At 71.3% G+C, this 230686-nt stretch carries 203 protein-coding genes, 1 tRNA gene, 3 pseudogenes and 1 riboswitch (2 of these 208 cut by a window edge); of the genes and pseudogenes, 121 read left to right on the top strand and 86 right to left on the bottom strand.

Translation table 11 applies throughout. The features are described from left to right. A protein-coding gene (locus tag ACIOMQ_RS20545) for an AMP-dependent synthetase/ligase (protein WP_362204454.1) crosses the window boundary here: on the bottom strand, positions 1-1217 show its 5' portion. 580 nt of this gene lie to the left of the window's left edge; the window shows 1217 of its 1797 coding nt (coding positions 1-1217); the start codon lies at positions 1215-1217; its stop codon lies beyond the left edge, outside the window. 288 nt (positions 1218-1505) lie between these two features. Here ACIOMQ_RS20545 and ACIOMQ_RS20540 point away from each other — a divergent pair, with 288 nt between their 5' ends. From ACIOMQ_RS20540 to ACIOMQ_RS20515, 6 genes are all read left to right on the top strand, one after another. After that, entirely contained in the window at positions 1506-2312 is an 807-nt protein-coding gene (locus ACIOMQ_RS20540) for a metallophosphoesterase (RefSeq protein WP_362204457.1), read from the top strand. A gap of 107 nt (positions 2313-2419) precedes the next feature. Beyond that, positions 2420-2869: an SRPBCC family protein gene (locus ACIOMQ_RS20535; protein ID WP_362204460.1), complete on the top strand. Its 450-nt coding sequence runs from the start codon at positions 2420-2422 to the stop codon at positions 2867-2869. 4 nt (positions 2870-2873) lie between these two features. Beyond that, positions 2874-4190, top strand: a complete 1317-nt coding sequence (locus tag ACIOMQ_RS20530; RefSeq protein ID WP_401264780.1) for an ArsA family ATPase — start codon at positions 2874-2876, stop codon at positions 4188-4190. Positions 4191-4298: 108 nt separating this feature from the next. Continuing rightward, positions 4299-4757, top strand: a complete 459-nt coding sequence (locus ACIOMQ_RS20525; RefSeq protein WP_362204466.1) for a DUF5304 domain-containing protein — start codon at positions 4299-4301, stop codon at positions 4755-4757. A 74-nt stretch (positions 4758-4831) separates the two neighbouring features. Further along, positions 4832-5773, top strand: coding sequence for an ROK family glucokinase (locus ACIOMQ_RS20520; protein WP_362204469.1), 942 nt, complete (start codon positions 4832-4834; stop codon positions 5771-5773). Between the two features lie 80 nt (positions 5774-5853). Further along, the gene (locus ACIOMQ_RS20515; protein ID WP_362204473.1) at positions 5854-6636 is read left to right on the top strand and encodes an endonuclease/exonuclease/phosphatase family protein; all 783 of its coding nucleotides are present in this window, start codon (positions 5854-5856) and stop codon (positions 6634-6636) included. Positions 6637-6673: 37 nt separating this feature from the next. Here the strand turns inward: ACIOMQ_RS20515 and ACIOMQ_RS20510 are convergent, their stop codons facing one another. Continuing rightward, positions 6674-7405, bottom strand: a complete 732-nt coding sequence (locus ACIOMQ_RS20510; RefSeq protein ID WP_401264772.1) for a hypothetical protein — start codon at positions 7403-7405, stop codon at positions 6674-6676. Further along, complete coding sequence (locus ACIOMQ_RS20505; protein ID WP_362204480.1) at positions 7398-8177, bottom strand: alpha/beta fold hydrolase; 780 nt, start codon at positions 8175-8177, stop codon at positions 7398-7400. Before ACIOMQ_RS20505 ends, ACIOMQ_RS20510 begins: the two co-directional genes overlap by 8 nt. Positions 8178-8412: 235 nt before the next feature. Between ACIOMQ_RS20505 and ACIOMQ_RS20500 the strand changes: the two genes are divergently transcribed. The 5 genes from ACIOMQ_RS20500 (at position 8413) to ACIOMQ_RS20480 (ending at position 13431) form a co-directional block, all read left to right on the top strand. Beyond that, a complete protein-coding gene (locus ACIOMQ_RS20500) occupies positions 8413-9156 on the top strand; it encodes a lysophospholipid acyltransferase family protein (RefSeq protein WP_362204483.1) in 744 nt (247 codons plus the stop codon). A gap of 50 nt (positions 9157-9206) precedes the next feature. Then, positions 9207-10445, top strand: coding sequence for a MacS family sensor histidine kinase (gene macS, locus ACIOMQ_RS20495; protein WP_401940664.1), 1239 nt, complete (start codon positions 9207-9209; stop codon positions 10443-10445). A gap of 59 nt (positions 10446-10504) precedes the next feature. Then, positions 10505-11197, top strand: coding sequence for a response regulator transcription factor (locus ACIOMQ_RS20490; protein WP_362204489.1), 693 nt, complete (start codon positions 10505-10507; stop codon positions 11195-11197). A 111-nt stretch (positions 11198-11308) separates the two neighbouring features. After that, entirely contained in the window at positions 11309-12337 is a 1029-nt protein-coding gene (locus tag ACIOMQ_RS20485; RefSeq protein ID WP_362204492.1) for a 6-phosphofructokinase, read from the top strand. An 89-nt stretch (positions 12338-12426) separates the two neighbouring features. Continuing rightward, complete coding sequence (locus ACIOMQ_RS20480) at positions 12427-13431, top strand: 2-hydroxyacid dehydrogenase (RefSeq protein ID WP_362204495.1); 1005 nt, start codon at positions 12427-12429, stop codon at positions 13429-13431. 36 nt (positions 13432-13467) lie between these two features. On the opposite strand, the gene ACIOMQ_RS20475 is transcribed toward ACIOMQ_RS20480, so the two are convergent. Beyond that, positions 13468-15393 (bottom strand): anthranilate synthase family protein, encoded by a 1926-nt coding sequence (locus ACIOMQ_RS20475; protein WP_362204498.1) that lies wholly within the window; start codon positions 15391-15393, stop codon positions 13468-13470. A gap of 93 nt (positions 15394-15486) precedes the next feature. Further along, positions 15487-15543, bottom strand: a complete 57-nt coding sequence (locus ACIOMQ_RS20470; RefSeq protein ID WP_107063558.1) for a trp operon leader peptide — start codon at positions 15541-15543, stop codon at positions 15487-15489. A gap of 103 nt (positions 15544-15646) precedes the next feature. Here ACIOMQ_RS20470 and ACIOMQ_RS20465 point away from each other — a divergent pair, with 103 nt between their 5' ends. Beyond that, the gene (locus tag ACIOMQ_RS20465; protein WP_401264900.1) at positions 15647-16993 is read left to right on the top strand and encodes a class II 3-deoxy-7-phosphoheptulonate synthase; all 1347 of its coding nucleotides are present in this window, start codon (positions 15647-15649) and stop codon (positions 16991-16993) included. Between the two features lie 169 nt (positions 16994-17162). Further along, positions 17163-17471, top strand: coding sequence for a (2Fe-2S)-binding protein (locus tag ACIOMQ_RS20460; protein ID WP_362204501.1), 309 nt, complete (start codon positions 17163-17165; stop codon positions 17469-17471). A gap of 27 nt (positions 17472-17498) precedes the next feature. On the opposite strand, the gene bfr is transcribed toward ACIOMQ_RS20460, so the two are convergent. Then, entirely contained in the window at positions 17499-17978 is a 480-nt protein-coding gene (gene bfr / locus ACIOMQ_RS20455; RefSeq protein ID WP_362204504.1) for a bacterioferritin, read from the bottom strand. A gap of 154 nt (positions 17979-18132) precedes the next feature. Between bfr and ACIOMQ_RS20450 the strand changes: the two genes are divergently transcribed. Continuing rightward, complete coding sequence (locus tag ACIOMQ_RS20450; protein WP_362204507.1) at positions 18133-18765, top strand: sulfite oxidase-like oxidoreductase; 633 nt, start codon at positions 18133-18135, stop codon at positions 18763-18765. A 20-nt stretch (positions 18766-18785) separates the two neighbouring features. On the opposite strand, the gene ACIOMQ_RS20445 is transcribed toward ACIOMQ_RS20450, so the two are convergent. The 5 genes from ACIOMQ_RS20445 to thiO all read right to left on the bottom strand — a co-directional run bounded on the left by ACIOMQ_RS20445 (position 18786) and on the right by thiO (position 23991). Beyond that, entirely contained in the window at positions 18786-19667 is an 882-nt protein-coding gene (locus ACIOMQ_RS20445; RefSeq protein ID WP_362204576.1) for a deoxyribonuclease IV, read from the bottom strand. A gap of 6 nt (positions 19668-19673) precedes the next feature. Then, positions 19674-21590 (bottom strand): Stk1 family PASTA domain-containing Ser/Thr kinase, encoded by a 1917-nt coding sequence (gene pknB, locus ACIOMQ_RS20440; RefSeq protein WP_401986765.1) that lies wholly within the window; start codon positions 21588-21590, stop codon positions 19674-19676. Positions 21591-21701: 111 nt separating this feature from the next. Next, positions 21702-22496, bottom strand: coding sequence for a thiazole synthase (locus tag ACIOMQ_RS20435; RefSeq protein WP_362204513.1), 795 nt, complete (start codon positions 22494-22496; stop codon positions 21702-21704). A gap of 2 nt (positions 22497-22498) precedes the next feature. Further along, positions 22499-22813 carry a sulfur carrier protein ThiS gene (thiS, locus tag ACIOMQ_RS20430; protein WP_402189731.1) on the bottom strand — a complete coding sequence of 105 codons (315 nt, stop codon included), beginning with the start codon at positions 22811-22813 and terminating at the stop codon, positions 22499-22501. Next, complete coding sequence (thiO, locus tag ACIOMQ_RS20425) at positions 22810-23991, bottom strand: glycine oxidase ThiO (RefSeq protein WP_401264759.1); 1182 nt, start codon at positions 23989-23991, stop codon at positions 22810-22812. The genes thiS and thiO overlap by 4 nt, the downstream gene beginning before the upstream one ends. Then, positions 23989-24102: riboswitch (TPP riboswitch) on the bottom strand. It overlaps the preceding gene by 3 nt. A 297-nt stretch (positions 24103-24399) precedes the next feature. On the opposite strand from thiO, the gene ACIOMQ_RS20420 reads away from it, so the two are divergent. From ACIOMQ_RS20420 to ACIOMQ_RS20400, 5 genes are all read left to right on the top strand, one after another. Further along, positions 24400-25671 (top strand): NAD(P)/FAD-dependent oxidoreductase, encoded by a 1272-nt coding sequence (locus ACIOMQ_RS20420; RefSeq protein WP_401264756.1) that lies wholly within the window; start codon positions 24400-24402, stop codon positions 25669-25671. Positions 25672-25742: 71 nt separating this feature from the next. Beyond that, positions 25743-26108: an Rv2175c family DNA-binding protein gene (locus ACIOMQ_RS20415; RefSeq protein ID WP_362204522.1), complete on the top strand. Its 366-nt coding sequence runs from the start codon at positions 25743-25745 to the stop codon at positions 26106-26108. Positions 26109-26228: 120 nt separating this feature from the next. Continuing rightward, entirely contained in the window at positions 26229-26882 is a 654-nt protein-coding gene (gene thiE / locus ACIOMQ_RS20410; RefSeq protein ID WP_362204525.1) for a thiamine phosphate synthase, read from the top strand. Positions 26883-26981: 99 nt separating this feature from the next. Beyond that, entirely contained in the window at positions 26982-27899 is a 918-nt protein-coding gene (gene metF, locus ACIOMQ_RS20405) for a methylenetetrahydrofolate reductase [NAD(P)H] (RefSeq protein ID WP_362204528.1), read from the top strand. Between the two features lie 51 nt (positions 27900-27950). Further along, positions 27951-28892 carry a hypothetical protein gene (locus ACIOMQ_RS20400; protein ID WP_402189728.1) on the top strand — a complete coding sequence of 314 codons (942 nt, stop codon included), beginning with the start codon at positions 27951-27953 and terminating at the stop codon, positions 28890-28892. Between the two features lie 103 nt (positions 28893-28995). Here the strand turns inward: ACIOMQ_RS20400 and ACIOMQ_RS20395 are convergent, their stop codons facing one another. From ACIOMQ_RS20395 to ACIOMQ_RS20375, 5 genes are all read right to left on the bottom strand, one after another. After that, entirely contained in the window at positions 28996-30513 is a 1518-nt protein-coding gene (locus tag ACIOMQ_RS20395; protein ID WP_402189726.1) for a phytoene desaturase family protein, read from the bottom strand. A gap of 30 nt (positions 30514-30543) precedes the next feature. Next, positions 30544-31161: a DUF4126 domain-containing protein gene (locus tag ACIOMQ_RS20390; RefSeq protein ID WP_401264747.1), complete on the bottom strand. Its 618-nt coding sequence runs from the start codon at positions 31159-31161 to the stop codon at positions 30544-30546. 381 nt (positions 31162-31542) lie between these two features. Beyond that, positions 31543-32154 carry a TetR/AcrR family transcriptional regulator gene (locus ACIOMQ_RS20385; RefSeq protein WP_362204540.1) on the bottom strand — a complete coding sequence of 204 codons (612 nt, stop codon included), beginning with the start codon at positions 32152-32154 and terminating at the stop codon, positions 31543-31545. Positions 32155-32183: 29 nt separating this feature from the next. Further along, entirely contained in the window at positions 32184-34271 is a 2088-nt protein-coding gene (locus ACIOMQ_RS20380) for a YhgE/Pip family protein (protein WP_401940682.1), read from the bottom strand. Beyond that, a complete protein-coding gene (locus ACIOMQ_RS20375; RefSeq protein WP_402189723.1) occupies positions 34243-35031 on the bottom strand; it encodes an ATP-binding cassette domain-containing protein in 789 nt (262 codons plus the stop codon). The genes ACIOMQ_RS20380 and ACIOMQ_RS20375 overlap by 29 nt, the downstream gene beginning before the upstream one ends. Before the next feature lie 167 nt (positions 35032-35198). Between ACIOMQ_RS20375 and ACIOMQ_RS20370 the strand changes: the two genes are divergently transcribed. The 3 genes from ACIOMQ_RS20370 to ACIOMQ_RS20360 all read left to right on the top strand — a co-directional run bounded on the left by ACIOMQ_RS20370 (position 35199) and on the right by ACIOMQ_RS20360 (position 37301). Then, positions 35199-35726: an SAV_6107 family HEPN domain-containing protein gene (locus tag ACIOMQ_RS20370; RefSeq protein WP_362204549.1), complete on the top strand. Its 528-nt coding sequence runs from the start codon at positions 35199-35201 to the stop codon at positions 35724-35726. Positions 35727-35828: 102 nt separating this feature from the next. Then, a complete protein-coding gene (locus tag ACIOMQ_RS20365; RefSeq protein WP_362204552.1) occupies positions 35829-36587 on the top strand; it encodes a methyltransferase in 759 nt (252 codons plus the stop codon). A gap of 321 nt (positions 36588-36908) precedes the next feature. Beyond that, the gene (locus ACIOMQ_RS20360) at positions 36909-37301 is read left to right on the top strand and encodes a DUF3040 domain-containing protein (protein ID WP_362204555.1); all 393 of its coding nucleotides are present in this window, start codon (positions 36909-36911) and stop codon (positions 37299-37301) included. A 557-nt stretch (positions 37302-37858) separates the two neighbouring features. Here the strand turns inward: ACIOMQ_RS20360 and ACIOMQ_RS20355 are convergent. The 4 genes from ACIOMQ_RS20355 to ACIOMQ_RS20340 form a co-directional block, all read right to left on the bottom strand. Continuing rightward, complete coding sequence (locus ACIOMQ_RS20355) at positions 37859-40279, bottom strand: DUF3488 and DUF4129 domain-containing transglutaminase family protein (RefSeq protein ID WP_402189721.1); 2421 nt, start codon at positions 40277-40279, stop codon at positions 37859-37861. After that, the gene (locus tag ACIOMQ_RS20350) at positions 40276-41670 is read right to left on the bottom strand and encodes a DUF58 domain-containing protein (RefSeq protein ID WP_401264732.1); all 1395 of its coding nucleotides are present in this window, start codon (positions 41668-41670) and stop codon (positions 40276-40278) included. Before ACIOMQ_RS20350 ends, ACIOMQ_RS20355 begins: the two co-directional genes overlap by 4 nt. Beyond that, the gene (locus ACIOMQ_RS20345) at positions 41670-42716 is read right to left on the bottom strand and encodes a MoxR family ATPase (protein ID WP_362208370.1); all 1047 of its coding nucleotides are present in this window, start codon (positions 42714-42716) and stop codon (positions 41670-41672) included. Before ACIOMQ_RS20345 ends, ACIOMQ_RS20350 begins: the two co-directional genes overlap by 1 nt. 242 nt (positions 42717-42958) lie before the next feature. Continuing rightward, entirely contained in the window at positions 42959-43528 is a 570-nt protein-coding gene (locus ACIOMQ_RS20340) for a carbonic anhydrase (RefSeq protein WP_362208372.1), read from the bottom strand. A 378-nt stretch (positions 43529-43906) separates the two neighbouring features. Here ACIOMQ_RS20340 and rsmH point away from each other — a divergent pair, with 378 nt between their 5' ends. From rsmH to ACIOMQ_RS20260, 16 genes are all read left to right on the top strand, one after another. Next, entirely contained in the window at positions 43907-44872 is a 966-nt protein-coding gene (gene rsmH, locus ACIOMQ_RS20335) for a 16S rRNA (cytosine(1402)-N(4))-methyltransferase RsmH (protein ID WP_362208375.1), read from the top strand. A 49-nt stretch (positions 44873-44921) separates the two neighbouring features. Then, positions 44922-45506 (top strand): septum formation initiator family protein, encoded by a 585-nt coding sequence (locus tag ACIOMQ_RS20330; protein ID WP_401264727.1) that lies wholly within the window; start codon positions 44922-44924, stop codon positions 45504-45506. A 4-nt stretch (positions 45507-45510) separates the two neighbouring features. Then, on the top strand, positions 45511-47493 hold the full coding sequence (locus ACIOMQ_RS20325; RefSeq protein WP_362208381.1) for a penicillin-binding protein 2: 1983 nt from the start codon (positions 45511-45513) through the stop codon (positions 47491-47493). Positions 47494-47511: 18 nt separating this feature from the next. Further along, on the top strand, positions 47512-49236 hold the full coding sequence (locus ACIOMQ_RS20320; protein WP_401264722.1) for a UDP-N-acetylmuramoyl-L-alanyl-D-glutamate--2,6-diaminopimelate ligase: 1725 nt from the start codon (positions 47512-47514) through the stop codon (positions 49234-49236). 4 nt (positions 49237-49240) lie between these two features. After that, positions 49241-50647 (top strand): UDP-N-acetylmuramoyl-tripeptide--D-alanyl-D-alanine ligase, encoded by a 1407-nt coding sequence (murF, locus tag ACIOMQ_RS20315; RefSeq protein ID WP_362208387.1) that lies wholly within the window; start codon positions 49241-49243, stop codon positions 50645-50647. Then, positions 50644-51714, top strand: coding sequence for a phospho-N-acetylmuramoyl-pentapeptide-transferase (mraY, locus tag ACIOMQ_RS20310; RefSeq protein WP_362208390.1), 1071 nt, complete (start codon positions 50644-50646; stop codon positions 51712-51714). The genes murF and mraY overlap by 4 nt, the downstream gene beginning before the upstream one ends. Then, positions 51711-53138 (top strand): UDP-N-acetylmuramoyl-L-alanine--D-glutamate ligase, encoded by a 1428-nt coding sequence (gene murD / locus ACIOMQ_RS20305; RefSeq protein ID WP_362208527.1) that lies wholly within the window; start codon positions 51711-51713, stop codon positions 53136-53138. The genes mraY and murD overlap by 4 nt, the downstream gene beginning before the upstream one ends. Positions 53139-53251: 113 nt before the next feature. Beyond that, positions 53252-54700 carry a putative lipid II flippase FtsW gene (gene ftsW / locus ACIOMQ_RS20300; RefSeq protein ID WP_362208392.1) on the top strand — a complete coding sequence of 483 codons (1449 nt, stop codon included), beginning with the start codon at positions 53252-53254 and terminating at the stop codon, positions 54698-54700. 6 nt (positions 54701-54706) lie between these two features. Then, positions 54707-55801, top strand: a complete 1095-nt coding sequence (gene murG / locus ACIOMQ_RS20295; RefSeq protein ID WP_362208395.1) for an undecaprenyldiphospho-muramoylpentapeptide beta-N-acetylglucosaminyltransferase — start codon at positions 54707-54709, stop codon at positions 55799-55801. A gap of 50 nt (positions 55802-55851) precedes the next feature. Continuing rightward, a complete protein-coding gene (locus ACIOMQ_RS20290) occupies positions 55852-56646 on the top strand; it encodes an FtsQ-type POTRA domain-containing protein (RefSeq protein ID WP_362208397.1) in 795 nt (264 codons plus the stop codon). Between the two features lie 277 nt (positions 56647-56923). Further along, entirely contained in the window at positions 56924-58138 is a 1215-nt protein-coding gene (gene ftsZ / locus ACIOMQ_RS20285; RefSeq protein ID WP_362208400.1) for a cell division protein FtsZ, read from the top strand. Beyond that, complete coding sequence (gene pgeF / locus ACIOMQ_RS20280) at positions 58135-58887, top strand: peptidoglycan editing factor PgeF (protein WP_401986796.1); 753 nt, start codon at positions 58135-58137, stop codon at positions 58885-58887. Before ftsZ ends, pgeF begins: the two co-directional genes overlap by 4 nt. 6 nt (positions 58888-58893) lie before the next feature. Next, positions 58894-59613 carry a YggS family pyridoxal phosphate-dependent enzyme gene (locus ACIOMQ_RS20275; protein ID WP_402189715.1) on the top strand — a complete coding sequence of 240 codons (720 nt, stop codon included), beginning with the start codon at positions 58894-58896 and terminating at the stop codon, positions 59611-59613. Between the two features lie 126 nt (positions 59614-59739). Then, positions 59740-60357 (top strand): cell division protein SepF, encoded by a 618-nt coding sequence (locus tag ACIOMQ_RS20270; protein WP_114244064.1) that lies wholly within the window; start codon positions 59740-59742, stop codon positions 60355-60357. A 70-nt stretch (positions 60358-60427) separates the two neighbouring features. Beyond that, positions 60428-60712, top strand: coding sequence for a YggT family protein (locus tag ACIOMQ_RS20265; RefSeq protein WP_362208410.1), 285 nt, complete (start codon positions 60428-60430; stop codon positions 60710-60712). 49 nt (positions 60713-60761) lie between these two features. Then, the gene (locus tag ACIOMQ_RS20260) at positions 60762-61907 is read left to right on the top strand and encodes a DivIVA domain-containing protein (RefSeq protein ID WP_362208413.1); all 1146 of its coding nucleotides are present in this window, start codon (positions 60762-60764) and stop codon (positions 61905-61907) included. Between the two features lie 269 nt (positions 61908-62176). On the opposite strand, the gene ileS is transcribed toward ACIOMQ_RS20260, so the two are convergent. Beyond that, positions 62177-65344 carry an isoleucine--tRNA ligase gene (ileS, locus tag ACIOMQ_RS20255; protein WP_362208415.1) on the bottom strand — a complete coding sequence of 1056 codons (3168 nt, stop codon included), beginning with the start codon at positions 65342-65344 and terminating at the stop codon, positions 62177-62179. Between the two features lie 541 nt (positions 65345-65885). Between ileS and ACIOMQ_RS20250 the strand changes: the two genes are divergently transcribed. Genes ACIOMQ_RS20250 through ACIOMQ_RS20235 form a run of 4 tightly spaced genes read left to right on the top strand, consistent with a single transcriptional unit; the run spans position 65886 to position 68830 of the window. Continuing rightward, the gene (locus tag ACIOMQ_RS20250; RefSeq protein ID WP_402189712.1) at positions 65886-66719 is read left to right on the top strand and encodes a TraR/DksA family transcriptional regulator; all 834 of its coding nucleotides are present in this window, start codon (positions 65886-65888) and stop codon (positions 66717-66719) included. 58 nt (positions 66720-66777) lie between these two features. After that, entirely contained in the window at positions 66778-67368 is a 591-nt protein-coding gene (lspA, locus tag ACIOMQ_RS20245) for a signal peptidase II (RefSeq protein WP_362208421.1), read from the top strand. A 23-nt stretch (positions 67369-67391) separates the two neighbouring features. Then, complete coding sequence (locus tag ACIOMQ_RS20240; protein WP_362208424.1) at positions 67392-68333, top strand: RluA family pseudouridine synthase; 942 nt, start codon at positions 67392-67394, stop codon at positions 68331-68333. Next, a complete protein-coding gene (locus tag ACIOMQ_RS20235) occupies positions 68330-68830 on the top strand; it encodes a GNAT family N-acetyltransferase (RefSeq protein WP_362208427.1) in 501 nt (166 codons plus the stop codon). The genes ACIOMQ_RS20240 and ACIOMQ_RS20235 overlap by 4 nt, the downstream gene beginning before the upstream one ends. Positions 68831-68937: 107 nt before the next feature. On the opposite strand, the gene ACIOMQ_RS20230 is transcribed toward ACIOMQ_RS20235, so the two are convergent. Further along, positions 68938-71253, bottom strand: a complete 2316-nt coding sequence (locus tag ACIOMQ_RS20230) for a glycosyl hydrolase family 95 catalytic domain-containing protein (RefSeq protein WP_402189709.1) — start codon at positions 71251-71253, stop codon at positions 68938-68940. A gap of 240 nt (positions 71254-71493) precedes the next feature. Here ACIOMQ_RS20230 and ACIOMQ_RS20225 point away from each other — a divergent pair, with 240 nt between their 5' ends. Then, complete coding sequence (locus ACIOMQ_RS20225) at positions 71494-73080, top strand: Na+/H+ antiporter (protein ID WP_362208432.1); 1587 nt, start codon at positions 71494-71496, stop codon at positions 73078-73080. 29 nt (positions 73081-73109) lie between these two features. Here the strand turns inward: ACIOMQ_RS20225 and ACIOMQ_RS20220 are convergent, their stop codons facing one another. After that, entirely contained in the window at positions 73110-74249 is a 1140-nt protein-coding gene (locus tag ACIOMQ_RS20220) for a mechanosensitive ion channel family protein (RefSeq protein WP_401264892.1), read from the bottom strand. A gap of 37 nt (positions 74250-74286) precedes the next feature. Between ACIOMQ_RS20220 and ACIOMQ_RS20215 the strand changes: the two genes are divergently transcribed. Next, positions 74287-74865, top strand: a complete 579-nt coding sequence (locus tag ACIOMQ_RS20215; protein WP_362208435.1) for a dienelactone hydrolase family protein — start codon at positions 74287-74289, stop codon at positions 74863-74865. A gap of 316 nt (positions 74866-75181) precedes the next feature. Here the strand turns inward: ACIOMQ_RS20215 and ACIOMQ_RS20210 are convergent, their stop codons facing one another. The 4 genes from ACIOMQ_RS20210 to ACIOMQ_RS20195 form a co-directional block, all read right to left on the bottom strand. Further along, a complete protein-coding gene (locus ACIOMQ_RS20210; RefSeq protein WP_401264696.1) occupies positions 75182-76843 on the bottom strand; it encodes an alkaline phosphatase D family protein in 1662 nt (553 codons plus the stop codon). 97 nt (positions 76844-76940) lie between these two features. Continuing rightward, a complete protein-coding gene (locus tag ACIOMQ_RS20205; protein WP_402189706.1) occupies positions 76941-77756 on the bottom strand; it encodes a DsbA family protein in 816 nt (271 codons plus the stop codon). Positions 77757-77804: 48 nt separating this feature from the next. Next, positions 77805-78527, bottom strand: coding sequence for a hypothetical protein (locus ACIOMQ_RS20200; protein ID WP_362208444.1), 723 nt, complete (start codon positions 78525-78527; stop codon positions 77805-77807). Between the two features lie 64 nt (positions 78528-78591). Beyond that, a complete protein-coding gene (locus tag ACIOMQ_RS20195; RefSeq protein WP_362208446.1) occupies positions 78592-79917 on the bottom strand; it encodes a DUF2252 domain-containing protein in 1326 nt (441 codons plus the stop codon). Between the two features lie 211 nt (positions 79918-80128). Between ACIOMQ_RS20195 and dnaE the strand changes: the two genes are divergently transcribed. Continuing rightward, positions 80129-83668, top strand: coding sequence for a DNA polymerase III subunit alpha (dnaE, locus tag ACIOMQ_RS20190; RefSeq protein WP_362208448.1), 3540 nt, complete (start codon positions 80129-80131; stop codon positions 83666-83668). A gap of 100 nt (positions 83669-83768) precedes the next feature. Here dnaE and ACIOMQ_RS20185 read toward each other — a convergent pair whose 3' ends face one another. Further along, a complete protein-coding gene (locus ACIOMQ_RS20185; RefSeq protein ID WP_362208451.1) occupies positions 83769-83948 on the bottom strand; it encodes a hypothetical protein in 180 nt (59 codons plus the stop codon). Positions 83949-84172: 224 nt separating this feature from the next. On the opposite strand from ACIOMQ_RS20185, the gene ACIOMQ_RS20180 reads away from it, so the two are divergent. The 4 genes from ACIOMQ_RS20180 to ACIOMQ_RS20165 all read left to right on the top strand — a co-directional run bounded on the left by ACIOMQ_RS20180 (position 84173) and on the right by ACIOMQ_RS20165 (position 88318). Continuing rightward, positions 84173-85456, top strand: coding sequence for an NYN domain-containing protein (locus ACIOMQ_RS20180; protein ID WP_362208455.1), 1284 nt, complete (start codon positions 84173-84175; stop codon positions 85454-85456). A gap of 154 nt (positions 85457-85610) precedes the next feature. After that, a complete protein-coding gene (locus ACIOMQ_RS20175) occupies positions 85611-86585 on the top strand; it encodes an ABC transporter ATP-binding protein (RefSeq protein WP_362208534.1) in 975 nt (324 codons plus the stop codon). A gap of 220 nt (positions 86586-86805) precedes the next feature. Continuing rightward, positions 86806-87534 (top strand): ABC transporter permease, encoded by a 729-nt coding sequence (locus tag ACIOMQ_RS20170; protein WP_402189797.1) that lies wholly within the window; start codon positions 86806-86808, stop codon positions 87532-87534. Positions 87535-87568: 34 nt separating this feature from the next. Further along, complete coding sequence (locus ACIOMQ_RS20165) at positions 87569-88318, top strand: ABC transporter permease (protein ID WP_362208457.1); 750 nt, start codon at positions 87569-87571, stop codon at positions 88316-88318. Positions 88319-88507: 189 nt separating this feature from the next. On the opposite strand, the gene ybaK is transcribed toward ACIOMQ_RS20165, so the two are convergent. The 4 genes from ybaK to ACIOMQ_RS20145 all read right to left on the bottom strand — a co-directional run bounded on the left by ybaK (position 88508) and on the right by ACIOMQ_RS20145 (position 92712). Beyond that, positions 88508-89011, bottom strand: a complete 504-nt coding sequence (gene ybaK, locus ACIOMQ_RS20160) for a Cys-tRNA(Pro) deacylase (RefSeq protein WP_362208460.1) — start codon at positions 89009-89011, stop codon at positions 88508-88510. A 55-nt stretch (positions 89012-89066) separates the two neighbouring features. Further along, a complete protein-coding gene (locus ACIOMQ_RS20155) occupies positions 89067-89810 on the bottom strand; it encodes an LON peptidase substrate-binding domain-containing protein (protein ID WP_401756688.1) in 744 nt (247 codons plus the stop codon). Between the two features lie 5 nt (positions 89811-89815). Next, positions 89816-90841, bottom strand: coding sequence for a hypothetical protein (locus tag ACIOMQ_RS20150; RefSeq protein ID WP_401264678.1), 1026 nt, complete (start codon positions 90839-90841; stop codon positions 89816-89818). A 269-nt stretch (positions 90842-91110) separates the two neighbouring features. Further along, positions 91111-92712 carry an oxidoreductase gene (locus ACIOMQ_RS20145; protein ID WP_362208467.1) on the bottom strand — a complete coding sequence of 534 codons (1602 nt, stop codon included), beginning with the start codon at positions 92710-92712 and terminating at the stop codon, positions 91111-91113. 139 nt (positions 92713-92851) lie between these two features. Between ACIOMQ_RS20145 and hisD the strand changes: the two genes are divergently transcribed. From hisD to ACIOMQ_RS20095, 10 genes are all read left to right on the top strand, one after another. Beyond that, the gene (hisD, locus tag ACIOMQ_RS20140) at positions 92852-94174 is read left to right on the top strand and encodes a histidinol dehydrogenase (RefSeq protein ID WP_362208470.1); all 1323 of its coding nucleotides are present in this window, start codon (positions 92852-92854) and stop codon (positions 94172-94174) included. Beyond that, positions 94171-95319, top strand: coding sequence for a histidinol-phosphate transaminase (locus tag ACIOMQ_RS20135; protein WP_362208473.1), 1149 nt, complete (start codon positions 94171-94173; stop codon positions 95317-95319). The genes hisD and ACIOMQ_RS20135 overlap by 4 nt, the downstream gene beginning before the upstream one ends. Beyond that, positions 95316-95912, top strand: a complete 597-nt coding sequence (gene hisB / locus ACIOMQ_RS20130) for an imidazoleglycerol-phosphate dehydratase HisB (RefSeq protein WP_072483182.1) — start codon at positions 95316-95318, stop codon at positions 95910-95912. The genes ACIOMQ_RS20135 and hisB overlap by 4 nt, the downstream gene beginning before the upstream one ends. Continuing rightward, positions 95909-96076, top strand: coding sequence for a hypothetical protein (locus ACIOMQ_RS20125; protein WP_176740053.1), 168 nt, complete (start codon positions 95909-95911; stop codon positions 96074-96076). The genes hisB and ACIOMQ_RS20125 overlap by 4 nt, the downstream gene beginning before the upstream one ends. A 37-nt stretch (positions 96077-96113) precedes the next feature. Further along, positions 96114-96758: an imidazole glycerol phosphate synthase subunit HisH gene (gene hisH / locus ACIOMQ_RS20120; RefSeq protein WP_362208539.1), complete on the top strand. Its 645-nt coding sequence runs from the start codon at positions 96114-96116 to the stop codon at positions 96756-96758. Beyond that, positions 96758-97483, top strand: coding sequence for a bifunctional 1-(5-phosphoribosyl)-5-((5-phosphoribosylamino)methylideneamino)imidazole-4-carboxamide isomerase/phosphoribosylanthranilate isomerase PriA (gene priA / locus ACIOMQ_RS20115; RefSeq protein WP_362208477.1), 726 nt, complete (start codon positions 96758-96760; stop codon positions 97481-97483). The genes hisH and priA overlap by 1 nt, the downstream gene beginning before the upstream one ends. Then, a complete protein-coding gene (locus ACIOMQ_RS20110; RefSeq protein WP_362208480.1) occupies positions 97480-97878 on the top strand; it encodes a RidA family protein in 399 nt (132 codons plus the stop codon). Before priA ends, ACIOMQ_RS20110 begins: the two co-directional genes overlap by 4 nt. Further along, the gene (gene hisF, locus ACIOMQ_RS20105; RefSeq protein ID WP_362208483.1) at positions 97875-98630 is read left to right on the top strand and encodes an imidazole glycerol phosphate synthase subunit HisF; all 756 of its coding nucleotides are present in this window, start codon (positions 97875-97877) and stop codon (positions 98628-98630) included. Before ACIOMQ_RS20110 ends, hisF begins: the two co-directional genes overlap by 4 nt. Positions 98631-98837: 207 nt before the next feature. Further along, on the top strand, positions 98838-99425 hold the full coding sequence (locus ACIOMQ_RS20100; RefSeq protein ID WP_362208486.1) for a helix-turn-helix domain-containing protein: 588 nt from the start codon (positions 98838-98840) through the stop codon (positions 99423-99425). A 25-nt stretch (positions 99426-99450) separates the two neighbouring features. Continuing rightward, entirely contained in the window at positions 99451-100749 is a 1299-nt protein-coding gene (locus ACIOMQ_RS20095; protein WP_401756690.1) for an MFS transporter, read from the top strand. 26 nt (positions 100750-100775) lie between these two features. Here the strand turns inward: ACIOMQ_RS20095 and ACIOMQ_RS20090 are convergent, their stop codons facing one another. Beyond that, a complete protein-coding gene (locus ACIOMQ_RS20090) occupies positions 100776-101408 on the bottom strand; it encodes a TIGR03085 family metal-binding protein (RefSeq protein WP_362208493.1) in 633 nt (210 codons plus the stop codon). Between the two features lie 84 nt (positions 101409-101492). On the opposite strand from ACIOMQ_RS20090, the gene hisI reads away from it, so the two are divergent. From hisI to lgt, 11 genes are all read left to right on the top strand, one after another. Beyond that, positions 101493-101876: a phosphoribosyl-AMP cyclohydrolase gene (gene hisI / locus ACIOMQ_RS20085; protein WP_362208495.1), complete on the top strand. Its 384-nt coding sequence runs from the start codon at positions 101493-101495 to the stop codon at positions 101874-101876. Positions 101877-101887: 11 nt separating this feature from the next. After that, positions 101888-103381: an anthranilate synthase component I gene (locus tag ACIOMQ_RS20080; protein ID WP_401756692.1), complete on the top strand. Its 1494-nt coding sequence runs from the start codon at positions 101888-101890 to the stop codon at positions 103379-103381. A 14-nt stretch (positions 103382-103395) separates the two neighbouring features. Continuing rightward, positions 103396-104055 (top strand): TIGR02234 family membrane protein, encoded by a 660-nt coding sequence (locus tag ACIOMQ_RS20075; RefSeq protein ID WP_362208502.1) that lies wholly within the window; start codon positions 103396-103398, stop codon positions 104053-104055. Positions 104056-104183: 128 nt separating this feature from the next. Then, positions 104184-104432 (top strand): HGxxPAAW family protein, encoded by a 249-nt coding sequence (locus ACIOMQ_RS20070; protein ID WP_362208504.1) that lies wholly within the window; start codon positions 104184-104186, stop codon positions 104430-104432. 80 nt (positions 104433-104512) lie between these two features. After that, a complete protein-coding gene (locus ACIOMQ_RS20065) occupies positions 104513-105031 on the top strand; it encodes a DUF2752 domain-containing protein (RefSeq protein ID WP_402189701.1) in 519 nt (172 codons plus the stop codon). A 115-nt stretch (positions 105032-105146) separates the two neighbouring features. Next, on the top strand, positions 105147-105956 hold the full coding sequence (gene trpC / locus ACIOMQ_RS20060; RefSeq protein ID WP_362208510.1) for an indole-3-glycerol phosphate synthase TrpC: 810 nt from the start codon (positions 105147-105149) through the stop codon (positions 105954-105956). A gap of 8 nt (positions 105957-105964) precedes the next feature. Next, complete coding sequence (trpM, locus tag ACIOMQ_RS20055) at positions 105965-106231, top strand: tryptophan biosynthesis modulator TrpM (protein ID WP_362208513.1); 267 nt, start codon at positions 105965-105967, stop codon at positions 106229-106231. Between the two features lie 129 nt (positions 106232-106360). Then, positions 106361-107641, top strand: a complete 1281-nt coding sequence (gene trpB, locus ACIOMQ_RS20050; protein WP_362208516.1) for a tryptophan synthase subunit beta — start codon at positions 106361-106363, stop codon at positions 107639-107641. Further along, complete coding sequence (trpA, locus tag ACIOMQ_RS20045) at positions 107638-108450, top strand: tryptophan synthase subunit alpha (RefSeq protein WP_362208519.1); 813 nt, start codon at positions 107638-107640, stop codon at positions 108448-108450. Before trpB ends, trpA begins: the two co-directional genes overlap by 4 nt. 74 nt (positions 108451-108524) lie before the next feature. Continuing rightward, entirely contained in the window at positions 108525-109352 is an 828-nt protein-coding gene (locus ACIOMQ_RS20040; protein WP_401986813.1) for a DsbA family protein, read from the top strand. Between the two features lie 110 nt (positions 109353-109462). Next, positions 109463-110485, top strand: coding sequence for a prolipoprotein diacylglyceryl transferase (gene lgt / locus ACIOMQ_RS20035; protein WP_401756694.1), 1023 nt, complete (start codon positions 109463-109465; stop codon positions 110483-110485). 99 nt (positions 110486-110584) lie between these two features. Here lgt and ACIOMQ_RS20030 read toward each other — a convergent pair whose 3' ends face one another. From ACIOMQ_RS20030 to ACIOMQ_RS20000, 7 genes and pseudogenes are all read right to left on the bottom strand, one after another. Continuing rightward, entirely contained in the window at positions 110585-111397 is an 813-nt protein-coding gene (locus tag ACIOMQ_RS20030) for a CoA ester lyase (protein ID WP_362206664.1), read from the bottom strand. After that, on the bottom strand, positions 111394-112593 hold the full coding sequence (locus ACIOMQ_RS20025; protein ID WP_362206665.1) for a CoA transferase: 1200 nt from the start codon (positions 112591-112593) through the stop codon (positions 111394-111396). The genes ACIOMQ_RS20030 and ACIOMQ_RS20025 overlap by 4 nt, the downstream gene beginning before the upstream one ends. After that, positions 112590-113474: a ribokinase gene (gene rbsK / locus ACIOMQ_RS20020; protein WP_362206666.1), complete on the bottom strand. Its 885-nt coding sequence runs from the start codon at positions 113472-113474 to the stop codon at positions 112590-112592. Before rbsK ends, ACIOMQ_RS20025 begins: the two co-directional genes overlap by 4 nt. Next, positions 113471-114844 carry an ADP-ribosylglycohydrolase family protein gene (locus ACIOMQ_RS20015; RefSeq protein ID WP_402189698.1) on the bottom strand — a complete coding sequence of 458 codons (1374 nt, stop codon included), beginning with the start codon at positions 114842-114844 and terminating at the stop codon, positions 113471-113473. Before ACIOMQ_RS20015 ends, rbsK begins: the two co-directional genes overlap by 4 nt. Continuing rightward, positions 114841-116028 carry an ADP-ribosylglycohydrolase family protein gene (locus ACIOMQ_RS20010; protein ID WP_402189695.1) on the bottom strand — a complete coding sequence of 396 codons (1188 nt, stop codon included), beginning with the start codon at positions 116026-116028 and terminating at the stop codon, positions 114841-114843. Before ACIOMQ_RS20010 ends, ACIOMQ_RS20015 begins: the two co-directional genes overlap by 4 nt. Further along, positions 115970-117148 carry an ADP-ribosylglycohydrolase family protein gene (locus ACIOMQ_RS20005; protein WP_362206747.1) on the bottom strand — a complete coding sequence of 393 codons (1179 nt, stop codon included), beginning with the start codon at positions 117146-117148 and terminating at the stop codon, positions 115970-115972. The genes ACIOMQ_RS20010 and ACIOMQ_RS20005 overlap by 59 nt, the downstream gene beginning before the upstream one ends. Before the next feature lie 314 nt (positions 117149-117462). Further along, a pseudogene (locus ACIOMQ_RS20000) lies at positions 117463-118558 on the bottom strand (ADP-ribosylglycohydrolase family protein); the annotation flags it as partial. A gap of 300 nt (positions 118559-118858) precedes the next feature. On the opposite strand from ACIOMQ_RS20000, the gene ACIOMQ_RS19995 reads away from it, so the two are divergent. The 3 genes from ACIOMQ_RS19995 to ACIOMQ_RS19985 all read left to right on the top strand — a co-directional run bounded on the left by ACIOMQ_RS19995 (position 118859) and on the right by ACIOMQ_RS19985 (position 126071). After that, positions 118859-119593, top strand: coding sequence for a VIT1/CCC1 transporter family protein (locus ACIOMQ_RS19995; RefSeq protein ID WP_362206669.1), 735 nt, complete (start codon positions 118859-118861; stop codon positions 119591-119593). Positions 119594-120007: 414 nt separating this feature from the next. Continuing rightward, entirely contained in the window at positions 120008-124600 is a 4593-nt protein-coding gene (gltB, locus tag ACIOMQ_RS19990; RefSeq protein WP_402189693.1) for a glutamate synthase large subunit, read from the top strand. Then, positions 124593-126071 carry a glutamate synthase subunit beta gene (locus ACIOMQ_RS19985; protein ID WP_401264636.1) on the top strand — a complete coding sequence of 493 codons (1479 nt, stop codon included), beginning with the start codon at positions 124593-124595 and terminating at the stop codon, positions 126069-126071. The genes gltB and ACIOMQ_RS19985 overlap by 8 nt, the downstream gene beginning before the upstream one ends. 131 nt (positions 126072-126202) lie before the next feature. On the opposite strand, the gene ACIOMQ_RS19980 is transcribed toward ACIOMQ_RS19985, so the two are convergent. From ACIOMQ_RS19980 to ACIOMQ_RS19965, 4 genes are all read right to left on the bottom strand, one after another. Further along, a complete protein-coding gene (locus ACIOMQ_RS19980; protein ID WP_401756700.1) occupies positions 126203-126652 on the bottom strand; it encodes a hypothetical protein in 450 nt (149 codons plus the stop codon). Further along, positions 126649-126987, bottom strand: a complete 339-nt coding sequence (locus ACIOMQ_RS19975; RefSeq protein WP_362206673.1) for a hypothetical protein — start codon at positions 126985-126987, stop codon at positions 126649-126651. Before ACIOMQ_RS19975 ends, ACIOMQ_RS19980 begins: the two co-directional genes overlap by 4 nt. Positions 126988-126991: 4 nt before the next feature. Next, the gene (locus ACIOMQ_RS19970) at positions 126992-132250 is read right to left on the bottom strand and encodes a caspase family protein (protein ID WP_402189691.1); all 5259 of its coding nucleotides are present in this window, start codon (positions 132248-132250) and stop codon (positions 126992-126994) included. A gap of 75 nt (positions 132251-132325) precedes the next feature. Continuing rightward, the gene (locus tag ACIOMQ_RS19965; RefSeq protein ID WP_362206675.1) at positions 132326-133264 is read right to left on the bottom strand and encodes a rhomboid family intramembrane serine protease; all 939 of its coding nucleotides are present in this window, start codon (positions 133262-133264) and stop codon (positions 132326-132328) included. Between the two features lie 137 nt (positions 133265-133401). Between ACIOMQ_RS19965 and ACIOMQ_RS19960 the strand changes: the two genes are divergently transcribed. The 3 genes from ACIOMQ_RS19960 to ACIOMQ_RS19950 all read left to right on the top strand — a co-directional run bounded on the left by ACIOMQ_RS19960 (position 133402) and on the right by ACIOMQ_RS19950 (position 135276). Continuing rightward, the gene (locus ACIOMQ_RS19960; protein WP_402189688.1) at positions 133402-134145 is read left to right on the top strand and encodes a VWA domain-containing protein; all 744 of its coding nucleotides are present in this window, start codon (positions 133402-133404) and stop codon (positions 134143-134145) included. Then, the gene (locus ACIOMQ_RS19955; protein ID WP_362206677.1) at positions 134142-134705 is read left to right on the top strand and encodes a HutD family protein; all 564 of its coding nucleotides are present in this window, start codon (positions 134142-134144) and stop codon (positions 134703-134705) included. Before ACIOMQ_RS19960 ends, ACIOMQ_RS19955 begins: the two co-directional genes overlap by 4 nt. A gap of 64 nt (positions 134706-134769) precedes the next feature. Beyond that, positions 134770-135276, top strand: coding sequence for a pyridoxamine 5'-phosphate oxidase family protein (locus ACIOMQ_RS19950; RefSeq protein ID WP_401264620.1), 507 nt, complete (start codon positions 134770-134772; stop codon positions 135274-135276). Here the strand turns inward: ACIOMQ_RS19950 and ACIOMQ_RS19945 are convergent. The 3 genes from ACIOMQ_RS19945 to ACIOMQ_RS19935 are packed head-to-tail and all read right to left on the bottom strand — an operon-like array spanning position 135256 to position 138310. Further along, the gene (locus tag ACIOMQ_RS19945; RefSeq protein WP_401756709.1) at positions 135256-136293 is read right to left on the bottom strand and encodes an acyl-CoA dehydrogenase family protein; all 1038 of its coding nucleotides are present in this window, start codon (positions 136291-136293) and stop codon (positions 135256-135258) included. The genes ACIOMQ_RS19950 and ACIOMQ_RS19945 overlap by 21 nt on opposite strands. Further along, on the bottom strand, positions 136293-137438 hold the full coding sequence (locus tag ACIOMQ_RS19940; protein ID WP_362206749.1) for an acyl-CoA dehydrogenase family protein: 1146 nt from the start codon (positions 137436-137438) through the stop codon (positions 136293-136295). The genes ACIOMQ_RS19945 and ACIOMQ_RS19940 overlap by 1 nt, the downstream gene beginning before the upstream one ends. Beyond that, a complete protein-coding gene (locus ACIOMQ_RS19935; protein WP_362206680.1) occupies positions 137438-138310 on the bottom strand; it encodes an enoyl-CoA hydratase in 873 nt (290 codons plus the stop codon). The genes ACIOMQ_RS19940 and ACIOMQ_RS19935 overlap by 1 nt, the downstream gene beginning before the upstream one ends. A 93-nt stretch (positions 138311-138403) precedes the next feature. Between ACIOMQ_RS19935 and ACIOMQ_RS19930 the strand changes: the two genes are divergently transcribed. From ACIOMQ_RS19930 to ACIOMQ_RS19910, 5 genes are all read left to right on the top strand, one after another. Next, positions 138404-139186, top strand: a complete 783-nt coding sequence (locus ACIOMQ_RS19930; protein WP_401986827.1) for an SDR family oxidoreductase — start codon at positions 138404-138406, stop codon at positions 139184-139186. A gap of 90 nt (positions 139187-139276) precedes the next feature. Next, positions 139277-139888 (top strand): TetR/AcrR family transcriptional regulator, encoded by a 612-nt coding sequence (locus ACIOMQ_RS19925; protein WP_362206682.1) that lies wholly within the window; start codon positions 139277-139279, stop codon positions 139886-139888. Between the two features lie 20 nt (positions 139889-139908). Next, positions 139909-141066, top strand: a complete 1158-nt coding sequence (locus ACIOMQ_RS19920; protein ID WP_362206683.1) for an acetyl-CoA C-acetyltransferase — start codon at positions 139909-139911, stop codon at positions 141064-141066. A gap of 373 nt (positions 141067-141439) precedes the next feature. After that, positions 141440-141643: a cold-shock protein gene (locus ACIOMQ_RS19915; protein ID WP_003969786.1), complete on the top strand. Its 204-nt coding sequence runs from the start codon at positions 141440-141442 to the stop codon at positions 141641-141643. 199 nt (positions 141644-141842) lie between these two features. Further along, positions 141843-143510: a DEAD/DEAH box helicase gene (locus ACIOMQ_RS19910; protein ID WP_362206684.1), complete on the top strand. Its 1668-nt coding sequence runs from the start codon at positions 141843-141845 to the stop codon at positions 143508-143510. A gap of 52 nt (positions 143511-143562) precedes the next feature. Here the strand turns inward: ACIOMQ_RS19910 and ACIOMQ_RS19905 are convergent, their stop codons facing one another. From ACIOMQ_RS19905 to ACIOMQ_RS19890, 4 genes are all read right to left on the bottom strand, one after another. After that, the gene (locus ACIOMQ_RS19905; RefSeq protein ID WP_402189682.1) at positions 143563-144633 is read right to left on the bottom strand and encodes an NAD(P)H-dependent flavin oxidoreductase; all 1071 of its coding nucleotides are present in this window, start codon (positions 144631-144633) and stop codon (positions 143563-143565) included. Beyond that, positions 144633-145337 carry a CoA-transferase gene (locus ACIOMQ_RS19900; protein WP_362206750.1) on the bottom strand — a complete coding sequence of 235 codons (705 nt, stop codon included), beginning with the start codon at positions 145335-145337 and terminating at the stop codon, positions 144633-144635. The genes ACIOMQ_RS19905 and ACIOMQ_RS19900 overlap by 1 nt, the downstream gene beginning before the upstream one ends. Before the next feature lie 83 nt (positions 145338-145420). Next, positions 145421-146323 carry a CoA-transferase gene (locus ACIOMQ_RS19895; RefSeq protein ID WP_362206686.1) on the bottom strand — a complete coding sequence of 301 codons (903 nt, stop codon included), beginning with the start codon at positions 146321-146323 and terminating at the stop codon, positions 145421-145423. 2 nt (positions 146324-146325) lie between these two features. Next, the gene (locus ACIOMQ_RS19890; RefSeq protein ID WP_362206687.1) at positions 146326-147069 is read right to left on the bottom strand and encodes an enoyl-CoA hydratase family protein; all 744 of its coding nucleotides are present in this window, start codon (positions 147067-147069) and stop codon (positions 146326-146328) included. Positions 147070-147155: 86 nt separating this feature from the next. On the opposite strand from ACIOMQ_RS19890, the gene ACIOMQ_RS19885 reads away from it, so the two are divergent. Next, positions 147156-148133 carry an SDR family oxidoreductase gene (locus ACIOMQ_RS19885; protein WP_401264608.1) on the top strand — a complete coding sequence of 326 codons (978 nt, stop codon included), beginning with the start codon at positions 147156-147158 and terminating at the stop codon, positions 148131-148133. A 30-nt stretch (positions 148134-148163) separates the two neighbouring features. Here the strand turns inward: ACIOMQ_RS19885 and ACIOMQ_RS19880 are convergent, their stop codons facing one another. Beyond that, entirely contained in the window at positions 148164-149045 is an 882-nt protein-coding gene (locus ACIOMQ_RS19880; protein WP_362206751.1) for a hypothetical protein, read from the bottom strand. A 328-nt stretch (positions 149046-149373) separates the two neighbouring features. On the opposite strand from ACIOMQ_RS19880, the gene ACIOMQ_RS19875 reads away from it, so the two are divergent. After that, the gene (locus ACIOMQ_RS19875; protein WP_362206689.1) at positions 149374-150150 is read left to right on the top strand and encodes a serine protease; all 777 of its coding nucleotides are present in this window, start codon (positions 149374-149376) and stop codon (positions 150148-150150) included. A gap of 48 nt (positions 150151-150198) precedes the next feature. On the opposite strand, the gene ACIOMQ_RS19870 is transcribed toward ACIOMQ_RS19875, so the two are convergent. Then, on the bottom strand, positions 150199-152004 hold the full coding sequence (locus ACIOMQ_RS19870) for a beta-galactosidase family protein (protein WP_402127757.1): 1806 nt from the start codon (positions 152002-152004) through the stop codon (positions 150199-150201). A gap of 215 nt (positions 152005-152219) precedes the next feature. On the opposite strand from ACIOMQ_RS19870, the gene ACIOMQ_RS19865 reads away from it, so the two are divergent. Next, positions 152220-153113, top strand: coding sequence for an AraC family transcriptional regulator (locus tag ACIOMQ_RS19865; protein ID WP_362206691.1), 894 nt, complete (start codon positions 152220-152222; stop codon positions 153111-153113). A 75-nt stretch (positions 153114-153188) separates the two neighbouring features. Further along, complete coding sequence (locus ACIOMQ_RS19860) at positions 153189-153518, top strand: chorismate mutase (RefSeq protein ID WP_362206692.1); 330 nt, start codon at positions 153189-153191, stop codon at positions 153516-153518. A 101-nt stretch (positions 153519-153619) separates the two neighbouring features. Here the strand turns inward: ACIOMQ_RS19860 and ACIOMQ_RS19855 are convergent, their stop codons facing one another. Together ACIOMQ_RS19855 and ACIOMQ_RS19850 are read right to left on the bottom strand one after the other, a co-directional pair. Continuing rightward, complete coding sequence (locus ACIOMQ_RS19855; RefSeq protein WP_401264597.1) at positions 153620-154174, bottom strand: TetR/AcrR family transcriptional regulator; 555 nt, start codon at positions 154172-154174, stop codon at positions 153620-153622. After that, complete coding sequence (locus tag ACIOMQ_RS19850) at positions 154167-155003, bottom strand: alpha/beta hydrolase (RefSeq protein WP_362206694.1); 837 nt, start codon at positions 155001-155003, stop codon at positions 154167-154169. The genes ACIOMQ_RS19855 and ACIOMQ_RS19850 overlap by 8 nt, the downstream gene beginning before the upstream one ends. Positions 155004-155273: 270 nt before the next feature. Between ACIOMQ_RS19850 and ACIOMQ_RS19845 the strand changes: the two genes are divergently transcribed. The 4 genes from ACIOMQ_RS19845 (at position 155274) to ACIOMQ_RS19830 (ending at position 161130) form a co-directional block, all read left to right on the top strand. Then, on the top strand, positions 155274-155504 hold the full coding sequence (locus ACIOMQ_RS19845; RefSeq protein ID WP_402189679.1) for a hypothetical protein: 231 nt from the start codon (positions 155274-155276) through the stop codon (positions 155502-155504). Further along, the gene (gene pepN, locus ACIOMQ_RS19840) at positions 155492-157996 is read left to right on the top strand and encodes an aminopeptidase N (RefSeq protein WP_362206696.1); all 2505 of its coding nucleotides are present in this window, start codon (positions 155492-155494) and stop codon (positions 157994-157996) included. The genes ACIOMQ_RS19845 and pepN overlap by 13 nt, the downstream gene beginning before the upstream one ends. 321 nt (positions 157997-158317) lie before the next feature. After that, on the top strand, positions 158318-159715 hold the full coding sequence (locus tag ACIOMQ_RS19835; protein ID WP_401264593.1) for a pyridoxal phosphate-dependent decarboxylase family protein: 1398 nt from the start codon (positions 158318-158320) through the stop codon (positions 159713-159715). Beyond that, positions 159712-161130: a SidA/IucD/PvdA family monooxygenase gene (locus ACIOMQ_RS19830; RefSeq protein WP_362206698.1), complete on the top strand. Its 1419-nt coding sequence runs from the start codon at positions 159712-159714 to the stop codon at positions 161128-161130. The genes ACIOMQ_RS19835 and ACIOMQ_RS19830 overlap by 4 nt, the downstream gene beginning before the upstream one ends. Positions 161131-161219: 89 nt before the next feature. On the opposite strand, the gene ACIOMQ_RS19825 is transcribed toward ACIOMQ_RS19830, so the two are convergent. Continuing rightward, on the bottom strand, positions 161220-163031 hold the full coding sequence (locus ACIOMQ_RS19825) for a bifunctional metallophosphatase/5'-nucleotidase (RefSeq protein ID WP_402189676.1): 1812 nt from the start codon (positions 163029-163031) through the stop codon (positions 161220-161222). A gap of 231 nt (positions 163032-163262) precedes the next feature. On the opposite strand from ACIOMQ_RS19825, the gene ACIOMQ_RS19820 reads away from it, so the two are divergent. Beyond that, on the top strand, positions 163263-163967 hold the full coding sequence (locus ACIOMQ_RS19820) for an SIMPL domain-containing protein (RefSeq protein WP_401940776.1): 705 nt from the start codon (positions 163263-163265) through the stop codon (positions 163965-163967). A 125-nt stretch (positions 163968-164092) separates the two neighbouring features. Continuing rightward, the gene (pyk, locus tag ACIOMQ_RS19815; RefSeq protein WP_401756719.1) at positions 164093-165526 is read left to right on the top strand and encodes a pyruvate kinase; all 1434 of its coding nucleotides are present in this window, start codon (positions 164093-164095) and stop codon (positions 165524-165526) included. A 6-nt stretch (positions 165527-165532) separates the two neighbouring features. Here the strand turns inward: pyk and ACIOMQ_RS19810 are convergent. Then, a pseudogene (locus ACIOMQ_RS19810) lies at positions 165533-166318 on the bottom strand (helix-turn-helix domain-containing protein). Between the two features lie 86 nt (positions 166319-166404). Next, positions 166405-166487, bottom strand: a tRNA-Leu gene (locus ACIOMQ_RS19805). Between the two features lie 95 nt (positions 166488-166582). Here ACIOMQ_RS19805 and ACIOMQ_RS19800 point away from each other — a divergent pair. After that, positions 166583-167245 carry a response regulator gene (locus tag ACIOMQ_RS19800; RefSeq protein WP_362206702.1) on the top strand — a complete coding sequence of 221 codons (663 nt, stop codon included), beginning with the start codon at positions 166583-166585 and terminating at the stop codon, positions 167243-167245. Positions 167246-167321: 76 nt separating this feature from the next. On the opposite strand, the gene ACIOMQ_RS19795 is transcribed toward ACIOMQ_RS19800, so the two are convergent. From ACIOMQ_RS19795 to ACIOMQ_RS19765, 7 genes are all read right to left on the bottom strand, one after another. Further along, positions 167322-168038, bottom strand: a complete 717-nt coding sequence (locus tag ACIOMQ_RS19795) for an ABC transporter ATP-binding protein (protein ID WP_362206703.1) — start codon at positions 168036-168038, stop codon at positions 167322-167324. After that, the gene (locus ACIOMQ_RS19790) at positions 168035-168964 is read right to left on the bottom strand and encodes an ABC transporter ATP-binding protein (RefSeq protein WP_362206752.1); all 930 of its coding nucleotides are present in this window, start codon (positions 168962-168964) and stop codon (positions 168035-168037) included. Before ACIOMQ_RS19790 ends, ACIOMQ_RS19795 begins: the two co-directional genes overlap by 4 nt. A 5-nt stretch (positions 168965-168969) precedes the next feature. Further along, entirely contained in the window at positions 168970-170778 is a 1809-nt protein-coding gene (locus ACIOMQ_RS19785) for a branched-chain amino acid ABC transporter permease (protein ID WP_402189673.1), read from the bottom strand. A 5-nt stretch (positions 170779-170783) separates the two neighbouring features. Next, positions 170784-171713: a branched-chain amino acid ABC transporter permease gene (locus ACIOMQ_RS19780; RefSeq protein WP_362206705.1), complete on the bottom strand. Its 930-nt coding sequence runs from the start codon at positions 171711-171713 to the stop codon at positions 170784-170786. 104 nt (positions 171714-171817) lie between these two features. Then, a complete protein-coding gene (locus tag ACIOMQ_RS19775) occupies positions 171818-173026 on the bottom strand; it encodes a branched-chain amino acid ABC transporter substrate-binding protein (RefSeq protein ID WP_362206753.1) in 1209 nt (402 codons plus the stop codon). Positions 173027-173683: 657 nt separating this feature from the next. After that, the gene (locus ACIOMQ_RS19770) at positions 173684-174154 is read right to left on the bottom strand and encodes a hotdog fold thioesterase (protein WP_362206706.1); all 471 of its coding nucleotides are present in this window, start codon (positions 174152-174154) and stop codon (positions 173684-173686) included. Between the two features lie 102 nt (positions 174155-174256). After that, complete coding sequence (locus ACIOMQ_RS19765; protein WP_401940784.1) at positions 174257-176548, bottom strand: FdhF/YdeP family oxidoreductase; 2292 nt, start codon at positions 176546-176548, stop codon at positions 174257-174259. A 164-nt stretch (positions 176549-176712) separates the two neighbouring features. On the opposite strand from ACIOMQ_RS19765, the gene polA reads away from it, so the two are divergent. Next, positions 176713-179424, top strand: a complete 2712-nt coding sequence (polA, locus tag ACIOMQ_RS19760) for a DNA polymerase I (protein WP_362206708.1) — start codon at positions 176713-176715, stop codon at positions 179422-179424. Positions 179425-179532: 108 nt separating this feature from the next. On the opposite strand, the gene ACIOMQ_RS19755 is transcribed toward polA, so the two are convergent. Beyond that, positions 179533-180372 carry a DUF4184 family protein gene (locus ACIOMQ_RS19755; RefSeq protein WP_401940787.1) on the bottom strand — a complete coding sequence of 280 codons (840 nt, stop codon included), beginning with the start codon at positions 180370-180372 and terminating at the stop codon, positions 179533-179535. A 184-nt stretch (positions 180373-180556) separates the two neighbouring features. Here ACIOMQ_RS19755 and ACIOMQ_RS19750 point away from each other — a divergent pair, with 184 nt between their 5' ends. The 3 genes from ACIOMQ_RS19750 (at position 180557) to ACIOMQ_RS19740 (ending at position 183608) form a co-directional block, all read left to right on the top strand. Beyond that, entirely contained in the window at positions 180557-182263 is a 1707-nt protein-coding gene (locus tag ACIOMQ_RS19750; RefSeq protein WP_401940789.1) for a lytic transglycosylase domain-containing protein, read from the top strand. Positions 182264-182425: 162 nt separating this feature from the next. Next, positions 182426-182566, top strand: a complete 141-nt coding sequence (locus ACIOMQ_RS19745) for an SPW_0924 family protein (protein WP_266745573.1) — start codon at positions 182426-182428, stop codon at positions 182564-182566. 37 nt (positions 182567-182603) lie between these two features. After that, positions 182604-183608, top strand: coding sequence for a DUF3068 domain-containing protein (locus tag ACIOMQ_RS19740; RefSeq protein WP_362206711.1), 1005 nt, complete (start codon positions 182604-182606; stop codon positions 183606-183608). Between the two features lie 55 nt (positions 183609-183663). Here the strand turns inward: ACIOMQ_RS19740 and hrpB are convergent, their stop codons facing one another. Continuing rightward, positions 183664-186156, bottom strand: a complete 2493-nt coding sequence (gene hrpB, locus ACIOMQ_RS19735) for an ATP-dependent helicase HrpB (protein ID WP_402189671.1) — start codon at positions 186154-186156, stop codon at positions 183664-183666. Between the two features lie 66 nt (positions 186157-186222). Beyond that, positions 186223-187035: a class I SAM-dependent methyltransferase gene (locus tag ACIOMQ_RS19730; protein ID WP_362206713.1), complete on the bottom strand. Its 813-nt coding sequence runs from the start codon at positions 187033-187035 to the stop codon at positions 186223-186225. Positions 187036-187434: 399 nt separating this feature from the next. Between ACIOMQ_RS19730 and rpsA the strand changes: the two genes are divergently transcribed. Further along, positions 187435-188946: a 30S ribosomal protein S1 gene (gene rpsA, locus ACIOMQ_RS19725; RefSeq protein ID WP_072483117.1), complete on the top strand. Its 1512-nt coding sequence runs from the start codon at positions 187435-187437 to the stop codon at positions 188944-188946. Positions 188947-189044: 98 nt separating this feature from the next. On the opposite strand, the gene ACIOMQ_RS19720 is transcribed toward rpsA, so the two are convergent. After that, the gene (locus tag ACIOMQ_RS19720; RefSeq protein ID WP_401940817.1) at positions 189045-190019 is read right to left on the bottom strand and encodes a right-handed parallel beta-helix repeat-containing protein; all 975 of its coding nucleotides are present in this window, start codon (positions 190017-190019) and stop codon (positions 189045-189047) included. A 422-nt stretch (positions 190020-190441) separates the two neighbouring features. On the opposite strand from ACIOMQ_RS19720, the gene ACIOMQ_RS19715 reads away from it, so the two are divergent. The 3 genes from ACIOMQ_RS19715 (at position 190442) to ACIOMQ_RS19705 (ending at position 192459) form a co-directional block, all read left to right on the top strand. Then, positions 190442-191380: a PAC2 family protein gene (locus ACIOMQ_RS19715; RefSeq protein WP_362206714.1), complete on the top strand. Its 939-nt coding sequence runs from the start codon at positions 190442-190444 to the stop codon at positions 191378-191380. A gap of 39 nt (positions 191381-191419) precedes the next feature. Next, positions 191420-192022, top strand: a complete 603-nt coding sequence (gene coaE, locus ACIOMQ_RS19710) for a dephospho-CoA kinase (protein WP_362206715.1) — start codon at positions 191420-191422, stop codon at positions 192020-192022. Between the two features lie 68 nt (positions 192023-192090). Beyond that, positions 192091-192459 (top strand): tetratricopeptide repeat protein, encoded by a 369-nt coding sequence (locus tag ACIOMQ_RS19705; RefSeq protein ID WP_351081567.1) that lies wholly within the window; start codon positions 192091-192093, stop codon positions 192457-192459. 48 nt (positions 192460-192507) lie between these two features. Here ACIOMQ_RS19705 and ACIOMQ_RS19700 read toward each other — a convergent pair whose 3' ends face one another. Then, the gene (locus ACIOMQ_RS19700) at positions 192508-192786 is read right to left on the bottom strand and encodes a DUF6343 family protein (RefSeq protein ID WP_401264561.1); all 279 of its coding nucleotides are present in this window, start codon (positions 192784-192786) and stop codon (positions 192508-192510) included. 78 nt (positions 192787-192864) lie between these two features. Between ACIOMQ_RS19700 and ACIOMQ_RS19695 the strand changes: the two genes are divergently transcribed. Then, positions 192865-193983, top strand: coding sequence for an ADP-ribosylglycohydrolase family protein (locus ACIOMQ_RS19695; protein ID WP_362206717.1), 1119 nt, complete (start codon positions 192865-192867; stop codon positions 193981-193983). A 61-nt stretch (positions 193984-194044) separates the two neighbouring features. On the opposite strand, the gene ACIOMQ_RS19690 is transcribed toward ACIOMQ_RS19695, so the two are convergent. Continuing rightward, on the bottom strand, positions 194045-194977 hold the full coding sequence (locus tag ACIOMQ_RS19690; protein WP_401940797.1) for a tyrosine-protein phosphatase: 933 nt from the start codon (positions 194975-194977) through the stop codon (positions 194045-194047). Positions 194978-195019: 42 nt separating this feature from the next. On the opposite strand from ACIOMQ_RS19690, the gene ACIOMQ_RS19685 reads away from it, so the two are divergent. Both ACIOMQ_RS19685 and ACIOMQ_RS19680 read left to right on the top strand, forming a co-directional pair. Further along, positions 195020-195211 carry a helix-turn-helix domain-containing protein gene (locus tag ACIOMQ_RS19685; RefSeq protein WP_401940800.1) on the top strand — a complete coding sequence of 64 codons (192 nt, stop codon included), beginning with the start codon at positions 195020-195022 and terminating at the stop codon, positions 195209-195211. Between the two features lie 208 nt (positions 195212-195419). Beyond that, positions 195420-195857: a hypothetical protein gene (locus ACIOMQ_RS19680; RefSeq protein ID WP_401756733.1), complete on the top strand. Its 438-nt coding sequence runs from the start codon at positions 195420-195422 to the stop codon at positions 195855-195857. A 76-nt stretch (positions 195858-195933) separates the two neighbouring features. On the opposite strand, the gene ACIOMQ_RS19675 is transcribed toward ACIOMQ_RS19680, so the two are convergent. Further along, entirely contained in the window at positions 195934-196281 is a 348-nt protein-coding gene (locus tag ACIOMQ_RS19675) for a hypothetical protein (protein WP_362206720.1), read from the bottom strand. 275 nt (positions 196282-196556) lie between these two features. On the opposite strand from ACIOMQ_RS19675, the gene ACIOMQ_RS19670 reads away from it, so the two are divergent. The 3 genes from ACIOMQ_RS19670 (at position 196557) to ACIOMQ_RS19660 (ending at position 202056) form a co-directional block, all read left to right on the top strand. Then, positions 196557-197597 (top strand): slipin family protein, encoded by a 1041-nt coding sequence (locus ACIOMQ_RS19670; RefSeq protein ID WP_401940803.1) that lies wholly within the window; start codon positions 196557-196559, stop codon positions 197595-197597. Between the two features lie 155 nt (positions 197598-197752). Then, a complete protein-coding gene (locus ACIOMQ_RS19665) occupies positions 197753-200719 on the top strand; it encodes an SNF2-related protein (RefSeq protein ID WP_401943051.1) in 2967 nt (988 codons plus the stop codon). Further along, positions 200716-202056 carry an SWIM zinc finger family protein gene (locus ACIOMQ_RS19660; RefSeq protein WP_401943054.1) on the top strand — a complete coding sequence of 447 codons (1341 nt, stop codon included), beginning with the start codon at positions 200716-200718 and terminating at the stop codon, positions 202054-202056. The genes ACIOMQ_RS19665 and ACIOMQ_RS19660 overlap by 4 nt, the downstream gene beginning before the upstream one ends. A gap of 72 nt (positions 202057-202128) precedes the next feature. Here ACIOMQ_RS19660 and ACIOMQ_RS19655 read toward each other — a convergent pair whose 3' ends face one another. Both ACIOMQ_RS19655 and ACIOMQ_RS19650 read right to left on the bottom strand, forming a co-directional pair. Continuing rightward, complete coding sequence (locus tag ACIOMQ_RS19655) at positions 202129-202437, bottom strand: hypothetical protein (protein WP_362206724.1); 309 nt, start codon at positions 202435-202437, stop codon at positions 202129-202131. An 81-nt stretch (positions 202438-202518) separates the two neighbouring features. Then, complete coding sequence (locus ACIOMQ_RS19650) at positions 202519-203097, bottom strand: TetR/AcrR family transcriptional regulator (RefSeq protein ID WP_401943057.1); 579 nt, start codon at positions 203095-203097, stop codon at positions 202519-202521. Positions 203098-203177: 80 nt separating this feature from the next. Here ACIOMQ_RS19650 and ACIOMQ_RS19645 point away from each other — a divergent pair, with 80 nt between their 5' ends. Next, complete coding sequence (locus ACIOMQ_RS19645; protein WP_401943060.1) at positions 203178-203726, top strand: HXXEE domain-containing protein; 549 nt, start codon at positions 203178-203180, stop codon at positions 203724-203726. Positions 203727-203760: 34 nt separating this feature from the next. Here the strand turns inward: ACIOMQ_RS19645 and ACIOMQ_RS19640 are convergent, their stop codons facing one another. Next, positions 203761-204270 (bottom strand): DUF3574 domain-containing protein, encoded by a 510-nt coding sequence (locus tag ACIOMQ_RS19640; RefSeq protein ID WP_401943062.1) that lies wholly within the window; start codon positions 204268-204270, stop codon positions 203761-203763. 329 nt (positions 204271-204599) lie between these two features. Between ACIOMQ_RS19640 and ACIOMQ_RS19635 the strand changes: the two genes are divergently transcribed. Together ACIOMQ_RS19635 and ACIOMQ_RS19630 are read left to right on the top strand one after the other, a co-directional pair. Further along, a complete protein-coding gene (locus ACIOMQ_RS19635) occupies positions 204600-205331 on the top strand; it encodes a hypothetical protein (RefSeq protein WP_362206727.1) in 732 nt (243 codons plus the stop codon). Positions 205332-205362: 31 nt separating this feature from the next. Next, positions 205363-205448, top strand: a pseudogene (locus ACIOMQ_RS19630). Between the two features lie 319 nt (positions 205449-205767). Here ACIOMQ_RS19630 and ACIOMQ_RS19625 read toward each other — a convergent pair. Together ACIOMQ_RS19625 and ACIOMQ_RS19620 are read right to left on the bottom strand one after the other, a co-directional pair. Further along, positions 205768-206439, bottom strand: coding sequence for a peptidase (locus ACIOMQ_RS19625; protein ID WP_401756744.1), 672 nt, complete (start codon positions 206437-206439; stop codon positions 205768-205770). Positions 206440-206452: 13 nt separating this feature from the next. Beyond that, entirely contained in the window at positions 206453-207664 is a 1212-nt protein-coding gene (locus ACIOMQ_RS19620; protein WP_362206729.1) for a pyridoxal phosphate-dependent aminotransferase, read from the bottom strand. An 86-nt stretch (positions 207665-207750) separates the two neighbouring features. Between ACIOMQ_RS19620 and ACIOMQ_RS19615 the strand changes: the two genes are divergently transcribed. After that, positions 207751-208437, top strand: a complete 687-nt coding sequence (locus tag ACIOMQ_RS19615) for a helix-turn-helix domain-containing protein (protein ID WP_362206730.1) — start codon at positions 207751-207753, stop codon at positions 208435-208437. Between the two features lie 231 nt (positions 208438-208668). Continuing rightward, positions 208669-209190 carry a cupin domain-containing protein gene (locus ACIOMQ_RS19610; protein ID WP_402127778.1) on the top strand — a complete coding sequence of 174 codons (522 nt, stop codon included), beginning with the start codon at positions 208669-208671 and terminating at the stop codon, positions 209188-209190. A gap of 40 nt (positions 209191-209230) precedes the next feature. Here the strand turns inward: ACIOMQ_RS19610 and ACIOMQ_RS19605 are convergent, their stop codons facing one another. After that, the gene (locus ACIOMQ_RS19605) at positions 209231-209596 is read right to left on the bottom strand and encodes a nuclear transport factor 2 family protein (RefSeq protein ID WP_362206731.1); all 366 of its coding nucleotides are present in this window, start codon (positions 209594-209596) and stop codon (positions 209231-209233) included. 65 nt (positions 209597-209661) lie between these two features. Here ACIOMQ_RS19605 and ACIOMQ_RS19600 point away from each other — a divergent pair, with 65 nt between their 5' ends. Together ACIOMQ_RS19600 and ACIOMQ_RS19595 are read left to right on the top strand one after the other, a co-directional pair. Further along, positions 209662-210393 (top strand): nucleotidyltransferase domain-containing protein, encoded by a 732-nt coding sequence (locus ACIOMQ_RS19600; RefSeq protein ID WP_362206732.1) that lies wholly within the window; start codon positions 209662-209664, stop codon positions 210391-210393. Positions 210394-210403: 10 nt separating this feature from the next. After that, the gene (locus tag ACIOMQ_RS19595; protein ID WP_362206733.1) at positions 210404-211072 is read left to right on the top strand and encodes a uridine kinase; all 669 of its coding nucleotides are present in this window, start codon (positions 210404-210406) and stop codon (positions 211070-211072) included. 25 nt (positions 211073-211097) lie between these two features. Here ACIOMQ_RS19595 and ACIOMQ_RS19590 read toward each other — a convergent pair whose 3' ends face one another. The 3 genes from ACIOMQ_RS19590 to ACIOMQ_RS19580 all read right to left on the bottom strand — a co-directional run bounded on the left by ACIOMQ_RS19590 (position 211098) and on the right by ACIOMQ_RS19580 (position 214239). Further along, positions 211098-212006: an NADP-dependent oxidoreductase gene (locus ACIOMQ_RS19590; RefSeq protein WP_362206734.1), complete on the bottom strand. Its 909-nt coding sequence runs from the start codon at positions 212004-212006 to the stop codon at positions 211098-211100. Positions 212007-212275: 269 nt separating this feature from the next. After that, positions 212276-213139 (bottom strand): carbohydrate kinase family protein, encoded by an 864-nt coding sequence (locus ACIOMQ_RS19585; RefSeq protein ID WP_402189793.1) that lies wholly within the window; start codon positions 213137-213139, stop codon positions 212276-212278. Between the two features lie 119 nt (positions 213140-213258). Beyond that, positions 213259-214239 (bottom strand): pseudouridine-5'-phosphate glycosidase, encoded by a 981-nt coding sequence (locus tag ACIOMQ_RS19580; protein WP_362206735.1) that lies wholly within the window; start codon positions 214237-214239, stop codon positions 213259-213261. Positions 214240-214393: 154 nt separating this feature from the next. Here ACIOMQ_RS19580 and ACIOMQ_RS19575 point away from each other — a divergent pair, with 154 nt between their 5' ends. Then, positions 214394-214756 (top strand): cupin domain-containing protein, encoded by a 363-nt coding sequence (locus ACIOMQ_RS19575; RefSeq protein ID WP_362206736.1) that lies wholly within the window; start codon positions 214394-214396, stop codon positions 214754-214756. Between the two features lie 75 nt (positions 214757-214831). Here ACIOMQ_RS19575 and ACIOMQ_RS19570 read toward each other — a convergent pair whose 3' ends face one another. The 3 genes from ACIOMQ_RS19570 to ACIOMQ_RS19560 all read right to left on the bottom strand — a co-directional run bounded on the left by ACIOMQ_RS19570 (position 214832) and on the right by ACIOMQ_RS19560 (position 217914). Further along, a complete protein-coding gene (locus ACIOMQ_RS19570; RefSeq protein WP_402189668.1) occupies positions 214832-216208 on the bottom strand; it encodes an MFS transporter in 1377 nt (458 codons plus the stop codon). A gap of 159 nt (positions 216209-216367) precedes the next feature. Beyond that, complete coding sequence (locus tag ACIOMQ_RS19565; protein WP_362206737.1) at positions 216368-216910, bottom strand: methylated-DNA--[protein]-cysteine S-methyltransferase; 543 nt, start codon at positions 216908-216910, stop codon at positions 216368-216370. 59 nt (positions 216911-216969) lie between these two features. Beyond that, complete coding sequence (locus ACIOMQ_RS19560) at positions 216970-217914, bottom strand: glycerophosphodiester phosphodiesterase family protein (RefSeq protein WP_362206738.1); 945 nt, start codon at positions 217912-217914, stop codon at positions 216970-216972. 214 nt (positions 217915-218128) lie between these two features. On the opposite strand from ACIOMQ_RS19560, the gene ACIOMQ_RS19555 reads away from it, so the two are divergent. From ACIOMQ_RS19555 to ACIOMQ_RS19535, 5 genes are all read left to right on the top strand, one after another. Next, on the top strand, positions 218129-219016 hold the full coding sequence (locus ACIOMQ_RS19555) for an MHYT domain-containing protein (protein ID WP_362206739.1): 888 nt from the start codon (positions 218129-218131) through the stop codon (positions 219014-219016). Positions 219017-219079: 63 nt separating this feature from the next. Further along, on the top strand, positions 219080-221215 hold the full coding sequence (gene uvrB, locus ACIOMQ_RS19550; protein WP_362206740.1) for an excinuclease ABC subunit UvrB: 2136 nt from the start codon (positions 219080-219082) through the stop codon (positions 221213-221215). Positions 221216-221347: 132 nt separating this feature from the next. Beyond that, complete coding sequence (locus tag ACIOMQ_RS19545) at positions 221348-221926, top strand: TerD family protein (protein ID WP_362206741.1); 579 nt, start codon at positions 221348-221350, stop codon at positions 221924-221926. Between the two features lie 160 nt (positions 221927-222086). Further along, a complete protein-coding gene (locus ACIOMQ_RS19540; RefSeq protein ID WP_402189666.1) occupies positions 222087-224039 on the top strand; it encodes a TerD family protein in 1953 nt (650 codons plus the stop codon). 264 nt (positions 224040-224303) lie between these two features. Then, the gene (locus ACIOMQ_RS19535) at positions 224304-225308 is read left to right on the top strand and encodes a TerC family protein (RefSeq protein WP_362206743.1); all 1005 of its coding nucleotides are present in this window, start codon (positions 224304-224306) and stop codon (positions 225306-225308) included. 132 nt (positions 225309-225440) lie between these two features. Here ACIOMQ_RS19535 and ACIOMQ_RS19530 read toward each other — a convergent pair whose 3' ends face one another. Continuing rightward, positions 225441-226097, bottom strand: a complete 657-nt coding sequence (locus ACIOMQ_RS19530; RefSeq protein ID WP_362206744.1) for an MBL fold metallo-hydrolase — start codon at positions 226095-226097, stop codon at positions 225441-225443. A 10-nt stretch (positions 226098-226107) separates the two neighbouring features. After that, the gene (locus tag ACIOMQ_RS19525) at positions 226108-226797 is read right to left on the bottom strand and encodes a maleylpyruvate isomerase family mycothiol-dependent enzyme (protein ID WP_362206745.1); all 690 of its coding nucleotides are present in this window, start codon (positions 226795-226797) and stop codon (positions 226108-226110) included. Positions 226798-226972: 175 nt separating this feature from the next. Here ACIOMQ_RS19525 and uvrA point away from each other — a divergent pair, with 175 nt between their 5' ends. After that, positions 226973-230032, top strand: coding sequence for an excinuclease ABC subunit UvrA (uvrA, locus tag ACIOMQ_RS19520; protein WP_401264518.1), 3060 nt, complete (start codon positions 226973-226975; stop codon positions 230030-230032). Positions 230033-230435: 403 nt separating this feature from the next. Then, a protein-coding gene (locus ACIOMQ_RS19515) for a Rieske (2Fe-2S) protein (RefSeq protein ID WP_362212060.1) crosses the window boundary here: on the top strand, positions 230436-230686 show its 5' portion. Its footprint extends 178 nt past the window's final position; the window shows 251 of its 429 coding nt (coding positions 1-251); it begins with the start codon at positions 230436-230438; its stop codon lies off the right edge, out of view.

The raw sequence follows: 230686 nt of genomic DNA, 5'->3' as shown, positions 1-230686 counted from the left end.
CGGACGACGGAGCCGGGCAGCGGCTGGCCGACCGTACCGATCTTCTGGCGGTCCCACGGATTGAAGGCGGTGGCCGCACAGGTCTCGGTGAGGCCGTAGCCCTCCAGGACGGTGAAGCCGATACCGCGGTAGAAGTGGCCGAGCCGCTCGCCCAGCGGCGCGCCGCCGGAGATCGCGTACTTGCCGCGGCCGCCGAGCACGGCCCGCAGCTTGCCGTAGACCAGCCGGTCGAAGATCTTGTGCTTGAACTTCAGGCCCAGGGACGGGCCCTGGGGGGTGCTCAGCGCGCGGCTGTACGCGATCGCGGTGTTCGCGGCTTTGTCGAAGATGCCGCCCTTGCCGTCGGCCTGCGCCTTGGCGCGCGCCGCGTTGTAGACCTTCTCGAAGACGCGCGGCACACCGAGGATCAACGTCGGCCGGAAGGAGGCCAGTTCATCGGTGAGGTGCTTGATGTCCGGTACGCAGCCGAGCCTGATCGGGGCCATCACCGAGGCCACCTCGACCAGCCGTCCGAAGACATGCGCGGCGGGCAGGAAGAGCAGCACCGAGCACTCGCCGGTACGGAAGAGGGGCTTCAGCCGCTCCACCACATTGCCGCACTCCGCGAAGAAGCTGCGGTGCGTGAGCACACAGCCCTTGGGGCGGCCGGTGGTGCCCGAGGTGTAGACGATGGTGGCCGGGTCGTCCGCCTTGGCGGACGCCATCCGCAGGTCGAGGGTCTCGTCCGAGACGTCCTCGCCGGTCTCCGTCAGCCGGCGGATCGCCTGGTCCTCGATCTGCCAGATGCCCTTCAGCTCCGGCAGATCCGCCCGGACCGAGGCCACGGAGTCCTGGTGCGCCTGGGACTCCACGACGCACAGCGTGGCACCGGAGTCACCGAGGATCCACTGGATCTGCTCGGGCGAACTCGTCTCGTACACCGGGACGGTGACCGCGCCCGCGCTCCAGATCGCGAAGTCGAGCAGGACCCACTCGTAGCGGGTGCGGGAGAGCAGGGCCACCCGGTCGCCCGCTTCGACACCCGCGGCGATCAGGCCCTTGGCGACGGATCTGACCTCGGCCAGGAACTGCGTGGCGTCGACATCGGCCCACTTGCCTGCCACCTTGCGGCTCATCACCGCGACATCGGGGTGCTGCGCGGCATTGCGGCGGATGAGATCCGTCAGGTTGCCGTCCGAGGGGACCTCGTACAGGGCCGGAAGGCTGAACTCGCGCAAGACTGCTGCTCCTCATCGGGCTCCGGTGCCACGGCTCCGTGCGACGCACCGGCTGCGGTCCAGGATTGGCAGGTGCTCAGTGGGGTGAGCACGACTGGACTGCCGGACTGCCCGGACGTTACCCACCAGTACTCGGTTCCCGATAGGGGGTTCCGGCCAGATGTCTTATGCGTCACACACAACCGTGATCCTTGGGCGCACAGTAGTCCACCGCCGTTACCGGCCGGAGGTAATCGCAGGTCCGGTGGCCTCTACCCAGGTGGGCGGCGGAGTCCTAGGGTGATCGGCATGCCAGTCGGACCGCACAGCGAAGGAAGCCCGGCCGCGCGGCGCACCCGTGTCCATGTGGTCAGTGACGTGCACGGAAACACCGAGGCCCTGGCCCGCGCCGGGGACGGCGCCGATGCCCTGATCTGCCTGGGTGACCTGGTGCTCTTCCTCGACTACGCCGACCACTCGCGCGGCATCTTCCCCGATCTCTTCGGCGTGGAGAACGCCGACCGGATCGTCGAACTGCGCACCGCCCGCCGCTTCGAGGAGGCCCGCGAGTTCGGCCGCGGCCTGTGGGCGGGCATGGATCGCAACGCCGCGATCGTCTCGGCGGTGCGCAAGCAGTACGCCGAGCTCTTCGCGGTCTTCCCCACCCCGACGTACGCCACCTACGGCAACGTCGACATCCCCGGCCTGTGGCCCGAGTACGCGCGTCCGGGCACCACCGTCCTCGACGGCGACCGCGTCGAGATCGGCGGACGCGTGGTCGGCTTCGTCGGCGGCGGCCTGAAGACCCCGATGAACACCCCGTACGAGATCAGCGACGAGGAGTACGCGGCCAAGATCGAGGCGATCGGCCCGGTCGACGTGCTCTGCACCCACATCCCGCCCGATGTACCGGAGCTGACGTACGACACGGTCGCGCGCCGCTTCGAACGCGGCAGCCGGGCCCTGCTCGACGCCATCCGCAGGACCCGGCCCCGGTACGCGCTCTTCGGCCACGTCCACCAGCCCCTGGTACGCCGGATGCGGATCGGTGCCACCGAATGCGTGAACGTCGGCCACTTCGCGTCCACCGGCAGGCCCTGGGCCCTGGAGTGGTGACCGCACCGGCACCGGGCCCTGGACCGAGGCGCCGCGCGCACGCGATAGCCTTCTGACGGCAGGCTTCTGCCGACGCACCGGTACACCGCACTGGAGGAGCCACGGCGATGGCTGAACACACCAGCTCGAGCATCACGATCGAGGCGGCGCCGGCCGACGTCATGGGAGTGATCGCCGACTTCGCCCGCTATCCGGAGTGGACCGGCGAGGTCAAGGAGGCCGAGATCCTCGCCACCGACGACCGGGGCCGCGCCGAGAAGGTCCGCCTCGTCCTCGACGCCGGAGCGATCAAGGACGACCACACCCTCGCGTACACCTGGATCGGCGACTACGAGGTCAGCTGGACCCTCGTCAAGTCCCAGATGCTGCGTGCCATCGACGGCTCCTACGCACTGGCCCCGCTCGGCGACGGCGACCGCACCGAGGTCACCTACCGGCTGACCGTCGACGTCAAGATCCCGATGCTCGGCATGATCAAGCGCAAGGCGGAGAAGGTCATCATCGACCGCGCGCTGGCCGGTCTGAAGAAGCGCGTCGAGTCCGTCCCGAAGGCCTGACCCGGTGCGTACGGTTCTCGTCACCGGCACCGGCGGCGCAGGCCGTACCACCGTCGCGGCGGCGACCGCACTGGCCGCGGCCCGCCGGGGCCGCCGCGCCCTGCTGCTCTCCGCCGACGCCATACCCGGCTTCCCCGAGGGCACGGAACCCGCCGAGGTCACCGACGGTCTGTGGTCCGCCCGCATCGACTCCGGCGAGCACTTCCGCGGCGAACTCCTCGCCCTCCAGGAGCGGGCCTCCGGCGTGCTCGACCTGCTCGGCGGGAACCGCCTGGACGGCGAGGAGCTCACCGAACTCCCCGGCAGCGCGGAGCTCGCCCTCCTGCACACCCTGCGCCGCGCCGCCGAGGGCGACTGGTCGCAGGGCGGCCACGACCTCCTCGTCGTCGACCTGCCGCCGCTGCGCGAAGCGCTCGCCGTGCTCGCCCTGCCCGAACAGCTGCGCCGCTATCTGCGCCGGCTGCTGCCCCAGGAACGCCAGGCCGCACGCGCCCTGCGCCCGATGCTGGCCCAGCTCGCCGGCGTACCCATGCCCGCCCAGTGGCTGTACGAGGCCGCCGCCCGCAAGGACGCCGAGCTGGCCGCCGTACAGGCACTGATCGAGGACCGCGGCACCACGCTCCGGCTGGTCGCCGAGCCCGGCCCCGCCGCCGAGGACGCCCTGCGCACCGCCCGCACCGGACTCGCCCTGCACGGACTGCGTGTCGACACCCTCGTCGCGAACCGGGTCCTGCCCCGGCACTCCGGCGACCCCTGGTTCGCCGCCCTCGCCGCGCAGCAGGAGAAGACCGTCGGCCACTGGTACGAGGAATGGGTGCCCGCGGCGGCCCTGTGCGAAGTGCCCCACCTCGGCCGCGACCCGCGCGGCCCGGACGACCTCACCCTCCTCGACACCGGGGCCGGCTGCACGGTCTTCGGGGAAGCGGGCACCGGCGGCGGCCTCTTCGAGGGCGACGGGCTCGCCGCGGAACTCGACGACCGCGGCTCCGGCCGGGCCGGCGACCCGTGGTGGATCGAGGACCCGGACGCCCCGGACGCCCTCGACGGACTGCTGCCCGGCGCCCGGACGGCGGCCGCCCCGCGGTCCGGCGACGGCGGCCCGGTCCTCGTCTGGTGCCTGCCGCTGCCCGGCGCCGCCAAGAAGGACCTCCAGCTGGTGCGCCGCGGCAACGAACTGCTCCTCACCGTGGGCCCGTTCCACCGGATCGTCCCCCTGGAGTCCGGGCTGCGCCGCTGCACCGTCTCCGGAGCGGCCCTCACCGACGGCGTGCTCCGCGTCAGGTTCACACCGGACCCCGGTCTCTGGCCCCGGACGAGCTGAACGGCGCGTCACGGTTCGGGTAACGTCGGTAGTACGTGCCCCGTATGCGCACGGCAGCCAAACCACGTCCATGCGCACCGCAGGCAAATCACGTCGCAGGAGTCCGCCATGAGCGAAGCCACCGATCGTCCCGCCGACGACGACGCGTGGGCGAAGGCCTGCGCCGAGGACCTCGAAGCGGAGAAGGCCCGCCGCCGCGCCCAGCACGGCCCGCCGCCCGGCACCGCCGCCGACGAGCTGCGCAAGCTGGTCGACGCCGTGGCCGACAAGGTCTCGTCCCTCCAGTCGCCGCTCCTCGGCGCGGCGGCCCAGGGCACCGTGCAGCAGATCATCAGGCAGGCGAAGTCCGTCGTCGAGCCCGTCATCGAACGCAATCCGGACGTCTTCGACCACATCGCCGCGGCCGGCAGCGAACTCCTCGCCGCCTACCGCTCCGCGGTCGAAGGTCAGGAACGCCGCTGGACCCAGGGCGCGGGGGACCCCGCAGGCACCGAAAAGAAGGCCGACGACCCCACCGACCCCCGCGACGAGGGCCCCGCCGCCGGCGAACACATCGACCTGGACTGACCGGCACGGAGGGGCCGGGTCCCCGGCTCGGGTACCGTTGGCCACAGCGGGGCTCGACCGGAACTGAGGGATTCATGGGACTCACCATCGGCGTCGATATCGGCGGCACGAAGATCGCAGCTGGAGTGGTCGACGAAGAGGGCCGGATCCTCTCGACGTTCAAGGTGCCGACCCCGCAGACGGCTGAAGGCATCGTGGACGCGATCGCGGCGGCCGTGTCCGGCGCGAGCGAGGGCCACCAGATCGAGGCCGTCGGCATCGGCGCCGCCGGATACGTCGACGACAAGCGCGCCACCGTGCTGTTCGCACCGAACATCAACTGGCGGCACGAGCCGCTCAAGGACAAGGTCGAACAGCGCGTCGGCCTTCCGGTCGTCGTCGAGAACGACGCCAACGCCGCCGCCTGGGGCGAGTACCGCTTCGGCGCCGGGCAGGGCCACGACGACGTCATCTGCATCACGCTCGGCACCGGGCTCGGCGGCGGCATCATCATCGGCAACAAACTGCGCCGCGGACGCTTCGGTGTGGCCGCCGAGTTCGGTCACATCCGGGTCGTCCCGGACGGGCTGCTCTGCGGCTGCGGCAGCCAGGGCTGCTGGGAGCAGTACGCGTCCGGGCGGGCACTCGTCCGGTACGCGAAGCAGCGCGCCAACGCCACCCCGGAGAACGCCACGACCCTGCTCTCGCTGGGCGACGGCACGGTGGACGGCATCGAGGGCAAGCACATCAGCGCGGCAGCCCGGCAGGGCGACCCGGTGGCGATCGACTCGTTCCGCGAGCTGGCCCGCTGGGCCGGCGCCGGACTCGCCGACCTCGCCTCGCTGTTCGACCCGTCCGCGTTCATCGTCGGCGGCGGCGTCTCGGACGAGGGCGAGCTCGTCCTCGACCCGATCCGCAAGTCGTTCCGGCGCTGGCTGATCGGTGGCGAGTGGCGCCCGCACGCCCAGGTGCTCGCGGCCCAACTGGGCGGCAAGGCCGGACTGGTGGGCGCGGCGGACCTGGCCCGCCAGGGCTGAGCCTCCCCGGAGCCGGACAGAACCGGACGCCCGTCGCGCCCCTGCGGGGTGCGGCGGGCGTCCGTCGTATCGTGAGACGCATGGTCCTGACGCCATTGCCCGACTCCCGTACCGAGCCGGATGGTTCGGCCGTCATCAGGGTGCTCAGTTACAACGTCCGGTCGATGCGCGACGACTGCGAGGCGCTGGCCCGCGTCATCAGCGCCTGCGCCCCCGACCTCGTCCTCGTCCAGGAAGCACCGCGTTTCTTCCGCTGGCGCAAGCGCGCCGCCTGGCTCGCGGCCCACACCGACCTGGTCGTCCTCAGCGGCGGCGCCACGGCGGCCGGGCCGCTGCTGCTCTGCTCGCTGCGGGCCGCGGTGGAGCGCACGGAGGACGTCCTGCTGCCGCTCACCCCCGGGCTGCACCGCAGGGGCTTCGCCACGTCGGTGGTACGGATCGCGGGCACCCGGATCGGTCTGCTGAGCTTCCATCTGAGCCTGCAGCGCGACGAACGCCTGGCCCAGACCGAGCTGTTGCTGGAACGGCTGGACGCGATGGGCGTCGAGCACGCCGTCGCGGCCGGCGACCTCAACGACGTACCGACCGGGGCCGCGTTCCGGCGGCTCGCCGGGCGGCTCCAGGACTGCTGGGCCGTACGGCCGTGGGGCGCCGAGAACACCTTCTCGGCGGACCGGCCGCGGCGGCGCATCGACGCGGTGTTCGCGACGGGCGGGATCGAGGTGCTCGGCTGCGGTGTCCCCGCGGGACTGCCCGGGGTCACCGACGCGGACCTGCGGACGGCCACGGACCACCTGCCGGTGCTGGCGGCACTGCGGGTGCCCGCGGCCGGTTCCGGGCGGCGCGGCGCGAGCGCGCCCTGAGCCGCGCGATGCCGCCGGCCGCCGGAGCTGCCCGGTCTCAGACCACCGCGCCGCGGCCCGGGTCGTCGCCGTCCTCGTCGTCGTCCTCCATGCGCGCCACCAGCGTGACGAAGCCGCCCAGGAAGCCGCCGACGCAGACCGTCGTGAGCCACCAGGTCATGTCCCACCGCAGCAGGACGGCGACCAGCATCAGCACCGGACCGCCCACGACCGCGAGCCAGGCGAACTTCGCCGTGACATCGGCCTCCGGCAGCGGCGGCGGCTCCGGGGGGACGAAATGCCCCTCGTCGCTGTCGTCGAGGTCGTCGTCCTTCGGCTCGGCCACCTCGTAGTCGCGCGGGCCGGCGACGCCGGGCGCGAACACGATCGAGCTGCCGAGCGGTTTCTCCGGCGGCTTCGGGGGCTTCTTCCCGCCCCCCTTGTCCGGGTCCAGGACGCCCGACTGATCGTCCTCCGGCAGCGCGAGGTCCTCGATCGACCTGAACGGCCTGGCGCCCGGCGGGTCCGGCGGTTCATCGCCGTATCCCGCGACGATCGCCTTCCACGCGGCGTCCTCGTCGATCGACCGGTCGGGCAGGTCGCCGTCGGCACCCGGCGGCGCCGTCCGGGCGGCGGCGGCATCCTGCGGACCCGTGCCCTCACCCGCGTCCGTGCCTGCGCCCGTGTCCGTGTCCGTACCCGTGCTGTCCTCGGGAACGGCCGTTCCTTCCGCGGGAGGGGGCTCGCGCCCCTCCTCGCTGCCCGCGCGCTCCGCGTCGTGCTCAGCCACCTGACGTGCTCCCCTTCTTTCCGACGCTCGGAGCGAGGCGGCCGATGAACCGGTGGCTCTCGTCGAAGATCCGCTCCGCATCGTGGTCCAACGTCGCCACGTGGTAGCTCTGTTCCAGCAGGATCTCCTCGACGTCCGTCGAGGACACCCGGCTGAGGATCCGGGCCGAGTCGGCGGGCGGCACGACATGGTCCTGCGGGCTGTGCAGCAGGACGATCGGCTGGGTGACCTGCGGCAGTTCGGCGTCGACCAGGCGGAGGAACTTCCGCAGCGAATGCGCCGCGTGCAGCGGCACCCGGTCGTATCCGGTCTCGGCGGAGCCCGCCAGGGCGATGTCGCTGGCCAGCCCCTTCGTCGTCCGCACCAGATGGCGGGCGACCGGCAGCGCGTACGCCGACAGGCCGTGCACCTTGTTCGCCGGATTGACGAGCACCAGACCGCTGATGGCGTCCCCGTGCTTCGCCGCCAGCCGCAGCGTCAGCGCGCCTCCCATGGAGAGGCCGAAGACGAAGACCTGGGCGCACCGCTCCAGCAGGGCGCGCAGCTCCCGGTCCACCTCCGCGTACCAGTCCTGCCAGCCGGTGATCTGCATGTCCTCCCAGCGGGTGCCGTGCCCGGGCAGCAGCGGCAGCGACACGGTGAGCCCGCGCTCCGCCAGATAGTCGGCCCAGGGGCGCAGCGACTGCGGGGAACCGGTAAATCCGTGGCAGAGAAGGACGCCGACCTCTCCGCCCTCGTGGCGGAACGGCTCGGCTCCAGGCAGGACCGGCACCGGGGTCTCCTGTTCGTGAGGCTCGAAAGGGAGCGAAAGGGGGAGCGCAGAAGGATTACTTCACCGTACGCGACCGGACTGACACCGACCAGGGCCGTCACCGACACCGACCGGGGGCGTCGTCACCGGCGGGCGCCCTCACGGCCCGGGTCACCGCTTCGGGTCCACGCCGGGCGGGAGCGCGGACGACCGCACGGGTTAAGGTCAGTCGGACAGCACACAGGAGGCACCCGAGTTGATCTACGGCGCAATGAAGTTCTCCATCGGCGGAGGCTTGAAGCTCGCCTTTCGGCCATGGGTGGAGGGCCTGGAGAACATCCCCGCGCAAGGACCGGCGATCCTGGCGAGCAATCACCTGTCGTTCTCCGACTCCTTCTTCCTGCCGGCCGTCCTGGACCGCAAGGTCACCTTCATCGCCAAGTCCGAGTACTTCACCGCACCGGGGGTGAAGGGCAAACTGACCGCGGCCTTCTTCAAGGGCGTCGGCCAGCTGCCGGTGGACCGCTCGGGTGCCCGCGGCGCCGGTGAGGCGGCCATCAAGGCGGGCATCGAGGTCATCGAGAGCGGCGGACTCTTCGGTATCTACCCGGAAGGCACCCGCTCGCCCGACGGCCGCCTCTACCGGGGCAAGCCCGGCGGGCTCGCCCGGGTGGCGCTGGCCACCGGAGCGCCCGTCATCCCCGTCGCGATGATCGACACGGAGAAGATCCAGCCGCCCGGCCAGGTGATGCCCAAGCTGATGCGTCCGGGGATCAGGATCGGCAAACCGCTCGACTTCAGCCGCTACCACGGCATGGAGGGGGACCGCTTCATCCTCCGCTCGGTCACCGACGAGGTGATGTACGAGATCATGAAGCTCTCCGGCCAGGAGTACGTCGACATCTACGCGACCGCCGCCAAGCGGCAGATCGCGGACGAGGCGAAGCGCCGTGCCGAGGAGGAGAAGCGCGCGGGCGGAGAATCCGGAACGCAGGAGTGACGGAACGGTTCGGCGCGTAACCGCGTCGTTTCCGTCCGGGGGGTGGGGAAGTGGCCAGGCGCGAGCGGGTCGTACGGATGTCGGTCGAGCAGCCGCTGTGGCGTGCGCTGACGGCGTACCGCATTCTGACGATGGTCTACGCGGTGCTGCTCGCCGTCTTCGGCCGGGACAGGTACGACCGGCCGTGGGTGGCCATCGCCTTCCTGGCGGTGATGGTGGCCTGGACGCTCGGCACCCTCCCGAAGGTCGCGGGCGCCGCCGCCTGCACCAAGCGCTTCCTCGGCGCCGACCTCACCCTCGCCCTCGTCGGCATCCTTCTCACCCCGCTCGCCGATTTCGACGCCCAGCACATCGACGGCCCGACGCTGCCGTCCATCTGGACGGCGGGTTCCGTGCTGGCCTTCGCCATCAAGGGGGGCTGGCGCTGGGCGGCCCTGGCCTCCACCTTCGTCGCCGTCGCCAACATCGTCGAGCGCGGCGAGCCGAGCCGGGACACCTTCCACAACGTCCTGCTGGTCTGGGTCGCCTCCATCGCCATCGGCTACGTCGTCGAGGTGGCCCGGGCCAGTGAGCGCACCCTCGCCCGCGCCCTGGAGATCGAGGCCGCCACCCGTGAGCGGGAGCGGCTGGCCCGCGACATCCACGACAGCGTGCTCCAGGTCCTGGCGATGGTGCAGCGCCGCGGCACGGCGCTGGGCGGCGAGGCCGCCGAGCTGGGCCGGATGGCCGGTGAGCAGGAAGTCGCCCTGCGCACCCTGGTCTCCAGCGGCCTCGTGCCCACCACCCGGGTCTCCGAGGACGCCGCCGAGGGCGCCGTGGTCCGCAGCGTCGAGGTCGACGACGAGGACGGGCCGTCCGGATGGGCCGACTGCGATCTGCGCTCCCTGCTCGCCCCGCACGCCGGCTCGCGGATCAGCTTCGCGGAGCCCGGCGCGCCGGTGCTGCTCGCCCCGGCGGCCGCCAAGGAACTCGCGGCCGCTGTCAGTGCCGCCCTGGACAATGTCAGGGTCCATGCGGGGGAGAGCGCCCAGGCCTGGATCCTCGTCGAGGACTGGCCGGACGAGGTGGTCGTGACGGTCCGGGACGACGGCCCCGGCATTCCGGAGGGGCGGCTCGCCCAGGCGGAGGGGGAGGGGCGGATGGGGGTGGCCCTGTCGATCCGGGGGCGGCTGCGCGACCTGGGCGGCACGGCGGAGTTGATTTCGGTGCCCGGCCAGGGCACCGAGGTCGAGTTGAAGGTCCCCAAGGTCCCCAAGGTCCCCAAGGTCGCGAAGGCATCAAGGGCCTAGAAGGCTCCACAAATCTCACAGGCTCCACAGGTTTCGCGGGGGAAGGCAGGATCAGGCAGATGAGTACGGAGAACACCCGGGGCGGCGAGGAGCGGGCCATCAGGGTGATGGTGGTCGACGACCACCCGATGTGGCGCGACGCGGTGGCCCGCGATCTCTCCGAGTCCGGTTTCGAGGTGGTGGCGACCGCCGGCGACGGACCGCAGGCCGTCCGCAGGGCGAAGGCCGTCACCCCCGACGTCCTCGTGCTCGACCTCAATCTGCCCGGCATGCCCGGCGTGCAGGTCTGCAAGGAGCTCGTCGGCTCCCACCCCGGACTGCGGGTGCTGGTGCTCTCCGCGAGCGGCGAGCACGCCGACGTACTGGAGGCGGTCAAGTCCGGTGCCACCGGATACCTGCTCAAGTCGGCCAGTACGCAGGAGCTGACCGAGGCCGTGCGGTCCACCGCCGCCGGCGACCCCGTCTTCACCCCGGGCCTGGCCGGACTGGTCCTCGGCGAATACCGCAGGCTCGCCTCGGACCCCACCCCCGTCGCGTCCGACGAACCCAAGGCCCCGCAGCTCACCGAGCGCGAGACCGAGGTGCTGCGGCTGGTCGCCAAGGGGCTCTCGTACAAGCAGATCGCCGAGCGGCTGGTCATCTCGCACCGCACCGTCCAGAACCACGTCCAGAACACCCTGGGCAAGCTCCAGCTGCACAACCGGGTGGAGCTCGTGCGGTACGCGATCGAGCGCGGCCTCGACGACGCCTGACCCAACGCGCCCGGACTGAGCCGGATTTGCTCCCTCCGCTCCATTCCTGAGTGACCTGGATCACCACTAGCGTGGTCGTCGGCGAGCTCACTTCGGCGAAGGGACGCTTCCATGCGGGTCGGAGTACTGACCGGCGGCGGTGACTGCCCAGGGCTCAACGCGGTCATCCGCGCCGTCGTCCGCAAGGGTGTACAGGAGTACGGCTACGACTTCATCGGATTCCGGGACGGCTGGCGCGGCCCGCTGGAGGGCGAGACGGTGCCGCTCTCCGTCCCGGCGGTGCGCGGCATCCTGCCGCGCGGCGGCACCATCCTCGGTTCCTCACGCACCAATCCGCTCGGCGCCGAGCACGGCGTCCGCCGGATCAGGGACAACCTCGCCGCGCACGGCGTCGACTCACTCGTCGTGATCGGCGGCGAGGACACCCTCGGCGTGGCGGCGACCCTGGCCGGCGAGCACGGCATCAAGTGCGTCGGCGTGCCCAAGACCATCGACAACGACCTCTCCGCCACCGACTACACCTTCGGCTTCGACACCGCTGTCTCCATCGCGACCGAGGCCATCGACCGCCTGCACACCACGGCCGAATCCCATATGCGCGTCCTCGTCGTCGAGGTGATGGGCCGTCACGCGGGCTGGATCGCGCTCCACGCGGGGCTGGCCGGCGGTGCGAACGTCATCCTCATCCCGGAACAGCGCTTCGACATCGAGCAGGTCTGCTCCTGGGTGACCTCCCGGTTCAGGGCGAGCTACGCGCCGATAGTGGTGGTGGCCGAAGGGGCCATGCCCGCGCGGGGCGAGATGATCCTCAAGGACGGGTCGCACGACTCCTTCGGCCATGTCCGGCTCTCCGGCGTCGGCGAATGGCTGGCCGCGCAGATCGAGAGCCGCACCGGCAAGGAGGCCAGAACGACCGTCCTCGGCCATGTCCAACGCGGCGGCACCCCCAGCGCCTTCGACCGCTGGCTGGCCACCCGCTTCGGTCTGCACGCCATCGACGCCGTCCGCGACGGCGACTTCGGCACGATGGTCGCCCTGAAAGGCACCGACATCGTGCGCGTGCCGATCGCGGAGGCGACCGCCCGGCTCAAAACGGTCGATCCGGCCCTCTACGCGGAGGTGGGTGTCTTCTTCGGCTGAGCGGCGTACCGGAGGCGCGACCCGTACTATTCGCGGACATCCGGTACGCAACTCCCGTCTTTCGTGCGAAATGAAAAAATGGAGAAGTCGTGGAAATCCTGGCATTCGGTGTGCAGTCCGACGAGAAGCCGCTGATCGAGAAGGCCTTCGCCGGACTGCACGAGGTCCGATGCCTGGACGTCTTCCTGAACAGGGACACCGCCCCGATCGCGGCGGGCTACGAGATCATCTCCACCAGCGTCAACGCCGACCTGGGCAGCGGCGTCCTGCAGACCCTCGCGGCGGGCGGCACGCAGATGATCGCCCAGCGCTCCACCGGCTTCAACAACATCGACCTCGACGTCGCGGAACGGCTCGCCCTGCGGGTCGCCCGGGTCTCCCACTACTCGCCGTACTCGGTCGCGGAATTCGCCTGGACCCTCGCGATGGCGGTCAACCGCCGCGTCATCCGGGCCGCGAGCCGCACCCGTGATTTCGACTTCCGGCTCGACGGCCTCCTCGGCCGGGACATGCACGGCCGCACGGCGGGGGTGATCGGCACGGGCAGGATCGGCGAGGCGTTCACCCGGATCGCCCACGGTTTCGGCATGAGGCTGCTCGGCTGGGACGTCGAGGAGAACCCCGCCTGCGTCGGCCTCGGCATGGAGTACGTCGGCAAGGAGCGGCTCCTCGCCGAGTCCGACCTGATCAGCCTGCACGTCCCGCTGCTGCCCGCGACCCACCACATCATCGGCGAGGCCGCCCTGGCGAAGATGAAGGACGACGCGATCCTGATCAACTCCAGCCGCGGCGGTCTCATCGACACCACGGCCCTGGTGGCCGAGCTCCGCGCGGGCCGCCTCCTGGGTGTCGGACTCGATGTGTACGAGGCGGAGGCCGGGCTGTTCTTCCTCGACAAGTCCCTGGAGGGCGTCGACGACGACACCCTCGCCCGGCTCGTCACCTTCCCGAACGTCATCGTGACCTCGCACCAGGCGTACTACACCCGGGACGCCGTGGCCCAGATCATCGACACCACCGTCCGGAACGTCGCCGACTACCTGGCCGGCCGCCGCAGCGACAACGTCCTCGTCCCGGCGGCCCCGGCGGGCTGAGACCCCGGAGCTTCCCCGGGGTCCCGTCCGTCCCGTTCAGCCGGCGACCGGCAGCCCCGCCAGCAGTTCGGCCACGATCGTCGCGCCGCGCAGGGTCAGCACCGACTCCGGGTGGAACTGCACCGAGGCGAAGCCCGGCCCGCGCAGTGCGTGCAGCTCCCCGGTCGCCGCGTCCAGGCTCGCCTCGACTCCGTGCGCCGCCAGCTCGATGGCCGCACCGTCGTCGCAGCGCGCGGTGAAGCTGTTGTAGAAGCCGACCGTCTCGGGCCGTCCGAACAGCTCGATCCGGGTCTGCGCGCCCTGGTGCGGCACGGTCTTGCGGACGATCTCCAGACCCAGCTCCGCCGCGATCAGCTCATGGCCGAGGCAGACCCCCAGCAGACCGTGCCGGTGATCACGGACCAGCTCCGCGGCGAACTCGCGCAGCATCCGCATCTTCGGATCGGCCGTGTCGCCCGGATTCCCGGGCCCGGGACCCAGTACGACCGGGCCCGCGTGCGCCCGTACGCGCTCGCGCAGCCCCGGCTCGTCGTAGCCGTGCACCGACACCTCCAGACCCGACGAGCGCAGCAGATGGGCCAGCATCGCGGTGAACGTGTCCTCCCCGTCGATCACCAGCGCACGGCCGGACAGCTCGTGCGTACGCTCCTGCATCCGCAGCCAGAAGGGCGCCAGGCCGTCCCGCCGGGAGTCCAGCGCTGCCTGCACCCGCGGATCGCCGGCCAGCTGCGGCCGGGCCGCCCCGTCCCGCGGCCGGCCCGGCCGCACCCCCAGCGCGGCCAGCACCCCGGCCGCCTTCGCGTGGGTCTCGGCGACCTCGCTGTCCGGGTCGGAATGGCGTACGAGCGTCGCCCCGACCGGTACCCGCAACCGCCCGTCGGCCGCGATGTCGGCGGTACGGATCAGGATCGGCGAGTCCAGGGTCTGCGCCCCGCCCGGCTCCTGCCGCAGCAGCGCCAGCGCGCCCGCGTAGTAGCCGCGCCCGCCGGGCTCGTACCGCTTGATGACCCGGCAGGCGTTCTGCACCGGGGAGCCGGTGACCGTCGCCGCGAACATCGTCTCCTTCAGCACCTCCCGCACATCCAGCGAGGAGCGCCCGCGCAGCTCGTACTCCGTGTGCGCGAGATGGGCCATCTCCTTGAGCCGCGGCCCGACCACCACCCCGCCCATGTCACCGACGGTGCACATCATCTTGAGTTCCTCGTCGACCACCATGGAGAGCTCGTCCCTCTCCTTGCGGTCGGAGAGGAAGGCCAGCAGACCCTCGGCGGTCGGGCCCTCGGCGGGGTAGCGGTACGTGCCGCTGATCGGGTTCATCACGACCGTCCCGCCGGACATCCGCACATGCACCTCGGGGCTCGCGCCGACGAGCGTCCGCCCACCCGGTGACGAGGACCCTGCGGGTCCGCCGTCGCCCGTGTGGACGACGAAGGTCCAGTACGCGCCCCGCTCACCGGCCAGCAACCGCCGGAAGAGGGCCAGTGCGTCCGCCCGGCCGAAGCCGGGGATCTCGCCCCGGAAGGTCCGCCGGACGACGAAGTTCGCGCCCTCGCCCTGCCCGATCTCGTCCTCGACGACCCGCCGGACGATCCCCGCGTACTCCTCGTCCGGGACGTCGAAGCCGCCGCCCTCGACGCGCACGTCGTGGGCCGGCAGGCGGTCCAGCACCTCGGCGAGCGGCAGCTCGTACGTCTCCTCGGCGACCAGCACGGACAGCGGCGTCCCGTCGTCGCGCACATCGAAGCCGCGCTCGGCGATCTGCCGGAACGGCACCAGGGCGAGCGACGGCAGCGCACCGACCGGGAGGTCGGCGAGCCGGTCCGCCTCCCGTACCCGGCCGATCAGCACCTCGACGGTGTCGTGGTCGTGGCCGGGGGTGCGCCGGCGCAGCAGCGCGAACGGCGGGCAGTCGTCACGCAGGAGCCGCTCGACGACGAGGTCGGTGCGGTGGGGCTGGGGCATGGGGGTGTTCCTTCCGTACGGAGGAACGGCTCCCGAAACGCAGAGAAGGCCGCCCCTCGGGCGGCCTTCGCGTGGTCTGTCGCGCGCGATCGATCAGTGGGCCGCCGGATGAGCGGTCCACCACCAGTTCTGGTGCGTCTGCGCGAACATGTTCCGAACCCTAACGGACGACCTCGTCATCCGAGCGCGCGTCTCAACTATTGAGCCTACGGATGGACGCACCGCCGGACCCCGTAGTGTTGTCCGTGTGACCGTGAACGCCAATACCTCCGTCGCCGGTGGCCACACCTGGCGAGACCTTCCCGCGGCGCAGCAGCCCGAGTACCCCGATGCCGAGGCTCTGCGCGATGTACTCGCGGACCTCGCGTCGTATCCGCCGCTCGTCTTCGCGGGCGAGTGCGACCAGCTGCGTGCCCGCATGGGAGCCGTCGCCAAGGGCGAGGCGTTCCTGCTGCAGGGCGGTGACTGCGCCGAGGCCTTCGACGCCGTGTCGGCCGAGCACATCCGGGCCAAGCTGAAGACGCTGCTCCAGATGAGCGCCGTGCTGACCTACGCGGCCTCCGTGCCCGTCGTCAAGGTGGGCCGGATCGCCGGGCAGTACTCCAAGCCGCGCTCCAAGCCGACCGAGACCCGCGACGGCGTCACCCTGCCGACCTACCGCGGCGACTCCGTCAACGGCTTCCCCTTCACCGAGGAAGCCCGTGTCCCGGACCCGGAGCGGCTGAAGCAGATGTACCACGCATCCGCTTCCACGCTGAACCTGGTCCGCGCCTTCACCACCGGCGGCTACGCCGACCTGCGCCAGGTGCACGCCTGGAACCAGGACTTCGTGAAGTCGTCGCCGTCCGGCCAGCGCTACGAGGCGCTCGCCCGCGAGATCGACAACGCGCTGAACTTCATGAAGGCGTGCGGTACGGACCCGGCCGAGTTCAAGGCGGTCGAGTTCTACGCCTCGCACGAGGGCCTGCTGCTGGACTACGAGTCGGCACTGACCCGCACCGACTCGCGCACCGGCCAGCTGTACGACACCTCCGGGCACATGGTCTGGATCGGTGAGCGCACCCGGCAGATGGACGGCGCGCACATCGAGTTCGCCTCGAAGATCCGCAACCCCATCGGCATCAAGCTCGGCCCGACGACCACCGTCGAGGAGGCGCTCGGTTACGTCGAACGCCTCGACCCCGAGCGCGAGCCCGGCCGGCTGACCTTCATCGTCCGCATGGGCGCCGACAAGGTCCGCGACAAGCTGCCCGACCTGGTCGAGAAGGTCACCGCCTCCGGCGCCACCGTGGCGTGGGTGACCGACCCGATGCACGGCAACACCTTCGAGGCCGCCTCCGGCCACAAGACCCGTCGCTTCGACGACGTCCTGGACGAGGTCAAGGGCTTCTTCGAGGTCCACAAGGGCCTCGGCACGCACCCGGGCGGCATCCACGTCGAGCTCACCGGTGACGACGTCACCGAGTGCGTCGGCGGCGGACACGAGATCTTCGTGGACGATCTGCACCAGCGCTACGAGACGGCCTGCGACCCGCGGCTCAACCGCAGCCAGTCCCTCGACCTGGCGTTCCTGGTCGCCGAGATGTACCGGGACCAGTAGCCGTCACCGCAGGTGGCACGCGTACGACTGTGGGGCACGGATCGATGTGATCCGTGCCCCACAGGGCGTTCGGAGGCTTTCACGCACCTGCGGCGCCGGGTAAGGTTAGGTAAGCCTCACCGATCAACGGGGTGGCAGCAGCGACCGATCCCGCCGGGAGGTGAACCGCATGTATGTCTGCTCGTGCTTCGGCATTACGGAGAAGCAGGTCAAGGAACATGCGGACGCCGGGGCCTGCACGCCCCGGCAGATAGCCTCCGCCTGCAAGGCGGGCACGGACTGCGGCGGCTGCGTCCGCGCCATCCAGGCCGTGCTCGGCCGCGGCGCCTGCCCGCGCCGCGAGCTGCTCGACCGGAAGCGGGCGCCCGGCACCGCCGGCGAAGCCGGCCCGGACGCCGCCCCCGAGGCCGGCCCGGCTATTGCTCCCGGCACCGTCCCGGGCGTGGCCCCGGGCCCCCGGTTCTCCGAAGCGGCCTGATCCGCGCGGACGCCCGAACGAGAGGCCCTAGCTGTCCGGCTGCTCGATCACCTGGGCGATGTAGAGCGGCTCGCCGAGCTTCTCGACCAGTTCCAGCTGGGTGTCGAGGTAGTCGATGTGGTGTTCCTCGTCCTCCAGGATCGACTCGAAGATGTTTGCGGACGTGATGTCGCCCTTGCCGCGCATCAGCTCGATCCCGCGCTTGAGGCGGTCGATCGCCTCCACCTCGATCTGGCGGTCGGCCTGGAACATCTCGGTGACGGTCTGGCCCACCCGCACATGGAACAGCCGCTGGTAGTTGGGCAGTCCATCGAGGAAGAGGATGCGGTCCGTGAGGATCTCCGCGTGCTTCATCTCGTCGAACGACTCGGAGCGGGTGTACTTCGCGAGCTTCGTCCAGCCGAAGTTGTCCTGCATCTTCGCGTGCAGGAAGTACTGGTTGATGGCAGTCAATTCGGCGGTCAGCTGCTCGTTCAGGAACTCAAGGACCTCGGGGTCGCCCTGCATCGCAGAGGCTCCTTCCAACCGGTGAACTGGTCAAGTTGGCCGCATCCTCGCACCGCACTCGATGATCGTCCAGTAAGTGCATGCTTAGTGTGAGTTGCCCGAATTGTCCCCGCCCTGGTCGGGACCACCTCTGCCTGTCTGTCACCATGGAGGCATGGGTCAGCCGGAAAGCCGGGAAAACCGCGCGTCAGAGCAGTCCGAGCTTCCGCCGGGACAGCGACTCCAGCGTGGTTGGCCGGTTACCCACTACGGGCCCGTGCCCAAGTTCAAGCCCGACCGCTGGGAGTTCCGGGTCTTCGGTGCCACGGCGGACGGTGAGAAGCACTGCTGGAACCACCAGGAATTCTCGGTGCTGCCGTTCTCCTCGGTCGTCGCAGACCTGCACTGCGTCACCAAATTCAGCATGCTCGGCGCCGAATGGGGCGGCGTGCTCGCCCGCACGGTCCTGGAACTCGCACCGCCCGCGCCGAGCGTGACCCATGTGATGGTCTGGGCCGAGTACGGGTTCAGCTCGAATCTGCGGCTCTCCGACTTCGCCTCGGACCGAACGCTTTTCGCCACCCACAAGGATGGTGAGCTGCTCACCGCCGAGCACGGCTTCCCGCTCCGGCTGATCGTGCCGCACCTCTACGCGTGGAAGGGACCCAAGTGGGTCCGGGGCGTCGAGTACATGACGGCCGACCGCCGCGGCTTCTGGGAGGAGCGCGGCTACCACAACATCGGCGATCCGTGGCGCGAGCAGCGCTACTCGTACCAGGAGGAGCCCGGGGACGGCCCCGAGCTCTGACCGGGGCGCCGCCCCGAGGGTCAGGCGGCCGGCCGACCCGGTCCGTCCTGTCGGACGCGCAGTGCCTTCAGCCGCGCCACGTCCGCCGCATGGCCTTCCTTGCCGCCCGGCGTCTCGATGATCAGCGGTACACCGGCGGTCGCCGGATGCGAGAACAGCTCCCGGAACGGCTCCTCGCCGATGTGCCCGGCGCCGATGTTCTCGTGGCGGTCCTTGTGGGCCCCCACCACGTCCTTGGAGTCATTGGCATGGATCAGTTTCAGCCGATCCTCGCCGACCGTGTCCACCAGCAGGTCCAGCGTCCGGCGCATGCCCGACGGGCCCGCCAGATCGTGGCCGGCCGCGTAGATGTGGCAGGTGTCGAGGCAGATGCCGAGCCTGGGGTGGGCGTCGAGTGCCTCGAAGTACGGGCCGAATTCCCAGGTCCGCGAGCAGAGCGAGGACCCCTGCCCGGCGGTCGACTCCAGCAGCAGATACGGGTCGTCGTCGTGCGTCAGCTCGTCCAGGAGCGGCCGCATGTGCGTACGCACCTGTGCGAGGGCCTGCTCGCGCGGGCGGCCGCCGGTCGCCGATCCGGTGTGCACCACGACGCCCAGGGCGCCGATCTCGCGGGCCCGGCGCAGTGAGTGGCGCAGCGACCGCACCGACGACTCGACGGTGGCCTCGGTGTGCGAGCCGAAGTTGATCAGGTAGGGGGCGTGGACGTACGCCGGCAGGGACGCGGCGGCGCACTCGGCACGGAACTGTTCGTCCTGGGCCGGGTTGCCGACGGGTGTCGCCCAGCCGCGCGGGTTGGCGACGAAGACCTGGACGGCCTCCGCCCCCATCTCACGGGCGTACGGAAGACCGACCTTGGCGAGGCCGCCGGCCACGGGAACATGGCCGCCGACGGGATTGCGCATGTGGATCTAGAGCCCCTTGGTCTTGATGGTGATGGTGCTGCCCTCGGGGGCCTGTTCGCCGCCGTTGACGGACTGGCCGGCGATGGTGTCGCTGAAGGAGAGGAACGGCCGGTCGACCTTGACCTCGAAGCCCGCGTCCTCCAGCTCGCTCCTGGCGTCGTCGACGTCCTTCCCGGTGACGTCCGGTACGTCGATCATCCGCGGCCCCTTGGAGACCGTGAGTGTGATGGTGTCGCCCTCGGCGGCCCGGCTGCCCCGGGCCGGCGACTGATGGGCGATGTCGCCCGCGACCTCGGGGGAGTTGACCCGGTCGGGCAGCACCTCGGTCTTCAGACCCTCCTCGTCCAGCGCGGCGGTGGCGTCCTCGACGGACAGCCCGGTGACATCGGGGACGTCGACCGGAGCGCCCTTGCTGACGAACAGGGCGACGGCGGAGTCCGGGTGGCGCTCGGCGCCGGCCGCGGGGTCGGTGCGGATCACCTCGCCCCGGCCCGTCTCCTCGCTGAACTCCTTGGTGACCATGCCGGGCACGAGTCCGGCCTTCTTCAGCTCCCGCCTGGCGTCGGCGAGCGCGCGGCCCCGGACATCGGGCACCTTCACGATCTCGGGGCCGCGCGAGACGACGAGCGTCACCGCGTCGTTCCCCCGGATGCGGGCGCCGGACTTCGGGTCGCTGCCGACGACCTTGCCGCGCTCCACGGTGTCGCTGTAGGAGCGCTTGACGCCCTTGAGCTCCAGACCGGCGTCCGAGAGACGCTGCTGGGCGGTCTTCTCGGTCTGGCCGAGCAGGGAGGGGACCCGGGTGAACTGCCCGGAATTGATGTACCAGACACCGGTGCCGGCCCCCAGCACCAGCAGGACGGCGACGACCGCGGCCATGACGGCGCGCCGCGGACCGGGGAACCACGCTCCGCGCTGTGCGGGCCGCGTCGGTATCTGCGGGGGCAGCTCCAGCCGGCTGGTGTGATGGGCGACGCCCTGGCCGGCCGGGAGCAGCCGCGGGATCACGCTCGTACGGTCCTCGGCGGCGTCGCGCGCCTCGGCGAGGGCCTGCGGCGGTACGGCGTCCAGCTGGGCGTCGGTGAGGCCGGAGCGGGCCTCGCGGGTCTCGGCGAGCAGCGCCACCGCGTCGAACGGCCGGACCTCGGGGTTGCGGGCGGTCGCGCTCGCCACCAGGTCGTCGAGCGCGACCGGGAGCCCCGGGACGGCGGCCGACGGGGCCGGGACGTCCTCGTTGAGGTGCTGGTAGATGACCTGGGCGGGGGTGTCGCCGGAGCGCGGCTTGGAACCGGTCAGCATTTCGTACAGGACGACACCGCAGGCGTACACATCGGTGCGGGTGTCCGCCGTGCCGTTCTCTATCTGCTCGGGGGCGAGATAGGAGACGGTGCCCAGGACGGACCCGGTGGTGTTGGTGACGGCGCCCACCGCCCGTACGAGACCGAAGTCGGCGACCTTGACCCGGCCGTCGTCCCCTATGAGGACGTTCTCCGGCTTCATGTCGCGGTGCACGAAGCCCGCGCGGTGCGCGGCGCCGAGGGCGGCGAGGACCGGCTCCAGGATGTCCAGTGCGGCTCTCGGCTGCAGGGCGCCGCGGTCGCGCAGTACGTCGCGCAGGGTGCAGCCCGCGACGTACTCCATCGCGAGATAGACGTACTGCCCCTGGGCGCCCTGGTCGAACACCGCGACCACATTGGGGTGCGCGAGCCGGGCCACGGACTTGGCCTCGCGGATGAAGCGCTCGACGAACGAGGCGTCGGTGGCGAGCGCCGGGTGCATCACCTTGAGGGCGAGCACCCGGTCGAGCCGGGTGTCCACGGCCCGGTAGACCGTGGCCATGCCGCCCACGGCGATGCGGGCATCGACGCGGTAGCGGCCGTCGAGCAGCTGCCCGACGAGAGGGTCCTGGAGGGTCGTATCCACGCATGCGAGTCTACGAGCCGCCACGGACACGTCCGACGGGCCGGAGCGGTCCCGGGGCCGTACTGCAGCCGAGCCGTGACAGGGACATGCGTCCACCGGCGGCCCGGCGGGTCAGAAGGCCGGGTGCTCCGGGTCCAGCGCCGCCCGCCCCTCCACCGGCGACGAGGCCTCGGCGAAGTGCCGGCGCGGGATCCGGCCCGCGCGGTACGCCAGTCGCCCGCCCGCCACCGCGTGCCGCATCGCCGCGGCCATCAGCTCGGGCTCCTGGGCCCGGGTCACCGCGGACGCCAGCATCACCGCCGCGCACCCCAGCTCCATCGCGAGCGCCGCGTCCGAGGCCGTCCCGGCGCCCGCGTCGAGAATCACCGGCACCCGGGCCTGCTCGACGATCAGCTGGAAGTTGTGCGGATTGCGGATGCCGAGGCCGGAGCCGATGGGGGAGCCGAGCGGCATGATCGCCGCGCACCCCGCGTCCTGGAGCCTGCGGGCCAGGACCGGGTCGTCATTGGTGTACGGCAGCACGGTGAACCCGTCGTCCACCAGGGTTTCCGCGGCGTCGAGCAGCTCGATCGGGTCGGGCAGCAGGGTCCGCTCGTCGGCCACCACCTCCAGCTTGATCCAGTCGGTGCCGAGCGCCTCGCGGGCCAGCCGGGCGGTCAGCACCGCCTCGCCCGCGGTGAAGCAGCCCGCCGTGTTCGGCAGGACGCGGATGGAGAGCCGCCGGAGGACGGAGAGCACCGAGCCCTGCACGGCCGGATCCAGGCGGCGCATCGCCACGGTGGTCAGTTCGGTGCCGGAGGCGGTCAGCGAGCGTTCCAGCACGTCGAGGCTGGGCGCCCCGCCGGTCCCCATGATCAGCCGGGAGCCGAAGGAGGTGTCGCCGAGGGTGAAGAGGTCGTCGGGCATCGTCAGCCTCCCTGGACCGCGGTCAGGACCTCGACGCGGTCACCGTCACCGAGCGCGGCGGTGGACCACCGGCCGCGCGGGACGACGGTCTCGTTGACGGCGGCGGCGACGCCGGAGTGCGCGGCGGTCAGGGTGGCGACGAGGACGTCGAGGGTGGTGCCCGCGGGGAGGAGGCGCACCTCGCCGTTCACGGACACGGAGAGGGGCGCGGATTCGGCGGGGGAAGGGGAGGGGGAAGGGGGAGGGGAGGGGGAAGGGGGAGGGGAGGGAGAAGGAGAGGGGGAGCCGGGCTCGGAGAGTGGTGCGGGCTCGGTCATGCGGGCTGCTCCTGACGTACGGGGGCGGCGGGCGGGAAACGGTGCGGAGTGAAGGGGCGGGCCACCTCGGGCAGTTCGCCGTCGGCCAGCAGCGCGGCCATGGCGTCTCCGGTGACGGGGGTGAGCAGCACCCCGTTGCGATGGTGGCCGGTGGCCAGGTGGAGGCCGGGCAGGGTGGTGGGGCCGAGCAGCGGGGCGTTGTCGGGGGAGGCGGGACGCAGGCCGGCCCGGGTCTCGGTGAGCGGCAGCTCGGTGATGCCGGGCACCAGCTCGTGCGCGTCCCGCAGCAGCTCGTAGACGCCGCCCGCGGTGACGGTGGTGTCCCAGCCCATCTCCTCGCTGGTGGCGCCGACGACCAGTTCGCCGTTCTCCCGCGGGACGAGATAGACATGACTGCCCCGGACCACGGCCCGGACCGTCCGGGTGAGGAAGGGCGCGTACGGTGCGGGCACGGTCAGCCGCAGCACCTGCCCCTTCACCGGCCGGACCGGCGGCACGGCCTCGTCCGGCAGCCCCGGGAGCCGGCCGCTGAGGCTGCCCGCGGCGAGTACGACCTGGTCGGCGCCCAGCTCCGTACCACCGGCGAGCACGGCTCCGGCGGCCCGGTCGCGTACGACCGCCAGGCGCTCCACCCAGCCGCGGTGGAAGACCACCCCGGCCCGCTCGCAGGCGGTCAGCAGTGCGGCGGCCAGCCGGCGTGGATCGATCTGGTGGTCGCCGTCGACCCGCAGACCGCCGCGGACACCGGGCGCGAGCATGGGCTCCAGACGGCGGCAGTCGCGGCCGCCGAGCCACTCCGACTCCAGGCCCGAACGCTGCTGCAGGGCGTGCAGTTCCCGCAGATGGGCACGGTCGTCGGAGTCCAGCGCGACGGCCAGGGTGCCGCAGGCGCGGAAGCCGGTCTCCTGACCGCTCGCCGCCTCCAGTTCGGCCGCGAAGGCCGGATAGCGCGCGGCCGAGGCGACATTGAGGCCCAGCAGCATCTGTTCGCCGTAGTGGAGTTCGGTGACGGCGGCCAGCATGCCGGCCGCCACTTGAGCGGCTCCGCCGCCCGGTTCGGGATCGGCGACCGCGGTGCGCAGTCCGCGCTGCGCGGCCCGCCAGGCGGTCACCAGACCGATGATCCCGCCCCCGACGACCAGGACGTCGGATCCGTTTTTGTTCCGAGAAGAACGCATGGGCGTCCAGCCCCTCCCTTCGCCGGCATGACCCGGATCAGGTTCGTACGGTCGGAGGCCGCCCCAGCCTCCCTCTCAGCCCGGTGCGTCCGGGCTCCCGCGAGTCTTTTACGTCGGCCACCCTAAACCTCGTTCCCCGGGCCCGGTAAGGGAGCAGGGCCCGTGGCCCGTTCGCTCGCTCGGATTCCTCCCTCATGGCCTCAAAGGCAGGGGAGGCGCCCCTCCGTGCAGCCGGAGCAGGGCGGAACGACATCCTCCGGCCACTGCGTCTCCACCGTCGCCGCTCTCGCGGACGGCCGGGTCCGGCCGGAGGAGAGAGGGGAGTGGGAGCCGTAGGAGGGAAGCGGAACGAGCACCGTGGAAGAGGTCCCCTACCCTGATGAATCGTCAGGTGCTTATGGTGTACGGGTGAGCGAGCAGCAGCAGTCGGAGCAGCCGGACGGGGCGGAGCGGCCCGACCCGTCGGCCGGGCGTCGCGTCGTCGTCGTCGGCGCGGGCATGGCCGGCGTACAGACGGCGGTGGCCCTGCGGGAACAGGGCTTCACCGGCCCCGTCGTCCTGATCGGCGCCGAACCGCACCAGCCCTACGACCGGCCCCCGCTGTCCAAGGCGGTACTGCTCGGCAAGGCCGAGGACTCCGCGTTCGACATCGACTTCGAGGCGCTGGACATCGATCTGCGACTGGGCCGCGAAGTCACCGGTGTGCGGCCCGGCGCGCATGAGCTGGACACCCCCTCGGGTCCCGTGCCCTACGACTTCCTGGTGATCGCGACCGGTGCCGAACCGGTCGTCCTGCCCGGCTCCGAGGGCCTTCCCGGCGTCCATCTGCTGCGCACCCTCGACGACGCGGCACGACTGCGCCCCGTCCTCGACGAGCAGCACGGCGTCGTGGTCGTCGGAGCGGGCTGGATCGGCGCCGAGTTCGCCACCGCGGCCCGCGCCGCGGGCTGCGCGGTCACCGTCGTCGAGGCCGCCGAGCAGCCCCTCGCGGGCGCGATGCCGGCCGAGGTCGCCGCCCCGATGACCGCCTGGTACGCCGAGATCGGCGCCGAACTCCTCACCGGAGCCCGGGTCGCCCGCATCGAACCGGGCCGGGTGGTCCTCACGGACGGCCGCGAGATCCCGGCCGGAGCGGTCGTCGTCGGAATCGGCGCACGGCCCGCCACCGGCTGGCTGGCCGGCTCCGGCATCGCGCTCGGCGCCGACGGATCGGTGACCGCCGACGGCGCGCTGCGCACCTCGCAGCCCGATGTGTACGCGGTCGGCGACTGCGCCTCGTTCCCGTCCACCCGGTACGGCGAACGCCTTCTCGTCCACCACTGGGACAACGCCCTCCAGGGCCCCCGGACCGCCGCCGCCAACATCATCGCCGCCGCGGCCGGCGGTGACCCGGCGCCGCGGACGTACGACCCCGTGCCGTACTTCTGGTCCGAGCAGTTCGACCGGTTCGTGCAGTACGCGGGCCACCACGGCGGCGCCGACACCCTGCTGTGGCGCGGCGAGCCCACCGGCCCCACCTGGTCGGTGTGCTGGCTGCGCGACGGCGTCCTGGTCGCGGTCCTCGCCGTCGGCCGGCCGCGCGACCTGGCGCAGGGGCGCAGGCTCATCGAGGCGGGCGCCCGCCTCGATCCGGCGCGCGCCGCCGACCCCGCCGTCCCCCTCAAGTCGGCGACCCTCTGACGGCGTACCCCGGCGCCCCGTACGGTCGGCCCGGCTACCGACTGTCGGTCCGGGATGGCACGCTTGTCCCTGTGACCGAGATTGACGCAAAGATCGATGCTCTCGTCCCCGCCTGGCTCCACCTCCCCGACATCGCCGAAATGCTCGGTGTCGAGGTGACGCGCGTGCGCCAGCTGGTCAAGGAGGGCCAGCTCATCGCCGTACGACGTGGTGAGAACCGGGCGCTCCAGGTGCCTGCCGCCTTCATCGACGGCGACAAGGTGGTCAAGGGCCTCTCCGGCACCCTGACGCTCCTGAGGGACGACGGCTACACCGACGAAGAGATGCTGGAATGGCTCTTCACCCCCGACCCGACCCTGCCGGGCACCCCTGCCCAGGCACTGAGCGAGAATCGCGGCACGGAGGTGAAGCGCCGCGCCCAGGCGCTCGCCGTCTGACCGCCGACCGTACGTGAGGTGCGGGCCGCGCAGCACCGCGCGGCCCGCACCCCGCGCCGGATCCGGCGACCGCTCCACCCGCTCTCCAGCTCCGCCATGCTCTCCAGGGGGAACCGCATCATGTCCACGCCCAGCGTGCCGCTGTCCGACGCCCGGCTCTATCTGTGCACGGACGCCCGCAAGCGCCAAGGCGACCTTCCCGCGTTCCTCGACGCGGTCCTCTCCAGCGGGGTGGACATCGTCCAGCTGCGCGACAAGGGCATGGAGGCGGCGGAGGAGCTCGAACACCTGGCGGTCTTCGCCGACGCCTGCAGGCGTCACGGCAAGCTTCTCGCGGTGAACGACCGGGCCGATGTCGCCCACGCCATCGGCTCCGACGTGCTGCACCTGGGCCAGGGCGACCTGCCGGTCCCGGCCGCCCGCGCCATCATCGGCGAGGGCGTGGTGATCGGCCGCTCCACGCACGCCGAGTCCGAGGTCGACGCGGCCGCCGCCGAACCCGGTGTGGACTACTTCTGCACCGGTCCGTGCTGGCCCACCCCGACCAAGCCCGGCCGCCATGCGCCGGGTCTGGACCTCGTGCGGTACGCCGCCTCGCTCGGCACCCGGCGCCCGTGGTTCGCCATCGGCGGGATCGACGCGGGCAATCTCGACGAGGTGCTGGACGCCGGAGCACGCCGGGTGGTCGTCGTACGGGCGATCACCGAGGCCGCCGATCCGGCGGCCGCCACTGCCGGGCTGGCCGGGCGAATCCGGGCGCGCGCCGGAGCGTGATCCGGCCAGATGTCCGAGGGATGGACAAACAACCAGTCAATTCGGGCAATTAGCGCTGGTCTGGTCCTGCGGTCCCCGCGCTCTGGTTAACCTGCCCGTATGGCCCTTGGCACACCATCTACCAGGACGGATCACGCGCACACGGTGCGTGAGCTCCTCGCGTCCGGCAAGACTTCGTATTCGTTCGAGTTCTGGGCACCCAAGACCGAGAAGGGCGAGCGGAATCTCTGGAACGCGCTGCGCCGCGTCGAGGCGGTGGGGCCGAGCTTCGTCTCCGTGACCTACGGGGCCGGTGGCTCCACCCGGGCCGGGACGGTCAAGGCCACCCAGCAGATCGCCGCAGATTCCACGCTCACCCCGGTCGCGCACCTCACGGCGGTCAACCACTCCGTCGCCGAGCTGCGCAACATGATCGGGCAGTACGCCGACGCCGGAATCCGGAACATCCTCGCCGTGCGCGGAGACCCGCCCGGCGACCCGATGGGCGAGTGGGTCAAGCATCCGCAGGGCGTGCGGTACGCGGCCGATCTGGTCCGGCTCATCAAGGAATCCGGCGATTTCTGCGTCGGCGTCGCCGCATTTCCCGAGATGCACCCGCGTTCGGCCGACTGGGACACCGACACCCGGCATTTCGTGGACAAGTGCCGGGCCGGTGCCGACTATGCGATCACGCAGATGTTCTTCAATCCGGAGGACTATTTGCGGATGCGTGACCGTGTGGTCGCTGCGGGTTGCGAAACCCCGATCATCCCCGAGGTCATGCCGCTGACCAGCGTCAAGCAGTTGGACCGGTTTGCGCAGCTCAGCAACGCGTCTTTCCCTTCCTCTCTGAAAGAACGCATCCTCGCCGCCAAGGACGACCCCGCCGCTGTACGCTCCATTGGTATCGACTTCGCAACGCAGTTCTGCGCGAAGCTGCGCTCCGAGGGTGTGCCCGGACTGCACTTCATCACGCTCAACAACTCGACCGCGACGCTCGAAATCTACGAGAATCTCGGACTGCACAAGCAGTCGTGACCGGCCGTACCCGCCGCGATCCGGGGCGGGGGCCGTAGTGAGGGGGCGGGCATGGGCTGGACGGTCCTCTACATCGCGTTCGGAATCGTCGCGCTGTGGCTGCTCGGCGAGGTACTCCTGCAGTACAAGGCGCGCCTTCGCTGGCGGCTGCTCGCCTTCGCGGGCTTCGGCTGTGTGGTCGTCGGCGTGCTGATTCCGTCCGTGTTCGTCATCGTCGTCGGCACGATCGCGTTCGCGACCGGTCAGACGTACGTCACGCTGTCCTTCCGGCGCGGCTTCTCCACCGGCTGGGCGATAGGGGGCAGGCCCGGCGCGAGCCGTCGCCGCCGGGGCGGAAGCGGCCGGGAGAGCCGCAAGCCCACGCTCGAAGTGTCGGACCTGGAGACGGAGTACGACGCGCGAATCCCGGAGCAGGCCGACACCGCGGCGGCATCGTCCGCGGCACCGGCGGGCGCGGCACCGGGAGTTGCGGCGCCGGGGGCCGCGGTCTACGAGCCGGAGCCGCTGCCGGACGACACCGGGCAGTACGGCGTCTACAGCGGTCACCAGCGGCCGCGGCAGGGCCCGGACGGGCAGGCGGAACAGCAGCCGCAGTACGCCGCGTACGACCCCTATGCCGACCCCTCGTACTCGGCGCCGGACAGGGACTCCTTCGCCGGGCAGGGGCAGTACGACTACGGCACCGGCGAGCAGCAGTACGCCGCGTACTCCGACCCGTACATCGGGACCGGCACCACCGGCGGCTCCGCGCAGTACGCCTCGTACGACAGCTACGGCAATGGCTACGACAGCTACGGCGGCCAGCAGCAGTACGCCGCGGATCAGTACGCCCAGCAGCACCCCGAGACCCCGCCCGGCGGCGTCTGGGTGCCGCAGCAGCGCGAGGGCGAGCAGTACCCGCCCGCGCCGCCGGAGCAGCCCGCACAGCCCGCCCCGTACCCGAACGGCTACGCCAACGGCAACGGTTACGACGAGCAGCAGTACCGCTACTGACGACGGTCCGGCAGAGGCGGAGGGCCGCCGAAGGGACGGGGAGAGTGGCAGCCGTCGGGCGGGCCCGCCTCTCCGGTGGCGGGCACCTCCGCCCGCTTCTCCCTCACTGGGAGCCCCGGAACCCGTCCCCCTCGATGATCAGCCCGGCGACCAGCGCACCCGACATTCCCGCATGGGCGAGCCCGCCGCCCGGGTGCGACCAGCCGCCCGCGGTGTAGAGCCCCGGCAGCCGGGTGCGGTTGCCCGGATGCAGATACGCGCCCTGAGCCCCGGCGAGCGCGGGGGCGGGCACCGAGCCGCCCTCGGCTCCGGTGTCCGCCGCCGTCTCGGCCGGGGTCCGCACCTCGGCGTGGAGCAGCCGCTCCCGTATGTTCGGCACGACCGCGCCGGCCGCCTCGATCAGCGCGTCGGCGCACCGCTCGCGCAACGCCGTGTCCGTCCAGTCGACCGCGCCGTGCGGGGCGACCGTCGCGCTCAGCGTCACCGCCTCGTGCGCGTCGTCGGGGCGGGTCGACGGGTCGTCCGGGCGCAGCACCGTCACCGTGGGGCGGTCGGCGAGCCTGCCGCCGAACACCGCCTCGCGCTCCGCCGCGCCGTCCGCCGGGTGCACCAGGGTCCGGTGCACGGCATCCGCGGGCCGGGCGCCGCGCAGCGACAGCAGGACCAGGAACCGACCCGGCACCACCCCCTGCCCCGGCCGCGGCTGCACCGCCACGTCACCGTCCCGCCACAGCTCCTGACCGGGTACCAGGCCCGGATGCGGTCGGGCTCCCAGCACCACGTGGCCGGCCTCCGCGACCGTCCCGTCCACGAGCTCGACGCCCGCCGCCCGGCCGTCCTTCTCGACGACCCTGGCCACTTCGCCGCCGAAGACGAACTCCACCTTCCTGGCCAGGCACCGCTCGTACACCGCCTGCGCCAGGGCCCGGGTCCCGCCCCGGACGTACCAGCTGCCGAAGGTCTCCTCCATGTACGGCAGCAGGGCGGCCGCCGCCGGCGCGCGCAGCGGGTCGAGCCCGTACGACAGGGCGTACCCGTCGAGAAGCGTGGCCAGCCGGGGGTCCGGCAGCTCCCACGCGCCGATCTCCGCGACCGTGTCCGCCTGCCGGGCGGAGCGCAGCAGGCGGCGCTGCCGGAGCGCCGGGTACGGATCACGGCCGAGCACCTGCCAGTCGGAGCGCAGCGGCTCTTCGAGCAGCGGACGCCGGGACCGGTCCCAGGCGTCGCGAGCCCGGTCGAGGAACTCGCCCCAGGCCGCGCCCGCCCCGCCCCCGAGCGCGCTGTCGAGGGCGGAGACCACCCCGGCCCGCGACGCGTTCGGCAGCGAGACCGCCGTGCCGTCCGCGAAGACGTGGCGGCTCGCCGGATCGACCTGGGTCATGGTGACGCACCGCTCCAGCGGTTCCTTGCCCGTCTTCACGAACAAGTCCCGGTAGACCGCGGGCAGATGCAGCAGTGTGGGGCCGGTGTCGAAGGCGAAGCCCTCATGGGCGTACCGCCCGACCGAGCCGCCGAAGGTCCCGGACCGCTCGTACACCGTCACCCGGTGGCCTGCCACGGCGAGCCGGGCGGCCGCCGCCATCGCGCCCATCCCGGCGCCGATCACCGCAATACGTGCCATGTCAGTGACCTTAACGGCCACCGCCGACACTCAGTCCAGTGGCCAGTACGAACCGGCCCCGGCCAGGCGTTTCTCCTCGCGGCGCTGCGCCCTGCGGCGCAGGAAGCGGCGGATCCGGGAGACCAGGAAGACCAGCATCACCATGCCGAGCAGCAGCAGCGCCCCGGCGATGACCGCTGCCACCAGCGGATGGAATATCGCGAAGGTGACGATCCCCGCGACGCCCAGGTCCTCGGCCGTGCTCACCGCGACATTGCTGAACGGCTCGGGGGAGGTGTTGACCGCCATCCTGGTACCCGCCTTCACCAGGTGACTCATCAGCGCGGTGGAACCACCGACGGCCCCGGCCGCGAGCTCCGGCAGCGAACCGCTCTCCCCGGCCAGCAGCGCCGCCACGACGGCCCCGGCGACCGGCCTGATGACGGTGTGCGCCGAGTCCCAGACCGAGTCCACGTACGGGATCTTGTCCGCCACCACCTCGCACAGGAAGAGCACACCGGCCACGACGAGGACATCGGTGCGCTGCAACGACGCGGGCACCTCGTCGCTCAGACCGGTCGCGCCGAAGACACCGAGCAGCAGGACCACCGCGTAGGCGTTGATCCCGCTCGCCCAGCCGCTTGTGAACACCAGAGGGAGTACGGACACGCACGCGATCGTAACCAGACGGCGCGCGGCCCGGGGCGGGGATCGTTGCGCAGCCCTGAGTATCTGTACCTAGGCAGCGAGATGAGTAGCTGCGCGGATGGGTTCCGGGCTGCGCGGACGGGAGAGTGGAACCCACGGAGAGGGGCGCGGCACCGGCACCGCCGGCACGGGGCGGCGGAACGGATGCGGCCCTTCTCCTGAGCGGGGGAGCACGACGGAGAGCCCGAGGACCACGGGGGGAAACGGGGGGTCGCGGGGAAACGCTCTTCGGCAGCACGGGGGACGCCGGTCCGGCGCAGGCTCGGGGGGATCGAGCCTCACCGGACCGGCGTCTTCGCGTGTCCGTGCGACGGGCCGCGGGAGCGGCCCCCGCCGCCGGGATCAGCGTCCGCTGACCCGCCCGTGCAGCAGCAGCGACAGCGCCGAGTGCACATCGTCGATCGACCGCTCCGGCTGGAACGCCTGCCAGTCCAGGGCGGCCACCAGCACCATGCCGACCAGCGCGGCAGCCGTCAGCGGGATGTCGATCTCCTCGCTGAGCTCGCCGCTCTCCACCCCCTCGCGCAGCACCCCCTCGACCACGGCGACGGCCTCCTGACGCACCACCAGGAGGGTGCCCTGCCAGGCCCGGTTGGTGCGCCACAGCTCGGCGACGTACAGCTGGGTGAAGGCCGGGTAGCGGTCGATGAAGGCCAGACCGGCCCTGATCATCGCGTCCAGGGCCTCGACCCTGCTGCCGCCGCGCTCCCCGGTCTCCTCGGCCGCGGAGCGCAGCGATGCCGTGAGCAGCCCGACGCCGTGGCGCAGCAACTCCTCGAAGAGCTCGGTCTTGCTCTTGAAGTTGTAGTAGACCGTGCCCTTGGCGACCCCGGCGCGCTCGGCGATCTCGTCCACCGTGGTCGCGGAGAAGCCCTTCTCGGCGATGAGAGTCACGGCCGCCTCGTAGAGCTTCTGCCGGGTGGCCTGGCGGCGCGTGGTGCTACTGCTTTCCATGCCCCTGATTCTCACAGGTCCGGACCCGCTCACAGGCTCAGCTCCGGATGAAGCCGGTCCAGGGTCCACACCTGCTTGCGGCGTGCGGCGACGGCGGTCAGGGCGAGCGCCCCGGCGGTGAAGGCCAGCAGCACCGCGCTGCCCTGCCAGACCGGGCCGAGGCCGCCGCCCGTGATCAGCCGCCGCAGCCCCTCGACGACGTAACTCATCGGCAGGTAGGGGTGGATCGCGTTGAAGAATCCGGGGCTGGTCTGGACGGGATACGTACCTCCGGCCGAGGTCAGCTGGAGCATCAGCACCGCCAGCACGAGGATGCGTCCCGCAGCCCCGAACCGGGCGTTGAGCCACTGCACGATCGCCGCGAAGCAGCAGGTCACCAGCGCGAGGAAGCCGATCGTCCCGGCGGCACGGGCCATTTGCAGCCCGAGCCCCCAGTGCAGTACGGCCATCAGGGCGGCCACCTGCAGCAGTCCGATCGCGGCCACCGGCAGCCATCCGGCGAAGGCGATCCGCCAGGCGGACGCCCCGGCGGCGAGTGCGCGCCGGTTGAGCGGCTGGATCAGCATGTACGCCACCATCGCGCCGACCCAGAGGGAGAGCGGGATGAAGTAAGGGGCGAAGCCGGTGCCGTAGTTGGGGGCCGCGTGCAGCGACTTGGAGGCCAGCTGCACCGGATCGGCCATGACCTCCGTACGCGCGTCGCGGTCCTTCTTGTCGTAGTCGGGGATCTTGCCGACACCGTCGTTGAGCCCCTCGGCGAGAGTGGCCGAGCCGTCACCGAGCCGGATCAGCCCGCCGTCCAGATCGGTCGCGCCCTTCCTGAGGTTGCTCACGCCGTTGTCCAGGTCGGCGGAGCCCGTCCTGGCCGTGGCCAGGCCGGTGTGCAGTTCGTTCGCTCCCTTGGCGACCTTGTGGGCACCGGTGTTGAGCGCGTTGACCTTCTCCACGGCGGACTTCAGGTCCTCGTCCAGGCGCGGTGCGCTCCCGGCCAGGTCGTTGGCCTGCTGCCGCAGCGCGGTCAGCTGGGCGCGCAGCTTCTTCAGGTCGCCGTTCTGGTTCGTGACCAGCACATTCACATCGTCGGCGACCTTCGCGACGTCGGCCGCCGCTGTCTTCGCGCGCTTCAGCGGCGGGCAGGTGGTGGGGTCGGCCGGCGACTGCTCGGTGCAGCTGGTGCGGTAGACCTCGGTCAGTTCGTCGGAGGCCGTGTGGGCGGCGGTGGCCGCGGTGGGGGCCGACTTCACCAGCAGGTCGAGGTTGTCCCGTACGGTCTGCGAGGAGTCCGCGACCAGTCGGGCGGTGTCGCCGATGGACTTGCCGTTGTCCTTCAGGAACGGACGGACGTCGGCTGCCACGCCGTTGACCTTGTCGGCGAGCAGCTGGGTGCCGTCGGCGACCTGCCGGGAGCCGGATTCCAGGTCGCCGGCGCCCTTGTTCAGTTTGACTATCCCGCCGGCCAGATTGCTGCTGCCGTTTTTGGCGTCCTTCAGCCCGTCCGCGAGATCCTGCGACCCCTTCTTCGCCTTGCCGATGCCGCCCTTGAGGTCGTCGGCGCCCTTGGCCGCCTTCGCCGTGGCGTCGTGGAGGTCGGAGAAGTTGATGAAGATCCGGTCGAGGAAGCCGCGTGAGGCGTTGGTCGACGCGGCGGTGCGCACTTCGGAGAACACCGACCGGGAGATCTGCCCGACGATGTAGTTGTTGGCGTCGTTGGTCCGCACCTGGAGCGCGCCGGTCTCGGGGGAGCCGCCCGAACTGGAGGCGATCCGCTTGCTGAAGTCCGACGGCATGGTGAGCGAGAGGTAGTACGTACCGTCCTCGACGCCCTTGTGGGCCTCGGCGGAACTCACCTCGTGCCACTCGAAGGTCTTGGAGTCGAGGAGCTTGCCGGTGATCTCGTCGCCGGCCGCGATGTGCTTGCCGGCGGCGGTGGCGCCCTTGTCGTTGTTGACGAGTGCGACCGGGATCTTGTCGAGGCGGCCGTACGGGTCCCAGAAGGAACACAGGTACAGGGCGCCGTAGAGCAGCGGCAGCAGCAGGAGCGCGATCAGTGCGGCGACCGGCAGCTTCCCCCTGCCGAAACGCCTCAGCTCAAGCGCGGCCAGTCTCGGCGAACGCATCGGCCGGTTCCTCCTCGGTCGTGGTCTCCTCGGCCGCGGCATCCTGTGTGTGCGCCGGCGAGGCCGTGGTGTCGGTACGTACGGTGATGGCGTCCTCGGGTGCCTGGCTGCACACGGCCAGTACGGTCGTGCCTCCGCCGGCGATGGACCGCAGCAGCTCCCAGGCCTCGGCGCGTTCGGCGTCGGAGAGCTTGAGATCGGTGTCGTCCACCGCGAGCAGCCGGGGCCGGCCGATCAGCGCGAGGGCGATGGACAGCCGCAGCGCCTCCAGCCGTTCCAGATCCCGTACGGAGGTCCGCTCGGCCTTGGGCAGGGTGGCGGGGTCGAGCCCGGCGGCTTCCAGCGCCGCGTCGATCCGTCCCCGTGCGGCGGCGACGCGCTCGGCGCGGGGACGCAGCAGAGCGCGCAGCGAACCGTCGAAGCGGTGCTGCAGCAGCGCCCGCTCGCGCAGGTGCTCGGCGACGGTGAAGGCCGGGTCGAGCTCGCTGACCCCGGTCACCGGGCCCAGTGCGCTGATGCGGCGTACGGCGGCCATCTTGCGCGGCAGGCGCAGTCCGCCGATCTCCGCCCGGCCCTCGGTGGGGCGCATCCGGCCGGTGAGGGCGAGCAGCAGGCAGGTGCGGCCGGAGCCGGACGGGCCCTCGACGGCCACCAGCGCTCCGGGCCCGGCCTGGATGTCCACGCCCCGGAAGGCCCAGCCGCGCGGTCCCTTGAGCCCGAAATCCTCGGCGGTGACAGCTGCCCCGTGCGGGCTGTCCACAGACTCCCCCTTGTTTTGAACTGACCGGTCAGTTCAAAAATGTAGCCCGAACTCGCGATCGAAGCAAAAGAGCAGGTCAGGGGAGGGGCGAGATCGATTGTCAGTGGTGCCCGCCACGATGGATGCATACGGCCACGGAGCCGTTGCACGAGACAGGAGGTTTCGTCATGGCCCACTCGTCCGCAGCAGCCGCACCGCGGCGCCGCGCAGACGGCCCTGCTCCCTCACTGACCGGCCCGGCAAGCGATGTCCATCCCGTTCCGCGCCGCACCACGGCGCCGCCCGCCGCACTCGATCTGCTCGCCCAGGCCCGCACCGGCCTCGACGAGGCCGCCGTTCTCGACGTTCCGAACGAGCGGTATGCCACCGCCCACCTCGCCGCGCTGCGCACCGCCGCCGCCGTGCTCGCCGCGCGGGGTCGCCCCGAAACCTCCAGGCGCCGCCGTGAGCGGATCCGCAGCGCCTGGGAGGTCCTCCCGGAAATAGCTCCCGAACTGACCGAATGGAGCGCGCTGTTCGCCTCCGGCGCCCGCCGCAGGGCCCGCGCGGAAGCCGGCATACCGGGCGCGGCCAGTCGGCGGGACGCCGACGACCTGCTGCGCGACGCGGGGATGTTCCTGCGCCTGGTCGAGCGGCTGCTGATGCTTCAGCCGGTGCTCCCACAAGCCCGGAAGGAGCGGCCCGACGCGGGATGACGGCGACGGCGGCGCGAGGCAATAGGGTGGACAGCACCTGTACCACCTGCACTGTTCACGCTCCGCCGTCAGTGGCGGCACCGTGCCGAGGAGTCATCTGCCGTGTCGGACCAGCTGCGCCCCCGCGCCTCCCTCCGTACCGCCGTGGTCTGGGAGGTCCTGAAGGACGCCCTCGACCATCAGGTCAAGGCGACCGGCAGGGACGCCCTGGATGTTCTGGACACCGGCGGCGGCACCGGCAACTTCGCGGTCCCGGTGGCCCGTCTCGGCCACCGGGTCACCGTCGTCGACCCCAGCCCGAACGCGCTCTTCGCCCTGGAGCGCCGCGCCGCCGAGGCCGGGGTGGCCGATCGGGTCCGCGGGGTCCAGGGCGACATCCACGGCCTGTTCGACGTGGTCGGGCGCGGCGGTTACGACGCGGTGCTGTGCCACGGAGTCCTGGAGTACGTGGACGACCCCGCCGAGGGTGTGCGCAACGCGGTCGAGGCGCTCCGCCCGGCGGGTGCGCTCAGCCTGCTCGCCGCCGGGCTCGGCGGCGCCGTCCTGGCCCGGGCGCTCGCCGGACACTTCACCGAGGCCCGGCAGGCGCTCGGCGACCCGGCGGGCCGCTGGGGCGCGGGTGACCCGGTACCCCGGCGCTACACCGCGGAGCAGCTCACCGAGCTGGTCTCCGCCGCCGATGTGGAAGTCGGCGCGGTCCACGGCGTACGGGTCTTCGCCGACCTCGTCCCCGGGGTCCTGGTGGACACCGAGCCCGGTGCCGTGGACGCCCTGCTCAAGCTGGAGGCGGCCGCGGCCGAGCTGCCCGCCTTCCACTCCGTCGCGACGCAGCTGCACGTACTGGGCACGAAGCGCGCCTGAGGTGTTCCGGGCGCGAAGCACGGCCGAGCACGGCAGCGGGCGACTGGTAGCGCGGCTGTAGCACGTTTGATCAGGGGCGCAGCCGCAGATGGAGTACGGCCCGGGACCCCCGATCGGGGGCTTCGCCCCGTATGATCGGGGGACACCATCCGGCATGACGGATCGGAGGTTGGGGAATCTACGCCTCAGCAGCTGAGCCGTCGTGGCGGCCCGGACTGGCTGATTGGCAAAAGAGGGCGGGTTTCACGGGGGCGATTCCCTGCCTATCCTGGAAGGGCCGCATACCGGCCGCCCCCCGCGGCCGACGACGAGGAGGACTCCGTGCCGCTCTCGGAGCACGAGCAGCGAATGCTCGAGCAAATGGAGCGAGCGCTGTACGCCGAAGATCCCAAGTTCGCGACAGCGCTCGAGGGAAGCGGACTGCGTACGTACACCCGGCGACGGGTCTACCAGGCGGTCGCAGGCTTCCTGGTGGGTATCGCGCTCCTCATGGCCGGAATGGTCGCCCAGCAGATCTGGATCAGCGTGGTGGGGTTCCTCGTCATGCTCGGCTGTGCGGTCCTTGCGGTCACCGGTTGGCGCAAGGCGCCCAAGCCGGGCGAGCGACAGGCAGCCGGAGGCGGCGGCGACAGCCGTCGGCCCAGGCAGCGCCGGACCGTGATGAACCGGATCGAGCAGCGGTGGCAGCGCCGCCGTGACGAGCAGGGCCAATAGGGCCCCGGAGAATCTTTGCGTGAGGGGCGGCCGCGGTTTCGCGGCCGCCCCTCACGCATGCCCGGGTCCGGCCGGACCGGCCGATCCCAGCCGTCCGGGTCGGTCCCGGGGGAAGGCCGGGCCCGTCTGCCGCTCACAGGCGGTCCCAGGGAAAGGCCGGGCCCGTCTCTGCTGCTCACAGGCGATCCCCTCGGCCAGTAGTCCCTTCGGCTGTCCCGGCGAGGGGAAGTGGACCCTCGGCTGTCCCGGCGCGAGCGGCCGACGGGCCCGCGAGAGGCTGCCGACGAGGCACGGGGAACGCCAGGCGGCCCGTCGACGCGCCGGTGGACGGAAGGCGAGCGGGTGGCCGGGCGGTCCGGTCCGATTGCCTGCCTGCCTGCCTGCCTGCCTGCCTGCCTGCCTGCCCGGCCTGCCTGGCCTGCGTGCCTGCCCGGCCGACCGGTCCGTTCGGGGATCGAGGACGGAGGCGGGCCGCAGGCCCACGCCTCTCCCGTCACCTCCTGCCGGGCGGGAGAGGCGCACCCTGCTTGCGGGCATCCCGCTCAGGTTCCTCCCGCTCACCCCTGCTGGCGGGACGGCCGTCGCAGCCAAAGCGTCCACCGTTCCCGGCCCCACCGCGCCGCCCACCTGCCGGTGAACGCCGTCCAGCGGTCGGCCGTCGCCCAGGCCACTCGAATGGCCGAGCGCGGTGCCACGACCGCGCGAACCCGGGCGAACCGGCCGGCCGATGCCCGCAGACCCGCCCGTACCGCCTCCACGTCCTCCGCGAGCCCGGTACCCGACCGGGGCACCGGGGCGTAGAGCACCTGCTCCACCGCCCCCGCCACCCGGTGCACCGCGGCGGCCCCGTCGGATTCGAGCTGCCCCAGCCGCACCACCTGGGCCGCTGCCTTCCGCGGCGTCAGGGAGTCGTCCGGCCCGATGCCGTGGTCCCACGCCGTATCGATGATCTCCCCCCAGGCCGCCAGCGTTCTGGCCGTCGCGTCCGCCGGTGTCCGCCCTGCGGAGAAGCCCAGCCTGTGCTTGCGTACCCGAAGTCGCCAGAGCAGTGGCAGCAGCGGCAGTATCAGGATCACCAGCGCTCCCAGAACCACCCCGAGAACGGCGCCCGTGGGCGTCCCGGAATCCGTGGGGGCCGCCACTCCCGGCGCCGCCGAGCTGCCGCACTCGCCCTGCTTGCGCATCTGGGCCGGGCAGTCGTCCGCGACGGACGGGGCGACCGTCGGAGCGGCCGAGGGGCCCTTCTCCGGTTGCGCCGGATCGGCCGTGTCGCCCGTCGGGGCGTCGGGCTGGGTGTAGGACGGGGCGGTACCCCGCGTCGGCGTCGGCTCGAAACGGGTCCATCCGACACCCTCGAAGTACAGCTCAGGCCAGGCGTGCGCGTCGCGCAGCCCCACCGACATCGAACCGTTCGACTGCTGGGTGCCGGGAGTGAAGCCCACCGCGACCCGGGCCGGAATGCCCAGCGTCCGCGCCATCGCGGCCATCGTGAACGAGAAGTGGACACAGAATCCCCGCTTCTCCTTCAGGAACCGGCCGATCGCCGCGCTCCCGGTGCCCGAGTTCACCGACGTGTCGTAGCTGAAGCCGCCCTCCGAGGCGAAGAAGTTCTGCAGCTTCACCGCGCGCTCGTAATCGTTGCTCGCACCCTCTGTCACCCGGTCCGCGGTCTGTCCGACCACCTTCGGCAGGGAGTCGGGAACGCGGGTGTACTCGCGCTGCAGAGCGGCCGGCGCGGCACCTGCCGCGGCGAGCTGATCGGCGGTCGGCCGGACCACCAGGCTGGAGACCTGGTACTGCGCACCGCGGGTCGTCTCCCCGCCGTCACCGACGAGGGTCCGCCCCGTCGGCTCGTACCGCCAGCGTCCGCCGATTCTGACCTCGGTCGCGGGGTAGGGGAGCGGCAGATAGGTCTGCTGGTAGGAGCGGGACGCGGAGATGTTCGAGCTGATCTCCGTGACCATGACGTCCGGGCCGAGCCCCTCCGGGGCCGGGAGCCGCTTCGGCACCCCCTTCAGCCGACGCGTGGAGGGCCGCCACTCGTTCCCGTTGAACTGGTCCAGAGCCAGGATCCGCAGATAGAAGTCCTGCGGGTCGGCGGAATTGGTGCGGTAGGACATCACCTCCCGGTTCTCCGGCTGGTTCAGATTGTTCTGCAACGAGACCAGGGGGTTCACCGCGGAGATGGTGCCGCCACCTCCCTTGCCGCCCCCGCCGCCCGTACCGGCCAGCAGACCGCTGTCGAGTGCGGGCAGCGCCGCCGGTACGAACAGCGAGATCCCCAGCGCCAGCGCGCCGATGCGGCGTCCGGTACGGACCGGGGCCGTCGGGCGGCCGTCGGAAATCGCCGCACCGACCGCCGGACCGCCCCGGGAGCCGGCCGCGCCGCTGAAGACCCGCCCCCACTGGGAGAGCCGGTCCCGGCCCTCGGCCAGCAGGAGCAGCAGATAGCCACCGGCCGCGAGCAGGAACCAGAGCCAGTCCGCTCCGCCCTCGGAGAGTCCCGCGGCGACGGAGTACAGGGCGAGCAGCGGCAGACCGGCCGGGGCCGCGCTGCGGAACGTCACAGCGAGGGCGTCCACGACCAGGCCGACCAGCAGGACACCGCCGATCAGTATCAGCCGGATGCCGTCCGTCACGGGTGCCGGAGCCGCGTATCTGCTGACATCGTCGGCGCCCGACGCCAGCAGGTGTGCGAGCCGCTGGACGGCCTCCGGACCGGGCAGGACGCCGATCAGCGCCTGCTCCCTGGCGAAGACCACGGTCAGCAGGACCAGCATGGCCACCGCCTGCGCCGCGACGATCAGCATCCGGGGCACGGGCGCCCGGCGGGCGAGCGCGCCCATCCCGCTCTGGACCCCCAGCAGGAACGCCGTCTGCAGGATCCACCCGGCCGGCTCGACCAGCGGCAGCATCGAGCCCGCCGCCATCAACGTCGCCGCGAAGGCGCACAGCGTCAGCCGACCACGACCGCTCATGACCATCCCCCGGAGAAACCCGTCGTGCCGCCTGTGGCGTCGCCGGCGCCGGCGGACCGAGCCGTCACGCCCGGATGCCCCGCAGCCTGCTGCCAGTAGTGGGCGAGACCCGTCCCAGGTGTCACCGCCACCGCTGTCCAGCCCGATTCGCGCAGCATCCGAAGCCGCTGCTCGAACGCCGTGTCCGCCCCTGCGGGCGGGACGTCGTCATGCGCCCAGGCCGAGCTGTCCAGTACGAACGCGACGGCGCCGCCACTGCGCTGCCGCATCCTGGCCGCCACCGCCGCCTGCTCCTCGTCCAGATCGCCGAAGAACGCGATCAGCAGCCCCTCGTTGCCGCCGCGCAGCACGTCGTACGCGCGCGACAGGCCGCCCCCGTCGGAGTGGTCGACCACTGCCAGGGTGTCCATCATCAGCCCCGCGGAGTCGGCCGACTCCTGCGTCGACCCGGCGAAGCCTCCCTCGCCCTCGCCCGGAACGGCGTTCCCTTCGTCGGTCAGCAGCCGGACGGCGAAGCCGCGCTCCAGCATGTGCACCAGCGCGGACGCGGCCCCGGACACCGCCCACTCGAAGGCGGAGTCGGGCCCCGCCCCCTGATGGGCGATCCGCCGGGTGTCCAGCAGCACCGTGCACCGGGCCCGCTGCGGCTGCTCCTCGCGGCGCACCATCAGCTCGCCGTAGCGCGCGGTGGATCGCCAGTGGACGCGGCGCAGATCGTCGCCGTGCCGGTATCCGCGCGGAATCACGTCGTCGTCACCGGCCAGCGCCAGGGAACGCTGCCGTCCCTCGCCGTACCCCGAGGCCTCGCCCGCCAGCCGCACCGGGGGCAGCGGCTCGGTCCGCGGAATGACGACGAGGGTGTCGTACGCGCTGAACGAACGGGTCAGCTCGCACATCCCGAACGGATCGTTCAGCCGCAGCTGCAGCGGTCCCAGCGGATAGCGCCCGCGCAGATCCGACCGCACCCGGTAGGACACCTCGCGACGGCCGCCCGCCTCCACCCGGTCCAGCACGAACCGGGGCCGCGGCCCGAGCACATAGGGCACCCGGTCCTGCAGCATCAGCAGCCCGGTCGGCAGCCGGGACACGTTCTCCATCCGCAGATGGACCCGCGCCTCCGTGCCCGCCGGGACCCGGGACGGCGAGAGCCGCCTGGTGCCCGTGACCCGGTAGCGGGTACGGACGAGCACCACCACGCAGACCAGCGGCAGCGCGGCGAGCAGCAGCCCGACCCGCAGCAGGTCCGCCTGGCCCAGCACGTAGGCGCAGACCGCCGCGGCGGCACCGGCCGCGAGGAAGGACCGCCCACGCGTGGTCAGCCCGCTCAGAGCGGCCCGCAGACCGCCCCTGTCGTCGCCGTCGTCCATCGCGGCCGGCCCCCCGGCGGCCATCACACCCGCCGTACGCCGGACTGCGGCCGGCCGTTCACCGGCCGGCCCGGGTGGTGCTGGGGCTGCACCTGGGCGCCGCCGTCGGCGGTCGGCACCGGTGTCTGCTGGAGGATCTCCAGCACGACCTGCTCGGCGGTACGGCGGTTCAGCTGGGCCTGTGCCGTCGGCAGCAGCCGGTGTGCGAGCACCGGGACCGCCAGCGCCTGCACATCGTCCGGCAGGCAGTAGTCCCGGCCGCTCAGCGCCGCGGAGGCCTTCGCCGCGCGCAGCAGATGAAGGGTGGCCCGCGGTGAGGCGCCGAGCCTGAGATCGGGGTGGCTGCGGGTGGCCGCGACGAGCTCCACCGCGTACCGCCGCACGGCTTCGGCCACATGGACCGTCCGTACCGCGTCGATCAGCTTCACGATGTCGTGGGCGTGGGCCACCGGCTGCAGATCGTCGAGCGGCGGGATCCCGCCGTGCACATCGAGCATCCGCAGCTCGGCGTCCGCACTCGGATAGCCGATCGACACCCGCGCCATGAACCGGTCGCGCTGGGCCTCGGGCAGCGGATAGGTGCCCTCCATCTCCACCGGGTTCTGGGTGGCCACCACCATGAACGGGTCGGGCAGCTCGTACGTGTGCCCGTCGATGGTGACCTGGCGCTCCTCCATCGACTCCAGCAGCGCCGACTGGGTCTTCGGCGATGCCCGGTTGATCTCGTCGCCGATCACGATCTGGGCGAAGATCGCGCCCGGCTTGAACTCGAAGTCGCGTCGCTGCTGGTCGAAGATGGACACACCGGTGATGTCCGAGGGCAGCAGGTCCGGTGTGAACTGGATGCGCCGCACCGAGCAGTCGATGGACCGTGCCAGGGCCTTCGCCAGCATCGTCTTGCCGACGCCGGGCACATCCTCGATGAGGAGATGCCCCTCCGCCAGCAGTACGGTCAGCGAAAGCCGTACGACCTCGGGCTTGCCCTCGATCACGCTCTCCACCGACCTGCGCACCCGCTCCGCAGTCGTGGTCAGATCTGTGAGGCTCGCTCGATCGTCATAGGTCGTCACCCGGCCCTCCTCGGCCCTGCCCCACGCTCACCAGGAGCAGGGGATTCCCCAGTCACGGACCGACGCGCGTGCAGCGGCCCGGCCCACCCCGAAACACGGACATCCCTCCGGGAACGTCCCGGCGAAATGCCACACGCGCATTCTTGTTGCCGTTACCGCTTCGTGTCACTCGCCTGTGGACAAGTCGGGGCGGTATGTCGGGTTCGGTGGGGTTGTCGACTCCTCGTGGGGCACCCGGGCGGTCAGGAGGCGGAGGCGGGAAGGATCTCGCGCAGCAAGCCGCTGGTCACATCGAAGACGAAGCCGCGGATGTCGTCGGTGTGCAGCAGGAACGGCGAGGTGCGTACGCGCTGCATCGACTGCCGTACGTCCTGGTCCGCGTCCTTGTACGCCTCGACGGCCCAGACCGGACGCTGGCCGACCTCCACCTCCAGCTCCTGGCGGAATTCCTCGGTGATCGACTCCAGGCCGCAATTCGTGTGATGAATCAGTATGACGCTGCGGGTGCCCAGGGCCCGCTGGCTGATGGTCAGCGAACGGATCACGTCATCGGTGACCACGCCGCCCGCGTTGCGGATGGTGTGGCAGTCGCCGAGCGACAGGCCGAGCGCGTCGTGCAGGTCGAGCCGGGCATCCATGCAGGCGACCACGGCGACGCGCAGCACCGGCTTGGCGTCCATGCCGGGGTCCTCGAATCCGGCGGCGTACCGGACATTCGCCTCGACGAGGCGGTCGGTGACCGTGCCTCCTGTGCGGGGCCGGTCGGCGGTGGGCGAGGAAGGCCCGGCGGAGGAGTGTGCGGAAGTCGACATGGATATGACGTTAGCTCCCACCGGTGGCCGCGTCGTGCTGTGAGAAGGGACAAAGAACGTCAACGAGGCTTGTTGTGAGGTAACCCACAAGCCTCGCAGTTGTTCATCCGGCCGGGTGAACCGGGGGAGGGGCGACGCGCTGTCCGGCTGATTGATCGGGAATCGATCGAATGGCAGGGTGGACTAAAGTGACGGGAAGTTACCGACACCCTGCACATTCCGTAGATTTCCCCCGTGTGCGGCGTACGTACGGTCCGGCCCTCTCCCGCTCGCCGGTCGGCCGACGCCTCTTCCCCGGCGCCGGCCGTCCTCCCCTTCCGAGCGGGCGGGGACCAGGCCGTACGTGCCACCGCCCGGGACCTGAGCCTGAGAGGGCGCATGAGCCAGACCCGACACGTCCCGGTGATGCTCCAGCGGTGCCTGGACCTGTTGGCCCCGGCTCTGGAGGCGCCGGGCCCGCAGCATCCCGTGGTCGTCGACTGCACCCTCGGCCTCGGCGGACACAGCGAGGCGCTGCTCTCCTCGTTCCCCTCCGCGCGCCTGATCGCGCTGGACCGGGACAAGGAGGCGCTGCGGCTCTCCGGCGAGCGGCTCGCCCCGTACGGGGACCGGGCCACGCTGGTGCACGCGGTCTACGACGAACTGCCCGAGGTGCTCGCCCGGCTCGGTGTCCCGAAGGTCCAGGGCATCCTCTTCGACCTCGGTGTCTCCTCCATGCAGCTGGACGAGGCCGACCGCGGATTCGCGTACGCCCAGGACGCCCCGCTCGACATGCGCATGGACCAGACAGCCGGCATCAGCGCGGCCGAGGTGCTCAACACCTATCCGCCGGGCGAACTGGTGCGGATCCTGCGGGCGTACGGCGAGGAGAAGCAGGCCAAGCGGATCGTCTCCGCGATCGTGCGCGAGCGCGAGAAGGAGCCGTTCAGCAACAGTGCCCGGCTCGTCGAGCTGATCCGCGACTCGCTGCCGCAGGCCGCCAAGCGCACCGGCGGCAACCCTGCCAAGCGCACCTTCCAGGCGCTGCGCATCGAGGTCAACGGCGAGCTCACCGTCCTGGAGCGGGCCATTCCGGCCGCCGTGCAGAGCCTCGCGGTCGGCGGCCGCATCGCCGTCCTCTCCTACCACTCGCTGGAGGACCGGCTGGTCAAGCAGGTCTTCGCGGCGGGCGCCGCCACGACCGCGCCGCCCGGACTGCCGGTTGTTCCCGAGCGCTATCAGCCCCGGCTGAAGCTGCTGACCCGCGGCGCGGAGCTGCCCACCGAGGAGGAGGTCGCCGAGAACCGGCGAGCCGCTCCCGCCCGGCTGCGTGGCGCCCAGCGGATCCGCGAGGAGGAACGATGAGCGTCCGGCGTCCGGGAAGCCGGACACCGGTGACGCCCGGGGCGGCGCGGTGAGCAGGGCGGCCGGGCAGTTGAAAGGGCGGGCGGCGCGGCTCGTCCGGCTGATGCCGTCCGGGCCCAGCAACGCGGCCCGTACCCCCTTCGTGCTGCTGGTCGTGCTGCTCCTCGGCGGCGGTCTGATCACGCTTCTGGTGCTCAACTCGGCCCTCAATGAAGGATCGTTCAGGCTGAGCGAGCTGAAGAAGCGGACCACCGAGCTCACCGACGAGCAGCAGGCCCTCCAGAACGACGTCGACAGCTACTCCAAGCCGGATGCCCTGGAACGGCGCGCCCGCCAACTGGGCATGGTGCCCGGCGGCAGTCCCGCCTTCCTCGATCCGGACGGTACGGTCCGCGGCGAACCGGCGAAGTCCAGCGCCGAGCCGTCCCCGCCGCCTCCGCGGAAGCCCAGTACCCCGGCGACCGCACCGCCCGCCGGCGCACCCGCTCCGGCCACCGGCTCGCCCTCGCCCTCGCACTCTCCCTCGGCACCCGCCACCTCTTCGGGCGGGGCCGTGAGGCCCAGCACCTCCGCGGTCCCGCCCGCCGGGCCGCGTACCCCGGCAGACCAGCCCTCGACGAGCCCCGGCAGGTGACGCAGTGTCTCCCAAGGAACCACCGCGCCGCCGGGTCCCCGGCCCCGCGCGCCCCCGCGGCGCCGCCGGCGGCCAGGGCCGCCCCCGGCCCGCCGCCCGCCGCCCCTCCTCCCCGGCGCCCCGCGCCCGCGCGCCCCGCAACCGCCCCGCGCGCGCCCTCCGCCTCGGCAGCCCGCGCCCCCGGCTCCGCCTGGTCAGCTTCGCTCTGACCCTCGTCATGCTGGTGTTCGTCGTCCGACTCCTCCAGGTCCAGGCCGTCGACGCCCCCGCGTACGCGGCCAAGGCCAAGGAGAACCGCTACCTCAGCTACACGATCTCCGCCGAGCGCGGCCAGATCACCGACCGCAGCGGTATCGCGCTGGCCACGAGCGTCGACGCGTACGACATCACCGCCGACCCGTCGATGTTCACGCCCGAATTCAGCAAGGCGCCGGACGCGCCCCGGCAGGCGGCGGCGCTCCTCGCCCCGATCCTCGGCGCCGACGCCGCCGAACTGACCGCGAAACTGTCCAAGAAGGGCCGGTACACCGTGCTGGCCCGCCGCCAGACCCCGCAGGTCTGGAATCAGATCAAGGATCTCAAGTCCGTCTTCGCCGAAAAGGCCGCGAAGGAGAAGGCGGCCGGCGGTCCCGGGGCCAACGTGCTGGCCGGGGTCTTCCAGGAGTCGACCACCAGACGCGTCTATCCCAACGGAGGGCTCGCCGCCGGAATACTGGGTTATGTCAACGCCGACGGCAAGGGCGCGGGCGGCCTCGAATCGCAGCTGGACAAGGAGCTGGCGGGCGAGGACGGCAAGATCAAGTACGCCCAGTCCGGCGGCCGGCGGGTGCCCACCGCGGGCACCCAGGAGGTTCCGGCCGTCGCCGGGTCCGACATCGAGCTGACCATCGACCGCGACATCCAGTGGGCCGCCCAGCAGGCCATCACCGACCAGGTGAAGAAGTCCAAGGCGGACCGCGGTTACGTGGTCGTGCAGAACACCCGGACCGGCGAGGTCCTCGCCATGGCCAACGCCCCCGGCTTCGACCCCAACGACCTCTCACAGGCCGACGCGGCGTCGCTGGGCAACGCGGCACTCCAGGACGTGTACGAGCCCGGCTCCACCAGCAAGGTCATGTCCATGGCCGCCGTGCTGGAGGAGGGTGTCGCCACCCCCGGCACCCACGTCACCGTCCCCAACCGGCTGCACCGCGGCGACCGGCTCTTCAAGGACGACATCGACCACCCCACCTGGTACCTGACGCTCAACGGCGTACTCGCCAAGTCCAGCAACATCGGCACCATCCTGGCCACCGGAGAGCTCGGCAGGACCCAGGCCGAGGCCAACCGCGTCCTCTACTCCTACCTGCGCAAGTTCGGGATCGGCTCGCCGACCGGTCTCGACTACCCGGGCGAGACCCCCGGCATCCTCGCCAAGCCCGGGGACTGGTCGACCTCGCAGCAGTACACGATCCCGTTCGGCCAGGGCCTCTCGCTCAACGCCATGCAGGCCGCCTCCATCTACTCGACGATCGCCAACGGCGGGGTCCGCGTCGAGCCCACGCTGGTCCGCGGCACCAAGGGCCCCGACGGCCACTTCGAGGCCGCCCCCGCTCCCGACCGGAGCCGGGTGGTCAGCGAGAAGACCGCCAAGACGCTAGCCGCCATGCTGGAGTCGGTGGTCGGGGACGAGGAGGGCACCGGGACGAAGGCCAAGATCCCCGGATACCGGGTGGCCGGAAAGACCGGTACGGCCAACCGGGTCGACCCGGTGCGCGGCGGCTACCACGGCTACACCGCATCCTTCGCGGGCTTCGCACCCGCCGACAACCCGCAGATCACCGTCTACTGCGCGATCCAGAACCCGACCAAGGGCAGCTACTTCGGCGGCCAGATCTGCGGACCGATCTACAAGCAGGTCATGGAATTCGCGCTGAAGACCCTCCAGACCCCACCGTCCGGCACCGAGCCAGCCCGGCTGCCGGTGTCCTTCAAGCCCGGCCAGTGAACACGGGGAGACCGACCAGTGACAACCATCACCCCCGATCCCGGGAACCGGAACGGGAACCACCGGAACGCCGCCCCCTCACTTCGCGAGAGGCCGGGTGCGCCCGGTACGCTCACCGCCGTGCCCCACGCTGATCAGTTCCAAACCACCCAGAAAAACGCCCCTGTGAACTACCCGGGAGCGCCTCGTCCTGACCGGATCGGGCCGACGCCCCTCGGCGAGCTGGCAGCCCGGCTGGGAGTCGAACCGCCGGGAACCGGCGAGGTCACCGGCATCACCCACGACTCGCGAGCGGTCCGCCCCGGTGATGTGTACGCCGCCCTGCCGGGCGCCCGCTTCCACGGTGCCGACTTCGCCGCCCAGGCGGCCGGCCTCGGCGCGGCGGCGGTCCTCACCGACCCGGCCGGCGCCGAGCGCGCCGCCGCCACCGGGCTGCCGGTGCTGGTCACCGAGAACCCCCGCGGCCGGATGGGCGAACTCGCCGCCGAGATCTACGGACGGCCCGGTGCCGGCCTCCTCCAGATCGGCATCACCGGAACCTCGGGGAAGACCACCACCGCGTACCTCATCGAGGGCGGTTTCCGCGGCGCCGGGCGCGCCACCGGGCTGATCGGCACCGTGGAGACGCGGATCGGCGACGAGCGCATCAAGTCCGAGCGCACCACCCCCGAAGCCACCGACCTGCAGGCCCTGTTCGCCGTCATGCGCGAACGCGGGGTCGACTCGGTGACGATGGAGGTCTCCAGCCACGCCCTGGTGCTCGGAAGGGTCGACGGCTGTGTCTTCGACGTCGCGGTCTTCAACAACCTCAGCCCGGAGCACATGGAGTTCCACTCCGGGATGGAGGACTACTTCCAGGCCAAGGCGCAGCTCTTCACCCCGCGGCGCAGCCGGCAGGGTGTCGTCAACTTCGACGACGAGTACGGCCGCAGGCTGATCAGCGAGGCGTCCGTCCCCGTCGTCACCTTCTCCGCCGAGGGCCACCCGGACGCCGACTGGCGTGCCGAGGACGTCGAAGTCGGGCCGCTGGGCTCCACCTTCACCGTCGTCGGCCCCAAGGACGAACGGATCGCCGCCAGGGCCCCGCTGCCCGGCCCGTTCAACGTCGCCAACACCCTCGCCGCGATCGTCACGCTCGCCGCCGCGGGGCTGGACCCGCAGACCGCGGCCGACGGTGTCGCCGCCGTTCCGGGCGTCCCCGGCCGGCTGGAACGCGTCGACGCCGGACAGCCGTACCTCGCGGTCGTCGACTACGCGCACAAGACCGACGCCGTCGAATCCGTGCTGCGCTCCCTGCGGAAGGTCACCGAGGGCAGGCTGCACGTCGTCCTCGGCTGCGGCGGCGACCGCGACACCACCAAGCGCGGGCCGATGGGCGCCGCCGCGGCCCGCCTGGCCGACACCGCCGTACTGACTTCCGACAACCCCCGTTCCGAGGACCCCCTCGGAATCCTCGCCGCAATGCTCGCGGGCGCCGCCGAGGTGCCCGTCCACGAGCGGGGCGACGTCCTGGTCGACGCCGACCGGGCCGCCGCCATCGCCGCCGTGGTCGCCCGCGCCGAGCCCGGTGACACCGTGCTGATCGCCGGCAAGGGCCACGAGCAGGGCCAGGACATCCACGGCGTGGTACGCCCCTTCGACGACCGCGTGGTCCTGCGCGCGGCCATCGAACGCTCCCTGGGGCACAGCGGCGCCGAGAGCACCGCCCACCGCGCCCACACCCACGAGAACAGTCAGGGATGACCAAGTGATCGCCCTTTCCCTCGCCGAGATCGCCGAAATCGTCGGCGGGCAGTCGCACGACATACCCGATCCGGCAGCAATCGTCAGCGGGCCCGTCGTCATCGACTCGCGAGAGGTGAAGCAAGGCAGCCTGTTCGCCGCCTTCGCCGGCGAGCGGGTCGACGGCCACGACTATGCGCAGCGCGCCGTCGAGGCGGGCGCGGCAGCCGTGCTGGCCGCCCGCCCCGTCGGTGTTCCGGCGATCGTCGTCGATGACGTCGTGGCCGCCCTCGGTGCGCTGGCCCGTGCCGTCGTCGGCCGCCTCGGCACCACCGTCGTCGCCCTCACCGGCTCCGCGGGCAAGACCTCCACGAAGGATCTCATCGCCCAGCTCCTCGAACGCAAGGGGCCCACGGTCTACCCGGCGGGCAACCTCAACAACGAGATCGGCCTGCCGCTCACCGCCCTGCGCGCCACCGGGGACACCCAGCACCTCGTCCTCGAAATGGGCGCACGCTACGTCGGCGACATCCGCTACCTCACCGGCCTCGTCCCGCCCCGGATCGGTCTCGTCCTCAATGTGGGCACCGCCCACATCGGCGAGTTCGGCGGCCGCGAGCAGATCGCCCAGGCCAAGGGCGAGATGGTCGAGTCGCTGCCCGAGGACGGCCTCGCCGTGCTCAACGCCGACGACCCGCTCGTGCGCGCCATGACCTCCCGTACGAAAGCCCGGGTGCTGCTCTTCGGCGAAGCCGCGGATGCGGACGTACGGGGAGAGAACGTCCGTCTCACCGACGACGGCCGTCCCGCTTTCAAGCTCCACACACCCACCGGGTGCAGCGACGTGACCATGCGCCTGTACGGTGAGCACCACGTGTCGAACGCGCTCGCCGCGGCCGCCGTCGCCCATGAGTTGGGCCTGTCCGCAGACGAGATCGCCGAAGGGCTCTCCGAGGCGGGCACCCTCTCCCGCTGGCGCATGGAGGTCACCGAGCGTCCGGACGGCGTGACGTTCGTCAATGACGCCTACAACGCGAACCCCGAATCCATGAAAGCAGCGCTGCGCGCGCTGGCCGCCATGGGGAAGGGCCGGCGTACGTGGGCGGTGCTCGGCCCCATGGCCGAGCTGGGCGACGCCTCGCTCGCCGAGCACGACGCGGTCGGACGGCTCGCTGTCCGGCTCAACGTCAGCAAGCTCGTCGCAGTCGGGGGCAGAGAAGCCTCCTGGCTGCAACTGGGCGCATACAACGAGGGTTCGTGGGGTGAGGAGTCGGTGCACGTGTCCGACGCACAGGCTGCCGTCGACCTGTTGCGCAGTGAACTGCGCCCGGGAGACGTCGTGCTGGTGAAGGCGTCCCGGTCGGTCGGCCTGGAGCAGGTCGCCATGGCACTGCTGGAGAACGCGTCCGAGGGCGAGGTCACCGGCCGATGAGGCAGATCCTCTTCGCGGGGGCCATCGGGCTCTTCCTGACCCTGGTCGGGACTCCGCTGCTGATCAAGCTGCTGGCCCGCAAGGGATACGGGCAGTTCATCCGGGACGACGGCCCGCGCACCCACGGCTCCAAGAAGGGCACGCCCACCATGGGCGGTATTGCCTTCATCCTGGCGACGATCATCGCGTACGTCCTGGCGAAGGTGATCACCGGCGAGGAGATGCGCTTCTCCGGTGTGCTGGTGCTCTTCCTGATGGCCGGCATGGGTCTCGTCGGCTTCCTCGACGACTACATCAAGATCGTCAAGCAGCGTTCGCTGGGCCTGCGGGCCAAGGCGAAGATGGCGGGCCAGCTGATCGTCGGTATCGCCTTCGCGGTGCTCTCGCTCCAGTTCGCCGACGCCCGGGGCAACACCCCGGCCTCCACCAAGCTGTCGTTCGTCGCGGACTTCGGCTGGTCGATCGGCCCGGTGCTGTTCGTCGTCTGGGCGCTGTTCATGATCCTCGCCATGTCCAACGGCGTGAACCTGACGGACGGTCTGGACGGCCTGGCCACCGGCGCTTCGGTGATGGTCTTCGGCGCGTACACCTTCATCGGGCTGTGGCAGTTCCAGGAGTCCTGCGCCAACGCGACGACCCTGACCAACCCCAACGCCTGCTTCGAGGTACGCGATCCACTCGACCTCGCGGTCGTCGCCTCCGCGCTGATGGGTGCCTGCTTCGGCTTCCTGTGGTGGAACACCTCGCCCGCCAAGATCTTCATGGGCGACACCGGCTCGCTCGCCCTCGGCGGCGCCCTGTCCGGTCTGGCGATCTGCTCCCGTACGGAGTTCCTGATGGCCGTCCTCGGCGGCCTCTTCGTGATGATCACCATGTCCGTGGTCATCCAGGTCGGCTCCTTCAAGATGACCGGCAAGCGGGTCTTCCGGATGGCGCCGCTCCAGCACCACTTCGAACTCAAGGGGTGGTCCGAAGTCCTTGTCGTGGTCCGCTTCTGGATCATCCAGGGCATGTGCGTGATCGTCGGACTCGGTCTCTTCTACGCGGGATGGGCAGCCGAGAAGTGAGCAACCAGGACTGGCAGGGCAAGCACGTCACCGTCGCGGGACTCGGCGTCTCCGGAATCCCGGCGGCCACCGTGCTGCACGGCCTCGGGGCCGTCGTCACGGTGGTCAACGACGGGGACGACGAGCGTTCCCGTGCGCAGGCCGCGGAGCTGGAGGCGCAGGGCATCACCGTGCGCCTCGGCGACGGGGCGACCCTGCCCGAGTCCACCGAGCTCATCGTCACCACCCCCGGCTGGCACCCCGGCAAGCCGCTCTTCACCGCAGCCGCCGAGGCGGGCGTCCCGGTCTGGGGCGACGTCGAACTCGCCTGGCGGCTGCGCGGCGAAGGCGGCAGGGAGCCGGCACCCTGGCTCGCGGTCACCGGTACCAACGGCAAGACCACGACCGTACGGATGCTCGCCTCGATCCTGGAGGCGGCCGGGCTGCGCACCGCCGCGGTCGGCAACATCGGCGTCTCCCTCCTCGACGCCGTCCTCGGTGACGAGGAGTACGACGTACTCGCCGTCGAGCTGTCCAGCTACCAGCTGCACTGGGCGCCCTCGCTGCGCGCCCACTCCGCGGCCGTCCTCAACCTGGCCCCCGACCACCTCGACTGGCACGGCTCCATGGAGGCGTACGTCGCGGACAAGGGCCGGATCTACGAGGGCAACCGCGTCGCCTGCGTCTACAACGCGGCCGAGAAGGCGACCGAGGACCTGGTCCGCGGGGCCGACGTGGCGGAGGGCTGCCGCGCCATCGGCTTCACCCTGGGCACACCGGGCCCGTCCCAACTGGGCGTCGTCGAGGGCATCCTCGTCGACCGCGCCTTCGTGACGAACCGGCAGAAGCAGGCCCAGGAGCTCGCCGAGGTCACCGACGTCAACCCGCCGGCCCCGCACAACATCGCCAACGCCCTGGCGGCCGCGGCCCTGGCCCGCGCCTTCGGCGTCGAGCCCGCGGCCGTACGGGACGGGCTGCGGGCCTTCCGCCCCGACCCGCACCGCATCGAGCACGTCGCGGATGTCGCCGGGGTCGCGTACATCGACGACTCCAAGGCCACCAACACCCATGCCGCCGAGGCGTCCCTCGCGGCCTACGACCCGATCGTCTGGATCGCCGGCGGCCTCGCCAAGGGCGCCACGTTCGACGGGTTGGTGACCGGGGCCGCAGGGCGGCTGCGGGGCGTCGTACTGTTCGGCCGGGACCGGGCCCTGATCCGCGAAGCCCTCGCGCGACACGCCCCCGAGGTCCCGGTGGTCGACCTCGACCGGACCGACACTGGGGCGATGTCCGAGGCGGTCCGCGAGGCGGCACGGCTCGCCCGGCCGGGAGACACCGTACTGATGGCCCCGGCCTGCGCCTCGATGGACATGTTCGTCAATTACAACAAGCGGGGCGAGGCGTTCGCGGACGCGGTCCGCGCACTCGCCGCCGAGAGCGCCTGACGGGCCCGGCCTCCGCGCCGTACTGTCCCGGCCGACCGGGTGCGGTCGGCCGCGCCACGGGCCGCGGCCCTCGGCGGCGGCCCGTGGCACGAGCAGTGGAGGGGACAGCGACAATGCCGGCCGAAGAGAGCTCCGCCGCGCCCCGTGGGGACCGCTCACGGGCCGCCGCGGCGATCAGCCGGGCGCTCGCCCCGCCCCTCCTCGCCGGCGCGGCCGCTCCGGCGCCGCTCGGCCCCGCCCTGCGGGTCCGGTCGGCCACCGGATCCCGGCGCCCCCCGGTACCCCGTTCCAAGGGGCGTTCCACCGGCACCCCCCGCGCCCCGCGCGGCGGCGGGGCGCGACGGCTGTACGAGCAGGCGCGGCGGGCCTGGGACCGCCCTCTGACGGCGTACTACCTGATCCTGGGCGCCGGCCTGCTGATCACCGTGCTCGGCCTCGTGATGGTCTACTCCGCCTCGATGATCAAGGCCCTGGAGCTGGACAAGCCCGGCACCTATTTCTTCCGCAAACAGTTCCTCGCCGCCGTCATCGGCGCCGGACTGATGGCGCTGGCCGCCCGGATGCCCGCCAAACTGCACCGGGCGTTCGCCTATCCGCTGCTCCTGGGCGCCGTCTTCCTGATGGTGCTGGTCCAGGTACCGGGGATAGGGATGTCGGTCAACGGCAACCGGAACTGGCTCTACCTGGGTGGCCCCTTCCAGCTCCAGCCCAGCGAGTTCGGCAAGCTCGCCCTGGTCCTGTGGGGTGCGGACCTGCTCGCGCGCAAACAGGACAAACGGCTGCTGGCGCAGTGGAAACACATGCTCGTCCCGCTCGTCCCGGTCGCCTTCATGCTCCTCGGGCTGATCATGCTCGGCGGTGACATGGGCACTGCGATCATTCTCACGGCGATCCTGTTCGGGCTGCTCTGGCTGGCCGGGGCACCCACCAGGCTCTTCGCCGGGGTGCTCGGCTTTGCCGGAGTGATCGCCTTCGTACTGATCAAGACCAGCCCGAACCGGATGTCCAGGCTCGCCTGCATCGGCGCCAGCGAACCCGGCCCCGGGGACTCCTGCTGGCAGGCCGTGCACGGCATCTATGCTCTGGCGTCCGGCGGATGGTTCGGTTCCGGGCTCGGTGCGAGTGTGGAAAAATGGGGTCAACTACCTGAACCGCACACCGACTTCATCTTCGCCATCACCGGGGAGGAACTGGGGTTGGCGGGGACACTGTCGGTGCTCGCCCTCTTCGCGGCTCTAGGCTATGCGGGTATCCGCGTGGCCGGACGCACGGAGGACCCCTTCGTGAGGTACGCCGCGGGAGGTGTGACCACCTGGATCACGGCGCAGGCCGTGATCAACATTGGTGCGGTGCTCGGCCTGCTGCCGATCGCCGGTGTCCCGCTCCCGCTGTTCTCCTACGGAGGGTCGGCCCTGCTGCCGACCATGTTCGCTGTCGGGCTGCTGATCGCGTTCGCGCGAGAGGATCCCGCCGCGAAGGCGGCCCTGGCCATGCGGAGGCCCGGGGTGAGATGGAAGACGATGAGACGGCGCGTCAAGAAGCGTCCGTCCGGAGAGCGGTGAATTTCGGTGCATGTCGTACTCGCCGGTGGGGGGACCGCCGGCCACATCGAGCCCGCGCTTGCCCTCGCGGACGCCCTGCGCAGGCAGGACCCGACCGTGGGAATCACTGCCCTCGGCACGGAGCGCGGACTCGAGACCAGGCTCGTACCCGAGCGGGGGTACGAACTCGCCCTGATCCCGGCCGTGCCGCTGCCGCGCAAGCCCACCCCGGAACTGATCACCGTCCCGGGACGGCTGCGCGGCACCATCAAGGCCGCCGAGCAGGTCCTGGAGCGGACCAAGGCGGACTGCGTGGTCGGCTTCGGCGGCTACGTCGCCCTGCCCGGCTACCTGGCCGCCAAGCGGGCCGGTGTGCCGATCGTCGTCCACGAGGCCAACGCCCGGCCGGGCCTGGCCAACAAGATCGGCTCCCGGTACGCCCACGGGGTAGCCGTCTCCACCCCCGACAGCAAGCTGCGCGGTGCCCGCTACATCGGCATCCCGCTGCGCCGGACCATCGCCACCCTGGACCGGGCCCGGGTCCGCCCCGAGGCGCGCGCGGCCTTCGGCCTCGACCCCAACCTGCCGACGCTGCTGGTCTCCGGCGGCTCGCAGGGCGCCCGCCACCTCAACGAGGTGGTCCAGCGGGTCGCCCCGCTGCTGCAGCGCTCCGGAATCCAGATCCTGCACGTGGTCGGCCCGAAGAACGAATTGCCGCGCGTCGACAACATGCCCGGTATGCCGCCCTATATCCCGGTACCGTACGTGGACCGGATGGACCTCGCGTACGCTGCGGCCGACATGATGCTCTGCCGCGCGGGCGCGATGACCGTCGCCGAACTCTCCGCCGTCGGGCTCCCCGCCGCCTACGTACCGCTGCCCATCGGCAACGGCGAACAGCGGCTCAACGCCCAGCCGGTGGTCAACGCCGGCGGCGGCCTGCTGGTGGACGACGCGGCGCTTTCCCCCGAGTGGGTGCAGGGCAACGTCCTGCCGGTGCTCGCGGATCCGCACCGGCTGTACGAGATGTCCCGCGCCGCCGCCGAGTTCGGCCGCAGGGACGCCGACGACCTGCTCGTCGGCATGGTGTACGAGGCGATCGCCGCACGCCGCAACGCGTGAGGCGGACGGGTCCGGGGGCGGTGCCCCCGGCCCCGGCATAAGGAGCGAGCGTGGCCGGACCGACGACCGCCCGGCGTGGTGCAGCGCAGCAGGGGAACTCCTCGGCCCGCCCGCCCCGCCCGCGCCCCGAAGGGCGCAGACCGACCAGTCGCAGGCGACTGGCCGTCATCGGCGTGCTGGTGCTGCTGCTCGGCTCCGGTGTCGTCTGGGCGCTCTACGGCTCCTCCTGGCTCCGGGTCGAACAGGTCAGGACCACCGGTGTCGACGTACTGACACCGGCCGAGGTGGAGGCCGCCGCGGCGGTACCGATCGGGGCTCCGCTGATCTCCGTGGACACCGACGCCATCGCCGACCGGCTGCGCCAGAAGCTGCCTCGTATCGACTCGGTGGATGTCGTACGGTCATGGCCGCACGGAATCGGACTTAAGGTGACCGAACGACAGCCGGTCCTGTTGATGAAAAAGGACACAAAGTTCATTGAAGTGGACGCGAAAGGCGTTCGCTTCGCAACAGTGGACAAATCGCCCGGACGTGTACCCCTGCTGGAATTGACACCTCGTCAGTCCGCGAGCCTGCGCCGCTTCGGCAGCGCCCGGCTGGTGCGGGAAGCGGTCCGGGTCGCGGGCGGACTTCCGGGCGGAATCGCCAAGGAGACCAAGGTCGTACGGGTCACCTCGTACGACTCGATCTCCCTGGAGCTCACCCGGGGCCGCACGGTGATCTGGGGCAGTGGCGAGGACGGGCCGGTCAAGGTGAAAGTCCTCACCGCTCTCATGAAAGCCGCCCCCAAAGCGGGACACTTCGACGTGAGTGCACCCACCGCGCCTGTCGTATCGGGTAGTTGACGGACATTTGGCCTGGCCAGCACCCTGGTTGGTCATCGCTACGGGTGATCACATAGGGTGAAAAGAAAGACGGGAGGTTCGGCGTGTTCGTTGAACGTGCGCCACTTGTCGACTTAGTGTCCTGTTCGGAAGAGTCCATGAAGCAGACACACTGGTAACCCTAAACTTCAACGTTAGGGTTCGGGTCGGCGTTTCGGACCGTCCCAATCGGCATCCGTCGTCGCGGCGGGACTACCGCAGAGCGACGACACGTAACTCGAGGCGAGAGGCCTTCGACGTGGCAGCACCGCAGAACTACCTCGCAGTCATCAAGGTCATCGGTGTCGGCGGCGGTGGTGTCAATGCCATCAACCGAATGATCGAGGTCGGTCTCAAGGGCGTCGAGTTCATCGCGATCAACACGGATGCGCAAGCCCTGTTGATGAGCGACGCCGACGTCAAGCTCGACGTCGGCCGCGAACTCACCCGCGGACTCGGCGCCGGGGCCAACCCGGCCGTCGGTCGCAAGGCGGCAGAGGACCACCGTGAGGAGATCGAGGAGGTCCTCAAGGGGGCCGACATGGTCTTCGTCACCGCCGGAGAGGGCGGCGGCACCGGCACCGGCGGCGCACCCGTCGTCGCCAACATCGCGCGCTCGCTCGGCGCCCTCACGATCGGCGTGGTCACCCGCCCGTTCACCTTCGAGGGCCGGCGCCGCGCGAACCAGGCGGAGGACGGCATCGCCGAGCTCCGCGAAGAGGTCGACACCCTCATCGTCATTCCCAACGACCGGCTGCTGTCCATCTCGGACCGCCAGGTCAGCGTGCTCGACGCCTTCAAGTCGGCCGACCAGGTGCTGCTCTCGGGCGTCCAGGGAATCACCGACCTCATCACGACCCCCGGCCTGATCAACCTCGACTTCGCCGACGTCAAGTCGGTGATGTCCGAGGCCGGATCGGCACTCATGGGCATCGGCTCGGCCCGCGGCGACGACCGCGCGGTGGCCGCCGCGGAGATGGCGATCTCCTCGCCGCTCCTCGAGGCGTCCATCGACGGCGCCCGCGGCGTCCTGCTCTCCATCTCCGGCGGCAGCGACCTCGGTCTCTTCGAGATCAACGAGGCTGCTCAGCTGGTGAGCGAGGCCGCGCACCCCGAGGCGAACATCATCTTCGGCGCGGTCATCGACGACGCACTGGGCGACGAGGTCCGTGTCACCGTGATCGCGGCGGGCTTCGACGGCGGACAGCCGCCGGCCCGGCGGGAGAACGTCCTGGGCGCGAACTCCACCAAGCGCGAAGAGCCGGCTCCGCCGGTCCGGACCGCCGAGCCCGTGCGCCAGGCCGGCGGACTGGGCTCGGTGCTCCCGCGCGAGGAGCCCCCGGTCCAGGCCGAGTCCGTACCGGCGGCCGGCGAGAGCCACCTGCCGCCGGTCACTCCGCCGCACATCCCGCCGGCCCGTCCCTACCAGGACTCCCAGGCCGAAGAGCTGGATGTTCCGGACTTCTTGAAGTGATAGGCACGCATCACGCAGTGTCCTCGGAAACCTCGGGGGGCCGCGGCGCGCACTTCGCCTTCACCGACAGGTGGGGCGGAGTGAGCGCCGCTCCGTACGAGGAGCTCAACCTCGGCGGCGCGGTCGGAGACGACCCCGCCGCCGTTCTGGCCAATCGGGAGTGCGCCGCGCGGGCCCTCGGCCTGGACCCGGCGCAGGTCGTCTGGATGAACCAGGTGCACGGGCGGGACGTCGCGGTCGTCGACGGCCCGTGGGGAGACGCTTCGGAAATCCCCGCGGTGGACGCGGTGGTGACGGCCCGGCGCGGACTTCCGCTCGCCGTGCTCACCGCCGACTGCACCCCCGTACTGCTCGCCGACCCGGTCGCCGGGATCGCGGCGGCAGCGCACGCGGGCCGTCCCGGTCTGGTCGCCGGAATCGTCCCCGCCGTGGTCGAGGCCATGGTCGGACTCGGCGCCGAGACCTCCCGGATCATCGCCCGTACCGGACCGGCGGTCTGCGGACGGTGCTACGAGGTCCCGTCCGGGATGCGCGCCGAGGTCGCCGAGAGCGTCCCGGCCTCCTGGTCCGAGACAAGTTGGGGAACCCCGGCCGTGGATGTCACGGCGGGGGTCCACGCCCAGCTCGAAGCCCTCGGGGTGAAGGACCGTCACGCGTCGCCGGTCTGCACTCTCGAATCGGGCGACCATTTCTCGTACCGCCGCGACCGCACCACCGGGCGGCTCGCTGGATATGTCTGGTTGGACTGATAGGGCATGACGGACCGTAAGACTCAACTCGCCGAAAATCTGGCATGGGTGGAGGAACGCATTGCTTCCGCCTGTATCGCCGCCGGCCGCAAGCGGGAAGAAGTGACCCTCATCGTGGTCACCAAGACCTACCCCGCGAGCGATGTGCGGATTCTGCATGAACTCGGTGTGCGTCATGTCGCGGAGAATCGTGACCAGGACGCGGCGCCGAAGGCAGCCGAATGTGCGGATCTGTCGCTCACATGGCACTTTGTCGGTCAATTGCAGACGAATAAGGTTCGTTCTGTGGCGAGTTATGCCGATGTCGTACAGTCGGTGGATCGGACCAAATTGGTCACGGCCCTCTCGGCGGCCGCCGTGCGCGAGGGGCGTGAACTCGGCTGCCTCATCCAGGTCGCACTCGACGCGGAGAGCGGCGAGCGGGGCGACCGGGGCGGTGTCGCGCCGGACGGGATCGAGGAGTTGGCCGCGGCGGTCGAAGCCGCGCCCGGGCTGCGGCTCGGCGGTCTGATGACTGTCGCGCCGCTCGCCGGACCGTACGCGGGCCGGCAACGCGCCGCCTTCGACCGGCTGATGGAATTCTCATCCCGCCTGCGCGGGAACCATCCTGCTGCGAACATGGTTTCCGCAGGGATGAGCGCGGACCTCGAGGACGCCGTCGCGGCCGGGGCGACACATGTGCGCGTCGGTACGGCGGTACTCGGAGTCCGACCGAGGCTCGGGTAACGTCGCCAAGCAGGTCGGACCACAGCAGAAAATATGGTCATTCCCGCCTATGGCGGGCAGGCCTCAGTGGATCGCGGGGCACTTGGTGACAGATGCCGATCCACCACAGAGCGGAGGACTCAGAGCATGGCCGGCGCGATGCGCAAGATGGCGGTCTACCTCGGCCTCGTGGAGGACGATGGGTACGACGGTCCGGGGTTCGACCCCGACGACGAATTCGAACCCGAGCCGGAGCCCGAGCGCGACCGGCGGCGGCACCAGCCCGCTCATCAGGTGGAGCGCGACCGGGAACGGGACGAACCGGTGCGAGTGGTGCAGCCTCCCGCGCAGCGGGAGCCGGTCCAGATCCCGGCGGAAAGGGAGCGACCCGCCCGAATTGCACCCGTGGCATCCATCACACCTGAACGCCCGAACATGGAGAAGAACGCACCGGTGATCATGCCCAAGGTCGTGTCCGAGCGGGAGCCCTACCGCATCACCACGCTGCACCCCAGGACCTACAACGAGGCCCGTACCATCGGGGAACACTTCCGTGAGGGCACTCCGGTGATCATGAATCTCACAGAGATGGACGATACGGACGCGAAGCGACTTGTCGACTTTGCCGCAGGACTCGTCTTCGGTCTCCATGGCAGCATTGAGCGCGTGACGCAGAAGGTGTTCCTGTTGTCGCCTGCTAACGTCGATGTCACGGCGGAGGACAAGGCCCGCATTGCTGAGGGCGGATTCTTCAACCAGAGCTGAGAACACGACACCGGGAACAACCCGGCCGTAAGGCCGGAGCTACGAGAGTCAGGGGAGAGGGAAGCGCGAAATGGGCGTCGCACTGCAGGTTGTCTATATCGCGCTGATGTGTTTCCTCATCGTGCTGATCTTCCGGCTGGTCATGGACTACGTCTTCCAGTTCGCGCGTTCATGGCAGCCCGGCAAGCCGATGGTGGTCATACTTGAGGCCACCTACACGATCACCGATCCACCGCTCAAGCTTCTGCGGCGGTTCATCCCGCCGCTGCGTCTCGGGGGCGTGGCACTCGACCTGTCCTTCTTCGTTCTGATGATCATCGTCTACATCCTGATCAACATCGTGATCAGGCTGTGAGCGATACGGTCTTGCCGACTGCCGACGACTACGTAGAGGTGAAGAAGAGATGCCGCTGACTCCTGAGGACGTGCGGAACAAGCAGTTCACGACCGTCCGCCTCCGAGAAGGCTATGACGAGGACGAGGTCGATGCCTTCCTCGACGAGGTCGAGTCCGAGCTGACCCGCCTGCTCCGTGAGAACGAGGACCTGCGCGCGAAGCTGGCCGCCGCCACGCGTGCCGCCGCGCAGAACCAGCAGCAGGGGATGCGCAAGCCGGAGCCGCAGGACCGGCCCGGGGCACCGGTGCCCGCCGCCATATCGGGTCCGCCGGTCCAGCAGCAGCCCCCGCAGATGGGTCCCCCCCAGCTGCCCGGTGGTGCTCCGCAGCTGCCCGCCGGTCCCAGCGGTCACGGTCCTGGTCCCCAGGGCCCGCACGGCCCCGGCCCGCAGGGCCCGCACGGCCCCGGTCCGATGCAGGGCGGTCCCATGGGTGGCCCGATGGGCGGCCCCATGGGCGGTCACGCCCCGCAGCAGCAGATGCAGCAGATGCAGCAGCCGCCGCAGATGCAGCAGCCCGGTCAGGGCCCCGGTGGCGACAGCGCCGCCCGTGTCCTCTCGCTCGCGCAGCAGACCGCCGACCAGGCGATCGCGGAGGCCCGTTCCGAGGCCAACAAGATCGTCGGCGAGGCGCGCAGCCGTGCCGAGGGCCTGGAGCGCGACGCGCGCGCCAAGGCGGACGCGCTGGAGCGGGACGCGCAGGAGAAGCACCGCGTGGCGATGGGCTCGCTGGAGTCGGCCCGCGCGACGCTGGAGCGCAAGGTCGAGGACCTGCGGGGCTTCGAGCGCGAGTACCGGACCCGGCTGAAGTCCTACCTGGAGAGCCAGCTGCGTCAGCTGGAGACCCAGGCCGACGACTCGCTGGCGCCGCCGCGGACCCCGGCGACCGCTTCGCTGCCGCCGTCGCCCTCGCTGGCCCCGGCCGGTGCAGGTGCCATGGGCCACTCCATGGCCGGCGGCAACCACGGCGGTCACGGCAACCCGCAGATGGGCGGCAACCCGTCCATGGGCGGTGGGCCCTCGTACGGTGGTCAGCAGCAGATGTCGCCGGCGATGACCCAGCCGATGGCGCCGGTGCGGCCGCAGGCGCCGCAGCCGATGCAGCAGGCTCCTTCGCCGATGCGCGGGTTCCTGATCGACGAGGACGACAACTGAGCCGGGTGCGCGCGGTGAGCGCGTAGCCGTCGGCAGGCTGAGGGCCGGGCCCCGGGGTTTCCCCGGGGCCCGGCCCTTTTGCCGTGGGCGCGGGGATGTGCGGGTGGGGCGGCCTGTGGCGGGCTCGTCCGCTGCCGCCCCTTCCCGCAACCGGGGGCTCCGCCCCAGAACCCCGCTCTCAGAAGACCGGAGGGGCCGGACACGGCCGGGAGCATGCAGGAGGCCCGCCCGGAACGCCTGTTCCGGGCGGGCCTCGATGAGCTGGGGCCTTACTGCTCCGTCTTGCGGAGGCGGAACGTCAGGGACAGGCCCTCGTCCTCGAACGGGGCGCCGTACGCGGTGTCCGCCTCGCCCTGCGCGTAGTCCAGGGCCAGGACCTCGTCCGCGATCAGGGCCGCGTGCTCGGTCAGGGCCTCCACCGTGGCGGGGGAGGACGACGTCCAGCGGACGGCGATGCGGTCCGCGACGTCCAGGCCGCTGTTCTTGCGGGCCTCCTGGATGAGGCGGATCGCGTCACGGGCCAGGCCCGCGCGCCGCAGTTCCGGGGTGATCTCCAGGTCCAGGGCGACTGTCGCGCCCGAGTCGGACGCGACCGACCAGCCCTCGCGCGGCGTCTCGGTGATGATCACCTCGTCGGGGGAGAGGGCGACCGTCTCGCCGTCCACCTCGACGGACGCCGTGCCCTCGCGCAGGGCCAGCGACAGGGCCGCCGCGTCGGCGTTCGCGACCGCCTTGGCCACCGCCTGGACGCCCTTGCCGAACCGCTTGCCGAGCGCACGGAAGTTCGCCTTCGCGGTGGTGTCGACCAGCGAGCCGCCGCCCGCCGGACCAGCGGCGGAATCGGTGAGGGAGGCCAGCGAGGAGACGTTCAGCTCCTCCGTGATCTGGGCGTGCAGCTCGGTGGAGAGGGCCTCGAAGCCGGCCGCCGCGACCAGGGCCCGGGACAGCGGCTGGCGGGTCTTGACGCCCGACTCGGCGCGGGTGGCCCGGCCCAGCTCGACCAGGCGGCGCACCAGCGCCATCTGACTGGACAGCGTCGGGTCGATCGCCGCGAGGTCGGCCTTCGGCCAGGTGGCGAGGTGGACCGACTCGGGGGCGTCCGGGGCGACCGGAACGACCAGGTCCTGCCAGACCCGCTCGGTGATGAACGGGGTCAGCGGGGCCATCAGCCGGGTCACCGTCTCGACGACCTCGTGCAGGGTGCGCAGCGCCGCCTTGTCGCCCTGCCAGAAGCGGCGGCGCGAGCGGCGCACGTACCAGTTGGACAGGTCGTCGACGAAAGCGGACAGGAGCTTGCCGGCGCGCTGGGTGTCGTACCCCTCAAGAGCCTGCGTGACCTGGTCCACCAGCGCGTTCAGCTCGCTCAGCAGCCAGCGGTCCAGGACCGTGCGGTCCGCCGGGGCCGGATCGGCCGCGGACGGCGCCCAGCCGGACGTACGGGCGTACAGGGCCTGGAAGGCGACCGTGTTCCAGTACGTCAGGAGGGTCTTGCGGACGACCTCCTGGATCGTGGTGTGGCCGACGCGGCGCGCCGCCCACGGGGAGCCGCCCGCCGCCATGAACCAGCGCACCGCGTCCGCGCCGTGCTGGTCCATGAGCGGGATGGGCTGAAGGATGTTCCCGAGGTGCTTGGACATCTTGCGGCCGTCCTCGGCGAGGATGTGGCCCAGGCAGACCACGTTCTCGTACGACGACTTGTCGAAGACCAGCGTGCCGACCGCCATCAGCGTGTAGAACCAGCCGCGGGTCTGGTCGATGGCCTCCGAGATGAACTGCGCCGGGTAGCGGCTCTCGAAGATCTCCTTGTTCTTGTACGGGTAGCCCCACTGCGCGAACGGCATCGAGCCCGAGTCGTACCAGGCGTCGATGACCTCCGGGACGCGGTACGCCTCCAGCTGGCAGTTCTCGTGCGAGCAGGTGAACGTGATCTCGTCGATGAACGGGCGGTGCGGGTCGAGGCCGGAGAGGTCGGTGCCGGTGAGCTCGCTCAGCTCGGCGCGTGAGCCGACGCAGGTGAGGTGGCTGTCCTCGCAGCGCCAGACCGGCAGCGGGGTGCCCCAGTAGCGGTTGCGGGACAGCGCCCAGTCGACGTTGTTGTTCAGCCAGTCCCCGAAGCGGCCGTTCTTGACCGAGTCCGGGAACCAGTTGGTCTTCTCGTTCTCTTCGAGGAGCCGGTCCTTGATGGCGGTCGTACGGATGTACCAGGACGGCTGCGCGTAGTAGAGCAGCGCGGTGTGGCAGCGCCAGCAGTGCGGGTAGCTGTGCTCGTACGGGACGTGCCGGAAGAGCTTGCCGCGGGCGGCCAGGTCCTCGGTGAGCGCCTCGTCGGCCTTCTTGAAGAAGACGCCGCCCACCAGCGGCAGATCCTCCTCGAAGGTGCCGTCGGGGCGGACCGGGTTCACGACCGGGAGGCCGTAGGCCTTGCAGACGAGGAGGTCGTCGGCGCCGAAGGCGGGGGACTGGTGGACCAGACCCGTACCGTCCTCGGTCGTCACGTACTCCGCGTTGACGACGTAGTGCGCCTCGGAGGGGAACTCGACCAGGGCGAACGGGCGCTCGTACGTCCAGCGCTCCATCTCACGGCCGGTGAAGGTCTGGCCGGTGGTCTCCCAGCCCTCGCCCAGTGCCTTCTCGACGAGCGGCTGCGCGACGACGAGCTTCTCCTCGCCATTGGTCGCGACGACGTAGGTGACGTCGGGGTGCGCGGCGACGGCGGTGTTGGAGACCAGGGTCCAGGGCGTGGTCGTCCAGATGAGGAGCGAGGCGGCGCCGGCCAGCGGGCCGGAGGTGAGGGGGAAGCGGACGAAGACCGACGGGTCGACGACCGTCTCGTACCCCTGCGCGAGCTCGTGGTCGGAGAGGCCGGTGCCGCAGCGGGGGCACCAGGGGGCGACGCGGTGGTCCTGGACCAGCAGGCCCTTGTTGAAGATCTCCTTCAGCGACCACCACACCGAGTCGACGTACTCGGGGTCCATCGTGCGGTACGCGTCGTCGAGGTCGACCCAGTAGCCCATCCGGGTCGTGAGCTCGGTGAACGCGTCGGTGTGGCGGGTCACCGACTCGCGGCACTTGGCGTTGAACTCGGCGATGCCGTACGCCTCGATGTCCTTCTTGCCGTTGAAGCCCAGCTCCTTCTCGACCGCGAGCTCGACCGGCAGACCGTGGCAGTCCCAGCCGGCCTTGCGGCCGACGTGGTAGCCCTGCATGGTGCGGAATCGGGGGAAGACGTCCTTGAAGACGCGGGCCTCGATGTGGTGGGCACCGGGCATGCCGTTGGCGGTGGGCGGGCCCTCGTAGAAGACCCACTCGGGGCGGCCCTCGGACTGTTCGAGGCTCTTGGCGAAGACCTTGCTCTCGCGCCAGAAATCGAGCACGGCGTGCTCCAGCGCGGAAAGGTCGACCTGGGCGGGTACCTGGCGGTACTGCGGCGATGTCATGGGCGGACTTCCTCCGGCGGACGTTTTCCACTTCCGTCGGAGGGACGAGAGCCTCATCGACTCCCGCGGTACCACCCTCCTTGGCCCCGGGCGTGCGCCCGTGGCCCCCTCATTGGGGTCGCGATGCCGGTTCTACTGGCCTTGCGGCGTTCTTCCGACGGCTCCGGGTGATCTTCACGACGCGCTCGCCCCCGGGCTCCCACCGTCCCCGGGTCGCTCCTGGCTGCGTACGACGCTACTCGTCCCATCCACGCCTCTCGCTCAGGCCAGTGTACGGGCCCGTACGGGCGACGGCCGACCGGTTTAACCCGTGGGGCGGGGCGTGACCCGAATGGGCAGAGGCGGACGCACGGACTCCGGGTGGGCGGCCGGGCGGCGGATTACCCGGCGGTGAGCTGGGCACAACGGATTCAGACGTGTCGGTGTCGGGGCACGGGGAGGGGCGATTCGGCGGCGTGCCCCGTTGCCGCGGCGCTGGGGTCGATTTATCGTCCCAGCACGATTCGCGTGCAAGATCACAATATGTGAAGGGGCCGCGGCCATGGTGGTGAAGAAGACCGCCGCAAAGAAGTCGGCGTCAGCGAGAACCACGGGTGCGGCGGCCGGTAGGAAGGCGGCCGTGAAGGAAGCGGCCGGGAAGAAGGCCGCTGCGAAGAAAGCGGCCGGGAAGAAGGCGGCGGCCGAGAAGGCCCCGGCAGGGAAAGCCGCGGTGAAGAAGACGGCGGCCCGGAAGAAGGCGGTGCCCGCCGAGAGCGCGGGTGCCGAGCACGCGGCGCCGGTCAGGAAGGCAGCCGCGAAGAAGACCGCGGCCGAGAAGGCTTCGGAGAAGGCCGCCGCAGCGGCCACGGTGGCGGCCGAGGCCGCCGAGCAGACGGGAGCCCACACGGTGGTAGCCAAGAAGAGCGCGGCCCGGACCCGCACGGCCGGCAGGGGCGCCGCGCCCGTGCCCCCGGCCCGCGGGATCACCACGACGGCCCCCGGCGAGCTGGCGGTCCGGCCGGGCGAGGATCCCTGGACACCGGACGAGGTCGACGAGGCGCGGGCCGTGCTGAGCAGCGAGATCATGCGGCTGCGCAGCGAGCTGGAGGCCGCCTCCGCAGCACTCGCCGGGCTGATGCGCGACTCCGGCGACGGGGCGGGTGACGACGAGGCGGACACCGGCACCAAGAACATCACCCGCGAGCACGAGATGTCGCTCGCCGCCAACGCCCAGGAGATGCTCGACCAGACCGAGCGGGCCCTGGCCCGGCTCGACGCCGGGACGTACGGACTGTGCGAGATCTGCGGCAATCCGATCGGCAAGGCGCGGATGCAGGCGTTCCCGCGCGCCACGCTCTGCGTCGAGGACAAACAGAAGCAGGAGCGGCGCGGTTGATCCGGGGTCGTGTGTCGTACTCTCGTCCTCAGTCAGGAACCTAGGTTGAGGGATTCACGTGGCAGAGGCGGAGCGCATCATCGGTACGCCGGACATCCCCGATGCTGAGGGGACTGAAGGGGGCGGGGCCGAGGGCCGGGTCGAGGAGACCGTACCGGGCAGGAGCGGGCGGAAGATCGCGGTGCTCTTCGCCGTGGCCGTCTTCGCCTATCTGCTCGACCTGATCAGCAAGCTGATCGTGGTCGCGAAGCTGGAGCACCGCGCGCCGGTCGAGGTCATCGACGGCTGGCTGAAGTTCGAGGTGATCCGGAACTCGGGCGCCGCGTTCAGCTTCGGCGAGGCGTACACGGTCATCTTCACCTTCATCGCGGCGACCGTGATCGTGGTGATCGCCCGCCTGGCCCGCAAGCTCCACAGCCTGCCGTGGGCCATCGCGCTCGGTCTGCTGCTCGGCGGCGCCCTCGGCAACCTCACCGACCGCATCTTCCGCGCCCCCGGCACCTTCCAGGGCGCGGTGGTGGACTTCATCGCGCCCGCGCACTTCGCCGTGTTCAACCTCGCCGACTCCGCGATCGTCTGCGGCGGCATCCTGATCGTGATCCTTTCCTTCAAGGGCCTGGACCCCGACGGCACCGTGCACAAGGACTAGCGGGCGCAAGGCATACTCGACAGGTGAGTACGTATCCCGAGGTCCGCACCCTGCCCGTACCCGACGGTCTGGAGGGCGAGCGTGTCGACGCCGCCATTTCCCGGATGTTCGGTTTCTCCCGCACCAAGGCCGCCGACCTGGCCGCCGCCGGGAAGGTGCAGGTGGACGGTGCGGTGGTCGGGAAGTCCGAGCGGGTACAGGGCGGCGCGTGGCTGGAAGTGGAGATGCCGCAGGCGCCCGCTCCGGTGCAGATCGTCGCCGAGCCCGTCGAGGGCATGGAGATCGTGCACGACGACGACGACATCGTCGTGATCGTGAAGCCGGTCGGGGTCGCCGCCCACCCGAGCCCCGGCTGGACCGGCACGACCGTCATCGGCGGTCTCGCCGCGGCCGGATACCGGATCTCGACGTCCGGCGCCGCCGAGCGCCAGGGCATCGTCCACCGCCTCGACGTCGGCACCTCCGGGCTGATGGTCGTCGCCAAGTCCGAGCGGGCCTACACCCTGCTGAAGGCGCAGTTCCGCGACCGGGTCGTCGAGAAGAAGTACCACGCGCTGGTGCAGGGCCACCCGGACCCGATGAGCGGCACGATCGACGCCCCCATCGGGCGCCACCCCCAGCACGACTACAAGTGGGCGGTCACGGCCGAGGGCAAGCCCTCCGTGACCCACTACGACCTCATCGAGGCCTACCGCGCCGCCAGCCTCCTGGACATCAAGCTGGAGACGGGCCGCACGCACCAGATCCGGGTGCACATGTCCGCCCACCACCACCCCTGCGTCGGCGACCTCACCTACGGCGCCGACCCGACGATGGCCAAGCGCCTCGGCCTGACGCGGCAGTGGCTGCACGCCGTCCGGCTCGGCTTCGAGCACCCGTCCGACGGCAGCTGGGTGGAGTTCGCCAGCACGTACCCCGACGATCTCCAGCAGGCCCTGGACACGATCGCGGCGGAGAGCGAATGACCGGCACGCCCGCTGCGTACACCACCCGTACCGTCGTCGACGAGCAGGATCTCGCCGCCTGTTTCCAGGTCCGCAAGGATGTCTTCGTCGGTGAGCAGAACGTGCCCGAGGAGATCGAGTACGACGCCCACGACGCGGACGCGGTGCATGTGATCGCCGTCGCGGCGGACGGCTCGGCGCTCGGTACCGGGCGGCTGCTGCACGGTCCGGCCGCCGCCGACCGGACCGGCGGTGATCCCACCGTCGGCTCGCTCGGCCGGCTGGCGGTGACCGGGCGGGCGCGTGGTCACGGCGTCGGCGTGGCGCTGGTCCGGGCCATCGAGGCCGCGGCCCGCGAGCTCGGCCTGACGGCCGTCGATCTGCACGCCCAGACCCACGCGCTCGGCTTCTACGAGCGGCTCGGGTACGTGGCGTACGGCCCCGAATTCCCGGACGCGGGGATCGCGCACCGGGCGATGCGGCGCTCTCTGCGGGACAGCCTTCAGGGCATCTTGTAAAAGTCCCGCCTGTCCCGTGACGGCGCTGTTTTCACAACGCGGCCCCGTGCAGGAGCACCGCCCCGGTCGTACGGACGGGACGGCACACCGGCGGACGGTGCGGGCGGTCAGTCCGGCAGGCCCCAGCGCGTCCACGCCCCGTTCGACGGCACGTCGCGCGGACCCGTCCCGGAGTGGCGCGTGCCGTGCGGGGTGACCACCGCCGTGCCACCGCGCGGCAGGGCGACCGTGATCCGGCCGGGTCCGGTCTCCCGCCAGCGCAGCGGGCGCCCGTGGGCGTCCCGTACGTCGATCCGGCCCGTGAGGGAGTGCTCCAGGGTCAGCGGGGCGCCCGCCTCGCTGTGCACCCGCACCCAGCGGGTGGCACCGCCGGAGCGGTCCGCGTCCACGAGGAAGGCGCCCGGGGTGCGCAGTGACGCGATCGAGGCGTCCGTCCAGCGGTCCGAGACGGACGGGAAGACCTTCACCACCCCCTCGTGGCCCTGCACCACCATGTCGAGCATCGACTGGGCGGCGGACAGCGGGCTCTCCAGGGCGAGGTTCTTGCCCTCCCGGTACATCGTGTTGACCGTCATCTGGCAGTCCGCAACCACGTTGAGGTCGGTGAAGAAGGTCAGGAAGTCGAGGGCCTTCTCCGGCTCGCCCCTCACCGAGTACATGGACGAGGCGGTGGCGTAGCTGTAGCCGTGCCACAGCTGCTGCATGGAGACCCAGTGGTCCATGGAGCGCCGCATCACCTCGCGGTCCGCGGCCCGGTCCCAGTTCCGTTCGCGCAGCGGGTACAGCCACAGCAGATGCGAGTGGTGCCGGTGCGAGTCGGCCAGCGGGACGTCCTTGCCGATCATGACGCCGGCCGACGGGTCCTCGGCGTACGGGGTGAGCCTCCGGTCGATGTCCTGCCAGCGCGCGAGGCGCGGATCGTCGGTGCGCAGCAGCTTCGCCGACGCGATCAGGGTGCGCACGCCCCAGCGGATCAGCGAGAGGTCGTAGGTGCAGTCCGCGGCGTTGGCGTACTCGGGGGAGCGGGTCTCCGGCAGATGCAGACGGCCGTCCGGGCCCTCGTGCAGGAAGCGCGCGTAGAAGTTGATGGCCTTCGCGAGGATCGGGTACACCACATCGCGCAGGACCGACAGGTCCATCGAGTGCCGGTAGGACTGCCAGACGTTGTGCAGGGCCCAGGTGAGATTGCCGAAGTTGTCGGAGACGTGGTCCGAGCCCGGGGCGCCGACGTCGTACGTATCGCCTGCGCGCAGCTGCCAGTCGGAGGGGTGGCCCAGCGCGTAGCTCTCGCCGTCCCGGTAGTCGACGGGGACGGAGGCCGGGAGGTTGTGCTCGAAGCGGCGGAAGGCGCTCGTCACCGAGTCGAGTTCGGGGTGGTTGGAGCCGTGGACGGGCGCCATGCCGATCTGGACGTTGAGGTTCCACCAGACCGCGGTCCAGTTGTTGCCGACCTCGGGGAACCACGGGCCCCATTCGGAGATCGTCGGGCCCTCGGCCCTGGTCGACGCGGCGAGTTTGTAGAGCTGGATGAGGTAGAAGCTCTGCAGCCGTTTGTCCGGTACGGAGAGGAAGCTGCGCCGGTAGTACGCGTGCCACCAGTCGCGGTGGCGCTCCACCAGCCGGTCGGGGCCGGCGGCGAGGGTGCGGTCCACGGCGCGCAGCGCGGCCGTCGTGGCCTGCGACACCTGGCCGGGGAAGCGGTACACGAGGTGCGCGGCGAGCAGCCGGCCGGTGCCTTCGCGCCGCTCGCGCCAGGCGGTGGTCCAGCCGCCGCCCGCGAGGAGTGGCTGCTCGACGAAGCCGTCGCCGACCCGCGGATCCGGGTTGGGCGTGTAGTCCTCGGGCTTGCCGCTGCTACGGGTGGTGGCGGCCTGCAGCCACTGGAAGGACCAGGCCGCCGGCTCCTCGCCGGGGGTGGGCCGGGTGGAGACCAGCAGAGCGCCGGTGTCGTTCTGGACGAGGGCGGAGAAGACCAGGGACCCGCGGGTGGTGGTGACGGTGCCGCGCAGTTCTGCGTCGTACGGGTCCAGGGTCCAGTCGACGGCGGTGATCTCCCCGGCGAGGGTCAGGGTGAAGTATCCGACGGGGAGGCGGGAGAAGCCGATGCCGCCGCGCCACTGGCCGCGCTGGTCCTGCACCTGGCTGTGACTGAGCATCAGCTTCAGGGTGTTGGCGGTCTTTCCCGCGTACAGCTGGGCGCCGAGGTAGCCGTTGGCGAGGAAGGGGGCCTGCTGCCAGCCCGTGGGAAGTGTGCGCCAGGTCATGGCGGCGGCACGGACGGTCTTCTCGTACAGGTCGGCGCCCGGCCGTCCCGGGGGTACGGGGGAGGCCGCGGCCCACGCGGTACGGGAGCCGACGAGCCAGAGGGCGGATGTTCCGGCTGCGGCGGCGCCGACGAAATGCCTTCGGGAGAACGCGGTCACGTGGTTTCTCCTGCCAGTCATGTATGTGGTGGAGGTTCCTGTCCCTGAATGGCGCACGCCGCATACTGCCCGCCCCGGGGAGGTTGCGGAAGGGGGGCGACCGCATAGACATCGGAGGAATGATCGGTCGGAGTGCGATGCGGAGGGGGTGTTGTCTGAATTGCGGGCCTTGCGTGGCAGGCTTTGGATCCAGATCGGCCGACCAAAGAGGTCGGCTCACCGCGTTTCGGAAGGCACCTCGTGGATCAAATGGCACTGCTCCTCCTGCTGTTGCTCGGAGCTGTGGTCACGGTGCCACTGGGGGAGCGTCTCGGACTGCCCGCGCCGGTGCTGATGACGCTCGCCGGAGTCGGCATGGCGTTCCTCAGCTTCGTACCGAATGTGGACATCCCGCCCGAGATCATCCTTCCCGCGCTGCTGCCGCCGCTGCTCTACGCCTCGGTGCAGCGCACCTCCTGGCGGCAGTTCGCCGCCAATAAACGACCGATCTTTCTGCTGGCCGTGGCGCTGGTCTTCATCACGACGGCCGCCGTCGCCGCGGTGGCCAACGCGATCGTCCCCGGGCTGCCCATCGCCGCCGCCGTGGCGCTCGGCGCGCTCGTCGCCCCGCCCGACCCGGTCGCGGCGACGGCCGTCGCGGGCTCGGTCGGGCTGCCGCGCAGGCTCGTCTCCATCCTGGAGGGCGAGGGGCTGTTCAACGACGTGACCGCGATCGTGCTGTACCACGTGGCGATCGCCGCCGCGGTGAGCGGTACGTTCTCGCTGCCGGAGGCGTTCGGGCTGCTGATCCTCTCCGCGGTCGTCGCCGTGGCGGTGGGCCTCGTGCTCGGCTGGATCACCATCAAGCTCATGGGACTTCTCGGCGACGCCACGCTCCAGGTCGGCCTCACCCTGCTGGTGCCGTTCGTGAGTTATGTGCTCGCGGAGGAGCTGATGGGGTCGGGCGTCCTCGCCGTCCTCACCACCGCGCTCTACCTGGCCGAGCACACCGCCGACGCCGACGACGTCCTCGGCCGGCTCACCGGCCGTTCCTTCTGGGAGATCGTCGACACCCTCGTCACCGGGGTCGCCTTCGGGCTGATCGGCCTCGAACTGCACAACGTCTTCGGCACGGCCAACGGCCGCGAGCTCCAGATGCTCGGCTGGGGGCTGGCCATCGTCGCGGTCGTCGTCGGCGTGCGGCTGCTGTATCTGCTGCCCGCCACCTGGCTCGCCAAGCGGCTGCACACCCGGCGCGACGTCAGCGAGGAGATCCCCACCAGTTGGCGGGAGACCGTCGTCATGTGGTGGTCCGGGATGCGCGGAGTCGCCTCGGTCGCGCTGGCGCTCGCGATCCCGCTGAAGACGGACGACGGGAAGCCGTTCCCGGGGCGTGACGAGATCGTCTTCATCGCCTTCGCCGTGATCATGGCCACGCTCGTCGTCCAGGGACTCACCCTGCCGTGGCTGGTCCGCAAGCTCAGGGTCAAGGCGGACACGGACGCCGAGGAGGCACTGGAGAAGGACCTCGCGATCCGCGCCGCGAAGGCCGCGAAGCAGCGGCTCAAGGAGATCGAGGAGGTCGAGGAGTTCCCGGAGGAGGTCGCGGAGCGGCTCCAGCGGCTCGCGTACGACGTGGGGGCCCGGATCAGCCCCGACATGGTCGACGACGAGCGCCGCGAGGCGTACGCGCAACGCGTCGAGCGCTTCAAGGCGATCAACCGCGTCCAGCGCGAAATGATGTCGGCCGCCCGCCACGCGGTGCTCTCGGCCCGCAACGAGGCGGGTACGGACCCGGAGGTCGTCGACCGGGTCCTGCGGCAGCTGGACGTACGCAGCCTGAAATGAGGGGGCCCGCCGGGCGGCGCCCGCACCGGTCAGCCGCGCCCCGTGCGGGGCGACCTGACCCGGCCCGCCGGTGTCCTGTCCGCCGGCCCCCCGGCCGCGGTGCCGGGCGGGCTCGGCCACCCGTCGCCCGGCGGAGGCGCCGCGGGAGCCGTCGCGATCCGCGGCAGCGCGTACGGATGGTGGTCGCGCAGCCAGCCGATGAGCTGCTCCCGCACCGCGCAGCGCACCGTCCAGATGTCGTCGGCGTCCTTCGCCGTGACCATCGCGCGGACCTGGATCGTCGACGGCGTGGTGTCCGTGACCGCCAGGGACCAGTCACGTCCGTCCCACGCGGCGCACTCGCCCAGGATGTCGCGGAGCTGCTCGCGCATCGCGGCGACCGGGGCCGAGTGGTCGAGGTGGAGGAAGACGGAACCGGTCATCTGGGCGCCGCCGCGCGACCAGTTCTCGAACGGCTTGCCGGTGAAGTACGAGACCGGCATCGTGATCCGCCGCTCGTCCCAGGTCCGGACCGTGAGGAAGGTCAGCGTGATCTCCTCGATCGTGCCCCACTCGCCGTCCACCACCACCGTGTCACCTATCCGCACCATGTCACCGAACGCGATCTGCAGTCCCGCGAAGAGATTGCCGAGCGTCGACTGGGCGGCGATGCCCGCGACGATGCCCAGCACACCGGCCGAGGCCAGCATCGAGGCGCCGAACGTCCGCATCGCCGGGAACGTCAGCAGCATCGCGCCGACGGCTACCGTCGCCACGATGGCGGTGACCACCCGCTGGATCAGCGTCACCTGCGTACGGACGCGCCGCACCCGCGCCGGATCACGGGTGCTCGCGGCGTACCGGGCGTAGACGGAGTCGACGACGGCCGTCGCGATCCGCACCACCAGCCAGGCCGATGTCCCGATCAGCGCCAGTGTCAGGAACCGGCCGATCCCCTCCCGGTGGTCCCCGACCACGTCGAGCCCGGTGTGGGTGTACGAGCCCCGCAGCAGCGCCGTGCCCAGGGTCAGCTGGAGCGGGATCCGGCATCGCCGCAGCAGACCCCACAGCGGTGTCTCGTGGTGGCGGCCGTCGGTCCGTCTGAGCAGCAGGTCGACGAGCCAGCCGACCAGCAGCGTGATCACGACCGAGCCGCCGCCGACGACCAGCGGACGCAGCACGCTCTCCATCCCGCCGTCCTCCAAGCTCTCGACCGCAACTGGCACCATGGGCGTCATGAACATCATGCTTTTCCACTCGACGTACGGTCTGCGCCCCGCGGTGCACGCGGCCGCCGACCGGCTGCGCGCCGCCGGGCACGAGGTGCACGTGCCCGATCTTTTCGAGGGGCACACCTTCGAAACCGTGGAGGAGGGCCTGGCATTCAAGGACGAGGTGGGCAAGGACGAACTTCTCAGGCGGGCCGTGCTGGCCGCCGCCCCCTACTCGGAGCGGGGTCTGGTCTACTCCGGATTCTCCTTCGGGGCCTCCACCGCGCAGACCCTGGCGCTCGGCGACGAGAAGGCGCGCGGTCTGCTGATGTTCCACGGCACCTCGGACATCGCCGAGAACGCCTCGGTGGACGAGCTGCCCGTACAGCTGCACGTCGCGGACCCGGACCCGTTCGAGACACACGACTGGCTGAACTCCTGGTACCTCCAGATGCAGCGGACCGGTGCCGATGTCGAGATCTACCGCTACCCCGGCGCGGGCCATCTCTTCACGGATCCCGAACTGCCGGACCACGACGCGGCATCGGCCGAGCTGGCCTGGAAGGTCGCGCTCGGCTTCCTCGCCACGCTGTAGGCGGGGCCGCGGGGCACTCGCGGGCGGCGGGCGGAGCCGTGGTCCCCGGTTTGCGGGACCCCCGACGAGAGGCACGTCCGCCGGGTCCCCGCGAGTTTCCCGCGTCGTCGCCGATCGCCCGCCCGGAACGCTCCGTGCAGGCCGTGCGCCGGCTCCACCGGCCGTCGCGGACGGGAGAGGCGGGTGTGTCGAGGGGCTCGCCCGTCCTGGGCGGCGGGCTCGCCCAGGACGGGCGGCGAGAGTCGGCCGTCACGCCGCCGGAAGGCTGAGCGGGTGCGTTCGGCCGCCTCCCGTGCGCGCCTCCCCGACATGGATCTCAGCGCACCGGGCGGTCCGCCCGTTCGACCTTCTGCGTCCCGCTGAGCGTCCGGTACGAGCGCGTCCAGGCGGAGGCCGCGTCCCGCTTCGTCCTGTCGGAGACGGCGTAGTAGTCCATCTGCGAGCGCTCGGCGGTGACATCGAGGACGCCGTATCCGTGCGCGTCCATGTCCACCCACTTCACATGGCGGTTGGCGGCCTTCACCGCGGCGCTCGCGAGCACCGAAACGGTCTGCGGCGCGACATGCAGGATGTCGTCGAGATTGTCCGAGGTCACCGACGTCACCACGAACTCGGTGGCGGCCGAGGCCGAGAGCGGATACGTCGCCGCCTTCACCGGTACGTCGTTGGCCCACGCCATGTGGATGTCGCCGGTCAGGAAGACCGTGTTGGTGATCGACCGGTCCCGCAGATGGGCGATCAACTCCTTGCGGTCGTCCGTGTACCCGTCCCACTGGTCGACATTGACGGCGAGACCCTCCGTGGGCAGCCCCAGCAGCTCGGCCAGCGGCTCCAGCAGGTGCGCGGGCACCGAGCCGAACGCGACCGGCGAGATCATCACCGACGTACCGACCAGCTTCCAGGTGGCGTCCGATCCGGCCAGTCCCGACTTCAGCCAGTCCAGCTGCGCCCGGCCGGTGATCGTGCGGTCCGGGTCGTCGACCGAGCCGCTGCCGATCGTCGACTGCTGGGAGCGGAAGGAGCGCAGATCGAGGAGGTGGAGATCGGCCAGGTTGCCGAAGCGGAGCCGCCGGTAGACGGTGCCCTCGGTGGAGGCGCGGACCGGCATCCACTCGAAGTACGCCTGCTTGGCCCCCGCGACCCGGTCGGCCCAGGCGCCCTCCGTGCCCGGCGTGTGGTTCTCGGCCCCGCCCGACCAGGCGTCGTTCGCGAACTCGTGGTCGTCCCAGATCGCGATCACCGGGTGGGCGGCGTGCAGGGCCTGGAGGTCGGTGTCCGTCTTGTACGTGCCGTGCCGGGTGCGGTAGTCGGCGAGGGTGAGGATCTCGTGCCGGGGCTCGTGGGGCCGTACGACGTACTTCGCGTCCGGGTAACTGCCCGACGCGTACTCGTAGATGTAGTCACCGAGATGCAGCACCGCGTCGAGATCGGCGCGCGCGGCGAGGTGCCGGTACGGGGAGAAGTAGCCGGCCTCCCAGTTGGCGCACGAGACCACCCCGAAACGCACACCGGGCGTGGCCGCCCCGGCCGCCGGCGCGGTACGGGTGCGGCCCGTCGGCGAGAAGACCCCCGCACCGTCGCCCGCCGAGAAGCGGAACCAGTACGCGGTGGCCGGGCTCAGCCCCCGCACATCGGCCTTGACGGTGTGGTCGGAGGCGGCCCTCGCGACCGTGGTGCCCCGCGCGACGACCCGGGCGAACCCCTTGTCCTCGGCGACCTCCCAGCGGACCGCCGTGTCGGCGCCACGGCCGGAACCGGGCACGGCGTCGGGGGACGGGGTGACACGGGTCCACAGGAGTATGCCGTCGGGAAGGGGGTCGCCGGAGGCGACGCCGTGCAGGAAGGCGGGCCCGTCCGCGGCACGCGCGGTGGTGGCGGCGCCCAGCACGGGGGCCGCGACGGCGGTGGCGGCGGCGGCCCTGACGACCGCGCGGCGGCTGGGCGCGGAGAGCGGCGAGGAAAGGTGTCGACTGGTCACGGGGCAGCACCCTACTGACCGGTAAAGCCAACGGGCAGACGAACCAAGGAAGTTCGCCTGCCCGTCGGGGAATCGCTGCCGGGGGTTCGCCGTCCGGCTAGCCCTTCAGCGCGGCGGTGATCGCGGTGTTGAAGTCTTCGACCGTCATCGGCGCGTTCTTGCCGTCCGCGCCGGTGAGGGCCTTGCCGTCCATCTTCAGCGTCGGAGTGCCCTGCACGCCGCTCTTGTCGAACGCCGCGGACATCTTCATCGCCCAGCTGTCGTACGTACCGTCCTCGACGTCCTTCTGAAACGCCTTGTTGCCCTTCAGCGCGTCCACCGAGTCGGCGATCTTGATCAGATAGGCGTCGTCCTTGAACTTGTCGTCGGTCTCCTCCGGGTGGTACTTCGCGGAGTAGAGCGCGTACTTGTAGTCGAGGAACGCCTCCGGGCTGACATTGAGCGCCGCGCCGAGCGCGCTCAGCGCGTTCTTCGAGCCCTCGCCGTTGGAGGCGTTGTCGATGAACGTGGCACCGATGTACTTGATCTTGTACTTTCCGGCGTCGATGTCCTTGTGCACCGTCTCACCGATGGCCTGTTCGAACGTGGCGCAGATCGGGCAGCGCGAGTCCTCGTACAGTTCCAGGGTCTTCTTGGCGGTCGACTTGCCGATGACGACGGTCGTGCCGTTCTCGCCGGAGGTGTTCTTGGGCGCCGTGACGTTCTTCGCGTCCTTGGCCGCGTCCCAGTGGGACGGCTTGTTCAGCTGCATGACGCCCCAGGTACCGACGCCGACGACCGCGAGCACGCCGACGATCGAGACGCCGACGATGATCTGCCGGCGGGCCTTGTCCTTCTTGGCCTGGCGCTCGCGCTCGGCGCGCAGACGCTCGCGGGCCGCCGCCTTGTTGGCCTGGCTGTTGCGGTTGCTCATGTTCGTCTCTCCATGGTGGGGGTGGTATGCCGTCGGGGATGTGCGTGCTCAGGCGATGGCGCAGGCCGAGCGCGGCGGTCCCCTCCGTCCCACGGAGTGCACGAGCAGACGGGCGTGTACGAGCAGGTGCGGGCCGTGTCCGGCGGGGCGCACCCTGCGGTGTACGGAGCGGCGGGCCGTGCCGGCCACGGCGACCGCGATCAGCAGCGGCCGGAACGCCAGGACGGCGACCGCGCCCAGCAGGCCGACGAGCGCGGACTCGCCGCGCCGGAGCCAGGCCGCGGCGACCAGCCCGACCGATACATGGGCGGCGAGCAGCAGCCACGGCACCGCGGGGCCGGGGGAGGCCAGCAGCGCGGCCGCCGTGTGCCCGGCGCCGGTCACCGAGGCGAGCGGGGTGCCGACGTCGCCGTGGTGTGCCGCGCCGGCACCGAGGTCACCGCCGCCGCACAGCACATCGACGCCGACCGAGCGCAGCGGCCCCGCTATCGGGCCGCCCGCCGCGCCGTAACAGAGGTGCTGGCCGGTGGTGAAGACGGTGTCGGCGGCCAGTTCCAGCGGGACCAGCAGCCCGGCGATCGCCCCGAAGCCGCGCTCCCGGCCGGCCAGCGCGTACGCCACCGCGAAGACCGCGCCGGCCAGCAGGGCGACGACGGTCAGCGGCAGCGAGACCCGGGAGAGCAGCACATGGGACCCGGCCGAGAGCGTCACGACGAGCGCTGTGAAGAGCGCCGCGCGAACGACTCTGAGCTGCGTCCCGGATATGTCCATCGTCGAGGAGTGTCGCATGCGAACCTGTCAGCGCCCCCCGAAGGGGGCGGCTGCGTGCGGATTCCTACAGTCCGGGGATCCGGCCGTTGCGGAAGAGGTCCACGAAGATCTGGTGGTCGGCGCGGGTGCGGGCGCCGTAGCTGTGCGCGAAGTCCACCAGCAGACCGGCGAAGCCCTCCTCGTCCGCCGCGATCGCCGCGTCGATCGCCCGCTCCGTGGAGAACGGAACCAGCGAGTGGCCGCTCTCGTCGTCCGCTGCGGAGTGCATCGTCGCCGTCGCCCGGCCGAGGTCGGCGACGACCGCCGCGATCTCCTCCGGCTCGTCGATGTCGGACCAGTCCAGATCGACCGCGTACGGAGAGACCTCGGCGACCAGTTGCCCGGCCCCGTCCAGCTCGGTCCAGCCGAGCCACGGGTCGGCGTGCGCCTGCAGGGCGCGCTGCGAGATGACCGTGCGGTGGCCCTCGTGCTGGAAGTAGTCGCGCACGGCGGCGTCGGTGATGTGCCGGGAGACCGCGGGGGTCTGCGCCTGCTTGAGGTAGATCACCACATCGTTCTCCAGGGCATCGCTGTTGCCCTCGAGGAGGATATTGTACGAGGGCAGCCCGGCCGAACCGATGCCGATGCCGCGACGGCCGACGACATCCTTCACCCGGTAGGAGTCGGGGCGGGTCAGGCTGGACTCCGGCAGCGTCTCCAGATAGCCGTCGAAGGCGGCCAGCACCTTGTAGCGCGTCGCCGCGTCCAGATCGATCGAGCCGCCGCCCGCCGCGAACCTGCGCTCGAAGTCCCGGATCTCGGTCATCGAGTCCAGCAGCGAGAACCGGGTCAGCGACCGGGCGTCGCGCAGCGCGTCCAGCAGCGGGCCCTCCGCCGTGTCCAGTGAGAAGGGCGGCACCTCATCGTTCTTCGCGCCCGTCGCCAGTGCGTGGATCCGCTCGCGGTAGGCCGCCGCGTAGACCCGGACCAGCTCGGTGATCTGGTCGTCACCCAGCGCCTTCGCATACCCGATCAGCGCGACGGAGGCGGCGAACCGCTTGAGGTCCCAGGTGAACGGGCCGACGTACGCCTCGTCGAAGTCGTTCACATTGAAGATCAGCCGGCCGTTGGCATCCATGTACGTGCCGAAGTTCTCCGCGTGCAGATCGCCGTGGATCCACACCCGCCCGGTCCGCTCGTCCAGATACGGGCCGCCGTGCCGCTCCCGCTCCAGGTCGTTGTAGAACAGGCACGCCGTGCCCCGGTAGAAGGCGAACGCCGAGCCCGCCATCTTGCGGAACTTGACCCGGAAGGCAGCCGGATCGGCGGCCAGCAGCTCCCCGAACGCGGTGTCGAAGACCTCAAGAATCTGCTCCCCGCGCTGCGCTGCGCCGGTCTGCGCTTCCGACATCTCTGGGTGCCTCCTGGTACCTGACGTACATGACAAACAGGACGGGTTTCTCAGCCCCTCCAACGCGCGACCGTACCCGGGAGTGCCCCTCGGCCGTCACCTCGGAGACGTAGACTTCCACGCTGTCCCCCCAGTCCGCCCGCCCGTCGCCCGACCGCCGCCCCTCATCGAGGCGCTCCGCGCCGCGCCTGCACATCGGAGGCCCACCGCCGTGACCAAGCCGCCCTTCACGCACCTTCACGTCCACACCCAGTACTCGCTGCTGGACGGTGCCGCGCGGCTCAAGGACATGTTCAACGCGTGCAATGAAATGGGCATGTCCCATATCGCGATGACCGACCACGGCAACCTGCACGGCGCCTACGACTTCTTCCATTCGGCGCAGAAGGCGGGCGTGACGCCGATCATCGGGATCGAGGCGTACGTCGCCCCGGAGTCGCGCAAGCACAAGCGGAAGATCCAGTGGGGCCAGCCGCACCAGAAGCGCGACGACGTCTCGGGTTCGGGCGGTTACACCCACAAGACGATCTGGGCGTCGAACGCGACGGGGCTGCACAACCTCTTCCGGCTCTCCTCGGACGCGTACGCCGAGGGCTGGCTGCAGAAGTGGCCGCGCATGGACAAGGAGACCATCTCCCAGTGGTCCGAGGGCCTGATCGCCTCCACCGGCTGCCCCTCGGGCGAGGTGCAGACCCGGCTGCGGCTCGGCCAGTTCGACGAGGCGGTCCAGGCGGCCTCCGACTACAAGGACATCTTCGGCGAGGGCAAGTATTTCTTGGAGCTGATGGATCACGGCATCGAGATCGAGCGCCGGGTCCGTGACGGGCTCCTCGAAATCGGCAAGAAGCTGGACATCCCGCCGCTGGTGACCAACGACTCGCACTACACCTACGCGCACGAGGCCACGGCGCACGACGCGCTGCTGTGCATCCAGACGGGCAAGAACCTCTCCGACCCGGACCGCTTCCGCTTCGACGGCACCGGCTACTACCTCAAGACCACCGACGAGATGTATGCCGTCGACTCCTCCGACGCCTGGCAGGAGGGCTGCGCCAACACCCTGCTGGTCGCGCAGCAGATCGACACCGCCGGCATGTTCGAGAAGCGCGACCTGATGCCGAAGTTCGACATCCCGGACGGCTACACGGAGATCACCTGGTTCCAGGAAGAGGTCCGCGTCGGCATGAACCGGCGCTTCCCGGGCGGCGTCCCCGAGGACCGGCAGAAGCAGGTCGAGTACGAGATGGACATCATCATCCAGATGGGGTTCCCGGGGTACTTCCTGGTCGTCGCCGACTTCATCATGTGGGCGAAGAACAACGGCATCGCGGTCGGCCCCGGCCGAGGCTCCGCGGCCGGTTCGATCGTGGCGTACGCGATGGGCATCACCGACCTCGACCCGATCGAGCACGGACTGATCTTCGAGCGGTTCCTCAACCCCGAGCGCGTCTCCATGCCCGATGTCGACATCGACTTCGACGAGCGCCGGCGCGTCGAAGTGATCAGGTATGTGACGGAGAAGTACGGCGCCGACAAGGTCGCCATGATCGGCACCTACGGAAAGATCAAGGCGAAGAACGCCATCAAGGACTCCGCCCGGGTCCTCGGCTACCCGTACGCGATGGGCGACCGGCTCACCAAGGCCATGCCCGCCGACGTCCTCGGCAAGGGCATCGACCTCAACGGCATCACCGACCCCAAGCACCCGCGCTACAGCGAGGCGGGCGAGATCCGGGGGATGTACGAGAACGAGCCGGACGTCAAGAAGGTCATCGACACCGCGAAGGGCGTCGAGGGCCTGGTCCGGCAGATGGGCGTGCACGCCGCCGGCGTCATCATGTCCAGCGAACCGATCGTCGACCACGCCCCGATCTGGGTGCGGCACACCGACGGCGTCACCATCACGCAGTGGGACTACCCGCAGTGCGAGTCGCTCGGCCTGCTGAAGATGGACTTCCTGGGCCTGCGCAACCTCACCATCATGGACGACGCCGTGAAGATGGTGGAGTCCAACAAGGGCGTCAAGCTGGACCTGCTCGGCCTCCCGCTGAACGACCCCAAGACGTACGAGATGCTCTGCCGCGGTGACACGCTCGGCGTGTTCCAGTTCGACGGCGGTCCGATGCGCTCCCTGCTGCGCCAGATGCAGCCCGACAACTTCGAGGACATTTCCGCCGTCTCGGCCCTGTACCGGCCGGGCCCGATGGGCATGAACTCGCACACGAACTACGCCGAGCGCAAGAACGGCCGCCAGGAGATCACCCCGATCCACCCGGAGCTGGAGGAGCCCCTCAAGGAGGTCCTCGGCCTCACCTACGGCCTGATCGTGTACCAGGAGCAGGTGCAGAAGGCCGCCCAGATCGTCGCCGGCTACTCGCTCGGCGAGGCCGACATCCTGCGCCGCGTGATGGGCAAGAAGAAGCCCGAGGAGCTGGCGAAGAACTTCGTCCTCTTCGAGGCGGGGGCCAAGGAGAAGGGCTTCTCCGACGCCGCGATCAAGGCCCTGTGGGACGTGCTGGTCCCGTTCGCCGGATACGCGTTCAACAAGGCGCACTCCTCCGCGTACGGCCTGGTCACCTACTGGACCGCGTACCTCAAGGCGAACTACCCCGCCGAGTACATGGCGGCGCTGCTGACCTCGGTCAAGGACGACAAGGACAAGTCGGCGGTCTACCTCAACGAGTGCCGCCGCATGGGCATCAAGGTGCTGCCGCCCAATGTGAACGAGTCGCTGTCGAACTTCGCGGCGCAGGGCGACGACGTGATCCTCTTCGGCCTGACGGCCGTCCGCAACGTGGGGCAGAACGTCGTCGACTCGATCATCCGGAGCCGCAAGGCGAAGGGGAAGTACAGCAGCTTCCCCGACTTCCTGGACAAGGTCGAGGCGGTCGTCTGCAACAAGCGCACCGTCGAATCGCTGATCAAGGCCGGCGCGTTCGACGAGATGGGGCACACCCGCAAGGGCCTGGTCGCGCACCACGAACCGATGATCGACAACGTGGTGCAGGTCAAGCGCAAGGAGGCCGAGGGGCAGTTCGACCTCTTCGGCGGCATGGGCGAGGAGGAGAGCGACGAGCCGGGCTTCGGGCTCGACGTGGAGTTCTCCGACATCGAGTGGGAGAAGTCCTACCTGCTGGCCCAGGAGCGCGAGATGCTCGGGCTGTACGTCTCCGACCACCCGCTCTTCGGCCTGGAGCACGTGCTGTCCGACAAGGCCGACGCCTCGATCTCCCAGCTGACCGGGGGGGAGCACTCCGACGGCGCCATCGTCACCGTCGGCGGCATCATCTCCGGGCTCCAGCGCAAGATGACCAAGCAGGGCAACGCCTGGGCCATCGCCACCGTCGAGGACCTGGCCGGTTCCATCGAGTGCATGTTCTTCCCCGCCACGTACCAGCTGGTCTCCACCCAGCTCGTCGAGGACACCGTCGTGTTCGTCAAGGGACGCCTCGACAAGCGCGAGGACGTGCCCCGGCTCGTCGCCATGGAGATGCAGGTCCCCGACATCTCGTCGGCGGGCACCAACGCCCCCGTGGTCCTGACCATCCCCACGGTCAAGATCACGCCGCCGATGGTCAGCCGCCTCGGCGAGGTCCTCAGCAACCACCGGGGCGACACCGAGGTGCGGATCAAGCTCCAGGGCCCCCGCAAGACCACGGTGCTCCGGCTCGACCGCCACCGGGTGAAGCCCGATCCGGCGCTCTTCGGTGACCTGAAGGTGCTGCTCGGGCCGTCCTGCCTGGCCGGCTGAGCCGGTTCACGACCGGGAGATACGAGAGGGGCGCCCCCGCGGAAACGGGGGCGCCCCTCTCCTGTCTCCCGGCCTGCGGCCGGACCGGAGATCCGGCCGGTCAGTTGTGGCCGAAGCGCCGCTGGTGCTTGCGGGCAACATCGGCAGGGCTGCCCTGGGCCTGCGACTGAGGCTGTATCTGCGACTCGTACGTGTTCGACTTGGACTCCTCCGCACCGTGCTCCGGACCGGACGTGCGGGTCTGCCGGCTGCCCTGCTTGCGGTTCTTGTTCTTGGCCATGGTGTTCCTCCTGTGGGGACTCTCGGGGCCAGGACCGCGTTCAGATTCACATAGTGGTGTAAAGGGTGCATGTTGGATCATTACCGTGCGTAGCGAGGGGGTATCATGCGCCGTTTTCCTGATCCGCCACGCCGATGATCGAGTTCCGGCCGTCAACCCCTGCGCGGTCGGGCAGACTCGAAGGAAATCCTTGGCAAAGACCACACCCGAATTTCTGGAAGAGGGTGGAACGCGTGGACCGTTGCGTCGTCCTGGTGGACGCCGGCTACTTGCTGGGCGCAGCCGCGAGTCTGCTGGCCGGAGAGCCCGCCCGTTCCCGCATCACCGTCGACCACGCGGCCCTCATCCGGGGCCTGCGGGAGCTGGCAGAGACCGATACGCGGCAGCCGCTGCTGCGGATCTACTGGTTCGACGGCGCCCCCGACCGCGTACCGCAGCCCGAGCACCGCAGGCTGCGGGTGATGCCCCGGGTGACCGTCCGGCTCGGTGCCCTCACTCGCAGTGACGGACGCTGGGCGCAGAAGGGCGTCGACGCCGCGATGCACGCCGAGCTCACGGAGCTGGCCAGGAACCGGGCGTGCTCCGACGTGGTGCTGGTGACCGGCGACGGCGATCTGCTGCCCGGCCTGATGTCCGCCAAGGAACACGGCGTCGCCGTCCACCTGTGGGCCGTCCAGGCCGCCGACGGCGACTACAACCAGTCCGAGGACCTGGTCGCCGAGGCCGACGAGCGAAGGGTGCTCGACCGGGCCTGGATCACCGGGGCCGTACGGGCCAAGGAGACCGGCGGTGTCTGCGCCCCGCCGCCCGCGCCCCGGCCGGAGATCGCCGCGATCCTCGCCGCCCCGCTGCCCGAGGCGGCCCTCGCCGCGTCCGCCGAGCGGGCGCCGGAGGCCCATGAGCCGGCCGCCGCCAACGGCGCCGCCCCGCCGCCCGAGGAGAGCACCGGCGCCGACCGGCCCGGCTCCGGCGGAAAGGGCGTCCCCACCCCCAAGGACCTGGCGGGCAGCCTGCGCGGCCCCGGCACCCAGCCGGCCCAGCACCCCACCCAGCCCTCGCCCGCCAGCGCGACCCTGCGCTGGTCCTCCGACAAGGGCTGGATGGACCGCGGCGGACCGCTGGGCGAGCCCGCCGAAACCGCGTCCCTCCCGACACTGGCCCAGCTCACCAGCGCCGAGCAGCGCTGGGCGGACCGCGAGGAGGACATCACCACCGTCGGCGGCGACCCCTTCGAGGTGGGCCAGGTCTTCGCCCGCCGCTGGATGGAGCGGCTGCCGGAGACCGTTCATCTGCAGAAGCTGTCGACCATGTACCCGCGCATCCCGCACCGCATCGACGGCGAGCTGCTGCGGTACGCGGCACGGTTCGGCCTGCTCGCCCACAAGGACGACCAGATCGACGAACACGACCGCTATGCGATCCGGGCGGGATTCTGGCGGGAGATCGATGTACGGGCCGCCGCGGAACACGCCCCCGCGGCGGAGCGGACGGCCCCGTCCGCCGACTGACGGCACAGCGGGCCCGCAGGCGGGCAACCCGGTCGGCGATTGCCGCGTCCGGGCCCGACCGGCACGGCCCCGGGCGCGATCCGGGGCGTCCGACCCCGTACTCTCGTACCTCGTGAGTACGGGCACAGCACAGGCGCAGACGGCAACCGGGACCGTGTGCGCGGTGCGTGATCTGGTCAAGACCTATCCCGCCGCCCGCGGCCGCCGCGGCGCGCCCGCCACACCCGAGGTGCGCGCCACCGACGGGATCAGCCTGGAGGTGCGGCGCGGCGAGATCTTCGGTCTCCTCGGCCCCAACGGCGCCGGGAAGTCCACCCTGGTACGTCAGCTCACCGGGCTGATGCGGCCCGACTCCGGCGGCGTCACCGTGCTGGGCCACGATCTCGTACGCCACCCCGAGCGGGCCTCCCGGCTGATCGCATACCTCGGCCAGGAGTCCACCGCCCTCGACGAACTGACGGTGTCGCTCGCCGCCGAGACCACCGGACGGCTGCGCGGCCTTCCGGCCCGGGACGCGCGCGCCGAGCGCGACGCCGTACTCGGTGAACTCGGCCTCACCGAGATCGCGGGACGCCCCCTGAAGAAGCTCTCCGGCGGACAGCGGCGGCTCGCCTGCTTCGCCGCCGCGCTGGTAGGCGAGCGGCCGGTGCTGGTGCTGGACGAGCCGACGACCGGGATGGATCCCGTCGCGCGGCGCGCCGTCTGGGCCGCGGTGGACCGGCGCCGGGCCGAACACGGCACGACGGTGCTGCTCGTCACCCACAACGTCATCGAGGCAGAGACGGTCCTCGACCGGGTCGCCGTGATCGAACGCGGCCGGGTCATCGCCTGCGACACGCCGACCGGCCTCAAGGAACGTGTCGCGGGCGAGGTCCGGGTCGAGCTGGTGTGGCGCGAACGGGCGCCGCTGGACGTGCCCGAAGTCGCCGCGCTGCGCGGCTCGGCCCAGGAGTCCGGACGGCGCTGGGTGCTGCGGCTCGGCCCCGACGAGGCACGGGCGGCGGTGGCCGCCGTGACCGGCGGCGCGGCCTTCGCCGCACTCGACGACTTCACTCTGGCGACGCCCAGCCTGGAGGACGTCTATCTCGCGCTCGGCGGGGACGCGACCAAGGGGCTGGTGAAGTCATGAACGGGGCGGGCGGGGTGACCGGGACGGCCGGGGTGAGCGGGGCGGCCGGGTGCGTGTGCGCGGCCGGACAGGGAGCGAAGAGGAGCAGCGCCAGGTGACGAGCATCGTTCCCGCCCAGGCGGTGACCGGACCCGTCCGGACCGCCGAGGACGGCCGTGCCGGCCGCGAGGACGACGGCCGGCACGGGGCGGCCCCCGCGCCGCTCGCGCCGCGCGCCCGGTTGTTCCCCTCGCTCGCGGCCGTCTACCGCGCCCAGCTGTCCCGGGCCCGGGTCGCCCGTATTCCGCTGCTCTTCGTCGCGACCTTCCAGTCCGTCGGGATCATGGTGCTGATGCGCGGGGTCGTCGACGGCGGCGCCGAGGCGCGGGCCGTCGTGGCCGGGTCCAGCGTCCTCGTGGTGGCCTTCGTCGCGCTGAACCTGCTCGCCCAGTACTTCGGGCAGCTGCGGGCCGGTGGCGGGCTCGACCACTACGCGACCCTGCCGGTGCCGCCCGCCGCGGTGGTGCTCGGTGCCGCCGGGGCGTACGCCTCCTTCACCGTGCCCGGCACCATCGTCACGGCCGTGGCGGGAAGCATGCTGTTCGGGCTGCCGCTGACACATCTGTGGGTGCTCGTCGCCGTCGTCCCGCTCTCCGGGGCGGCGCTCTCCGGGCTCGGCGCGGCGCTGGGGCTGCTCGCGCCCCGGCAGGAGCTGGCCACGCTGCTCGGACAGCTGGGCATGTCGGCGGCGCTGCTGCTCGGCGTCCTGCCGGCCGACCGGCTGCCCGCGCCGATCGGCTGGGCCCGCGACCTGCTCCCCTCGACGTACGGTGTCGAGGCGCTCTCACGGTCCTTCGACGCCCGTCCCGACTGGGCGGTCGTCGCGCTGGACTGCGCGGTCTGCGCCGTTGTCGGCGTCCTCTCGCTGGCCGTGGCCACCTGGGCGTACCGCAGGGCAGCGGTCCGGTGAGGCGGGGCACAGGTACGCCTGGCACGATGGCACGGTGACCGCACCTCTGACGCCGCCTCACCAGCCCTCGTCCAACGACCCCTGGCAGACCCCGCCGACATGGGGCGGGCCCGGCGGCCCCGGTGGGCCCGGCTCCGGGTCCCTGCTGGAGTCCGAGGGGGAGAACGACCGCCGGTCGGAGCTGCGGCGGGCCGCCGTCGTCACCGTTCTCGTGACCGTCGCCGGCATCGCGCTCGGACTCCTCTGGGTGTGGCTGGCTCCGCGGGTTCCGCTGATCTCCGACAGCACGGCCGTCTTCCTCAGCGACAGCGAGGGTGAGGAGGCGATCGGCGCCGACGGCACGTTCGTGCTGCTCGCCCTGGCATTCGGCGCGCTCTCCGCGGCGCTGGTCTTCTGGTTCCAGCGGCGTGGCGGCATCGCCCTCGTGGTGGGACTCGCGCTGGGCGGGCTGCTCGGTTCGCTGGTCGCCTGGCGGCTGGGGGTGTGGCTCGGGCCGGACCAGGACGTGGTCGCGCACGCGCGGGCGGTCGGCAAGGGCGTGGTCTTCGACGCACCGCTTCAGCTGCGGGCGAAGGGGGCCGCGTTGCTGGTGTGGTCGATGGGTGCGATGGCGGTTCATCTCGGGTTGACCGCGTTGTTCGGGCCGCGGGATCCGGAGCCGGAGTGGGGGATGTTTCCCGGCTGGGCCGCGGGTGGGCCGGTGCCGGGTGCGGGGCCCGGCGCGGATGCGGGGCCGGGTGCTCCGGGAGCGGGTGCGCCGCCGGTGCCGCCGACCGGCGCTTAGGCGGGATGGGGGTTGCGGGGCGGCCGGGTGCGGGCGTCCTGGGGTGCGGGGTGGGCCGCTGCGCGGGACTCGTCCCCTGCCCGCCCTTCCTGAAACCGGGGGCTCTGCCCCCGGACCCCCGGTCCTCAAACGCCGGGCAGGCTGAAATGGGCTGAAATGCGCCCCGGCCGAGACAGCTGCGGGGCGGGCCTACCCCCGGCCGATCTCCGCGAACACCGCTCCCGTCAGCGACGCCAGGTCCCCGGGGGACAGCTCGACCTCCAGGCCGCGGCGGCCCGCCGAGACGCAGATGGTCTCGTGGGACCGTGCCGACGCGTCCAGCACCGTACGCAGCCGCTTCCGCTGGCCCAGGGGGGAGATGCCGCCCCGCACGTAACCGGTGGTGCGTTCCGCCGCCGCCGGGTCGGCCATCGCGGCTCGTTTGCCGCCCACCGCGGAGGCCAGCGCCTTGAGGTCGAGGGAGCCGGCCACCGGGACGACCGCCACGGTGAGGGCGCCGTCGACCTCCGCGACCAGGGTCTTGAAGACCCGGTCGGGGGAGACGCCCAGCGCCTCGGCCGCCTCCTCGCCGTAGGAGGCCGACGCCGGGTCGTGGTCGTAGGCGTGGACGGTGAACTCCGTGCCGGCCGCGGTCAGCGCGACCGTTGCCGGAGTGCCGCCGGACTGCTGCTGCTTCTTCGGCTTCTTCGCCACGGGGGAGGGTCCTCGGGTCGGTCGGTTGCCGGCTGCCGGCTGTCGGGCCGGTGGGTCAGTTGGGGTGGATGGGGGGACGCGTCAGGTCCGCCGCGGGCAGCGATGGCAGATGCCGGATGACGGCGGTCTCGGAACGCAGCAGCGTCAGCTCTTCGCGCAGCCGGGTCGCGGTGTCGGGTGCCTGGAGCAGTCGCTGCTTCGACGGGATGTCGAGTACCGCGGCCGCCGCGACCAGGTAGGAGACGACGGAGGGGTCGTCGGGCAGGTCCGCGCCCGTCGTCAGCGACCGTTCGCTCGCCCCGGCCAGTCGCTTCTGGTAGCTGCGGAAGGCCCGCAGGACGCCCTCGGCGAGTGCGCCCGCCTCCTCGCCGGGTTCCTCGGCCAGCTCGTCGAGTTCGGCCGTCAGATAGGGGCCGCTCGCGTCGACGGAGAGCAGCCGGGCCCGGGTGGTGCCGGTCGCGAGGACCTCGAAGCTGCCGTCCGGCCGCTCCCGGATCTTCGCCGCGTCGGCGATGCAGCCGACCCGGTGGAAGGTCTGGATCGGGTCGGGACCGAAGCCGTCCGCGGGACCGCGCTCGACGGGGGTGCTCGTCGTGTCCGGCATGCCGGTGGCCGTCGGGGCGGTCTCGTGGCCGTCGCGGATCGCGACCACGGCGAAGCGGCGGGGCTCGTCGCCGTCGGTCTTCAGCAGTTCGCGCATCATGGCGCGATAACGCTCCTCGAAGACGTTCAGCGGCAGCACGAGGCCGGGGAACAGCACCGCGTTCAGCGGGAACAGAGGCAGGCGAGCGGTGGTCACAACGGTCAAGCGTAATGGCCGCGGGCCCGGCCCCGGTCGGCCCGGCCCGGCAAAGGTGCCACACAGGCCACCCGGAGCCGTGCGTCGTTCCTCGCGTCGAGGAACCGGCCGAGCGGATCGTCGGAGACCGACGACCACGGGAACGACGCCGCGTGGGGCCCGATCCGGCCGAACTGCTCCAGCGCCTCGTCCCAGCGGCCCCGGGCGACCAGCACGAACGCCAGCAGGTTGCGGACCTCGGCGGGCCAGGGATCGCCGGGCGGGAACGAGGCGGACAGTGTGATCGCCAGATCCGCCGCCGCGTCGATCCGCTCCACCTGCACCGAGGTGGTCCGTGCGTCCGGTCCCTCGATCAGCAGGGCGAAGGCGGCCCGCAGCGGCAGCGCCTGCACCAGCGAGCCGGGCAGCGAGTCCTCGGCCGCCCGCTCGGCGAAGTCGAAGCATTCGCGGTGCGAGCCGTACCAGGCGGCGGAGAGGTACCGCAGGGCCGCGACATGGCAGCCGTAGTGGTGCGAGGAGCGCTGGATCGCCTGTTCCCACAGCGCCTCGAAGGTGGTGTGCGTGGCGTGGGTGCCGCGCGCGTGGTCGAGCGCCAGCCGCCAGGGCACCGGGTCGCGCGGATCGCTCTCGGCCGCCGCGGTGATCAGCGGCCCCAGCTCGCGCAGCTGCTCGGCCCGGACGGGCGACTCCCAGGCCCGGCGGACCGCCAGCTCCGCCTTGACGAGCAGCGCGTCCGGGTCGTGCGGCGCGGCGGCGAGCCAGCCGGTCAGCCAGCCGTCGCGGCTGCGGGCGAAGGCGACGAGCCGGCCGAGGTAGCGGTCCCGGTTCTCCCACTCGGCGCCGTCCCGGGTGGTGGCGAGGAGCTTCGCGGCCGGTTCGTACTCCCCGAGGGCGGCGGCGACGAGTGCCGGGGAGAGCCGCTCGTCGGGGGCGTCGAGCAGCACCGCGTCGTCCGCCGGCAGTCCGGCGGGCCCCAGGGGGGAGCGCCGGATCATGCCCGCGGTACGGAGCAGAGCGCGAAGGAATGACATGGTGCAGACCATTGAAAAGCGCTGGTCCGGGCGGCGCCAAGGGGGTTGCTGTGAAGCTTTGGTGCCGAGTGGATGGGTTGTACCGAGCGCGGTCAATAAAAGGTAAAGGAAAGTGGGGAATCTGGCTTGTTCCTGTTGTTCCGGCGGGCCGTGCCCGGCCCTCCCGTCGTGGCTCGGCCGGTCGTCGGCCATGGCCTCCGCGACCGCGGTGACCGCCCGGCGCCGGGCCTCCGGACGGTCACCGGAGGCCCGGCGCGGCCGGTTCCCGGTCAGCCCCGGCGCAGCAGCCGGGAGGCGCCGGCCGCGACCGTCGTGGCCAGTATCCAACCCAGCAGGACGAGCACGGCGGCCGTCCACTGCCAGCCGCCCTCCATCCGCCAGTAACCGTCCTGGCCGAGGTTGATCACCGGCACCAGCAGGTCGAGTGCGTACAGAGCGGGGTTCCAGTCCGGATGCTCGTCCTGTTTGATCGCCGCCGGGACGTGCTGGGAGAAGGCCAGCGTGCCCGCCGCCCACAGCACCGCCATCCACACCGCGGCCCGCCCCGGCCGGTAGCCGTACGCCACCGTCCAGTCCTGCAGGAAGCCCCAGAGCTTCGCGGCGGCCGGCAGCGTCTCGCGGCGCCTGCGCTGCTTGGCCAGCAGCACCTCGCGGGCGTCCGCGTCCTCCCCGCAGCTGCGCAGCACGGTCGCGAGGCGTTCGTAGGGCTCCGGCACGTACTCCGGGGTCGCCGCCGCCACCCACTCCAGGCGCCGGGAGAGCGGGAAGTGGCCGTACGGGACGAGGTTCTCGTACACGAAACCGCCCATCGCCAGACCACCGGGTCCCGGCCAGCTGGTCGACACGTCGATCAGGGTGACCACCCTCGCGCCGTTCAGCACGACCCGGCCCTCCTCCGGCCGCTCCGCGTTGAACCGCAGCTCCGGAGTGACGATCCGGCGCAGCGACAGCTCCTCGTGCCGGGCCAGCACGAACCGCGCCTTGTGCAGATCCACGGCATCGCCGAACCGCCCGTCGTCCAGGCGCACCCCGCCGCGGCACTCGAAGATCTGCGAACGCGTGCCGCGTGCCGGGGTCGGGGCCATGACGATGCCGTACGGGGGAGTGGTGCCCTGGTTCCCGGTGTCGACGCTCACCCACGCCTCGCTCATGTACAGCGTCCGCTCCACCGTCAGCTGCGGGGCGTTCAGCGCGCGCCGGCCCTCCCTGCCCCGCAGCCTGCTGCCGCGCAGGCTCAGCGAACCGCCGACCTTCGCCCCGCGCAGGCTCAGCTCGCCGTGCGCCTCGACCAGCTCCGCCTGGAGGTCCTGGGCGACCGCCAGACCGTCACCGGCCAGGGCGCGCCCGCCCCGGTCGGGGCCGATCTCGATCTGGTTGATCAGCAGATCGGTGCCGATCTGGGCGTCGGTGAGCCGGATCCCGCGCTTGACGCGGCAGCGCGGCAGATGCAGATCGCCCTCGGTGCGCAGCCGGGCCGCCTCCAGCCGGGGCATCGCGCAGCCGACGATCCGCAACGTCGTGAAATGGCATTCGGGCAGCACCACCTCGTTCTCGAAACGGCAGCCGGTCAGCTCGACGTACGGCGCGACGCGCCCGCCCGCGAGATCGAGCGTTCCGGTGATCCGTACCCCCCGGAGCTTCAGCGCCGCGACCCGGCCGGGCCGCGGCGCCGGCCCGGACAGCAGCAGCCGGGCGACGACGCGCCCGTCCACACTGCGTTCCGGTCCCCAGACGCGCGGCGCGAACGGATCGTCCCGCGCCGGGTCGCGGGCGCGCAGATCGTAGGTGCTGCCGTTCCGGAAGGCCTGCCACATGCCCAGCTCGGCCGCGCTGAGACCGTCCGGAAAATCGCCGTCGTGCGGTTCGGTCACGGGGTGCCCCTTCCGCTCGGAGCTGTTCTTCCCGCTGGGTGACGGCGTGAACGCAATTGGTCAGCGGATACCGCCGAGAGATGTATCAGCCAGTGATACGGGCGACCGGACGCCGCAGGCGGTCTGCGAGAATTGCGGTGTGATCTCTCGAATCGATCTGCGCGGCGAGGCCCTCCCCGAGGGCGGAGCCCTGCGCGACCTGCTGCCCCGTGCCGAGTTCGACGTGGAAGCCGCCCTGGAGACGGTGCGGCCCATCTGCGAGGACGTACGCCATCGCGGCTCGGCGGCAGTGATCGAGTGGGGAGAGAAATTCGACGGTGTACGGATCGAATCGATCCGCGTTCCCGCCGCGGCGATCGCCGAGGCGCTGGAGGGGCTCGATCCCGCCGTGCGGGCCGCCCTGGAGGAGTCGATCCGCCGGGCCCGCCTCGTCCACGGCGAGCAGCGCCGCACCACGCACACCACCCAGGTCGTCCCCGGCGGCACCGTCACCGAGAAGTGGGTGCCGGTCGAGCGCGTCGGGCTGTACGTACCGGGCGGACGCTCCGTCTACCCGTCGTCCGTCGTCATGAACGTCGTACCGGCCCAGGAGGCGGGCGTCGAGGGCATCGCCGTCGCGTCCCCGCCGCAGAAGGACTTCGGCGGTCTGCCGCACCCCACCATCCTCGCCGCCTGCGCCCTGCTCGGCGTCGACGAGGTGTACGCGGCCGGCGGCGCCCAGGCCGTCGCGATGTTCGCGTACGGAACGGCCGAGTGCCCTCCGGTGAACCTCGTCACCGGCCCCGGCAACATCTACGTCGCCGCCGCCAAGCGCCTCCTCAAGGGCCGGATCGGCATCGACGCCGAGGCGGGCCCCACGGAGATCGCGATCCTCGCCGACTCCACCGCCGACCCGGTCCACGTCGCCGCCGACCTGATCAGCCAGGCCGAGCACGACCCGATGGCCGCCGCGGTCCTGGTCACCGACTCCGAGGAGCTGGCCGCCGCCACCGAGGCCGAGCTGAAGCCGCAGGTCGCCGCGACCAAGCACGTCACCGACCGGATCGAGCCCGCGCTGGCCGGCCGCCAGTCCGCGATCGTGCTGGTCAATGACCTGGCGGACGGACTCAAGGTCGTCGACGCGTACGCCGCCGAACACCTGGAGATCCAGACCGCCGACGCCGCGGCCGTCGCCGACCGGGTCCGCAACGCCGGAGCGGTCTTCGTCGGCCCGTGGGCCCCGGTCTCGCTCGGCGACTACTGCGCCGGCTCCAACCACGTCCTGCCCACCGGCGGCTGCGCCTGCCACTCCTCGGGCCTGTCGGTGCAGTCATTCCTGCGCGGCATCCACATCGTCGACTACACCCGCGACGCGCTCGCCGAGGTCACCCACCACGTCGTGACCCTCGCCGAGGCGGAGGACCTCCCCGCCCACGGCGCCGCGCTCAAGGCCAGGTTCGGCTGGAAGGTTCCGCAGCAGTGACGCACAGCAACACCCCCCGCAGGGCCACCCGCATCGACGATCTGCCGATCCGCGACGAACTGCGCGGCAAGTCCCCCTACGGGGCGCCGCAGCTCGACGTACCCGTGCGGCTGAACACCAACGAGAACCCCTACCCGCTGCCCGAGGCGCTCGTCGACCGGATCGCCGAGCGCGTCCGTGAGGCCGCCCGAGACCTCAACCGCTACCCCGACCGGGACGCCGTCGAGCTCCGTACGGAACTGGCCCGCTACCTCAGCCGCACCGCCGGACACGACGTCGCCCTCGCCAACGTCTGGGCCGCCAACGGCTCCAACGAGGTGCTCCAGCAGCTGCTGCAGACCTTCGGCGGCCCCGGGCGCACCGCGATCGGCTTCGAGCCCTCGTACTCCATGCACGCCCTCATCGCCCGCGGTACCGGCACCCGCTGGATCTCCGGACCGCGCAACGAGGACTTCACCATCGACGTCGAGGCCGCCCGGAGGACCATCGCCGAGCACCGGCCCGACGTCGTCTTCATCACCTCGCCCAACAACCCCACCGGCACCGCCGTCGACGCCGGCACCGTCCTCGCGCTGTACGAGGCGGCCCAGGCGGCCGGGCCGTCGATGGTCGTCGTCGACGAGGCGTACGGCGAGTTCAGCCACCACGCCTCGCTGCTGCCGCTCATCGAGGGCCGGCCGCACATGGTGCTCTCGCGCACCATGTCCAAGGCGTTCGGCGCCGCCGGACTGCGCCTCGGCTACCTCGCCGCCGACCCGGCCGTCGTCGACGCGGTCCAGCTGGTGCGGCTGCCGTACCACCTGTCCTCCATCACGCAGGCCACTGCGCTCGCCGCCCTGGAGCACACCGATACGCTGCTCGGATACGTCGCGCAGCTCAAGAACGAGCGCGACCGGATCGTCACGGAGCTGCGCGCGCTCGGCTACGACGTCACCGACTCGGACGCCAACTTCGTCCAGTTCGGCCGCTTCGCCGACAGCCACACCGCCTGGCAGCGGATCCTCGACCGGGGCGTCCTGGTCCGGGACAACGGCGTACCGGGATGGCTGCGGGTCTCCGCGGGCACCCCGGCGGAGAACGACGCGTTCCTCGATGCGGTACGCACGCTTGCACATGAGATCGCCAAGAAGGAGCACGACGCATGAGCCCCCGCGTAGGCCGCGTGGAACGCACCACCAAGGAAACCTCGGTACTCGTCGAGATAAATCTCGACGGCACCGGCAAGGTCGATGTGTCGACCGGGGTCGGCTTCTACGACCACATGCTCGACCAGCTCGGCCGGCACGGTCTCTTCGACCTCACGGTCAAGACCGACGGCGACCTGCACATCGACTCGCACCACACCATCGAGGACACCGCCCTCGCGCTCGGCGCCGCGTTCAAGCAGGCCCTCGGCGACAAGGTCGGCATCTACCGCTTCGGCAACTGCACCGTCCCGCTGGACGAGTCGCTGGCCCAGGTCACCGTCGACCTGTCGGGCCGCCCGTACCTGGTGCACACCGAGCCCGAGAACATGGCGCCCATGATCGGCGCGTACGACACGACGATGACCCGGCACATCCTGGAGTCCTTCGTCGCCCAGGCGCAGATCGCCCTGCACGTCCACGTGCCGTACGGGCGCAACGCCCACCACATCGTGGAGTGCCAGTTCAAGGCGCTCGCCCGCGCCCTGCGCTACGCCAGCGAGCACGACCCGCGCGCTGCCGGAATCCTTCCTTCCACGAAGGGTGCGCTGTGACCGGCCTCAACACCATCCTGATCCTGGTCGGCCTCTTCCTGGCCGGCGGGGTCTACTCCTTCTCGAAGCAGAAGATGCCCAAGGGAGTCATCGTCCTGCTCGGGCTCGCTTCCGTGATGTGCCTGGTCGCAGGCGTCATGCGGATCCAGGGACTCTGGGACTGAGGTACGACTTGTGAGCGACCGGAACAAGAGCGACCAGGTGAAGAGCGGCAAGAAGAAGGTCGTCGTCTTCGACTACGGCTTCGGCAACGTCCGTTCTGCCGAGCGGGCCCTCGCCCACGTCGGCGCGGAGGTCGAGATCACCCGCGACTACGAGAGGGCGATGAACGCCGACGGGCTGCTGGTCCCCGGCGTCGGCGCCTTCTCCGCCTGCATGGAGGGGCTGAAGAAGGCCCGCGGTGAATGGATCATCGGCCGCAGGCTGGCGGGCGGCCGTCCCGTCATGGGCATCTGCGTCGGCATGCAGATCCTCTTCGAGCGCGGCATCGAGCACGGTGTGGAGTCGGAGGGGCTGGACGAATGGCCCGGCACCGTCGCCCCGCTGAAGGCCCCGATCGTCCCGCACATGGGCTGGAACACCGTGCGGTCCCCCGAGGGCTCCCAGCTCTTCGCGGGTCTCGACCCCGAGGCCCGGTTCTACTTCGTGCACTCCTACGCGGTGCACGACTGGAGCCTGGAGGTCACCAACGCCAAGATCCGCGCGCCCCGGGTCACCTGGGCCACCCACGGCGAGCCGTTCGTCGCGGCCGTGGAGAACGGCGCCCTGTGGGCCACCCAGTTCCACCCCGAGAAGTCCGGCGATGCCGGCGCCCAGCTGCTGACCAACTGGATTGAGACGCTGTAATGCCGAAGCTTGAACTCCTTCCCGCCGTCGACGTCCGCGACGGCCAGGCCGTCCGCCTCGTCCACGGCGAGTCCGGCTCCGAGACCTCCTACGGTGACCCCCTGCAGGCCGCCCTCGCCTGGCAGCAGGCGGGCGCCGAATGGCTGCACCTCGTCGACCTGGACGCCGCGTTCGGCACCGGCGACAACCGGGAGCGGATCGCCGAGGTCGCCCGCTCCATGGACATCAAGGTCGAGCTCTCCGGCGGCATCCGCGACGACGCCTCGCTCGCCGCGGCCCTCGCCACCGGCTGCACCCGGGTCAACCTCGGCACCGCCGCCCTGGAGAGCCCGGAGTGGGTAGCCAAGGTCATCGCCGAACACGGTGACCAGATCGCCGTCGGCCTCGACGTCCGCGGCACGACGCTGCGCGGCCGCGGCTGGACCCGCGACGGCGGCGACCTCTACGAGACGCTCGCCCGTCTCGACTCCGAGGGCTGCGCCCGCTACGTCGTCACCGACATCGCCAAGGACGGCACGCTCCAGGGCCCCAACCTGGAACTCCTGAAGAACGTCTGCGCCGCCACCGACAAGCCCGTCGTCGCCTCCGGCGGTGTCTCCTCGCTGGACGACCTGCGGGCCATCGCCGCGCTCGTCCCGGACGGCGTCGAGGGCGCGATCGTCGGCAAGGCGCTGTACGCGAAGGCGTTCACCCTCGAAGAGGCGCTGCGGGTGGTCTCCGGATGACCGGCTCCGTCAACCGCATCTCCTCCGACGCCCCCTGGGAGGAGAAGTTCGGCTACTCCCGCGCGGTGCAGCTGCCGAACGGCCTCGTCCTGGTCGCCGGCTGCACGTCGGTGGAGAACGGGCAGATCTCCGCGGGCGGCCCGTACGAGCAGACCGTCACCGCCTTCAAGGTTGCCTTCGACGCGCTGAAGCAGGCCGGACTGGGCCGCGAGGACGTCGTCCGCACCCGGATGTACCTCACGCACGCCCGGGACGTGGACGAGGTCGGCCGCGCCCACAAGGAGCTCTTCGACGACGTCCGCCCCGCCGCGTCGATGATCATCGTGTCCGGTTTCGTGGACCCGAGCCTGGTCGTCGAGGTCGAGGTCGAGGCCTACCGGGCAGGTGCGCGGTGACTCTCGCGGTACGCGTCATCCCGTGCCTGGACGTCGACAACGGCCGGGTCGTCAAGGGCGTCAACTTCCAGAACCTGCGCGACGCGGGCGACCCCGTCGAGATGGCGAAGCTGTACGACGCCGAGGGTGCCGACGAGCTGACCTTCCTCGACATCACCGCGTCCAGCGGCGACCGCGAGACCACCTACGACGTGGTGCGCCGCACCGCCGAGCAGGTCTTCATCCCGCTCACGGTCGGCGGCGGCGTCCGCACCGCCGACGATGTCGACAAGCTGCTGCGGGCCGGCGCCGACAAGGTCGGCGTCAACACCGCGGCCATCGCCCGCCCCGACCTCCTCCGGGAGATCGCCGAGCGCTTCGGCCGCCAGGTCCTGGTGCTCTCCGTGGACGCCCGGCGCACGCCCGCGGGCACCTTCGAGGTCACCACGCACGGCGGCCGCAAGGGCACCGGCATCGACGCCGTCGAGTGGGCGCACCGGGCCGCCGAGCTGGGCGCGGGCGAGATCCTGCTCAACTCGATGGACGCCGACGGCACGAAGGACGGCTACGACACCGAGATGATCACGGCGGTACGGGAGCACGTGACCGTCCCCGTCATCGCCTCCGGCGGCGCGGGCCGGCTCGCGGACTTCGCTCCGGCCATCGCGGCGGGGGCCGACGCGGTGCTCGCCGCGTCCGTCTTCCACTTCGGCGACCTGCGGATCTCCGAGGTCAAGGGCGCGCTCAGGGAGGCCGGACACCCGGTCCGCTGACCCACAGCGCCCAAGCGCTCATCGATCGCCGGGCGGAGCCGATTTTTCGGCTCCGCCCGGCGATCGGCGTTTCGAGGGCCAGCCGTTCCCTCTCTCTTCCCTCCGGTCTCTCTTCCCTCCGGCCGCCGGGCACCGCAGCCGAATCCTGCAACTTTTATTGCGCAACAAAGCTTGCGCAAGTTTTCTTTTCTATCTACGGTGAGGGGCATGGCAAGCAACGAACCGCGCCGGATCTCGGACCTGGAGACCCTCAAGGCGTTCGGACACCCCCTGCGAATGAAGCTCTACCGGGCGCTCTACATCTCCCGGAAGGCCACCGCCTCCCAGCTCGCCGAGCAGGTCGACGAGGCGGTCTCACTGGTCAGCTACCACCTGCGCAAACTCGCCGACCACGGCCTGATCGAGGAGGCCGAGCAGCAGGGCAAGGACGGCCGCGAGCGCTGGTGGCAGCCCGCCTCGAAGGGGGTGAACTTCCACACCGAGGACTTCAGTGACGCGCCCGAGAAGGCCGCCACGCACGCCGCTGTCGGCCGGCTCTCGTTCGACCAGCACGTCGAGCTGTACCGCCGCTACATCGACTCGGCCCCGAGCTGGCCACAGGAGTGGCGCAGCGCCGCCTCCGGCTCCGAGTACCTGGCCCGGCTCACCTCCGAGGAGCTCGCCGCGCTCAGCCGTGAGGTGCACCAGCTGATCAACCGGTACGAGGACCTCGGCCGCGCCCGGGACGAGGCAGGAGACACGGAAGGGCGCGAGAACGTCGCCCTGCACCTGTACGCATTCCCGTTCCGCACCTGACCCGGCGCCCCGAGAGGACACCCTCATGACCGAGACCGAGACCGAGACCGAGACCGAGACCGGAACCGGAACCGGCAGCGACACCGGAACCGGCACGACCGCGAAAGCTCCCGAACGCCCCGCCCACCGCGACGGCAACATCCTGCGCTGGCTCGGTGCCTACACCGCGTCGATGATCGGCGACAGCGTCTACTACATGGCGCTCGCCTGGGCCGCCGCCCGCACCGGCAGCGCCTCCCAGACCGGGCTCGTGCTCGCCGTCGGCTCCATACCCCGAGCCCTGCTGATGCTCGGCGGGGGAGTGCTCGCCGACCGGATCGGACCGCGCCGCGTCGTCATCGGCAGCGACGCCGCCCGCTGCCTGGTCGTCCTGGGCCTGGCGGGCGCGCTGCTGCTCACCTCGCCCGCCGTCTGGATGCTGATCGCCGTCGCGCTCGTCTTCGGCGTGGTCGACGCCCTCTTCCTGCCCGCCGTCGGCGCCCTGCCGCCCCGGATCACCGCCGCCGGGCAGCTGGCCCGCGTGCAGGGGCTGCGCGGACTCGCCGCCCGCACCGCCAATGTCGTCGGAGCCCCGCTCGGCGGCGTCGCGGTGGCCGTCGGCGGCCCGGCGCTCGCGTTCGCCGCGGCCGGGGCGCTCTTCGCCGTATCGCTGCCGCTGCTCCTGTCCCTGCGGATCAGCCCGCTGCCCGCCCGGGAGAGCGCCGAACCGTCCGGCAGCGCCTGGCGTGAACTGGCCGACGGGCTGCGCCACATCCGCCGCCACCCGGTGCTCGGGCCGCTGATGCTCGTCACCGCCGTCGGCGAGCTGGGCTTCACCGGGCCGCTCAACCTCGGCCTGATCCTGCTCGCGGGGGAGCGCGGCTGGGGGGCGTCCGGCATGGGCTGGGTCGTCGCCGGGTTCGGCATCGGTGCCGGTGCGTCGGCCCTGCTGCTCGCCGTGCGCGGCCGGGTGCCGCGGGCCGGCCTGGTGATGTGCCTGATGGTGCTGATCAGCGCGGTCGCCATCGCGGCCCTGGCCTACGCGCCCTCGGTGGGCCTCGCCGTCGCCGTCGCCGTCTGCATCGGGCTCTTCGCCGGACTCGGCGGCTCCCTGTGCGGCGCCCTGACCCAGACCACCGCCGAACCCGCCTACCTGGGCCGGGTCACCTCCGTCTCGACGCTCTTCACCCACGCGATCGCCCCGCTCAGCTATCCGGTCACGGGAGCCGCCGTCGCCGCCTGGGGGACGGGCCCGGTCTTCGTCACCAGCGCAGCGGTGTGCGCGGCGGGGGCGACGGCCGGTCTGTTCTTCACCCGGCTGCGCCGCGCGGAACTCCCCCGCTGACCCGGGGAGTGCGCGCGGCCGGCCCCCTACATGCCCAGCTCCGCCGTATGCAGCCGGGCCACCGCCTCCTTGTCGCCGTCGAGGCCCACCGCCGCCGCGTCCTGCCGCCCGAACACGAAGAGCAGCAGCTCGCCCGGCTCGCCGGTGACCGTCACCACCGGGGTGCCCTTGTGCGCCACCACCGTCTGGCCGTCCGGGCGGCGCAGCACCAGCCCCACCGGGGACTTGCGGCCCAGCAGCCGGGCCGTCCTCTCGGCGCGCGACCACAGCACATCGGCGAAGACCGGGTCCAGCTCGCGCCGCGACCAGTCCGGCTGGGCCCGGCGCACATCCTCCGCGTGGACGTAGAACTCGACGGTGTTGGCGGCCTCGTCGATCTGCTTGAGGCCGAACGGGGACATCCGCGGCGGCCCGGTACGGATCAGCTGGATCAGCTCCTCGTACGGCTTCGCCGTGTACTCCGCCTGCACCCGTTCGAGGCGGTTCTTGAGCACCCCCAGCACGGCCCCTCCCGCCGCGTCCGGCCGGCGCTCGCGGACCACCACATGGGCCGCCAGGTCCCGGGTGGTCCAGCCGTGGCACAGGGTCGGGGCCTCCGGGCCCGCCGCCTCCAACAGGTCGGCGAGCAGAAGTCGTTCGCGCTTCGCATGGGTCGACATGGTCGCCAGCGTACGACCGCCGCACGCGGTCCGCCCAGTGGACGCCGTACCGGACCGCTGCCCCGCCCACGGCACAATGGGCGCATGACCAGCGCGCCCACGTCCAGCACCCCGCCGCCGTCCGGCAACCTCGACCCGGCCATCGCCGCCCGCCTCAAGCGCGGCGCCGACGGCCTCGTCCCGGCGATCGCCCAGCAGTACGACACCGGCGAGGTACTGATGCTCGGCTGGATGGACGACGAGGCACTGCACCGCACCCTCACCACCGGCCGCTGCACCTACTGGTCCCGCAGCCGTCAGGAATACTGGGTCAAGGGCGACACCTCGGGCCACATCCAGCAGGTCAAGTCCGTCGCCCTCGACTGCGACGCCGACACCGTTCTCGTCAAGGTCGACCAGACGGGGGCCGCCTGCCACACCGGCGACCGCACCTGCTTCGACGCCGACGTCCTCCCGCTCGCCCAGTAGGGTCAGCCGCCATGGATCTCGACACCTTCCGCAAGCTGGCCGTCGACCGGCGCGTCATCCCCGTCAGCCGCCGGCTCCTCGCCGACGGCGACACCCCGGTCGGGCTCTACCGCAAACTCGCGGGCGAGCGCACCGGGACCTTCCTCCTCGAATCCGCGGAGAACGGCCGCACCTGGTCGCGCTACTCCTTCATCGGGGTACGCAGCGCCGCCACCCTCACCACGCGCGACGGGCAGGCGCACTGGCTGGGCACCCCGCCCGTCGGCGTCCCCGTCGACGGCGACCCGCTGCGGGCCCTGCGCGCCACCATCGAGACCCTGCACACCCCGCACGACCTGGTCGTCGACGACGGACTGCCCCCGTTCACCGGCGGCATGGTCGGCTACCTGGGCTACGACATCGTGCGCCGCCTGGAGAAGATCGGCGACAGCGTGGAGGACGACCTCCACCTCCCCGAGCTGACCATGCTGCTCACCTCGGACCTGGCCGTACTCGACCACTGGGACGGCAGCGTCCTGCTGATCGCCAACGCGATCAACCACAACGACCTCGCGACCGGCGTCGACGAGGCGTACACGGACGCCGTCGCCCGTCTCGACGCCATGGAGCGGGACCTCTCGCGCCCGGTCGAGAACGCCCCCGCCGTCCTCCCGCCGTCCGAGCTCCCCCCGTACAGCGCGCTGTGGGGCGGCGAGGCGTACCAGGACGCCGTCGAGGACGTGAAAGAACGCATCAGGGCCGGCGAAGCCTTCCAGGTCGTCCCCTCCCAGCGCTTCGAGACCCCGTGCACGGCAAGCGCGCTGGACGTCTACCGGGTGCTGCGCGCCACCAACCCGTCGCCGTACATGTACCTCTTCCGCTTCGACGGCTTCGACGTCGCCGGCTCCAGTCCGGAAGCCCTCGTCAAGGTCGAGGACGGGCGCGCCATGGTCCACCCGATCGCCGGGACCAGGCACCGCGGAGCCACCCCGCAGGAGGACCAGGCCCTCGCCGAGGAACTCCTCGCCGACCCCAAGGAACGCGCCGAGCACCTGATGCTCGTGGACCTCGGCCGCAACGACCTGGGACGGGTCTGCGAACCCGGCACCGTCGAGGTCGTCGACTTCATGTCGATCGAGCGGTACTCGCACGTGATGCACATCGTCTCCACCGTCACCGGCCGCGTTGCCGAGGGCCGCACCGCCTTCGACGTCCTCACCGCGTGCTTCCCCGCGGGCACGCTCTCCGGCGCCCCCAAACCCCGTGCGATGCAGATCATCGAGGAGCTCGAACCGACCCGCCGCGGGCTGTACGGAGGCTGCGTCGGCTACCTCGACTTCGCCGGGGACTCCGACACCGCCATCGCGATCCGCACCGCCCTGCTCCGCGACGGCACGGCGTACGTCCAGGCCGGAGCGGGTGTCGTCGCCGACTCCGATCCGGTGGCCGAGGACACCGAGTGCCGCAACAAGGCCGCGGCCGTGCTCCGGGCGGTGCATACGGCCAACCGGCTCCGCGGAGCGTGAGGCGGTAAGGGATAGTGGGGTACGTGAGTGCTGTCCCCGTACCCCAGCCCCGTGCCCGAGCGGCAACCGCGTCCGACGCCGCGGGAAGCCGCCGCAGTCTGGCCGCCGGCCTGCTCCTCGGGGCGGCCGGTGCCACCGTCGTCCTCCTTGCCTCCGGCCAGACGTGGGCCGAGGGCCGGGCGGCCGTCGGTGGCGGCTCCCTGCCGCTGACCGCCGACGGCCAGGACGTCACCGGCCTCCCGGCCGCCCTCGCCATCGTCGGCCTGGCCGCCCTCGTCGCCGTCTTCGCCGTCCGCAGCGGCGGGCGGCTGATCGTCGCGGGGCTCCTCGCCCTCAGTGGCCTCGGCGCCGGACTGAGCGCCTACCTCGGCGCCTCCGACAGCACGGCGCTCGACGAGAAGGCCGCCCGGACCACCGGCGACGCCTCGGCGACCATCGAGGCCCTCAGCCACACCGCGTGGCCCTACGTCACCGCGGCCGGCGGCCTGCTGATCCTCCTCGCCGGACTGCTCGCCCTGCGGTACGGGAAGCTCTGGCCGACCATGTCGGGGCGGTACGAACGGGACGGCACCCCCCGCCCCCGCAAGGCCGCCCGGACCGCCCCGGACCCGGACCGGCCCGAGGACCTGTGGAAGGCCCTGGACCGCGGCGAGGACCCGACGCACGAGGCATGACCCCCGAGCTCACGTCCTACCCGCACGTACGGGACAATGAAGCCGAGCTTTCTGCACAGCGGCACCAACAGCGGCACCAGCTTTGCGTACAGCGATACCAACAGCGCATCACCAACAAGGAGCAACTCATGGCGGGCAGCAGCCACGGACACACCCCGGCCGCCTGGACCGGTGTCATCATCTCCTTCATCGGCTTCTGCGTCGCAGGCGTCTTCATGGTCGCGGCCAACCCGATCGGCTTCTGGGCCGGTATCGCCGTCATCTTCCTCGGCGGGATCGTCGGCCTCGCGATGAAGGCCGCGGGTCTCGGCATGCCGAAGGAATCGGAGGAGATGGCCCGTGCCAGGGCCGCTGCCGCGCAGGCCCAGATCTCCTGACGCACGCGGTACCCCGTACGCATGCGAGGCGCAGCCCGGTCCGGGCTGCGCCTTTCCGCGTCAGCGGGGACAATCACCGGGTGGACGCAACGCCTACTCCAGCCGCCGCATCGCCCGCGCCGGGCTGCCCGCCCGCCCCCGGCCCCCCGCCGACGCCCGGCCGTCCGTACCCGCCGGTCTTCCCGCCGGCTCCCGTCCCCGCCTCGCGCGTCCGGCGGCTCGCCATCCCGGTGGGCGTCATGGCCGCCGTCGTCGGCGCCTTCGGCTACGTGGGCTCCGTCGACCCCAACGAACCGGGCCACTACCCGGTCTGCCCGCTGCTCCGGTTCACCGGCCTGTACTGTCCGGGCTGCGGCGGGCTGCGCAGTGCGCACGCCGTCGCGCACGGCGACATCGCCGCCGCCCTCGGCTCCAACGCGCTCGCCGTCGCCGGCTACGGGATCTTCGCCGTCCTCTGGGTGGTCTGGATGGCCCGCGCCGCCCGGGGAAGACCCATGAGCATGGCCGCGAAGCCCGCCGTCTGGTGGGGGATCGGCGCGGTGCTGCTGGTCTTCTCGGTCGTCCGGAATCTGCCGTTCGGCTCGGCGTTGGCGCCTTGAATGCCCAGGTAGTGGGACATTCGCCCACTGGATTCGGGCCCTTTGGCCTCCTGCGGATAGCATTGACATGGCTGATCCTGTTCCCTCATCACCGTCCCGGAAGGGGGCCGCTCGCGTGAGTGTGCTCGACGAGATCATCGACGGCGTACGCGCCGACCTCGCAGAGCGGCAGGCGCGTGTCAGCCTCGACGAGCTGAAGGAACGCGCGGCGCGCGCTCCGGCGGCCAAGGACGGAGTCGCCGCCCTGCGCGGCGAGGGCGTGACCGTCATCTGCGAGGTCAAGCGCTCAAGCCCCTCCAAGGGGGCCCTTGCCGCGATCGCCGACCCGGCCGCGCTCGCCGCGGACTACGAGGCCGGCGGCGCGTCCGTCATCTCGGTCCTCACGGAGGAGCGCCGTTTCGGCGGCTCGCTCGCCGACCTGGACGCCGTCCGTGCCAAGGTCGACATCCCGGTCCTGCGCAAGGACTTCATCGTCACCTCGTACCAGCTCTGGGAGGCCCGCGCCCACGGCGCCGACCTCGCCCTGCTGATCGTCGCGGCCCTCGACCAGGAGGCCCTGGTCTCCCTGATCGAGCGCGCCGAGTCCATCGGTCTGACGCCGCTGGTCGAGGCGCACGACGAGGAGGAGGCGGAGCGCGCCGTGGACGCCGGAGCGAAGATCATCGGTGTCAACGCGCGCAATCTGAAGGACCTCAAGGTCGACCGCTCCACCTTCGAGCGCGTCGCTCCCGAGATCCCGAACCACATCGTCAAGGTCGCCGAGTCCGGCGTCCGCGGTCCGCACGACCTGATTGCGTACGCCAACGCGGGCGCCGACGCGGTGCTCGTGGGCGAATCGCTGGTCACCGGCCGCGACCCGCGCGCGGCCGTCGCCGACCTGGTCGCCGCGGGCGCCCACCCGGCGCTCCGCCACGGTCGGAGCTGAGCGCGACCGTGTCCGCCGACCGTCCCGCGTCCCGTCTCCGGCCGGGCCTGCGCCCCGCCGGTACGACGGCCCGGGACGGGCACGTGCCGTCGGCACGCGGGCGGCGCCCGCTCGTCTCCCACCACCCCCAGGCGAGGCGGTGCGCGCCGCCCTTCTGGCATCGCGGCTGCCGCGCCCCGGCCAGGCGCGTGCACGGCCGACGGGTGCGCTACGTGATCGGCGACGAGCCCGGCCAGGTCAACGGCATGCGATGGCGCACGGGGTCCGCGCTGTAGCGAGCCCCGGCCGACGTACCCGCACCACTGCTTTCGTACGTACGACCGCACCGCCCGACCGGTCGGGCGGCGCTCCGCTCGCGGCGCATACGGTGAACCCACCCATTGCAATGTCGAGGAGCACGTCGGATGTCATCTGACTTCTTCATCCCGGACCCGGAGGGTCTGATCCCCAGCGCCGAGGGGTACTTCGGTGCCTTCGGCGGCAAGTTCATCCCGGAGGCGCTCGTCGCCGCCGTGGACGAGGTCGCCGTCGAGTACGACAAGGCGAAGGCCGACCCCGCCTTCGCCGCCGAGCTCAACGAGCTCATGGTCAACTACACCGGCCGCCCCAGCGCGCTGACCGAGGTCCCGCGCTTCGCCGAGCACGCGGGCGGCGCCCGGATCTTCCTCAAGCGCGAGGACCTGAACCACACCGGCTCGCACAAGATCAACAATGTGCTGGGCCAGGCGCTGCTCACGAAGCGCATGGGCAAGACACGGGTCATCGCCGAGACCGGCGCCGGCCAGCACGGCGTCGCCACCGCGACCGCCTGCGCGCTCTTCGGCCTCGAATGCACCATCTACATGGGTGAGATCGACACCGAGCGGCAGGCGCTGAACGTGGCGCGGATGCGGATGCTCGGCGCCGAGGTCATTGCCGTGAAGTCCGGCTCCAGGACCCTGAAGGACGCCATCAACGAGGCGTTCCGCGACTGGGTCGCCAACGTGGACCGCACGCACTACCTCTTCGGCACCGTCGCGGGGCCGCACCCCTTCCCCGCCATGGTCCGCGACTTCCACCGCGTCATCGGCGTCGAGGCCCGCCGCCAGATCCTGGAGCGGACCGGACGGCTGCCGGACGCCGCGATCGCCTGCGTCGGCGGCGGCTCCAACGCCATCGGGCTCTTCCACGCCTTCATCCCGGACGCCCACGTCCGGCTGATCGGCTGCGAGCCCGCCGGACACGGGGTGGAGACCGGCGAACACGCGGCGACCCTGACCGCGGGCGAGCCCGGCATCCTGCACGGCTCGCGCAGCTATGTCCTCCAGGACAACGAGGGCCAGATCACCGAGCCGTACTCCATCTCGGCCGGGCTCGACTACCCGGGCATCGGCCCGGAGCACGCGTACCTCAAGGACATCGGCCGCGGCGAGTACCGCGCGGTCACCGACGACGCCGCCATGCAGTCGCTGCGCCTCCTCTCCCGCACCGAGGGGATCATTCCGGCCATCGAGAGCGCCCACGCGCTGGCCGGAGCCCTGGAGGTCGGCCGGGAGCTCGGCAAGGACGGACTGCTCGTGGTCAATCTGTCCGGCCGCGGCGACAAGGACATGGACACGGCGGCCCGCTACTTCGGGCTGTACGGCGGGGCCGACGGGATCGTCGAGGCCGACGCGGCCGACGGGGAAGAGGAGATCACCACATGAGCGGCAACGTCGAATTGCTGAGTTCCTCCCTCGCCCGGGCGAAGGAGGAGAACCGGGCCGCGCTCATCGCGTACCTCCCGGCCGGCTTCCCGACCGTCGACGGCGCGATCGCCGCCGTGAAGGCGGTCGTGGCGGGCGGCGCGGACATCGTCGAGGTCGGACTGCCGCACAGCGACCCGGTGCTCGACGGTCCGGTCATCCAGACCGCCGACGACATCGCCCTGCGCGGCGGTGTGAAGATCGCCGACGTGATGCGCACGGTCCGTGAGGCGTACGAGGCGACCGGGGTCCCGATCCTCGTCATGACGTACTGGAACCCGATCGACCGGTACGGCGTCGAGCGCTTCACGGCCGAGCTCGCCGAGGCCGGCGGCGCCGGGTGCATCCTGCCGGACCTGCCGGTCCAGGAGTCCGAGCTGTGGCGCGAGCACGCGGGCAAGCACGGTCTCGCGACCGTCTTCGTCGTCGCGCCGAGCAGCAAGGACGAGCGCCTCGCCACCATCACCGCGGCCGGCTCCGGCTTCGTCTACGCGGCCTCACTGATGGGTGTCACCGGCACCCGTGAGTCCGTCGGCGAGCAGGCCCAGGACCTGGTCCGGCGCACCCGCGCCACCACGTCCCTCCCGGTCTGCGTCGGCCTCGGGGTCTCCAACGCCCGGCAGGCCGCCGAGGTCGCGGGCTTCGCCGACGGAGTGATCGTCGGCTCCGCCTTCGTCAAGGGCATGCTCGACGCCCCCGACGAGGAGGCGGGCCTGGCGGCGGTCCGCTCCCTGGCGGGCGAACTCGCCGAAGGCGTTCGAAAGCGCTGAATCGGGCGTCACCCGAACGGGTGGACCTGGTCCGGGGAGGCACGCACGTGCCTCCCCGGGTCGTTGCTGCGGGTGTGAGCGAGAAGAACGAACAGGGAAAAAGGGCCGCGCGAGACCGGCTCGTCCAGCAGCGTGAGCGCGACAAGGCGCACGAGCGCCGCAGGCGCACGCTGATCGTCAGCAGCGCCGTGGTGGGTGTGCTGGCACTGGCCGCCGTCGTCGGCGTGATCGCCGCGAACACGGGCGGCAAGGGCGACAAGAGCAAGACGGCCGGTCCCGTCGTCGCACCGTCCGGCGCGACCGGCAAGGACAGCCTGGCCATCCGGGTGGGCGCGGACAACGCCCCGTCGACGCTCACCATCTGGGAGGACTTCCGCTGCCCGGTCTGCGCCCAGTTCGAGAACGTGTTCAGGGACACGGTCCACCAGCTGGAGAACAGCGGACAGATCAAGGTCGAGTACCACCTCGCCACGATCATCGACGGCAATCTCGGCGGCAGCGGTTCGCTGCGGGCGGCCAACGCGGCGGCCTGCGCACAGGGCGCCGGCAAATTCCCCGCCTACCACGACATCCTCTACAGCAACCAGCCGCCGGAGTCCGACGACGCCTTCGCCGACAACGCCAAGCTGGTCGAGCTCGCCGGAAAGGTCCCGGGGCTCGACACCCCCGCCTTCCGCAGCTGTGTGGACGACGGCAAGCACGACAGCTGGGTGAAGAAGTCCAACACGGCGTTCCAGAAAGGCGGATTCCAGGGCACGCCGACCGCGCTGCTCAACGGGGAGCCGATCTTCCCGAAGAAGGGGACCGAACCCATCACCGCGGCGAACCTGAAGAAGTGGGTCGCCGAGGCCAACAAGGGCAAGAAGCCCGGCGCGGTCACCCCGGCGCCGTCGGGCTCCTGACCGGGGTCCGGCAGGGGAAACGCCGGAGGAACCGATGACCTGCCCGTTACCCAGACGTTGCCGGGTGGGTTGCCGAACGCCCCACCCGGCAGGGTAGCGTCGACCTTGCCATGGACCTTGCCTACATTCCCAGTCCGTCGACCGGCGTGATCAATCTCGGCCCGATCCCGCTCCGCGGCTACGCGTTCTGCATCATCATCGGTGTCTTCGTCGCCGTCTGGTTCGGCAACAAGCGCTGGATCGCCCGGGGCGGCAGAGCCGGCACCGTTGCCGACATCGCCGTCTGGGCCGTGCCCTTCGGCCTCGTCGGCGGCCGGCTCTACCACGTGATCACCGACTACCAGCTGTACTTCAGCGACGGTGAGAACTGGGTCGACGCCTTCAAGATCTGGCAGGGCGGCCTCGGCATCTGGGGCGCGATCGCCCTCGGCGCCGTCGGTGCCTGGATCGGCTGCCGCCGCCGCGGCATCCCGCTGCCGGCCTGGGCCGACGCGCTCGCTCCCGGCATCGCCCTCGCCCAGGCCTGCGGCCGCTGGGGCAACTGGTTCAACCAGGAGCTGTACGGCAGGCCGACCGATGTGCCGTGGGCGCTGAAGATCAGCGAGGGCCCCAACCGGGTCGCCGGTACGTACCACCCGACGTTTCTGTACGAGTCGCTGTGGTGCATCGGCGTCGCCCTGCTGGTGATCTGGGCGGACCGCCGCTTCAAGCTCGGACACGGCCGGGCGTTCGCGCTGTACGTCGCCTCGTACTGCGCCGGGCGGGCCTGGATCGAGTACATGCGGGTCGACGAGGCCCACCACATCCTGGGCCTGCGGCTCAATGTGTGGACCGCGTTGATCGTGTTCGTGCTGGCGGTGCTGTACATGGTGATCTCGGCGAAGGTGCGGCCGGGGCGCGAGGAGATCGTGGAGCCGGGCGCCGCCGAGGACGAGGCGGACGCCGAAGGCGCCGAGGACGCGAAGGACGGTGCCGCCGCGGCGGACACGACCGCGGACGCGACCGCCGATGCGGATGCGGTCGGCGGCGTCGAGCGGGCCGAGGACAGCGCCGCGGAGGTGCCGGAGAAGAAGGGCACCGTGGCGGCGGAGACGGCGAAGAGCGGCACCGCGGAGACGGCGAAGAACGGCTGAGCCGTATGCGCTTGTGCGTGGGGGCCCCGAACCGGACGGTTCGGGGCCCCCACGCTCTGTGTCGGCCCGCGGCCGCGTCCCCCGTCCGGCACCTCACCGTCACCCGGCCCTCCGTGCCAGCGCCAGCGTGCGGCGGGCCGAGGCCACTACCGCCGCGTCGACGAACCGGCCGTCCGGGAGGGCGAGCGCGCCCTCGTCCGCCGTGGCCGCCTCCAGGATCTCCGCCGCCGCCTCGACCTCCTGTGCCGTCGGGCAAAACGCCCGCTCGATGACCGGGAGCTGGCGGGGATGGATCGCGGACCGGCCCAGGAAACCCAGTGTCCGGCCGTGCGCGCAGGACCTGGCCAGGCCGTCCAGGTCCCGTACGTCCGTGAACACCGACTGGGTGGGGGGCGCGAGTCCGGCCGCGCGGGCGGCGACCACGACCCGGCTGCGCGACCAGTCGAGCCCGGCGTCCTCCCGCAGCCCCAGATCGGCCCGGAGGTCCGCCTCGCCCAGGGCGATGGAGCGCACCTGGGGATGGGAGGCGGCGACCGTGTACGCGTGCTCGATGCCGAGCGCCGATTCCAGCAGCGGACAGAGTGCGACCCCCGGTGCCACCGCCGCGATGTGATGGACGGACGCCGCGTGTGTGATCTTGGGCAGCCGGAGTTCGGCGAGGCCCGGCAGCCCGGCCAGGGCGAGGATGTCCGCCTCGGTGTGGACCCGGACGTGGATCGGCACGGCCGGGTCCGCGGCCGGTTCGGACAGGAGCTCGGCGGTGGCCGACCGCGCGTACTCCTTGCGGTCCGGTGGGACCGCGTCCTCCAGGTCGACGATCACCACGTCCGCGCCCGCGTCGCGTGCCTTGCGCACCACCTCCGGCCGGTCGCCGGGGACGTAGAGCAGGGTGAGCGGGACCGCCGCCGTCACAGGACGTTCTCCGCACGCAGCGCGGCGATCTCCGGGCCCGACAGCCCCAGCCCGGTGAGGATCTCCTCGGTGTCCGCGCCGTGCGGCCGGCCCGCCCAGCGGATCGCGCCCGGTGTCCCGGAGAGACGGAACAGGACGTTCTGCATCCTCAGCGGTCCCAGCTCCGGGTCGTCGATCTCGGCGATGGAGCCCAGGGCCCGGTACTGCGGGTCCTCCATCACGTCCTGGATGCCGTGGATCGGCGCGATGGCCGCCTCCGCCTTCTCGAAGGCGGCGACCGCCTCCTCGCGGGTGTGCCGGGCGACCCAGTTCCCGACCGCCCCGTCGAGTTCGTCGGCGTGCTCGGCGCGGGTGGTGCCGGAGCCGAACCAGGGTTCGTCGATCAGCTCGGGCCGGCCGACCAGGCGCATCACCCGCTCGGCGATCGACTGGGCGGAGGTGGAGACCGCGACCCAGTGCCCGTCGGAGGTGCGGTACGTGTTGCGCGGCGCGTTGTTGCGGGAGCGGTTGCCGGTGCGCGGTTGCACGTAGCCGAGCTGGTCGTACCAGACGGGCTGCGGCCCCAGCACGGTCAGGATCGGCTCGATGATCGCCATGTCGACGATCTGCCCCTCCCCGGTCCTGTCGCGTCCGGCGAGTGCGGCCATCACGGCGTATGCGGTGGCCAGCGCCGCGATCGAGTCGGCGAGGCCGAACGGCGGGAGCGTGGGCGGTCCGTCCGGTTCCCCGGTGATCGCGGCGAACCCGCTCATCGCCTCGGCCAGGGTGCCGAAGCCGGGGCGGTGCGCGTACGGGCCGAACTGGCCGAAGCCGGTGACCCTGGCCAGCACCAGCCGCGGATTGACCGCGTGCAGCTCATCCCAGCCCAGGCCCCAGCGCTCCAGCGTCCCGGGCCGGAAGTTCTCGATGATCACATCGGTCCCGGCGGCCAGCCGGAGCAGGATGTCGCGCCCGCCGGGGCTGGACAGGTCGAGGGTCAGATTGCGCTTGTTGCGGCCGAGCAGCTTCCACCACAGGCCGACACCGTCCTTCGCCGGGCCGTGCCCGCGCGACGGATCGGGCCTGCGCGGATGCTCGACCTTGATCACCTCCGCACCGAAGTCGCCGAGCATGGTGGCGGAGAGGGGGCCCGCGAAGAGCGTGGCGAGGTCGATGACCCGCAGTCCGGTCAGGGGTGCCTGCGCGGGCGCGTTCATGCGGCGTCGATCTCGCCGCGGTACGGCATGGAGGTCGAGGCGCCCGGCCTCTGCACGCAGAGCGCGGCGGCGGACGACGCCCAGGCCAGTGACTCGGGAACGGGCCGCCGCTCGCCGAGCGCCACGGCCAGCGTGCCGACGAAGGTGTCCCCGGCCCCGGTGGTGTCGACGGCGGTGACCTCGGGGGCGGGGAAGAGGACGGGTTCGCCGCCCCGGGCCGCGTACAGGCAGCCCTTCGGGCCGAGTGTGAGGACGACGGCCGGGACCTGGCTGAGCAGGATCTGCGCCGCCGCACGGGGATCCGAGGCGCCGGTGAGCGCGGCCGCCTCGTGCTCGTTGGGGATCAGCAGATCGACGCAGTCGAGGAGCTCGGAGGGCAGCGGCTGCGCGGGGGACGGGGTGAGGATGGTCCGTACGCCCTGGGCGTGGGCCACGCGCGCGCCCTCCGCCACGGCGGACAGCGGCAGCTCCAACTGGAGGAGCAGCAGATCGGCGCCGGCGATGGCGGCCATTTCGCCGGGGCCGAGCGCGGTGACGGTGCCATTGGCGCCGGGGATCACCACGATGGAGTTGGAGCCCGTGTCGTCCACGACGATGTGCGCGGTGCCGCTGGGGCCTTCGGCGGTGTGCAGCAGATCGGTGTCGACGCCCGCGTGCTCCAGGGTGGACCGCAGCACGGTGCCGTACGCGTCGTCGCCGACCGCGCCGATCATGGTCACCTCGCCGCCCGCACGCGCGGCGGCCACCGCCTGGTTGGCGCCCTTGCCGCCGGGCACGGTGCGGAACTCCCGCCCGGTGACGGTCTCTCCACGTTCCGGGGCCCGTGCGGCGTATGCGACAAGGTCCATATTGGTGCTGCCGAGCACCGCGATGCCGGTCATGGGCGGAGTGCCTCCTCGTGGGTGAGCCGGTGGGTCTGTTCGGCGAGTGCGTCGAAGCCGATGGAGTCGAAGCCGGGCACGGACGTGGCCAGGCGGTTCTTCAGCGGGGCGGTCCAGCGGTCGGGCAGCGCGCCGGGGCTGCCGGCCAGCAGGCCGGCGAGTGAACCGGCGGTCGCGCCGTTGGAGTCGGTGTCCCAGCCACCCGACACCGCACGGCAGACGGAGTCGGAGAAGTCGCCGTCGGCGTGGGTCAGGGCGGCGGCGAGCAGTGCGGCATTGGGCAGCACATGGACCCAGTGGTGGCCGCCGTACTCGGCGTGCAGCCGGTCGGCCACGGCGTCGAAATCGCCGTTTCCGCGGGCCGCCGCGACACCGAAACGCACCGCGCGCGCGAACCGGGAACGCGGCGGTACGACGCGCAGCCCGGCCGCCAGGCAGCCGTGCACACCCATCTCGCCGCCGGCCGCCTCGGCGAGCGCCGCGGCGGTGAACATCGCCCCGTACACCCCGTTGGCGGTATGGGTGAGGACGGCGTCCCGATGCGCCTGCTCCGCCGCGGCCGACGGGTCACCGGGATGCGTCCAGCCATGCACGTCGGCCCGGATCTGCGCACCGATCCACTCCCGGAACGGGTTGCGGTACCTGGCGGTGTGCGGGGGCTCGATGCCGTCGAGCAGATTGCGGTACGCGATCCGCTCGGCGGTGAACGTCCGGCCGGCCGGAAGCTCGTCGAGCCAGAGCCGGGCGAGGTCTGCGGTGGTGAAGGACGGGCCGTGCCGCTGGAGCAACAGCAGTGTGAGCAGAGGGTGGTTGAGGTCGTCGTCCTCCGGCATCCCGTCGATGTTCTCGGCCAGGGAGGTGGACGCGGAGCGGCGGTTCCAGGGGTAGGTGGCGGCCAGTTCGGCGGGCAGCCCCTTGGCGGTGAACCAGGTGGTGAGAGGCCAGTTCCCGGTGGCGCGGGCCAGTGCGCGGATGCCGGCCAGCGGAAGTTTCTCGACGGGCTTGCCGAGCAGGCAGCCGGCGGCCCGGCCCAGCCAGGCGGCGTGCAGCCGGTCGTGGCTCACCGCGGGCGGGTCCGTGCGGGGGGCGGGCCAGTCGGGGCAGGCGGCCCGGATCGCGGCCAGGTCCGTCGGCTCGTCGCCGTCCAACGGCGAGTCCAGCAGGGCGAGTTCGTCCAGCAGCCGTTCGGCGAGGGCGCGCAGCTCGGGTGCCGGAGCGGTCGACGCGCCCGCGCGCTCCGGTGCGGGGGCGCCGCCCGCCTCGTACCACCGGCGCGCGATCGCCCGCGCGTCCCGGCCGTCCTCGGCCGCCTGGCGCAGCTCGTGCCCGACCAGGTCCTCGGGCTGCACCCAGGTCACCCGTACCGTCATGGCGTGCCCGCCAGTGCGGTGAACGCCGACTCGTGCGCGCGGCGCCGGGCCGTGTCCCGTGCGAACACCTCGCGGGCGACGTCCGCCAGCGTCCGCGCGGGGGCGTGCAGATCGAGCCGGCTTGCCTCGCCGACTGTTTTCACCCAGGTGGCGGGGATCGGCCGCTCGCCGTGGAGCGCGCCCGCGATCGCGCCGCTCATGGTGGCGATCGAGTCGCAGTCCCGGCCGTAGTTGACCGAGCCGAGGACCGTGTGCCGGTAGTCGCCGTCCGCGACGAGCAGCATGCCGAGCGCGATCGGGAGTTCCTCGATGGCGTGCAGCCGGGACGGCCGGCGGGCGCCGAGCGAGGGGGAGCGGTAGTCGGGGCCGACGGTGTCGAAGGGGGCGACGGCGGTACGCAGCGGGGTCAGCGCCGACTCGAAGTCGCCGTACCGGGCGGCCACTTCGCACACCGCCTCGATCGCGGACCGGGTGCCGTCCTTGGCGAGCGACAGACAGGTGTCGACGACGGTGGCGGGCGTCGCGTCCGGGGCGCAGGCGGCGGCGACGGCCGCGGCGAAGACTCCGGCCGCCTCCCTGCCGTACGAGGACTGGTGGGCGCCGGCGACGTCCAGCGCCTCCGCGTAGGCGGCGTGCGGGTGGGCGGCGTTGACCAGGCCGACGGGTGCCATGTACATCGCCGCCCCGCAGTTGACGATGTTCCCGGAACCCGCCTCGCGCGGATCGACGTGGCCGTAGTGCAGCCGCGCGACGATCCACTTCTCGGCGAGGAAGATCCGCTGGAGCGGCAGCGCGTCCGCCTCCAGCTCCGGGATCCAGCGGGGGGTCGAGATCAGCTCGGGCACCAGGTGTCCGGCGACCGCGTACGCGTCGAGATGGTCGCGCACCGCCCCGTACACGCGTACCAGCGCATGGGTCATCAAGGTGTCGTCGGTGACGTGTCCGTCGCCCTTGTGGTAAGGGGCGAGGGGGCGGGCGGTGCGCCAGTCGTCGCCGTCCCACGGGCCGACGATGCCGCTGATCCGCCCGCCGTGGCGGGCCGTGATCTGCTCGGGGGACCGGCCCTCGACCGGACCGCCGAGCGCGTCGCCGACCGCCGCGCCGACGAGTGCTCCGGTGATCCGTTCATCGAGCGCGAGTGCCGTGGTCCTCGCCTCGGAGCGCAGGGGCGCTGTGAATGTCATGTCCGAATTGTCCACCCGGGGGCTTCGGTTCCGTGTCTGCCAGCAGCCCGGCGAGTTCGATGAGATCGGTCCCCGCGAGACGGGGGAGCGCGCACCCGGCCAGGGTGCGGCAGGCCTCGCGCCAGCCGTTCGGGACGGCGCCTCCGCCGCCGAGCGCACCGGTCAGCGCACCGGCCAGGGCGGGCGCCGAGTCGGCCACCCGGGACAGGCACGCCGCCGCGGGAACGGCCTGGGCGATCTGCCCGCGCGCCGCCGTAGCCAGCGCGAGGGCGACCGGGACGGTCTCGGCGGCGGCGATCCCGTAGCTGTAGACGTGGTCGACGATCTGATGCTCCAGCACCGGGACGAGGGCGAACGCACCCGCCGCCTCACCGACGAAGTCGCGGGCGATCCGGACGGCGTGGGCGGCGTTGCGGGCGATCTCCGTGCCGTCGGGGAGCTGGGCGAGCGCGGCGTTCACCGCGGTGTCCACGTCCGCGCCGCCCAGCGCCTCGGCGATCGCGGCCGCCATCGCCCGTGCGCCGTGCACACCGTCACCGTCCTGGGTGTAGCGGGCGTCGAACTCCGCGAGGTCGGCGGCCGCGGCGGGGTCGGCGGGGTGGGCGACGGCGAGCACGGCGGCCCGTACGCAGGCCGCGTCGTCGAAGTAGTGCGGGTTGTCGTGCCCGGTGGCGGGCGGGCGCAGCCCGGCGGCCAGGTTGCCGAGCCCGGCCCGCACCGAGATCCGGGCACGCAGGGGGAGCACCGCGGACTCGACCTCGGGGGCGCGGGCGGAGGCCGCGGCGACCTCGGCCGCCAGCGCGTTCCAGGCGGCGTCGATGGCGGCCCGCATGCGGCGTTCGGGGGACATCCCGTGCAGCGGACCGGCCGCCGAGGCGAGCACCGTCCCGGCGGCGAACGCCGCCCATTCGGCGTCGTCGGAGGGCCCGAGCCGCAGGGGTTCGGGCGGCTGGTTGAGCGCGATCGGAACGGGCAGCGTGGTCGTGGCGTTCTGCTCGGCGAAGGTGTCGAGCTCCCGGGTGAGGCGCCGGGTCCACTCGGGCATCCGGGTGGCCCGGTGCCGCGCGGCCGGCCACCCGGCGGCGTCCCCGGAGGCGAGCCCGAGCAACAGCCCCTCGATCCGGGCCCGATGCCCCGGCGCGGGACGGGTGCGGAGCCGGGCGGCGGCGCGGGGGGCGGGGTCCGGCCCCGCGCCGGTCCGGTCCGGTCCCGCGTCCGCACGCACCTGGGGCCGGGACCGGTCCTCGTCGTCGACCGCGGGCGGGGCACCGGAGGGTGGGTACTCGGCGCCGTGCGCCGGGGCGCCCTGCGGCGTACGGGCTTGGCCCGTCGCACCCGGCCCCGGTCCCGCGCCTGGTCCCGCACCTGGTCCCGGCCCTGGTCCCGGCCCTGGTCCCGGCCCTGGTCCCGGCCCTGGTCCCGCACCCGGTCCCGCGCATGCCTCGTCCGCCTCGTCCGGCGTGAGCAATTCCGCGATGTCCAGGACGTGGTAGCCCCGCATCGACGGCAGGCAGCTGCCCCGGACCGGGCCGATCGCCTCCCCCCAGGTGCGCGGGATCGCGGACGCCCCGTGCAGGGCGCCGGCCAGGGCCCCCGCCACCGCGGCCGTGGTGTCCGCGTCGCGGCCCATGTTGACCGCGGTCAGCACCGCCGTACGGAAGTCGCCGCGTGCCGCCGCGAACGCGCCGAACGCCAGGCCGACCGCCTCCGGCGCCAGATCCGTCCACGGGTAGCCGCCGACGACCACCGCGGAACGCACCGCGCGCTCCATGGTCAGCCGGTCGGGGTACGTGCGCTGCGCGGCCGCCACCGCGCGCCGCAGTGAGCGCGCCGTCCAGGAGTCCATGGGAACGACGGACAGCGCGGCGGCGATCACCGACGCGACCCCGGACCCCGCCATCGCGGCGGCCACCCCGGCCGCCACCGCCTGACCGCCGTAGATGCCCTCCCCGTCATGGCTGACCCGCCCGTCCACCGCGACCAGGCGCGCCGCCTCGTACGGCCGGCCCGCCGCGAAGACGCCGAACGGTGCCGCCCGCATCGCCAGGCCGTCGCTCCAGGCGTGCCGGTGCTGGGCGGAGATCGGGGCGGCGAGGCCCCGGCGCAGATTCTCCAGCGTGCCCCGCTCGCTGAACCCGGCACCGCGGAACGGCCCCTCGTCCAGATCGGCGATCCACAGATGCCAGGCCCGCTCCACCTGGGTGACGGTGAGCGCCGAACCGTGCCGGGCGAGCAGCAGCCCGGAGAAGATCGCGTACTCCGTGTCGTCCGTGCCCGCCGGGTCGTCGCTCACGAAGCCTTCGATCCGGCCCCAGCGGCGACGGATCTCGGACGGCCGCAGGTTCTCCGCCGGTGCGCCCAGCGCGTCACCGACTGCGAGACCGAGCAGGGACCCCCTGGCCCGGTCGCCCAGGTCCCCCCGGGGCGCCTCGCTCCGGTCCGCGCCGCCGCCCGCCGCCGGTGCGCCGTCTCGAACCGCTGCCGTACCGCCGGTCCGCGGCTCTGCCTGATTTCCTGCGATCAACTCCATCGCGTCGACCCTTCGCTCGCGCCGAGCCAGTTCTCCTGCCTCCTCGATCTGTCCCACGCGGAGCTACGACAGAGGCCGATCATCACAACAAAAGGGCCAGTCGGATGACGGCCCGGACGACGGCCCGGACGACGGCCCGGACGACGGTCCGGATGCGCCGGGTAAGGCCGTACTCACCTGGTCGCAGGGGCGGGTAAGTACGGCCTGCCTTGCTGGCGGGGGCCCTTTTTCGTGCGTACTTTCGATGGTGTTGAGCGGGGGCGGAGCGCGTGGAACCCGCTGCCGGAGAAGGGGAGAGCTGTGTCCATCATCGAGACCGACGCCGTACTGCACGAGGCGCACCGCGACAACCACACCCACCGCGATGTGAACGGCGGCTGGCTGCGCCCGGCGGTGTTCGGTGCCATGGACGGGCTGGTCTCCAACCTCGCGCTGATGACCGGCGTCGCGGGTGGTTCCGTCTCCCAGCAGACGATCGTGATCACCGGCCTGGCGGGCCTGGCCGCCGGTGCGTTCTCCATGGCGGCCGGCGAATACACCTCGGTCGCCTCGCAGCGCGAGCTCGTCGAAGCCGAACTCGACGTCGAGCGGCGCGAGTTGCGCAAGCACCCCAAGGACGAGGAGCGGGAGCTCGCCGCGCTCTACGAGTCCCGCGGGGTCGAGCCCGGCCTCGCCCGCGAGGTCGCACGGCAGCTGTCGCGCGACCCGGAGCAGGCTCTGGAGATCCACGCCCGCGAGGAGCTCGGGATCGACCCGGGCGACCTGCCCTCGCCGCTCGTCGCCGCCGTGTCGTCGTTCGGCGCGTTCGCGCTGGGGGCCCTGCTGCCCGTACTCCCGTATCTGCTCGGTGCGAGTGCGCTGTGGCCGGCCGTGCTGCTCGCGCTGGTCGGGCTGTTCGCCTGCGGTGCCGTGGTGGCCAGGGTGACGGCGCGCAGCTGGCTGTACAGCGGGCTGCGGCAGCTGCTGCTGGGCGGGGCCGCCGCGGCGATCACCTACGGGCTGGGCACGCTGTTCGGTGTGGCGGTCGGAAACTGAGGGCTGCCCCGGACGGCCCTGGGCGGGCCGGGCGGAGCACCGCTTCCCCGGCCTGTCCGCCAGTCGTGTGATGTACGTCCCGGCGACCGCCTCTGGGCGGAACGGCATCCCCGCACGTAAAATGAGTCTCTATACAGAGCTGCACATAAGTAGCCATAACCCGGCGGTTTCATTTCCTCTGCCGCCGGGCATGAGGCGTAGACACCGCGGGCAACGACGCCTGCTCTCTGCGGTCCCCCCGGGCGCCCATCCTCCGACTGCGACCCACCCTCACCGCCTCATGCGGTGTCCGCATGTTGGAACGGACTATCCGCTTTTTGAGAAGCGCCCCATCATGTAACCTGCACAGAATTTCGCAGAGGGCCAACGTCGTCCCTCGGCACTGCACATGCCACGACGACGACGGGAGAGCCGATGCGTACCGACGCCTGGTCGCCCATGGACGGTCGCCCCGCCCAGCAGGGGATGTACGACCCCCGTAACGAGCACGACGCCTGCGGTGTCGGGTTCGTGGCCACTCTGACCGGTGTGGCCAGCCATGAGCTGGTCGAGCAGGCGCTGACCGTACTGCGCAACCTCGAACACCGCGGTGCCACCGGATCCGAGCCCGACTCCGGCGACGGCGCCGGAATCCTCCTCCAGGTGCCGGACGCCTTCCTCCGCGACGAGGTCGCCTTCGACCTCCCCGAAGCCGGTGCCTACGCCGTCGGAATCGCCTTCCTGCCCGCGGACGACTCCGCCGAGGCCGTCGGGAAGCTGGAGAAGATCTCCACCGAGGAGGGCCTCAAGGTCCTCGGCTGGCGCCAGGTCCCGGTCACCCCGGACATCCTCGGCAACGGCGCCCGCGTCACCATGCCCGAGTTCCGCCAGCTCTTCGTCGCGGACGGTGAGAGCACCGGCATCGCGCTCGACCGCAAGGCCTTCGTGCTCCGCAAGCGCGCCGAGCGGGAGGCCGGGGTGTACTTCTCCTCGCTCTCCGCCCGCACGATCGTCTACAAGGGCATGCTCACCACGGGGCAGCTGGAGCCGTTCTTCCCGGACCTCTCCGACCGCCGCTTCGCCACCGCCGTCGCCCTGGTCCACTCGCGCTTCTCCACGAACACCTTCCCGAGCTGGCCGCTCGCCCACCCGTACCGCTTCGTCGCGCACAACGGCGAGATCAACACGGTCAAGGGCAACCGCAACTGGATGAAGGCCCGCGAGTCCCAGCTCGCCTCCAGCGCGTTCGGCTCCGCCGACAACGGACACGGCGGTACGGAGCGGCTGGACCGGATCTTCCCCGTCTGCACCCCGGACGCCTCCGACTCCGCCTCCTTCGACGAGGTCCTGGAGCTGCTCCACCTCGGCGGCCGCTCGCTGCCCCACTCGGTGCTGATGATGGTCCCCGAGGCGTGGGAGAACCACGACTCCATGGACCCGGCCCGCCGCGCCTTCTACCAGTACCACTCCACGATGATGGAGCCCTGGGACGGCCCGGCCTGCGTCACCTTCACCGACGGCACCCAGGTCGGCGCGGTCCTGGACCGCAACGGTCTGCGCCCCGGCCGCTACTGGGTCACCGACGACGGCCTCGTCGTGCTCTCCTCCGAGGTCGGTGTCCTGGACATCGACCCCGCGAAGGTCGTCCGCAAGGGCCGCCTCCAGCCCGGCAGGATGTTCCTGGTCGACACCGCCGAGCACCGCATCGTCGAGGACGACGAGATCAAGGCCGCCCTCGCCGCCGAGCAGCCGTACGAGGAGTGGCTGGAGACCGGCGAGATCGAGCTGGAGGACCTCCCCGAGCGGGAGCACATCGTGCACACGCACGCCTCCGTCACCCGCCGCCAGCAGACCTTCGGCTACACCGAGGAAGAGCTCCGCGTCATCCTCGCGCCGATGGCCCGCACTGCCGGCGAGCCGCTCGGCTCCATGGGCACGGACTCGCCGATCGCCGCCCTGTCCGACCGCCCCCGGCTGCTCTTCGACTACTTCACCCAGCTGTTCGCGCAGGTCACCAACCCGCCGCTGGACGCCATCCGCGAGGAGCTCGTCACCTCGCTGCGCTCCACGCTCGGCCCGCAGGGCAACCTGCTGGAGCCGACCGCCGCGTCGTGCCGCAGCGTCACGCTGCCGTTCCCGGTGATCGACAACGACGAGCTGGCCAAGCTGATACACATCAATGCCGACGGCGACATGCCGGGCATGAAGGCCGCCACGCTCTCCGGGCTCTACCGGGTCGGCGGCGGCGGCGACGCCCTCGCGGAGCGGATCGAGCAGATCCGCGCCGAGGTCGACGCCGCCATCGAGGACGGCGCCCGCCTCGTCGTCCTGTCCGACCGCCACTCCGACGCCGAGCACGCCCCGATCCCGTCGCTGCTGCTCACCTCCGCCGTCCACCACCACCTCATCCGCACCAAGCAGCGCACCCAGGTGGGGCTGCTGGTCGAGGCCGGAGACGTCCGCGAGGTCCACCACGTCGCGCTGCTGATCGGTTACGGCGCCGCCGCGGTCAACCCGTACCTGGCGATGGAGTCCGTCGAGGACCTGGTCCGCGCCGGCACGTTCATCGAGGGCATCGAGGCCGAGCAGGCCATCCGGAACCTGATCTACGCGCTCGGCAAGGGCGTCCTCAAGGTCATGTCCAAGATGGGCATCTCGACGGTCGCCTCCTATCGCGGCGCCCAGGTCTTCGAGGCCGTCGGCCTGGACGAGGGCTTCGTCGAGAAGTACTTCAACGGCACGGCCACCAAGATCGGCGGCGCGGGCCTGGACGTCATCGCCCGGGAAGTGGCCGCCCGCCACGCCAAGGGCTACCCGGCGTCCGGCATCTCGGCCTCGCACCGCGCGCTGGAGATCGGCGGCGAGTACCAGTGGCGCCGCGAGGGCGAACCGCACCTGTTCGACCCGGAGACGGTCTTCCGCCTCCAGCACGCCACGCGCAACAAGCGCTACGACATCTTCAAGAAGTACACCGACCGGGTGAACGAGCAGTCCGAGCGCCTGATGACGCTCCGTGGTCTCTTCGGCTTCAGGAGCGACCGCGAGGCGATCCCGCTCGACGAGGTCGAGTCCGTCTCCGACATCGTCAGGCGGTTCTCCACCGGCGCCATGTCGTACGGCTCGATCTCCCGCGAGGCGCACGAGACCCTCGCCATCGCCATGAACCAGCTGGGCGGCAAGTCCAACACCGGTGAGGGCGGCGAGGACGCCGACCGGCTCCACGACCCGGTGCGCCGCTCGGCCATCAAGCAGGTCGCCTCCGGCCGCTTCGGGGTGACCAGCGAGTACCTGGTCAACGCGGACGACATCCAGATCAAGATGGCGCAGGGCGCCAAGCCCGGCGAGGGCGGCCAGCTGCCCGGCCACAAGGTCTACCCGTGGGTCGCCAAGACCCGGCACTCCACCCCGGGTGTCGGCCTGATCTCGCCGCCGCCGCACCACGACATCTACTCCATCGAGGACCTGGCTCAGCTGATCCACGACCTCAAGAACGCCAACCCGGCGGCCCGCATCCACGTGAAGCTGGTCTCCGAGGTCGGTGTCGGCACGGTCGCCGCGGGTGTCTCCAAGGCGCACGCGGACGTCGTCCTGATCTCCGGCCACGACGGCGGAACGGGTGCCTCCCCGCTCACCTCGCTGAAGCACGCGGGCGGCCCCTGGGAGCTGGGCCTCGCCGAGACCCAGCAGACCCTGCTGCTCAACGGCCTGCGTGACCGCATCGTCGTGCAGACCGACGGCCAGCTGAAGACCGGCCGCGACGTCGTCATCGCCGCGCTGCTGGGCGCCGAGGAGTTCGGTTTCGCGACCGCGCCGCTCGTCGTCTCCGGCTGCGTCATGATGCGCGTCTGCCACCTGGACACCTGCCCGGTCGGCATCGCCACCCAGAACCCGGTCCTGCGCGACCGGTTCGCCGGCAAGGCCGAGTACGTCGTCAACTTCTTCGAGTTCATCGCCCAGGAGGTCCGCGAGCTCCTCGCCGAGCTGGGCTTCCGCACGATCGAGGAGGCCGTCGGCCACGCCGAGCTGCTCGACACCGACCGTGCGATCACCCACTGGAAGGCGCAGGGCCTCGAACTGGAGCCGCTGTTCCACGTCCCCGAGCTGCCCGAGGGTGCCGCCCGCCACCAGCGGATCGAGCAGGACCACGGTCTCGCCAAGGCCCTCGACAACGAGCTGATCAAGCTCGCCGCCGACGCCCTGAACGCGGAGAGCGCCGAGGCCGCCCAGCCGGTCCGGGCCCAGATCGCGATCCGGAACATCAACCGGACCGTCGGCACCATGCTCGGCCACGAGGTGACGAAGAAGTTCGGCGGCGCGGGTCTGCCGCAGGACACCATCGACATCACGTTCACCGGCTCCGCCGGCCAGTCCTTCGGCGCGTTCGTGCCGAGCGGGGTGACGCTGCGCCTGGAGGGCGACGCCAACGACTACGTCGGCAAGGGCCTCTCCGGCGGCCGCGTCGTCGTCCGCCCGGACCGCGGTGCCGACCACCTCGCCGAGTACTCCACCATCGCGGGCAACACCATCGCCTACGGCGCCACCGGCGGCGAACTGTTCCTGCGCGGCCGGACCGGCGAGCGGTTCTGCGTCCGCAACTCCGGCGCGACGGTCGTCTCGGAAGGCGTGGGCGACCACGGCTGCGAGTACATGACCGGCGGTCACGCCGTCGTGCTCGGCGAGACCGGACGCAACTTCGCCGCGGGCATGTCGGGCGGCGTCGCGTACGTCGTCGACCTGGACCGCGACAACGTCAACGTCGGCAACCTCGGCGCGATCGAGGAACTCTCCGGCGCCGACCGGCAGTGGCTGCACGACGTGGTGCGCCGCCACCAGGAGGAGACCGGCTCCACGGTCGCCGAGAAGCTGCTTGCCGAGTGGGACAGTGCCGACGGCGGTGTCTCCCGTTTCAGCAAGATCATCCCGTCCACGTACAAGGCAGTGCTCGCCGCCAAGGACGCCGCTGAGCTCGCCGGTCTCTCCGAACAGGAGACCACCGAGAAGATGATGGAGGCGGCGACCCATGGCTGACCCCAAGGGCTTCCTGACCACCGGGCGCGAGATCGCCGAGACCCGCCCCGTGGGCGAGCGCGTCAAGGACTGGAACGAGGTCTACGTTCCGGGCTCGCTGCTCCCGATCATCAGCAAGCAGGCGGGCCGCTGCATGGACTGCGGCATCCCGTTCTGCCACAACGGCTGCCCGCTCGGAAACCTCATCCCCGAGTGGAACGACTACGCCTACCGCGAGGACTGGACGGCCGCGTCCGAGCGCCTGCACGCCACGAACAACTTCCCGGAGTTCACCGGGCGGCTCTGCCCGGCCCCCTGCGAGTCGGCGTGCGTACTCGGCATCAACCAGCCGGCCGTCACCATCAAGAACGTCGAAGTCTCCGTCATCGACAAGGCGTGGGACAACGGCGACGTCACCCCGCAGCCGCCCGAGCGGCTCTCCGGCAAGACCGTGGCCGTCATCGGCTCGGGCCCGGCGGGTCTCGCCGCGGCCCAGCAGCTGACCCGGGCCGGCCACACGGTCGCCGTCTTCGAGCGCGCGGACCGCATCGGGGGCCTCCTCCGGTACGGCATCCCCGAGTTCAAGATGGAGAAGTCGCACATCAACCGCCGCATCGAGCAGATGCGTGCGGAAGGCACCAAGTTCCGTACGGAGACGGAGATCGGCAAGGACATCGACGCCGCCAAGCTCCGCCGCCGCTACGACGCGGTCGTCATCGCCGCCGGCGCCACCGTCTCCCGCGATCTGCCCGTCCCGGGCCGTGAGCTGAACGGCGTGCACTTCGCCATGGAGTACCTGCCGCTCGCCAACAAGGTGCAGGAGGGCGACCTGACGGTCTCCCCGATCACCGCCGAGGGCAAGCACGTCGTCGTCATCGGCGGCGGCGACACCGGCGCCGACTGCGTCGGCACCGCCCACCGCCAGGGCGCGCTCTCCGTCACCCAGCTGGAGATCATGCCCCGGCCGGGCGAGGACCGGAACGCCAACCAGCCCTGGCCGACCTTCCCGATGCTCTACAAGGTCACCTCCGCGCACGAGGAGGGCGGCGAGCGCGTGTATTCCGTCTCCACCACCCACTTCGAGGGCTCCGCCCCCGAGGAGGGGCAGACCGTCGGCGACGTCCAGGCCCTGCACCTGATCGAGGTGGAGTTCAAGGACGGCAAGCCGGCGCAGAAGCCCGGCACCGAGCGGAGGATCCCCGCCCAGCTGGTCACCCTGGCCATGGGCTTCACGGGCACCGACCAGTCCAACGGCCTGGTCCAGCAGTTCGGCCTGGAGCTCGACGAGCGCGGCAACATCGCGCGCGACGCGGACTACGCCACCAACGTCGACGGTGTGTTCGTCGCCGGTGACGCGGGCCGCGGCCAGTCCCTCATCGTGTGGGCCATCGCCGAGGGCCGCTCCGCGGCGCGCGGCGTGGACCGCTTCCTGACCGGAGCCAGCGCCCTGCCGGCCCCGATCCGCCCGACGGACCGCGCCCTGGCGGTCTGATTCCACGGCACACAAGACGTCCCGTACAACGGCGTGCGGAACTGAACGCGGCGCCTGCCCGTCCCCGACCGGACGATCTCGGCAGGCGCCGTGGCGCGTCCGGGGCCGGTCCGCTCCCTGCCCCGAACCCGCTACGCGGCCGGAGCGACCCAGGTGACGATCACCGCCGCCGCCACCCCCAGCACCCCGGTCAGCGCCAGCCACCGCGCCCACTCGACCAGCCGCCAGATCCGGTGCGTCCGCCGCACCTCGTCGCGCAGCAGCCGCTCCGGCTCGCCGAAGATCTCCCGTCCGGGCCGGTCGTGCACGGCGACGACACTCAGCCAGGACGCGGCGACGAGCGTCACGAAACCCGTGATCAACAGGGCGACGACCGTCCAGCGGGGGCCGGAGGCCAGCTTGCTGAGATCCTCCTGCCCCTTGAGGACGAAGACCGCGGTCAGTACCGCGGTCAGCGTGGACAGGAAGGTGCGGTAGCCCTCGGCCTGTTGCACGGCGAGCCGGAGCTGCTCGTGCGGATCCGCGAGGGCGTCCAGCCGGCGTTCGGCGTCCCGCACCTGCTGCGAGGTGAAGTCCGTCATGGCGTCGGCCCGCTCTGCGCGACCAGCCCGGCGGGCGGCGGGGCGAGCGTCAGCAGGGCCCCGCAGCCGTGCGGCTCGTTCGCCGGCCGGGGCATGTGGAGCGACGCGCAGCGGCAGGTGGTGCGCCACGTCCCCGGCCCCGGGTCCTCGCGGCGGCCCAGGAAGCCGCCCCCCTTCGGGACCGGCGGCTGGACGGCGGGGAAGGTCCGGGTCATCGGGCAGCCGCACTGGACGCAGGTGCCCGTCGCCGTGTAGAGCGCACGGCCGTCGGACTCGCGCAGCGTCCAGGCGAAGGTGAGGACTTCGGTCCGGGTGACGGCGGCGTTGTACTCCATGGGATCACTGGCTCTCTTCGGTGGTCGGTGCGGGAGACGGCAGGTCGAGGCCGAAGAGGCGGGCGTACTGCCTCAGCCGCCCGGCGACCGCGGCCTCGTCGAGATCCGTCTCCTGCGCGCACAGGGCGATGTGGTCCCGGGAGACCGCGCCGGTCAGCGCCGGCAGACGGCCGGTGAGCTGGGAGGTGAGAAGGAGGACGTCGCACCAGTCCGGCGACAGGGACGCCTCGCGGGAGCCGGGTTCGCGGACGGTGACATCGAGGCCCAGGCAGCGCAGAGGCGCGTAGCGCGCGTACGTCCGGCCGAGGTCCCAGCCGAACCGGCCTGCCACCAGGACGAGTTCGAGCGGCCCGAGGACGCCGGGGCCGAGGAGCCCCTTGTCGAACGCGGCGTGGTCGAACCGGTCCGGCGTGAAGTCGTCCAGGTCCCGCACGCCGGGGTCCGCCGGGTCGCCCGGCGGGGTCGGCGCGCCCAGCGGGGCGAAGGTCCGCAGACGGCTGACGGAGGCTCCCAGCGAGCAGAGGCTGTCCTCCGCATGCCTCAGCAGGGCCGGGACGGTCAGCCGGTCACGGAACCGGGTGGCGTGGGAGTTCGCCCCTCCGGACACCAGGCTGCGTACGTCGACGGCGGTGGCACGCAGACCACGGGCGTGCGACGGGAGTGGTTCGACCTTCAGAGGGAGGTCCGTGCGTACGTCGTTCAGCAGGTCCACCATCGTCCCGAGGTCGCTGTCCTGCTGGACGGAGAGGGCCAGGGCGTAGGCGAGGCTGACGCCGTCCTTGTCGAAATCGCCCCCGATACTGATGTACTCGGTGGTGGAAATGGTGTTGGTCGCCGGATAGGGGGCCAGCAGGCTGCTTCGGGTGGCCGCCTGCAGTTCCAGGGCGGCCCTGTCGGCCCCTTTCCAGTCGATCGTCACCAAGGCTTCCAGGGCGCTGGTCGCCTCGCGGAGTTCCGGCAGTACCTGGCCCCGATGGAGAAACGCGCCGACAAGCTCCCACGGGCGCAGCGCGGGTGGCGCCGATTCCAGCTCCCTGCCGGACAGCAGCGAACTGAGGGGGTACGGGACGATCCAGTCGGTCGCCTCCGCGGGAATGCTCTGGGCATGGGCGCCGGTGACGGGCGTCGCGATGTTGATCCGCCGGGCCACCTCTCCCAGAGGGGTTCCGAGTTCCGAAGCCGCCCTCAGCAGATGGTGCAGCGGGAGCTCTCCTTCGCGCCACGGTGGTGTGCGGTCGAACTCCGCCGACAGCAGGAGTTGCTGGTCGGGCGGGAGCACACCGCATTCGAGTGCGGCGGGGGTGGGCGGATGGGCGAGGGAGAATCCCAGCGCGGTGAACTGCTCGATACGACGGGCGAGTTCGCCGAGGGTGAGGGGAGGCTCCGCCCGGCTCAGCAGATCGACAGGTCCTACTTCTCCGGGCAGCCAGCCCGTCTGGGCCAGCCAGGGCGTGGCAGGAAGGTCTCCTTCGATCGCGATACGGCCGACCTCGTCCCCGGTCACGCGCTCCTGGGCGAGCGACGCGTCGAGTTCGGGAGGCTCGGGCAGTGTGGCGTCGAGGTGCGAGAGCTCCTGGAACAGACCCGCCACCGTGCCCAGCGGGAGGTCATGGAGGGCCGACACGACGAGCATGGGGGCGTGCTCGGCCGGTTGCTTCGACCTGCGCAGCATCGCGGATTCCCGACGGAACCTCGGAAGAGAGCTCGACGCCTGGAGGAGTGGTTGCCGTGTCAGGTCCGCATAGCCTGCGTAGAGGTCGGCGGCAGGTTGCCCCACCCCGCGGTCCCCCAACTGCCTCAGGTCGTCCACGGCCGGGACCTCGACCCCCGTGACGGCATAGCGGCGCAATGCCTTCAGCGCCTCGCGCACCGGCACCTGGGCCTGGGCGGCGGCGTGCAGCACCGAGACCCACGGGCGAAGCGGGCTCTCCCGGAAGAGCAGAGTGTCCAGGCTGTTGGGCGTGGGGTAGCCCGCCGGGGCGAACTGCTTCTCGGGCGAGCGGATTCCCAGCCGGGTGAGCTGCCAGGCCCTGAACAGTGTGCTTTCGTCCGGACGTTCGGAATCGAGCCGCGCACCGCTGTAGGTGTTGCGCACGGCCTCCTCGTCGAACGGGAAGCAGCCCGCCGTGGCGAGCGGCAGCCTCCCCGGCACCAGCCGCTCGCCCTCCTCGGAGTTCAGCACGGCCACCGTGTCCCGGGGGAGCCCGTCGAGTACGGCGACGGCGACGCGGGGCGCGTCGGCGGCCAGCTTCCACAGCCACCGCATCGACACCTCCTTGCTGTCGGCCACCGCGTCCGCGACCCCGGCCAGCAACTCCTCCATGACCAGGCTCTCGTCGTACCGCAGCAGTTGATTGCGGTCCACGCTGGGCACCGGGCTGTGCCGCTCGCGCAGATTGATCACCCGCCCCTCGACGGCGGGAGCGTCCCGCACGACCACCCCGTCCAGCAGCAGCTGTCCCGGCCCCTGCACCAGCCAGGCGAACGCCTCCGTGGCCTCGTGCCCCCGGACCGGGAGCGGGCTGCCGTGCCAGCCGTCCCGGTGCGCCAGGCGGCCGGGATCCCAGCCGATGCTGCGGGCCGGCTCCCCGTTCTCCGTCAGTTCCCGCGCCGTCACCCGGTGCTCGGTCACCCACAGCAGCGAGTGCAACGTCTCCACCAGGGAGGGCCGCTTCTCGCCCTCGCGGGGTTCGGCCAGATAGAGGCGGACCCGGGTGCCGCCGTTCGCCGGGACCAGCGGGTCGGTCGTGCGGTTGATCTGGAGCAGACCGGAGCCGGACTGGATGTCCGCGCGCAGCGGTTTCTCCTTGCCCGGCCGCCCGACGGAGTCCACCGCGTGGGTCCAGACGACGACCTCCTCGGCGAGCATGAAATAGCTGAACACCCCGATGCCGAAACGGGAGTTCATGGCCCGGTCGACAATGCCGTGGCGCCGCCAGTTGCGTCGCTCCAGGACGAAGTCCGGGTCCTGCTCGTACCGTTTGCCGGCCCGCGCGAACATCGAGGTGAGCTTGGAGCGGGTCATGCCCGCGCCCGTGTCCAGGCACTCGATGTACGGACGGTCGCCGTCCCAGCCCTGGGTGAACGTGATCTCGCCCTCCCAGCCCCGGGCGGCGGTCGTCTCGCCGTCCCACGGAGTCCGGGTGAGACCGTACTGCCGTCGCATGTCGCGGTACCGGCAGGCGTCCAGCGCGTTCTGGTACAGCTCCCGGACCGCCAGCATCCGGTCCCCGTACAGCTGGGTGCCCATCAGCAGCGGCCGGATCTCGTCCTCCGCGAGGCGGAACCGTTCCAGTGGCTCCTGGTAGCGCCCCGCCAGAGCCCGCAACTGCTGTGCCGTCACCTGGTCGGGCAGTCCGCGCAGCAGCGGCTGCGATCCGATGTCGCCGCGGAACGCCTGTACGGTGGCGTCGGCGTCGAGGGTGAGCTCCTCCACCGCGGCGTGCAGCGCAGGGTGCGGGCACCGGAACCAGACGGTGAGACCGTAGGTGTCGACGGTGCGGCCCTCGGCCTCCTCGTAGTCGAAGCCGGTGCCGAGCGCCTCCACGACCTTGTTGGGCAGCAGGGGATCGTGAGCGCCCAGGTGATCGACGAGCACGCTGGAGAGCCTGCGCGGATCCGCGGCGAGCAGCCCCGCCGTCCACAGCAGCCGGGCCAGTTGCAGCCCGCGCAGCCGGTTGCCGGGGACCGGCCGCCAGTTCTCGTCCCAGGTGTCGTCCGCGTGGTCCAGATTGATCCGGGGGCTCCGGCCGGGTTTGACCGTGAGATGACCGAGGACCTGGCGGACCTTGCTGTCGATCTCCTGTCGGGTCTCCGCCGTGACCGTCCCCGCGAGGGGGGTGTCCGCCGCTGCCTCGATCGCCGCGACCGTCATTGCGATGAGCCGGTCGACGAGACCGTAGTCCCCGGTCCGCTCCCACAGCCGGTCCCAGTCGGCGATGAACCGGTGGCGCAGCCAGTGGTCCGCGGCGGTCGTGGCGGACCGGAGTCCGGGCCCGCGCCCCCGCAGGGTCTCGGCCGTCCGCAGCACCATGGAATGGGCGCGGCAGACATCGCGGGCGGCGTCACGCACCAGCCGCCGGTGGTCACCGGCCGCCTCGGTCCGGTGGCGCGGGCCCGGGTCGAACTGTTCGGGCAGGAGTCCGCGCAGTTCGCCCAGGGCGATGGCGACGACCCCCTCATGGACGACGGCCGCGGCCAGCAGACACGCCGTCTCGGCGGGGGTCAGCCGCTCCCCGTGCGTCAGTTTCGCCCGTGCCACCAGGGAGGTGAGCCGGGCCTCGACGCGCGCCGGGTAGAGCGGGTCGGACCAGGGGTCGTCGCGGTGGGCGCCGAATCCCGCGCAGCTGTCGACCACGCAGTGCACCAGATCGGTCAGCTTGTCCTTGACCCGGTCGTGGGCGGCCTCGGTGCCGGAGGTGTGCGACCACAGCCCGGACTCGCGGATCGTCCGGGTCCAGTGCAGGGTCTGCCGCGAACCCTCGCAGAGGACCGGGTCGGACTGCGCGGCACCGGACGGCGGGATGGGCAGCCGGGTCTCGACCCTCGGGGGCTCGGCCTCCGGGTACTGGTCCGCGGTCCGGCGCAGCTCGGTCTCCGCGTGCCGGGCCACGTCGAGGAACGTCGTCGGCGGGTTCGCGGAGGACAGCGCGCCGGCCAGTGCCCGGGCGAACCAGCTGCCCTCCACCTCATCCGCGAAGGCCCGTTGTCCGGCGCCGCAGCTGTAGAGCCAGTAGGCGTCGTGGCTGCCGGAACTCCACCCGCCCGCCGTCTGCGCGGGCACCGCCGCGCCGGTCGTACGGCAGATGTCGAGGCAGACGACGGCGGTGACCCCGGCGGGCAGAGAGCTCAGCAGCCCGCTCTCGTCGGCCCGGAGCAGGCTGCGGGGGAGCAGGCCGCGGCTGCCGTCCGGGAGCTCCGGTCCGGGCTGGGCGTCGGCCAGGACCAGATGGTCCTTGTCGTCGAGGGTCTCGCCGTGGCAGGAGACGTAGAGGAATGCCGTGTCGCCCGGTTCGCAGGACCCCAGGAAGCCGGAGACCGCGCCGAAGACCGGATTGAGACCGGTGTCCTCGTGCTCCACGGCGACCGAGTAGTCGGACTGCTTCAACGCGGCGGCGATCAGCGACACATCGCGTCCGACGAAGTCGAGCGGGCGGTACCGGGCCGCGAGATCAGGGTCTTTGGCCAGATACGGGGTGTCCTTCACACCGATCAGCAGCGCGCGCCGCCGTCCCGCCGCAGCCTCGCCCTGTTCCCGCACCACGCGCGCCCCCAGCCCTCTCGCCCCGGCCTCATCATTCCAGAAGTGACCCACCGTAGACGGGCGTTGGCGGAGCGCTCAAGCCGCTCCGCCGCCGGTCAGCTGCGACGTCCTGAGGACCACCAGGGCGACCAGCACCACCAGCAGCACACCGCACGCGGCGGACTGCGCGAGGGCGCGCCGCTTCGCCGGGGCGTACGCGTACGCGAGTGTGACGGCGCCGCCCGTCAGCAGTCCGCCCAAGTGGCTCTGCCACGAGGCGAATCCGGCCGAGATCAGCATCCAGAGCAGGAACCCGGCCATGAACCGGTTCACCGCCTGCATGTCCCGGCCCAGGCGCCGGTTGATGACGTAGAACGCCGCGCCGAGACCGAAGACCGCACCGGAGGCGCCCACCACCGTGCCGTCGGGCGGCGCGATCAGATACACCAGGACCGAACCGCCCAGCGCGGACAGCAGATACAGCGCGAGGTAGCGGGCCCGGCCCAGCTGCTCCTCGACGACGCGGCCCAGATTCCACAGCGCGTACATGTTGAAGAGGATGTGCAGCACTCCGAACGGCAGCGAGCCGAAGGACGATCCGCTCGGCGGAAGATGCAGGAAGGCGCCGGTCAGCAGCCGGTACCACTCGCCGCCCACCACACCGATCGCATCGAAGCCGGGGAAGTCCCCCGCCTGGTAGACGTACTGGCCTCCGTCGGGGCCGTTCAGTACCGCGCCGAGCATCGCGAACCGGTCGACGATCCCGGGGCGGAGCAACTCGCCCAGATACGCCAGGACGTTGAGGCCCATCAGCGCGTACGTGACGAGCGGTACCGCGGTCCTCGGCACCGCGCCGCCGAACACCGTGCGCGCCTGCCGGACCGAACGCCGCCCCTCCTTCACGCAGTCCACGCAGTGGTGGCCGACGGCGGCCTCGCGCATGCAGTCGGGGCAGATGAAGCGTTCGCAGCGGGTGCAGCTCACATACGTCTCGTACGACGGATGGCGGTAGCAGGTGGTGACTGCGGCCTCCACGGCGGGCTCCTTCACGGTGGGCGGACACGAGAGGCCGGTGGGGACGGCGGCGATCAAGATAGCGAACACCGCAGCCCGGGGCATATGCGAGTGCCTTACGCTCGGAGTCCTGACACGTCGAGGATCGGAGCATCCGCATGGTCGGCCCGTCCGCCGCAACAGGTCCGGCCATCGGCCTCCGCGAGATCGAGGAGACCGCACCCGCGCTGGTGAGCCTCTACAAGAGCGCGTCGGTCTCGCTGACCAAGCGCGGCATGAGCGGCGAGCGGGCCGCGGTCTACCTGGTGCTCGACTACTCCGGCTCCATGAGGGAGTACTACAAGGACGGCAGCGTCCAGGCCCTGGCGGACCGGGTGCTGAGCCTTTCGGCGCACCTGGACGACGACGGCCGCGTACCCGTCGTCTTCTTCTCCACCGACGTCGACGCCGTCACCGAGATAGCCCTGGACAACCATCGCGGCCGGGTCGACGCGATCGTGGCGGGCCTCGGGCACATGGGGAAGACCAGCTACCACCTGGCCATGGACGCGGTCATCGACCACTACATCGACAGCGGCTCGACCGCCCCCGCGCTCGTCGTCTTCCAGACGGACGGCGGCCCGGTCAGCAAGCACGCGGCGGAACGCTACCTCTGCAAGGCGGCCAGGCTGCCGCTGTTCTGGCAGTTCGTCGGCTTCGGCAACAAGCGCAGTACGCAGTTCGACTTCCTGCACAGGCTCGACGAACTGGCCGTCCCCGCCAAGCGCCCCGTCGACAACGCCGGTTTCTTCCACGCCGGACCCGACCCGCGCACGGTCCCGGACGCCGAGCTGTACGACCGGCTGGTCGCCGAATTCCCGCGGTGGCTGGCCGCGGCCCGGGAGCGGGGGATCGTCCGATGACGCTCCGGGTGCTGCGGGCGGCCGACCGTACGGCCACGCCCTGGAAGAACGGCGGGGGAGTCACCCGGGAGATCGCGGCGTTCCCCGAAGGGGCTCCGCTGGATGCCTTCGACTGGCGGGTCAGCCTCGCCGACGTGTCCCGGGACGGGCCGTTCTCCTCGTTCCCCGGGGTCGACCGTACGCTGACCGTGGTCGAGGGTGCCGGGATGGACCTGGTGGTGGGCGGCGAGCACCACATCGTCGACGAACCGCACTGGCCGCACGACTTCCCCGGTGACCTGGAGACGTACGGGCGGCTGCTCGGCGGCCCGGTCGTGAACGTCAACGTGATGTACCGCAGGGAGCGCACGAGCGCGGAGGTCGCGGTGGTACGCGGCACCGTCCGGCTGTCGGCACCCCGGGGCGGGGCGGTCCTGGCCCTCGCGCTGGAGGACGGTGCGGTGCTCGACGGCCGGGACATCGGACTCGACCGCTACGACGCGCTGCTGGCACGGGGCGAATCGCCGGGGGTGCTCCGGACCCTGGGGTGGGCCCTGGTGGTCACCCTGTCCCGCGGCTGAGCCGACGGCGGACGATCCGGGAATCCGGACAGAAGATGTCGGGTTTCCGGGGTTCCATGACCTCATGACATCGAGTTCCTGGAAAGAGTTCCGGTCCGCGCAGCCGGCCTTCGCCGACGCCGTCCAGGCCCGTTTCGGGCAGTACAAGCACCACGTCCTGGCGACCCTGCGCAAGGACGGGTCGCCGCGTGTGACCGGCCTGGAGGTGGATTTCCGGTTCGGCGAGCCGTGGCTCGGCATGATGCCGAACTCGCGCAAGGCACTGGACCTGCTGCGCGACCCGCGGTTCGCGGTGCAGGCCAATCCGGGACCGGACGCCGAGATGGCCGACGGGGACGTCCGGCTCTCCGGCCGCGCGGTGGAGATGACCGACCCCGCCGTGCTGGCCCGCTTCGTCGAGGAGGTGAAGCCGCCGGAACCCTTCCATCTCTTCCGGGTGGAGCTGACCGAGGTGGTACGCACCGGTCTCGAAGGCGGCGACACCCTGGTCATCCAGGTATGGCACCCTGGTCACCCGCTGCGCACCTTCCGAAGGGGCAACGACGACGGCTCACTGAGCGAAATCTCCTGACGCGGGGGGCCGGGCGGCAGGCGCGGCCGGCCCGTCGGCCAGCACCCGCGCCCGGCAGGCCCCCGGCGTCCCCCACGCGTCCCGCAGCGGACGCGCCTTCCGCAGCCAGAGCGCCAGATCCAGCTCCTGCGTGTACCCCACCGCGCCGTGCAACTGGAGTGCCGCCCGTGCCGCCGCGTACCCCGCCTCACCCGCCGTCACCTTCGCCGCCGCCACCTGCGCGTCGGCATCCGGCGCCTCACCGGCGAGCGCGAGGGCCGCCCCGTACAGCAGCGGGCGGGCGAACTCCAGCCCGATCAGTACGTCCGCGAGCCGGTGCTTCACCGCCTGGAAGGAGCCGATGGCCGTACCGAACTGGGTGCGCTGCTTCACGTACCCGACCGTGGCCCGCAACAGCGCCTCGCCCGCACCGAGCGCCTGCGCGGCCGTCGCGAACGCCGCCCACCGAGCGGCCCGCGCCGCCGCCTCGGCCACCCCGGGCCCGGACGCCAGCAGTTCCCCGCCCGGCTCGGGGCGCCACAGCCGCCGGGCCGGGTCGGACGACACGCTGAGCGCACCGGGCCCGGACGCGAGCCGCAGTTCACCACCGGTCACCGTGAACACGGCGTCCACGGCGTCCGCGTCCAGTGCGTAGGGCCCGTACCCGTCCATCCGGAGCGTCGCCGCTGCCGCGCCCGACGCCAGCCGCGGCAGCCACTCCTTCGCCGCCGCGCCGCCGACACCCCCCAGCAGGACCCCGGCCGCGACCGTCTCCACCACCGGCCCCGGCACCGCGTGCCGCCCCAACTCGGTGAAGGCGACCGCGATGTCGACCGGAAGCGGCCCGACGCCCTCGTACGCCTCCGGCACCGCCAGGGCGAACACCCCCGCCCGCGCCAGCCGCCCCCACAGATCCCTGCCCGGCCCGTGGTCCCCGGCGGCCCAGGCGCGCACCACCGCAGGGGTGTCCGCGGCCGTCAGCATCGCGTCCAGCGAGCGGGCGAACTCCCGCTGCTCGTCGTCCAGGAGGAATCGCATCAGCGCCGTCCCTTCGGCAGGCCGAGCAGCCGTTCGGCGATGATGTCGCGCTGGATCTCGTTCGTGCCGGCGTAGATGGGGCCCGCGAGGGAGAAGACGTACCCCTCGGCCCACTCGGACTGCGCCGTCTCCGCGTCCGGGCCCAGCAGATCGAGCGCCGTCTCGTGCAGCGCGATGTCGTACTCGGACCAGAAGACCTTGTTGAGACTCGACTCGGCGCCGATGGCCGTCCCCGCCGCGAACCGTGACGCGTTGGCGCAGGTGAAGAGCTGGTAGGCGCGCGCCCCGATCACCGCGTCCGCCACCCGGTCGCGCAGTGCCGTGTCCGACGGGTCGCCGTGGGCGCGCCACAGCCCGGCCAGCCGGTCCGCCGAGGCCAGGAACCGGCCGGGAGAGCGGAGCGTCAGCCCCCGCTCGTTGCCCGTTGCCGACATGGCGATACGCCAGCCCTGCCCGGGTTCCCCGATCACGTCCTCGTCCGGTACGAACACCTCGTCCAGGAACAGCTCGGCGAAGGCGGGCTTGCCGTCGAGCCGCCCGATCGGCCGGACCGACACCCCCGGCGCCGCCAGGTCGAACATCAGATACGTCAGCCCGTGGTGCGGCTTCGCGGCTCCCGGGTCCGTACGGAAGATGCCGAACGCCCGGTCCGCGAACGCGGCCCGCGAGGACCAGGTCTTCTGCCCCGTCAGCAGCCAGCCGCCGTCCGTGCGCACCGCCCGCGAGCGCAGCGACGCCAGGTCCGAGCCCGACTCCGGTTCGGACCAGGCCTGTGCCCAGATCACCTCGCCGCTCGCCATCGACGGCAGGACCCGGGCCCGCTGCTCGTCCGTGGCGTGGTCGAAGAGCGTCGGGGCGAGGAGGTTGATGCCGTTCTGCGAGACCCGGCCGGGGCCGCCCGCCGCGTAGTACTCCTCCTCGAACGCCAGCCACCCGAAGATGCCGACGCCCCGGCCGCCGTACTCGCTCGGCCAGGAGACGACCGACCAGCGGTCGGCGTGCAGCCGCGCCTCCCACTCCCGGTGCGCGGCGAACCCCTCGGCGGTCTCCAGGGACGGCAGCGGCACGGCGGGCACGTTGGCCCGCAGCCACCGGCGCGCCTCGGCCCGGAACGACTCCTCCTCGGCCGTGCACGACAGATCCATCACGCACCCGCCTTCTTCATCGAGGCGATGTCCATGCCGCCGAGCGGGTCCGCCGCCGTCTCCGCGTTGTGCGCGTGGGCGAGGTGGTGCAGCCCGAAGACCGAGTCCATGCCGGTGTGCAGCCCCTGAAGGTCCTCGGCCTGGTTGACGGCGCGCTTGGTCAGGGCCAGTCCCAGCCGTGGCATCCCAGCGATCCGCAACGCCAGCTCATGGGTGCGGTCGGCGAGTTCGCCGCGTTCCACCACCTTGTTCACCATGCCGACCTCGTACGCCCGGCGGGCGCTCATCCGGTCGCCGGTGAACAGGAACTCCTTCGCGATCCGGGGCGGCATCACCCACGGGTGTGCGAAGTACTCGACGCCGGGGATGCCCATCCGGACCACCGGATCGGCGAAGAAGGCGTCCTCGCTCGCCACGATCAGATCGCAGATCCAGGCGAGCATCAGCCCGCCGGCCACACACGCCCCCTGCACGGAGGCGACGACCGGCTTCGGCAGCTCGCGCCAGCGCCTGCACATGCCGAGGTAGACCTCCGACTCACGGGCGAAGCGGCTCTCCGCACCGGCCTTGTCGGAGTGGTCCCACCACAGGCCGGCCCTGCGCTCGAAGGGCAGATGGGCGTCGCGTCCGGGCGTGCCGATGTCGTGGCCCGCCGAGAAGTGCTCCCCGGCGCCCGCGAGTACCACCACCTTGATCTCGGAGTCCTCGGCGGCCCGGTAGAACGCGGTGTCCAGGGCGTAGGTCATCGCCGAGTTCTGGGCATTGCGGTAGCGGGGGCGGTTCAGCGTGACGTACGCGACCGGGCCCCGGCACTCGTACAGCACGGGGTCGTCCTGGGAGCGGCCGGCGGAGGCGTCGTGGGCAGCGGGCATCGGCTCATCCTTCCCTAACAAGTGTTTGGTAGATTAACGTACGGGCACGAGCACCGTCGAGGATCCGCGGGCCGAGACCGAGGAGGCGCGGGCGTGAACGCACCGCAGTACGTACCCGGACACGGGCTGCTGGCCGGCCGCGGCGCCGTCGTCACCGCGGCCGCGGGCGCCGGAATCGGCGGAGCCACCGCCCGCAAGTTCCTTGAGGAGGGGGCCCGTGTCGTCATCGGCGACGCGCACGCCCGCCGGCTGAAGGAGACCGAGCGGGCCTTCGCCGAGGAGTTCGGCGCCGACCGCGTCGCCGCCCTGCCCTGCGACGTCACCGACGAGACCCAGGTCCAGGCACTCTTCGCGCTCGCCGAACAGACCCACGGCGGCCTCGACATCGTCGTCAACAACGCCGGCCTCGGCGGCACCGCGGAACTCACCCGGATGACCGACGAGCAGTGGACCAAGGTCCTCGACGTCACCCTGAACGGCACCTTCCGCTGCACCCGGGCCGCCCTGCGCTCGCTCAGGGCGGCGGGGCGCGGCGGCGTCGTCGTCAACAACGCCTCCGTCGTCGGCTGGCGCGCCCAGAGCGGCCAGGCCCACTACGCCGCCGCCAAGGCGGGGGTCATGGCCCTCACCCGGTGCGCCGCGATCGAGGCCGCCGAGTACGGCGTACGCGTCAACGCCGTCGCCCCCAGCCTCGCCATGCACCCGCACCTGGTGAAGGTCACCTCCGCGGAACTCCTCGACGAACTGACCGGGAAGGAGGCCTTCGGCCGCTACGCCGAGCCGTGGGAGGTCGCCAACGTCATCGTCTTCCTCGCCAGCGGCTACTCGTCGTACATGACGGGGGAAGTCGTCGCGGTCAGCAGCCAGCATGCCTGAGCGGGCACCCGCCGCGGCGTCCGCGGGGGCATCCGCGGGGGCATCCGGCGGGGCATCCGCGCGGGTGTCCCGCGGGCGGAGAATGGGCGGGTGCCTACCAAGAAGAAGCCCCAGGTGACCCCCACACCCGAGCGCCGCCGCGAACTGCTCGACACCGCCGCCGAGGTGTTCGCCGCGCAGGGCTACAACGCCACCACCGTCCGCAGGATCGCGGACGAGGCCGGGATGCTCGCGGGCAGCCTCTACTACCACTTCGATTCCAAGGAATCGATGATCGACGAGATCCTCTCGACCTTCCTCACCGAACTCTGGGAGGGCTACGACGCGGTGCTCGCCGCCGGACTCGGCCCCCGGGAGACGATCGAGGCCCTCGTCACCGAGTCCTTCCGGGAGATCGACCGGCACCGTGCCGCCGTCGCCATCTACCAGAAGGAGTCCAAGCACCTGGCCACCCAGCCGCGCTTCCAGTACCTCGCCGATTCCCAGCAGAAGTTCGAGAAGGCCTGGCTCGGCACGCTGGAACGCGGTGTCGCCGACAAGACCTTCCGCGCCGACCTCGACATCCGCCTCACCTACCGCTTCGTCCGCGACACCGTCTGGGTCGCGGCGTCCTGGTACCGGCCCGGCGGACAGCACAGCCCCGAGGAGATCGCCCGCCAGTACCTCTCGATGGTCCTGGACGGCATCGCTCTGGACACCTAGACCACCAAGGAGCAGCAGTCATGGCCGAGGCATACATCGTCGAAGCGGTACGCACCCCGGTCGGCCGGCGCAAGGGGGGACTGGGCGCAGTCCACCCCGCCGACCTCGGCGCCCATGTCCTCAAGGCGCTCGTCGCGCGGAGCGGAATCGACCCGGCGGCCGTCGAGGACGTGGTCTTCGGCTGCCTCGACACCGTCGGGCCGCAGGCCGGCGACATCGCCCGCACCTGCTGGCTGGCGGCCGGACTGCCCGAGGAGGTCCCCGGCGTCACCGTCGACCGCCAGTGCGGCTCCTCCCAGCAGGCCGTGCACTTCGCCGCCCAGGGCGTCCTCTCCGGCACCCAGGACCTCGTCGTCGCGGGCGGCACCCAGAACATGACGCAGATCCCGATCGCCTTCGCCTCCCGTCAGGCCGCCGAACCGCTCGGCCTGACGGACGGCCCGTACGCGGGCAGCGAGGGCTGGCGCGCCCGGTACGGCGACGCGCCGGTCAACCAGTTCCACGGCGCCCAGCTGATCGCCGAGAAGTGGGGCATCAGCCGCCTCGACATGGAGGAGTTCGCCCTCCGCTCCCACCGGCGTGCGATCCGCGCCATCGACGAGGGCCGCTTCCGGCGCGAGACCGTCGCCGTCGGTGGCGTCACCACCGACGAGGGGCCGCGCCGCGACACCACGCTGGAGAAGATGGCGGCGCTCAAGCCGGTCCTGGACGGCGGCACGATCACCGCCGCCTGCTCCTCGCAGGTCTCCGACGGGGCCGCCGCCCTGCTCATCGCCTCCGAGCGCGCCGTGGCCGAGCACGGCCTCACCCCGCGCGCCCGCATCCACCACCTCTCGGTGCGCGGCGACGACCCGATCCGCATGCTGTCGGCGCCGATCCCGGCCACGGCGTACGCGCTGAAGAAGACCGGAATGACCATCGACGACATCGACCTGGTCGAGATCAACGAGGCCTTCGCCCCGGTCGTCCTGGCCTGGCTGAAAGAAACCGGAGCCGACCCGGACAAAGTGAACGTCAACGGCGGTGCGATCGCCCTGGGCCACCCGCTCGGCGCAACCGGTGCAAAATTGATGACGACACTGCTGCACGAGCTGGAGCGCACGGATGGCCGCTACGGCCTGCAGACCATGTGCGAGGGCGGCGGCCAGGCGAACGTGACGATCATCGAACGGCTCTGACCCCCTCCGCTCTGCCCCGGCCCGGCCCGGGACACGGCTGCCGCGCAGCTCAGGGCGGTGGCCGAACCGCCCCGGGCGTCGGGCCGCGGGAAAGATTTCGGCGGCGTTCCGAGCCCGCTCCGGGCCAGTTGCCCCAAGGGTCCGGGCGAAAATTCACCGACCGGCGGCGCGGCGTGTTCCACCGCTGGTCGGCAGATCGTGCTACGGTTGCCGTGTTGCAGTTTTGGTACCCATGAACATTATGTGCGCCTGACGGGAATGCTTCCTCAGGCGCATTATTGTTTTCCGGCTTTCTCCGGATGGGGCTCAATGCGGCGACTTGGAATTCGTAAAGTGCGAATTTCCGGCACTGCACCTCTTTTAGGAGAATGACATGGCTACTGGAACCGTGAAGTGGTTCAACTCGGAAAAGGGCTTCGGCTTCATCGAGCAGGACGGCGGCGGTGCCGACGTCTTCGCCCACTACTCCAACATCGCCACCTCGGGCTTCCGTGAGCTCCAGGAGGGCCAGAAGGTCTCCTTCGACGTCACGCAGGGCCAGAAGGGCCCGCAGGCGGAGAACATCGTCCCGGCCTAATCGCCGGACGCGTACCTCGCAGCCGGGGCCCGCACCGTGAAGGTGCGGGTCCCGGCTTGTGCTGTCCTCAGGACATGGCGAAGAAGCACCGCCGGTCCCGCAGAGGTTTCCGGCACTTCTCAGCAGTTTCCAGCAGTCCCCAGCAGTTCCCAGGAATCCCCTAGGAATCCTCAGGAATCCCCCAGGAGGGCAATTCCGTATGACCCGCTCCGAACGCCAGGACCGACCCGCCCGCAACCGCCCGTCGAGGGGGCGCGGCACGGCCCCGGCAAAGGCAACCGCTAAGGGTTCCGGCAAGGGATCCGGCAAGGCGTCGCCCCGTCGCAGGGCCACGCCGCCGCAGGGCGAATTCGCCCTGCCCGAAACCATGACCCCCGCACTGCCCGCCGTCGAGGCGTTCGCCGAGCTGGACATGCCCGCAGCCCTGCTGAAAACCCTTGCCGCGCAGGGCGTCACCGATCCGTTCCCGATCCAGGGCGCCACCCTGCCGAACTCGCTCGCCGGCCGGGACATCCTCGGCCGCGGTCGCACCGGCTCCGGCAAGACCCTCGCCTTCGGCCTCGCGCTGCTGGCCCGCACCGGCGGACGGCGCGCCGAGCCGCGCGCCCCGCTCGCGCTCGTCCTCGTGCCGACCCGCGAGCTGGCCCAGCAGGTCACCGACGCGCTGACGCCGTACGCCACGTCCGTGAACCTGCGCCTGGCCACCGTCGTCGGGGGCATGTCGATCAGCAAGCAGTCCGGCACGCTGCGCCGCGGTGCCGAGGTGCTCGTCGCCACGCCGGGCCGGCTGAAGGACCTCATCGAGCGCGGCGACTGCCGCCTCGACCAGGTCGCCATCACCGTCCTCGACGAGGCCGACCAGATGGCCGACATGGGCTTCATGCCGCAGGTCGTCGCGCTGCTCAAGCAGGTCGAGCCGGACGGTCAGCGGATGCTGTTCTCCGCGACGCTCGACAAGAACATCGACCGGCTGGTCAAGATGTTCCTGACCGACCCCGTCGTGCACTCGGTCGACCCGTCCGCAGGCGCGGTCACCACCATGGAGCACCATGTGCTGCACGTGGCCGACGAGACCGACAAGAAGGCCGTCGCCACCCGGATCGCCGCCCGCGACGGCCGGGTGATCATGTTCGTGGACACCAAGCGTGCCGCCGACCGCTTCGCCAAGCGGCTGCTGGCCAGCGGTGTACGGGCTGCCGCCCTGCACGGCGGGCGCTCGCAGCCGCAGCGCAACCGGACGCTGGACCAGTTCAAGAACGGCCAGGTCACCGCGCTCGTCGCGACGAACGTGGCGGCGCGTGGCATCCACGTCGACGACCTCGACCTGGTCGTGAACGTGGACCCGCCGACCGATCACAAGGACTACCTCCACCGCGGCGGGCGCACGGCGCGTGCCGGGGAGTCCGGCAGCGTCGTCACCCTGGTGCTGCCCGAGGAGAAGCGGGAGATGACCCGGCTGATGGCCGACGCGGGCATCGCCCCGCGGACCACCCGGGTCAGGTCCGGCGACGAGGAGCTCACCCGGATCACCGGGGCCCGCGAGCCGTCCGGCGTCGCGATCGTCATCGAGGTCCCGCAGCCGACCCCGCCGAAGCCGCGTACCCGGCCGGGCGGGGCGGCGTCCGGCGGTGCCGGATTCCGCTCGGGCAGCCGCGGCCGGGGCCGGCGCGGTGGTGCCGGACAGGGCGGCGGCGGTGAGGGCCGGAGCACGGGCGGTGCTTCCCGCACTGCGGGTACGGGCGGCGCTTCCCGCGCTGCGGCGACGGGCGGCGGCCGTGGGAACGGCGAGTCGCGCGGCGCGGGTGCCGGGCGCTCCGGGGCCGGACGCGGCGGCGCGGCGGCGGGACGCGGCCGCAGGGCCGCGTAGCCGTACGGGCACGTAGCGGACAGGGCGGCGCCCGGAGAGATCCGGGCGCCGCCTACGCGTCCGCGCCCTCCGCCCTCTGCGCGCGGGTCACCGCGCCCAGCGCCGCGTGGGCCTCGGCCATCACACGGTCCACCAGCTCCGCGCAGCTGGGCAGGTCCTCGATCAGGCCCGCCACCTGGCCCGATGCCATCACGCCCAGATCCGTGCGGCCGTCCACCATGGACGCCTTCAGAAGCATCGGGGTGTTGGCGGCCAGCAGGACCTGGCTCCAGGTCAGGTCCTTGCCGTGTTTCATCGCGAGACCGTCGCGCACCATCCGGGACCAGCCGGTCCCGGAGATCCGCTTGAAGCCCGCCGCCCGGCGCACCGCCTGGGCCAGTGCCCGGACCCGGCCCGCGTTCTCCAGTGCGGCGACCATCTCCGTCCGCAGCATCCGGTGCGGGAGCCCGTCCACCGCCGTGGTGACCGTGACGTCCTTCACGCCCGCCGCCAGATAGCGGGCCTTCACCGCGTCCGGCACGGTCGAGTCCGATGTCAGCAGGAACCGGGTCCCCATCGCGATGCCCGCCGCCCCGTACGCCAGCGCCGCGATCAGGCCCCGGCCGTCGTGGAAGCCGCCCGCCGCGATCACCGGGATGTCCACCGCGTCGACCACCTGGGGCAGCAGCACGGTCGTCGCCACCTCGCCGGTGTGCCCGCCGCCCTCGCCGCCCTGCACGATCACCGCGTCCGCACCCCACGCCGCGACCTTCTCGGCGTGGCGCCGGGCACCGATCGACGGGATCACGACCACGCCCGCGTCCTTCAGCTCGGCGATGAGCTCCTTCGAGGGTGCCAGTGCGAAGGACGCCACCCGCACGCTCTCGTCGATGACGATCCGTACCCGCTCGCGCGCGTCACCGGCGTCGGCGCGCAGATTGACGCCGAACGGCTCGTCGGTACGGGACTTGACCTCCCGCACCGCCTCCCGCAGCCGCTCCGGGGTCATGGTCGCGGAGGCCAGGATGCCGAGTGCGCCCGCTCGGGCCGTGGCGGAGACCAGCCGGGGGCCCGCGACCCAGCCCATGCCGGTCTGGACGAGGGGGTGGCGGACGCCGACGAGATCCGTGAGCGCGGTCCGCATCAGGCCCCGACCTCGCGATTCCGGGTGCCCTTCGGGTCGATGACCTCGCGGATCAGGGCCAGCTCCTCGACGGTCGGCTCCCGGGTGTTCGGGACGTCCTGCGCGATCGTGAGCGCGAAGCCGGTGGCCTCGCGGACCTCGTCGGCGGTGACGCCGGGGTGCAGCGAGGCGAGGCGCATCGAGTGGTCCGGGGTGGCGAAGTCGAGGACGCCGAGACCGGTGACGACGCGTGGGATGCGGTGGTAGCGGGTCGCCGACGGACCGGCCGCCGCGGCACTGTCGTAGCCGACCCCGCAGATCATGTCGACGCGCTCGACGAAGACCCGGGGGGAGTGTCTGGGTACCCAGTAACTCACCGGATTGTTCAGGGTGTTGACCGGTGCGCCGCGTACGCCGAGCAGTTGGCGGGCGGGCTGTTCCCAGTCGCCGATGCAGGAGATGTTCTGGTTGCCGAACCGGTCGATCTGGCTCGCCCCCATCATCACGTGACGCCTGCCGCCCGTGACCATGGTGAGGTGCTGGCGGTACGGCAGCCAGCCCTCCGGCGTGCCGTCCACCCCGACGATCAGCGCCTCGCCGTCGGTGAGCAGCAGATCGGGTGAGAAGGTCCGCTTGGCGAGCCGGGCGCCGATGGACGGGATGAGCCCCATCGGGCTGGCGAGCACCTCGCCGTTGTCGCGCCAGGCGTCGGCGCAGGCGATCACGCAGTACTCGGCCCGGGTGGGGGTGGGAGCGGTACGGGTGCCGGAACCCGTGCCGGTGCCGGTCGCAGTCGTGTTCTCCGTGGTCACTTCTGCTCCTCGTGCCAGGTTCGGACAGCCGCCCAGTAGCTCTTCTCGTCGCCCCGCGCGGGCAGGAAGCGTTCGCTGAAGGCCGCCCAGGCGTCGGGGTCGGCGGCCGCGGTCGCGTACGCCTTCTGGAACGCCTCGTCGCGCGGGTGGTCGGGGACGCAGGAGGTGAAGTGTGCGCCGTTCGGGGTCTCGACGACGCCGGTCACGGAGTGCCGTTTGACGAGGAGGGTCTGCGGGGCGGCCTTCGCGGTCAACTCGGCGGTGTCCACGAGGCGTTCGCAGGAGACGTAGGCGCTGTCGGCGGCCTCGCAGAACAGGTCGTCGAAGTACGGGTCGGGTCCGAGGTACTGGCCGTTTCCGAACCGGTCGGCGCGGTTCAGGTGGACCAGTGCCGCGTCCATCCGCAGGGCGGGCATCGCGACGAACTCCTCGCCGTCGGCGTACGGCGAAGCGACCGTACGCAGGCCCGGGTTGACCCGCATCACGTCCGAGCCGATACCGGCGCGGACGGGGAGGAAGGGCAGTCGGTTCGCAGCGGCGTGCAGCCCCCACATGAACATCGCCTCGTCGACCTCCATCAATGCGAACGCGCCGCGCTGGCGGGCCGCCCTGAAGTGCGGTTCGAGCGGGATCGAGTCGAGCGTGGTGAAGGCCGCGACCAGCTTGCGGATCTTGCCGGCGGCGGCGAGCAGGCCGACGTCGGGGCCGCCGTACGCCACCACGGTGAGATCGGTGATCTCGGAACGGAGCAGTGCCCGGACCAGCGCCATGGGCTTTCGGCGCGAGCCCCAGCCGCCGATGCCGAGCGTCATCCCGCTGCTGAGCCGGGAGACGACCTCCTGGACGGTCATGGTCTTGTCGGTCCGCCTGCCGGTACCGGCACCGGCGATCTCGGTCATGATCAAGCCTCCTTGCCGAAGGTGTCGCGGACGCGGTCGGCGACACCGCTGAGGTTGGCCTCGAAGGTGAAGCCCTGCTCGAAGCGGTAGCTGCGGCGTACGTCCACCGGGTCGATGCCGTTGATGGCGGCCTTGGCCAGCCGGATCAGATATCCGTCCTTGCGGGCGATCTCGCCCGCCAACTCCAGTGCGGCGTCCCGGAGTTCCTCGCGCGGTACGACCTTCCAGACCGAGCCGTGGGCCTGTAGTTCTGCCGCGGTGGCGGTGCGCGAGGTGTAGTAGAGCGCGCGCATCAGATGGTGCGGCACGAGTCTGGCGAGATGGGTCGCGGCACCGAGCGCTCCCCGGTCCAGCTCGGGCAGGCCGAAGGTCGCGTCGTCGCTCGCCACGATCGCGTCCGCGTTGCCGACGAGACCGATGCCGCCGCCGAGGCAGAAGCCGTTCACCGCGGCGACGACCGGGACCTCGCAGTCGTACACGGCCGAGAACGCCTCGTAGCAGCCCCGGTTGGCACCGATCAGGGCGTCGTGCCCGGTGTCGCGCTGCATCTCCTTGATGTCGACGCCCGCGTTGAACCCGCGCCCGGCTGCGGCCAGCACGACGCACCGGACCTCGGGATCGCGGCCCGCGGCGCGAAGGGCCTCGGCTAGGTCGTACCAGCCCTGTACGGGCAGTGCGTTGACGGGCGGGTAGGCGACCGTGACGAGGCAGATGCCGTTGCCGGGACGTGCGGTGGAGACACCCATGGGCGAATCAGCTACCTTTCCACCAAACATTTGTTAGGTGTGGAAGGTAGCAGCCTGCCCCCGCATCGCCAACAAGGAGATGTCTGATGAGTGCAAGCAGTGACGGACGGGACGGGGGACGGGAGAGGGGAGGTGCCGCAGGGCTGTGCAGCGGGCGCGTGGTGATCGTGACCGGCGCCGGACGTGGCCTCGGCCGGGCCCACGCGCTCGCGTTCGCCGCCGAGGGGGCGAAGGTCGTCGTCAACGATCTGGGGGTCGGCCCCGACGGCGGCGGAGGCTCGGACGGTCCGGCCCGGCGGGTCGTCGACGAGATCGAGGCGGCGGGCGGCGAGGCGGTCGCCCACGGGGGCGACATCGCCACGACGCAGGGGGCGGCGTCGCTGGTCAACGCCGCGCTGGAGACGTTCGGGCGGCTGGACACGCTGGTCAACAACGCCGGATTCCTGCGTGACCGGATGCTGGTGAATCTGGACGAGGACGACTGGGACGCGGTCGTGCGGGTCCATCTGAAGGGCCATTTCCTGCCCCTGAAGCACGCGGCCGCGCACTGGAGGGCGGAGGCGAAGGCGGGGCGTGCGCCGGTCGCCCGGGTGATCAGCACCAGCTCCGGCGCGGGCCTGCTGGGGAGTGTCGGGCAGGGCAACTACTCCGCGGCGAAGGCGGGCATCGTGGGTCTGACGCTCGTCGCCGCCGAGGAGTTGGGGCGGTACGGGATCCAGGTCAACGCGATCGCCCCGGCGGCCCGGACCCGGATGACCGAGCGGACCTTCGCGGAGACGATGGCGGCACCGGGGGAGGGGGAGTTCGACGCGATGGCCCCCGGGAACGTCTCGCCGCTGGTGGTGTGGCTCGGCTCGGCCGCGAGCGACGGGGTGACCGGGAGGGTCTTCGAGACGGAGGCCGGCCGGATCACCGTCATGGAGGGCTGGCGGCCCGGCCCCACCGCGGACCGGGGGGCGCGGTGGACGCCGGCGGAGGCGGGGGAGGCGGCGCGGAAACTGCTGGCGGAAGCGGGGGCGCCGCAGCCGGTGTACGGGGCGGCGCCCGGACCCTCCGGCGGCTGAGGGGGAGCGGGGGCCGGGGCCCGGGGTGCTTCAGGTGCTGCAGTCCAGCACCGTCCGGCACAACCCGCACCGGGCCCGCACCCGGCCGCGCACCGGGACGCGGATGCGCTGGAGGCAGGTGGGGCAGGCGAAGGAGACCCGGAATCCCTGCGGGCCGTTCTCGAAGGCGTACGGGGCGTCGGAGTCCGGGGGTGTTCGCGCGCCCGGGTGGTCCTGGGCGTACCGCCGGTCCTTGGCGTAACGGTGGCGGCCCGCCCAGCCCGCGGCCGTGAGGGGCGGCTGCCGGGTGTCGTGGACGGCCCGTGCGCGGCCCTTCGTGTAGGCCGTGTACGCCTGCGGGCTCGTGAACCACGGTGAGGGGTCCTCGTCGAAGGCGAACGCCCGCTTGGCGAGGACGTATCCGAACTCCTCCGGGGTGAGGTAGCCGAGTTTCTGGCTGGAGACGGCGTCCTCGCGGAAGGCGTCCAGCAGCAGCCAGCCCGCGCCCAGGTAGGTCGTCGCGGTGTCGGTGAGGATCTCGTTGTCGCGCGTGCCGGGGAACTCCAGGCCGAGGCGGTGCAGCAGCACATGCATGACCTCGTGCGAGAGCGCGGCGCCGATGTCCCTGCGGTGGGTGCGGAAGCGGTCGTTGAGTTCGATGAAGTACTCGGGCCCCGCGGCGAGTTCGACACCGGCGGCGTGCTCCATCGTCCGGAAGCCGACGATCATCCGGGCCTCCGGCAGACGCAGGTGCTGGACCACGGCCCGCGCCACCCGCTGGGCGCCGAGATGCAGATCGTCCTGGTCGGAGAAGGCGGCGTCGGCGGGGGCGAGGCTCGTGGCGTAACCGCGGACACCCTCGTACGACAGTCTCCGGTACAGGGCCGTGATCGCGGACCGGACGGTGTCGAGGTGGGGGAAGCCGTGGACCACCGGACCGCCGCCCCGGCCATTGCCCTGGCCGCTGCCCCGGCTGTTCCCCCGGTCGCGGTCCTGGCCGCTGCCCCGGCTGTTCCCCCGACTGCTCTCCGTCACGTCCCCACCCCCATCCGCGACGCTCGACCGGGCCTCCACTGTAGCCGGAGCGCTCCGGATGATCTTGGCCGAAAAGTGAATCTTGTGGGGGCGGTGATCATTTCCCGATAATCCGAATCGTGCCTTTGTCGGGAGCATGACCATCGGGGCTGTTCCGCCCGTGGCCGGGCCCCGGGCGAAGGCGCGTGCACCCCCACAGGAACCCCCCACGAAAGAAGGCAGTCCGTTGAAGCAGCTTCTGCGCGCAGTGAAGAGATGCTCCGTCATAGCCGCCGTGGTCCTCGCGGCCGTCAGCCTTCAGCCCGCCGGAGCCTCCGCGGCCCCCACCCCGGTCGTCGGCGGAACCCGCGCCGCCCAGGGCGAATTCCCGTTCATGGTCCGGCTGTCGATGGGCTGCGGCGGCGCCCTCTACGCCAAGGACATCGTCCTCACCGCCGCGCACTGCGTGGACGGCTCGGGCAACAACACCTCCATCACGGCCACCGGGGGCGTTGTCGACCTGCAGTCCTCCAGCGCGGTCAAGGTCAAGTCCACCAAGGTCCTCCAGGCCCCCGGCTACACGGGCCAGGGCAAGGACTGGGCGCTGATCAAGCTCGCCAAGCCCATCGCCCAGCCGACCCTGAAGATCGCCACCACCACCGCGTACAACAACGGCGACTTCACCATCGCCGGCTGGGGCGCGGCCACCGAGGGCGGCCCCCAGCAGCGCTACCTGCTCAAGGCCACCGTGCCGTTCGTCTCCGACGCCGACTGCCAGGCCGCGTACGGCAGCGATCTCGTCCCCGGTGACGAGATCTGCGCCGGGCTGATCGACACGGGCGGCGTGGACACCTGCCAGGGCGACTCCGGCGGTCCCATGTTCCGCAAGGACAACGCCGGAGCCTGGATCCAGGTGGGCATCGTCAGCTGGGGCCAGGGCTGCGCCGAGCCCGGCTACCCGGGTGTGTACAGCGAGGTGTCGACGTTCGCCGCCGACATCGCCTCCGCGGCCGCGACGCTCTGACCCCGGTCCTGATTCCGGCCGCCGTCCCCGCCGCGGCCGGCATCTGACTCACACCTGAACATCCCCGGGGGTGCCCGTCCGGACGGGCACCCCCGGGCCCAGCTCCACACAGGGCGCGCCCGCGTCCTCCAGTTCCAGCACCCACACCTCGTTGGCACCCTCCCGCAGCACCGGCCCCGGCACGTACAGCGTCCGCTGCGGACCCGCCGACCAGTAGCGCCCCAGGCAGAAACCGTTCACCCACACGAACCCGCGCGTCCAGCCCGGCAGTTCGAGCCCCGCGTGTCCGGTGCCGTCCACCCCCGCGATGTCGAAGGCGCCCCGGAACAGCCCCGTGCGCCCGGCCCCGTCGACGCTCCCGAAGGCCACCGCGGCCAGCGCGTCCGGCTCCTCGAACGCCTCCAGCCGCAGCGCACGGGCCCGTACACCGTGCAGGAACTGCCGCTCGTGCAGCACCCCGCCCGTGATCCCCTTGGGCTCACCGAGCCGCGGCCCGTAGTTGACACGGCCCAGCGACTCCACCCACAGCTCGACCTCCGCGGGCCCGGCCACCGGCTCGTCCAGAGTGCCGTTCTCGTCGCTCAGCACACCCTCGCGGACACCGTTCACATACACCACGGCCCGGTCCCGGAGCCCCGTCACACCCAGGGTGTACGGACGGCGCGGGCCAGGGACATCGACCCGGTAGCGCACCAGGCCCCGGTCGACACCCAGCTCCTCGAAGGTCGGCGGAACGCCGCACGGCGCCGGTTCCTCATCGCCCAGCGCCTCCAGGACGGCGCTCAGCGTCGCATGGCCCGTCAGCTCCACCCGTACCGCAGCAGCCAGGCCGGTGGGCTCGGGCGGCAGCTCCGGAAGCGGCCCGTCCGCGTACGCGGCGAGCACCGCGCGGAACTGCCGGAACTTCTCCGTGGGACGGCCGTACTCGTCGATCGGCGCGTCGTAGTCGTACGAGGTCACCGTCGGCAGGAAGTCCTGGTCCTGGAGCGGACCGGACCGGTTGGCCCCCGCCCATCCGGCGAAGTTCGTGCCCCCGTGCGCCATGTAGATGTTCACCGAGGCCCCGCACTCCAGGATCTCCCGCAGCGCGTCGGCGGCCTGCCCGGGATCACGCACGACCGGCTCGGCCCCCCAGTGCTCGAACCACCCGCACCAGAACTCCATGCACATCAGCGGTCCCCTCGGCTGATGGCGGCGCAGCACCTCGAACGCCTCCCGCGCACCCGAGCCGAAGTTCGCCGTGGCGAGCAGCCCCGGCACGGAGCCGCCCGTGAGCATGTGGTCCTCCGGTCCGTCGGAGGTGAACAGCGGCACGGTCACCCCGTGCTCCCGGAGCATCCCGGCCACCCGCCGGAGGTAGACCTGATCGGTGCCGTAGCTCCCGTACTCGTTCTCCGCCTGAACCATGATCACCGGACCGCCGCGCCCGATCTGCCGCTGCACCACCTGCGGCAGCAGCACCGCGAACCACCGCTCCACGGCGCCCAGGTACTCCTCGTCACGGGTCCGCGCCCGCCGTCCGAACCGCCCCGTCACCCAGGCCGGCAGACCGCCGTTCTCCCACTCGGCGCAGATGTACGGACCCGGGCGGACGATCGCCCACAGCCCGGCCCGCTGCGCCGCGTCCAGGAAGCGGCCCAGCGCCGTCACGTCCCGGAACCGGCCGGGCCGCGGCTCATGGAGATTCCACGGCACATACGTCTCGACGCAGTTGAGGCCCATGGCGCGCAGCATCGACAGCCGGTGGTCCCACTGCGCCTCATGGACCCGGAAATAGTGCAGGGCCCCCGACAGCAGCCGTACGGGCTTCCCGTCGAGCCGGAAGTGGTCGTCCCCCACGGTGAAGTCAGCCATCGTGCTCGTACTCTCCTGTGCGCGCGGTCCCCCGGAGCCGCGCGCACCCGGAGTCGCACGACGGCACGCACCACGGAGCGGGCGAACCCGGGAGGAATGTTGCAACCAACCCTCGCCCCCTGGCGTGCCGCCGGTCCATGGACAAAGATCACTGCTGTTTGGACACAATTGTTCGGACCAGCGCAAAGAAAGCGAAAGGGGAGGAGGAAAGGCCGATGTACCACACCTGGATGCGCTTCTTCACTCCCAGCCCGCTCCACCACCGGCTGGGCCTCGTCTGCCTGGGCGTGGGCCTGCAGCACGGCGCTCTGCCGACGGTCGGCCCGCGCACCCTGGACCACCACGTCGCCGTCGTCGTCAACTCCGGCAGCGGCTGGTTCAGCGGCTCAGACGGCCGCCGCGTACCCGTCGTCGCGCCCAGCCTCATCTGGCTGACCCCCGGCACCCCGCACCACTACGGCGCCGATCCGGGCACCGGCTGGGACGAGAGCTTCGTCGACTTCACCGGCCCCGCCACCGCCACATACACCGAACTCGGCTACATCGAGCCCGACCGCCCGCTCGTCCCGCTCGCCGACACGGCGGGCCCCCGCGCCGCGGTGGGCCGGATGGTCCGGGCGGCCAGGCGCGGCAACCCGCTGCTGGAGGTGGAGACCGGCGCCGCCGTCCACGAACTCCTCGTCGCCCTGCGCCGGGCCCGCGCCGATGTCAGCCCCGACGGCGACCCCGTCCTCCAGGCCCTCGCCCGCGACGCCTTCCAGTCACTGTCCGTCGCCGAGCACGCCGCACGGCACGGCATGACACCCGCCGAGCTGCGCACGGCGGTACGCCGGGGCGCGGGCTGCAGCCCCAAGGACTACCTCCTCGGCATCCGGCTCGGCCACGCCAAGGACCTCCTCGCCGCCACGGACCTGCCGGTCGCCGCCGTCGCCCGGCGCGTGGGGTACGACGACCCGGCGTACTTCTCCCGCCTCTTCGCCCGCCGGGTCGGCGCGGCCCCGGTCCGCTTCCGCGAACAGCAGGGCCGCAACGTGCCGGGCGGCTGGAGCGACCAGGTCCCGGATCCGGACCACCCACCCACGATCGCCCCCCAGGGCCCGGCCCTCTGAGCCGGGCCGGGCTCACGCCCTCCCGCGCGACAGAGCCCGTTCCCCCTCGTGGGGGAGGCCGTAAGCTCGCTGACCATGACCACGAGGGACATCGACGAGTCCGTGCGCGCGGAACTGAACCGGCTGCGCGAGAGCATCGACAACATTGACGCCGCTGTTGTCCATATGCTCGCCGAGCGCTTCAAGTGCACCCAGCAGGTCGGCCACCTCAAGGCCGCCCACCGGCTGCCCCCGGCCGACCAGGCCCGAGAGAGCAGGCAGATCGCCCGGCTGAGGCAACTGGCGGAGAGCGCGCATCTGGATCCGGCCTTCGCGGAGAAGCTGCTGAACTTCATCGTGGCGGAGGTCATCCGCCATCACGAGCGGATCGCGGAGGAGTCGGCGACGAACGGGCAGACGTCGTGAGCGCCGTGGGGGCGGCTCCGGGGAATCACCCCTGCCGACCTCGGTCGCCGCGGACGACGCGGCCCCGCGGGGTCGGCCGGTGGTCCCTCATCACCGGCTGATCAGCGAGGTGCGCGCAGGCCCGTGATCATCATGTGGATCAGCAGGTCGTAGCTCTCGTCCAGTTTCTCCGGCAGTCCGAAGGCGCCCTCGGTCTCCAGAACCGCGAAGCCGTGGACGGCCGCTCGCAGGCAGCGGGCCGCGTGAATCGCCGCGGAGTCGGCCATTCCATAGGCGCGGAAGGTGGCGAGCATGATGTTGATCAGTCGCGCCCCGGCCTCGGCCGTGTGCGGCTCGGGTGTCTGGACGAGTGCCGAGTAGCGGTGCGGGTGGTGCAGCGCGTAGCGCCGCCAGGCCACCATGAGCGCGCGGATCGCCTCGTCGGCGGAGCGCCCCAGCACGGCCTCGCCGACCTGGTCCGCGATCTCGTTCATGATGCGCGCCGACATCAGGTCGCGCAGTTCGGCCAGGTTGCGCACGTGCTTGTAGAGGGACGGGGTGGCGACGCCCGCCCGGTCGGCCACCGCCGACAGGGTCAGCGCGGCGGGGCCCTTCTCGTCGATGGCCAGCAGCGCGACATCGACGACGGCATCCGTGGTGAGCGCCGCCCTAGCCACGCGCGCCCACCTTGAGGAAGGCCAGGACGGCCGAGGCGACCTCGTCCGGGAACTGGACGTGCGCGTAGTGACCGGCTCCCTCGATCAGCACGAGCCGGCCGAGCCCTGCGGGCATCTCGGCCACGATGCCCTCGCCCTCGGCTCCGGGGTCGGCCCAGTCGGGGTCGAGCGTGCCCTCGATGACCAGAGCGGGGCACCGGATGGCGCCGAGACACGCACCGGCGTCCGTGGGCGCGGACATGCCCATCCTGCTGACGACGGCCATCCGGCCCGGCCTGCGCAGGTCGGTCTCCAGGGCGGCGACATGGTCGGCGTATCCAGTGGGCTTGACGCCCGGGTAGGCGTGGTCGAGGTAACGCTTCCACAACCCGACGCTGCGCAGCAGGCCGGCGCCCATCAGCAGGGTCATGCCTTTGCGGTAGCGGGCGTGGGACAGCAGGGAGCGCGGGCTGATCTTCTGCGCGCGGGTGAACGGGCTGATCTCCACGACCGCGCTGACCAGTTCGGGCTCCTGGGCCGCCGCGATGGTGGCAGCGCCGCCGGCGAAGGAGTGGCCCACGATCACGGCGGGGCCGCCCAGGTGCCGGATCACGGCGAGGAGGTCGGCCGCCGCGTCGGTGCGGGTGTAGGACGCCCAGCCGGTGCTGGACTCACCGTGGCCGCGCTGGTCCACGCAGGCGACCCGCCATCCGGCCGCCACGAACCGGGCGGCCGTGTCCCGGTAGGCCGCTCTGTTGTCGCCCATGCCGTGGGCGAGCACGATCAGCGGGCCCACGCCGGTCACGTCGTACGCCAGCTGCCCGCCGTCGATCGTCAGGAATTCGGTCATGTCCACCCTCCGGGCTAATGCTTGTAGCCCTTAAGCTAATGGCATTAGCCGCTCGCGTCAACCGGCACTCCGGGGCGTGCACGCCGCCCCCTCGCCGGCGCAGAGGAGGCCACCGCCGCCGCGCGCGCCACCGGGGACGCCACCCGACGCCTCCGCGCCGGCTGCTCCATCGCGTCGCCGACCTCGTCGAACCCGACGCCGACCGGCTCTGCGCACTCCGGACCGCCGACACCGGCAAGTGCCGTACCGAGACCCGCACCCTCGTAGTCGGTGCGTCCCCAACCTTCCCGCTGCACCGCCGCCGCGCCGGAGACCGCCGAGGACGCGATCAGCCCGTCCCACGGCCCGTACACCGCCAAGAGCGTCCGACACCCCGAACCGGTACCGCCCGGAACCCCGAACGGACTCCGCGGGGCCCCGTCCGACGCCGATCAGCCGTTGGCAGAACCCGCCTGCGCCCGGCCCGCCCCGTACGGCAGCATGGACACATGTCCGTACTGACGCGCGACGAAGCGCAGACCCGAGCCCAGTTCCTCGACGTACACCGGTACACGATCGACCTCGATCTGACCGGAGGGGAGGAGACCTTCGACTCCCGCACCGTCATCCAGTTCACCGCCACCGCGGCCGGGGACACGTTCGTCGAGCTCAAGCCGGCCACCCTGCGCTCGATCAGCCTCGACGGACAGCCCCTCGACCCCGCCCACCTCGTCGAGAACCGCTTCCCGCTCACCGCACTCACCGCCGGCGCGCACGAGATCCGCATCGACGCCGCCATGCGCTACTCCCGCACCGGCGAAGGCATGCACCGCTTCACCGACCCGACCGACGGCGAGACGTACGTCTACACCCAGCTGTTCATGGAGGACGTCCAGCGCGTCTTCGCCGCCTTCGACCAGCCCGACCTCAAGTCCGTCTTCGAACTCGCCATCACCGCCCCCGACGGCTGGACCGTCCTCGGCAACGGCATCGCCGAGCACCGCGGCGACGGCCGCTGGACCCTGGCCGCCACCCCGCTGATCTCCACCTACCTCGTCGCCGTCGCCGCAGGCCCCTGGCACTCCGTGACCACCGAGCACGCCGGACTGCCCTTCGGCATCCACTGCCGCCGCTCGCTCGCCCCGTACCTCGACGCCGACGCCGACGAGATCCTCGACATCACCCGCGCCTGCTTCGACCGCTTCCACGAGAAGTTCGACGAGCCCTACCCCTTCGACTCCTACGACCAGGCCTTCGTACCGGAGTTCAACGCCGGCGCCATGGAGAACCCCGGACTCGTCACCTTCCGCGACGAATTCGTCTACCGCTCCGCCGTCACCGACACCGAACGCCAGACCCGAGGCATGGTCATCGCCCACGAGATGGCCCACATGTGGTTCGGCGACCTCGTCACCCTCGCCTGGTGGGACGACATCTGGCTCAACGAGTCCTTCGCCGAGTACATGGGCTACCAGACCCTCGCCGAGGCCACCCGCTTCACCGACACCTGGGTCGACTTCGGCGTCGCCCGCAAGGGCTGGGGATACGACGCCGACCAGCGCCCCTCCACCCACCCCGTCGCCCCCGACCCCGCCGCCGTCCCCGACACCGCGTCCGCGATGCTCAACTTCGACGGCATCTCCTACGCCAAGGGCGCATCCGCCCTGCGCCAACTCGTCGCCTGGCTCGGCGAGAAGGACTTCCTCGCCGGCATCAACGCCCACTTCGCCCGCCACAAGTTCGCCAACGCCACCCTCGCCGACTTCATCGACAACCTCGCCTCGGCCACCGACCGCGACGTCCACGCCTGGGCCGACTCCTGGCTGCGCACCACCGGAGTCGACACCCTCACCCCCCACGCCGAGGAATCCGACGGCACGTGGTCCCTCACCGTCGACCACGACGGCAGCCGCCCCCACCGCATCGCCGTCGGCGCCTACGACCACGCCCCCGACACCCACTCCGGCCCCGGCCGACTCGTCCTGCGCGACCGGTTCGAGATCGACGTCCCCCAGAACGGCACGGCCAAGGCCCTCCCCGGCCGCCGCCCCGCCCTCGTCGTCCTCAACGACGGCGACCTCAGCTACGCCAAGGTCCGCCTCGACAGCACATCCTGGGACACCGCCGTACGCGACCTGTCCGGCATCCCCGACGCACTGACCCGCGCCGTCGTCTGGAACACCGCCCGCGACATGGTCCGCGACGGCGAACTGGCCCCCACCACCTACCTCGAAGCAGCCCGCGCACACCTCCCGCACGAGACCGACCTCGCCCTCGTCCAAGGCGTACTCGCCTTCGCCGACACCCACATCGCCGGCCGCTACCTCACCCCCGAGAACCGCCCCGCCGCCCTCGCCACCCTCACCGCCCTGTGCCGCGACCTCATCCGCCGCACCGAGGACGGCCACAACCCCGGCCTGCGCCTCATCGCCGTACGCCACCTCATCGAAGCCGCCACCCAGCCCGACACCATCCAGGACTGGCTCACCAACGGCACCGTCCCCGGCGGACCCGAACTCGACCCCGAACTGCGCTGGCGCATCCTCACCCGCCTCTCCGTCCTCGGCGCCACCGACGAGACCACCATCGCCGCCGAACTCGAACAGGACCCCAGCGCCACCGGACAGGAAGGCGCCGCCCGCTGCCGCGCCGCCCTCCCCACCCCCCAGGCCAAGGCCGCCGCCTGGGACGCCCTGTTCAACGACGACACCCTCTCCAACTACCTCTTCACCGCCACCGCCCAGGGCTTCTGGCAGCCCGAACAGGCCGACCTCGTACGGGACTACGTGCCCCGCTACTACCCCGAAGCGACCCGGCTCGCCGGCCGCCGCGGCCCCGCCATCGCCGAAGCCGCCGGCCGCTACGCCTTCCCCGGACACGCCGTCGACGCGGAAAACCTCCACCTCGGCGAACAGGCCCTGAACGAAAAGGACCTCATCCCGGCCCTGCGCCGCAAGCTCATCGACCAGGTCGACGACCTGCGCCGCGCGCTCGCCGTACGCAACGCCCACTGACCCCACCGACCCCACGGGGCCCGCACCACCCGTGCCCGCCTTGAGGCCCGCACTACGACCTCAAGGCCCGCACCACCCGTGCCCGCCTCAAGGCCCGCACCACCCGTGCCCGGCGCCACCCCACCACACAGGGAGGCGCCGGGCACACCCATGTCCGACGCCACACCCATACCACCAGAACCCCCCACAACGACCCCCCGCCCCATCCACATCCCCCTTTCGAGTTCAGATCACCGAGCTCTGCAACCGCGCCCACGAAAACCCGGACAAGCTGGCACGTCCACCCATGCCCACCGCGCGCACCCGAAGGGCCCCGCCACCATGTCCACCCCACCCCTCGCCGGATCGACCACCGGCCCCACCGCCCTGCGCCCCCTCATCGACACCGTCCTCACCGCACTCCACGACGGCGCCCGCCGACGCAACGGCCCCCTCCCCGCCGGCGGACCCGACGCCGTCACCCCTCGGATGCGCACCACCACCCACCCTGTCATCCCCGACCACGGCACCGACCCCCACGACGCCCTGCGCACCCTCGTCGGCGCCCTCGCCGAAGGCGCCGCAGACCCCGCGCACCCACTCTGCGCAGCCCACCTCCACACCCCGCCCCTCGCCCTCGCCACCGCCGCAGACCTCGCCGCCTCCGCACTCAACCCCTCCATGGACTCCTGGGACCAAGCCCCGGCAGCCTCCGCCCTCGAAGCCGACATCACCACCGCCCTCGCCGCCGAGATCTACCCCCACCAACCCTCACCCGACGCACTCGTCACCACCGGCGGCACCGAAGCCAACCAACTCGCCCTCCTCCTCGCCCGCGAACGCAACGGCCCCGTACAGACCATCTGCGCCGCCAACGCCCACCACAGCATCACCCGCGCCGCCTGGCTCCTCGGACTCCCCGAACCCGTCGTCATCCCCGCCCCCGCAGGCACCATGGACCTCGCCGCACTCGACGAAGCACTCACCGAACTCCACCGCCCCCTGCTCGTCACCGCCACCGCCGGCACCACCGACACCGGCCAGATCGACCCCCTCACCGACATCGCCGACCTCTGCACCACCCACGGCGCCGAACTCCACATCGACGCCGCCTACGGCGGACCCCTCCTCTTCAGCCCCACCCACCAGGGCAAGGTCCACGGCCTCGACCGCGCCCACAGCGTCACCCTCGACCTGCACAAACTCGGCTGGCAACCCGCGTCCGCAGGCATCCTCGCCGTCCCCCACCGCGCCCACCTCGACGCACTCCACCACCGCGCCTCCTACCTCAACGCCGACGACGACACCGAAGCCGGCCTCCCTGACCTCCTCGGCCGCTCCCTGCGCACCACACGCCGCCCCGACGCCCTCAAGATCGCCGTCACCCTCAAGGCCCTCGGCCGCACCGGACTCGCCGACCTCATCGACCGCACCATCGCCACCGCCCACCACCTCGCCGACCTCATCACCAAAACCCCCACCCTCGACCTCTACGACCGCCCCACCATCAGCACCGTCCTCTTCCGCCCCACCAACGCCGACGACCACACCGTCGCCACCATCCGCCGCACCCTCCTCACCCGCGGCCACGCCGTACTCGGCCGCGCCCACACCCACGACCGCCTCTGGCTCAAAGCCACCCTCCTCAACCCCCACACCACCCCCGACGACCTCCGCACACTCCTCGACCTCGTCGACCACCTCGCCCACGACCTCGCGGAAGGCAACACCCTCCGATGACCGACCTGCCCACCCCCGAGACCGACCGACCACTCGACCTCGTCGGCATCGGCATCGGCCCCTTCAACCTCTCCCTCGCCGCCCTCGCCCACGGCATCCCCGGCACCCCCCACCCCCTCGCCACCACCTTCTACGAACAACGCCCCGCCTTCCACTGGCACCCCGGCCTCCTCATCGACGGAGCCAGCCTCCAAGTCCCCTTCCTCGCCGACCTCGTCACCCTCGCCGACCCCGCAAGCCCCTGGACCTTCCTCAACCACCTCCGCAGCCGCGACCGGCTCTTCCCCTTCTACTTCGCCGAACGCTTCCACATCCAACGCGCCGAATACGACGCCTACTGCCGCTGGGTCAGCGACCACCTCCCCGACCTGCACTTCAGCCACCAGGTCGACGCCGTCCGCTGGAACAACGAACGACACCTCTTCGAAGTCGACTTCACCCAACTCGGCACCCACGGCGAAGCCGAAGCACTCGGCCGCGCCCACACCCGCCACATCGTCCTCGGAATCGGCACCGAACCCCACATCCCCGACCCCCTCAAACCCCTCGCCGAAGCCGAAGCCGTACCCGTCATCCACTCCGCCGACTACCTCCACCACCGCGAAAAGCTCCTCGACGCCACACACATCACGGTCATCGGATCCGGACAGTCCGGCGCCGAGATCTACCTCGACCTCCTCCGCGCCCGCCCCACAGGCCGCGAAAAACTCCACTGGCTCGCCCGCACCCAGGCCTTCGCCCCCATGGAGTACTCCAAACTCGGCCTGGAACACTTCACCCCCGACTACAGCCGCTACTTCCACGCCCTCCCCGAATCCGTACGCGACGAACTCGTCCCCCACCAATGGCAGCTCCACAAAGGCATCGACGCCGACACCATCGCCGCCATCCACGACGAGCTCTACCGCCGCACCCTCCACGGCGGCTGGCCCGACACCACCCTCACCCCCGGCGTCTGCGTACGCACCGCAGGACGCATCGCCAACACCCGCATCGAACTCCACCTCGAACACACCCAGCAGAACACCCGCTCCCGCCTGACCACCGACGCCGTCGTCCTCGCCACCGGCTACCGCGAACGCTCCCTCGACCGCATCCTCACCGGCCTCGACCCCTACATGTGCCGCGACGCCTCCGCACGCCCCCGCATCGACGACCGGTTCCGCCTCGTCCTCGACCCCACCGTCACCGGCAACGTCTACGTACAGAACGCCGAACGCCACACCCACGGCGTCGGCGCCCCCGACCTCGGACTCGCCGCCTGGCGCAGCGCCACCATCCTCAACGACCTCACCGGCACCAACCCCTACCCCCTCCCCGAACGCACCGCCTTCACCACCTTCGGCCTCACCCCCCGCACCCCACCCGCCCCCACCCGCAGCCCCGACCTCATCCCCCTCGTCCAGGGCAACTGACCCCAGAACACACCGACAGAAAGCGGCCGCCCCCTCCGAAAAGAGAGGACGGCCGCCCACCCACACCCGCACACCCCGGCAACAACCGCCTAGAACACCGGCGTGCCGTCCCGCGTCAGCCGCCAGTCCACCGAAGCGAACTGCGCACCGTCCACCGAACCCTTCGCCTGCACCCAGGAAATGATCGTGTTACGGATCTCCTCCGAGTTCGCCCACAACTGCTTGGCACCCGCCACATGCGGGAAATTGCCACCACCGCTCGCCCGATAGTTGTTCACCGCCAGCACGAACCGCGCAGCCGGATCGATCGGCTTGCCCTCGAACGCCAGATTCACGATCCGCGCACCATTCGGCTTCGCGATGTCGATGTCATACGTCAGACCCGACACCGCGTCATAGTTGTAGTCCGGAGTGTTGTCCGCGTTCGTCAGCTTCGCCGTGTCCACCGGAGCACCCGCCGCGGTCTGCACGTAATACCGCGCCGAGAACTCCAGATAGTCCTTGATCTGCGCACCCGTCAGCAACCGAGCCTCAAGCGTGTTCTCGAACGGATACAGCCCCGCCGCATCCTTGATCGTCACCTTCCCGGCCGGAATCTGCGCCGTACGCGAGAAACAGGACGCCTGCGAGAGCACAGGAAGCGCCGCGTACTCACCACCCGCCAGCGCCGCCTTCACCGTCTCCGCCTGGACGACATTGATCAGATCGATGATCGGCTCGTCCTTCCAGGCCGCCTCCGCCGTCGTCATCGCCGCCGTCGACGTGCCGATGACCTGGTTGACGTACGCCACGACCTTCCTGTGCTCGTCCACCAGCAGCTTCGTGATCTTCGGGTCCTCGTCCACCGTGTTGGAGTTCAACACCTGCGAACCCGCCTTCTCCACCACCCAGCGACCCTTCTCCCACACCAGGTCGAAGTCGAACAGCGTCAACCGCTGCCCCCACTTCAACGGCTCGGAGAGCACCACCTTCTTACCGGTCTGCTTGTTCTCCACGAAGTACTCGGGAATCTCCAGATGCGCGTGCCCCACCAGGATCGCGTCAATACCCGGAACCTGCTCGGCCACCAGACCGGCCGCGTTCTCGACATACGGGATCTGATCACCGTACGACGACGTACCACTGTTGCCCGAGTGCGCCGAAACGATCACGACATCGGCACCCATGGAACGCAACCGCGGCACGAACTTCGCCGCCTGCTCCTCCAGCCCCGGAAACACCATCTTCCCACTGACGTTCGCCTTGTCCCAGATCGCGATGCCCGGGTTCGTCAGACCCAGAATCGCCACCTTCACATCCCGACCGTGCGGGGTACGCATCCTCTTGATGACATACGGCGCGAACGCCGGCCGCAGCGTCTTCGCGTCCAGCGCGTTCGCACCCAGCAGCGGGAAGTGGCACTGCTCCTCGAACTTCCGCAGCACGGGGATGCCATAGTTGAACTCGTGGTTGCCGAGCGCCGCGGCGTCGTAACCGATCGCGTTCATCGCCTGCGCCATCGGATGCACCGGGCCACGCTTCGCCGTGATCGGATCGATCTTCGCGTAGTAGTACGACAACTGGGTGCCCTGGATCGTGTCACCCGCATCGATCATCAGGGTGTTGTGGCGGCCCTTCTCGCGGCGCACCTGGTCCACCAGGGTCGAGATCTTCGCCAGACCGACATCGTTGTGGGCCTTGTCGTCGAACTCGCTGTCGGTGAAGTAGTCCCAGTTGAAGACGTTCCCGTGCAGATCGGTAGTACCCATCACGGTGAACGAGTACCGCTTCGGCGGACGCCCGTGACCATGCCCATGGCCACCACCGTGGGCGGCGGCAGGAACGGCGGAGCCACCCGCGATCGCCACACCGGCACCGGCGGCCGCCGATGTGCCCAGGAACGTCCTACGGTTCAGCGGCATTTCGTCTCCCACATCTCAGTTCTCATACAGCTCAGTACTCGTACAGCTCGGTTCTCGTACGGCCCCGTACTCGAACAGCCCGGTTCCCGTACGGCTCAGCCCTCGCACAGCTCAGCTCCCGCCGTACACAACGCGCGTAGATAATGACCCAGGAGCCACACCCCGCAACACCCCCTGCGGGTTTCGATCTGATGACCACCCGCTGTCGCACCCGGATGCGACAGTGGACGCATGACCGACACCCCGCCGCCCTACGGCACCCCCGACCACCCCCGCGTCGCCGTCCGGGGCGAAGCCCGCCTCGAAGTCGACCCCGAAACCGCCACCATCGCCATCACCATCAGCGCCCGCGGAAGAGACCGCCGCGCCGCCCTCGAAGACCTCACCCGACGCAACAACCACGTCCTCGAACTCGCCCGAACCTACGGACAAGCGGTCGAAAAACTCGAAACCGGCGCATTCTCCATCACTCCCGAACTCACCCAACGCGGCCGCGACGAAAAAATCCGCGCCTACCACGGCCGCGTCCACGTCACCGCCGTCCTCAACGACTTCACCGCACTCGGCGAATTCACCACCCGCACCGCCGACCTCGACATGACACGCGTCAACGGCCCCTGGTGGTCCCTGCGCCCCGACTCTCCCGCCCACGCGAACGCCCGCCGCCACGCCGTACGCGAAGCCGTCCAGCGAGCCCGCGAATACGCCGACGCCCTCGGCGCCCACCTCACCGCCCTGGTAGAACTCGCCGACCTCGGCGCGGAGAACGCCCCCCTCGCCGCCCCCATGCCCGTCGCCCCCGGCGGCATCCACAGCCGCGCCGCCTACGGAGGAGCGGCAGCCGAACCCGCCCCCGCCCTCGACCTCGAACCACAACGCCAGACCGTCTACGCACAGGTGAACGCCCGCTTCACCATGTCACCGCCAAAACTATAAAGAGAATGCTCATCCGAGCACCCCGGTGCACAATTCAACACTTGTCAACAACCCTTCATTCAAAGGTTGTTGAGCAGTCATGTACGGCCAACTAACTACCCGTAGGTAAGGCTTAGGCTCGAACCATGCGCCGAGCAAAAATCGTTTGCACCCTGGGCCCCGCCACCGACTCATACGACCAGATCAAGGCACTGGTCGAAGCGGGAATGGACATCGCCCGCCTCAACCTCAGCCACGGCACCTACGCCGAACACGAAGAGCGGTACCACCGCGTACGCAAGGCCTCCGACGAGAGCGGCCGCAGCGTCGGCATCCTCGCCGACCTTCAAGGCCCGAAGATCCGCCTCGGACGCTTCCGCGAAGGCCCCGTACTCCTTGAACGCGGCGACACCTTCACCATCACCGTCGAACCCGTGGAAGGCGACCGCCACACCTGCGGCACCACCTACGACGGCCTGGCCACCGACGTCACCGCAGGCGAACGCATCCTCGTCGACGACGGCCGCGTCACCCTCGAAGTCACCGAGGTGGACGGCCCCCGCGTCCGCACCACCGTCATCGAGGGAGGCATGGTCTCCGACCACAAGGGCCTCAACCTCCCCGGCGTCGCCGTCTCCGTCCCCGCGCTCTCCGAAAAGGACATCGAAGACCTCCGCTGGGCCCTGCGCACCGGCGCCGACATCATCGCCCTCTCCTTCGTCCGCAGCGGACGCGACATCGAGGACGTCCACCGCATCATGGACGAAGAGGGCCGCCGCCTCCCCGTCATCGCCAAGGTGGAGAAGCCCCAGGCGGTCGAGAACATCGACGGCATCGTCGCCGCCTTCGACGGCATCATGGTCGCCCGCGGCGACCTCGGCGTCGAAATGCCCCTGGAACAGGTGCCGATCGTCCAGAAGCGCGCGATCAAACTCGCCAAGCGCAACGCCAAGCCGGTCATCGTCGCCACCCAGATGCTCGACTCGATGATCGACAACTCCCGCCCCACCCGCGCCGAGGCCTCCGACGTCGCCAACGCGGTCATCGACGGTACGGACGCGGTGATGCTCTCCGGCGAGACCAGCGTGGGCAAGTACCCCGTCGAGACGGTCCGCACGATGTCCCGCATCGTCGAGGCCGCCGAGGAGGACATCCTCGACAAGGGCCTCCCGCCCCTGACCGACCGCAACAAGCCCCGTACCCAGGGCGGCGCGGTGGCCCGCGCGGCGGCCGAGATGGGCGACTTCCTGGGCGCCAAGTTCCTGGTCGCCTTCACCCAGAGCGGCGACACGGTCCGGCGCCTCTCCCGCTACCGCTCGCCCATTCCGCTCCTGGCCTTCACCCCGGACCCGGCCACCCGATCCCAGCTGAACCTGACCTGGGGCGTCGAGACCTTCCTCGGCCCGCACGTGGAATCGACGGACGCGATGGTGGCCCAGGTCGACGAGGAGCTGCTGAAGATCGGCCGTTGCGAGAAGGGCGACGTCGTGGTCATCACGGCCGGCTCCCCGCCGGGGGTTCCGGGATCGACGAACCTGGTCCGGGTGCACCGCATCGGCGAGGACGACAGCCCGAAGTAGGGCCTCTCAGTATTTCGGCCCGACGTGAGCATCCATGAGTGCGACGGATGCCCGTCGGGCGACGGAGATGTTGAACGGATCGCTGCCGCGAGCGAGGGTCGTCCACTGGACTCCGACCTTGTCGAGGGCGTCGGAGAAGAGCTTGCGGATGTCGTCGGACTTGTTGGTAAAGAAGTAGCGCGGGTACTCATAGCGCTTCCGTTTCCCGCCGACGAGGCGGGTGGTTCAGTTAATGATGCGGCATCCGTCGGAGTGGATCAGGCCGCGGATGAACTCCCACGGGTGTGCGTCCACGATCTCCTGTTGCCAGGCCTCGAGGGTGATCTGGCGCTCGTGCTTTCTACCGGGGCCGTGCTGGGGGAAAAGGCACCAAAGGTGCTTCGAGTACATCTTGACCTGGTGGCATCCCTTGCTGCGGACCCTGCATACGGAATTCCCGGGGAAGATGGCGCGCATGGCGCTCTCGCACAGGTCCATAAGGCCAGGCCATGAATCTGCGCACGCGACGGACAGGCTGGGCGTGTGCATGGCCCTGTTCTGGACTATGTGCCCATCTCCGAGATAGAGGCCGAGAAGGTAGGCGTACGCCGAGCGGTCCAACTCTCCTTCGCATCGAGGGCAGAAGGAACGGTGGGCTCCCGGGCACTCGCCACGTTTGGCGCGGTCCATGTGCTTCCAGTAGCTGATGGTGCCCGTCGGCACATTCAGCTTCCGCGCCACGTCCGCGTTCTTTGCGCCGTCTCGGAGAAGGGTGAGCGCCTTCTGCCGTAGTTCGGGTCCGTGGAAGTTCATACGAACACCCTGAGTGATTCCTCGCTGCGGAGTGCAGCAAAAAGCGGATGTTCACGAGAACGTGAACATCCGCTTTGCCTCATGGGTGCCGAGTGCGGGATTCGAACCCGCAAGCCCTTTCGGGCAGATGTGTTTGAGACATCCGTGTATGCCATTCCACCAACCCGGCGAGGTCGCTGCCCGAAAGTGTACCGGGTGACACGCCCGGTCCGCTGCTAGGTAGGCTCATAGGAGCTGTACCAGCCCTTGGAACGAGGAGTCCCCGTGACCGCCCCCGAGTCGCCCCAGCCCGCCGCCGACGACGACAAGTCGCACGTTCCGCCGCTGACGACCCGCGTCGTCATCGCCGAGGACGAGGCGCTCATCCGTCTCGACCTCAAAGAGATGCTGGAGGAAGAGGGCTATGCGGTCGTCGGTGAGGCCGGCGACGGGCAGAGGGCTGTCGAGCTGGCCCGGGAGCACCGGCCGGACCTGGTCATCCTCGATGTGAAGATGCCGGTCCTCGACGGGATCTCCGCTGCGGAGAAGATCGCGGAGGAGTCCATCGCGCCTGTCCTGATGCTCACCGCGTTCTCGCAGCGCGATCTCGTCGAGCGGGCCAGGGACGCCGGGGCGATGGCGTACCTCGTGAAGCCGTTCAGCAAGAGCGATGTGGTGCCGGCCATCGAGATGGCGGTGTCGCGGTTCGCGGAGCTGAAGGCGCTGGAGGGTGAGGTCGCCGACCTCGCGCAGCGGTTGGAGACGCGGAAGCTGGTGGACCGGGCGAAGAGCATTCTGCAGACGGACTACGGGCTGTCGGAGCCGGCCGCGTTCCGGTGGATCCAGAAGACGTCGATGGACCGTCGGCTGTCCATGCAGCAGCTTGCGGAGGCGTTGATCGAGGACGCCGAGGAGAAGAAGAAGGCGGCGAAGGACGGCGATCAGTAGTCGCGCGTGGCCGTGAGAGAGGCCCGCGCCCCGGTTCGATCGGGGTGCGGGCCTCTGTCGTGTGTACGGGAGGGGGTCAGTCCTCGCCGAGGTAGGCCTTGCGGACGGACTCGTCGTGGAGGAGGTCCGCGCCGGTGCCGGAGAGGACGATCTTGCCGACCTCCATGACGTGGCCGTGGTCTGCGAGGGAGAGTGCGGCCTGGGCGTTCTGCTCGACGAGCAGGATGGTGGTGCCCTGGGCCTTGAGTTCGACGATGGTCTCCATGATCTTCTGCATCATGATCGGGGAGAGGCCCATGGAGGGTTCGTCGAGCATCAGGAGTTTGGGCCGGCACATGAGGGCCCTGCCCATGGCGAGCATCTGCTGTTCGCCGCCCGAGAGGGTTCCGGCGGCCTGCTTCCGGCGTTCCCCGAGGATGGGGAAGAGGTCGTAGGCGCGCTGGATGTCCTTCTCGATGCCTGCCTTGTCGTTGCGGAGGTAGGCGCCGAGTTGGAGGTTCTCGGTGATCGTCAGCCGGGGGAAGATGTGGCGTCCCTCGGGGGAGTGGGCGAGACCCAGGGAGACGATCTTGTGGGCGGGGATGTCGGTGAGTGGTCTGCCGTCGAAGACGATGCGGCCGCCGGCCGGCTTGAGCAGTCCGGAGAGGGTGCGCAGGGTGGTGGTCTTGCCCGCACCGTTGGTGCCGATGAGGGTGACGACCTGGCCGGCTTCGACGGTGAAGGAGATGCCCTTGACGGCTTCGATCTTGCCGTAGGCGACACGGAGGTCCTCGACCTCCAGCAGTGCGGTCATCGGGTGTCCTCCTCCTCGGCGCTGGTGGTGCCGGTGGTGCCGGTGGTGCCAGGGGCACCAGGGGTGCCGGTGGTGCCGGCTGTTTTGGTGGCGCCTGCTTCGGCGGCTTCGACCTCGGCGACCTCGTCGGCGCCGGGGGCGCCTTCGAAGGGGGTGCCGAGGTAGGCGGCGACGACGCGTTCGTCGCTCTGGACGACGTCGGAGGTGCCTTCGACGAGCTTCTCGCCCTGGACGAGGACGGCGACGCGGTCGCAGAGGTTGAAGATGAACCGCATGTCGTGCTCGATGACGAGGACGGCGATTCCCTGGTCGCGGATGGCGAAGATGAGTTCTTCGGTGACGCGGGTTTCCTGCGGGTTCATGCCGGCGGTGGGCTCGTCGAGGAGCAGGAGTCCGGGGTCGCTGGCGAGTGCGCGGGCGATCTCCAGTTTGCGCTGGTCTCCGTAGGGGAGGTTGCGCGCGAGGTGGTCGGCCTTGTCCTGGAGGCCGATGAACTCCAGGAGTTCTCTTGCTCGTTCGCGGCTGGCGTGCTCGGCTTTGGTGAAGCCGGGGAGGCGCAGGAGGGCGGACCAGAGGCCTTCCTTGGTCCTGGTGTGGCGTCCGACGAGGACGTTTTCCAGGACGGTCATGTTGGCGAAGAGCCGGATGTTCTGGAAGGTGCGGGCGATGCCTGCCTGGGTGACGAGGTGGGGCTTGGGCGGCAGGACGGTGCCTTGGTAGCTGACCTTGCCCTCGGTGGGGACGTACAGGCCGGTGAGGCAGTTGAAGAAGGTGGTCTTGCCGGCGCCGTTGGGGCCGATGAGGCCGACGATTTCGCCTGCGTTGACGGTGAGGTCGACGTTGCGTACGGCGGTGAGGCCGCCGAAGCGCATCGTGACGCCGTTGGCGTCGAGGACGGTGGTGGCGGTCTTCGTGGTGGTGGTCATGGTGGTCACGCCCCCGCCTTGGCGATGCCGGCGCCGGTCTTGTCGGACTGCCGTGGCTCCGGTACGTCGGGCTGGTCGGTCTCGTGGAATTCGAGTTGCTTCCTGCGGTCGGCGACCAGGCCTTCGGGGCGCAGGCGCATCAGGAGGATGAGTGCGACGCCGAAGAGGAAGAGCTGGTAGTCCTGCATGAACTGGAGCTTGGCCGGGATGAGGTAGAGCAGTGCGGCGCCGACGAGGGGTCCGCTGAGGGTTCCCATGCCGCCGAGGATGACGGCGGCGAGGAGGAACGCGGAGTTGGGTGGTACGGAGCCGGCGAATTGGTACTGCTCGGGTGTCACGGTGTAGTTGACGTGTGCCTGGACGGTTCCGGCGAGGCCGGCGAGGGTGGCGCCGAGGGCGAAGGCCAGCAGTTTGAGCCGGAAGGCGTTGATGCCCATGGCGGTGGCCGCGGTTTCGTCCTCGCGGATGGCGACCCAGGCGCGGCCGATGCGGGATTCTCCGGAGCGGCGGAAGACGAGTACGACGACGGCGGTGAAGACGAGCATCAGCAGGTAGTAGTTGGCGGACCTGCCGAGGTTGAAGCCGAGGATGTCGTGTTTGAGCCCGAAGTCGAATCCGAAGAATTTGAGGTCGGGGATGCTCGGGATGCCTTGGGAGCCGTTGGTGAGGTCGGGGCCGCTGTTGCCGTTGAGGTTGTTCACGGTGAGGCGGAAGATCTCGCCGAAGCCGAGGGTGACGATGGCCAGGTAGTCGCCGCGCAGTCGCAGGGTGGGGGCGCCGATGAGGACGCCGAAGACGAGCGAGGCGCCGGCGCCGGTCAGGACGGCGGCCCAGAAGGGGAATTCGACGCCGATGGCCGACATGGTGGAGCCGGAGACGAGGGCGGCGGCGTAGGCGCCGACGCCGAGGAAGGCGACGTATCCGAGGTCGAGGAGGCCGGCGAGGCCGACGACGACGTTGAGGCCGAGTGCCACGGTGCCGAAGATGAGGATGTTGGCGCCGATGAGCGCGTATTCCTCCTTCTGCTGTGTGAACGGGAAGCAGACGGCGGCGACGAGGGCGGCGGCGAGGGTGATGTTGCGGTGCTTCGTGGTCAGCGCGGTGAGGCGGGAGACGAGTCCGGCCCGGTGGAGTGCGGTGAAGGCGAAGCCGACGGTGATGAGGAAGCCGATGAAGAGTTCGGTGTAGTCGGTGTCGATGCCGTAGGCGAAGACCTGGAGGCCGATGCCGAACGACACGACGATGATGAGGATCTCGGCCCAGTCGGGGAGCGCCTTGGCGTGGCGGGCCGGTGGGGCGCTGAGGCTGTTGCGGAAGCGCTGCCAGGCGGTGGTCGTGGTGCCGGGGAGGGTGTTGGTGTGTGGCTGGTCGCCGGGGAGTCCGAGGGCGGCGACGGCGGCGATGAGGGCGCCGATGCCGCTGACCCAGGCGCCGGGTTCCAGGTTGACGATGCCGCCGAGGTCGTAGGCGATGGCGCCGATGGTGTAGCCGGTGGTGCCGAAGGTGCCGAGTGCCAGGAGGCGGACGGGGCTGTTGGTGCCGCCGGGGGTGAGCCAGCCGAGGCCTCGGATGCCGTACCCGGAGAGGGCGTAGAGCAGGGTGAGTGCGGCGCTGATGAGGGTGAGGACCTGGAGGCCGCCGGGGTAGCCGGTGACGGTGAGGTCGCCGGGGAATTCGCTGGTCCAGGTCCAGGCGAGGAAGGTGCCGGCGAGTGCGACGGCGGCGCCCGCGAGGGTGCCGATGCGGGCCGCGGCTGCGGGGACGGGGAGGAAGGGGGCGGTCTCGGGGGTGGCGGTGTTGGTGGTGGTGGTCATCCGTATCACGCCCGATCCGCGACGCGTTCGCCGAGCAGGCCCTGGGGGCGGAGCAGCAGGACGACGATGAGGAGGACGAAGGCCCATACGTCCTTCCAGGCGCCGCCGCCGAAGAGTTCCATGCCGGGGACGTTGCTCATGTAGCCGGTGGCGAGGGATTCGGCGACTCCGAGTACGACGCCGCCGAGCATGGCGCCGTAGATGTTGCCGATGCCGCCGAGTACGGCTGCGGTGAAGGCTTTGAGGCCCATGATGAAGCCCATTTTGAAGCCGATCTGGCCGTTTTTGAGTCCGTAGGCGACGGCGGCGACGGCGGCGAACGCGGCACCGATGGCGAAGGCCATGACGATGATGCGGTCGGTGTTGATGCCCATGAGCTTTGCGGTGTCGGGGTCTTGGCTGGTGGCTTGCATGCCGCGGCCGGAGCGGGTCTTGGAGACGAAGAGTCCGAGGGCGAGCATGCAGATGGGTGCGGTGATGAGGACGAAGAGGTCACCGCGTTGGATGTGGGCGCCGAAGATGTCGATCGCTTCGCCCTTGAACTGGGGGAAGGAGCGGTCCTTCTTCGCGTCGGGGTACCACTTCCAGATGGCTTGCTGGAGTGCGAGGGAGAGTCCGATCGCGGTGATGAGGGGGGCGAGTCGGGGGGCGTTGCGCAGGGGCCGGTAGGCGAAGCGTTCGGCGGCTGCGCTGACGGCGACGGAGCATATGACGCCGCCGATGATCATGAGTGGGATGATTGCGAGGAGGGAGACGCCGGCCGGCATCCAGAGGTACACGGTGAGAGCTCCGAAGCCTCCGATCATGAAGATCTCGCCGTGGGCGAAGTTGATGAGCTGGATGATTCCGTAGACCATCGTGTAGCCGATCGCGATGAGACCGTACATCGCGCCGAGGATGAGTCCATTGGCCAGCTGTTGCGGCAGTTCGTTCACCGCAGGGCCTCCGTGGAGTGGTTCGGATATGGCACCGCGCGGGAGCGCTGGTGGCGCTCCCGCGCGGTCTGGTGTCGTTCAGTGTGGGGCCGGGAGGGCGTGGATCAGGGCTTGTAGGCCTCGCTGAGCTTGGAGGTCCACTTGCCGCCGTCGACCTGGTAGGCGGTCATCATGGTGTTGGTGGTGTCGCCGTATTCGTCGAAGGAGACCGGGCCGGTGACGCCGTCGAACTTGACCTTGCTCATGGCGTCGAGGACCTTGGCGCGGGCGTCGTCGGGGAGCTTGCCGTCGTTCTCGGAGACGGCGAGCTTGACGGCTTCGATGATCGACCAGGTGGCGTCGTAGGTGCCGCCGCCGTAGGCCTCGTAGGCGTCCTTGTATCCGGCCGTCTTGTAGTCCGCGATGAACTTCTTGGCGGAGTCGAGTTCCTCGACGGGCTTGCCGACGGAGGTGGCGATGTCGCCCTGGGCCTTCTTGTTGAGCTTGATGAAGTCGGCGCTGTACATGCCGTCGCCGCCCATGAGGGGGATCTGGACGCTGTCCTTGAGCTGCTGGCTCAGGGGTGCGCCGGCGGGGTATTCGCCGCCGTAGTAGACGGCTTTGGCGCCGGACTTCTTGACCTTGGTGACGACGGCGTTGAAGTCGCGGTCGTCGGGGTTGACGTGGTCGGAGCCGACGATCTTGCCGCCGAGGGTGGTGAAGGTGTTCTTGAAGGAGGCGGCGAGGCCGGCGCCGTAGGGCTTCTGGTCGTCGATGAGGTAGACCTGCTTGATCTTCGCGTCGTTGAAGAGGTACTTCGCGGCGAAGGCGCCCTGGATCTGGTCCGTGGTGGCGGTGCGGAAGTAGGTCTTGAAGGGGCGCTTCTTGTCGCCGGTCTTCCAGTTCTCGCCCTGGGTGAGCTCGGTGCCGGTGTTGGCGGGGGAGACCTGGGTGAGGCCGGCGTCGTTGAGCGGCTTCTGCATCGACTGGGAGACGCCGGAGTTGAGCGGGCCGACGACGCCGACGACGGTGTCGTCGTCGATGAACTTCTGGGCGTTCTGCTGGCCGACGGAGGGTTGTGCCTGGTCGTCGAGCGGCTTGACCTCGAACTTGATGCCGGGGACGGTCTTTTCCTTGTTCGCCGTCTTGGCGGCGAGGTCCGCGGAGTTCTTGATGCCGAGGCCGAGGGCGGACAGGTCGCCGGTGATGGGCGCGTCGACGCCGATGACGACGGTCTTGGTGTCGCCGCTGCTGCTGTTGTTGCTGTCGTCGCGCGACCCGCAGGCGGTGAGTGTCAGTGCTCCGGTGGTGAGCACTGTGGTGAGTATGAGCAAAGAACGGTGTCGCACGAAAGGTCCTTTCCCTGGCGCGGCCTCCTCTGCTTGAGGTGCCGTGTCGTTCGCCGGGCCGTACTGGTTGGTACAGGGCCGTGCTGGACGCGCCCGGCGGCGCGGTGACTGGCGGTGACTCTAGGCGCAGGTGTGGTGGTCCGGGATGGGTCCGCCGCAGGATGTGACTGTCTTGTTATGCCCTTGAGCAAGGCTTGAGGTGGCTGTGCTGACATGTACGGTTTTTTACCGGTCGGCGAAGTGACCGCATGGTGAGAACGCCCAGCTCTGCTAAGGGGCTTGGGCCGATCTTGCTGCTGTCGCGCGATGCGGGGTGTGGAGGGGTTCGCGGGGGCGTGCGGGGTCGCCCGGCGGCTGCGGGGTCGGGGCCGGGGTGTGGCGCGGGGGTGTTCGCGCAAGGCGCGCCGGTTACGCAGTGTTACATCGGGCGGGATGTGGTCGACGCGGTGTTGTGTGCGCCGAGTGTGGCCGGGGTGCCGAGTGGGCCACACAAAGGACCCTGTGGTCAATGGAGTTGGCCGGTTTGTTTGCTCAACTGCGCTGTGCGCACGGGGGGTTGTGAGTGGGAATGCTGCTGCCCGGCCGGTTTGCGGTCCGGCCGGGCAGCGGTGTCGAGGGTGCGTTGCGTTGTGTTCCGGTCGGTCAGGCGGTGCCGGGGCCGGACGCGTCGCGGAGCATGCAGGTGAGGCGGGCGGTGCAGACCCGCTTGTCGTGCTCGTCGGTGATGGTGATCTCGTACGTGGCGGTGGAGCGGCCGCGGTGTACGGGGGTGGCGACGCCGGTGACGAGGCCGCTGCGTACCCCTCGGTGGTGGGTGCAGTTCAGATCGACGCCCACGGCGAACTTGGAGGCGCCGCCGTGGAGCATGGAGCCGATCGAGCCGAGGGTCTCGGCGAGGACGGCGGAGGCGCCGCCGTGGAGCAGCCCGTAGGGCTGGGTGTTGCCCTCGACGGGCATGGTGCCGACGACGCGGTCCGCGGAGGCCTCGACGATCGTGACGCCCATCCGCTCGCCGAGGTGGCCGGCGGAGAACAGGGCGGGCAGGTCGACGCCGAGTGCGGCGTATTCGTCGATGATCTCCTGGGGGAACTTGGGTGTGGTGTGCTCGCCCATGGGGTCCGGCTCCGATCGTCTGCGGTGGTTCATAGCTTTATTGCTGTGTGCATCGTTCTTATCAGACGACTGAGCGAACGCTTAGTGGATTGTGTGCCCGGATCAGCCCCGGGCGTTCTGCGCCCGGACGTTCTCGAAGCGCACGACGACGGACTTGCTGGCGGGGGTGTTGCTGGTGTCGGCCGTGGCGCCGAGGGGGACCAGCACATTGGTCTCCGGGTAGTAGGCGGCGGCGCAGCCCCGGGCCGTCGGGTAGTGGACGATGCGGAAGCCGGGTGCGCGGCGCTCCACCCCGTCCTTCCACTCGCCGACCAGGTCGGTGTACGCGCCGTCGGCCAGGCCGAGGGCGCGGGCGTCGTCGGGGTTGACCAGGACGACGCGGCGGCCGTCCCTGATGCCGCGGTAGCGGTCGTCGAGGCCGTAGATCGTGGTGTTGTACTGGTCGTGCGAGCGCAGGGTCTGCAGCAGCAGTCTGCCTTCGGGGAGTTCGGGGTATTCGACGGGTGCGGCGGTGAAGTTGGCCCTGCCGGTCGCGGTGGGGAAGCGGCGCTCGTCGCGCGGGGCGTGCGGGAGGGTGAAACCGCCGGGCAGGGCGGCGCGGGCGTTGAAGTCCTCGAAGCCGGGGACGACGCGGGAGATGCGGTCGCGGATCGTCGCGTAGTCCTTCTCGAACTCCTCCCAGGGGGTGGCCGATCCGGGGCCGAGGACGGCGCGGGCGAGGCGGGCGACGATGGCGGGCTCGGAGAGCAGGTGGGGGCTCGCGGGGGTGAGGTTGCCGCGCGAGGCGTGGACCATGCTCATGGAGTCCTCGACGGTGACGAACTGCTTGCCGCTCGCCTGGACGTCCTTGTCGGTGCGGCCCAGCGTCGGCAGGATCAGCGCGCGGGTACCGGTCACGGCGTGCGAGCGGTTGAGTTTGGTGGAGACGTGGACGGTGAGGCGGGCGCGGCGCATCGCGGCCTCGGTGACCTGCGTGTCGGGGGTGGCCGCGACGAAGTTTCCGCCCATGGCGAAGAAGACCTTGGCGTCGCCGTCGCGCAGGGCCTGGATGGAGCGGACGACGTCGTAGCCGTGGTGGCGCGGTGAGGTGATCCCGAATTCCTTGTCGAGGGCGTCGAGGAAGGCGGGAGCGGGCCGCTCGAAGATGCCCATGGTGCGGTCGCCCTGGACGTTGGAGTGGCCGCGGACGGGGCAGACTCCGGCGCCGGGACGGCCGATGCTGCCGCGCAGCAGGAGGAGGTTGACGACTTCGCGGATGGTCGGCACGGAGTGCTTGTGCTGGGTGAGGCCCATGGCCCAGCACACGATGGTGCGCTTCGAGGCGAGGACCATCGCGAGGGCCTCCTCGATGGCGCCGCGGGTGAGGCCGGTGGCGGTGAGGGTCTGCTCCCAGTCGGCTTCGCGGGCCGCGGCCGCGAACTCCTCGTAACCATGGGTGTGTTCCCGTACGAAGGTCTCGTCGACGGCGCCCGCGGTCTCCAGGATCATTCTGTTGAGGAGCCGGAAGAGTGCCTGGTCGCCGCCGATGCGGATCTGCAGGAAGAGGTCGTTGAGCGCGGCGCCCCTGATCATGCCGAGCGGGGTCTGCGGGTTCTTGAACCGCTCCAGGCCGGCCTCGGGCAGCGGATTCACCGAAATGATCTTCGCACCCGCGGACTTGGCCTTCTCCAGGGCGGAGAGCATCCGGGGATGGTTGGTGCCGGGGTTCTGCCCGGCGACGATGATCAGGTCCGCTCGGTGGAGGTCTTCCAGCGAGACGCTGCCCTTGCCGATGCCGATGGTCTCCGTCAGCGCCGAGCCGGAGGACTCGTGGCACATGTTGGAGCAGTCGGGGAGGTTGTTGGTGCCGAATTCGCGGGCGAAGAGCTGGAGCAGGAACGCGGCCTCGTTGCTGGTGCGCCCCGAGGTGTAGAAGAGGGCCTCGTCGGGGGAGCCGAGCGCGCCCAGCTCCTCGGCGATGATGCCGAAGGCCCGCTCCCAGGTCACCGCCTCGTACCGCTCGGCGCCCTCCGGGAGGTACATGGGCTGGGTGATCCGGCCCTGCTGGCCCAGCCAGTACCCGCTGCGCGAGGCGAGGTCGGCGACGGGGTGCGCGGCGAAGAAGCCGGGGGTGACGCGGCGCAGCGTCGCCTCCTCGGCGACGGCCTTGGCGCCGTTCTCGCAGAATTCCGCCGTGTGCCGCTTGTCGCCCTCGGGCCAGGCGCAGCCGGGGCAGTCGAAGCCGTCCTTCTGGTTGACCTTGAGGAGGGTCTGCGCGGTGCGCCGCACGCCCATCTGCTGCTGGGCGATGAGCAGGCTGTGGGCCACGGCCGGCAGCCCGGCGGCGGCGTGCTGCGCCGGTTCGACCCTCGGTGCGTCCTGGACCGGGTCACCTGCGGGCGGTTTCGTGGCCATGGTGCACTCCCCTTCGAGTTCGAGCCGGCCGCGCACGGGCGCGGTGCGCTGTATGTGCCGATGCGTGCGCCTTCCGGTGTCGATCCTGTCACGCGGTACCGGCAGAGCGTCCCGGGAGCCGTGCGCGGTCGGGATTGTCAGTGGTCCGTGGCAGGATCGGGGGCGTGGCTGAGACGGCATCGAAGAAGACGGCAGACAACCGACCGCGCCTGCTCCTGATGGACGGGCACTCCCTGGCGTACCGGGCGTTCTTTGCGCTGCCTGCGGAGAATTTCACGACAGGGTCGGGCCAGCCGACGAACGCGGTGTACGGCTTCGCCTCGATGCTGGCGAACACACTGCGTGACGAGGCGCCGACGCATTTCGCGGTGGCGTTCGACGTCTCGCGCAAGACCTGGCGGTCGGAGGAGTTCCCCGAGTACAAGGCGAACCGGTCGAAGACCCCGGACGAGTTCCGGGGCCAGGTGGAGCTGATCGGCGAGCTGCTCGACGCGATGCACGCCGACCGTTTCGCGATCGACGGTTTCGAGGCGGACGATGTCATCGCCACGCTGGCCACGCAGGCCGAGGCGGCCGGTTTCGAGGTGCTGATCGTCACCGGTGACCGGGATTCGTTCCAGCTGATCACGGACGACGTCACCGTGCTGTATCCGACGAAGGGCGTCTCGGAGCTGACGCGCTTCACCCCGGCGAAGGTCGAGGAGAAGTACGGGCTCACGCCGCGGCAGTACCCGGACTTCGCGGCGCTGCGCGGTGACCCGTCGGACAACCTTCCGGGCATTCCCGGCGTCGGCGAGAAGACCGCCGCGAAGTGGATCAACCAGTTCGGTTCGTTCGACGAGCTGGTGGAGCGCGCCGAGGAGGTCAAGGGCAAGGCCGGGCAGAATTTCCGGGACCACCTGGACGCGGTGCGGCTGAACCGCAGGCTGACCGAGATGGTCCGCGACGTGGAGCTGCCGAAGACCCCGCAGGAGCTGGAGCGCGCGCCGTACGACCGCACCGCGGTGACGGGCGTGCTGGACGTCCTGGAGATCCGCAACCCGAGCCTGCGCGAGCGGCTGCTGGCCGTCGACCCGGGCGCGGCCGAGGAGGAGGCCCCGGCGCCCGCCGCGGGCGTCGAACTGGACGGCGCGGTGCTGGAGGCGGGCGAGCTGGCGCCCTGGCTCGCCGAGCACGGCGGGCAGCCGCTCGGGGTCGCCACCGTCGACACCTGGTCTCTCGGCGCGGGCACGGTCACCGAGGTCGCGCTCGCCGCGGCCGGCGGGGCGGCGGCCTGGTTCGACCCCGCGGAACTCGACGAGGGCGACGAGCAGGCGTTCGCCGCCTGGATCGCCGACGCGCGGCGGCCGAAGGTCATGCACAACGCGAAGAGCGCCATGCGGGTCTTCCCGGAGCACGGCTGGCAGGTCGACGGCGTCACGATGGACACCGCGCTGGCCGCCTATCTGGTCAAGCCGGGCCGCCGTTCCTTCGCGCTGGACGCGCTGGCGGTGGAGTACCTGGGCCGGGAACTGGCCCCCGCGGCGGCGTCGGACGGGCAGCTGGCCTTCGGCGCGGACGACCGGGCCGAGGCCGACGCCCTGATGGCACAGGCCCGCGCGGTCCTGGATCTGGGTGACGCGTTCACCACCAGGCTGGCGGAGGTCGGCGCGGCCGGGCTGCTGCACGACATGGAGCTGCCGACGTCCGCGCTGCTGGCCCGTCTGGAGCGGCACGGCATCGCCGCGGACCGGGCCCATCTGGAAGGCATGGAGCAGCAGTTCGCCGGTGCGGTGCAGCAGGCGGTGAAGGAGGCCCACGCCGCGGTCGGCCACGAGTTCAACCTCGGTTCGCCCAAGCAGCTCCAGGAAGTCCTCTTCGGCGAGCTGGGCCTGCCCAAGACGAAGAAGACGAAGACCGGATACACGACGGACGCCGACGCCCTGGCCTGGCTCGCCGCGCAGACCGAGCACGAGCTGCCGGTCATCATGCTGCGCCACCGCGAACAGGCGAAGCTGCGGGTCACGGTCGAGGGCCTGATCAAGACGGTCGCGGCCGACGGACGTATCCACACCACGTTCAACCAGACGGTGGCGGCGACCGGCCGGCTCTCCTCCACCGACCCCAATCTGCAGAACATCCCGGTCCGCACGGACGAGGGCCGGGCCATCCGCCGGGGCTTCGTCGTCGGTGAGGGTTTCGAGACGCTGATGACGGCCGACTACAGCCAGATCGAACTGCGGGTGATGGCCCACCTCTCCGAGGACGCCGGCCTCATCGAGGCGTTCACCTCCGGGGAGGACCTGCACACCACGGTCGCCTCGCAGGTCTTCGGCGTCGGCAAGTCTGCCGTCGACCCGGAGATGCGCCGCAAGATCAAGGCCATGAGCTACGGACTCGCGTACGGGCTCTCCGCGTTCGGCCTCTCCCAGCAGCTGAACATCGAGGCGGGTGAGGCACGCGGCCTGATGGACACCTACTTCGAGCGGTTCGGCGGAGTGCGCGACTACCTGCACCGCGTGGTGGAGGAAGCCAGGGCCACCGGTTACACGGAGACGGTCTTCGGCCGCCGCCGCTACCTCCCCGACCTCAACAGCGACAACCGCCAGCGCCGCGAGATGGCCGAGCGGATGGCGCTCAACGCACCGATCCAGGGCACGGCGGCGGACATCGTCAAGGTCGCCATGCTCCATGTCGACCGGGCGTTGACCGAGGCGAAGCTGAAGTCCCGGATGCTGCTCCAGGTCCACGACGAAATCGTGCTGGAGATCGCCGAGGGCGAGCGCGCGCAGGTGGAGGAGATCCTCCGCCACGAGATGTCCACGGCCGTGCAGTTGCGTGCCCCGCTGGACGTCTCGGTCGGTGTCGGCACGGACTGGGAGTCCGCGGCGCACTGACGCGGTGCACCGACACGTCGGCGTCGGGCGGGCCCGGGGTCCGTACCGGACGAACGGGCCCGGGGGCCGTATCAGGCAGACGGGCCTAGAGGTCCGTACCGGGCACCCCTAGGCCCGTCCGGCGGCCGCGCGCACGGAAGGGCGCGGCCGCCGCAGCCGCATCCACGCCCCGTACAGCACCAGGCCCACCGCCAGCCCCGCCCCGGCACCGAAGCAGGCGGTCGGGATGATGTCCAGCGGGGTGTCGATGTGCCCGAAGTACGCGTACCAGCGTGCGCACCGGTGGATGATGCCGAGCAGGACGCAGACGCTCAGCAGCGCCCCCGCCGCCCACCGTCCCCGACGGCCCAGCACCGGCACGGACGGCGGGGCCGGGCGCGCCCCCGTCCGCCGCAGCCCCGATGCCGTGAACCAGGTGAGCAGGGCCAGGGCCACCGCCGAACTGCCGTACTGCACCAACTGGAACACGGGATACCCGCCGACGCTCCCGTCCAGCACCGGCACCAGTCGCACGCCCCACCGGTCGTGGTGGGTGAAGGCGTCCCAGACGACATGGGTGGCGGCCCCGATGACCGCCGACAGTACGAACCACCCACCGTCCCGGACCCTCCACGCCTCCGGGCCGGACGCGTGGAGCTGCCCTCGGACGAACGCGTGCACCCGTCCCTGCCAGGCCCTCGGCAACAGCGCCACCAGCGGTTCGCGCAGCAGCAGCCACAGTGCCACCAGGGCCCCGGTGATCAGCACGTCGACCGTGAACACGCCCCCCACCGAGTGGGTGACCTGCCCGAACTCCATGGCGCCCGGGATCGCGGTGTCCGCGTAGTACGTCATGTCGGGGGCGAACGAGCCCGCGACGAGGGCGGAGGCGAGGAGCGGGCCGCGCGCCGTTCCGTTCCGCCGTATCCCCGGCAGCACGGCGGCGGCATGACTGAGTGTGAACGGCATGGCGGCAAGTATGGGCGAGCCGCTGTCGCTCGCCGGACAGCCGCTGTACAACTTGCTGTCGAGAACGTGAAAAACAGGTGAGAACCGGTCAGTGCACGGTGTTCCGGCGGCACGAGTTGCCGTAGGGTCGCCTGAGTCCAGGCGCTGGGGAGCGCGGACCGTCATCGAAGGGGAGGCCAGAGGTATGGCAGCGCAGTTCGGTCGCCGACTTCGCAAGGGGGCGACCACCACCGCTGTGGCTGCCGTCGCCGTGGCGGCGCTCTCCGCCTCGGGAGCCCCCGGTACACCGCTGGTCGGCGACAGCGGCGACCAGCAGTCCGCCGGAACGACCCCTCCGCCCGACAGCGGCGCGGCCACCGGCAACTCCCCGTACTACACGGACCTGCCCCCGCTGAACACGCCCAACAAGCCGGGAACCACCACGAACCTGCCCGCCACCGGCAGCGCGGAATCCGGCATTCCGGCTTCGATCCTGGCCGCGTACAAGAAGGCCGAGCAGACCGTCGCCGACAGCGACGCCGCCTGCCGGCTGCCGTGGCAGCTGCTCGCCGCGATCGGCAAGGTCGAGTCCGGCCAGGCCCGCGGCGGCCGGGTCGACGCGAACGGCACCACGTTCTCCCCGATCCTCGGCCCGGTCCTCGACGGCCGGGGCTTCGCCATGATCAAGGACACCGACAACGGGGCGTACGACGGGGACGCGACGCACGACCGTGCCGTCGGCCCGATGCAGTTCATCCCGTCCACCTGGGCCACCTGGGGCCAGGACGGCAACGGCGACGGCCGCAAGGACCCCAACAACATCTACGACGCGGCGCTCGCCGCCGGACGCTACCTCTGCGCCGGATCCCGCGATCTGTCCCTCGCCGCGGACCTCGACCGGGCGGTCCTGAGCTACAACCACTCGGACGCCTACCTCCGTACGGTCCGCTCCTGGTTCGACTACTACAAGCGCGGCACCCACGAGATCCCCGACGGCACCGGCGCGAACCCGCCCGGCCTCGGCGGCGGCACGGACCCGGGCCCCAGCAGCCCGAACACCACCCCTTCGCCGTCCGGATCCACCGAGCCCAGGCCTAAGCCCACTCCGGAGCCCTCGAAGCCGGGCGGCGGCACGACCAGCCCGAAGCCCACCCCCACCCCCACGCCGTCCCAGACCCTCGCGGGAGTGGAGAACGCCGGCACCGGCACGCTGACCGCCACCGCGGGCACCGCGTTCGCCGAGCGGATCAAGGTACGGGCCGAGAACAGCCTCGGCGGCCCGCTCGCCAAGGTGTCCGTGACCTTCACCGTCTCCGGTGACACGGACGCGGCCTTCAACGGCGGGAAGAAGGCGGTCACCCTCTTCACCGGAGCCGACGGTACGGTCACCGCCCCGGTGCTGAAGGCGGGCGAGAAGGCGGGCAGGTTCACGGTGCGGGCCGCCGCCACCGGCCGCTCGCTGCCCGCCGTCACCTACGGCGCGACCGTCACCGCCCGGCAGGCCGACGCGATCGCCAGGACCGACGACAAGGCCCTGACCGCCGCGCCCGGCGCCGAGTTCGCCGACGCCGCCGAGGTCAAGGCGACCTACAAGGGCGCCGTCGCCGCCGGTGTCGCCGTCACCGCCACCATGATCACCGACACCGACACCGACACCGACGCCGCCCCCGGCACCGAAGCCGAAGCCGCCGAGCCGGCCGAGAACGACAAGGGCCCGTACTTCAAGGACGCGCACGGCAAGACGGTCCGTACCCTCACGGACCTCAAGACCGACGCCGACGGCATCCTGAAGCTCCCGAAGATCTACGCCGACGACACCACGGGCACCTACAAGCTGCGCCTCACCACCGAAGGCGGCGCCACCGTCGTCATCGAGCTCACGATCGAGGCCCCGGAGGCCCCCGCCGCCTGATCCGCCCGGCCGCACCTCGCGACAGCCCCTCCGCCACCACCCGGCAGAGGGGCTGTCGCGCGTCTTCTCGTCCCGCGCCCGGTGTTCTCATCTCGCGCCCGCGTTGCTACGGTGCCCCAACCCTGACGACCCATCAGATCTGTGCTCTACGGGAGGACCGGCATGCGTGCCCTCGTCGCCGCCGCCATCGGGCTGGCCGCAGCCCTCGCGCTCGTCTTCACCATCAGCGCGATCGGCGCCCCGCCCGGAGAGACCTCGCCCAAACCTCTGCTGACCACCGTCCCGGGCCCCAAGAACCAGTAGCCGCAAGAAGCAACAGAAGCTGAGGGAGGGCACCACCATGCGCCGCCGAGCCAGCCTCGTACTCCTGGCCTTCGCCGTCTTCTTCGCCGCCATGTCGCCCCTGCTGCGCTGGTACGCCTTCCCGAGGCTGGCGAAGATCCCGCCCAGTCAGTACCAGGAGACGGTGCTGGAGGCGAAGCCCGCCACCCTCCTCGACTACAACGACAACATGAAGGTGAAGCGGGTCCCCAAGGTCACCATCGTGCAGACCCTCAAAGGCAACGTGGAGGAGTCCGAGAAGATCGAGCGCAGCGCCGGCCGCGACGTCGTCGTCTGGGACGCCCTCAGCTACGTCGTCGGTCCGGACGGCAAGATGGTCTCCGAGATCCCCGAGCGCTACATCTTCGACGCCCACAGCCAGGCCCCCGTCCACGCCACCGGGGAATCGGTCGACGGCGACCCGGTCAGGCGCGAGGGCATCGAGTTCAAGTGGCCCTTCCTCACCCAGAAACGCGACTACGAGTACTTCGACGCCCAGGCCCGCACCAGTTCGCCCATCCACTACCGGGGCACCCGCACCTTCCACGGCATGGACGTCTACTACTTCGAGCAGACCATCCCGTGGACCAAGGTCCCGATGCCGAAGAAGATGCCCATCAAGGGCGTCACCCCGGAACAGATCGCGAAGACGGGCATGACCCGCTGGTACACCACCAAGCGGATGTTCTGGGTGGACCCGGTCACCGGAGCGCCCGTCAACGGCGAGGAGATCCACAAGGAGGAGCTGCGCAACGCCAAGGCGATGGGCCTGCCCCAGGACACCGTCACCGTGTTCGCCGGGCACGTCAAGATGCGCGCGGACTACGTCGATTCGATCGTCGCCCTGGTCAAGTCCCAGCGCCTGCTGGTCCTGCTGCTCACCTCGTACCTGCCCTGGGGCTTCCTGGTCCTCGGCGCCGGACTGCTCGCGCTCGCCCTGTGGCTGGAGGCCCGCTCCCGGCGTCCGGACGGACGGCTGCCCGGCGGAGCACCCGCGCCCGCCCCGGAACCTGCTCCCGCCTGAGCCGGGCCCCAGAGGGCCCGGCGGCAGGCTTCGCGGCGTCGCGGGGCCGGGGTGCCTACCGCCGGGCCCTCTTCGCGAACCGGGTCGCCTCCACCGTCGTGGGGTCCTCCGGCCACGGATGCTTCGGATAGCGGCCGCGCAGCTCCGCCCGTACGGCCCGGTAGCCGTCCCGCCAGAACGACGCCAGATCCGCGGTGACCGCCGCGGGGCGGCCGGCGGGGGAGAGGAGATGGACCAGGACCGGCACCCCGGCCACCCGCGGGGTCTCCCGCAGGCCGAACAGCTCCTGGAGCTTCACCGCGAGCACGGGCTGCGCCCCGCCGTACTCCACCCTGATACGGGAGCCGCTCGGCACCTCGATCCGCTCCGGTGCCAGCTCGTCCAGTCGCGCCGCCTCACCGGTCGCCCACGGCAGCAGCCGCCGCAACGCCTGCCCCGCGTCGATCCGCGCGAGATCGGAGCGCCGCCGGGCCCGTGACAACTCGGGCTCCAGCCACTGCCCGGTACGGTCCAGCAGCGCACCGTCCGACACATCCGGCCAGGGCGCCCCCAGCTCCCGGTGCAGAAAGGCGAGCCGCTCCCGCAGCTGCCCGGTGTCCCGCGTCCAGCGCAGCAGCCCGAGCCCCTCGCGCCGCAGCCCCTCGACGAGCGCCCCGCGCACCAGCTCGGGCGCCGGCTCCCTCAGGGGGCGCACCGACAGCTCGACGGCGCCCAGCCGCTCCACCCGACGGGCCACCACGTCGCCGTCGGCCCAACGGACCTCCTCGCCCGCGAAGCGCAGATGCCCGGCGGCCGTCCGCGCCGTGTCCTCGTCGACGACGGCGGCGAGCCGCACCCGCGCGGACGCGGCATGGGCGGGCCGGTCGGCGACCGCGACCGCCAGCCACGGCGCATTGCGCAGCCCCGACCCGTCCCGCAGCTGCGCACCCGTACCCGACACCATCAGGAACGCACCCTCGCCCCGGGCCCGCGCCACCCGCTCGGGGAACGCCAGCGCGGCCACCAGCCCGACGGCCCCGTCGTCCGGACCGGAACCTCCGTCCCCACCCCCTACCGACGAGGACAGCCGCCGGACCTCCTGCCGCCACCGCGCCGCGTACCCGTCCCCGCCCCGCCGGGCGGTACGCAGCGCCACCGCGAGATCGTCGCCGTACTCCCGCGGCGGCTCCTCGCTCAGCAGCGCCACCACCTCGGCCGCCCGCCGCCCGCCCACCTCGGCGGCGCCGTCCAGCAGGGCGCGCGCCAGCCGCGGATGCAGGCCCAGCCGGGACATCCGTACACCCCGCTCGGTGACCCGTCCCTGCGCGTCCACCGCGCCGACCGCCGTCAGCACCTCGCGCGCCGCGCCCATCGCACCCGCGGGCGGCGGATCGAGCAGCGCCAGCCCCGACGCGTCCGGATCGCCCCAGCAGGCCGCCTGCAACGCGAACGCCGTCAGATCGGCGACCTTGATCTCCGGGGACGGGAACCGCGCGAGCCGCCCGTCCTCCGCCTGCTCCCAGCACCGGTACACCGTTCCCGGAGCCTCCCGCCCGGCCCGGCCCGCGCGCTGCCTCCCCGCGGCCTGCGACGCCCGTACGGTCGTCAGCGCGCTCAGCCCCCGCGCGTGATCGGTACGCGGCTCCCTGGCCAGGCCCGAGTCGACCACGACACGCACCCCGGGCACCGTCAGGGAAGACTCCGCCACCGAGGTCGCCAGCACCACCCGCCGCCCCTCGGACGACCCGGCCAGCACCGCGTCCTGCACCGCCGCCGGAGCCCGCCCGTGCACCTGGAGCACCTCGGCGGCCACCCCCGCCAGCTGCCCCGCCACCCGCCCGATCTCGCCGACGCCGGGAAGGAAGCACAGCACGTCGCCGTCCCGTTCCGCGAGCGCGCGGCGCACCGTCGAGGCGACATGCGACAGCAGCGCCGGATCGACCCTCATCCCGTGCGGCGGCCGCACCGGACCGGCGGGCGGCGCCCAGACCACCTCCACCGGATGCGAGACACCCCGCGCCTCCACCACCGGGGCGTCGCCCAGCAGCCGCGCCCAGCCCTCCGCGTCGGTCGTCGCGGACGCGGCCACCAGCCGCAGATCGGGCCGGATCGCCTCGCGCACATCGAGAAGGAACGCGGCGACCGTGTCCGCGTCCAGATGCCGCTCGTGGCACTCGTCGATGATCACCGCGTCGACCCCGGCCAGCTCCTGGTCGCGCTGCAGCCGCTGGAGCAGCACCCCGGTGGTGACCACCTCCACCACCGTGCCGGGCCCCACCACCCGCTCCCCGCGGACCGTGAAGCCCACCCGCCCGCCGGCCCGCTCCCCGACGAGCCACGCCATCCGCCGCGCCGCCGCCCGCGCCGCGATCCGCCGCGGCTCGGCGACCACCACCCGGCGCACCGGGCCGCCCCCGACCAGACCGGCCAGGACCAGCGGTACGAGGGTCGTCTTGCCGGTGCCGGGCGGCGCGCAGAGCACCGCGGCACCGCGGTCGTCGAGCGCCCGCTCCAGAGCGGGCACAGCGGTGCGTACGGGCAACTGGTCCAGGGCGTCGGTACGGATCACGCCCCCAGTCTCGTACGGGCCGCCCCGCCCTCCGTACCCCGGGACCGCCCCGGGCCCTCCCCGGCGTCAGTCCCGTACGCAGACGAAGATCGCCGTGCCCGGGATCAGGTTCCCGCGCAGCGGGGACCAGCCGCCCCACTCCTGGTCGTTCCAGGCGGGCCACTCCGGTTCGACGAGATCGGCCAGCCGGAATCCGCCGGCCACCACGTCCCGCACCCGGTCGCCCAGCGTCCGGTGGTGCTCGACGTAGACCGCGTCGCCCCGTTCGTCCTGCTCGACGTAGGGGGTGCGGTCGAAGTACGAGGCCGCGACCGAGAGCCCCTCGGGCCCCGGCTCGTCCGGGAACGCCCAGCGGATCGGGTGCGTCACCGAGAAGACCCAGCGGCCCCCGGGGCGCAGCACCCGGTGCACCTCGCGGAACACCTGCACGGGGTCGGCGACGAACGGCACCGCGCCGTAGGCGGAGCACGCCAGGTCGAAGGAGCCGTCCCGGAACGGCAGCACCCCGGCGTCCGCCTCCACCAGGGGGACCCCGCCGCCGATCCGCAGCGCGTGCTGGAGCTGTCGGTGCGAGAGATCGAGGGCCACCGGACGCGCCCCCTGGGCGGCGAGCCAGCGCGAGCACTGCGCGGCGCCCGCGCCGATCTCCAGGACGTCCAGGCCGTTCAGCGACGCGGTGGGGCCGAGCAGACCTGCCTCGGCCTCGTCCAGCCCCTCCGGGCCCCAGACGAAGCGGTCGTCGCCGAGAAAGGCGCCGTGGTCGCTCTGGTACTCGTCGGCGTTCCGGTCCCACCAGCCGCGACTTGCCCGGCTGCTCTCGGCCTCCGACGCGCTGCGGCGAGTCGCCTCGGGGTCGGCCGCGTAGATCTCTTGGCTCATCGTGTCCGTCGTTGTAGTTTGCCTTCACCCGGCCGCACGCGGTACGCAAGCAGGGGTACCTGTCCGTACGGCTCCGTACCCATGGATTATCTCCTGGGGCCGATGTGGCCTCGGAGAACACGAATTGTGCCGGATATGACGCGTTGCGCCCCGGGTGTGCGCCTTCGCGCATTGACCGTGCCCGGCTCCGCCCGTATGCTACAAGTTGCGCTGCGAGCCTGCGCGCTTCAGACATAGCAGGCCGCGCTCGCATCTGTTGTATGTCCCCTCGGTTCACGAGGCGCCTCCCGTTCGGCGGGTCCGGTGCTTCCCGAGCTGTCCGGCCTTCGGCAGAGGTGATACGGGCTCCCGGCGTAGCAGTACCTACGACTCACTGTCCGTACCGGAGCCCTTTCCCACATGACGAGCAGCACCGAGACCACCGCCACCACCCCGCAGGTAGCGGTCAACGACATCGGTAACGAGGAAGCCTTCCTCGCCGCGATCGACGAGACGATCAAGTACTTCAACGACGGCGACATCGTCGACGGCGTCATCGTGAAGGTCGACCGGGACGAGGTCCTGCTCGACATCGGTTACAAGACCGAAGGCGTCATCCCCTCCCGCGAGCTTTCGATCAAGCACGACGTCGACCCGAACGAGGTCGTCAAGGTCGGCGACGAGATCGAGGCCCTGGTTCTCCAGAAGGAGGACAAGGAAGGCCGCCTCATCCTGTCCAAGAAGCGCGCTCAGTACGAGCGTGCCTGGGGCACGATCGAGAAGATCAAGGAAGAGGACGGCATCGTCACCGGTACCGTCATCGAGGTCGTCAAGGGTGGTCTCATCCTCGACATCGGCCTCCGTGGCTTCCTGCCGGCCTCCCTCGTCGAGATGCGCCGTGTCCGCGACCTCCAGCCCTACGTGGGCAAGGAGCTCGAGGCCAAGATCATCGAGCTGGACAAGAACCGCAACAACGTGGTCCTGTCCCGCCGTGCCTGGCTGGAGCAGACCCAGAGCGAGGTCCGCCAGACCTTCCTCACGACCCTGCAGAAGGGCCAGGTCCGCTCCGGCGTCGTTTCCTCGATCGTCAACTTCGGTGCGTTCGTGGACCTCGGCGGCGTCGACGGTCTCGTGCACGTCTCCGAGCTGTCCTGGAAGCACATCGACCACCCCTCCGAGGTTGTCGAGGTCGGCCAGGAAGTCACCGTCGAGGTCCTCGACGTCGACATGGACCGCGAGCGCGTCTCGCTGTCGCTCAAGGCGACGCAGGAAGACCCGTGGCAGCAGTTCGCCCGTACGCACCAGATCGGGCAGGTCGTTCCCGGTAAGGTCACCAAGCTCGTTCCGTTCGGTGCGTTCGTGCGCGTCGACGAGGGCATCGAGGGTCTGGTCCACATCTCCGAGCTGGCCGAGCGCCACGTGGAGATCCCGGAGCAGGTCGTCCAGGTCAACGACGAGATCTTCGTCAAGGTCATCGACATCGACCTGGAGCGTCGCCGCATCAGCCTCTCGCTGAAGCAGGCCAACGAGTCCTTCGGTGCCGACCCGGCCTCGGTCGAGTTCGACCCGACCCTGTACGGCATGGCCGCGTCCTACGACGACCAGGGCAACTACATCTACCCCGAGGGCTTCGACCCCGAGACCAACGACTGGCTCGAGGGCTACGAGACCCAGCGCGAGGCGTGGGAGACGCAGTACGCCGAGGCGCAGCAGCGCTTCGAGCAGCACCAGGCCCAGGTCATCAAGTCCCGCGAGGCCGACGAGGCCGCTGCTGCCGAGGGCGCTGCCGCCCCGGCCGGTGGCGCCCCGGCTGCCTCCGGCGGCAGCGGTGGCGGCTCGTACTCCTCGGAGTCCGCGGACAACTCCGGCGCCCTGGCGTCGGACGAGGCCCTGGCTGCCCTGCGCGAGAAGCTGGCGGGCGGCCAGAGCTGACGCTCTGCCCCTCCGGTCGGTGATCGATCGCAGTAGGTGAAAGTGAGGCCCGCTCCCTTCGGGGGGCGGGCCCCACTCGTTTCCGCGGGCGCGGGCCGCTACGGCGTGACGCCGATGTTGGTCAGCCCCTTGCCGCCGGTCACCGTGTTGCTGCTGTACACGGTGGTCGGGCAGCTCGCGCCGTAGTTGGTGACGTTGATCGCGATCCGCTTGTCGCCCGTGGAGCCGGACAGGTCCGAGGTGTTGTTGCGGAAGACGGTGCCGCAGCCCCAGCCACTCTGCTGGGTGTGGGTCTCGTAGCCGTTGTTGGTCGTACGGGAGCCCTTGTTGCCGTCGACCAGGACGTTGTTGCCCTTCACGTCGACCCAGGAGTCGTCGTAGTGGGCGCCGGTCAGCCCGCTGCCGTCGAAGGTGTTGCCGGTGATCTTCGCTCCGGTGGTGCCTTCCTTGATGTCGACGTTCTCGCCGCCCACCCCCGGTCCGATCGTGTTGTTCAGGATCTGGACCCGGTCGCTCCGGTCGGAGAGGTCGCCCGCGGTGCCGACGTAGACGCCCTCGCCCATGCCGCGGCCGTCGCGCCCGGTGTCGTAGATCCGCGAGTTCTTGATGACGCCGTCCTTGCTGGACTTGCGGAAGTGGACGCCCTCCATGTCCAGGTCGTGCACGGTCACGGAATCGATCACGACGCCGGTGGCGGTGTCGGCCACGATGCCCTTCTGGCCGCCGGTCACGGTGATGCCCTTGACGGTCCAGTAGGAGGCACTGTTGAGATGCAGCCCGTAGCCGCCGCCGGCGGTGAGGACGGCCTGGGCGGAACCGGTGAGGGTGATCCGGGCGGAGGTGGTGCCGGGGACGGTCGCCTTGAAGTTGCCGGTGTACGTGCCGTCGGCGAGCCGGATGGTGTCGCCGGGGGCGGCGGCGGTGAGGGCGGACTTGAGCTGGGCGGCGGTGCTCACGTCGATGACCGTCGCCGCGTCCGCGTCCGCGTCCGCGGTGGCGGCGGAGGCGAGGGCGGGGCCGCCGGTGGCGAGCGCGGCGACCAGCAGGGCGGGGAGCAGCGTGCGGGTGCGCATGGGGGGTGCCTTCCCGTCGAAGGAGTTCGAGAGGTTCTCGTACATGAATGTGGGGCGAGTCTCTGAACGTGCTGCCCAGTGACGGTAGGGACGGGGTCTGACGGTGTCAAGGTATGGACCATTGTTCGCGGGCGGTGGGCGGAGCGGAGGGGAAACCTGCGGGCAGCGCAGGCGGTTGACGGCCCGTAACGCGCTCCGGCCACGATTCCGGCGCATCTCGGTGTCCGTGGGGGACGGGGGCATGGCGCACCCCTGCTGCCGTGAACTCGGCGTTCCGGTCGAGGTGTTCACCGACATGAACCTCGCGCGCCCGCGTTCCCGCACGGCTTCCGGCATGAAACGCCCGGTGAACGGGCACGGTCCGGGAATGCCCGTGCCCCGGCGGGCGTTCTTCTCAGGGAACACGAGGAGGAGCGGTAACCGTGCCTGATCCGCAGAGTTTGTACGAATGGGAGCCGAAGGGACTGGCCGTCGTCGACATGGCGCTCGCCCAGGAGTCGGCCGGCCTGGTCATGCTCTACCACTTCGACGGATACATCGACGCGGGCGAGACCGGGGAGCAGATCGTCGACGGCCTGCTCGAAACGCTGCCGCACCAGGTCGTCGCCAGCTTCGACCACGACCGGCTCGTCGACTACCGCGCACGGCGCCCGCTGCTGACCTTCCGACGCGACCGCTGGGCGGACTACGAGACGCCGACGATCGACGTACGGGTCGTCCAGGACGCCACCGGGGCGCCCTTCCTGCTGCTCTCCGGGCCCGAGCCGGACGTGGAGTGGGAGCGCTTCGCCGCCGCCGTCGAGCAGATCGTCGAGCGCCTCGGCGTCCGCCTCGCGGTGAACTTCCACGGCATCCCGATGGGCGTCCCGCACACCCGCCCCGTCGGCGTCACCCCGCACGGCAACCGCACGGACCTCATGCCCGGCCACCGGAGCCCGTTCGAGGAGGCGCAGGTGCCCGGCTCCGCCGAGGCCCTGGTGGAGTACCGGCTCATGGAGGCCGGACACGACGTCCTCGGTGTCGCCGCCCATGTGCCGCACTACGTCGCCCGCTCCGCCTACCCGGACGCGGCGCTCACCGCCCTGGAGTCGATCACGGCCGCGACCGGCCTGGTCCTGCCGGCCGTCGCCCACGCGCTGCGTACGGAGGCCCACCGCACCCAGACCGAGATCGACCGGCAGATCGACCAGGGCGACGAGGAGCTCGTCTCGCTCGTCGAGGGCCTTGAGCACCAGTACGACGCGGTCGCGGGCTCCGAGACCCGGGGCAATCTGGTCGCCGAGCCGGTCGACCTGCCGTCGGCCGACGAGATCGGTCTCGAATTCGAGCGGTTCCTCGCGGAGCGCGAGGGGGACATCTGACCGGTCCCACCGGCCGTCCGGCGTACTAGGCTGCCCGGCATGCTGAAAGTGGGCCTGACCGGTGGGATCGGCGCCGGCAAGAGTGAAGTGTCACGGCTGCTCGTCGGATACGGAGCCGTCTTGATCGATGCGGACCGGATCGCCCGTGAGGTCGTCGAGCCGGGGACACCCGGGCTCGCGGCCGTCGTCGACGCGTTCGGCGCCGGCATCCTCACCGCCGACGGCACTCTCGACCGGCCCAAGCTCGGTTCGATCGTCTTCTCCGACGCCGACCGGCTCGCCGTCCTCAACGCGATCGTCCACCCGCTGGTCGGCGCCCGCTCCGCCGAGCTGGAGCGGGCCGCGGGTCCCGATTCGGTCGTCGTCCACGACGTCCCCCTCCTCACCGAGAACGGGCTCGCCCCCCTCTACGACATCGTCGTCGTCGTGGACGCCGGTCCGCAGACCCAGCTCGACCGGCTCGTACGGCTCCGCGGCATGACCGAGCCCGAGGCCCGCGCCCGGATGGCCGCGCAGGCCACTCGGGAGCAGCGGAGGGCCGTCGCCGATCTGATCGTCGACAACGACGGACCGCTGGAGGAACTGGAGCCGCAGGTCCGCAAGGTCTGGTCGGAGCTGACGAAGCGGGCGGCGGCCGGCTGACTCCCGTAGCGGAATACCGTGCCCCGACCGGGTGTTGAGAACCCGGTAGTGAAGGGAAGGATGCCATCGTGCCCGAGAGGACCCCGGAAACCGACGTCATCGACTTCCGCGCGGCCGAGCACCTGCTGGCGGCGCGCGACCCCCGGGGCGCGGTGAAGCTCCTGGACTCGGTGATCGCGGCCCATCCGGAGAACACGGCCGCCCGCCTGCTGCGGGCCCGTGCCTTCTTCGCCGCCGCCCAACTGCGTCCCGCGGAACTCGAATTCGAACTCGTCCTGGAGCGCGAACCGGACAACGCCTTCGCGCATTTCGCGCTCGCCCGCACCTTTGAGCGCTCCGGCCGCTCCGACCGGGCCGCCCGTCACTTCCGGCTGGCCGCGGCCCTCGATCCGAACCCGGAGTACCTGAAGGCGGCCCGTTTCCGCACGGAGGACTGACACGGCACCGCCGGGCGGCACGACCGCCCGGCGGGCATCGCGTCCTGGTCAGTGCCCGTACTTGCCGCGCCCGCCGTGGTCGGGTTCGTACGGCGGGATATTGCGGCCCGGCTGGTAGTGCGGGCCCTGGTGGATGTGGTGGACGATCACCGCGATGTCCACAAGGACCAGCACGAGCAGCACGCCGCAGGCTGCGGCCCATCCCGGGCGGTCGGTCAGCGTGAAGGCCGCCAGGCCGAAGACGGCCCAGGCCAGTCCCCATAGACTCAGACAGAGCCGCAGCCGCAGAGGACTGCGGGCAGTCGTCGGTTCATTACCGGTACGCATGGCAATCGCCTCTCCTACCAGGATGGACCCGCGACACCGTTTTGGGGACATGTCGACATCAGATCGAGGGGATCGTGCGTGAACGGCACATCGTGGGGGGACCGTACCGGCCGCAGGGCCAGGGTCCGGGGCTGTCTGCTGGGCGGGGCCATCGGGGACGCCCTGGGAAATCCGGTGGAGTTCCTCTCGCTCGCCGGGATCCGCCGCGCGCACGGTGAACACGGTGTACAGGGCCTCCTCGCGGACGAGGAGGGGGTCGTCGGACGGGTCACCGACGATACGCAGATGACCCTGTTCACGACCGAGGCGCTGATCAGGGCCCACTCCCGGGCGATGTCGAAGGGGATCGGCGGCGCCGAGACCGGGATCGTGCGGAATGCGTACCTGCGCTGGCTGGACACCCAGAACCACCCCGCTCCGCCGGCCCGCGGCGGCGACAACCCGGTGCGGACCGGCTGGCTCCGGCAGCAGCCCTGGCTCTACGCGCGCCGGGCCCCCGGCAACGCCTGCCTGACGGGGCTCGCGACCGGCCATGTCCCCGAACCGTCGGAGCGGCTCGGCGACCCCGGCCCGGTCAACACCGGGTCCAAGGGGTGCGGCACGGTGATGCGGTCCGCCCCCTTCGGACTGGCGGGGCAGAGCGCCGAGGAGGGCTTCCGGCTCGCCCACTGGTGCGCGCAGATCACCCACGGCCATCCGACCGGTGCGTACGCCGCCGGGACGTTGGCCGCGATCGTCGCCCATCTCCTGGAGGGCGACTCCATGGCGGGCGCGGTGCTGCGCGCCATGGAGCTGCTGCGCCGCCACCCGGGGCACGAGGAGACGACGGCGGCCCTGCGCGCGGCCGTCGACCTCGCCGCCGGGGGCGAACCGACCGCCGAGAAGGTGGAGACGCTGGGCGCGGGCTGGGTCGCCGAGGAGGCCCTCGCCATCGCCGTGTACTGCGCCCTGGTGCTGCCGGACGCCGACCAGGTGGCCCGGTCGCTGCTGCTCTCGGTCAACCACTCGGGGGACAGCGACTCCACCGGCGCGGTCTGCGGCAATCTGCTCGGCGCCCGCCACGGGGACGTACACCTTCCGCCGTCCTGGCTGGTGGCGACCGAGGGGCGAGCGGTGATCACCGAGCTGGCCGACGACCTGTGCGTGGAGTTCGAGCACGCGGTCGCGTGGCCGGCCGAGCGCTACCCGGCGTACTGACGGTCCGGCCGCACGCCTTCGGCGCCGACGGACCGCCGGTGCGCCGGAGGGTGACGGCCGGTCAGTCGTTGAGCATCTTGGCCCGCAGCGCGGCCACCGTCGCGTCGTCGAGCTTCGGGCCCGCGCGTACGTAGGTGTCGAAGTCGCCGTACAGATGGTCCACCTCGGTGAACGCCGCGCGCAGCCAGCTCAGTCCGACGGCCTTCGGGTTGCCGGTGTACTCGTTGCCGGCGAGGAAGTCCGCCTCGACGGTGTGGCGCGGGACGCCGAGCAGAGTGAGCAGGACGGCCGTGCCCCAGCCGGTGCGGTCCTTGCCCGCGCTGCAGTGGAAGACGGTCGCGCCGGAGTTGTTCGCGGCGACGGCGGTGACCAGATCGCGGAAGGCGTAGTCGGCACCGACGAAGTCGACCACGAACGGGTAGCCGATGGACTGGCCGAGGTCGGACGAGCCGGAGAACAGCCCGGCCGCGACGGCCTCGGCCAGAGTCGTCAGAGCCGGGTCGTGGAAGCGGATGCCGTGGCTGAGCGACACCACATCGGCGACCTGGTACGTCACACCGGCGGGCAGCCGGTCGGGATCGTCGTGGCGCTCCATCGCGTTGCGCAGATCCACGTCGAGGGTGAGGTGCTGGGAGAGCAGGCGCTGCTGCTCCGCGTCGGTGAGGCTGTCGAGCTTGTTGGAGCGGTAGACCAGACCGGAGCGCACCCAGTGCCCGTCGGTGGTGTGGTAGCCGCCGATGTCCCGGAAGTTGCGGGCCGACCCGATGCCGAGCGAACGGTCGGCGACGACGAGCGGGGAGCCGCTGTCCGGCGTCAGCCGGAAGTACCAGCGCCCGGTCTCGGGGAGCGTTCCGGCGGGGACGGTCAGCGAACCGGTGCCGGGGGCGGTGCCCACCGGGGTGCCGGTGGTGGCGTCGGGGGAGGTGACGGCGGTGACGGAGCTGGCCGACGTCCTGCTGGAGTACCAGCTCAGCCCCCCAGCGAGGCACTGCACGGCCTCGCGAGGCTACTGGAACCCCTGGAGGCGAAGCCGGAGTTGCTGCACACCCTGGAGACCCATCTCGAACTCGGCCTGGACCGGCGGACCACCGCGGCCGCCCTGCACATCCACCCCAGCACCGTCGATTACCGCATCCGTCGCATCGACCGTCTCACCGGTCTCTCCCCGGCCCGCCCGGCCGACCTCCAGCACATCAGTGCGGCCCTGGTCGCCCGTCGCTCGGTGTGAGGGAGGAACCGGACGCGCCCGGACGAACGCGAACAGGCCCGCGCTGCTCATCGGGCTGCTCGTCCCGATGGCCCGAAAGCGGCGGGGCCGTACGGCCGAACCGGTCGCGTACGCCCGCGGGCGGGTGCGGCGGCCAGGGAGCGGAGTCGGGCCGCCGCCGGATACCGTGGAGACCGACGACGTGTGCACAACGGCCGAAGGGGGTTCGGTGGAAGCCGAGTTGGTGGCATTGGCGGCATCGGGGGCAACGGCACTCGTGCAGCACATGGTGGCCGATTCCTGGGGCCAGGTACGCGATCGGGTGGCGGCCTTCCTCGCGCGGGGCGAGGCGACGCCCGAGGAGGAGTCGGCGCTGACCGGTGAGCTGGAGGCGTCCCGCGGTGAGCTGACCGCCGCACGGGGCGAGGGCGACGACACGCTGGCCGGGGACGTCGAGGCCGAGTGGCGCGCGCGGCTGCGCCGCAGGCTCGCCGCGGATCCGCGGGCGGCGGACGAACTCCGCGCCGTTCTCGCGGAGTTGGACCATGTGGGCGGCAGTGGACCTGCGGGCGGCGTGCACAACACCATCGGCGGGACGGCCAGCATCGGCGGCCCGGTGATCCAGGCCGCCGAGATCGGGTCCATCAGCTTCGGCCCCGAGCGGTAGCGGCTCGCCGCTCCGTTCTGTTCCGCGCCCGCCCGGCCGGGCGGGCGGTGGACGGTCGTGGTCGGCCCGCGGCCGGTCAGTGGACGGTGCTGAAGCTGCGCCACGGCAGGCCGTGGGCCCCGGTGACGTCGCTGACCGTGGTCGCGACGTATGTCGTACCCGGCCCGGTGCAGTCGCGCGTGCGGTACAGGATGATGTCGATCAGGGTCCCGTTGGTCACTTCCTTGGCACCCGCGGGAGCGAGCCGGTGGCAGCCCCTCACCGAGGGGCTGTTCACCATGATCACGGCGTCCCGCTCGGTCGTGTAGGTGACCGGCCCGACCGCGGTCCGGCCGAGGCCGGAGCAGCCTGCGACGGTGAGGGTCAGGAGCAGGGTGCCGGCCGCTGCGGCGAGACGGTGGCGTCGGTGATCGATCACGGGCATGGGCGGGTCCTCGTCTGTCTCGTCCGGCTCAGCCGTCAGCACCGCACGCGCCACAGCACCGCGTACGCCGCGGGGAACGTGCTGACGCTGGTCACCCTGCCCGCTCCCCGGCGCCCCGGCATCCGGTGCGCGGCCGGCCGGGGGACGTGCGCCCCGGAGGGAGTGCTCCGGGCACGTTCTGAGGGAGTGCTTCGAGCCATGTTCATATGGGGTGATATTGGGCATACCGTGGTAGCAGTAACTGTTTCAGTGTTTCCGGTTCTCAGGGGGCCGTCATGGTCCAAGAGCTTGTGATCGCGATAGTGGCGGGGGCCTCGGTGGGTGGGCTGTACCTGTCCGCGGCGGCCAAGGTCGTCAAGCAGTACGAGCGGGGCGTCGTGCTGAGGCTCGGCAGGCTCCGTGACGATGTGCGAGGGCCTGGATTCACCATGGTGATCCCCGGCGTCGACCGGTTGCACAAGGTCAATATGCAGATCGTGACGATGCCGGTGCCCGCCCAGGACGGGATCACCCGTGACAACGTGACGGTGCGGGTCGACGCGGTGATCTACTTCAAGGTGGTCGACGCGGCGAGCGCGGTGGTCCAGGTGGAGGACTACCGGTTCGCGGTGTCGCAGATGGCGCAGACCTCGCTGCGGTCGATCATCGGCAAGAGCGACCTGGACGATCTGCTGTCCAACCGGGAGAAGCTGAATCAGGGCCTTGAGCTGATGATCGACAGCCCGGCGGTCGGGTGGGGCGTGCAGATCGACCGGGTCGAGATCAAGGACGTCTCGCTGCCGGAGACGATGAAGCGCTCCATGGCCCGGCAGGCCGAGGCCGACCGTGAGCGGCGGGCCCGCGTCATCAACGCGGACGCCGAGTTCCAGGCGTCGAAGAAACTCGCCGAGGCGGCGAAGCAGATGTCCGCCCAGCCGGCCGCGCTCCAGCTGCGCCTGCTGCAGACGGTGGTGGCGGTCGCGGCCGAGAAGAACTCCACGCTGGTGCTCCCGTTCCCGGTGGAGCTGCTCCGCTTCCTGGAGAGGGCGCAGCAGCCCGTACAACAGCAGCAGCCCGTACAGCAGACGGAGCTGCAGCCGCAGCAGGCCGTGCGGCCGCCGCAGCGCCCCGCGCAGGCGCCCCGCCCCGCAGCCCCGGCACAGCCCGAGCGTCCGGCGCAGCCACGGCCCGAGCGGCCTGTCGAGGCGGAGCCGCAGTCGCAGCCGCGGTCGCGGACGCAGAAGTCGCAGTCCGGGAGGCCCGTACCCACGCCCGCCGCCCTCGCGGCCGCCGCACCCGCGCGGGCGTCCCGTTCGAAGCCGCTCGCCAGGCACTGAGCCCGGCACCGGGGGCCACTGCCGGCTCGGTCGGCAGCGGCTCCCACCTGCTGGAACGCAGGTACGCGTCCGGCTGTCAGACCCCCCGCCTAGACTCGCAGGAGTCATAGGGATCAAGACGATCAAGAGGATCACGGCGGGACGGGAGGGGACCGATGACCACGGCACGGCACCGGCCGGACGAGTCCGCCGTCCGCCTCATGAGGTGTGCCGCCGTCTTCCTGCCGGCATCGCTGCCGAGGGACGGGCGCGTCGCCTTCTGGGATCCCGACGGCGGCCCTCTCCCGGAGCCGTCCCGCCCGGTGGACCCCGAGGGCGCGGCGTCCGGTGCGGCCCCCGCCGAGATCACCGTCGTCCGTCGGCACGGGCAGGACGGCGTCCGCCGGCGCGTGGTGCCGGCCGTCCTGCTGCCCGTGGGCGATGCGCTGCCCCTGCTGGCCCATGCCCGGCACCAGCAGTCCGCCCATCCCGCGACCCGGGCCTGGGGCGCCGCCGCGCTCCAGGCGCTCAACCTGGTGGCGCGCGGCAGACTGCTGCCCGGCCTGACGGGCGACGACCACGACGCCTGGCGGGCCGGACCGCGCGACGCCGAGGACGTCGCGCACCTGCGCGCGATCGCCGCCGCCATGCCGGCCGAGGGGTACGCGGTCCCGCTCCCGGATCGCGCACCGCTCCAGGTCCCCGAGCCGGAGTGGCTGCTCGGCGCGTTCCTCGACGCGGTGGCCGACACCCTGCCCCGCACGCCCGCCGCGGCATACGCGATGGGGGCGCCCTTCGCGGCCCGTGAGGCCCAGCATCTGCCGGGAGCCCGCGACTGGGCCGTCGAGGTCGCGGCCGGGCTCGACGCGGGCGTACGGGTCTCGCTCCGCCTCGACCTGTCGGCGTACGAGCTCTTCGACTCGGCGGACACGTACTCCGGCCCCGACGACGACCACCACAACAGCCACAGCGAGGGCGACCGCCCCGACGACGCCTCCGATCCGATGGCCGCGAGTGCCCGCCCCGGCGCCGCGCGGCACGCCGCCGCGGCCATCACCCAGGTGCACAGCCTGGCCGACCCGACCTACGTCATCGACGCCGCCGCCCTGTGGCACGGCGGGGCGGGAGAGCCGTTCGGCCCGCGGGCCAGGATCGACGCGGTGCTCGCACTGCGCCGCGCCGCCCGCGTCTGGACACCGCTGGAGCGGCTGCTGGAGCAGCCGGTGCCCGATGTGCTCGCTCTCGACGAGGACGAGCTGTACGAGCTGCTGGGCCACGCCGGAGCCCGGCTGGCGGCGGCCGGGGTGAGCGTCCACTGGCCCAGGGAGCTCGCCCGTTCCCTCACCGCCGCCGCCGTCGTGCGACCCGCGCCCGGCTCGGCGACCGACGGCACCTCGTTCTTCGACGCCGAGCAGCTCTTCTCCTTCAACTGGCAGCTGTCGCTGGGCGACGAGCGGCTGACCGAGGCGGAGATGGACGTACTCGCGGAGGCCCACCGGCCGGTGGTGCGGCTGCGGGACCAGTGGGTCGTCGTCGACCCCGCGCTCGTACGCAAGGCACGCAAGCGGGAGCTCGGCCTCCTCGATCCGGTCGACGCCCTCGCCGTTGCCCTGACCGGCAGCGCCGAGGTCGACGGGGAGCAGGTCGAAGCGGTGCCCGTGGGCGCGCTGGCCGCGCTCCGCGCCCGCATCACCGCCGACGACACCGCCATCGCCCCGCCGCCCGGTCTCGACGCCACGCTCCGCGACTACCAACTGCGCGGCCTCGCCTGGCTGGAGAGGATGACCTCGCTCGGCCTCGGCGGCTGCCTCGCCGACGACATGGGCCTGGGCAAGACGATCACTCTCATCGCCCTCCATCTGCACCGCGCCCACCCCGCACCCACCCTGGTGATCTGTCCCGCCTCCCTCCTGGGCAACTGGCACCGGGAGATCAACCGCTTCGCTCCCGGTGTCCCCGTCCGCCGCTTCCACGGCACCGACCGCACACTCGCCGAACCCGACGGCGGGTTCGTCCTCACCACCTACGGCACGATGCGTTCGAGCGCGGCGCAACTCGCCGACCACAGCTGGGGACTGATCGTCGCCGACGAGGCCCAGCACGTGAAGAACCCGCACTCCTCCACGGCGAAGGCGCTGCGCACCATCCCGGCCCCGGCCAGGGTCGCCCTCACCGGCACCCCCGTGGAGAACAACCTCTCCGAGTTGTGGGCCCTGCTCGACTGGACCACGCCCGGACTGCTCGGCCCCCTCAAGGCGTTCCGGGCCCGGCACGCCCGTATCGTCGAGAGCACCGGTACGGCCGCCGGGCTCGCCAACGACGAAGCGGTCGAACGGCTCTCGCGGCTGGTCCGGCCCTTTCTGCTGCGCCGCAAGAAGTCGGACCCGGGCATCGCCCCCGAGCTGCCGCCCAAGACGGAGACCGACCACCCCGTCTTCCTCACCCGCGAGCAGGCCACGCTCTACGAGGCGGCGGTCCGCGAGACGATGGCTTTCATCGAAGCCTCGGAGGGCATCGCCCGGCGCGGTCTGATCATGAAGCTGCTGGCCTCGCTCAAACAGATCTGCAACCACCCCGCGCAGTATCTGAAGGAGGAACCGACCCGCCTCGCGGGCCGTTCGGGGAAGCTCGCCCTGCTCGACGAACTCCTCGACACGATCCTCGCCGAGGACGGCTCCGTCCTCATCTTCACCCAGTACGTGACGATGGCCCGGCTCCTCTCCGCCCACCTCGCCTCGCGCGCCATCCCCTCCCAACTCCTGCACGGCGGTACGCCGGTGGCCGAGCGCGAACGGATGGTGGACCGCTTCCAGTCCGGTGAGGTCCCGGTCTTCCTGCTCTCCCTCAAGGCGGCGGGCACCGGACTGAATCTCACCAGGGCCGCCCACGTCATCCACTACGACCGCTGGTGGAATCCGGCCGTCGAGGAACAGGCCACCGACCGGGCGTACCGCATCGGCCAGACACAGCCCGTGCAGGTGCACCGGCTGATCGCGGAGGGCACGGTCGAGGACCGGATCGGCGAGCTGCTGCGGGCCAAGCGGGTCCTGGCCGACACGGTCCTCGGTGCCGGTGAGACCGCGCTGACCGAGCTCAGCGACCGTGACCTGGCCGATCTCGTCTCGCTCCGGAGGCCGTCATGAGCCCCCGCCCGCAGCCCCACCCCGGCCCGCAGCCCCGGCCCCGTTCGTCCGCCCGCCCCGAGTCCCGGCCGGTCGCCCGTCCGCGCCCCGGCCCCGACGATCTGCGGCGCACCTTCGAGGCCGTGCCGCCCCGCACCTCCGACGGCGACGAACCCTTCGCGGACAGTTGGTGGGGCCGCGCCTGGGTGGCCGCCCTGGAGTCCCTGTCGATGGACGAAGGACGGCTCTCCCGCGGCCGCACGTACGCCGACAGCGGCAAGGTCGCCGCGATCACCGTCACTCCCGGACGGGTCGTCGCCTACGTCCACGGCAGCCGCCCCCGCCCCTACCGCGCCGAGCTGCGTCTGCGGGCGCTCACCGATGCCGACTGGGACACCTTCCTGGGCGCGGTGGCCGCCCGCCCCGGTCACCTCGCCGCACTGCTCGCCAAGGAGATGCCGCACTCGCTGGTCGACACGGCGGCCGAGGCCGGCATCGGACTGCTGCCCGCGGCGGGCGACCTCGATCCCGGCTGCTCCTGTCCCGACCACGGCTGGCCCTGCAAGCATGTGGCCGCCCTCTGCTACCAGATGGCCCGGCTGCTGGACGCCGACCCGTTCGTCCTTCTGCTGCTGCGCGGCCGGGGCGAGCGCGACACCCTCGAAGAGCTGGGCCGCCGCAACGCCGCGCACTCCGCCAGGGAACGCCCGGCCGCGCCCGCCTCCCCCTCCGTACCGGCCCGTGAGGCCCTCGCCGACCGCTACCTCCCGCCGCTCCCCGCGCCGCTCATGGTCCTGCCGCACCCCGGGCAGCCGCCCTCGTACCCGAGCCTGCCCGGCGCGCGCGATCCGCTCGCCCTCGACCACCTGGCCACGGACGCGGCGGCCCGTGCGCACACGCTCCTCACCACGGGCCTCGACCCGCTCGCCGGTCTCACCGCCTGGCAGGACGCGGTGCGGCTGGCCGCGTCCCGGCCCACCGCCGGGCTCACCGCGACCACCCGTGCCCTCTACCGAGAGCTGGCCCACGCCACCGGCCGTACCCCTACCGACCTGGCTCGGGCCGTCGCGGCCTGGCGCCAGGGCGGCGCCGAAGGGCTGTCCGTCCTCGAAACGCCCTGGGATCCTCCGGCCGGACCGTTCGACCGGGCCCGCCCCGCGCTCGCAGCCGCCGACTTCCCCCGTTTCCACCCCTGGCGCAACCAACTCACGCACCCCAGCGGCACACTCCAGCTCCGCTTCGGCCACGACGGCCGTTGGTACGGCTACGAATCCGAACCCGGCGAGGACGACTGGTGGCCCCGGGCCACCCCGGGCTCCGACCCGGTGGGCGCGCTCATGGAACTCAGCGGCGGCTGACCCCCCTCCTCGGCCGTTCCCCGGCGGTTCCCGGGGCCGGGCCCGCCCCTCAACTCCGCAGACACCCGCCCCTCAACTCCGCAGACAGACGAAGAGGCCGATCAGCAGCACGGCGGCGATCGGCAGCACGATCAGCCGGGCTTTCCGGAACGACTCGTTCTCCTGCTGGGACAGCCCATGGACGGCGCCGTGCGCCGAGGCCAGATGCTCCCCGGCCATGTCGATGGTCTTCCCCGTGGTCAGCAGCGAAGGCGACCAGCCGCAGTGGGCGCAGACCAGGAAGTCACGGTAGGGGTCGTACCGGAAGTCCCGTTCCACATTGACCGTGAACACCTCGCCGCCCGGTGTCGTCGCTGTGTAATGGCGTATCGGCGCACCCATGTGGATCGCTCCCTGTTCCGCGCGTCTGATCGGTCCCGGGTTCCCGGTCGCGGCACAGTACCGGTAGTCCGCACCGCCCCGTCAGAGAGGCAGCACCGCATCGACGATCTCGCGGGCGAAGTGCGGCGGTACCGGTTCGCGGCGGAGCAGCACGCGCATCCAGACCGCCCCCGCGATCAGGTCCAGCACCAGCATCGGGTCGGTGTTCTCGGGGAGTTCACCGCGGGCGGCGGCGCGGGTGAAGACCGGCTGCTCGCGGGAGAACCGATCGGCGAAGAAGTCGCGGGTGAGGGCGGTGAGTTCGTCGTCCGGCAGGCCGGTGCCCGAGGTCATGGCGCGGGCGATCGGCTCCGTACGCCCGCCGGTGAGCAGGCCGATGACCTGTTCGGTGAGGGTGATCAGGTCGCCGCGGAGGCTGCCCGTATCGGGGATGTCGACGTCGAGGACCCGGGAATGGAGCATGGCCGCCCGCAGCAGCGCCGGTTTCGAGGGCCACCAGCGGTAGATCGTCGTCTTGTTGACTCCGGCGTCCTGGGCGACGGCCTCGATGGTGAGACGGCTGTAGCCGCGTTTCGCGAGATGGCGAAGCGTGGTGTCGAAGATCGCTTCGGCAGCACGAGGGCCCCTGCCCGGACGGCGGTTCACGGACAGGTCGGGCATGGGCACTCCAAAGGAAAGCAACGCAACGTTGCGTTGCGTTGTAGGGTGCGGTCATCGTACTGTGACACAGAGGGGCCGGTATGGCGGAGGCAACGGTTTCCAAGGCGGTGACCTGGGGGCTGCTCGCCGCCTGGGCGGCCCATGATCTGGAGGAACTGGTCACCATGGCCGACTGGTCGCGGTCCGCCCGGCCACGGCTCCAGGCGCGGTTCCCGGGAGTGCCCGAACGGGTCTGGACGCGGATGGAGCTCTCGCGGCGGGATGTCGGCGTCGCCCTCGGGCTCATGGGCGGGCTCATGGCGGCAGCCTCGGCGGACGGGGCGCGCACCGGCGGCCGCAGCCCGTTCTTCCGGACCGCGCTGGTCGGTTTCGGGCTGCACGGCGTCGTGCACATGGCGCAGTCGCTGGCGTATCGCGGCTATACGCCGGGGGTTGCCACCGCGCCGACCGTCGTCATCCCGTACTCGCTCTGGGCGGCTCGGCGGCTGAGGGCGGCCGGCGTCCGGGCCGGTGGTGCCGGCACCGCGGCAGCGGCACTCGCGCTCTTCCCGGTGGCCGCCGCGGGAGCGCACGTGCTGGCACGCCGGCTCGGCCGGCCGCACGGGCGCGGGGCCCGCACGGCGGCCTGACCGGGAGCGGTGCGGCGGGGCGGCGGAGAGTGCGTCAGAAGTCGGCGTTCGCGCGCTCTTCGATCCGGGCCACCGATTCCTGGGCGTACGCCTTCTTGTAGGCGTCCCGGATCCGCTCGATCTGGACGTCGCGCACCCGTGCCTCGGACGCCGGGTAGAGCAGCGTCAGTTCGTAACTGCGCTCCCGTTCGACCACCCCGTGGGAATCGCGCCACTGCCCCCGGCCATCCTGGATGGTCAGCCCGCTCGGGAAGCGCGGTGTGACCTCCTCGTCGACGAACGCCAGGAATTGACGGTCGGTCACCTTAGGTCCACCGTCTGGGCGTTCGGTGCCGAAGTACAACCGGGTCTCGATGTGGGCCTTCCCGCGCGCGGCGGCGGACGGCGCGGCGGGCTGCGAAGCGGAGGGGGCTTCCTTGCCGAGCGTGGCGTACGCGACCGGCGTGCCCATGGCCAGGACGGCCAGGGCGGCGGCGGCCGCGGTGAGTGCGGTGTGCTGCTTGGCGCCGTCCTTGGTGCGGGAGGTGTGGGGAAGGTGAGGCACAGCGGGGCCTTCGTTCTGAGTCTGCGCGGGGGCTGTGAGGGCCTGCGGCGCGGATGCGCGGGGCTCACTGTGACAAGCGGCCCCCGTCGGCCGGCGGCAGGACATGGGGGCTTCCGCCGGAATCCACCCGTACGGATCGGCCCGCGACTTCACCGTAGCCCCGCCGGCCCCGTGGGCGCCCCGGCAGCCGTGGACGCCGGGCCTTCGCGGGGCGTCCGCTCGGTCGGCCCCGCGCCGGAGCGGCCCGCCGGCCCCGATGATCCGGCGAAGGGTCGCAGCCGCCGAAAATCCCTGGTTCCGGTCGGCCCGGCGCTGCTAGCTTCCTCGATGTGGCGAAACTCAATCAGATCATCGCAGTGGAGAAGGGCGTCAAGTCCAAGGCTCACCAGGACCTGACGGCGGCGCATCACGGCCTCCAGAAGACCGGTCTGCTGGCCGGGATCTCCCGGACGTATCAGCCGAAGGACGAGGAGGGCGAGCAGTTGCCGCCCGAGTCGACGCTGGTGCAGATCAAGGCCGAGGACGTGCTGCGGGAGACCGCGACGACCCTGACCCGGCTCTTCGATGTGACCGCCACGAAGGACTGGGCGAACTGCACGGCCCGCGCGGACGTGAAGGTCGACGGGCGGGTGCTCGTGAGCGAGGTGCCGGTGTCGTATCTCCTCTTCCTGGAGAAGCAGCTGACGGACATCAACACCTTTGTCCGCAAGCTTCCGGTCCTCGATGCCTCCGAGGCATGGACCCAGGACCCGTCGACGGACTCCTGGAAGACCGAGCCGGTGAGGACTCTTCGTACGAAGAAGGTGCCCCGCAACCATGTGAAGGCGGAGGCCACCGACAAGCACCCGGCGCAGGTCGAGGTGTACTACGAGGACATTCCGATCGGGTACTGGACGACGATGAAGTTCTCCGGAGCCCTTCCCGCACGACGGGTCAACGAACTGCTGGACCGGGTGGAGAAGCTCCAGCAGGCCGTGAAGTTCGCCCGCGAGGAGGCCAACGGCGTGGACGTCACCGACCAGCGGGTGGGTGATGCGGTATTCGGTTACCTCTTCGGGTGACCGGCCATGGATTCCCCGGCCGTCCCTTACGGCCGGGGTGCGCGAGGAGCGCAAGCTGAAACTGAAGCTTGTCGTGACGACGCGGTTCCAGTGGAGGTTCGAGTCCTCCCCCCGGCATTCGGTGCGTTCCCCGCACACGGACGGGCCGGGGTAGCCCAAATGGCAGAGGCAGACCGCGATCAATCTCAGACTCTTGCTCCAGACTCAGCATTCGCCACCGATCGCCGAATCAATCGGGCCCGTGCCCATGGGCGTCGAGATGCCGGTTCGACTCCGGCCCGCAGAGCTTCGATCTGCGGTCGTCTAAAGGCAGGACGCGACGACATAAACCTGACACGGATCCTTAAAAGTGTCGGCGTGCCGTATGGGTGGCACTTTCAGGGCCCGAGGGTCGGCTACGCCCTCGGGCCCGCTCCCGTTTCCGGGGCGCCCCGTCTCACACGCCTGTGGGCAGCGACACCCCGCGCCCCGCGAAGAAGCGCTCGAAGTCGGGCAGCGGTAGATCCGCGGCACGCGTTTCGGCCGTGATTCCGGACGGGTTGTGGAAGTGGACGCCGGCGCCGTCGGCCGCACGCGACGTCAGCAGCACCAGATGCCCGCCCCGTCCCGGAGCGGGCCGCCGCGGGTGCCGGATGCCGTAGTGCACCGAGGCCATGACCGTCCGTCCGCCGTCCAGCAGATCGAGGATCTCCTGCGGTGAGAGGTGGCGGTGGACCGTGGCGTCGAGGCCGTGCACCTCCCGTACGTACTCCGCGAAGGGCGCGTAGATCAGGCCCCGGATCACCCCCTCGGCATCCTCCGTGTACGCGCCGTACTTGAGTGCCCCGTCGCGCAGCGCGAACAAGGACGGTGCCCCAACTGCCCCAGCGGTCCCGGCGGATTCGGCCGAGTGGGCGTCCGGGCTCTCCCCGGTGGCGAGTGCCATGCGCAGGCAGGTCATACCGCACAGATGACCGGACCAGCGCGCGTACTCGGCCGGTGATGCCGCGCCCGACTCCGCCCACGCCGGATCGGTGGCCGGATCGAGTCCGCCCTCGACGATCGGGCCGACGAGTTCGGGCGAGGCGAACTGGGTGAGGACGGGAACGCGGCAGGCGGAGCAGGCCATCAGGGGTGTCCGATCACTGGCGGTATCCGGTCAGGAAGCGGCCGATGCGGCTGATCGCCGCGTCGAGATCGTCAGCGTACGGGAGTGTCAGGATCCGGAAGTGGTCGGGCCGCGGCCAGTTGAAGCCCGTGCCCTGCACGACCTGGATCTTCTCCCGCAGCAGCAGGTCCAGGACGAACTTCTCGTCATCGACGATCGGGTGCACCTTCGGGTCGATGCGCGGGAACGCGTACAGCGCGCCCTTCGGTTTCACGCACGACACCCCGGGGATCTCGTTCAGCTTCTCCCAGGCCCGGTTGCGCTGCTCGTACAGCCTGCCCCCCGGTGCGACCAGCTCCCGGATCGACTGCCGGCCGCCGAGCGCCGCCTGGATGGCGTACTGCGCGGGCGCGTTGGGGCACAGGCGCATGGAGGCGAGCGTCGTCAGCCCCTCCAGATAATTGCGCGCGTGCTGCTGCGGGCCGGAGACCACCATCCAGCCGGAGCGGAAGCCCGCCACGCGGTATGTCTTCGACAGGCCGCTGAAGGTGAGGCAGACCAGGTCCGGGGCGAGGGATGCCACGCTGTGGTGCTCGGCGTCGTCGTACAGGATCTGGTCGTAGATCTCGTCCGCGAACACCATCAGGCCGTGCCTGCGCGCCAGGTCGAGGATGCCTTCGAGGACCTCGCGCGGGTAGACGGCGCCGGTCGGGTTGTTCGGGTTGATGATCACGACGGCCCGGGTGCGGTCGGTGATCTTCGACGCCATGTCCGCGAGGTCCGGGTTCCAGTCCGAGGCCTCGTCGCAGGTGTAGTGCACGGCCCTGCCGCCCGCGAGGGTCACCACCGCCGTCCACAGCGGGTAGTCGGGGGACGGGACGAGCACCTCGTCACCGTCCTCCAGCAGCGCCTGGACGGCCATGGAGATCAGCTCGGAGACGCCGTTGCCGAGGAAGATGTCGTCGACCCCGACATCCGCCAGCCCCATCGCCTGGTAGCGCTGCGCCACCGCCCGGCGGGCGGACAGGATGCCGCGCGAATCGGTGTAGCCATGGGCCTGCGGAAGCATCCGGATCATGTCCTGGACGACCTCTTCCGGCGCCTCGAAACCGAAGAGCGCCGGGTTGCCGGTGTTGAGGCGGAGCACGCTGTGGCCCGCCTCCTCCAGGGCGTTGGCGTGCTCGATGACCGGGCCCCGGATCTCGTAACAGACCTCGTTGAGCTTGCTGGACTGCCGGAATTCCATGCGGTGGCCTCCCCGACCTGATTGCGATACTTGGTTTTACCAAGCTCGGGCTTGGAAAGTCCAACAACATGTCTAGACTGCGTCGCATGCCACGTCAGCAACAGTCCGCAAACCGCCCGGCCCGCCGCCGGAGTTACGACCAGTTCTGTGCCACCGCGCGCTCCCTCGATTCCGTGGGTGACCGGTGGACCCTGCTGATCGTCCGTGAACTGCTGGCGGGCCCCCGCCGCTACACCGACCTCCACGCCGACCTGCCGGGTGTCAGTACGGATGTCCTTGCCTCCCGGCTCAAGGACATGGAGCAGGGGGGGCTGGCCACCCGCCGCCGGCTCCCGCCGCCCGCCGCGGCCTCGGTGTACGAGCTGACGGAGCGCGGCCACGGGCTGCTGCCCGTACTCACCGCACTCGCCGAGTGGGGCGCGCCCGCGCTCGCCGAGCGGCGGCCCACCGATGCGGTACGGGCCCACTGGTTCGCGCTTCCGCTGCTGCGTGCGCTGGACGGGCTGACCCACGCGGGAGTCGTCGAAGTCCACCTGGACGAGGGCGAGTTCCATGTGCGCGCCGGTGGTGCAGGTGGCGCGGAGAGCGCGCCGGCCGGTGCGGCGGTGTACGGGGACGGGCCCGCCGCCCGCCCCGACGCCCGTATCGCCCTCGACGTCGAGGTCTGCCTGGCGCTCGGACGGGGTGGGCTGACGCTCGCCGAGGCCGTGGCGGACGGGCGGATCGAGGTGTCGGGCGACGGACCGCTCGCCGCTGAACTCCGCGGCGAGTGAGCGTGTTCCGCGACCGGCGACCGCCGGATCAGGAGGGTTCCGGGAGGCGGCTCGCGGGTAGCGTCGGGACATTTGGGATGTCGAGGACGCTACCGGGGTGCTGAGGCGGAGGAGCCGCACATGAGGGTCACAAGCCGACGGGTGAGCCGAGGGCGGCGGGCGGAGCAGGGACGGCGGATACCGCTGGGGCTGGGGCTGGGGGTGGGGCAGGGACAGCAGGTAGGGCAGGAGCTGGGGGCGGAGCAGGGGCGGCGGGGACGGCAGGGACAGCGGGTACGGCAGGGGCGACTCGCCAAGGCCCTGGTCATCGGTGGCTGCGTGGCGGCCCTCGGCTTCGTGCCGTCGGCGGCCGACGCCACACCCGGCGGTGGTGTCGGCGGCACGGTGGTCGCGAAGGGCACATCGGCGGGGAAGCTGAAGGTGCAGACCCCGAACGGCCGCACCGACGTGGTCTTCCGGACCATCACCGTCGAGCCGGGCGGTTCCACCGGCTGGCACACCCATGACGGCCAGCTGATCGCCGTCGTCAAGTCCGGGACGCTGACCCGCACTCTGGACGACTGCTCGGTCGAGGTGACGTCGGCCGGATCGTCCTTCATCGAGCCGTCCGGGACCGGGCACCGCCACATCGGACGCAATCTGGGAGCCGAGCCCGTCGTGCTCTGGGTGACCTGCCTGCTGCCCGAGGGCAGCGCGCTCTCGGACGACGCCGATGCGGTGGACTGCGGCGGAAGCAGCGCGGCCGGTGCGTGACGCTCGCTGCCGCCCGGGCGGCCGTCAGCCTGGTCGGCCGTCAGTCGGCGAGCGTCTCCCCGTACGCCCCGAAGCCGGAGACGACCAGGCCGTCCCGGAAGATCAGCACCTCGCTGACCCGGCCGCCGATCTGGTTGCGATAGTCGATCACCAGGGCGTGGACGCTCACCCGGACGTCCACCACCTCGAACTTCAGCTCGGGGATCCGTTCCAGGGCCGCCGACCAGTACCTGCGCAGCGCTTCCCTGCCGTGCACCGTGCCGGACGGATCGCCGGTGAACCGCGCCATGACGGGTGAACTGAACGTCACGTTCTCGTCGTAGTGCGCCAGAACGCGGTCGAGATCATGGGAGTTCCAGTCGTCCTGCCACTCGGCGGCGAACGCGCGGGCGAATTCGAGATCCATGGAGGAGATCGTAGAAGGCGAACTGGCCGCGTACGGAGCAATGTGAACGACGGGAGCGATCGGCCGTGAACAGAAAGAGCACGAAGGGCGGGAGGAGCGAGGACGACCTCGACCCGGTGCGCCGCGCCGCGTTGGCGCAGGACCTGCTGGACGCACTCGCCGCTCACCACCCCGGCTCGCGCGCGGAGCTGAAGGGCTCGCTCGCCCGTGGCACAGCGGATGCCTACAGCGACATCGACATCGTCTGGACGGTGCCCGACGACCACTTCGAGACCTGTGCCACCGCCGTCCGGGGCGTCCTCGAAGCGGTCGGGCCCCTGGACTCGCTCCGTACGGACCCCGAGTTGCAGAACTCCCGCAAGCGGCGACTGATCTTCGCCGCCTTCCGCGGCCTTCCGCTCTTCTGGCGCGTCGACCTGGAGATGCGGGCCTCGTCGGTCGCCCACCTGGCCGACTACGACCAGGACAACCCCGCGGCGCGCGGTGACGAATGGTCGCGGCCCGCCAGTGCCCTGGCCAATGCGGTCGCCGCGACCAAGGCCGTACTGCGCGGGCAGCCGGTGACCGCCCGGGGACTGCTGGAGCGCGGCTTCCGGCGCATCGGCGCGCCGGACCGTCTCACCGGGCGGTGGCCGGCCGACATCCGGCGTCTCGCCGAGGCGGCCGCCGACCGGGAGCCGGGCCTGCGCCCGTTGGCCGAGCGGGTGGTGCGGCTGGCCGGGAGCCACCTGGCGGGGAGCGGTGAGCAGACGCCCCGTCGGCGGGAGGGGCGGAACCGGTGCACGGGGCCGGGGTGATGATGGTCCGGTGCGATTCGAAGCGATCACCTGGGAGCGGCTGGCCGAAGCCTTCGCCGCGCAAGCCGACGCTCTGGAGCCGGCCGATGCCGGCCCCTGGCTGAAGGTCGCCGTCGACGGGCCTCCGGCGGCCCGTACCGGGGAGTTGGCCGGGCGGGTCGCGCAGGCGCTGCGGGTCCGGGGGCGTGCGGTGCTGACCGTGTCCACCGAGGGGTTCCTGCGGCCGGCGAGTCTTCGGTACGAGTACGGCAAGGAGGACCCCGACTCGTACTACGACAGCTGGTTCGACACGGGCGCGCTGTGGCGCGAGGTGTTCGGGCCGCTTGAGGCGGGCGGGAGCGGGCGGGTGCTGCCGGACCTCTGGGATCCGGTGACGGACCGGGCCACCCGTAGTCCGTACCGACCGCTGCCCGAGGGCGGTGTGCTGGTGGTGCACGGCCCGTTGCTGCTGGGGCACTGGTTCCCGTTCGACCTGAGTGTCCACCTGCGGTTGTCGCCGGGCGCGCTGCGGCGGCGTACCGAGGAGAGCGCGCGCTGGACCCTGCCCGCTTTCGCGCGGTACGAGGACGAGGTGGCGCCCGGCGGTCGCGCGGATGTGGTGGTACGGGCCGACGATCCGCTGCACCCCGCCTGGACCGGGTGGCGGCAGGGCGGTGAGGAGCCGTCCGGCCGGCCGTGACAGCCGCGCCGGTCCGGCGGCCGGCTCAGCCGACCAGCAGCACGAGCTTCCCGCGCACGTGGCCTTCCTCACCGACGCGGTGCGCCTCGGCGATGTCGGTGAGTGGGAAGGTCTGTACGGAGGGGGGTGCGAAACGCCCGGCTTCGATCAGCGGGCCGATCTCGTTGAGCACGTACAGTGCGCGGCCGGTGTCGCCGCGGCTGAATCTGACGCCGTGCTCCTGTGCGCCGGTGAAGTCGGCGATCGTCACGACGTTCGCGGGGGCGCCTGCGAGCCCGATGAGTTCGGGCAGTACGCCGCTGCCGGCGACGTCGAGGGCCAGGTCGGCGCCGCCGGGGGCGAGCGCGCGGACCCGCTCGGCCATGCCCTTGCCGTAGGCGACAGGTTCGGCTCCGAGGGAGCGCAGGTACTCATGGTTGGCCGGTCCGGCCGTGCCGATCACCCGTGCCCCGCGTGCCACGGCGAGTTGGACCGCGGCGCTGCCGATGCTGCCGGAGGCACCGTTGATCAGGAGCGTGGAGCCGGCCCCTGCGCCGAGCTGGTCGAGTGCGCGCGCGGCCGTCTCCAGTGCGGCGGGCAGTGCCGCGGCGGCGGCGAAGCCGAGCGAGGGCGGGATGGGTACGTAGTGGTCCAGCACCGCTGATTCGGCTTGGGCGGCGCCCTCGCCGGAGAGGCCGAAGACGCGGTCGCCGACGGCAACGTCCGACACGCCTTCGCCGAGTTCGTCGACGACGCCCGACGCCTCGTGGCCCAGGGTCTGCGGAAGCTCCTGGTCCTGGTCCATCAGGCCCTGGCGCTTCTTCCAGTCGCTGACGCTGACGCCGGCCGCGCGCACCGCGATCCGGACTTGGCCCGGCCCGGGATGCGGATCCGGGAGATCTGCGATTTCCAGGACATCGGGGCTTCCGAATCTGCTGAACTGAGCTGCCTTCATCGTTCGCTCCGATCTCGGCCCCGGGGTCCGGGGTGCCGTGCGCTCGACACCGCCGGGTGTTCCGCCCCTCGCAGGCACTATAGATCGCCGACGTCAGACCGCCGCCCCAGATCTTCCTGACAAGCGGAGCCACCCGCGACGCGGTGTCCACCCAGGTTCGTTGCGTCTACCTCGGCATCGCAACCGCAGCAGCCCTCGCCATCCGGCTCCGCACATGATCGACCGGACGAGTCCTGGCGGGCCGGGTCCGGCCCGGCGCGCCGGGGGTGTCATGGACCGGGGCGGCCCCCCACGGTCGCGACCGCCTCCGCCGCCGACCGGCAGCCCGCCTCGACGGCCGCGGCGTCGTCCGCCCCCGACAGGCGCGCCGCGAGGAAGCCGCCGGTGAACGCGTCGCCCGCGCCCGTCGTGTCCACGGCGCCCCGCACCCGCACAGCAGGGACGTGTCGGGTCACCGCGCCCGCGACGGCCAGCAGGGCTCCGCCGCCGCCGAGGGTGACGACCACGCGGGGTACCTGAAGGCTCAGCTTCGCTGCGGCGTCGGCCGGTTCGGGGAGTCCGGTGAGCAGCCGGGCCTCGTCCGCGTTGGGCAGCAGCAGATCCGCGCCTTCCACGGCTGTCAGGAACCGGTCGACGCCCAGATCGGCGAGGAAGCCGGCCGACGCCGGGTCGACGCTCACCGTGATCCGCCGCCGCCGGGCCTCCCGCAGGGCGAGCAGAGCCGTCGCCCTGCTCGTCGCGGCGAAGAGGAGGTAGCCGGAGAGATGGAGATGGGCGATGCCGTCGAGCATCGACGCCGACCAGTCGTCGGGGGAGAGGTGGAGCACGGCACCGCTGTCGGTGAGGAAGGTGCGCTCGGCGGCGGAATCGACGAGGGCGACGACGGTGGCGGTCGGCACGTCGTCGTCCACGGCCAGCAGGCAGCGGACTCCCGCCTGCTGGAGCGCGTCCCGGTGCCAGGCCGCGCTGTCGGCGCCGACGCGGGCCAGCAGCCGTACGTCGCGACAGCCCGAACGTGCCGCCCAGCAGGCGACGTTGGCGCCCGCGCCGCCGGGGAGGGTGCGGATGCGGGCCGAGGTGTCCGTACCGTGGATCAGCGCTGTCGCGTGCCGGGCCACCACATCGGTGACCACATCGCCGACGACGAGAAGGCCGCTGTCGGTCGTGGCCCCGTGGCCGGTGGGCGATCCGCTGTCGGTCGTGGCCCCGTGGCCGGTGGCCGACCCGCCGTCGGCCAAGGACCCGTCGCCGGTCACCGGCCGGCCGCCGGGTTCCGGCGCGACGCCGTGTCCTGTGCGGCGGTCCAGGCGGCGGAGATCCGCGCGGCAAGCGATACGTTTCCGCGTACGGCCGCCAGGTTGGCCTCCAGCGAAGCGCCCCCGGTTCCCCGCATCAGCCACTCCAGCAGGAACGGCGTGACGGCCTGGCCCGCGATGCCGCGCTCCTGGCACGCGGCGAGGGCCTCGGTCAGCACGCGGTCGTGGAGCGCGGGGTCCAACTGGTCCTGAACGGACACGGGGTTGGCGACGACCAGCGCGGAGCCGGTACCGCCGAGCGCGTCCTGCGCCCGCATCACCTCCGCGACCTCCTCGGGCGTCCGCACCGTCCAGTCGACCGGTTCGCCGGAGCTGTTCAGATAGAAGCCGGGGAACCGGCCGGTCCCGTAACCGAGCACCCCGACACCGAGGGTTTCCAGCCGCTGCAGCGTGGCGGGGACGTCCAGGATCGACTTCACCCCCGCGCACACCACGGTGATGCCGGTGCGCGCGAGGAGCCGGAGATCCGCGGACTCGTCCTGGGTCTCCGTCCACCCCCGGTGCACGCCGCCGAGGCCGCCGGTCGCGAAGACGCGCAGGCCCGCGTGGGCGGCCAGGAACGCCGTCGCGGACACGGTCGTCGCCCCGCTCGCGCCCGTCGCCAGGGCCGGTGCGAGGTCCCGGTGGCCCAGCTTCCGCATCTGCGGGTCGGCGGCGACCCGCTCCAACTGGTCCTTGTCCAGGCCGACGTGGGCCCGTCCGTCGAGTACGGCGATCGTGGCAGGCACCGCGCCCCCGGCCCGTACGAGCCCTTCGAGCTCCTCGGCGACCCGCAGGTTGCGGGGGCGCGGCAGACCGTGGGCGATGATCGTCGACTCCAGAGCCACGACGGGGTGGTGCGTGGCGAGGGCCGCCCTCACCTCGGTGGAGAGGACGGGGGCGTAGGAGTGCGCGCTGTGTGACGCATTCGATGACATGTCCACATCCCTGTCGCGGGCGCGCCGACCTCAAACGTGCGGGCGGGACACCGGCCGGATCACCCGTCCCCTCCGTGGGTACTCCCGGTCCTGATGTGGAAACTCCCGGTCCTGGTGCCGAGTCGCTTCGAAGCGGTCGCTAGGGTGACCGGCCATGACCACACTTGATCAAGCTCCCGCCACTTTTGCCGTGCACATTCCGGATGCCGAACTCGAACCGGAGCCGCTCGATCCGGCACAGATCGTCTCGGGCGAGCCCGTGGTGACCGGCAAGGTGCTCTGGGAATCGCCCGACGGCAAGCAGGTGCGCGGGATCTGGCAGATCACGCCCGGCGTGGTCACCGACACGGAGGCCGACGAGTTGTTCGTCGTCGTCAGCGGACGCGCGACCGTGGTGGTCGAGGGCGGCGCGACGCTGGAGATCGGGCCGGGGGACGCCTGCGTACTGCGCGAGGGCGACCGTACGACGTGGACCGTGCACGAGACGCTGCGCAAGGCGTACCACATCAGCCTCTGATGCCTCTGTCGCCTCAGGAACCTCTGACGCTCAGGACCCTTTGACGCCTCTGTCACCTCAGGAACCTTTGACGCCTCAGGTGTCGGAGGCGGGGGCGGCAGATGCGCCGGGCGATGTGGGCGCGGGCGCCGTTGCGGAGGCTGCCGTCCCGGTCCGTGCCGCGGGACGGGCGAGCGCTCGGCGCAGCGCCAGTGCCGCCATGGGCAGCAGCAGACATGCTCCGACCACGTTCAGCCAGCCGTAGCTCGCTCGGGCGACGACCACCCCGGCGATCATGCCACCGATGCCCGCCGCCGTGTTCATGGTCAGGTCCGACAGACCCTGCACGGCGGCGCGGGCGGCCTGCGGCACCGAGTCGGTGAGCAGCGCCGAACCCGAGACCAGCCCCGCCGACCAGCCCAGCCCGAGCACGAAGAGACCGGCCGCCGTCTGCCCGTGGTCGGCGCCCGCCGTGCCGGCCAGAAGCGCGGCGCAGGAGAGCAGTCCGACCGCCAGGCCGATCACGGTGAGCCGGCCGAACCGGTCGGACAGCCAGCCCATCACGGGGGAGAACGCGTACATGCCCGCGATGTGGCCGCTGATGACCAGACCGATCAACTGGAGTCCGGCGCCGTGATGGCCCAGATCGACCGGGGTCATCACCATGATCGAGACCATCGCGGTGTGCGAGACGGTCACCGTCACCAGTGCCAGCCGTGCCCTTGCGGACGCCCGGACCGCCGCGATGCCGGCACGCAGCGAACGGCCCGCCGGCAGCTCGCCGTCCCGCGGCGCCAGCGCCCGTGCGGTCAGCAGCGGGTCCGGCCGCAGCAGCACCCAGACCACCAGGGCGGCCAGCAGAAAGATCCCGGCCGCGAAGAAGAACGGGCCCGCCTTCTCGGATATCGCGGTGCCGCGGAAGACCCGTCCCACGGGGGCCGCGATGTTCGGTCCCAGGACCGAGCCGATCGTCGTGGCCCAGATGACGGTGGAGATCGCCCGGCCGCGCCGGTCGGGCTCGACCAGATCCGCGGCGGCGAACCGGGCCTGCAGATTGGCCGAGGAACCGGCACCGAACCCGGCCATGCCGAGCAGCAGCAGCGGGAAGCTCTCCACGACGGTGGCCAGCACCACGAGCCCCGCGCCGAGCGCGCCGATCAGATACGCCAGTACGAGACCGGGGCGCCGGCCGCGCGAGGTCATCAGCGCGGCCAGCGGCAGCGAGAGCAGCGCCGTACCCGTCACCGACGCGGTCGGAGCCAGGCCGGACAGTGCCTCGGAGCCGCTCACCTCCGTGGCCAGGACCGGGGCCAGGGCGATACCGATGGGCACGCCGAGGCCGCCGAGTATCTGGCTGGCCATGAGCACCGCGGACGTCCTGCGCCGCAGTCCGGGCAGCTCGGCCGCCGTGACCGGGCGGGCGGGACGGCCGGGCCCGTTGGGGGTGTCAGGTGCGTCGAGGGTGTTGGTCACTGACGCAGTGTGCCAGTGAGTACACATGTACGAAAACGGGGCCGTCCGGGCTCGGTGACGGCCATGCGCGGGGGCGGAGCAGAGCACGGCCACGGGCAGGGCAGGGACGCTGATGCTCCGGGGCCCGCATCGAAGAGGGCCGACCCCGGCCGGGCCGGATCAGAACAGCGGCTGGGGCAGCACACCCTCCAGAGCCAGCAGCTTCCGCTTGGTTTCGAGACCGCCGCCGAACCCGCCGAGCCCGCCGCCGCTCTCCACCACCCGATGGCACGGCACCACCACCGGCAGCGGATTGGACCCCATGGCCACCCCGACCGCCTGCGCGGCCCCCGGCTGCCCCACACGTTCGGCCAGGTCCCCGTACCCGGCGACCGCCCCGTAGGGCACCCCCGTCGCCAGTTCGCGGAGCACCTGGCGGTTGAAGCCGGACGTCAGCGACCAGTCCAGTTCCAGTGAGAACTCCCGCAACGATCCCGCGAAATACGCCGCGAGCTGGCGTATCGGCTCGGCGAGCCGTGCGGAGCCGGGGTTCTCGACCGGCTCCGCACCCAGTCGCGCCCGCAACTGCCCGACCGCCTTCTCGCGGACCTCGGGACGGGCATGGAAGACCACGCTCACCAGCCCCGCGTCGGTCGCGGCCAGCAGCAGCGGGCCGATGTCGCTCTCGACGACGGCCCACTCGACAACCCCGTTGCTGTTCATGGAAACCACCGTACGACCGGCCACTGACAACGGGGCGCGGTGGCGGGGCCGCCGAGCTGTCAGCCGGTGGCCCCGCGCACCACATCAGGGGTGTTGGTGATGATCCCGTCGACGCCGAAGCCCGCCACCTTCGCCGCGCTCGCCGCGTCGTTGACCGTCCAGGTGTTGACCCGGAGCTTCTTGCCGTGCGCGCCCTTCAGCGCGTGCACCGCCTTCACGTAGTCGGCGGAGACCGACGTGTACGAGGGGTTGATCTGGTCGGTGAACGCCGCGTACGAGGCGAGGTCGGCCACCGCGGGGGTGCCGAGGAAGCCGGTCGTGACGTCCGGACGCTGCTGGTGCACCTTCTTCACGCTGTCCGCGCCGAAGCTCTGGACGACGAGCCTGTGCTTGACGTGTTCGCGGTCGAGCCACCCCTTCTGGCGCAGCACCCGCAGGGTCTCCTTCTCGATGCCGGGGTAGATCTCCGGGCTCTTGATCTCCAGCAGCAGATTCTGGTGGTTGCGCTCGATCCGGTCCAGGTACTGCTTGAGGGTGGGCACCCGGGCGCCGGCGAACTGGGGACCGAACCAGCTGCCCGCGTCCAGCCGGGCGATCTCGGCGGCCGTGAAGTCCTTGACCGCCCACGGCGCACGGTCCGGGAAGACCTCCTCGACGTCGGTGGTCCGCTTCAGATCGGTGTCGTGCACGACCACCAGGACGCCGTCCTTGGTGAACTGGACGTCGTTCTCCACCCAGTCGAAACCGAGGGCGTCGGCCTTGTCGACCGCGGCCAGGGTGTTCTCGGGCGCATACGCGGAGGCGCCCCGGTGGGCGAAGACGACCGGGGCGCCCGGCTTCGTGTCCGCGGTCCGGGCGCTCACGGTCCGGATGCCCGTGACCGCGGCGGTGCTCGTGTGCCCGGCCGTGGTCGTGGTCTGCGTATCGGTGGCCGACATCAGCAGCGCGCCGGCACCCACGAGAGCGGCGGCGGCGACGGCGGCGGTTGCGGTACGTGCGTACACGTGTACTCCTCGCGTCAGAGTTGCGGACGGGCCGAGAGTGACAGCTGTCCCCCAACGGGGGACAGGCGAAGGATGGCCACAACGTGAACGCAGCTGCTGAGACCGGGTCACGGACCGATTTCCTTGTCGATAAAATGCAGCTCATCTGTTTGTCTGCCGGGCCTCGCGCCTTAGGGTCACCCAGAACCCGGGCCTCCGCGAAGGGCGTACGAGCATGCAGGGCACGACCGACGGTTTCAGCTATGGAGCGGTGACGCCTGTAGCGGCCTTCCTCATGGCCTGCCTCGGCGCGGCTCTCGGGCTGCGCTGCACGACTCGTTCGCTGCGCACCGAGCGTTCCTTCAAGGCCGGCTGGCTGGCCCTGGGCGCGACCTCCATCGGCTCCGGCATCTGGACGATGCACTTCATCGCGATGCTGGGCTTCTCGGTCGAAGGAGTGGCCATCGACTACGACAAGCCCCTCACCTTCGCCAGCCTCGCGGTCGCGATCGGCATGGTCGCCATCGGCATCTTCATCGTCGGGTACCGGGGCGCCACCCGGATGGCCCTGGTGACGGGCGGCACGATCACCGGGCTGGGCGTGGCCACCATGCACTACCTGGGCATGGCCGCAATGCGTCTTGAGGGGCGGTTCGAGTACGACACGATCACCGTGGCCCTCTCCGTCGTCATAGCCGTGGTGGCCGCCACGACCGCGCTCTGGGCGGCCGTCTCCATCCACGGATTCCTGCCCAGCCTCGGCGCCAGCGTCGTGATGGGCGTCGCGGTGAGCGGCATGCACTACACGGGAATGGCCGCGCTCAGCGTCCATCTGCACCCCGGCGCCGTCGTCGGCGCCGGTCCGGCCGACGAGCCGACCGCCCCCCTCGTACCGCTGCTGATCGGCCCCGGCTGCTTCCTGCTCGTTGCCGCCGTCGTCGTGATGTTCGACCCCCTGATGGTGATGGGCACCCCGGACTGGGACGACCCCGAGGCCCTGAACGGGGCCGGCCGTCCCCCCGGAATCCCGGCCCCCCGCCAGGTCCCGCGGTTCGGCACACATGCCGACCCGGCGTCGTTCCACTCCCGGCCGCGCGATCCCGCGCCGCCGGGAGAATGGTGACCCCCGGCCCGGCACCGCGGCCGGTCCGGCCCGGTTGTCAGTGGGGGGTCGTACCGTGGTTGCATGCGGCCCGTTTCGAAGATCGAACGTTCGGTGGCGCCTTTCGAGGTCGTCAGTCCCTACCAGCCCAGCGGCGACCAGCCCGCGGCCATCGCCGAGCTGGAGCGGCGCGTCCGTGCCGGTGAGAAGGATGTCGTCCTGCTCGGCGCGACCGGCACCGGCAAGTCGGCGACCACCGCCTGGATGATCGAGAAGCTGCAGCGCCCCACCCTCGTGATGGCGCCGAACAAGACGCTCGCGGCCCAGCTGGCGAACGAGTTCCGCGAGCTGCTGCCTAACAACGCCGTCGAGTACTTCGTCTCGTACTACGACTACTACCAGCCCGAGGCGTACGTCCCGCAGTCGGACACCTACATCGAGAAGGACTCCTCGATCAACGAGGAGGTCGAGCGGCTGCGCCACTCCGCGACGAATTCGCTGCTCACCCGGCGCGATGTGGTCGTGGTCGCCTCCGTCTCCTGCATCTACGGCCTCGGTACGCCCCAGGAGTACGTGGACCGGATGGTCCAGCTCAAGGTCGGTGACGAGATCGACCGCGACCAGCTGCTGCGCCGCTTCGTCGAGATCCAGTACAGCCGCAACGACCTCGCCTTCACCCGCGGCACCTTCCGGGTCCGCGGCGACACCATCGAGATCTTCCCCGTCTACGAGGAGCTCGCCGTCCGCATCGAGATGTTCGGTGACGAGATCGAGGCGCTCTCCACCCTCCACCCGCTCACCGGCGAGGTCATCAGCGAGGACCAGTCCCTCCACGTCTTCCCCGCCAGCCACTACGTCGCGGGCCCCGAGCGCATGGAGAAGGCGGTCGGCGGCATCGAGCAGGAACTGGAGCAGCGCCTCGCCGAGCTGGAGAAGCAGGGCAAGATGCTGGAGGCCCAGCGGCTGCGGATGCGCACCACGTACGACATCGAGATGCTCCGGCAGATCGGCACCTGCTCCGGCGTCGAGAACTACTCGATGCACTTCGACGGCCGCTCACCCGGCACGGCTCCCAACACCCTCCTCGACTACTTCCCCGAGGACTTCCTCCTCGTCCTCGACGAGTCGCACGTCACCGTGCCGCAGATCGGCGCCATGTACGAAGGCGACGCCTCCCGCAAGCGGACCCTCGTCGACCACGGCTTCCGGCTCCCGTCCGCGCTCGACAACCGCCCGCTGAAGTGGGAGGAGTTCCTGGGCCGGATCAACCAGACCGTCTATCTCTCCGCCACGCCCGGAAAGTACGAGCTGTCCAGGGGCGACGGCTTCGTGGAGCAGATCATCCGCCCCACCGGCCTCGTCGACCCGGAGGTCGTCGTCAAGCCCACCGAGGGCCAGATCGACGACCTGGTGCACGAGATCCGCACGCGCGCCGAGAAGGACGAGCGGGTCCTGGTCACCACCCTCACCAAGAAGATGGCCGAGGACCTCACCGACTACTTCCTGGAGCTCGGCATCCAGGTCCGCTATCTGCACAGCGACGTCGACACCCTGCGCCGCATCGAGCTACTGCGCGAGCTGCGCTCCGGCGAGTACGACGTACTGGTCGGCATCAACCTCCTGCGCGAGGGCCTCGACCTGCCCGAGGTGTCGCTCGTCGCCATCCTCGACGCGGACAAGCAGGGCTTCCTGCGCTCGGGGACGTCCTTGATCCAGACGATCGGACGCGCCGCCCGCAACGTCTCGGGGCAGGTCCATATGTACGCGGACAAGGTCACCCCGGCGATGGCGCAGGCCATCGACGAGACCAACCGGCGCCGCGAGAAGCAGATCGCCTACAACACCGAGCGCGGCCTCGACCCGCAGCCGCTGCGCAAGAAGATCAACGACATCGTCGCCACGATCGCCCGCGAGGAGGTCGACACCGAGCAACTGCTCGGCAGCGGCTACCGCCAGGCGAAGGGTGCCAAGGCCCCCGTTCCCGCGCTGGGCGTCAAGACGGCCGGGGCGAAGACGGCCGGTGCCAAGAAGGCCGGGGGCAACGGCGCGGTGGTCACCGACCGGCCCGCGACCGAACTCGCCGGAATCATCGAGGAGATGACCGACCGCATGCGGGCGGCCGCCGCGGACCTGCAGTTCGAGGTGGCGGCCCGGCTGCGTGACGAGGTCGGTGAGCTGAAGAAGGAGTTGCGCCAGATGCGCGAGGCGGGCCTCGCCTGACGTCGTCGCAACGGGTGTGTTGCAGGACCGACACAAAATCACCCCAAGCGGCCGCACTGTCGGTGCGACTGCGTAGGGTGCTGGGAAAACCGCGCACGGACGGTTGCGGGGCAAGCGGAGAGGGGACAGCGCGTGACGGTCAATATGACCAAGGGTCAGGCCATCAGCCTGCAGAAGAGCGACGGGGGGACCCTGACCGCGGTAAGGATGGGGCTCGGCTGGCAAGCGGCGCCGCGCCGCGGGCTGTTCGGTTCGCGTACGCGGGAGATCGACCTCGACGCGTCGGCGGTGCTGTTCGCCGACAAGCAGCCGGTCGACGTGGTCTTCTTCCGCCACCTCGTCAGTGACGACGGCTCGGTCACGCACACCGGGGACAACCTGGTCGGCGGCGCCGGTTCGGGCGGCGACGACGAGGCGATCCTCGTCGATCTGCAGCGGGTGCCGGTCCACATCGACCAGATCGTCTTCACGGTGAACTCCTTCACCGGTCAGACGTTCCAGGAGGTGCAGAACGCCTTCTGCCGCATCGTCGACGAGACCAACGGCCAGGAGATGGCCCGCTACACACTGGACGGCGGCGGGCAGTACACCGCCCAGATCATGGCGAAGGTGCACCGTTCGGGGAACGGATGGCAGATGACCGCCCTCGGAAACCCGGCCAACGGCCGCACCTTCCAGGACCTGATGCCGGCGATCCTGCCGCACCTGTAGGCACGGCCGGACCAGCCGTTCGGCATCGGCACGCGCAGCTCCCGGAGGCATCGGCCGCCGGGAGCTGCACCACATGGCGCCCGACCGAGGCGCCGGACCGCACGCGCCGCACCGTTCAGCACCGCACGACGCAGCGGCAACTCATCGAGGGGACAGGGCAATGACGGCCGAGCTGGTCCGGGGGCAGAACCACACCTTGCCCCAGACCCGTCTGGAGATCCGGGTGTCGGCCGGTACGCCCGTCGTGGCCGGTGCCACGCTCGGCGACGAGAGCGGCACGGTGCACGGCACCGAGTGGATCGCGCACCCGGGATCGCCCCGACTGCCCGGGCTCGAAGTGTCCCGGCAGGCCGCCACCGACCACCGCCTCGCCGTGGACCTCGACGCGCTGCCCGCCCCGGTGCACCGGGTCACCGTGCTGCTGGCCCTGCCCACGGGCGTCGGCGGCCCGGTCCGGTTCGGCGCGATCGCCGCACCGTTCGTCGCCGTCACCGGGCCCGAAGGCACCGAGATCGCCACCTTCACCCTCACCGGCCTGGACAGCGAGTCCGCGGTCACCGCACTGGAGCTCTACCGCCGCCAGGGCGCCTGGAAGGTCCGCGCCGTCGGTCAGGGCTACGCGGGCGGCCTTGCCGCCATGCTCGCCGACCAGGGAGTGCCCCGGGCGGCCGAGCTGGCCCACACGATCCAGGACGCGGTCACCCGCGCGACGGCCCGGTCGGTCGCGCCACCCCCACCGCGTACCCCGGAGACGGACCGGGCCGGGCTCGGCACGGGCCCCGTACCTCCCTCGGACGGAGGCGGACCTCCCGTCGCACCGCCGACGGCCGCCCAGCCTTCGGAACCGCTCACCGGGCCCACCGCCCCGCCGTCCGCGGCCCCGACGGGCGGCCCCATCAACTACGCGCACCCGCGCCGCCAGGCCACGGCGCCCCCGCCGCCCCCTCCCACCGCGCCGCCCGCCGAGCCGGGCCGCCCCGCCCGGCCCGTCGCCGGAGACGCGACCGGCTGGTCCATGGAGGAGCGCCTCTACAACCAGATCTGGGGCATGTTCGAGGACCTGGCCCGCACCACCGCCGCGTACCGCAGCGCCGTCGACTTCGCCGAGTCCCGCATGGACCAGGAGCTCGACCGGACCCTGTCCGACCCGCGCAACCGGATCGGCGGCGCCGGTGACCGGGCCCGCGAACAGGCCCGGGCCAAGCGCGACGAGCTGACCGCCCGGGCCCGAGAAGTCCTCGATCGCGACCTCGCCCAGCTCGCCGCCGAGTCCGCCGTCGTCGAACCCGCGCTGCCCGCCGCGTTCGCGGGATGGGACAACCCCGTCTGGCACGCCTACCGCGTGCCGATGGAGATCCCCATGGCGCTGCGCATCGGCGACCTCCACCTGCCCGAGAGCCCGGACCTGCGGATCCCGCTGCTGGTCAGGCTCCCCCTGGAGCGCGGGATCTGGGTCGACAGCGGCCGTACGGCCTCCGAGGCCGCGGCCCTGACGGACACCGCCCAGCTGCGCCGCCTGGCCATGGAGGACGCGGTCGCGCACGCGGCCCGGCTGCTGGCGGTCTACCCGGCCGACGAGTTCTCCGTCCATGTCATCGACCCCGCGGGCTCGGCGGCCGGAGCGCTCGCCCCCCTGGTCGGATCCGGGGCCCTCGCCGGGCCGCCCGCCGCCGGAGCCGGGGGAGTGGCCTCCGTCCTCGCCCGGCTCACCCGGCGCGTCGACCTGGTGCAGATGGCGATCCGGGCCGGCGCCGCCGATTCCCTTCCACCGGACCTGGACACGGGCGAGCAGCTGCTGATCGTCAACGACTTCCCGCACGGCTTCGACGACCGGGCCGTCACCCAGTTGCGGTACCTCGCCGACGAGGGGCCCTCGGCCGGTGTCCATCTGCTGATGGTCGCGGACCGCGAGGACGCCCGCGCGTACGGACCGGTGCTCGACCCGCTGTGGCGCTCGCTCCTGCGGACGACCCCCGTCGCCGACAACCACCTGGCCGACCCCTGGGTGGGCCACGCCTGGACGTACGAGCCGCTGAGGATGCCGCCCGGCAGCCGGATCCTCGACCAGGTGCTCGCCAGGGTGGCCGCGGCCCGCCGCCCCCGGCGACTCTGAGTGGCGAAGCAGCCAACGGCTGCACCACCCCGCCCTGACCAGCGCTTTTGGAAGATCTTTACCCTCCTCTTTACCTTTCCTTGGTGTTTCCTGTACTGTTCTTTGGGCGGAGGGGAGTACTCCCATACGCGGCGTGCCCGTCAGTACGGACTGTGACCGGTCCCGGGGCGCCGGCCCGTGGCGCACAGCCCGTGCGCCCGGGTGGAAGAGACCTCCGGCAGCGACGACGCTGATCAGTAGCCGTAGCGAACTGCCGGAGGCGCAGTGGACGTTTCATGGACCCTCTGGGTGCTGACCATTCTTGGTCTGTCAGCCCTTATCGCCGTCGACTTCTTCATCGGGCGCAAACCCCATGACGTGACGACCAAGGAAGCCGGAATCTGGACGATCGTCTGGATCGCGCTGGCCGCGCTCTTCGGACTCGGCCTGCTGGTCTTCGGCGAGAGCCAGGCATCGGGTGAGTTCTTCGCCGGATTCATCACCGAGAAGTCGCTCAGCGTCGACAACCTCTTCGTCTTCGTCCTGATCATGGCGAAGTTCTCGGTCCCCTCCCACCTCCAGCAACGGGTGCTGCTCGTCGGCGTCCTGATCGCGCTGGTGCTGCGAGCGGTCTTCATCGCCGCGGGTGCCGCGGTCATCGCCAACTTCTCGTGGGTCTTCTACATCTTCGGCGCGTTCCTGATCTACACCGCCTGGAAGCTCATCCAGGAGGCGCGGGCCGACGAGGAAGAGGAGGAGTTCGAGGAGAACCGCCTCCTCAAGACCATCGAGCGCCGCTTCGGGGTCGCCGACCGGTACCACGGCACCAAGCTCTTCATCCGCAACAACGGCAAGCGCGTCCTGACGCCGCTGATGGTCGTCATGCTCGCCATCGGCACCACCGACGTGCTGTTCGCCCTGGACTCCATCCCCGCGATCTTCGGCCTGACCCAGGACCCGTACATCGTCTTCACCGCCAACGCCTTCGCCCTGATGGGGCTGCGGCAGCTGTACTTCCTGATCGGCGGTCTGCTGAAGAAGCTGGTCCACCTCAGCTACGGCCTCTCGGTCATCCTCGGCTTCATCGGCGTGAAACTGGTGCTGCACGCGCTGCACGAGTCCGGGGTGCACGTCCCGGAGATCTCCATTCCGGTCTCGCTCGGCGTCATCTGCGGCGTGCTGGTGATCACCACGATCACCAGCCTCGTGGCCAACAAGAAGCAGGAGCGGGCCGAGGCGGCCGCGGAGGCGGACGAGTCCGCGGACAGGGGTTCCGGCGTCGGCGCCTGACCGCGCCTCCTCACCCCGTCGGGCGGCCCGGTGGCCGTCCGGCCGGGCGGAGACCGAAACCGGCCGGGGCGGCAACGGACCGTTGCCGCCCCGGCCGGTGTCCGTACGGGTGGAGAAGAGCCGCGGCCGCCGTCACCAGCCGCGGGCGCGCCACTGCGGCAGCTGCGGACGCTCGTCGCCGAGCGTGGTGTCGCGACCGTGGCCCGGATACACCCAGGTCTCGTCGGGCAGCTGGCCGAAGAGCCGGGTCTCCACGTCGTGGAGCAGGTTCGCGAAGGCCTCGGGGTCCTGGTGGGTGTTGCCGACCCCGCCGGGGAAGAGGCAGTCCCCGGTGAACAGATGCGGGGCGCCGTGCGGGTCGTCGTAGATCAGGGCGATGGAGCCCGGGGTGTGACCGGTGAGGTGACGGGCGGTCAGGGCGACCCGGCCCACCCGGATCGTGTCGTTGTCGTCGACCAGGACATCGGTCGGGACCGGGATGCCCTCCGCGTCGTACCGCCCGGCGTACGTACGCGCACCGGTGGCCGCCACCACCTCGCCGAGCGCCTGCCAGTGGTCGCCGTGCCGGTGGGTGGTGACGACGGAGGCGATGCCGTCGTCACCGATCAGCTGCAGCAGGGTCCCGGCCTCGTTGGCCGCGTCGATCAGGAGCTGCTCGCCGGTGGCCCGGCAGCGCAGCAGATAGGCGTTGTTGTCCATCGGGCCGACGGCGACCTTGGAGATCATCAGATCCGTCAACTCGTGTACGTCCGCACGTCCGCCGACCTTGACCGTTCCGCTGTACGTCATACCACTCAGCCTATAGCGGGGGCAGTGCGGGAAGGGGGCCGCCTTCGGCGGTCAGCGCCGAGCCGTCGCGGCGTCCGCAGAGCCAGCCGAGCAGCTCGGGGGCCGTCCCGCGGACCGTGACGGGGCCGCCCGCCGCGCCGCCGCCCGTCGTCCAGGTCCGGCCCTGGTCGTCGCTCACGCCCGTGGACACGACATCGGGGTGGCCGTCGAACCGTTCGGCGAGGAAGTCGATCTCCCGGGTGACGAACTCTTCGGGAAGGTCCTCCAGCTCGTAGCCGATGCCCAGGTCGACATGGTGCAGCTCGACCTCGATGCGGCGGCGGAAGGGGATCCGGGAGGCCGAGTCCGTCACACCGTTGCGCATCGTGACCGTGCGGGACCAGTCGGCCGGGGCCGAGGCGGCCTCCACGAAGCGGGTCGCGCTCCCGGCCAGGTCGGCCAGCTGCTCGGCCTTCGGCCGGGGTGCGCCGCGCTCGATGTCGCGGTCGCGAGTTTCGCTGTCTGCGTACATGGGCCGGCCCTGGAGAACATTTACCAGCGCGTCGGCGTTACGAGAGAGGTGCGCAAGTACATGGCCCCGGCTCCAGCCCGGCAATCGCGAGGGCTGGGCGAGCCCGGCTTCGTCCAGTTTCCCGGTGGCGCTGAGCAGTCGATCAGTCGCTTCACGTACGGCGTCCAGGTCGTGCGCATGATCAATCATGACGCCGAGCCTAGCCCCGCCACTCAATCGGGTGAAGGAGTCAGTGGTCGTCCATAAATCGAATGCGCGTGCTATACGCTCGGAGTCGAAAGCTTCGTACATCGCTGTGGCGCCCCCCATACCCTGGGACAGGGGCTCAGTTCCCCCATTTCTCTCTAGAAAGGTGCGGACCGGCGTGGCCGACCGTCTCATCGTCCGTGGCGCTCGCGAGCACAACCTCAAGAACGTCTCGCTCGACCTCCCCCGCGACTCCCTCATCGTCTTCACCGGGCTTTCCGGGTCGGGCAAGTCGTCTCTCGCGTTCGACACGATTTTCGCCGAGGGCCAGCGGCGCTACGTGGAGTCCCTCTCCTCGTACGCCCGCCAGTTCCTCGGCCAGATGGACAAGCCGGACGTCGATTTCATCGAGGGTCTCTCGCCGGCCGTCTCCATCGACCAGAAGTCGACCTCGCGCAACCCGCGCTCGACGGTCGGCACCATCACCGAGGTCTACGACTATCTCCGGCTGCTCTTCGCGCGGATCGGCAAGCCGCACTGCCCGGAGTGCGGCCGGCCCATCTCGCGCCAGTCGCCGCAGGCCATCGTCGACAAGGTGCTCGCCCTGCCCGAGGGCAGCCGGTTCCAGGTGCTCTCGCCGCTGGTGCGCGAGCGCAAGGGCGAGTTCGTCGACCTCTTCGCCGATCTGCAGACCAAGGGCTACAGCAGGGCCCGGGTCGACGGCGAGACGATCCAGCTCTCCGAGCCGCCCAAGCTGAAGAAGCAGGAGAAGCACACCATCGAGGTGGTCATCGACCGCCTCACGGTGAAGGACAGCGCCAAGCGCCGGCTGACCGACTCGGTCGAGACCGCGCTCGGGCTCTCCGGCGGCATGGTCGTGCTCGACTTCGTCGACCTTCCCGAGGACGACCCGGAGCGCGAGCGGATGTACTCCGAGCACCTCTACTGCCCGTACGACGACCTCTCCTTCGAGGAGCTGGAGCCGCGCTCCTTCTCCTTCAACTCGCCCTTCGGTGCCTGCCCCGACTGCACGGGCATCGGTACGCGCATGGAGGTCGACCCCGAGCTGATCGTCCCCGACGAGGAGAAGTCGCTCGACGAGGGAGCGATCCACCCCTGGTCGCACGGCCACACCAAGGAGTACTTCGGCCGGCTGATCGGCGCGCTCGCCGAGGCCCTCGGATTCCGTACGGACATCCCGTGGGCCGGGCTGCCGCAGCGCGCCAAGAAGGCCCTGCTCTTCGGCCACAAGATCCAGACCGAGGTCCGCTACCGCAACCGGTACGGGCGCGAGCGCGCCTACACCACCCCCGCCTTCGAGGGGGCGGTGCAGTTCGTCAAGCGGCGGCACTCCGAGGCCGAGAGCGACTCCAGCCGGGAGCGCTTCGAGGGGTACATGCGCGAGGTGCCGTGCCCGACCTGTGAGGGCACCAGGCTCAAGCCGATCGTCCTCGCGGTCACGGTGATGGAGAAGTCCATCGCCGAGGTCTCCGCGATGTCGATCAGCGAGTGCGCCGAATTCCTCGGCCGGATGAAGCTGAACGCCCGCGACAAGAAGATCGCCGAGCGGGTGCTGAAGGAGGTCAACGAGCGGCTGAGGTTCCTGGTCGACGTCGGCCTCGACTACCTCTCGCTGAACCGCGCGGCAGGCACCCTGTCCGGTGGCGAGGCCCAGCGCATCCGGCTGGCCACCCAGATCGGCTCCGGCCTGGTCGGCGTGCTGTACGTGCTGGACGAGCCGTCCATCGGCCTGCACCAGCGGGACAACCACCGGCTGATCGAGACCCTGGTCCGGCTCCGTGACATGGGCAACACGCTCATCGTCGTCGAGCACGACGAGGACACCATCAAGGTCGCCGACTGGGTGGTCGACATCGGCCCCGGTGCCGGTGAGCACGGTGGCAAGGTGGTCCACTCCGGATCGCTCAAGGAGCTGCTGGGCAACGGCGAGTCGATCACCGGCCAGTATCTGACCGGCAAGAAGTCGATCGCGATGCCCGGCATCCGGCGCCCCGTCGACCCGACGCGCAACCTCACGGTGCACGGTGCCCGGGAGAACAACCTCCAGGACATCAACGTCTCCTTCCCGCTCGGCGTGCTCACCGCCGTCACGGGTGTCTCGGGTTCCGGGAAGTCGACGCTGGTCAACGACATCCTCTACACCCACCTGGCACGCGAACTGAACGGCGCCAAATCGGTCCCCGGCCGGCACACCCGGGTCGACGGGGACGACCAGGTCGACAAGGTGGTGCATGTCGACCAGTCGCCCATCGGCCGTACGCCCCGGTCCAACCCGGCCACGTACACCGGTGTCTTCGACCATGTCCGCAAGCTGTTCGCGGAGACGATGGAGGCGAAGGTGCGCGGCTATCTGCCGGGCCGTTTCTCCTTCAACGTCAAGGGAGGCCGCTGCGAGAACTGCTCCGGCGACGGCACCATCAAGATCGAGATGAACTTCCTGCCGGATGTGTACGTCCCGTGCGAGGTCTGCCACGGAGCGCGCTACAACCGGGAGACCCTGGAGGTCCACTACAAGGGCAAGTCCATCGCCGAGGTGCTGGACATGCCGATCGAGGAGGGCCTGGAGTTCTTCGAGGCCGTCCCGACGATCGCCCGCCACCTCCGTACGCTTCACGAGGTCGGCCTCGGATACGTCAGGCTCGGCCAGTCCGCGCCGACGCTCTCCGGCGGTGAGGCGCAGCGTGTGAAGCTCGCGAGCGAGCTGCAGAAGCGCTCCACCGGCCGCACCGTCTACGTTCTGGACGAGCCGACCACGGGTCTGCACTTCGAGGACATCAACAAGCTCATCAAGGTGCTCTCCGGGCTGGTCGAGAAGGGCAACTCGGTGATCGTCATCGAGCACAACCTCGACGTGATCAAGACCGCGGACTGGGTCATCGACATGGGCCCCGAAGGGGGCAACGGCGGCGGTCTGGTCGTTGCCGAGGGAACCCCGGAGCAGGTCGCCGGGGTTCCGGCCAGCCACACCGGCAAGTTCCTCCAGGGCATCCTGGACCCGGACCGGGTGAGCGAGGCCGCGGTGCCGGCCGCCCGCAAGCCGGCCCGGAAGGTGGTGGCGAAGAAGGCGGTCGCCGCCCAGTCGGCCCCGGCCAGGAAGACGGCCACGGCCAGGACGGGCGCGGGCCAGGCCGCGAAGTCGGCCACGGCCAGGACCGCTAAAACGGCTGCGGCGAAGAAGCCCGTGGCGAAGAAGGCGACCCGCGCGCGCAAGGCCTGACGGCCCGCGCCCAGGCGGCGGCCCCCGGAAGCCCGGGGGCCGCCGCCTGCGACGGCAAGGGTCCGCCCCCCACCGGAGCTCCGGGCGCGGAGGCGGGGGCGAAGGCGCGCCCGCCCGCTTCACCCGCTCCGGCGCCCGTTTCACCCGCCCCGGCGCCCGCTTCGCCCGCCCCCGGATGGGCTCCCCACCCGTGCCCCCGTCTTCCCCCGCGCCCCGGCCCGGCCTACCCCGCCCCCTGACCAGGGTCAACGGGCCTTGGGCAGCCCGGCCGCCGGGCCCCCGGTCTCCGCCGGTATCGTCGGTTCTGTCGCCGATGGCTCTGATACCCGCGGTACCCGCGGTGCCTCAGTCGCCATCGGTAACCCTCTGCACCCCGCCCCGCCCTCTGACCAGTGGAGACCGCATGCCCGGCCAGCCCGCCCCCCGCCGTACCGTGCTGAAGGGCGCCGCTCTCGTCGGTGTCGCCGGGCTGGGAGCGGCCGCCTGTTCGACCGAGTCGAAGCTCGGCCACGCCGCCACGCCGACACCGACCGCCCCCGTCGAACTCGGCGTGCCGGAGGAGGTTCCGGTCGGCGGATCGAAGCTCTACCGCGACCAGCGGGTCATCGTCACCTGCCCGGCCAAGGGCCAGTACAAGGCGTTCAGCGCCCAGTG

The sequence above is a fragment of the Streptomyces sp. NPDC087845 genome, assembly GCF_044742755.1.
Taxonomy (GTDB): Bacteria; Actinomycetota; Actinomycetes; order Streptomycetales; family Streptomycetaceae; genus Streptomyces.
The sequence above is the reverse complement of the archived record's forward strand: the minus strand, read 5'-3'. Positions and strand labels throughout refer to the sequence as shown.

What these genes read in the sequence shown, in the direction of transcription:
- ACIOMQ_RS20540 (WP_362204457.1), top strand. Translation starts at nt 1,506, where the DNA reads ATGCCAGTCGGACCGCACAGCGAAGGAAGCCCGGCCGCGCGGCGCACC.
- ACIOMQ_RS20535 (WP_362204460.1), top strand. Translation starts at nt 2,420, where the DNA reads ATGGCTGAACACACCAGCTCGAGCATCACGATCGAGGCGGCGCCGGCC.
- ACIOMQ_RS20525 (WP_362204466.1), top strand. Translation starts at nt 4,299, where the DNA reads ATGAGCGAAGCCACCGATCGTCCCGCCGACGACGACGCGTGGGCGAAG.
- ACIOMQ_RS20520 (WP_362204469.1), top strand. Translation starts at nt 4,832, where the DNA reads ATGGGACTCACCATCGGCGTCGATATCGGCGGCACGAAGATCGCAGCT.
- ACIOMQ_RS20515 (WP_362204473.1), top strand. Translation starts at nt 5,854, where the DNA reads ATGGTCCTGACGCCATTGCCCGACTCCCGTACCGAGCCGGATGGTTCG.
- ACIOMQ_RS20490 (WP_362204489.1), top strand. Translation starts at nt 10,505, where the DNA reads ATGAGTACGGAGAACACCCGGGGCGGCGAGGAGCGGGCCATCAGGGTG.
- ACIOMQ_RS20485 (WP_362204492.1), top strand. Translation starts at nt 11,309, where the DNA reads ATGCGGGTCGGAGTACTGACCGGCGGCGGTGACTGCCCAGGGCTCAAC.
- ACIOMQ_RS20475 (WP_362204498.1), bottom strand. Translation starts at nt 15,393, where the DNA reads ATGCCCCAGCCCCACCGCACCGACCTCGTCGTCGAGCGGCTCCTGCGT.
- ACIOMQ_RS20460 (WP_362204501.1), top strand. Translation starts at nt 17,163, where the DNA reads ATGTATGTCTGCTCGTGCTTCGGCATTACGGAGAAGCAGGTCAAGGAA.
- bfr (WP_362204504.1), bottom strand. Translation starts at nt 17,978, where the DNA reads ATGCAGGGCGACCCCGAGGTCCTTGAGTTCCTGAACGAGCAGCTGACC.
- ACIOMQ_RS20450 (WP_362204507.1), top strand. Translation starts at nt 18,133, where the DNA reads ATGGGTCAGCCGGAAAGCCGGGAAAACCGCGCGTCAGAGCAGTCCGAG.
- ACIOMQ_RS20445 (WP_362204576.1), bottom strand. Translation starts at nt 19,667, where the DNA reads ATGCGCAATCCCGTCGGCGGCCATGTTCCCGTGGCCGGCGGCCTCGCC.
- ACIOMQ_RS20435 (WP_362204513.1), bottom strand. Translation starts at nt 22,496, where the DNA reads ATGCCCGACGACCTCTTCACCCTCGGCGACACCTCCTTCGGCTCCCGG.
- thiS (WP_402189731.1), bottom strand. Translation starts at nt 22,813, where the DNA reads ATGACCGAGCCCGCACCACTCTCCGAGCCCGGCTCCCCCTCTCCTTCT.
- thiO (WP_401264759.1), bottom strand. Translation starts at nt 23,991, where the DNA reads ATGCGTTCTTCTCGGAACAAAAACGGATCCGACGTCCTGGTCGTCGGG.
- thiE (WP_362204525.1), top strand. Translation starts at nt 26,229, where the DNA reads ATGTCCACGCCCAGCGTGCCGCTGTCCGACGCCCGGCTCTATCTGTGC.
- metF (WP_362204528.1), top strand. Translation starts at nt 26,982, where the DNA reads ATGGCCCTTGGCACACCATCTACCAGGACGGATCACGCGCACACGGTG.
- ACIOMQ_RS20400 (WP_402189728.1), top strand. Translation starts at nt 27,951, where the DNA reads ATGGGCTGGACGGTCCTCTACATCGCGTTCGGAATCGTCGCGCTGTGG.
- ACIOMQ_RS20395 (WP_402189726.1), bottom strand. Translation starts at nt 30,513, where the DNA reads ATGGCACGTATTGCGGTGATCGGCGCCGGGATGGGCGCGATGGCGGCG.
- ACIOMQ_RS20385 (WP_362204540.1), bottom strand. Translation starts at nt 32,154, where the DNA reads ATGGAAAGCAGTAGCACCACGCGCCGCCAGGCCACCCGGCAGAAGCTC.
- ACIOMQ_RS20380 (WP_401940682.1), bottom strand. Translation starts at nt 34,271, where the DNA reads ATGCGTTCGCCGAGACTGGCCGCGCTTGAGCTGAGGCGTTTCGGCAGG.
- ACIOMQ_RS20370 (WP_362204549.1), top strand. Translation starts at nt 35,199, where the DNA reads ATGGCCCACTCGTCCGCAGCAGCCGCACCGCGGCGCCGCGCAGACGGC.
- ACIOMQ_RS20355 (WP_402189721.1), bottom strand. Translation starts at nt 40,279, where the DNA reads ATGAGCGGTCGTGGTCGGCTGACGCTGTGCGCCTTCGCGGCGACGTTG.
- ACIOMQ_RS20350 (WP_401264732.1), bottom strand. Translation starts at nt 41,670, where the DNA reads ATGGCCGCCGGGGGGCCGGCCGCGATGGACGACGGCGACGACAGGGGC.
- ACIOMQ_RS20340 (WP_362208372.1), bottom strand. Translation starts at nt 43,528, where the DNA reads ATGTCGACTTCCGCACACTCCTCCGCCGGGCCTTCCTCGCCCACCGCC.
- rsmH (WP_362208375.1), top strand. Translation starts at nt 43,907, where the DNA reads ATGAGCCAGACCCGACACGTCCCGGTGATGCTCCAGCGGTGCCTGGAC.
- mraY (WP_362208390.1), top strand. Translation starts at nt 50,644, where the DNA reads ATGAGGCAGATCCTCTTCGCGGGGGCCATCGGGCTCTTCCTGACCCTG.
- ftsW (WP_362208392.1), top strand. Translation starts at nt 53,252, where the DNA reads ATGCCGGCCGAAGAGAGCTCCGCCGCGCCCCGTGGGGACCGCTCACGG.
- ACIOMQ_RS20275 (WP_402189715.1), top strand. Translation starts at nt 58,894, where the DNA reads ATGACGGACCGTAAGACTCAACTCGCCGAAAATCTGGCATGGGTGGAG.
- ACIOMQ_RS20270 (WP_114244064.1), top strand. Translation starts at nt 59,740, where the DNA reads ATGGCCGGCGCGATGCGCAAGATGGCGGTCTACCTCGGCCTCGTGGAG.
- ACIOMQ_RS20265 (WP_362208410.1), top strand. Translation starts at nt 60,428, where the DNA reads ATGGGCGTCGCACTGCAGGTTGTCTATATCGCGCTGATGTGTTTCCTC.
- ACIOMQ_RS20260 (WP_362208413.1), top strand. Translation starts at nt 60,762, where the DNA reads ATGCCGCTGACTCCTGAGGACGTGCGGAACAAGCAGTTCACGACCGTC.
- ileS (WP_362208415.1), bottom strand. Translation starts at nt 65,344, where the DNA reads ATGACATCGCCGCAGTACCGCCAGGTACCCGCCCAGGTCGACCTTTCC.
- ACIOMQ_RS20250 (WP_402189712.1), top strand. Translation starts at nt 65,886, where the DNA reads ATGGTGGTGAAGAAGACCGCCGCAAAGAAGTCGGCGTCAGCGAGAACC.
- ACIOMQ_RS20235 (WP_362208427.1), top strand. Translation starts at nt 68,330, where the DNA reads ATGACCGGCACGCCCGCTGCGTACACCACCCGTACCGTCGTCGACGAG.
- ACIOMQ_RS20220 (WP_401264892.1), bottom strand. Translation starts at nt 74,249, where the DNA reads ATGGAGAGCGTGCTGCGTCCGCTGGTCGTCGGCGGCGGCTCGGTCGTG.
- ACIOMQ_RS20215 (WP_362208435.1), top strand. Translation starts at nt 74,287, where the DNA reads ATGGGCGTCATGAACATCATGCTTTTCCACTCGACGTACGGTCTGCGC.
- ACIOMQ_RS20205 (WP_402189706.1), bottom strand. Translation starts at nt 77,756, where the DNA reads ATGAGCAACCGCAACAGCCAGGCCAACAAGGCGGCGGCCCGCGAGCGT.
- ACIOMQ_RS20200 (WP_362208444.1), bottom strand. Translation starts at nt 78,527, where the DNA reads ATGGACATATCCGGGACGCAGCTCAGAGTCGTTCGCGCGGCGCTCTTC.
- ACIOMQ_RS20195 (WP_362208446.1), bottom strand. Translation starts at nt 79,917, where the DNA reads ATGTCGGAAGCGCAGACCGGCGCAGCGCAGCGCGGGGAGCAGATTCTT.
- ACIOMQ_RS20185 (WP_362208451.1), bottom strand. Translation starts at nt 83,948, where the DNA reads ATGGCCAAGAACAAGAACCGCAAGCAGGGCAGCCGGCAGACCCGCACG.
- ACIOMQ_RS20150 (WP_401264678.1), bottom strand. Translation starts at nt 90,841, where the DNA reads ATGTCATTCCTTCGCGCTCTGCTCCGTACCGCGGGCATGATCCGGCGC.
- hisB (WP_072483182.1), top strand. Translation starts at nt 95,316, where the DNA reads ATGAGCCCCCGCGTAGGCCGCGTGGAACGCACCACCAAGGAAACCTCG.
- priA (WP_362208477.1), top strand. Translation starts at nt 96,758, where the DNA reads ATGCCGAAGCTTGAACTCCTTCCCGCCGTCGACGTCCGCGACGGCCAG.
- ACIOMQ_RS20110 (WP_362208480.1), top strand. Translation starts at nt 97,480, where the DNA reads ATGACCGGCTCCGTCAACCGCATCTCCTCCGACGCCCCCTGGGAGGAG.
- ACIOMQ_RS20100 (WP_362208486.1), top strand. Translation starts at nt 98,838, where the DNA reads ATGGCAAGCAACGAACCGCGCCGGATCTCGGACCTGGAGACCCTCAAG.
- ACIOMQ_RS20095 (WP_401756690.1), top strand. Translation starts at nt 99,451, where the DNA reads ATGACCGAGACCGAGACCGAGACCGAGACCGAGACCGGAACCGGAACC.
- ACIOMQ_RS20090 (WP_362208493.1), bottom strand. Translation starts at nt 101,408, where the DNA reads ATGTCGACCCATGCGAAGCGCGAACGACTTCTGCTCGCCGACCTGTTG.
- hisI (WP_362208495.1), top strand. Translation starts at nt 101,493, where the DNA reads ATGACCAGCGCGCCCACGTCCAGCACCCCGCCGCCGTCCGGCAACCTC.
- ACIOMQ_RS20080 (WP_401756692.1), top strand. Translation starts at nt 101,888, where the DNA reads ATGGATCTCGACACCTTCCGCAAGCTGGCCGTCGACCGGCGCGTCATC.
- ACIOMQ_RS20070 (WP_362208504.1), top strand. Translation starts at nt 104,184, where the DNA reads ATGGCGGGCAGCAGCCACGGACACACCCCGGCCGCCTGGACCGGTGTC.
- trpB (WP_362208516.1), top strand. Translation starts at nt 106,361, where the DNA reads ATGTCATCTGACTTCTTCATCCCGGACCCGGAGGGTCTGATCCCCAGC.
- trpA (WP_362208519.1), top strand. Translation starts at nt 107,638, where the DNA reads ATGAGCGGCAACGTCGAATTGCTGAGTTCCTCCCTCGCCCGGGCGAAG.
- lgt (WP_401756694.1), top strand. Translation starts at nt 109,463, where the DNA reads ATGGACCTTGCCTACATTCCCAGTCCGTCGACCGGCGTGATCAATCTC.
- ACIOMQ_RS20025 (WP_362206665.1), bottom strand. Translation starts at nt 112,593, where the DNA reads ATGAACGCGCCCGCGCAGGCACCCCTGACCGGACTGCGGGTCATCGAC.
- rbsK (WP_362206666.1), bottom strand. Translation starts at nt 113,474, where the DNA reads ATGACCGGCATCGCGGTGCTCGGCAGCACCAATATGGACCTTGTCGCA.
- ACIOMQ_RS20015 (WP_402189698.1), bottom strand. Translation starts at nt 114,844, where the DNA reads ATGACGGTACGGGTGACCTGGGTGCAGCCCGAGGACCTGGTCGGGCAC.
- ACIOMQ_RS20010 (WP_402189695.1), bottom strand. Translation starts at nt 116,028, where the DNA reads ATGACATTCACAGCGCCCCTGCGCTCCGAGGCGAGGACCACGGCACTC.
- gltB (WP_402189693.1), top strand. Translation starts at nt 120,008, where the DNA reads ATGCGTACCGACGCCTGGTCGCCCATGGACGGTCGCCCCGCCCAGCAG.
- ACIOMQ_RS19985 (WP_401264636.1), top strand. Translation starts at nt 124,593, where the DNA reads ATGGCTGACCCCAAGGGCTTCCTGACCACCGGGCGCGAGATCGCCGAG.
- ACIOMQ_RS19980 (WP_401756700.1), bottom strand. Translation starts at nt 126,652, where the DNA reads ATGACGGACTTCACCTCGCAGCAGGTGCGGGACGCCGAACGCCGGCTG.
- ACIOMQ_RS19975 (WP_362206673.1), bottom strand. Translation starts at nt 126,987, where the DNA reads ATGGAGTACAACGCCGCCGTCACCCGGACCGAAGTCCTCACCTTCGCC.
- ACIOMQ_RS19960 (WP_402189688.1), top strand. Translation starts at nt 133,402, where the DNA reads ATGGTCGGCCCGTCCGCCGCAACAGGTCCGGCCATCGGCCTCCGCGAG.
- ACIOMQ_RS19955 (WP_362206677.1), top strand. Translation starts at nt 134,142, where the DNA reads ATGACGCTCCGGGTGCTGCGGGCGGCCGACCGTACGGCCACGCCCTGG.
- ACIOMQ_RS19950 (WP_401264620.1), top strand. Translation starts at nt 134,770, where the DNA reads ATGACATCGAGTTCCTGGAAAGAGTTCCGGTCCGCGCAGCCGGCCTTC.
- ACIOMQ_RS19945 (WP_401756709.1), bottom strand. Translation starts at nt 136,293, where the DNA reads ATGCGATTCCTCCTGGACGACGAGCAGCGGGAGTTCGCCCGCTCGCTG.
- ACIOMQ_RS19940 (WP_362206749.1), bottom strand. Translation starts at nt 137,438, where the DNA reads ATGGATCTGTCGTGCACGGCCGAGGAGGAGTCGTTCCGGGCCGAGGCG.
- ACIOMQ_RS19935 (WP_362206680.1), bottom strand. Translation starts at nt 138,310, where the DNA reads ATGCCCGCTGCCCACGACGCCTCCGCCGGCCGCTCCCAGGACGACCCC.
- ACIOMQ_RS19920 (WP_362206683.1), top strand. Translation starts at nt 139,909, where the DNA reads ATGGCCGAGGCATACATCGTCGAAGCGGTACGCACCCCGGTCGGCCGG.
- ACIOMQ_RS19915 (WP_003969786.1), top strand. Translation starts at nt 141,440, where the DNA reads ATGGCTACTGGAACCGTGAAGTGGTTCAACTCGGAAAAGGGCTTCGGC.
- ACIOMQ_RS19910 (WP_362206684.1), top strand. Translation starts at nt 141,843, where the DNA reads ATGACCCGCTCCGAACGCCAGGACCGACCCGCCCGCAACCGCCCGTCG.
- ACIOMQ_RS19905 (WP_402189682.1), bottom strand. Translation starts at nt 144,633, where the DNA reads ATGCGGACCGCGCTCACGGATCTCGTCGGCGTCCGCCACCCCCTCGTC.
- ACIOMQ_RS19895 (WP_362206686.1), bottom strand. Translation starts at nt 146,323, where the DNA reads ATGACCGAGATCGCCGGTGCCGGTACCGGCAGGCGGACCGACAAGACC.
- ACIOMQ_RS19890 (WP_362206687.1), bottom strand. Translation starts at nt 147,069, where the DNA reads ATGGGTGTCTCCACCGCACGTCCCGGCAACGGCATCTGCCTCGTCACG.
- ACIOMQ_RS19885 (WP_401264608.1), top strand. Translation starts at nt 147,156, where the DNA reads ATGAGTGCAAGCAGTGACGGACGGGACGGGGGACGGGAGAGGGGAGGT.
- ACIOMQ_RS19870 (WP_402127757.1), bottom strand. Translation starts at nt 152,004, where the DNA reads ATGGCTGACTTCACCGTGGGGGACGACCACTTCCGGCTCGACGGGAAG.
- ACIOMQ_RS19865 (WP_362206691.1), top strand. Translation starts at nt 152,220, where the DNA reads ATGTACCACACCTGGATGCGCTTCTTCACTCCCAGCCCGCTCCACCAC.
- ACIOMQ_RS19860 (WP_362206692.1), top strand. Translation starts at nt 153,189, where the DNA reads ATGACCACGAGGGACATCGACGAGTCCGTGCGCGCGGAACTGAACCGG.
- ACIOMQ_RS19850 (WP_362206694.1), bottom strand. Translation starts at nt 155,003, where the DNA reads ATGACCGAATTCCTGACGATCGACGGCGGGCAGCTGGCGTACGACGTG.
- pepN (WP_362206696.1), top strand. Translation starts at nt 155,492, where the DNA reads ATGTCCGTACTGACGCGCGACGAAGCGCAGACCCGAGCCCAGTTCCTC.
- ACIOMQ_RS19835 (WP_401264593.1), top strand. Translation starts at nt 158,318, where the DNA reads ATGTCCACCCCACCCCTCGCCGGATCGACCACCGGCCCCACCGCCCTG.
- ACIOMQ_RS19830 (WP_362206698.1), top strand. Translation starts at nt 159,712, where the DNA reads ATGACCGACCTGCCCACCCCCGAGACCGACCGACCACTCGACCTCGTC.
- ACIOMQ_RS19825 (WP_402189676.1), bottom strand. Translation starts at nt 163,031, where the DNA reads ATGCCGCTGAACCGTAGGACGTTCCTGGGCACATCGGCGGCCGCCGGT.
- ACIOMQ_RS19820 (WP_401940776.1), top strand. Translation starts at nt 163,263, where the DNA reads ATGACCGACACCCCGCCGCCCTACGGCACCCCCGACCACCCCCGCGTC.
- pyk (WP_401756719.1), top strand. Translation starts at nt 164,093, where the DNA reads ATGCGCCGAGCAAAAATCGTTTGCACCCTGGGCCCCGCCACCGACTCA.
- ACIOMQ_RS19795 (WP_362206703.1), bottom strand. Translation starts at nt 168,038, where the DNA reads ATGACCGCACTGCTGGAGGTCGAGGACCTCCGTGTCGCCTACGGCAAG.
- ACIOMQ_RS19790 (WP_362206752.1), bottom strand. Translation starts at nt 168,964, where the DNA reads ATGACCACCACCACGAAGACCGCCACCACCGTCCTCGACGCCAACGGC.
- ACIOMQ_RS19785 (WP_402189673.1), bottom strand. Translation starts at nt 170,778, where the DNA reads ATGACCACCACCACCAACACCGCCACCCCCGAGACCGCCCCCTTCCTC.
- ACIOMQ_RS19770 (WP_362206706.1), bottom strand. Translation starts at nt 174,154, where the DNA reads ATGGGCGAGCACACCACACCCAAGTTCCCCCAGGAGATCATCGACGAA.
- ACIOMQ_RS19765 (WP_401940784.1), bottom strand. Translation starts at nt 176,548, where the DNA reads ATGGCCACGAAACCGCCCGCAGGTGACCCGGTCCAGGACGCACCGAGG.
- ACIOMQ_RS19755 (WP_401940787.1), bottom strand. Translation starts at nt 180,372, where the DNA reads ATGCCGTTCACACTCAGTCATGCCGCCGCCGTGCTGCCGGGGATACGG.
- ACIOMQ_RS19750 (WP_401940789.1), top strand. Translation starts at nt 180,557, where the DNA reads ATGGCAGCGCAGTTCGGTCGCCGACTTCGCAAGGGGGCGACCACCACC.
- ACIOMQ_RS19745 (WP_266745573.1), top strand. Translation starts at nt 182,426, where the DNA reads ATGCGTGCCCTCGTCGCCGCCGCCATCGGGCTGGCCGCAGCCCTCGCG.
- ACIOMQ_RS19740 (WP_362206711.1), top strand. Translation starts at nt 182,604, where the DNA reads ATGCGCCGCCGAGCCAGCCTCGTACTCCTGGCCTTCGCCGTCTTCTTC.
- ACIOMQ_RS19730 (WP_362206713.1), bottom strand. Translation starts at nt 187,035, where the DNA reads ATGAGCCAAGAGATCTACGCGGCCGACCCCGAGGCGACTCGCCGCAGC.
- rpsA (WP_072483117.1), top strand. Translation starts at nt 187,435, where the DNA reads ATGACGAGCAGCACCGAGACCACCGCCACCACCCCGCAGGTAGCGGTC.
- ACIOMQ_RS19720 (WP_401940817.1), bottom strand. Translation starts at nt 190,019, where the DNA reads ATGCGCACCCGCACGCTGCTCCCCGCCCTGCTGGTCGCCGCGCTCGCC.
- coaE (WP_362206715.1), top strand. Translation starts at nt 191,420, where the DNA reads ATGCTGAAAGTGGGCCTGACCGGTGGGATCGGCGCCGGCAAGAGTGAA.
- ACIOMQ_RS19700 (WP_401264561.1), bottom strand. Translation starts at nt 192,786, where the DNA reads ATGCGTACCGGTAATGAACCGACGACTGCCCGCAGTCCTCTGCGGCTG.
- ACIOMQ_RS19675 (WP_362206720.1), bottom strand. Translation starts at nt 196,281, where the DNA reads ATGCCCGTGATCGATCACCGACGCCACCGTCTCGCCGCAGCGGCCGGC.
- ACIOMQ_RS19670 (WP_401940803.1), top strand. Translation starts at nt 196,557, where the DNA reads ATGGTCCAAGAGCTTGTGATCGCGATAGTGGCGGGGGCCTCGGTGGGT.
- ACIOMQ_RS19665 (WP_401943051.1), top strand. Translation starts at nt 197,753, where the DNA reads ATGACCACGGCACGGCACCGGCCGGACGAGTCCGCCGTCCGCCTCATG.
- ACIOMQ_RS19660 (WP_401943054.1), top strand. Translation starts at nt 200,716, where the DNA reads ATGAGCCCCCGCCCGCAGCCCCACCCCGGCCCGCAGCCCCGGCCCCGT.
- ACIOMQ_RS19655 (WP_362206724.1), bottom strand. Translation starts at nt 202,437, where the DNA reads ATGGGTGCGCCGATACGCCATTACACAGCGACGACACCGGGCGGCGAG.
- ACIOMQ_RS19650 (WP_401943057.1), bottom strand. Translation starts at nt 203,097, where the DNA reads ATGCCCGACCTGTCCGTGAACCGCCGTCCGGGCAGGGGCCCTCGTGCT.
- ACIOMQ_RS19645 (WP_401943060.1), top strand. Translation starts at nt 203,178, where the DNA reads ATGGCGGAGGCAACGGTTTCCAAGGCGGTGACCTGGGGGCTGCTCGCC.
- ACIOMQ_RS19625 (WP_401756744.1), bottom strand. Translation starts at nt 206,439, where the DNA reads ATGGCCTGCTCCGCCTGCCGCGTTCCCGTCCTCACCCAGTTCGCCTCG.
- ACIOMQ_RS19620 (WP_362206729.1), bottom strand. Translation starts at nt 207,664, where the DNA reads ATGGAATTCCGGCAGTCCAGCAAGCTCAACGAGGTCTGTTACGAGATC.
- ACIOMQ_RS19615 (WP_362206730.1), top strand. Translation starts at nt 207,751, where the DNA reads ATGCCACGTCAGCAACAGTCCGCAAACCGCCCGGCCCGCCGCCGGAGT.
- ACIOMQ_RS19605 (WP_362206731.1), bottom strand. Translation starts at nt 209,596, where the DNA reads ATGGATCTCGAATTCGCCCGCGCGTTCGCCGCCGAGTGGCAGGACGAC.
- ACIOMQ_RS19590 (WP_362206734.1), bottom strand. Translation starts at nt 212,006, where the DNA reads ATGAAGGCAGCTCAGTTCAGCAGATTCGGAAGCCCCGATGTCCTGGAA.
- ACIOMQ_RS19580 (WP_362206735.1), bottom strand. Translation starts at nt 214,239, where the DNA reads ATGTCATCGAATGCGTCACACAGCGCGCACTCCTACGCCCCCGTCCTC.
- ACIOMQ_RS19575 (WP_362206736.1), top strand. Translation starts at nt 214,394, where the DNA reads ATGACCACACTTGATCAAGCTCCCGCCACTTTTGCCGTGCACATTCCG.
- ACIOMQ_RS19565 (WP_362206737.1), bottom strand. Translation starts at nt 216,910, where the DNA reads ATGAACAGCAACGGGGTTGTCGAGTGGGCCGTCGTCGAGAGCGACATC.
- ACIOMQ_RS19555 (WP_362206739.1), top strand. Translation starts at nt 218,129, where the DNA reads ATGCAGGGCACGACCGACGGTTTCAGCTATGGAGCGGTGACGCCTGTA.
- uvrB (WP_362206740.1), top strand. Translation starts at nt 219,080, where the DNA reads ATGCGGCCCGTTTCGAAGATCGAACGTTCGGTGGCGCCTTTCGAGGTC.
- ACIOMQ_RS19540 (WP_402189666.1), top strand. Translation starts at nt 222,087, where the DNA reads ATGACGGCCGAGCTGGTCCGGGGGCAGAACCACACCTTGCCCCAGACC.
- ACIOMQ_RS19530 (WP_362206744.1), bottom strand. Translation starts at nt 226,097, where the DNA reads ATGACGTACAGCGGAACGGTCAAGGTCGGCGGACGTGCGGACGTACAC.
- ACIOMQ_RS19525 (WP_362206745.1), bottom strand. Translation starts at nt 226,797, where the DNA reads ATGATTGATCATGCGCACGACCTGGACGCCGTACGTGAAGCGACTGAT.